Here is a 173,593-nt window from a genome sequence, read left to right on the forward strand (position 1 = left end):
AGATGAACCGCGACGGCTCGGCCGCGAACTGGTCGCTGAGCGGGTCGCACAAGCTGAACGCGACTTTGCGCGTGGTTTCGGTGACGTCGAACGTCTGCGTGGGCCAGGTCCACCTCGGCACGGGCGGCTCGTCGACGAAGCCGTTGCTGGAGCTGTACTACCGCTCCAGCGGCGACATCGTCCTGGGCACCGAGAACTCCCCCGACGGCGGCCAGACGTCGCACACCGTCGGGCACGTGGCGGTCGGCAAGACCTGGACCTACACGATCGGCATCTCGGGCGGCACCACCATCGACCTGACGGTCAACGGCAGTGTCACCCACTACTCGATCCCGTCGTCCTTCAAGGCGTACAAGCAGTACTTCAAGGCGGGCTCGTACAACCAGTCGTCGTCGGACAGCACGACGAAGGGCGCGCGGGTCGCGTTCTACGGCCTGACCGTTTCGCACGGCTGACCGCTCCCGGCCCGGTGGCCGCCACCACCAGGCCGGATGGGCGTCAGCGCCAGCCGAGCTCCGGGGCCACGTGCGTGAGGATGCTCTCCAGCACGTGCGCGTTGTAGTCGACGCCCAGCTGGTTCGGGATCGTCAGCAGCAGCGTGTCCGCGGCCTGGACCGCCTCGTCCTCCTTGAGCTCGCGCACCAGCTCGTCCGGCTCCGCGGCGTACGAGCGCCCGAAGATCGCGCGGGTGTTCTCGTCGATCATGCCGACCTGGTCGCGCGAGTTGCGGTCGCCGCCGAAGTACGCGCGGTCCTGGTCGTTGGTCAGCGCGAAGATGCTGCGGCTGACCGACACGCGCGGCTCGCGCTCGTGGCCGGCCTCCGTCCACGCCTCCCGGTAGGCCTCGATCTGCTTGCGCTGCTGGACGTGCAGCGGCTCGCCCGTCTCGTCGTCCTTGAGCGTGGAGCTCTGCAGGTTCATCCCCAGCTTCGCGGCCCAGACGCTCGTCGCGTTCGAGCCCGAGCCCCACCAGATGCGGTGCCGCAGACCCTCGGAGTGCGGTTCGAGCCGCAGCAGTCCCGGCGGGTTCGAGAACATCGGCCGCGGGTTCGGCTGCGCGAAGCCCTCGCCGTCGAGCAGCTTGAGGAAGACCTCGGTGTGCTGCCGGGCCATGTCCGCGTCGGTCTCGCCGTCGGCCGGGCCGTACCCGAAGTAGCGCCAGCCCTCGATCACCTGTTCGGGGGATCCCCGGCTGATGCCGAGCTGGAGCCGGCCGTTCGAGATGAGGTCCGCGGCCCCCGCGTCCTCGACCATGTACAGCGGGTTCTCGTAGCGCATGTCGATCACGCCGGTGCCGAGCTCGATCTTCGAGGTGCGCGCCCCGATCGCCGAGAGCAGCGGGAACGGGCTCGCCGCCTGCCGCGCGAAGTGGTGCACGCGGAAGTACGCGCCGTCGACGCCCAGCTCCTCGGCCGCGACCGCGAGGTCGATCGACTGGTGCAGGAAGTCCGCGGCGGAGCGGGTCTCGGAGTGCGGGCTCGCCGACCAGTGGCCGAACGAGAGGAAGCCAATCTTCTTCACACCCCTTCCAGCGTCCGGCGGGCGGGAATGATTCCCGGGTGTGACCGACCGCCGCCGGACCCCTCGCCCGGCGGCGGCCGGCGGCTCAGCCGCAGTGCTCGGACTTCTCCTGGTCGGTCATCGGCGCGGTGTGCTGCGTGATGTCCCCGGTCGAGCCGGGCACCGGGCCGTCGGCGTCGAAGTCCTGGTACCAGATGTAGTGGTCGTAGAACTTGTCCGGGAAATGCATTTCGTACGTGCCGTGCACCTTCTGCATCTTCGGCGCGCGTTCCACCCATCCCTTTTCGCCGGGCCGGACGTCGACGTTGGTCGCCTGTCCTTCGGTGTGCGACGACTCCCACGTGTGCTGGTAAGACGTCTCGATGGATACCTTGAACACTTCCGAGAAACCGTATTCGGCCGAAAGCGACACGCCGAAACTGTTCGATTCGCCCGTCGTATCGGACCAGTTCACCGTGCTGCGCTGCAGATCGCCGGTGCAGTTGAAAGCCGCTTCGCCGACCTGGTGGCCGGCACCGGTGTGCTCTTCCGGCGGCCCGGCCGGGTGGAACACGCACGAATCCGTGCCGTTGTTGCACTTGTCGAGCAGTTCCCGCGCGGTGGGCTGGCCATCGGCCGACGCCCCGGGTGCGGTGAGGACGAGGCCGGCGGCGGTCAGCAGGCCGAGGCCCGCCGCCGTCCAGGTGTTCCGCTTGCTGGTCATGGTGGTCGCTCCTTCGCTCAGCTGAAACCGATGGACTGGGTGCGGTCGTTCATGAACGACCCGACGTTGCCGGTGTTCTCCTTGAACGGGCCGTCGCGGTCGCCGCCGAGGTTCGGCTCCGGGTAGAGCCAGACCCAGCAGTTCCCCCACGGCTGCACGGACGAGATCTTGTTCTTCCAGTCGTCGCCGAGGTCGAACTGCCAGTTGACCCAACCGTCCTTCTTGCACAGTTCGGGTCCGGTGATCGTCAGCGAGTTCCCGGTGTAGTCGGGACCGTCGAAGAACGTGCCCTGGACGACGTCGCCGTCCGCCTCCGCGAGGGCGAGCGAGCGCTGCGTGCCCGTGGAACAGTGCTGCACACCGGTTTCCGCGTTCAGCACGCAGTGGCGGGTGACGTCCGCGGCGGCCGCGGGAACGGCGCCGAGCAGCGAAACGGCCGAAGCGGCGGCGGCGACCGAGATGGCTGTTCTGGTCCAGTTGTTCGCCATTGTGGTTCCTTTCTCCGGAATCGAAACGATCTTCGCCATCGAAAGTACGTCGATACGGACGAATCGGGGCGGCTCGTGCCCATCGGGACTTCGGGGTCTGCCTGAATCCTCTGAGGACACCGGCGCCGGACTGCACGCGAATGGGAGGCGGGGTACAGTACGCCGTCCGCGTCAGGATCGGGCCGCTAGAATCGGGCGATGACGCTCACCGACGACGAGACGCAGATGGTGGCCCTGACCGCGCGGTTCGTCGACGAACGCGTCCGCCCCCGCGTCCGCGAATTCGAGGCCGACGACGTCTACCCGGGCGAGCTCATCGACGAGATGAAAGCGCTCGGGTTCTTCGGCCTGCTGGTCCCGGCCGAATTCGGCGGCGTCGACGTCAGCACGGCGTGCTTCGCCCGGGTCACCGAAGAGCTCGCGCGCGGCTGGATGAGCCTCGCCGGCGCCATCGGCGGGCACTCGGTGATCACCTACCTGCTCAAGACGTTCGGCACGCCCGGGCAGCGCGAGAAGTACCTGCCCGCGATGGCCGGCGGCACGGTCCGCGCCACGATGGCGCTGACCGAGCCCGGCGGCGGCAGCGACCTGCAGGCCATGCGCACCCACGCCGTCCCCGACGGCGACGGCTGGTCGATCACCGGGTCGAAGACCTGGATCTCCAACGCCGCCCACTCCGGGCTGATCGGCCTGCTGTGCGTCACCGACCGGGCCGCCTCCCCGGCCCACCGCGGCATGAGCGTGCTGCTGGTCGAGCCCGGTGCCGGCCTGACCGTCTCCCCCAAGCTGCCCAAGCTGGGTTACCGGGGCGTCGAAGCGTGCGAACTGGCCTTCGACGGCCGGCGCGTGGGCGCCGACGCGGTGCTGGGCGGGACGCCGAACGAGGGCTGGGCGCAGATGATGCGCGGCCTGGAGGTCGGCCGGGTCCAGGTCGCCGCCCGCGCGGTGGGCGTCGGGCAGGCCGCGCTGAACGACGCCGTCCGGTACGCCCAGGAGCGCGAGTCGTTCGGCAAGCCGATCTGGCAGCACCAGTCGGTCGGCAACCTGCTCGCCGACATGGCCACCAAGATGCGCGCGGCGCGCCTGCTCACCTTGGACGCCGCCGAGAAGCTCGACGCCGGGGTGCGCGCCGATCTGGAGGCCGGGATGGCGAAGCTGTTCGCCTCCGAAGCCGCGATGCAGGTGGCGCTGGACGCGATCCGCGTCCACGGCGGTTACGGCTATTCCCGGGAGTACGACGTCGAACGCTACTTCCGCGACGCGCCGCTGATGATCGTCGGCGAGGGCACCAACGAGATCCAGCGCACCGTCATCGCCGCCCAGCTCATCGCCCGCGACAAGATCGGGTGACACGCCGATCATAACTTGACTCATTCCAGAGAAGGCCCCTAGGGTGGCCGTCGTGATGACCGACTTCGAGGCGCAGCTGCGGGCGGTCTCGTTGCGGGTGACGCGGCCGAGGCTGGCCGTGCTCACCGCGCTGCGCGACCACCCGCACGTCGACACCGAGACGGTGATCGCACTGGTACGGGCCGAGCACCCGACGGTGTCGCACCAGACGATCTACGACGTCCTGCGGGCGCTCACCGACACCGGCCTGGTGCGGCGCATCCAGCCCGCGGGCGCGACCGCCCGGTACGAGTCCCGGGTCGGGGACAACCACCACCACGTCGTGTGCCGCACCTGCGGTGCGATCGCGGACGTCGACTGCGCCGTCGGCCACACCCCGTGCCTGACCGCCTCGGACGACCACGGCTTCGTGATCGACCAGGCGGAGGTCGTCTACTGGGGCACCTGCCCCGACTGCGCGGCCACCCGAATCCCGAAATGATCCGCCCGCCCGGAAGGAAGTAGATGAGCAACACCCAGGAGAACGCCGGCTGCCCGGTCGCGCACGACTCCGTGACCGCGCACGGCAGCGAGAGCGAGAACCCGGCGATCGACGCCCCGTCCGCGAAGACGGGCGGCCGTCCGCGCACGAACCAGGACTGGTGGCCCAACCAGCTCGACCTGACGGTGCTGCACGCCCACTCGTCGAAGAGCAACCCGCTGGGCGAGAAGTTCGCCTACGCCAAGGAGTTCGCGAAGCTCGACGTCGAGGCGCTCAAGCGGGACATCACCGAGGTGCTCACCACCTCGCAGGACTGGTGGCCGGCGGACTTCGGCCACTACGGCGGCCTGATGATCCGGCTGAGCTGGCACGCCGCGGGCACCTACCGCATCCACGACGGCCGCGGCGGCGCCGGTGACGGCGGGCAGCGCTTCGCCCCGCTGAACAGCTGGCCGGACAACGCCAACCTCGACAAGGCGCGCCGCCTGCTGTGGCCGGTCAAGCAGAAGTACGGCCAGAAGATCTCGTGGGCCGACCTGCTGGTGCTGGCCGGCAACGTCGCACTGGAGTCGATGGGCTTCGAGACCTTCGGCTTCGGCTTCGGCCGCGTCGACACCTGGGAGCCCGAGGAGATCTTCTGGGGCCCCGAAGAGAACTGGCTGGGCGAAGACCGCTACGCGAGCGACTCCGAGATGGTGCCCGACCTCGGCGCGACCGAGATGGGCCTCATCTACGTCAACCCCGAGGGTCCCCGCGGCAGCGCGGACTTCGAGGCAGCGGCCCACTTCATCCGGGAGACCTTCGCCCGGATGGCGATGAACGACGAGGAGACCGTCGCCCTCATCGCCGGTGGCCACACCTTCGGCAAGACCCACGGCGCCGCGGTCGCCGACGACCACGTGGGCCCGGAGCCCGAGGGCGAGCGGCTGGAGTCGCAGGGCCTCGGCTGGCTGAGCACGCACGGCAGCGGCAAGGGCGCGGACGCGATCACCAGTGGCCTCGAGGTGACGTGGACGGACAAGCCGACCGAGTGGAGCAACCGCTTCTTCGAGATCCTGTTCGGCTTCGAGTGGGAGCTCACCACGAGCCCGGGCGGCGGCAAGCAGTACGTCGCCAAGGACGCGCCGGAGATCATCCCGGACGCGTACGACCCGAACAAGAAGCACAAGCCGACCATGCTCACGACGGACCTGTCGCTGCGCTTCGACCCGGTGTACGGCCCGATCTCGCGCCGTTTCCTGGAGCACCCGGACGAGTTCGCGCTGGCGTTCGCCAAGGCGTGGTACAAGCTGCTGCACCGCGACATGGGCCCGGTCAGCCGTTTCCTGGGCCCGTGGGTGGCCGAGCCGCAGCTGTGGCAGGACCCGGTGCCGGCCGTCGAGGGTGACCTCGTGGGCGACGCCGACATCGCCGCTCTCAAGGCGAAGGTGCTCGAGTCCGGCCTCACGGTCGCCCAGCTGGTCGACACGGCGTGGGCGTCGGCGTCGAGCTTCCGTTCCACCGACAAGCGCGGTGGCGCGAACGGCGCCCGCATCCGCCTCGAGCCGCAGCGGAGCTGGGAGGTCAACAAGCCCGAGCAGCTCGCGACGGTCCTGTCGGCCCTGGAGGGCATCCAGCAGGAGTTCAACGCGGCGGGCGGCGCGCAGATCTCGCTGGCCGACCTGATCGTGCTGGCGGGCTCGGCGGCGGTCGAGAAGGCAGCGCGCGACGCGGGTGTCGAGACGACCGTGCCGTTCCACCCGGGCCGCACGGACGCGACCCAGGAGCAGACGGACACGGACTCGTTCAAGGTGCTCGAGCCGCGCGCCGACGGGTTCCGCAACTACCTGCGGGCGGGCGAGAAGAGCCAGCCGGAGAAGCTCCTGGTCGACCGCGCGTACATGCTCGGGCTGTCGGCCCCGGAGATGACGGTCCTGGTCGGCGGCCTGCGCGCCCTGGCGGGCACCCAGCACGGCGTCCTGACGGACAAGCCGGGCGTGCTCACGAACGACTTCTTCGCGAACCTGCTGTCCCCGGGAACGCGCTGGAAGGCATCGGAGTCCGAGGAGAACGTGTACGAGATCCTGGACGCGAGCACGGACAAGCTGAAGTGGACCGCCACGGCGGTCGACCTGGTGTTCGGAGCGAACTCCCAGCTGCGCGCGCTGTCCGAGGTGTACGCGAGCGACGACGCGAGCGAGAAGTTCGTGGCGGACTTCGTGGCGGCTTGGACGAAGGTCATGGAACTGGACCGGTTCGACCTGGTGTGATTCGGTTTTGATCCGGTGACGGGCCCGGCTGATCTTCGGATCGGCCGGGCCCGTTCTTCGTGTGGTCATCCGGTCCGGGTCACGGGCGCAGGGCGTCGACGATCAAGTCGAGCATCCGGCCGGTCCGTTCCGCGTCCGGACCGGCCGATGTGGACAGGAACGCGCCCAGCAGCAGCAAAGTGACGTCTTCCGGGTCGACGCCCGCGCGTAGCGTGCCCGCGAGTGCTCCCGCGTCGAGGATCGTGCCGATCGCCGCGGTGATGCGCCCGCGGGTCGCCGGGGTCGCGATGCGGCCGGATGCCAGGCTCGCGCGCAGGATGTCGCCCATTCCGCGCTTGGTTTCCACGAAAGCCGCGTAACGGTCCATCCACGCGCGCAGGGCGGCTTCGGGCGGGAGATCCGCGAGCAGCGCCGGGGCACTCGCCGTGACGTCGTCGAGCTCGGCCGCGTAGACGGCTTCGACGAGGGCCTCGCGGGTCGGGAAGTGGCGGTACAGCGTGCCGATGCCGACCCCGGCTTCGCGGGCGATCGCCTCCAGCGCGACCGTGCCGTCGGCGGTGGCGAAGGCGGCCCGCGCGATCGCGACGAGCTTCTCCCGGTTGCGCCGCGCGTCGGAGCGCACCGGGCGGTCGGGTTCGGGCGAAGACAAAACGGAGGCACCTCCGGTTGTGCTACTGTCGGCTTAGCGGAGGTTCCTCCGCTTCACCATCATCGCACGAAGACGGGACTACGCATGCCTTCCACCGAAAGTGCCCCGCGGCCGGGTGGCGCCGGCGCGCTCGCCGGCCGGACCGTCGCCCGCGTCGGGTACGGGGCGATGCAGCTCGAACGCCTCCGCGACGACCGCGGCGCGGCCGTCGCGCTGCTGCGCCGGGCCTTCGACCTCGGCGTCGACCACGTCGACACCGCCCAGTTCTACGGCAACGGCTTCGTCAACGAGGTCATCCGCGAGGCCATCCGGCCCGGCGACGACGTCCTGGTCGCCAGCAAGGTCGGCGCCGACCCCGACCCCGGCGGTCCGATCCCGCTCCGCCTGGCGCAACGGCCGGAGGAGCTGCGGGCGAGCGTCGAAGCCAACCTGCGCGCGCTCGGCCTCGATCGGATCCCGCTCGTCAACCTGCGCCGCGCGGACCGGCGGCCCGGCGTGCTGGCCGAGGGCGACCAGGTGGTCGGCCTCGACGACCAGCTCGCGGTGATGACGGCCCTGCGCGACGAGGGCAAGATCGGCGCCATCGGCCTCAGCAGCGTGACCCTCGACGTCCTGCGCCGGGCGCTCCCGGCCGGCATCGCGTGCGTGCAGAACGCGTACAGCCTCGTCGGGCGCGACGACGAGGACATGCTCGCGCTCTGCGTCGCGGAGGACATCGCCTGGGTCCCGTTCTTCCCGCTCGGCGGCGCCTTCCCCGGCCTGCCGAAGGTGACCGACGAGCCGGCGGTGCGAGCGGCCGCGCGGGAGCTGGGCCGCACGCCGGCGCAGATCGGGCTGGCCTGGCTGCTGCACCACGCCCCGAACGTCCACCTCATCCCCGGCACCGCGAGCGCGGATCACCTGGACGGCAACGTCTCCGCCGGCGACATCGTGCTCGACGGCGACACGCTGGCCGCACTGGGCGAGGTCCCGACCCGCTCGCTGGACGCCGCCCTCGGCTGATCCCGGGTCCACGGCACGACGACGCCGTGGCGGACCAGCTCGCCGTACTGCGCCGGCTCGACGGGCCGGAACACGAGGTCCAGCACCGCCTCCGCCGCCTGCGCGGGACTCGGCGCGTCGCGCACGTCCCACCACAGGGCGGACGTCGGCGTGTTCATCATCCCGGGGCAGACGGCGGCGAGCAGGATCCCGCGCGCCAGGTCGTCGTCACGGCGCTCGGCGGCGAGCGCCCGCACCGCCGCGACCTGGCCGATCTTCGACGGGATGTTGACGAAGCCCGGCCAGTCGCCGGCGCGGGCGCTGCCGTCCTCGACCGCGTCGCGCCAGGCGGCCACCTGCTCGTCCACTGCGTCCAATGAGGACGGCCGGGCGAACCGCTTGTGCAGCACGGGCGCGAGGTGGTCCAGCGTGCCGAGCGAGCTGGCCACGACGAGGAAGCGGCCGTCGTCGCGCAGCAGCGGCGCGAAGGCGCGGAGCAGCCGGGTGGTGCCGAAGTTGTTGACCTCGGCGTAGGCGCGGACGATCGCGCGCGGGTCGTCTTCGGGGCCGACGCGCATGACGGCGTTGCCGACCACGATGTCGACGCCCCCGTGCCGCTCCGCCAGCCGCGCGGCGAGGCGGCCGGGCGCGGTGGGTTCGGCGACGTCGAGGACCTCACCGCGGACCTCGGCGCCGCCGGCGGGCATGGCTTCGACGGCCTGGGCGACGCGCCCGGCGTCGCGGCCGGTCAGGTAGACGGTGTCCGCGGCGGACAGCCGGGCCGCGAGCCCTTCGACCAGGGCGAGGCCCAGGCCTTGGGTGGCGCCGGTGACGAGAGCGACTTTCGGGGTCATGCCTCCAAGCTAGGACCGCCCCGGCCATGCGAACAGCGAAAGAAACGCAGACCTGGTATGCGTAGAAGTCATGACCTTCGCCGACGCCTCGCTGACCGCCCTGCGGGTGTTCCGGGAGGTGGCCGAGCGCGGCACGCTCACGGCCGCGGCCACCGCGCTCGGCTACACCCAGTCCGCGGTCTCCCGCCAGATCGCGTCGCTGGAGCGCGCGGCGGGGACGCCGTTGCTGGAACGGCGTCACGACGGCGTGCGGCTCACGGCGGCCGGGCTGATCGTGGTCCGGCGCGCCGCCGGCGTCATCGACCAGCTCGACGCGACCGCGCGCGAGCTCGCCGGGCTGCCGGGTGAGCAGGGCACGGTCCGGCTGGGCTGGTTCCCGACCGCGGGCGCCGTCCTGCTGCCCCGCGCGCTGGCCGCCCTGCGGCGCACGCACCCGGCGATCACCGTGCTCAGCCGGGAAGGCGGCACGCCCGCGCTGGTCCGCGCCCTGCGCGCGGGCACCCTCGACCTCGCGCTGGTGGCGTCGGCGCCGCCGTTCCGCCCGCTCGACACCGAGACCCCGGCGCTGGCCGTGCGGACCCTCTCCGAGCGCAGCCTGCGCGTGGCCGTGCCGGCGAGTGATCCGCTCGCACGCCGGGAGTACGTCGACGTGGCCGACCTGCGCGGGCAGCGCTGGATCGCGGGCACGGGCGACGACCGCGTGATGGGCGTGTGGCCCGGCCTGGACGAGCGGCCCGAGATCGCGCACACCGCACGCGACTGGCTGGCGAAGCTCCAGCTCGTCGCGGCCGGCTGCGGCATCACGACGGTGCCGGGCTCACTCGGCGCGGTGGTGCCGCCGGGGGTGCGCGTGCTGGCCGTTCGCGGTGGCCCCGGCGAGCAGCGCCGCCTCCTGCTCGCCCACCTCCCGCGGCCGCTGTCCGACGCGGCGGGCCGGGTCGCCGCGGCCCTGCGCGAAGCCGCCCTCGAATCCCCTCCGCCGCCGTCGTGAGTGAGAAACAGTGTTCTAACCCTGTTTCTCACTCACGACCGGGTGGGAAGGGCGACCACGGTCCGTGGCGTCAACCGCCCCTTCTCGGGGTCCCGCGTGACCTCGCCGGCGGTGACCGCGGAGCCCAGCGCGCCGATCGCGTCCTCCGGGCGGTAGATCGTCTCCAGCAGCGTGAAGTGCTGCAGCTCCGCGACCGTGCGGCTCCCCCGCCGCGCCAGTTCGGCCACCAGGGCCCGGCGCAACGGCAGCAGCTGCGGCGTCAGCGAGATGTCGACCAGGGTGCCCTCGGCGTCCCGCGGGTCGCGGTAGCGGATGCCCGCGAACTCGTCGACCGCCCACAGCTCGCTCTTGAACGTCGCGAGGTGCTTGGCGTCCGCGGTGAGGAACACCAGCAAGCGCGCCTCGCCGTCCTCGGCGACCAGCTCGACCGCGCACCCGTGCTCCACGGGGTGGTCCCCCGCGGGTGCGGTGACAAGCACCTCGTGCCCCTTGCCCCGGGCCATCGACGCGACCAGCGGCCAAGCTTCCGGACCGTCCAAATGGGTCAGCACCGGCCCGGTGACCCCGAGCTCGCGCGGATCGTCGGCGACCCGCACCGACAGGCCCGCGGGTACTTCCCCGGGCGCGGCCGAGCCGACGATCACCAGCTCCAGGTGGTGGCCGTCGAGACGGTCGGAGAACTCGCCGAAGACCCGCAGCGCATCGGCCGCGAAGCCGCCGCACTCGACGTACGTGCCGCCGCGCTGGGACCGCAGGGCCTTCGCCGTCCACGCGTCGAGGTACCGCACCAGCACATCCCGCTCCACGGCGGCATGCTGGTCGGGGCGCCGTACGCGCTCGGCCACGCCTCCGGTTGTACCGCAGCGAACCGTCCGGCACCAGGGCGGACGTCGTCAGCCCTCCGGGTAGAACAGGAACAGCGTGCAGCCGGTGGTGCTCGCGGGCACGTGCCACGTGCCCGCCGGCGCGTGGAGGAACGTGCCCGCCGGGTGGTCGCGCGCGCCGTCGTTGAACGTGCCCGCGACGACGTAGACCTCCTCCGGGCCGGGCTCGTGGACGTCCCGGCGCGGCCACGACGTCCCGGCGTCCATTTCCAGGATTCCCGCGTGCGCGCCGGCCGGTCCGGTCCACAGTGGACGGAACCGGATGCCGGGGAAGAGCTCGCGGACGGGCGCTTCCCTTACGGTGGCCCAGGTGTAGCCGTCTTGGTCGAGGATCTCGGGGTGCATGACCGCCACGGTGCCCGCGCCGGGCGGGCCGGGCCAGTGTCCGGGAAGACACCCTGGGGTACTTTCTTGCCATGCATCGCGTGGTGGCCCTGGTGCGGCCGGTGCAGTCGACGTTCGAGCTGGGCTGCGCCGCCGAGGTCTTCGGCACGCCGCGGGCCGGGGTGCCGCGGCACTACGAGTTCGAGGTGTGCGCGGAGACGCCCGGCCCGGTGCCGACGACGGCCGGGTACGCGATGTCCGTCTCGCGTGGCCTGGCCGCGCTGGACTCCGCCGACACCGTGATCATCCCCGGCTGGGCACCGGTGGAGGCGCCGCTGCCCCCACGCGTCCGCTGCGCGCTGCTGCGGGCCCACGCGCGGGGCGCGCGGCTCGTCACCATCTGCTCCGGGGTGTTCGCGCTGGCCCGGACCGGCCTGCTGGACGGCCGGTCCGCGACGACCCACTGGGCCCGCGCCGAGCAGCTGCGGCGCGAGTTCCCGCGGGTGCGGGTGGAGCCGGACGTGCTGTACGTCGACCACGGCGACGTCGCCACGAGCGCCGGGGCGGGTGCGGGGATCGACCTGTGCCTGCACCTCGTCCGGCAGGACCACGGGGCCGCGCACGCAGCACTGGTCGCGCGGCACATGGTGATGCCGCCCCACCGCGAGGGCGGCCAGGCGCAGTTCGCCCCGCCGCCCCCGCCGCCGGACGCGCTGGACGGCCTCCTCGGCTGGGCGGGCGACCGCCTCGGGACGCCGTTGCCGCTGAGCGAACTGGCCGCGCGGGCCGGCGTCTCGCCGCGCACGCTGGCCCGGCGCTTCGCCGACCAGCTCGGCACGAGCCCCGGCGCGTGGCTGCTGGCCCGCCGCGTCACGGAGGCCCGCACGCTCCTGGAGGAGACGGACCTGCCGGTGGAGGCGATCGCGACCCGGGTCGGCCTGACCTCGGCGGTCAACCTGCGACGCCGCTTCCGCGCCCAGGTCGGCACGACTCCCGGCGCTTACCGGCGGGCGTTCCGGACGCCGTAGAACCGGGCGGTGTCCCAGTTCCTGGGCATCGTTGCGCCCGGACGCGGCGAGCGGTCCACTCGGCCCATCGCTTTTCCCGCCGGAAGGATCACCATGTCGGTCACCGACGAGCTCCTGTCCCACAACGCCGAGTACGCCGCGACCTTCACCGGGCCGCTCCCGCTGCCGCCCGCCAAGCACGTCGCCGTGCTCGCCTGCATGGACGCGCGCATCAACGTCTACGGCGTGCTGGGCCTGCGGGAAGGCGAAGCGCACGTCATCCGCAACGCCGGCGGCGTCGTCACCGAAGACGAGATCCGTTCGCTCGCCATCAGCCAGCGGCTGCTCGGCACCGAGGAGATCATCCTCATCCACCACACCGACTGCGGCATGCTCACCTTCACCGACGACGACTTCAAGAAGTCGATCCAGGAGGACGTCGGCGTCAAGCCCGCCTGGGCCGCGGAAGCGTTCAGCGACCTCGACGAAGACGTCCGCCAGTCGATCGCGCGGATCAAGAACAGCCCGTTCATCCCGAAGAAGGACTCCGTCCGCGGCTTCGTGTTCGACGTCGCCACCGGGAAGCTGGACGAAGTCGCGTGACCGCCGGCCGAGGTGACGAGTCTCGGCAACCTGTCGCGGTGGGTCACCTTCGGCTGGCCGCGGCGGCCGCGGCCAGCGCGACCGCGAACACCCCGTAGGCGACGGCCAGCCCGCCGGCCGGGCTCAGCGCGCCGCCGATCGCACGGCCCAGGAGCTGGCCGACGCACTCGGCCGTGATCACCGCGGTGGCCAGTTCCGTCGCGGTGAGCCTCGGCCCCGGGGCCGAGGCCCGGACGTACAGGCCGGGATAGGCGAGCCCGACGCCGATCCCGGCCACCGTCCAGGCGGCGAGCACCACGGGGAACGGGCCGCCCACGGCCAAGACGGCCGTGCCGAGCGCGGTCAGGCTCAAGCCGGCCGCGGGAAAGCGCCATCCGGACAGGCTCGTCACGGCCCAGCCGAGCGGCGCCGCGCTGAGGACGATCGCGGCCTGGGCGAGGCTCATGCCGAACCCCGTCGTCAGCAGGACGGTGATCAGGCTGTCGGCGCCGAAGTAGCCGACCGCGAACAGCACCATCGCCGCGAGCGCGGCCGGCGTCCCGCGTCGCAGGCGCGCGGTGCCGGCCGGCAGGATCGCGACCATCCCGGCCGCGGCGACCACGGCACCGGCGACCGCGAGCGGCCACCACCCGGCGCTCAGCACGACTCCCGCCGCGCCCAGGGGTACCAGCAACGTCCGGCCGAGCGGCCGCGGGACGTCGTCCGCGGGCGGGTCGTCGCGCACGACCAGCAACCGTCCGATGAGGACGAACGGCACCGGCACCAACAGGGTCCAGCGCCACCCGACGAGGTGTTCGAGGCCCAGCGTCGCGGCCGGCCCGACCAGGGCGGGCAGGATCCACATCGCCGACGACGCGGCGACCACGCGCAGGCGCAGGCGTTCGTCGAGGTGCCGGATCGCGGAGCTGACGCCGAACACCGCGAGCAGGCCGCCGGCGAGCCCGGTGGAAAGCTGGCCCAGCGCGAACATCCACGCGCCCTGCGCGCTGGCGGCCACGACGAGCCCGCCGACGTAGGCGAGCATCCCGGCGGCGAGCGTGCCCCGCGTGCCGAGCCGGCCCAACACCCGGCTCGCCAGCGGAAGCGCGACGAAGAGCCCCAGGGTGGAGCCGGCGATCAGCAGCCCGAGCCGGTCCCCCGCGCCGAGGTCACGGGCGACGACCGGCAGCAGGGTGGAGGCGACGAAGCTGCTGACGGCCGCGGCGAACTCGAGCGCGACGATCCCGGCGGCGAGGAGACGCGATTCCCTCGCCGCCAGGCTCACGTGTACAGCTCGCGGTCGTAGGCGTTGATCTGCACCGGAACGCCGTCGGGGTCGGGAACGCGCACCGAGCGTCCGAAGCCTTCGTCGATGACGGGCCCGGGCTCGTACCCGGCTTTGCGCAGGCGCTGCGCGACGTCTTCCAGGCGTTCGTCGGTCTCGAAGGCGAGTTCGCACCGGCCTTGTTCGCCCCGGCCTTGCTCGCCCCGATGGACCGCCAGCGTGCCGGCGTCGGCGGGCAGTTCGACCCACCCGCCGGGCCGCGAGACCGGGCCGAGGTGGAGGCCGAGCGTCTCGTAGAAGCGGGTCATGGCTTCGACGTCCGAGGTGTAGCGGATCGGCAGCACTCGCATCACGGGCGTTCCTCGCTCTGTCGCAGGTGGTCCTCGAGCACGCGCTCGACATAGGCCGACAGGGACTCGTCGGCATCGACGGAGGCGTGCTTCACCCGCCGGATGAGCTCGGCCGGCAGGTAGACGCTGAACTGCCGCTTGACGGGGTCGGGCATGCCCGCATGCTAGCAAATGGGCATGCCCGCTTGCACGCATGAAGTCCTGCACTTCGCCAGCGGCAGGACACCCGGCCACGGAACCTCATCTTCGACCGGGTGGTCGCAACCGCCCTGCGCGACCGCCGCGGACCACCCTCTTCGCCGGATGACCGAAGTCCCTCAGGAGTCGGTGACCCTGGTGCACGACACGGGCTTCCCCGGGCCCGGCGCCGTCGCCTTGGCCAGCTCCTTCACCCCGTCGAGCAGGACGCGACAGCTCAGCGTCAGAGCCCCGGTCGGCGTGGCGGTGACTTCGGCCTGCTGACCGGCCGTCACCACCACCTCCTGCTTCCACGGCACGCCCACCGGGCCCTGGACGGTCTGCTGCTTGATCTCGTCGTTGTAGCGGTTCGGCGAATCCGCGTAGTCCACCTTCGCCAGCGTCCCGCTTTCCTGGCCGGTCACCTCGTACGTGATGGCCCACGACTTGCCGCTCGGGTTCGAGCACGCCGTCAGACCCGCGCACAGCACCGTCACCGCGAGCACTCCCCTGATGTTCATGCTCCGAACGGTAGAGCCGACCACCGCCGCCGGCATCGCACCGACGACCGATCAACCGATAGTGCGATGGTCTTGGCCGCCGTTGCGCTTCATCGCTCCCGCGATCAGCAGCGCCAGGCCGTTCTCCAGGGCCGGGGCCAGGTCCAGGTGCAGTGCCGCCAGTGCCGGGTCCACTTCGTACGCCGCGAGCGCGCTCGGTGACGGGCGGCAGTGCGTCCACAGCCCGCCGGTCAGGATCATCGCCAGCAGGCACACCGATGCCGCCTCCTCGCCGACCTCCGGCACGTACCGCCGGATCAGCTCGGCCATCGAGCCCAGCCCCGCCAGCGCGGACCGCTTGAAGCGCACGACGGCGTCGGTCGACACGTTGTGTTCCAGGACACCCGCCTGCGCGCCGATGAGGTCGCAGAGCACCGTGCGTCGCGCCAGTGAGTAGGCGACGACCGTCGCGAACCGCTCGCCCCGCTCCCCCGCCGACGCGCCCGGGTCGACGCCGGCGGACAGCTCGACGGCCACTTCGTCCAGCCAGTCGCGCAGGGCGCGGTCGAGGAGCTCGAGCAGCACCGCCTCGCGGGATTCGAAGTAGCGCAACACATTCGACTTCGCGAGGCCGACCCGCCGGCTGAGCTCGTTGAGGCTCACGTCGGCCACCGGCATCTCGTCGAGCATCGCCAGCGCCGTGTCGAGAATCGTGCGGCGCCGCTCCTCCCGCTGCTCCGCGCTGCGGGCCCGCTGGAACGTCATGCCACCCAGCGTAACGCCCGTCGCGCGAAATTGAAGACCGGCAGTCTCTTGACAACAGACCGATGGTTCCTTAGCGTCGTCCTCATAACAGACCGCCGGTCCGAAAGGGCCGCCGACGGAGGGAACGCCATGGGCGAGAACTGGACCGAACGCGACGTGCCGAGCCAGCAGGGCCGCGTCGCCGTCATCACCGGGGCCAACACCGGGCTCGGGTTCGACACCGCGAAGGTGCTGGCCGAGCGCGGCGCGACGGTGGTGCTGGCCGTTCGCGACGTCGAAAAGGGCAAGCAGGCCGCCGCCCGGCTCGGCGCGAACGCCGACGTCACAGTGCAGCAGCTGGACCTGGGGTCCCTGGACTCGGTCCGGGCCGCCGCGGCCGAGCTGCACGGGACGCTGCCGAAGATCGACCTGCTGGTCAACAACGCCGGCGTCATGTACCCGCCGAAGCAGACCACCGCCGACGGCTTCGAGCTGCAGTTCGGCACGAACCACCTCGGGCACTTCGCGTTCACCGGCCTGCTGCTCGACATGCTGCTCCCGGTCGAGGGCTCCCGGGTCGTGACGGTCGCGAGCATCGCCCACCGCATCCGCGCCTCGATCCACTTCGACGACCTGCAGTGGGAGAACTCCTACGACCGCGTCGCGGCCTACGGGCAGGCCAAGCTCGCGAACCTGATGTTCGCCTACGAACTGCAGCGCCGCCTCGCCCCGCACGGCACGACGGCGTCCATCGCCGCCCACCCCGGCGTGGCCCGCACGGAGCTGATGCGCAACTCCCCCGCGATCGCCCGCGCGCTCTTCCCGCTGGTCGCGCCGCTGTTCACGCAGAGCTCGGAGCGCGGCGCCCTCCCGACCCTCCGCGCGGCGACGGACCCCGCGGCCCTCGGCGGCCAGTACTACGGTCCGTCCGGCGTGGGCGGCTACCGCGGACGCCCGGAGGTGGTGACGTCGACGCCGCAGTCCTACGACGTGGCGGTCCAGCGTCGCCTGTGGACGGTGTCGGAGGAGCTCACCGGGATCAAGTTCCCGGTCGGCTGACGGCGCCGGAGCTAGAGCCAGTCGTGCTCGCGGGCATAGCGGGCCGCTTCGTGGCGGGTGCGGGTCTGGGTCTTCTGCATCGCGTTGGACAGGTAGTTGCGCACCGTTCCCTCCGCCAGGTGCAGCTGCCCCGCGATGTCGGCCACCGAAAACCCTTCCCGCGTCGCGCGCAGGACGTCGAGCTCGCGGTCGGTCAGCGGGCAGTCGTCGACGACCGCGAGCGCCGAGACGTCCGGGTCGATCCAGCGCTTGCCCGCGTGCAGCGTCCGGATCACCTCCGTGATGTGCGCCGGTTCCGCCGACTTGCTGACGAAGCCCTGCACGCCCAGCTTCAGCGCCTTCCGGAGCACCCCGGGCCGGGCGTGGCGGGTCAGCATCAGGATCACCTGCCCGGGCCGCGCCTGCCGGATCCGCGCGACCGCCCCGAGTCCGTCCACCCCCGGCATCTCGAGGTCGATGACGAGCACGTCCGGGCGATGCCGCAGCGTGGCGGCCACCGCCTCCTCGCCGTCTTCGGCCTCGGCGAGCACGGTGATCTCGCCTTCCAAGGGCAACAACGCCGCCAGGGCCTTGCGCAACAGGGCTTCGTCGTCGGCGAGCACCACGGTGGTCATCGGCCGTCCTCCGGGGTCTTCACAAGATAGGCCGCGGTCAGGAAGCGGCCGTCCGTCCGCGACACTTCCAGCTCGCCACCGGTCTCCGTCAGGCGGTGCCGCAACGTCGAGAGCCCGCTCAGCTCGAGCGGGCCGTCCTCGGCCGCGCCGTCGTTGACGATGGCGATCCCGCGCCGGGAAAGGGTGATCCGCACCTGCCGCGCGTCGGCGTGCCGCAGGATGTTGGTCGTCGTCTCGCGCAGGACCTGGCCGAGCAGCTCGCCCGCGCGAGCGTCCACTTCGGACTCCCGCTCGACGCGCACGTGGATGCCCGCCGCCTCGAAGAGGTTCTTCGCGTTCTCCAGTTCGGCGGAGAGGTTGAGCCGCCGCTGCGCGTAAGCGAGCTCCTTGGTCTGCACGATCGTGTCGCCGACCAGGCTGCGCACCTCCCCCAGCTCCGCGCGTGCCCGGTCGACGTCGCTGTCCAGCAGCTTCTCGGCGAGCGCGACCTTCAGCTTCACCACGTGCAGCGTGTGGCCCTGGATGTCGTGCAGGTCGCCGGCGAAGCGCACGCGCTCCCGGGTCACGGCCAGCTCCGCCTCCCGCTCGCGCGACTGCTCCAGCTCCGCGATCAGGTCGAAGAACCGCTGGCTGACGAACATGAACGCGGTCGAGACCAGCACCGCCACCGCGGGAACGGCGACGAACTGCACCAGCCGGGAGCCGACGCGGTCGTCGTGCGTCAGCAGGTTCGCCGCGCCCAGGACGGCGACCAGCGCGCCGAGCCCGAAGAGGGCCGCGAGCCGGTGACGCCGCAGCGGCGGGATGAGGAACGACCCCACGAGCGACAGGCCGTAGAACGCGGCGGTGTCGTCGGTCAGCGCCCCGGCCAGCCAGACCACGGCGGTCACGACCAGGCTGGGCCGCGCGACGCGGAGGTAGTCGCCCGCGGTCCAGCGCTCGGCGGTCGCCAGCGCCGCGATCAGCCCCACGACCTGGATGACGACGTGCCACCAGGTCCGCGCGGTGAACACCAGCAGCAGCACGCCGACGAGCGCGAGCGGCGGGATCGTCGTCATCAGGTTGAGCCGGCGCAGCCGGTCCTGGACCGCCCCGCCGGTCCACAACGTCCTGCGCGCGATCGTGGGCACCTCCATGATCCGAGCCTAACGGGCGCGGCGGGCACCACCAGTGACACTGCGTCATGTGTGCGGGTGACGTCAGCACACTGCCGGCCGGCGGCGCGGACCGCTGGAATCGGAGCATGTCCACGACACCCGTCATCGACGTCGACCGCCTGAACCTCACCTACGGCGCTTTCGCCGCCGTCAAAGACCTTTCGTTCCAGGTGGAACGCGGGGAGCTGTACGCACTGCTCGGCACCAACGGCGCCGGGAAGACCTCGACGCTGGAAACGGTCGAAGGTCACCGCACGCCGTCGTCGGGCGCCGTCCGGGTCTTCGGGAAGGACCCCCGCGACCGCGCCGCGGTCCGGCCGCGGATGGGAATCATGTTGCAGGAGAGCGGGTTCTCCCCGGACCTGACCGTGCGGGAGACCGTCCGGCTGATCGGGGGGCTCACCGAGCGGGCCGACGACGTCGGGCGCGTGCTCGGCATGGTCGACCTCACCCGCAAGGCCACCACGACGGTCGGCCAGCTCTCCGGCGGCGAGAAGCGGCGGCTGGACTTCGCCACCGCCGTCTACGGGACCCCCGAGCTGGTCTTCCTGGACGAGCCCACCACCGGTCTGGACATCCAGTCCCGCGACGCGCTCTGGGACGCGGTGGACCGGCTGCGCGAGGACGGCTCGACCGTCGTCCTCACCACGCACTACCTCGAAGAAGCCCAGCAGCGCGCCGACCGCATCGGGCTCATGCACCAGGGCACCTTCCACCGGGAGGGCACCGTCGCCGAGCTGACGCGGACCCTGCCGGCGACCATCCGCTTCGGGCTCCCGCCGCACACGCCGTCGCCACCGCTGCTCGCCACGCGCGGGGCGGACGGCAAGTTCCTCGTCGAGACCTTCAGCCTGCAGAAGGACCTGCACACGCTGCTGGGCTGGGCACAGGACAACGCCGTGGAGCTGCAGGACCTCCAGGCCGGGCCGACGCGGCTCGACGACGTCTTCCGCGCCATCGAAAACTCCTGAGAAAGGAATCCCATGCTCACGATCGCTCGTGGCGAGCTGATCCAGATCTTCCGCAACCGCCTCGTCCTGGTCACCGCCCTGGTGCTGCCGGCCGCGCTCAGCGCGTTCTTCATCGCCAAGCACGACCTCTTCACCGAAATCGGCAGCCTCGGCTACATCGCCACGCTGGCGCTGTTCTTCGTGGCCGGCATCGGGCTCTACACCACGACGGTGACCACCCTGGCGTCCCGCCGTCAGAACCTGTTCCTCAAGCGCCTGCGCTCCACCGCAGCGGGCGACGCCGGCATCCTCGGCGGGCTGCTGCTGCCGATCACCGTGCTCTCGGTGCTCCAGATCGCCGTCATCCTGGGGGCGCTGGCCGTGGTCGCCGGCACGCCGGCCGACCCGCTGCTGCTGGTCGCGGCCGTGGTGTCGGTCGTGGCCATGATGCTCGCGCTCGGCCTGGCCACGGCGGGCCTGACGAACTCGCCCGAACACGCGCAGGTCACCACGCTGCCGGTCAGCCTCGGCGTGATCGCCGTGTCCGGCTGGGTCGGCGTCACCGGCACCGGCGACCTCACGCTGCTCAAGCGGCTGCTGCCCGGCGGCTCGGCGACCGAGCTGGTGCTGAACGCCTGGAACGGCGGCAAGCCGCTCAGCGACTCGCTGGTCCTCTTCGGCCCCACCCTGGCCTGGGTCGTCATCGCCGTCGCGCTGGCCACGCGGCTCTTCCGCTGGGAACCGCGCCGCTGACCGGCGGCCGGAACGACAAGAGGGGAAATCCGATGCGCAAGACTTTGCTGGCCGCGGCCGTGGCCGTGCTGGGTTCGACCGTGGTGGTCCCGGCGGCCTCCGCCGCGCCGGGCGGGCTCGACTGGGGCGCGTGCCCGGCCGGGGCGTTCCCGACGCCGGACCTGCAGTGCACGACGATGAAGGTCCCGCTGGACTACCGGAACCCGGACGGCCGGAAGATCGACGTCGCGGTGTCGCGCCTGCCGAGCAAGAACCCGGAGAAGCGGCGGGGCGTGCTGCTGACCAACCCGGGCGGGCCCGGCGGCGAAGGCCTGGACTACCCGCAGCTGCTGAAGCTGGTGAAACTGCCGCAGAGCGTGCTCGACGAGTACGACATCATCGGCTTCGACCCGCGCGGCGTCGCGCACAGCACCCCGGTGACCTGCGACCTGACACCCGAGCAGATGGCCGTCGGCAACCTGCCGTACGCGAAGGGCCCGGGCGACGTCGTGAAGCAGGCGGAGCTCGCGAAGACAGAAGCCCGGCAGTGCGCCGGCGCCGAGACCGGGCCGCTGTTGCCGTACATCACGACGGCGAACACCGCGCGGGACATGGACCGCATCCGCGCCGCGCTCGGCGAGTCCACTGTGTCCTATCTGGGCGCGTCCTACGGCACGTACCTGGGCGCGGTGTACACGACGATGTTCCCCGAGCGCAGCGACCGGTTCGTGCTGGACAGCAACCTGGGGCCGGGCGGCTACGACATCGACGCGATGCGCGGCTTCGGCCGCGGGATGGAGGACCGCTTCCCGGACTTCGCGAAGTTCGCCGCGGCGCACCCGGAGTACGGGCTCGGCGGCACGCCCGCGCGGGTGACCGCCAAGTTCCACGAGCTGGCCGCGCGGCTGGACCGGACCCCGGTCGCAGGCATCACCGGGTCGGTCTTCCGCGGCTTGACGTTCGAGGGGCTCTACAGCACGGACCTGACACCGCTGGCGAAGAACTGGCAGGCCCTGGACCGGGGTCAGGCCCCGAAGCTGCCGGAAACCGCGGCGGAGGTGGCCGAAAACCTCTTCTCGGCGCGGTTCGCCGTGCTCTGCGGGGACACGGCCTGGCCGCGGTCGGTGGCGAGCTACCAGCGGGACGTGGCGGTCGACCGGGTCCGGTACCCGCTGCTCGGCGCGGCCTCGGCGAACATCGCGGCGTGCGCGTTCTGGCCGTCGGCGCCGGTCGAGCCGAAGGTGCGGATCACCGGGCGGGGCCCGGCGAACGTGCTGATGATCCAGAACGAGCGTGACCCGGGAACGCCGCTGGCCGGCGCCCGCGAACTGCGCGCGGCGTTCGGCGACCGCGCCCGGATGGTGACCGTCGACCAGGGCGGGCACGGCGCCTACCTGTTCGCGCCGAACCAGTGCGGCACCAGCACGGTGACGGAGTTCCTGGTCACCGGTTCGCGGCCGGCGCACGACAAGTTCTGCGCCGCCGAGAACCGCTGACTCTCCCCGGAGCCGCGTCGCGAGCACTCGGCTCGCGGCGCGGCTCTTCAGTCCGTCGCCACCCGGATGATCGTCTTGCCGGGACGGCGCCGCGGGCCGGCGAACGCGTCGGCCGTCTCGGCGAGCGGGCGCACGTCGCCGACGAGGGGCTTGAGACGGCCGTCGCGCACCCGCTGGGCCAGGTCCGCGAGCCGGGCACGGTCGGCTTCGACCACGAAGAAGACGGCGCGCCCGTCCTCCGGCCGCACCGTGGGCGGCTCGGCGATGGTCACCAGGGTGCCGCCCGGGCGCACGAGCGCGGCCGACTTCGCGAGGACGTCGCCGCCGAAGACGTCGAAGACCACGTCGGCCCGCTCCCCCGGATCGGCGTCCGGGGCCTGGAAGGCATGGGCGCCGAGGCCGAGCACGAGGTCACGGTCGTGCGCCCGGCCGGTGCCGATCACCCGGGCGCCCGCCTCCCGGGCGAGCTGGACGGCGAGTGACCCCACGCCACCGGCGGCGCCGTGGATCAGCACGGTCTGCCCGGCGGTGAGCCCGGCGTGGTCGAAGAGTCCTTGCCACGCGGTCAGTCCGGAGATCGGCAGCGAGGCGGCCACGGTGTGGTCGATGTCGGCGGGCAGCGGCGCGAGGTTGCGCGCCTCGACGGCGGTGAACTCGGCCAGCGAGCCGTTGCGCGTCCAGTCGGCGAGGCCGAACACGCGCTGGCCGACGGTGAGCCCGGTGGTGCCGTAGCCCAGGTCGACGACGACGCCGGACAGCTCGTGCCCGGGCACGCTCGGCGTGCGGTCACGGCCGGCGCGGTCGGTCCAGGAGGCGGGCCAGGTGAGTTCACCGGGGGTGAAGCCCGCGGCGTGCACCCGCACGACGACGTCGTTCTCGGCGGCGTGCGGGTAGGGCAGATCGGTCAGGCTGAGCCCGCCGACGCCCGCGTCCCGATCAGTGGCGACGATCGCTTTCATGGCTTTCACGGTTTGCTCCGATTCAGGTCGGCCAGGCGGAACCGAGCACGCGGTCGACGGTCGTCGTACGCCGGAAGCCGGGGAGGAAGTGTTCGATGACGTCGGCGTTCACGGTGCCGTTGGTGGTGTCCGGGCGGTCCTTCTGGCCTTCGAAGTAGGCGGTCAGGAACTCGTTCTTGAAGTCGCCCCGCGGGTGCACGGCGAGGATCTCCCCCACCCGGTCGGTGTCCAGCTCACCGAGCCCGAACCCGACGACATCGGTGAGCACCCCGAAGTGCGTCCCGGCGACCTCCGGCCCCATGCGGCCGGGAATGCCGGGCGTGGTGTGCAGCGCGATCGCCGTCCACACGGTTTCGGCGGCCGCGGCGGAGAAGCCACGCTCGAGCAGGAACTTGCGCCCGTGGTCGGCGCCATCGACCTCGAAGCGTTGCTCCACCTCGGAAAACGGCGTCGCGAGGCCGGTGTCGTGGAACATGGCGGCCAGGTACAGCAACTCGGGATCCGGGGCGACGCCGAGCCGTTCGGCATGGATCCGGCCGAAAAAGTAGACCCGGCGCGAGTGGTGGTAGACGAGCGGACCGGTCGTCTCCTGGAGATGCCGCGTCGCCTCGGCGACCGCCGCGGTGTCGGGGACTTCGATGCCCGCGATGACTTCGGTCATGACCTTCGCCCTTTCTCTCAGGCGCCTGCAGGACCGACGGTAGACCGATGTTGAGTTACGGTCAACCTATGTAACGTATGTCGCTGCGGGTCCCTCAGGGCCGACGCCGGGGCAACCACGTCTTGCGGGTCATGTGATCGCGGAGCCCCAGCTGACGGAGGATGCCGTCCGCGTTCGACCCCATCCACGCGTAGGTCTCCCGGACCCAGTCGGCGGCAGCGGCCAGCGATTCGGGCTGGTCGTGCTCCCGCAACGTCGCGACGATGCTCTTCAGCTCGGTACTCGAACGCCCGGCCAGCGCCTTGCGCAGCAAAGACCGGCCGACCTCCGCTTCGCCGGAGCCGAACAGGAAGACGATGTCGTGCACGATCGCACGCTCGCCCCGCCCGGCCGCCGTGGTCGCGGCCAGCACCGCGTCGGCGTACGACGGAAACTCGATTTGCAGTCCGCGGAGCAGCGGGCCCAGCCGCTCCGCCGGCTGGCTTGTGAGGTGACCGACGACCGAGCCGTCGGCCGACAGGGCGTCGAAGACGTCGCCGAGCGACGGCCTTCCCGCGCGGACCGCGAGGAACAGCAGCGTCCCGGCTTCGCCGGCGGGCAGGGTGCGGACCAGGTTCACCAACGCCTGGACGTCGTCGCCGTCGACGAGGCTCGCGAACATCCGCTCCTTCATCGACGGCTCCAGGCGATCGATGATGATCACGGCCAGCTCGGGGTGCGCCGCGACGGATTCGGTGACCAGATCGGTGAACCGGCGCGCGAGGACCGCGTCGACGGGAACGAGTGCGGCCAGCAGCGCGGCACAGAACTCCGGCCCGCGTTCGACCGTCCCCCGGAGGATTCGCTGCCGGTCGCCGTCACCGCATCCGCGCAGCAGCTCGACCACGGTTCCCACCGCCGCCTGCCCCGCGACCTGTTCGAGCAGCTTCCTCGCGTCGACCGGGCGCCCCTCCTCGCGCAGTGCGGCGACGATCTCCAATGCCGATCGCGCCGGCCGGGACACCAACGCACGCCGGCAGAGCCGGAAGGCCGCCTCATCGTGATCGCGGAGACGCAACGCGGCGGCGAGGGCCGTGACATCGGCGTTCGACAGCAGTTCGGCGGCCCGGGTCAGCGTCCGGTCGGCGTGCGGTTCCTGGTCCGTCTCCCAGAAGATGGTCATGAGGTCGAGCAGCGAATCGACGTCGTGAGCGCGCTCGATGACGGCGTGCGCGACTCCGGCGCTGTCGGCCGTGCGGCCTGCGTCGGTCATCGCCTTGCAGAGCTGAGCGACGGCTCGGGGCGGCCGTGTGGCCACAGTGTCGGCTGAGGCGGCGTACAGGCCGAACGCCACCTCTTCCCGGCCGACCGCCCGCAGTTCGTCGGCCAGCAGGGCGATGTCCGCGCTGGGGAGGTTTCCCGCCGCGCGGACGATCAACCGGTCCACTTCTTCACGCAGTCCGCCCAGCCACAGGGAGTTGATCAGCTCGATCAGCGAGCCTCCGGCCTGCGCGGCGTCGAACGCGGAGTTCAGCAGCTCGATCAGCTCGGCGGCCCGGTCGTCGGCCTGGAAGAGGCAGGCGACGTTCGCGACATCGGCGAACTTGCACAGCCCGATCGCCCGCACCAGCCCGGCCGCCAGCTCCGGCAGATCGGTGTCGTGCAGCGCATCGACGATCCGCAGCACCTCGACCGGCGGCCGCTGAGCCGCGGCCGCGAGCGCGGTGCCCACGTCCTCGGCGGCTCCCTGCCGGTCGAGCAGCGCGATGATCGCCGCGACCTCCTGGTCCGCCCGCAACGCGGCCGACGCGGCCAGGAGCTGGTCGCCCGCCTGCTCCCGCCCGTGCGCGCGCAACGCCTGCACCTCGGCGTACATGTCGGCCGGGCGGCGCCGGAGCAGCGCCTCCAGGCCGGCCGGCGGCTGCGGCAGCGCGCGTGTCGCGTCGTCAGCCGCTCCGTGCGTGGTGCGCAGGGCGACGCGGTGCCGGTTGCGGACCAGCGCGATCGCCTTGCCGTCGTTGCGGGTCCGCTGCTGGGGCACCGGGAAGTGCCGGGCCTGCAGGTCCACCCGCACGTGGTAGAAGAGCGTCTCCATGTCGAGCAGGTCGGGTCCGTCCGGCAGGCCGTGGACCAGCTTGTCGACCAGTGCGCCGGTGAACGCGGTGTAGCGCTCGTCCGCGGGCGCGAGCGCCACGCTCGTCTCCGCGGACGCGGTCATGAGGTAGGTGCCGTCGACCCGGGCGTGGTCCGCGAGTTCGACCGAGCCGCCCATGCCGCCCTGCAGCGCACGACCGCTGTAGCAGCAGTCCAGGATCGCGACCTTGCCGTAGCAGGCGCGCGCGGTGCCCACGATCTCGCGGCGGATGTCGTCGTAGCGCACCGCCCGGTACAACCGGTCGCCGGCCGCGTTCGGCAAGCCGAGGTAGAGCTCGGACCGGTCGTCGAGCAGTCCGTGCCCGGCGAAGTAGAACACCAAGGCGTCGGAGGCTTCGGACGCGGCGGCGTGCACGGCCTCCAGCACGTCGTCGACCGAGGTCGGGTTGAGCAGGGCGACGCAGTTCTCCTCCGGCAGCCCCCACAGGTCGGCGTCGGTCAGAACTTGGTGCAGCGTCTCGATGTTGTTCCCGACCGCGGGAAGTCCTTCGAGCGACGTGTAGTCGGAAACACCGACGAGCACCGCCCGGGAAGCGCGCGGATCGGGCAGTCCGGCCCGGGGACCGGTCGCGTCACTCATCGTCGCCCGTGCCCACGGGGAGGTTCGCGCTCTTCAGCATGGCGAGCTGTTCGTCGGACAGCGGCCCGACGACGGTGAACTTCACCGGCGGCGTGGCGTTCCTGGACCGGAGGAAGCTGGCCCACGCGACACCGAGGTTGGCCAGACCGGTCAGGGAGCCGATGGACATGCAGATGACCTCGACCGCGCCCATGTGGCCAGTACTCGGCGATCCCGCGGTGCTGATCGTCGCCGAACGCACCACGTCCACATCCTGACGGAGCCAGTGATAGAACTGCTCGAGAGCCTGTTCGTCGCCGTCCGCGCTGATCGTGAGCTCCACTCGACCTCCGCTCGAAAAGGGACACCTACCACCAGTCGCTCGCGGGACCGGCCTTGTAACAGGTTTCTCCTCGAACGTCGGACATGCCGCTGCCCGCGCCCGACCTTCGTCGAGCGCGGGCGGCGGCCTTCTTACTTCGTGGAGGTGATGAAGTACACGACGATGCCGATCAACGCGAGAACTTCGGTCAGCACGAAGGTCGAGTACCCGATCGTCTGCAGTTTCCCTTTCGCTTCCGGCTGGCGGGCGGTACCATTGATGACGGCCGCGAAAATGAGGCCGACACCGATTCCCGGGCCGATCGCGCCCAGTCCGTAGCCGATGGCGGCGAGGCCGGGGTTGATGTTGGCGGTCTGGGCCAGAACAGCGTCGTTCATGGACATTCCCCTTCAGATCGTGGCACACCGAATCAAGAGAAACAGGCAGCTGCGTCGAAGAGAGGGATTCACCGGAACCGATGGTTCGAACACGGCAAGGATATCACAAAACGGACGCCCGGAAACTGCACGGAATGCGTTACGGCTTTTCGCTCACAGCGAAGAGCGAAGAAGAGGTCAGTCCTCTTCGCCGGCCGCCGAGAGGAATGCCGCCAGGTCGTCCGTGAAGCGCAGCAGCAAGCCGTAGAACGCCTGGCGGTCCTTTGACGACCAGCCCGACAGCGCCTGGCCGAACCAGCCGAGGAGCGTCGAGACGTACCGGTCGGCCAGGTCGGCCCCCTCCGGGGTCAGCTCGACCAAGCGGGCGCGGCGGTCGTCCGGGTCGGCCAGGCCGTTGACGAGCTTGCGCCGTTCGAGCACGTGCAGGTGCCGCGTGACGTGGGGGCCGGCCACCTGCATCCGGTCCGCGATCTCGCCGACGCGCATCGCCTTGCCGGTCATGTGCAGGGCCAGCAGGATCGACAGCCCGGGCCGGTCGAGGTCGGCGCCGATCTGCTTCAGCGCGCGCTCCCCCAGGCCGCTGCGGTTCATCAGGTTGCCCAGCTGCACGAGCCGGGGCAGTACGGACCGCAGCTCGTCGCCGGCGTCAGTGGCGGCCATCACACCCCTTAGATAGCTAACTTAGGTATACAGTTGCGTCATGCTGCAGGTCTTCCCCGGCATTGTCGCACCCGCGACATAGATACCTAACTTAGCTATCGGGGGTCATCATGAACACCACACCACGGTCCGTGCTCATCTCGGGCGCGAGCATCGCCGGTCCCGCGCTGGCCTTCTGGCTGCGGAAGGCCGGGTTCGCGGTCACCGTCGTCGAGAAGTCCGCCACGATCCGGGAGGGCGGCTACCCGATCGACGTCCGCGGCACCGCCCTGGACGCCGCCCGGCGGATGGGGATCCTCCCCCGCCTGCGGGACCTGCACATCTCGTCGCGCCGGCTGACCTTCCTCGACACCGACGGCAGCGAGGTGGCTTCGCTGGAGCCCAACGCGATCGTCGGCGGTGTCGAAGGCGAAGACGTCGAGATCCGGCGGGGCGACCTGACGCGCACGCTGTACGACCTCGTGCGCGACGACGCCGACTTCCGGTTCGAGGACAGCATCGAGACCCTGACGCAGCACGACGGCGGCGTCGACGTCACCTTCCGCAGCGGCCGCCAGGACACCTACGACCTGGTGTTCGGCGCCGACGGCCTGCACTCGGCCACCCGCGGGCTGGTCTTCGGGGACGAGAAGCAGTTCCACCACTACCTCGGCTACAGCTTCGCCGGGTTCACCCTGCCCAACGACTTCGGCCTCTACCGCGAGGGGCTCACGTGGAGCACCCCGGGCAAGGGCGCGGCGCTCTACGCCGTCCTCGAAAGCAAGGAGGTCCACGGCTTCCTGGTCTTCGCCAGGACGGACCCGCCGATCGAGGCGTTCCGGGACCCCGAGGCGCAACGCGATCTCGTCGCGGCGACCTTCGCGGGCGAGGGCTGGGAAATCCCGCGCATGGTGGCGGCGATGCGCGAGGCCGACGACCTGTTCTTCGACGTCGTCAGCCAGATCCACCTGCCGCGGTGGACGGACGGACGCGTCGCGCTCGTCGGCGACGCCGCCCACGCGCCGTCGTTCCTGACCGGCCAGGGCACGAGCCTCGCCCTCGTCGGCGCCTACATGCTCGGCCAGGCCCTGGCCACGATCCCGGACCACACGGCGGCGTTCGCGGCCTACGAGAGCCGGGTGCGGGACTTCGTCGAACGCAACCAGGCCCTGGTGAGCGAAGGCAAGGCCACGCTGTTCCCGACGACGGCGGAGGCGCTCGAACAGCGCAACGCCGCACTGCGCCGGCTCACGGAAGCGCCGGCGCCCGCGCCGCGGCCCGAGCACTCGGCGCTCACGCTGCCGGACTTCCCCGGCCGCTAGAGGTTCTTCAGCACGCTCGCCAGGATGATCGTCGCGCACACGACGCCGTTGACGATCCGGTGGTCCACGACGATGGCCGCGAACTCGCGCAAGGTCGCGCTCGGCCAGAAGTACCACGCCGTCGGGGCGCCGATCACCTGGCCGTTCACCTCGACCTCGCGGGCGATCAGCGCCGCGCGCAGGACGTGGAAGTTGTTCGTCACGACGACGCAGCGGTAGCCCGGCTTCCGCGAGCACATCAGGCCGGCGCTGAACGCCAGGTTCTCGCGCGTGGTCCGTGACCGGTCTTCGAGCACGATCCGCTCGCGGGCGACACCGCGGTCGGCGAGGTAGTCCGCCATCGCGTGCGACTCCGGCCGGTCCTCCCCCGGCCCCTGCCCGCCCGAGGTGACCAGCAGCGGCGCGCGGCCCTTGCGGTACTCCGCTTCGAGGACCCGCCGCCCGCGGTCCAGCCGGCCGGCCAGCAGCGGCGGGACGTTCTTGCCACCCAGCAGGCCGGAGCCGAGGACCACGACGAAGTCGAGCGGGCGGCGGCTGCGGACGTGCCCGTAGACCAGCGAGTACAGCAGGAAGCAGACGAACAGGAACGACAGGTACGCGACGATCCCGTCGACGCTGTCGCGGACCGTTTCGAGGGGCGCCCAGCCGAGCTGCCCGACCACGAAGCCGAAGACGATCAGCGCCACGATGCCGGCCCCGGCGGCCAGCGACAGCAGGTTCGCCGGGCGCCGGCCTTCGCGGCGCAGCATCGTCACGCCGTTGCCGATCAGGAACACCGCGAGCACGACGATGGTGAGGGGAACCAACGCGAACAGCCCGAACGCGACGATCGCCGCGGCCTCCGGTGAGACCGACGCCAGGTGCGCGAGCGCCGCGAGACCGAAGAACGCGAGCGCGAAGAAGAGGTAGAAACCGTTGCGCAGCTTGCGGCGGTCGAGCAGGAAGCTGACCAGGAAGACGGCGAAGCAGAAGACGGCCGCGGCGAGCAGGAACAGGGCCGGGTTCACCCGATCTCCAGCCGGCGCCAGGTCGCGAGGAACGTCAGCGCCGCCGCGATGGACCCGAACGAGGCGAACGAGCTCGCCGCCAGGTAGACGACCCAGGCGTTGTCCCGCACGGTTTCCTCGTAGCCGTTGGCCAGCGACGCTCCGATGAGGACGGTGCCGAGGGCCAGGAACACCACGCCGCCGAGCGCGGCGACGGTCACGACGAGCACCCGCGGGATCCGGCGCGGCCCGTCGTGGTGGCGCACGGCCCCACGCCGCGCCAGCCACCACGACGCCAGGCAGGCGAGCCCGAGCGCGACCGCGTCGGCGGCGAGGGTGTCGGAGAGCCGGTGCCACTTCGCCGTCACGGTGTACGCGCCGATGCCGACCGACCAGGAGAGCAGCAGGAACAGCGTCACGCCGCGCCAGCGGTAGGGCATGACGAGCAGGGCGGCGAATAGCACGGTCATCGCGATCGTGGTGTGCCCGCTCGGCAGGCTGTTGTTCGCGTAGTGCCCGGTGAGCGGCACGAGCGACGGCCGGGGCAGTACGTACCGCTTGAGCACCTGCGTCACGAGCTGGCCGGCCACGATCACGCCCACGGCCGCGAAAGCGAGATCCCACCGCCGTCGCAGCAGGCCGACGACACCGACCAGCACGACCGCGACGGCCAGCGAGTAGACGGTGATCCGGCTCAGGCTCGCGTCGGCGACGTCCTGGTCACGCGCGGCGGCCTCGTCGGCTCCGCGCAGCGCGGCGTTCTCCAGCGCTTGCCCCGGAACGGTCCAGACGGCGAGAAGGTAGACGACCACCAGGACGACGGCGCAGACGGCCGCGACGACCAGCCAGTGACGGGCGGGAACCAACCGGGACCTCCAACAGGTGTCGCACTACTCCGAACAGAGTAGTTACCTGTTGTGGCCGGACGCACACCGAGGGTTCGCGGTCAGCGCTCCGGCCAGCGGACCTCGTCCGGGGCGGAGTGGAACTGACGCAGGTGCTGATCCTCCGTACGGCTCTTCAGCGGGAACTTGAACCGCGAGCCGTCCGGCCAAGTGAGCGTCCGCTTGCGGAAGCTCACCTCCGGAGCAGCCGTTCCCCGTGCCTCCCAGAGAACCTGCGGCTCGGGCGCGTCGGCCGGGTCCAGGTACGTCGAGCCCGTGTCGACCAGCGCGACCGACGTCGGCGAGCACGCCAGCCACGGGCCCTTCGCCCGCCGGAGCCGGTCGAGTGGCTCGAGGACCTGGGCGTCCGCCGGGCCGGTCACGTGGACCGCGCGCTCGCCCTTGCCGCCGCCGCTGCCGGCCGCGCTCGCCAGGTACGCGACGAAGCCCACCGCCGCGCCGATCCCGCGCGCGACGTTGCCGAGGGCCCGCAGCACCGGCTGCGAACCCTCGACCGTGCCGTCCTCGCGGCGGCCGGGGACGGCGTACCGCAGGTCGGCATCACTCAGGCGCAGCACGATCACCGGCTCCCGCCAGCGGTCGCGCAGCACCGCCTCCACGCGCTCCCGGAACCCCGGGCGCACCTGCGCCGCGTCGGCGACGGACTCCATCCGGTCGCCGAACTCGACGGCCTTCCGCTCTAGATGTCCAAGTTCCGCCGGGTCTCTTCCGGACTCTGGTCCCCGCCGATCCCGCTCTTGTTCAACCACGGTTCGTCCTCCTCGGGGGTGACGGCTTCCTTGCCTTCGGTGAACGCCGTCTTGCCCGCGGCGATCCCGGCCTTCACGCTCGCGCCGGCGACCAGCGGGCTCGCGCCGACCGACGTGCCGAACATCGTGGTCAGCGCGCGGTTGCCGGGCGTGAACGGCACGCGGGCGGCGTTCTCCAGCGTGTCGAGGCCGAAGCGGGACTCGCCGGCGTACCGGCCGAGCCGGAACTTCCGGGTCATCTCCACGACCTTCGTCGAGTACTTCGCGAGGAACTCGATGAACGTGTCGAGCAGCTTGCCGAACTTGCCGAGGTAGCGGGTGACCTTCTGCAGCACGCTCGCGGCCTTGGCGATGGACGCCGTCATCGCCGCGGCGACCGAGCTGCCGAAGCTGATCACCGACGCGGCCAGCGCCGGCAGCCAGATGGTGATCAACCAGGACACCAGCTCGGTGATGATCGCCTTGATCACCTCTTCGATGACCTGCATGACCATCGACCACATCTGCAGCACCTCGGCGACCGACCCGGCCGCCGAGCCGACGCCGCGGATGCCGGAGGAGAAGTCTCCGAGCGCCTCCTTGGCGGCCTTGCCCGCCTCGTCGACCCACTCGGCCAGCGCCGTGTCGCCGGTCTGCTCGAAGTCCTCGGCGAGCGCGACGAAGCCGTGCGCGATGGTGCTGAAGTTCTCCGACGCGTGCCCGATGGCCGGCCCGTCGCCGGTGACCGCGTGCAGCGCGTCCTGCAGCGGCTGGACCAGCTCGAGCAGCATGTTGAGCCCGTGGCTGACCAGCCAGCCGATCGGGTCCATGGCGAAGGTGACCATGTCGGTGGCGGCACTGGCGACGAACCCCGCGCCGTCGCCGACCAGCGCCTTGCCCGCCGAGGCCAGCTCCCCCACGCCGTCCGCCGACGCCGCCTGCTGGGCGTGCTCGGCGATCGACTTGCCGGACTTGTACAGCGTGCCGACCACCGGCGTGGCCTCGGCGGCGCGGTCGAGGTTGGCGCTCATGCTCTCGTCGTAGGGCTGGACGTCCAGCGCGTCGGCGATGCTCTTCTTCGGCTCGGTCACTTGCCCTGCTCCCCGATCGCGTCGATCTCCGCCTCGTACCGGCCGAAGGCGATCACGCCCGCTTCTTCGGTGCCGCGGTACATCTCGGCGGCCTTGGTCATCTTGGTGGTGAGGCCGTCGACGCCGTCCTTGAGCTCGCCCAGCAGCGACCGCAGCTCGCCGAGGCGGTCGGTGTAGCCCTGCTTGGCCCAGATCCCGACGACGCCCCAGGCCGTGTCGGTGACGTCGGCGGCGTCGATCTTGGCGCCGAACTTGTCCGCTTCCCCCTCGTAGAAGGGCAGCTGGCGCGCGTATCCGGAGATCGCGTCGATGTTGGTCTGGATTCCGTCTGACATCGCGGAAGTTCCCTCGGGTCTTTAGGAGCGGCGGAGGATCGGGCCCTGGTCGAAGTCGTCGTCGTCCCCCGGTGCGGGACGGCGTCGCGGCCGCGGCGCCTGCTGCTCCGACGCGGGTTCCGGCGCCGCGGTTCCGAACGCTTCGGCCTGGGCCTGCCGGACCTGCCCGCTGACGTCCACGCCGAGCTGGTCGCCGAACGCTTCGTCGACGATGCCGGCCTGCTGCTGGGCGGCCCCGGCCACGGCCTGGCGCAGGGTGGCCATGATCCGCTGGGCGAGCTGGCCCGCTTCCAGGTGCATCGCGCCGGCGGTCAGCCGCAGGTCGGTGACGGTGCCGCCGGCCCCGGCGACGACCGTCACCGTGCCGTCCGGCGAGGTCACGGTGGTCTCGACCTGGGCGATCCGCTCCTGCATGTCGCCGACGCCCGCGAACCGCGCTTCGGCCTGGCGCACCTTCGACTGGAAGGTCTCGAACTGGGCGATCAGCTGGTCCATCTCGGCCGACATCGTCACTTCCTTCGCGGTGGGGAGCTTTGCCGGAGCATGACAGATCCGCAGCCGCGCCGCGGCATTTCGCCGGAATGCGAAGAACGGCTCAGCCGATGAAGCCCGCCGCCTTGAGCCAGTCGTGGGCCACCGTCGCCGGCTTCTGGCCGTCCACGCTCACCTTCTTGTTCAGGTCCGTCAGCGTCGCCGTGTCGAGCTTCGCCGCGATCGGGGTGAAGAGCTGCTCCAGCTGCGGGTACTTGCCCGCGACGCCGGACGCGATCGCGATGGCCGGGTTGTAGGTCGGGAAGAAGTGCTTGTCGTCGTCCAGCACGGTCAGCTTCTGCCCGGCCACGCGCCCGTCGGTGGAGGCGACCGAGCCGAAGCCGCACGGGTCGCCCTTGCCGATGCTCGTGTAGACGACGGCGTCGTTGAGCAGGTGCACCTGCGGGTCCGGCAGGCTGAACCCGTAGGTCTTGGCCAGGCCGGGGAACCCGTCGTCGCGGCTCTTGAACTCCGGGCCCATGCAGGTGGACGCCCCGGCCGGGTCCTTGTTCACCAGGGCCGCGTAGTCCGAGATCGTCTTCACGCCGGTCTTGCCCACCGTCGCCGGGTTGCCCGCGATGGCGTAGGTGTCGTTGGCCGGCGAGCGGGCCCACCACGTGACGCCGTTGGCGGCGTCGGCCTGCTTGACCGCGTCGTACTGCGCCTGCGGGTCGGCGATCGGCTTGGTCTGCTTGAGGTAGCTGATCCAGGCGGTGCCGGTGTACTCCCAGTACAGGTCGACCGCGCCGCTGGTCAGCGCCTGCCGGACGTTGCTCGAGCCGGTGATGTTGGTCTTGTCCTGCGGGCTCGCCCCGGCCGCCTGCAAGGCGACGAGCGCGATCTGGCCGAGCAGCAGCTGCTCGTCGAACTCCTTGGAGCTGACGCGGATCTGCGCGCCACTGAGCGCGTCGATCTTCTTGATGGACCCCTCGCGCACCTGGGCGCCGGGCTGGTCCTTGCCGATCGTGCAGCCCGCGGCCAGCACCGCGACGAGCGCGAGAACAGCGGCAGTCGTGCGTCGCATGGGTCGTCCTCCTGGGATCGTGGTCGGCTTACGTTCCGCGCGGGTGCAGGACCTCCTCCGCGACCAGGCCCAGCCAGTCGGCGAACAGCGCCAGCGCGGCGACGACGATGCCGAAGGTCAGGCTCAGGATCGGGCGGTACAGCCCGATCCCGGCGACGAGCCCGCCGCCGAGACCGCCGCCGTCGATGAAGGTGGCGAGCGTCGCGCTCGCGACGGTGAGCACCAGCGCCGTGCGGATCCCGGCGAGGATCACCGGGACGGCCAGCGGCAGCTCGATCCGCCACAGGATCGCCGTCTTCGTCATGCCCATGCCGCGCGCGGCGTCGACGAGCGTCGGGTCGACGCCGTCGAGCCCGACCATCGTGTTGCGCAGCACCGGCAAGGTCGCGTAGACGACCAGCGCCGTCACCGCCGTCCCGGTACCCGTGCCGATCCACAGCGCGAGCAGCACGACGAGCCCGATCGACGGGATCGCCTGGCCGAGGTTGCCCAGGCCCAGGCCGATCGGCCGGACCCACCGCGCGCCGGGGCGGGTCAGCAGGACACCCAGCGGGAGGGCGATGGCGAGGGTGCACGCCGTCGAGATCAGCGTGAGCCACAGGTGCGCGCCCAGTTCGGCGAAGATCTCCCCGGCGTTGAGGTACCGCTGTTCGATCGAGTCGATCGGCTGTGCGCGCACGAGCAGGAAGAGCGCCAGCAGGGCGAGGGCGATGAGGACCGGGCGGACCAGCAGCCCGAGCCGGCGCCGTCGAGGCCGCGACGGCGCCGACGCCGTGGCCGGCTCGGTTTCCGCCGCGGCCGGCGGCGGTTCCCCGGCGGGCTGGAGGGCCGCCACCAGGCGGGGGACGTCGAGCGTCCGCCCGTTCACCGCGACCGCGGTGCTTCCGGTGCGCACCATCGTGTCCAGTGCGTCCCGCAAGGTGCCCTCGCGCGGGATCGGCGGCAGCCCGCCGGCCGGTGGCCCGAGGTCGAGATCGGCCACCGGGATCAGCGCGAGCCGCTTCAGGTTCCGCCTCGAGCCCACGAAGGACGCGACGTAGTCATCGGCGGGCGCGGCGAGGATCGCCTGGGGCGTGTCGTACTGCGCGATCTCCGAACGCGGGCGCAGCACGGCGATCCGGTCGCCGAGCTTGAGCGCCTCGTCGAAGTCGTGGGTGACGAACACGATCGTCTTGCGCACGTCCCGTTGCAGGCGCAGGAACTCGTCCTGCAGCCGGGCCCGCGTGATCGGGTCGGTGGAGCCGAACGGCTCGTCCATCAGCATGACCGGCGGGTCCGCGGCCATCGCCCGCGCCACGCCGACGCGCTGCTGCTGGCCGCCGGACAGCTCACGCGGGTACCGCAGGCCGTGCTCGCGGGTCAGGCCGACGACGTCGAGCAGCTCCCGCACGCGGCCGGCGACGCGGCGCCGGGTCCAGCCGAGCACCCGCGGCACGACGCCGATGTTGGCGTCCACGCGCAGGTGCGGGAACAGCCCGATCTGCTGGATGACGTACCCGGTGTGGCGCCGGTGTTCGTCGACGTCGAGCGCCGTGACGTCGGTGCCGCCGATCGTGATCGCGCCCGAGGTGGGTTCGACGAGCCGGTTGATCATCCGCATGGTCGTCGTCTTGCCGCACCCCGACGGCCCGGTCAGCACGACGATCTCGCCGGCCGGGATCCGCAGCGTGAGGCCGTCGACCGCGGGCCGCGCCTGCCCGGGGTACTGCTTGCTGACCGCGCGCAGCTCGATCGTCTCGCCCGCGGTGCCGACGGTCTCCCCCGGCACCGCTTCGGGCAGGGACCGGGGCCGCCGTCGCGTGGTCAGCTTGCCGAGCACCACGAAGGCCAGGTCGAACAGCAGCGCCAGCACGACGATCCCGAGCGTGCCGGTCAGCACCTGGTTCAGCGAGTTGACCGCGCCGAACCGGCCGAGGCCGTCGAAGATCTCGTTGCCGAGCCCGGGACCCTTGACGTACGCGCCGATCGCGGCGATCCCGATCGTGATCTGCGTCGAGACGCGGATGCCGGACAGGATCACCGGCCAGGCCAGCGGCAGCCGCACGCGCCACAGCACCCGCGCGCGCCCGAGTCCCATGCCGCGCGCCGCGTCCACCACGGCCGGGTCGACCCCGCGCAGGCCGACGATCGTGTTGCGCGTGATCGGCAGGAGCGCGTAGAGCACCAGCGCGAACAGGACGTTCGTCAGCCCCAGCCCGAACGGGCCGATCAGGATGCCCAGCAGCGCGATCGACGGGATGGTCAGGAACGCCGCGGTCGTGGTGGTCGCCAGCGAGCCGAGCCAGCGCCGCCGGTAGGTGAGCAGGCCGATCGTCATCCCGATCAGCACGGCCAGCGCCACCGCCGCGAGGGTGAGGTCCGCGTGGAGGATCGCGTCGTTGACGACGTCGATCCAGTTCTCGCGGAGGTACTCCGACAGGCTCAGACCGTGCTCCTCGGACGTCGCGGGGGCGGAAAGTCACCCCCAGCCCAACACGTCCGCGTGGTCCTGTCCACCGCCGGGTTGATCCTCTTGGCCGTATGCAACTCGTGGGTAGGTTGGTTAACCTCCGCCCGTGAGAATCCTGGGTGTCGTGCTCACCGTGCTCTCCGCGGTCGGTTTCGTGGTCGTTCCCGCCCCCGCCGCGTCGGCCGCGGGCGACCCGCCGGCCTTCGCCGGACCGCTCAGCACCCGCGGGCGGTACATCGTCGACGCGAACGGCGACCGCTTCAAGCTGAAGTCCGCCAACTGGCACGGCGCGAGCGGCACCTGGACCGGCTCGGGCGACGTCAACGACCCCGCCAACCACCACGCCGGCGAGATCGCCTACCAGACCCCGCTCGGGCTGGACCGCGCCTCGATCGACACCGTGATCGACGGGCTCGCGCAGCTGGGCCTCAACAGCGTCCGGCTGCAGTTCTCCAACACGATGATCCACGACACGCGGGCAGTGCCGGACCTGCCGGCGAACCCCGGCCTGCACGGCCTGACGCCGCTGCAGGTGTACGACCGCGTCGTCGAGCGGCTCACCGCGCGCGGGTTCGCCGTGATCCTCAACAACCACACGACGACGTCGCGCTGGTGCTGCGGGCTCGACGGCAACGAGCGCTGGAACACCGCGCAGAGCGAGCAGCAGTGGCAGGACGACTGGCTGTTCATGGCCCGCCGCTACGCCGCGAACAAGCGCGTCGTCGGCGCCGACCTGTACAACGAGGTGCGCCGCAACACCTTCGACGACCCGAACTGGGGCTGGGGCAACGGCACGGACTGGCAGCGGGCGAGTCAGCAGGTCGCCGACCGCATCCTGACCGAGGCCAACCGCGACCTGCTGATCATCGTCGAGGGCATCAACTGGACCGGCATTCCCATCGACGGCTTCGCGCACGGACGGCCGACGCTGGAGCCCGCCCGCACGCTGTCGCACACGCTGATCGACTCCGGGAAGCTCGTCTATTCGGCGCACTTCTACGGCTACACGGGCCCGAACCACTCCGGCGCGACCGGTATCGGCGAGACGCACGACCCGCGCTACCGCGACCTCTCGCCCCAGGACCTGCGCGACACCCTGTACCGGCAGGCGTTCTTCGTCTCCGCGGAGACCGGGAAGCACTACACGGCGCCGCTGTGGATCAGCGAGTTCGGCGAGGGCCGGAACACGACCGACCCGGCGTCGCGCACCTTCTTCGAGAACTTCGTGAACTACCTCGCCGAGACCGACACCGACTTCGCCTACTGGCCCGCCGTGGGCTTCCAGACGAACGGGAGCGGCGACGGGTGGTCGCTGCTCGCGTGGGACGCCGCCGGCCACCGCATCGACGTCCTCGACGGCACCGACTGGCGCGGGCCGGCCTGGCAGCGGCTGGTGACCGCGCCGTCGCGCGCCGGGCAGGTGGCGCCGGCCGAGCACTGGTCGATGCTCAACCTGGACTACGCCGACTTCCAGGAGTCGCGCGCGGTCCGCGCGCTCGGCGACTGGGATCCGGGCGCGCGCAAGGGCGCCTGCCCCGACGGCCAGCGCCTCACCGGCCTGGCGCACACCGGCGGCCGCGGGCTCTGCACCGGCACACTGCCCACGCCGACGTCGTACACCACGGTCCGCGACGAGTCCTATGTGGACACCGACTGGGCGTCCGGGTACACCAAGGCGCAGTGCCCGCCGGACCACGCCGTGGTCGGCTACAGCGTCCGGGGCGCGGCGGTTTCGGCGGTGCTGTGCGGCCGCTCCCCCACGACGCTGGGCCGCACCGGCCACACGGTCTGGTTCGACCGCGGCGACAACCGCCCGGCCGGCGACCCGGGCGGAGACTTCGCTTCGGGCAACTACAAGGGACAGTGCGCACCGGGCGAGTACGTCGCCGGGGTGGCGTACACGGGCCGCATCGGCTCGAACCGCACACCCGACGCACTGCTCTGCCGCGGCTAGGGTCGCGCGTCGGGAGCGCGCGGGCTGGGCCCTTCAGCCCACGCGGTTACGGAGGCAAACGATCGGCTCTCGGCCCGGCCGTCACGCCGGGGACGTGAGGCGCTCCACGATGTTGCGGCGCCGGTAGGCGACACGGTCGAAGGCCGGTGGGCGGCCACCGGCTCGACCACGGCGCAGCCGGTTGGCTCGTCGGTCCCGGCGTTCGGGGATGGTCGCCGGGATGCGGCGTCGGCGCAGGTATTGAGTCCACCGCGGGACCGGCCGATGGCATGATCACCTGGCTCGCTCTGCCCGCCGCAGGATCCGCTCGCCCCCTGTGCGAGGCGCGGGGACACGGCGAGCGCCGGCGGCGTGCTGATGCGCCCGCACGATGCCGGAATCGACCGACACTGCACGGTCGAGTTCGTCGATCGCCCCGGGCGAGCACCTGCACCTTCGCCACCAACGCGGACAGAGTGCCGGTGCGCGACCAGCCGCCAGAACCGGTTGTAGACGGTCATCCACCCGCGGACGCCCCTTCAGACCACCCGCACCCGCTTTGAGGACAGGCCCTAGGGCTGTTTCAGGAGCTTCGGATCCGCGGGTACCTTTGACGGCGGCTGCGATCCCGGTGCCGCAAAGACGGGCGATCGGGTGCCGGACACCGGGAGTTTCCGTCACTCGCGCCCGTACCAAGCATGGTCGGCTCCCGGCCCGAACGTCACGCCGGGGACGTGAGGCGCTCCACGAGCATCCGGCGGACCTCGTCCGCCGTCTCGGCGCCGGCCGCCCGGGTGACCGCCTCGGTGACCGCCGGCACCAGCTCGGCGATCAGCTTGCCTTCGAGCGCGGCCGCGAGCTGGTCGGGGTCGACGGGGTGCGCCGAGCTGTCCGTGATCAGCTTCGTGACGGCGTCGAGCGAGGAGGCCAGCGCCGCGACCTTGGCGTCCAGGTCCTTGACGAACTGGCCGTAGCTGCGGCCGTCGGCGGTGTCGAAGACGTTGGCCCACATCAGCTGGTCGAAGTCGTAGTTGGTGAACGGCATGGCACGCTCCGGGTCTAGGTGGTTGGCGGTGTAGGACTCGTCGAAGTCGACGGCGCCCGCCGAGCCGGGCAGGCTGCCGCTGCTCGTGTACTGGTGGACGTCGTAGCGGCCCGGGTACCGGGCGGCGCCGGGGGCCTCCGGGCGAGCACCGTACCGGGCGATCACGATGACCAGGTCCGGCACGTCCCACTGGTCCGGGCGCAGCGCGCCGGCGAACGACGCGTTCATGTAGACGGCCGGCCGGAGGCCCGCCGCCGCGACGCGCCGGCAGAACGCGGTCCCGAAGTCCCGCGCCCCCGCGTCCGGGCGGAACGGGGCCTCGAGGTCCAGCATCGGCGAGACACCCAGCGCGCCGAGCCGCCGGACCTCGCCGAGCAGCAGGTCGGCCTGTGCCTCCGGGCCCAGGGTGAGCTGGGCGTAGTGGTAGCCGCCGACGGGGATCCCGCGCGCCTTCGCGCCGGCCACGTGGGTGTCCGGCCGGTAGACCACGCCGCCCTCCGTGCGGGTGTAGGGCGCTCCCCCGTCGGAGACCTTGACCCACGCGAACGCGAGGTCGGTCACCTGGTCCCAGCGCAGGCCGCGCTGGTAGAACGGATGGACGTCGGTTCCCCTGGCCATGGTCGGTTCTCCCTTCGGATCACGTGCCGGTCATCGGCCCGGGTCGAGCGTGGCGACCGGGCACGTCGGCGCGACGGGCCACCGGTTGCCGGTCGAAACGATCGACGGCGGGAACCCGCCCGGTGCGCGTTGCGAGCACTGCAGCGATCGGGCGGCGCCGCGGGCGGAGTTCAGCGCGACGGTGACGCCGTGGAACGGTTCGGGCCGCGAATCCAGGCGGACGGCGGCGAAGTAGGGACTCGCGCCCGCCACGGTGTTGCCCGTGATCATCACGTCTTCGATCGGCCCGCTGATCCCCTGCAGCGTGATTCCCGAGCCGTCGGGAGCGGCGCCGGTGAACGTGATGTCGTTGTCGCGCACGCCGATCTCGCGCACCGAGTCGCCGTAGATCCCGTCCGCGTTGCCGTCCAGGGCGATCGTGTTGCCGGTGACCGTCACCTGGGCCGGGATCCCGCCGCTGTGCGGGGTGATCCGGATGCCGGGGCCGGACACGCCGTGACGCCGGATGATGTTGCCCGCGATCTTGTCGCCGGTGGCGACGTTCTGCGCGTCGACGACCCCGGCCCCGCTCACCGCGGTCACGTCGAACGTGTTGTCCGCGACGACGACGTCCTCGGTGCGGTACAGCGAAAGTCCCTTGCCACTGAAGGTGTTCCCGGTGATCGTCGCGTGCCGGTAGGACGTCAGCGAAGCGCTGAAGTTCACCGTCGAATCGGCGAAGGAGTTCCCCTCGAGCCGCAGGCCGTCGTCCCAGTCGCCGCCGGTGGCTTCCCCGTCGAAGGCGGTGTCGCCGATCTGCTCGCCGAAGTGGTTCCCGAGCACCGCCAGCGAGACCACGTTGCGCTGCACGCCGATTCCCGAGCGGGCGCAGCTGACGAACGACCCGCCCGCGATCGTCACGCGCTTGACCGCGGTGGCCGGGGTGTTGCCGAGCACCCGGATGCAGTCGCCCTTGCGCGCCCCCGGTGCCGACGGGTGGGCGAAGACGACGTCCCGCACGGTGACGTCGGTGACCGGCATCGAGCAGGTCCCGTTCGCCGTCGTGCAGACCCCGGAGCCGATCGCGATCGCGTGCGTCTGCTCGTCGGTGTTGGTCGCGCCGGAGGTGTCGATCATCAGCCGCTGGACGGTGACGTCGCTGGCCCCCGGGTCGAGCGACACCACCGCGACCGCGCTGGCCTGCTGGTCTCCCACCAGTTCGAGCACCGAGCCCGGCCCGGTGCCGGTGAGCGTCACGTGGGCACCGTGGGTGGACAGCGCGGCGAAGCGGTCGTAGGAGCCGACCGGCGCGCGGGACACCCGCCACCGCCCGCTGCCCAGGCACACCGTGCCGCCGCCCGCGGTGCTCGCCGCGTCGAGGGCGGCCTGGACGGGCGCCCGGTCGTCCACGCCGTCGTCCGGCACCGCCCCGAACGCCGCGGGGTCGAAGCACCCGCCCGCCCCGGAGCCGGCCTGGGGCACCGCGGCCGCCGCGGTGCCGATCGACAGTGCGGCGATCGCCGTGGTCACCAGCAGAGCCCGCCGTCGTATTCGTCTCATGCGTGCACCTCTTTCCTTCACCAGAACAAGATCCAGCGGTCGTCGAGCCGCACGCCGTGCCCCTGGTGGGTCACGCGGCGCTGGCCCGGCGCAAAACAACGGGAGCTGGAAATCCGGTGCCACAGCTCGGATTCCGTGAACAGCATCGTGCCGGTGCGGTAGGGCACCGTGATCGGCTGACCACCGCCCCGGCGGCCCGGCGGGGCGCCCGGCGCGTCGGCCTCCAGGTCCATGCCGCTGCCCCCGTCCGGCAACGCGAACGGCACGGTGAAGTTGACCACCGCGGTGATGTCGGCCAGGCGCGCGAACAGGGCCGGCACCTGCTTCTCCAGCGCGTCGATGTGCCAGCCGCCGCCCTCGAAGTCGCCGGGGCCCGCGAAGTCGAACAGGTGGAAGCCGGGGACCGCGAGCTCGTCGGCGTACACGACCGGCAGCCCGTACCGGTGTTCGAAGAACGTCGCGACCCGTTCGTGCACGAGGCGGAAGTGCTGATACAGCAGGCGGTTCTCGGCCCGCGCGCGAGCCGCGTAGTGGTCGAGGCGCGCGCGGTTGCGGTAGAGCGGCTCGCCGATCGTGGCCAGGCCCTTGCCTCCCTCCGTGCTCCAGCAGTCGTGGCGCAGCTCGGCCGGCACGCCGTCCACGGCGGCGACGACCTCGGCGACCTCCGCCGGGGTGAACAACTCGGCGCTGTGGACGCACGCGCCGCCGAACCTGATCTCTTCGACGTACTGGGTCGCCGTCATCGGGCATGCTCCTTGCACAACGCCGCCGCGGCCAGCAACCCGGCGATGGCCGCCGCGATCGGCTGGCCGGTGTGGGATTCGTAGTAGGTGAAGCCCGGCGACGGGTTCACTTCGAAGCAGTACCATTCGCCGTCCGGGGTGCGGCGCAGGTCGATGCCGGCGACCGGCAGCCGCAGCCGTCTCGACAGGTCGAGACAGCGCGCGGCGACCTCCGGCGGCAGGTCGGCCTCGGTGAGGACCGCGGCGGGATGACCCTGCAGGCGCGCGTAGCGGTAGTCGTCGGCGTCGCTGTTCACCTCGGCGGCGAAGAGTTCGGTACCCACGACGTGCACCCGCACATCGGTGCCCGGGACCTGGTTCTGGAACAGCGTCGGGCAGTTCGCCACGTCCGCCAGCCGGGCGGCATCGGCCGGCCCGACGCACCGCACCCGGCTGCGCACCCCGCTGGCCGACTTGACGATGACCTTGCCGTGCTGACGGACGAACCCCGCGACCCGGTCCGGATCGTTCGTGACGAGCGTCGCGGGCACGAGGAAGCCGGCCGCGGCGATGGCGCGCAGCTGGTAGGCCTTGGACCCGTTGCTCGCGGCGGCTTCCGGCCGGTTCAGCACGAAGGCGGGAGTGCGATCGGCCCACCCGTTCAGCGCGAGGTCCACGCCGGCGGCGTGCCCCCATTGCGGCGACGACCGCGGCCGCGAGCGCAGGACGGACAGGCGGGTGCTGTCATAGGGGCGCACGTAGGCGGCCCGCACGCGGTCGAGGTCGAACTCCTCGTCGCCGGCGGTGACGGTGGTGCGGCCCCGCCGGCCGGCATCGACGCGCACGGTGGTGTCGAGGACGCGCCGCTGGTCCAGGAAGCGGACGGGGGCGCCGAGCTGGCGTAGCTGGTCCAGGACGGCGGCGATCGGGTGGTCGCGGATCAGGCCCCACAGGAGGATGGTCATCCGGCCACCTCCACGGGATCGTCAACCGGAAGCAGGGCCGCGAGGGCATCGGCCACGCGCGGCTCGCCCTCGTCCGGCCGAGCCGGGATCTCCCGCAGCTCAGCGGGATCGCCAGCCGGAAGCAGGGCCGCAAGGGTATCGGCCACGCCCGGCCTGCCCACCTCCACGAGATCGCCGGCCGGAAGCAAAGCCGCGAGGGCATCGGCCACCGCGGGGTTGCCGACGTCCGGCCAGGCCGAGATGTCCCGCACCGCAGCATGCGGTCCCGGGCCGGACACCGCCGCCGTGAGCAGGGTCGTGCCCGCCAGCCTGGCGAGTGCGCACAACCTCGCCCCGAGCGCCGGGTGCACGTCACCAACGCACACCTCCCCGACCACGTGCGCCTGAACGCCGTCAACCCACTCCGGCACCTCGACCGGCGTGTCGGCAAGGCCGAGCCGACGATGGACTTCGGCCCGCAGACCGACCGACACCGCCGCGTCCGCCCACTGTTCCGGCGACCACGCCGGGCCGTTGAGACTCCTCGGGCCGGGTGGGTTCAACACCGGCGCCGGACACGCGTCGAGCCACGCCAGCAGGAACGCCGTCAGCTCGGCCGCCGCGTAGTCGCGGTCCACCGGGTGCACCCTGGACAGGTCGGTGCGGGTCAGCCAGCCCAGCCGGTTCACCACCCCCGTCACCGGGATCGGTGTGCCCTCGGCGGTCGCCAGCTCCGTCTCGACCCCGCCGTCGACCGAGACGTCGAGGCGCCAGCACCAGTGGTGCAGCTCGGCGACCGTGACCAGCAGCGCCCGGCTCCCCCACCGCTCGGCCAGTGCGCGGGCGGAGACGTCGTGACCATGGGCGAGGATCAGCAGCATCAGTTGTCCTCGTCCGGGTCGGCCAGTGCCCGGCCGCCCACCTCGGGGCGGTCCTCCAGCGAGATGAACGTGCGCTCGTCACCGTCGTCGGGGTCCGGGTCGGGTGCCGGAGAGCCCGGCGGGGTGAGTCCCGTGAGCTCGGTGTTCTCCTTGTCCCCGTCCTTCGGGCTCTTCTCGTGCTCCTTGCCGTCCTTGTGCTCCTTGGGCTGCTCCTTGCTCTCCTTGTCGTCCTTGCCCTCCTTCTCCTTGCTCTCCTTGTCCTCCTTGGTCTCCTTGCCCTCCTGCTTCTCCTTGCCCTCCTTGCCTTCCTTGTCCTTGATGCCGTCGAGCCGCGCGTCGATCTGGGTGATCTTCACCTGCAGCTCCTGGACCACCCCGAACAGCTCCAGCCGCAGCTCCTTCATGCAGTTGCTGACGGTGCGCAGCGCCTCGGCGACGCCGGCGAGGTCGTCCTCGATCGCGTGGAACCGGTGGTTGAAGCCGAGCTCGGTGGGGGTCTCCCCGGCCTGCACGACCGTCACCCCGTCGATGAAGTCCGGGTGGACGAACCCGGGCTCGAAGTGGACCTCGCACTGGGGTGCCAGCTGCGGAACCTGGGTCTGGAACACGAACGGCGGGGTCACCTCCGCCGCGGCCAGGCCGGACGACCGGGCGATGGCCCGCCCCAGCACCGCGATGACGTCGTCCTCCGCCACGCCCGCGCCGCGCAGGGCGTCGACGATCGTGCGGGCCGGCACGCCGTAGACGTTCTGGTCTCCGCTCATGAGCTCTCTCCTTGTCCTGCCTGCGCGGAGCGCGCCAGGCGGTAGTGCCGGTAGGCCCGGGCGGCGGCGATGGTCAGGACCGTGGCCTTGCCGGAGCCGTCCACGTCGACGTGCCGCCGCCGGATCGCGAACGTGTCGGCCCGCACGCCGACTGGAGTCACCAGCTCCACGATGTTGAGCAGGTGCTCGTACTGGCGCAGGGTCAGCAGCGCGCCGTCGGGCAGCGCCGGGCGCCATTCGTACGTGTCGTTCGCGCCGGTGTGCGGACCCACCACGCACGAGACGACGCTGATCCCGTCGTTGGCGACCGGGATGGTGACCGCGGCACCCCGCCGGCCCGACAGCGTGGCCGACTGCGTCCCGAGACCGCGCACCTGCCAGCGGTGGACCAGGGTGTGCTCGCCGGCCAGGTTGCTGCCGGCGAGCGGGAGCCCCGCGACCCCGAACATCAGCGCGAGCGTCCCGGCGCCGGTGGCCAGCGCGACGACGCTGCTCGCGCCGGCCGCCGCGGCCGTGGTGAACAACGGGCTCAGCAGGGCGGGGTTCGCGATCACGGCGGCCGTGCGCGGCGCCCCGAGGTCGAAGAGCACGTAGTCGCGGGCGGACACGCTGCCCAGCTGCCGGACGAACGCGCCGACGTCGACCACCTTCGGCACGCCCCGGGCGCCCAGCGCGGCGTCCAGCCCGGTGACGGTGCTGGTCGGCCGGGCGCCGGCCAGCACCGCGGCGGGGTTCGCGACCGGGGTCAGCTGGGCGCCGGCGAGTGCGGTGATCACGGCGACCACCGGCACGTCGTGACCGGGGTCGGTGGCCGAGACGAGCCGGGCGGTCAGCGCCAGCGGGGCATCGCCTTCGTTGTCGGGTACGACGTCCACCACGAGCGGACCCATCGGCGCGGTGCTGACGAACACCGTGCCGTCGGCGTCCCGCTCGACCGTGCGCAGGCCGCACGCCTTGAGCAGCCACGCCCCGGCCGGGTCCGCCGACCTCGGCTGGGGCACCAGGTTCGGGTCCTTCAGCTGGGTCGCCGCGCTGACGGCCGCGTCGAGCTGGGCGGCGACCGGCGCGGCGAGCTGGACGCCGAACCCGAGCTCGAACCGCGACCCGCCGTCGTTGTCCTGTCCTTTGAGGACACGGGGCCACGGCCGGGCGCCCAGCTGCCGGCACCGGTCGTCGAGCGTGGTCAGCGCTTCGGCGACGGCGGGCGCCACGGGCTGGAAAGGCTGCACCTGCCAGGTGGCGAGCGCCGCGCGCCGGACGTCGACGCGGGCCACCTCGGCCGGGGGCAGGAGACGGTCGCCATGGGCGTCGTCGCCTTCGGTGCTGCCCGCCGGCCAGACCAGGTGCACGCGCCGGATCGCGTTGAGCAGCAGCGCGATCGTGCCCGGCGAGCCGGGCGCGACCAGGCGCAGCGCGATCAGCTGCTGGTCGACCGACTCGTCGACGGTCACCGGGCCCGGCACGCCGACGTCGGCGAGGAAGCCGCCCGCGCCCAGCGCGGAGCCGATCCACGGCGCGCTGGGCAGCCGCACGCCCCGCAGGACCCGCAGCCGGGCCCGGTAGGACGCGTCGTCTTCGCGGGCGCCGGGTGGCTGGAGCGGACGGGTCGCCGGAGTCTGCTGGTCGGCGTCCCAGAACAGCTCGTCGGAGAACCGCGGGCAGGACAGGTCGGCGCCGACGCGGTCGAGCGCGGCGCCGCTCGCCACCTCGAGGGTCCGCATCGCGCGCAGCTGCCGCGCGGTGCGCCGGATCCGGCCCTTCTCGTCGAGCAGGACGGTGAGCAGCCGGCCGAGCACGCCCTGGACGAGGTCGAACCGGACCGTGGCGACCAGCTCCGCCGCGCTGAGCCCGGTGCCGAGCTCACCGCCGCGAATTCCGCGCACCAGCAGGGAAAACGGCGCGACGACGTCACCCTTGCCGACGGGCGGGACCGCGGCCACCAGCGCGGTGCCCGCGGCGGTGTGCGGCGCGAACGTCACCACCGGAAGCGTTTGCGGGGTGCCGTTCCCGGACTTGAAGGCGAGCAGGATCGTCAGGCCTTGGACGTCCACATCGGACAGTACGGTGCACAGCACCAGAGCCTTGCTGGTCTCGATGTCCACGACGGCCTCGGCCTGCCCCGGCGGGCCGCCGGCCTTCAGCGTCAGCGGGTGTGGCGTGGCCGCCGGGGACAGCGGGCCGATCAGCTCGGCCGCCGCGGCGGCCAGCACGCCGGCGCCGAAGCCGGCCGGGTCGAGGAGTGGGCTGGTCGTGGTCATCGCTCACCGCACCGTCAGTCGTTCGGGTGACTCGACGAAGACCGCGATCTCGTCGGCGCCGAGCGTCAGGTTCTCGTCGAGCGCGAGCACGTCCGGCTCGGTGTCGGACTCGCCGCCGGACCCGACGGTGTCGACCGGGAACGGGAAGCGGACGAGGAACAGGCTGGTGACGTCGACGACGCCGGGTTCCGCCATCATCGCCGCGGACAGCGCGGCGGCCCGCACCGGTTCCGAGAGCCCGAGCCCGTCGGCGACGCCGCGCAGCCGGGCCGCCAGCCGCTGCTTGAGCGCGAGCGCGCCGGGGCTGAGGTTGCGGCCGGCGACGGACCCGGACGGCAGGGCCAGGCCCGAGGTCACCACGTCGGCCTGGATCGTGAAGAACACCTGCTCGGCCCGCACGACGTCCGGGAAGATCCCGACCGGGCGGACGTCCCGGATCGCCTGCTGCACCGCCGCGCGCAGGCCGGACGCGCCGTCCCAGACCGCGGCCTCGGTCGGCGCGACCAGGACCGTGATGAAGAACGGCGACGACATGTCCCGGTCCGCGGCGAACAGCCGCTCGAAGAAGGTGAACTGGCCGAAGATCGACTGGGACAGGTCGAGCCCGCCCCACCCGTCCCGCACCGCGACCTGCCGCACGCCGGGCACCAGCGCCACGGTGGCCGCGATGGAGTCCGCCGTCCACACCGACCTCGGCGCGTTGAGCAGCAGCGCGCGGTAGCGGTCGTCGCCGAACTGCGCGTTGCCCCCGGTGAGCGCCTGCGTGTGCTGGACCCGGACCAGGCCCTGGCCGGTCAGCGACGCCCGGTCGGGGAAGCCGGCCGCCACGTCGGCCGCGAACATCGCGGCGAGCTTGGTGTCGGCGATCTCCCACCGGTCGATGCGCTGCGGGTGGACGCCGCCGGCGTCGGTGACGGCGGGGTCGAGGTTGCCGACCGGTCCCGGGTCGAAGCTCGTCACCGGCACGGACGCCGACGTCACGCCGGGGGTGAACTCGACCGCGGCGGCGAGCGCGACGCGGTGCCCGCCCGGCGTGGACAGCCGCGAACCGCGCGGCAGCACCAGTTTCGGCACCCCCGAGGGCAGTGCCTGCGCCAATGTCAGCGTGACGGATCCGGTCGAGGTGAGGAACGGCCGGGGGATGCCGAGCTCCCCGCCGAGCTCGGAAAGGGCGCGACCGCGTGCGGTACCGACGAAGCTGTCGTCGTACTCCGCGGCCAGCGCCGCCCAGGTCCGCGCGTCCTCGAGGGCGGTGACCTCCAGCAGCTTGCGCAGGACGCTGCCGCTCGAGAGGTCGATGGCCGGGTCGATCAGCTGCTGCGCGAGCGCGATCTTCTCGGCCAGCAGCCGGGTGAACGGCTTGGGCAGGAACCCCGCGTCGGTCACGCCGAAGGTGCCGCTGCCGGTGGACCTCGTGACGGAGTCGTCGACGGCGAGGACGTCGGTCAGGTCGATGCTGCTGTCGGAGCTCATGGCGTTCTCCCTGTGGTGCCGGACGCCACGACGCCCGGGGTGTCGATGGCGCCCCACTCGGCACCGGTGGCGAGGCCGCCGGTGGCCAGCGTCGCCGGGTCGCCGGTGATCGCTTCGAACGAGACGGTGATGTCGAAGGACCGCGAAGCCCGGCCTTCGGTCGGCGCCGGCGTGGTCAGGTCGACCACGCGGCGCACCCGGGGGTCGGCGGCCACCATCTCGATCACCGCGGCGCGCAGGCCTTCCCTGGCGAGCATCGGCGAGGTCTGGCGCACCAGCGGGGTCAGCCCGAGGAAGCCGAACCGCACGTTGAACGGGTCGCTGCCGCGCAACGTGGTCAGCCCGATCGCGAGGTCCTGGCAGAGCGCGTCCACGCCCTCGACCAGGTCGAGGTCGACGCCGGTCGCGGTGGCGCGCAGCACCAGGTCGCGGGCGGTGTCCGCCGGGCCGGCCAGGTCGGCGCGCGGGCCGAACCCGAGCAGCTGGCGGCGCCGGACGGCGGAGTCGTCGCCCGGCGGGGGCGACGGGAGGGCAGCGGTCATGGTCGTTCCTTCACGAAGCGGTGAGCTTGGTCTGGCCCGCGGCGACCGTGACGGTCTTCGCCGGGTCCGGCGGCGGGGCGGCCGGTGGGTTCTCGGTGGTCGCTTGCAGTGCGTCGAGCAGCACGTGCGCGCCGCCGACGGTCAGCGACTTCGAGAACCCCTTGTTGGGTTCGGGAGCCGACGTCGTCTTGCACGGCGCGGGCGGGCCGCCCGGGGGAAAGAGGCACCCGGCGTAGGGAACGGGTGCGGCGGGTGCGGCTTCGGCGAAGAACAGCACGGCCTCGCCCTCGACCGTGAACTTCGCGTCGGTGCTGGTCAGCGGGCGGACGCCCTGGTGCGCGCAGGTGAACGCGCCGGCGATCGTGACGGGGAAGGCCATCAGCTCACGTCCATCGTTCCGCCGCTGAGCGCGACCTTGACGTCCTTGGCCTTGAGGTTGATCTGCCCGTCGCCCGCGTCGAACGTGATCGACGAGCCGGTGACCGACACGCTTCCGTCGGCCTGCAGCAGGATCCGCGCCGACGGGCCCGAACCGGGCTTGGTCTCGATCAGGACGCTGCCGGCCGGGCCGCCCGAGTCCGGGTCCGGCCGCCCCGGGACGTTCGTCAGGTTCGCGGGCTCGTCGACGACCCGAAGGACGAACCGCGCCGTCTCGATGACCCGGGTGCCCTTGCCGTCGATCAGGTCGTGGGTCGCGGGGCCGTCCGGCGGCTTTTGGTCCACTTCGGACGGTGCCGTGCCGTCGCGCGGCAGGTGTTCGGCCGCCACGACGTTCGCCGGCAAGGCCAGCCAGTAGTCGCCCGCCTCGGCCGCCGGACCCGCGTTCACCGCCCAGACAGCGCCGACGTCCACGTACTCCCCCGGCCCGCCCGCGCCGTCGACCAGCAGTACCCGGGTGGCCGGGTAGCGCGGCAGCACCAGGCCGAAGTTGCCCCACGCGAACGGGGTCGCGTACGGCACCCGGTGCGCCTCGGCCGGCACGTCCCGCGAGGTCGCGGCCCGCTGCGCGGTACTCCCCGAGCCGTCACCCGGATCGCGGGAGACCCAGAAGTCGCTGGTGTGCCGGGTGTCCGTGGCGCCGGCGGCCACGTGGTCGTGGACGAGACCGACGTGGGAGCGGGCCCGCTGGGCGACGCCGGCGGTGAGGTTGGCCGTCGCGCTGCGGAGGCTGACGGCGAAGGTGTGCGCCGGGTCCGCGGCCGGCTCGCCGATCGGCGGCGCCGCGCGGACTTCCGGCGCCGGGGTGCGGCCGCCGAGGTCCCACCCGTCGTCCCCGCCGGCCAGCACGAACGCCTTCGCGACCGTGACGAAGCCTTCCTCGCGGGAGATCCGGTGGGTGACCTCGGTGATCCGGCACCGCACCGGCGTCGGGTCGGGGGCGAGATCGCCGAAGGGCCGCGTGTTCAGCGAGCCGAGCAGGGTCGCGCCGACGCTCGGCGGCTCGACCTGCGGGAAGTCTTCCGGCGGCAGCTCGACGACGAGCGTGTCGCCCGGCTTCAGGTCCGGCCGCCCGAGCGTGGTCACCGACACCGTCAGCCGGGACTGCGGCGCGTCCGGCCGGTCGCCCGCCGCCTGCTCCCGCGCCCGTGGGGAACCCCGCTCGATCGAGAGCAGGCCGCTGTCGTCGTCGAGGTGCCGGACCACCGGCAGCTGCGGTCCGGCGGCGCTCGCCCACACCCCGACGTGCAGGACGCCGTTGCGGATCAGGGCGAGCGGCTGGCCGTAGAGCCGCAACAGCTTGCGGGCCTGGTCGTCCAGCACGCCGGTCAGCGCCTGCAGGCAGGTGCCGTGCCGGACGGGGATCTCCACCGGGGCGAGCACCGTCGGCGGCGGCTGGAAGTCCGCGAGGCCGTAGTACCGGACCAGCCGCACCCCGGCCGTCTCGGCGATCGCGCCCACCGCCTCCTGCAGGCCCGGCTGCGGGACGGGGTCGACGCCGGTGCCGGACAGCCGGGCCGTCACCAGCTCCCGCCCGCTGGCCACCACTTCGAAGCGACGGGGGCCCGGGCGGCGCCACAGCCGGTCGACGCGGATGACGGCGACCAGGCTCAGCGGCGGCGGGTCGGGGGTGATCGCCCCGAGCGGGTGGTCGAGCCCCGTGAAGCGGGCCAGGTCGCCGGCCACCCCGGTCGGCGAATCCTTCCACCACAAGTAAAGCGACGCCGCCAGGTGCTGCTTCTCGCCGACGTGGATCTGCTGGTAGTCCGCGTCCGTCATGCCCTCGAACACGACCTCGTACGAGCCGCCGGTGAGGTCGGCGGGCAGCGCGGCCGAGACCGAGCCGGCGTAGGTTTCGCTGCCGATCGTGGCCAGCGGCTTCCCGGACTCCTCTTCGAAGAACACGACCGCCCAGGCGGGCACCGTGCCCGGCGTGACGTCGGGGCCTTCCGCGGTCGCGATCGGGGTGCTGAGGGTCATCGGTGACCTCCTTCGGGGTCTCGGGTGTTCAGGCGTTCAGGATGGGAATGCCGGGGTCGCCCACCGGGCGGGGCGGGCCGGTGTCGGGCGCCGGGCCGAGATCCCGCCAGCGCAGCGCGATCCGGCTGTCGAACTGCCCGGGGCTGCGCAGCGTGCCGATCGTGACGACCAGCAGGTCGACGGTGATCTCGACGACCGCGACGGCGCCGAGCCGCAGCGCGAGCGGCACCCCGGCCACCACCGGGACCGTCTCGCCGATCACCCCGCCGGACAGCAGGGTCAGCCGCGGCCACGCGGTGCCGGGATCGCGGGCGGCCGCCGGGTCGCCCGCCGTCCGCGTGTCGAAGACGACGGCCTGGGGGTCGGCCGCCAGGACGCTCCTGGCGACACCGAGCGGGACGGCGAGCACGAGACCGCGCGCGCCGTCGAGGTCCACCCGGACCGGCAGGCCGGAGGTGAGCTCCTGCTTGAGCACCCGGGGCGCCGCGGGTCCGCTCGACGGCACGTCGGGGCCCGGCAGGGACGGGACGTCGAAGGGCGGCCGGCTGATCAGCCCGGGCAGTACGGGAAAGGTCATCGTCGCCCTCCTCAGATCGGCAGCGCGTCGGTCAGGGCGCCGACCCCGACCGAGGCGACCTCGAGCAGCTTGGCGAGGCTGCCCGGCCGGGGCAGGTGGAGCAGCTGCATGGACACGTCGATCGCCTCGCGCCGCCCGGCGGCCTGGGTGAAGGTGAGCGACTGGACGGCGAGATCGGTGCGGATCGTGGCCGCGGTGATCAGCACCAGCCCGCCGACCGCGTTCTTGGTCAGCCGGGACAGCGCGGTGCCCTGCCGGCTGGACTCGGCCAGGTTCTCCAGCGCCACCTTCCAGGCGAACCGGGACGGGCCGAGCAGCACGGCGCTGAAGGACAGCGTGTCGTCGTGGGTGACGACGGCGATCCGGCGCCGGCTGCCGCCGATCTGCGGCACGAAGTAGGTCGAGGCGATCGACAGCTGGGTGACCGCCCAGAGCGGAACCGGCACGATCCCGTCGGACAGGATGGCGCTCGGCGTGTGCAGGCCGGGTTCGTAGCCGCTCACGGGGCACTCCCTTCGGGTGCGGGCAGCTCGATGCGCCGCTCGGGCGGGTAGGGGCCGGGCTCGTCGAGGTTGTCGAAGGCGAGGAACTTGCGCGCCGCGCCGGTCAGCCAGGACAGCGCGCCGCCGGCGTTGGTGACGCTGCGCCCGACGCCTTTGCGGGCGAGGATCTTGCCGATCCGGCGCTGCACGGGGTCGCTCTCGATCTGTTCCCGCGTCATCCGTGCGACGTACGCGCTCACCTCGGCCGACGCCTCCGCCGCGCGCTGGAGCGCTTCGGCCAGCTTCGGCGGCGGTGGAGTGTCCTCGCGGTTGAGCCACGTGCCGAACTCGGCGACGTCGGCCTCCATGTTGGCGGCGATGTTGCGGATGAGGCTGCTGACCTCACCGAGCCCGTGGGCCGACAGTGCTTTGTTGTCGCCGAACCACACTTCCCCGGTGCGCATGTCGACCACGACGAAGTCGGTCCCGCCCACCGTCACGCCCAGGTCGGGCACCTTGACCACCCAGGCGTCGTCGGCGAGCTGGAAGGCGGCGGTGAGCTCGCCGAGCAGGCCGCGCACGTGCGACCGGGACAGCGCGCGCACGTACCGTTCCAGGGTGGCGACGGGCTTGCCCTCCTGCCGCTTCTCCACGGCGTACCGCAGCCACTTCTCGGCGAACTCGGCCAGGTGTCCCGGACTGCGCGCGGCCAGCTCGACGATGGCCGAGCTGCGGCCCAGCCGCCGGGTGATCTCGTCCTGGGTCGGCAGCCCGATCTCGGTCGCCGCGCGGTCGAGGACCTGCGCGCGCGTCCGGGCCTGGGCGCTGCCGGTCTCGCCGGGCCGGACTTCGTGCAGGGCTTCCCGGTGCACGTCGTTCAGCTCGCGCAGCGCGGCTTCGAGGTCGGTCCGCCGCTGGCCGGTGACGCCGTGCTCCGCGCAGAACCGGTCCACGAGCCGGGTGAACTCCGCGTCGCTCTCGCGGAGCACCGCGAGCCGCAGGAAGTCCGGGTCGAGGACGTTGGCCTGGTTCACCGCGTCCCGGTGCGGGGCAGGCAGTTCGCGGTACGCGGCGTGCACCCGCGCCGTCCCGATCGGGTCCCGGCCGGCGCCGAACGCGTAGTCCAGTCCCGGATTCCGGATCTCGTCGAGGGCGTCGGCGAGGTGGCCGAGCGACGCGTCGTCCATCCCCTTCTCCGTCAGCGCACGCCGCAGCGCCGCCTCGGCCCGGGGTTCGTCGCGCAGCGCGGCTTCCAGCCGGTCGGGAGCCAGCTGCCGGGCCCGTTCGACCGCGACGCGGCGTTCCGCGGGCAACGCGCGCACCCGGGCGTCCCGCTGACGGGCGGCATCCACGGGCGACGCCGGCGTGGCGTCCGGTGCGAGCCGCTTGTCCGGCAGGTTCGGCCGGTCGCGGGCCCAGCGCTGCGGGTCCGCGAGCGCCTGGAGGTCGTCGGCCAGCGCCGTTTCGAGGTCACGCAGCTCCCCCAGGTCCGCCTCGGTCAGCTCCCGCCGGAAGACCCGTTCGTAGATTTCGTGCACCCGCTCGCGCAGCTGCCGCACGCTCGCCATCGCCGCCTCGAAGTCCTGGACGTACCCGAGGCCGAGGACGTCCAGCGACGTGCCCACCGACTCGTCCCAGAGCTCGCGCACCCGGCTTTCCGGCAGCGTGGTCCGGCGCCGGACCTCCGCGAGTCCCGCCCGCAGGCTCGGGTGCTCGCTCAGCGCGGTGTGGACCGGGCTCCGCCCCGTCACGGCGTGCCTCGCCCGGCCCCGGCGGCGCGGGCCGCCTCGGTCATCACCGCGCGCAGGTGCTCGCGGGACACCTCGCCGTGCGGGTCCTCGCGCACGACCGCGGTGATGAACCGGTCGATGGCGGCGGACAGCACGAGGTTCAGGACGTATCCCTTGACCGCCTCCCGCAGGAAGGCGGCCAGCAGGTCTTCGGCGGTCGCGAGGGCGAAGATGTGCGCCACCTCGCTCCTGGCGAGCCGGATCGCGGCGATGGCCGCGGCCCGCCGCTCGGTGCCCGGCAGCGCCAACCGCGCGACGCCGGAGACGCCGCGGGCGATCGGTTTCACCAGCGGGAGGAACGCGAACGCGGCACCGATCCAGGCCGCCCACAGCTCGGCCTCCGCCTGGGCCCTGGTGATGAACTCGTCGCCGCCGAGCAGCGCCCGCTGGATCCCGCGGTGCTCGTAGGCGGTCGCCAGCGCACCGATCGCCTGGCCGGCGGGGATCAGGAACGCCGCCGGCGGGAAGAACACCGCGAGGAGCGTGATGCCGAAGACGTTGAAGAACTCCAGCAGCTCGGCCTTGCCCAGCTCGGCGGCCGCGAGCTCGTGGAGCGCGTCGACGTACACCGCCTGGTGCGCGAACATCGGCCGGAGGCGCTCGTCGGCCCGCCGGTGGATACCGGTCAGCCGGGCGCCGATCTCGTCCGTGCGGTCCTCGGCGAAGCTCGCCAGGCCGAGGGCGATCGAGCGGTCCCGGCGCACCCGCGCCGTCCGCTCGAGGTTCTCGCGCCGGACGTCCTTGAGGACGGCCGAGAACTCGGCGTCCACCGCTTCGGTGACGGCGTCGCCGGACTGCTCGCTGCGCTCGTCGTCGCGGCGTTGCGCGTCCTTGAGCCTGCTCACGACGTCCGAGAGGTCCTTGATCTTCTCGAGGAACGGGTCGACGAGGAACGCCTCGTCGCGGGCGCTGCCGATCGCGAACGCCAGCTGTTCTTCGTTCCACCAGTGGCTTTGGGCGTCTTTGGCCCAGTACTTGCCGTCGGAGAACACCACCGTGCTCGTCTCCCGCCACCCGGCCTGGACCAGGTTCGGTGCGCGCCAGGACAGGGCGGGGTTCCGGGCCCGCGCCTTCGCGGCACCGATCCGGCGGCGCAGGTCCTCGAGCTCGACACTGCGGGACAGGACGATCACCAGCAGCGCGCGGGTGAAGCGCATGTACTCGGGGAAGTTCGTGCGGTCCAGCCGCCGGTCCAGCTCGGCCAGGCTCTTCTCGAGCTGCTCCAGCAGGACGTCCTGGCAGGCCGACACGAACAGCTGCCCCACGACGTCCCGCCGCACGCGGAAGAACAGCTGGTGGAAGTGCGCCGCCCACTGTCCACTGTGGCCGGCCAAGGGGCACGGCAGGGACCGCGAGCGGTCGCCGGAGTACACCGCGTCGACGTAGGCCGCGGCGAGGTTGGTGGTGAGCACCGCGATCTCGGCCAGCCGGCGCAGTTCCGCCTGGCGGCCCCGGGTGCCGCCGCCGACGACTCCGAGGGACTGGCTTTGCCTGCCGATCTCCTGCGTGGCGACGAGGACGAACGAGCCGACGTAGCCGGCGCCCTCCGGCATCGCCAGCCGGGCGGCGATCTCGCCGATCAGCTTGGCGAAGTACGCGCGGTCGGCCGGCCACCCGGCCAGGTCGGGCTCGCCGAGGTACGGCTCGCCGAGGGTCGCCTCGTCGGCCGAGGTGACGTCCAGCGGCGGGCAGTCCTTGCCGTACTCCGCGCGCCCGGCCTCTTCGGTGAGCACCGCCACCGCCAGCGTGCCGGTGGTGATCCCGGACGGCCCCTGGTACCAGCCGACGCGCGTCGCCCCGGCGAGGAACTCGTACCACGCGCCGCTTCCGGGGAACGGGTACTTCTTCGCCGCGGCCTTCGCCCGGTCGGTCAGCTCGCGTTCGGGCACGGACTGCCGCAGTCCCGCGAGGTCCTCCAGGATCAGGTCGGCCAGTGCCGCGTGCCATTGCGCCGCGGTGGTGAACCGGCGCCAGAACCGCAGCCCGTCGGCGACGAGGGCGCCGGCCGGGCGCTCCCCGCTTCCGTCCTTCGTGAACGCGTTGAAGGGTCCGCTGGCCCGCACCACGGGCGGCCCGGTGAAGGTCACGACCCACTGCCGCGGTTTCCCGTCCAAGCGCGCGATGACGAGCACCTCGCTCGGCGGCGCGCCGTTGTACGAGGCCGTGACCGCGTTCCAGACGTCGGCCTCCTCGGCGAAGTCCCGGAGCTGCAGCTTCGTGCGCGCCGCCGGCACCGGCGGGGCCGAGCTACCGGCCGGCGGAGCCTTCAGCCGCGCGGTCGCGGTCTGGAGGCCGGCCTGCGTGGCGGCGGCCAGGTCGGCGGCCAGCCCCTGCGGCAGCGGGTCGCCGGTGAAGCCGACCGTCGTCTTGGGCGGGCCGGGGTCCCAAGCCGCGTCGCGCAGGACCGGCACGCGCCGGGCCCGGTCGGCCGCGCGGCAGGCGGCTCGGTCCGTCGCGTCGCGCACGAGGTCGGCCAGGTGCTCGAGCGGCCGCGCCGGATCGACGTCGAGCCGGACCCGGACCGGGATGCGCACGGTCGTCATGCCAGTCCTTCCAAAGCCGCGGTCAGCCGGTGGATGGTGGTGTCGGCGAGCCGGTCCGGCCGCTCCGGCGAGACCAGCCGGACCTCGACCTCGACCGGGAACTCGAGGACCAGCCCGTCGGGCCGCGCCGAAGCGCGGGCGCCCAGCGCGTCCCACCAGCCGTCGCCGGCCGGGAACAGACCGCCGGCGCCGAGATCGAGGTCGTCGGACACGGGAGATCCCCTCAGAGCGAGGCCTGCAACGGGCCGGAGGTCTTGACGCCGCCGGAGTCGGTGGCGTCGACGTGCATGGAGAAGCCGGAGAACGTCGCCTGCGGGGCGCCCATCACGGTGGCCGCGGTCGGCGACGCGCTCGTGACGACGCACCGGCTGAGCACGATCGTGGAGAACGACCAGTCGTCCCCGCTGCGCTCCTGCACCGAGATGCTGAACTCGGTCCCGTTCAGCGCCAGCGCGGTCAGCTGCGCGGTGGCCGGGCCGATCGCGTTGACCGTCAGGGAAAACGTCAGCGAGTAGGGCTGGGTCACGACGCCGACGTGCGTGCGTTCGATGCTGTGCAGCGGCTCGGCCGTGGTGGCGAACGTCGGGGTGAACGACTGGATCGGCGAGATCTCGTGGTCCACGCCCTTGTCGTCCGTGTAGTGCACGGCGAGGCGGGTGTTCCAGTTGGCTTCGGGACTCGACATTCTGGGCTCCTGGTCAGAACTGGGGGGCGAGAGTCACGTTGAGCCGGTGCACCGCGGGCCCGTACGTGATGCTGATGAGGACGGACACCTGCCGGGTCTGCCGAGCGGTGACCACCTGCGCCTGTTCGGCGGCGGTGCGGGCGCTTTCCGGCAGCGCGAGGATCGCCAGCAGCGGGATCGTGACCGAGAAGTCGTCGATCACCGCGCCCAGCTGCAGCGGGCCGAGGATCCCCTCCACCCGCACCCGCACCGACGTGAGGCCGGCCTTGGTGATGCGCGCGTCGCCGACCGTGCCGATCAGCCCGGCCCGCAGCCGGAACTCGATGTCGTCGAGCACCCGGCAGATGTCGACGTAGTTGCGCGCGGGGTCGGCGGAGAACGTGCCGCCGTCGCCCATGAACAGCCCGGTGCCGGGCACCAGCGCCGGGTCGATCAGCGGGATCACGCCCTGGCCGGCCAGCCCGGTGATCTCCGCCGGGACGTACTGCTGGGTGATCGGCACGGTGAAGCCGCGGACCTGCTTGAGCACGACGCTCGCGGCCGGGGCCAGGCCGGCGATCGCCCCCATGACGGCCGCGGCCGCGTCGGCGACCGGGTTCGGGTTCGCCGCCTCGTCGGTGGTCGCGCCCCGCGCGGCGACGAGGACCATCCGGCCGGTCGCGCTCTTCAGCGCGCCGTAGGAGTTCGCCGCCAGCACGGTGTCCACATAGGTCGCGGTCCGCCCGATGGCGGGGTCGATCATCGCGACCGCCAGCCGCCGGTTGCCCGCCGCCGACATGGTTTCCACGTGTTCCGCCAGGGCACGCAGCCCGGTCGCCGGGGTCGTGCCGTTGGTCGGCGCGCCGACCGTCGTCTCGCCGGCCAGGCAGACGAACGTGACGTCGTCCGCGGCCTCCAGGCCGGTCAGCGCGGCCGCGTAGCTCCCGGCCGCCGGCGTGCGGACGCCGTAGACCTTGCTCGGCCGCGGGTCCTGCGCGAGGACCAGGTCGAGGCTGCGGCTCAGCGGCGTCGCCGCGCCGGCCTTGCCGAACAGGCCGATCACGTCGGCGTGGCCGGTGACGACCAGCGGCGTCGACACGGGCGCGGTGACGCCGTCGGCGTTGCCGACGACCGCGACGACGCCGGGCGAGCGCTGGGCCGCCGGCACCAGCGCGCTGGTGTCGATGATGACGTCGACAAAGGGAAAAGCCGGTTGTACGAGGGTGGCCATACCGATCTCCGTACGTGGTTCTGACGTGGTCGATGCGCGTTTGGCGCGGGACTTGGTCGTCATGTGGGCTCCGCGGTCGTGATGACGGCGACGCCCTGGCTGGCGAGCCAGCCCCGCGCGGCCCGCACCCGGTCCGCGCGACGCTGCTCCGGCGTCGAGTCGCTCTGTGCGCCCGGCCAGCCCGGGTCGTCGAAGGTCGTGCCGGGCACCACCCAGCAGACGAGGCGGTCGAACCGGCGGGCGGGCGCCCCGGCCGGAACGGCGCCGGCGGCGTACCGGGCCGCGCCGAGCCGGGCCGCCGTCGTCGCCCGCAAGAGGTCACGGGGGCTCGTGGCCGCGTCCGCGACGACGAACGCCACGAGCACGGGCAACGCGACCGGCGCCGGGTCCGGGTCCGCCCCCGGCGGGCTCATCGCCAGGGTGGCGTCGAGCGCGACCGGATCGTCCACACCGGACTGCCGGGCGGTGACGTCCACGATGGTGTCGTTGAGGATCGCGGTGCGCACCACGACGGCGCCGGTCCACACCGCGTCGGCCGCGGCGGGCGGTACCAGCCCGGTCTCCCAGGACGCGGTGACCTCCCACGGCACCGGCTCCCCGGTGCGCCGGAACTGGGCCAGCGCCGACACCCGGGAGCCGAGCGGCACCGCGAGGTCGAACCGGTCGAAGGTCGCCGTCACCGGTTCGGTCACCAGGTCCGGGTCGAGCTCGTAGGCCACCGCCCCGATCGCGAGCAGCGCGTCGGCGGTCAGGACCGCCGCCCGCGCCGCCGGATCGGCGAGCCGGAGCAGGGTTTCACTGGCGACGTCCATGTCCTCACCCCCGGTTTTCCTCGGTGTCACCCGGACTCTGCCGGGCGGGGACCCGCGGCGGCATCGGGTGACTCCCTCGACTGCGGCGCGCGCTCGCCCGGGAGCCCACCGTGGTCACCCCCGCGCGTTCAGGGCGTTCACGAGCTGCGTGCGGGAGTGGACCACGAGCTTGCGGTAGATCTGCGTGAGGTGCGCTTCCACCGTTTTCCGGGACAGGAACAGCATTTCGGCCGTTTCGGCGTTGTTGTGGCCCGCCGCCACGAGACTGGCGATGCGCAGCTGCTGCGGGGTCAGCACGTCCGTCGCGAGCGGACCGGGTTTCGCGCCCGGGTGGTCGCCGGCGGCGGACAGCTCGGCGGCCGCGCGGGCGGCCCAGGCACCCGCGCCCAAGCCCTCGAACACGTCCACCGCGAGCCGCAGCGCCGGGCGGGCGGCCGCGGGTCGGCGCAGTCTGCGGAGCACTTCTCCCTCGCACAGCAGGGTTCTGGCGTACTCGAAGGGGGCCGTCCGGACGTCGCCCGCGTCGCGGGCCTTCGCGAACGCGGCCGTGGCCGTGGCGACGTCGCCGGCCAGCAGGCCCCGGCACCGCCACGCGGCCGACAGCTGCCCCCGCAGTCCCGCGCCCGCCGCCCGTTCTTCCAGCCAGGCCACGACTTCCCCGGCCCGTCCGGGATTCCCGCACCGGAGGTGCGCCTCGGCGAGATCGGCCGCGAACGGCACGACGGCCGGGTTGCCCACCCCGCCGGCTTCGGAGTGCGCCCACGCGGACTCCAGCGGCTCGACGGCGGCTCCCGGTTCGCCCGCGGTCAACGCGGCGAGCCCCCGCACCGCCGGCTCCAGCAGCAGCCGCAGGTCGACGCCGAAGGGGCCGGCCTCCTTGCGGCTGCGGGCCAGGAGTTCCACGCACCGCTCCTGGTTCCCTCGCGCGGCCTCCACGCGGGCCAGTGCCAGCAGTCCGAACGCGACCACCCCGTTCGGCGGGGTCCGCTCCGCCACGGCGATGGCCTCGACGGCGTCCGCCTGGGCGGAGGCCCAGCCGCCGGTGCGGAAGCCGATGTCGCTGCGCACGGCCAGTGCGACGGCCAGCAGCGCCGGTGCCCGGCCGCGGCGCAGCCGGCAGAGCGCGGCGTTGATCGCCGTCCTGGCGGGGTCCGGCCGATCCGTCCACAGCTCCGCGAGCGCCAGCCACACCTGCGCCGCCGGGTCGGCGGTCCGTTCGGGCGGCGGGACCTCGCCGCCCGGCAGGCCGTGCATCACGCGGGCGGCCGCGGCGGCCGGTCGCGCGGACGGCGGCAACGGGACACCGGCCAGCGACTCCGCCTCGGTGACCGCCACGCAGGCCAGGCGCGGCTCCCCCAGCACCATGGCGGGCACGGTCGCCTGGCACAGCAGTTCCGCCGCCCGCACCGGATCCCGCCGGGCGAGCCAGGACGCCGCCCCGGCCAGCTCGTCGAAGGCCTGCCGGTGCTGCCCGGCGAGCGCCAGCCCCCGCGCGCCGCGGCCGGCGGCCGCCGCGAGGAACACCGGGTCGTCGCGCAGGGCCGTGGCCTCGCGGCACCACGACACCGCCCGCTCGCCCTGCCCGGCCCGCAGCGCCCCGGCCGCCGCCGTGAGCAGGCGCATCGCGCGCCGGCGGGGGTCGGCGGTCAGGTCGGCCGCGCGGCGCAGGAACCGGGCCGCGGCGGCCGGGTCGGCGGTCCCCCTGGCCAGTCCGGCCAGCCGGGCGGCCAGCTCGTCCGCCGGTCCGGTCACCGCGAACGACTGGTACCACGCCTGCTGGTCCCGCCGCGAGTGCGTGGTCAGTGCGTCGTAGACGGCTTTCCGGGCCGACGCCGTCAGGTCCACCAGCAGCACCGGGCCGAGCAGGGGGTGCCGCAGCCGCGGCGACCCGCCGCCGGTCACGAGCCCGAGCCGCTCGCCGGGCAGCACGTCGTGCGGCGACAGCCCGAGCTCGGCCAGCGCCGCTTCGACGGTCGCCGGTTCCGCCGGCCCGGCGACGGCCAGCACGGCGAGCGCCCGGCGGGTCGCGTCCGGCAGGCGGGTGAGGACACCACGCCACGCGGGCAGCACCGAAGCCCCCACTTCGAGCGTGAGGTCGGTGGGCCGATCGGTCTTCGTGGCCAGCCGGGCCAGGGTTTCCACGACGGCCAGCGGGTTGCCGCCGGTCGCGTCGACGAGCGCGTCGACCTCGTGGTCCGGGACGAGGAACCCGCGGGTCCGGGCCAGGCGGCGGCCGTCGGCGCGGTCGAACCCGGTCAGCCGCACGGTGGGCAGGTCCGGCGGTTCGGCGGCCGCGCCGGGTTCGTCGCGCAGTGCCATGACGAGCGCCACCCGCTCGCGGCCGAGCCGGCGGCCGAGGTAGGCCAGCAGCCGCCGGGACTCCCGGTCGACCCACTGCAGGTCGTCCACCAGGACCAGCACCGGTTCGCGGTCCGCCGCGGCGGCGAGGACACCGAGCGCGCCGGCGCACACGGCGAGCGCGCCGGGCGCCGGACCGTCGTCGAGCGCGAGCGCGATCTCCAGCGCCCGCCGCCGCGCGGGCGGCACCTTCGCGAAGTACGGGGTGAGACCGTCGAGCAGCTGCGCCGTGGCGGCGTAGGCGAGGGTGGTCTCGGCCCGGCTCCCGCGCACCCACACCACCCGGTGCGGCGCCCGGTCGGCCAGGTGCCGCAGCAGCGCGGTCTTCCCGATCCCCGGCTCGCCGACGACGACCCGCGCCGACCCGTGCTCCACCGGCCGCCCGAGCAGCCCGCTCTCCCACCGCCGGCCGACGAACGGCGCGCGCGGCTCCGCCCCGGCCGGTCTTCGATCCAGCGAAACGGCGGTATCCGTTGTCCCCACGGCACTCCCCCAGGTCGACCGGCGCGTGGCGGTCGGCCACGCGGTCCGTCCCGGGAGCAGGTCCCACCCTGGTCGTCCCCCGGACGCTGCGGCGACGCTTGCACGGCCCGTCGACAGTTCGTCGACAGTCCGCCGATACGTCGTTCCCGCACGTCAGAGCGCGACTCGGAGGGCACCGAGGGTGAGGCGGGCCGGTGGGTCGCGCGGACCCACCGGCCGCCGGCGTCACACGAGGGAGGCGGTCAGCCCCCCGTCGAGGACGTAGTGGCTGCCGGTGATCCACGTCGCCCGGTCGGAGGCCAGGAACGCCGCCACCTCGGCGATGTCCTGCGGCGTGCCGAGCCGGCCCTGCTTCGCCGCGACGAGGTCCTTGAACGGGACCTGGGTCGCCGCCTCGAAGTCGGGGACCAGGCGCTCGACCATGGCGGTGTCGGCGAAGCCTGGGCAGACGGCGTTGACCCGGATGCCGGCCGGGCGCATCTCGACGGCTGCGACGCGGGTCAGCTGGATGACCGCCGCCTTCGTCGCGCAGTAGGAGCCGAGCAGCGGGCTGCCGCCGACGCCGGCGATCGAGGCGATGTTGACGATGTTCCCCTTGGACTCCATCAGGTGCGGCGTCGCCGCCTTCATCGTCACGAACGTGCCGCGCACGTTGACCGCGAAGATCTTGTCGAAGCTCTCCGTGGACTGCTGCAGCAGCGGCGACGAGACCTCGATGCCGGCGTTGTTGACCAGGACGTCGAGCCCGCCGAGCAGGTCGACCGCCTGCTGGATGGCGGCCTGGACCTGAGCCTCGTCGGTGACGTCGCAGTTGGCGACGCCGGCGGCGCCGATCTCCTCGGCCGCCTGCTTCGCGGCGTCGGCGTTCATGTCGCTGACCACGACCTTCGCGCCGCGTTCGGTGAACAGCGCGGCGATCGCCTTGCCGATACCGGCGCCGGACCCGGTGACGAAGACGCGCTTTCCCTCGAGTTCGGACATGCTGGTTCCTCTCACATCGCTTCGATCTTGGGCAGGATTTCTTCTTTCACGCGCTTCATGTCGTCGAGCGTCTTCGCCACCGGGACGTCCTGGAACGGCGGCCACAGGAACGGCATGGTGAGCCCGGCTTCCCGGTACCGCTTGAGCTGGTCGGTGATCTGCCGCTCCGACCCGACGAGCAGGTTGGTGCCCTTGCCCCTGGGGGTCTGGTCCATGTCCTGGTCGGTGATGACGAACCAGATCATGCTGGAGATCTCGAGGTCGTCGACCGACCGCTTGGTGTCGAGCTCGTCCAGCTCGCGCTGGATCTCGGTGCGCCACCGCCCGATGTCCTCGGGCGAGTCCTGGATGCCGATCCAGCCCGACAGCCCGTACTTCGCGATGCGCGCGGCGGAGCGCTTCGGGTCCTTCAGGCCGCTGAAGAAGATCGGCGGGTGCGGCTTCTGCACCGGTTTCGCCCCGAACCCGGCCGGCTCGAAGTCGGCGAACTCGCCGTGGTACTCGAAGACCTCGTTGGTCCAGATGCCCTGCATGATCTCCAGGGTCTCGCGCACGTGCTTGTGCCGCTTGGGAAAGATGTGCGCGGCGCTGGCGGCGGCGAACTCCTCCGGCATCCAGCCGGAGCCGACGGCGACGTTGAGCCTGCCGCCCGAGAGGTGGTCGATGGTGGCCAGCTCCGCGGCGAGGACGCCGGGGGAACGGTACGGCGTGTCGATGATGCTCATGCCGATCCGGACCTTCGAGGTCTTCGCGGCGAGCCAGGGAAGCAGCGGCATGCCCTGGAGGAACTCGCCCCGTGAGCTCACCGGGAGCTGCTTGCCCATTTCGTCCAGCATCCCGAAGGGGTACTGCATCTCCCCTCGGTCCGAGGCCTCCGGCACGATGATCCGGTCGAGCGTCCAGACGGAGTCGAAGTCGAGGTCTTCGGCGAGCGCGGTGAGGTCTTCGAGCTCCCGGACGGTCACCTTGTCCCGGAAGTTCGGCAGGTAGAGCGCGAGTTTCATGGTCGGACAGCCTCCTTGCTGTTCTGAGTGAAGGTGGAGCGGATGTCGGCTTTCAGTACTTTGCCGACGGTGGAGCGCGGCAGCTCCGGCCAGATCTCGATCTGCTTCGGCGCCTTGACGCTGCCGATGCGGTCCTTGACGAACGCGATCAGCTCGCCGGTGTCGAGCTCCCGGCCGGGCTGGAGCTGGACGACGGCGGTGACGCGTTCGCCCCACTTGTCGTCGGGCAGCCCGATGACGGCGCAGTCGCGGACGGCGTCGTGCGCCATCACCGCCTGTTCGACCTCGGCGGAGTAGACGTTGAAGCCGCCGGTGATGACCATGTCTTTGGCGCGGTCGACGATGTGGAGGAAGCCCTCGCCGTCGAGGAACCCGATGTCGCCGGTGTGGTGCCAGCCGTGGGCGGACGCCTCGGCCGTCGCCTCGGGGTTGCGGTAGTAGCCGGCCATCACGAGCGAGCCGCGCACGCAGATCTCCCCGCGCTCCCCTTGCGGGACGGGCCGGCCGTCCTCGTCGAGGATCGCGACGGTGACCAGCGGCGAGGGTCTCCCGGCCGAGGCCAGCCGTCCCGTGTGGACGGTGCCGTCGGGTCTGCGGTGGTCCGCGGGCGACATCGTCGAGATCATCATCGGGGCTTCGGACTGGCCGAACAGCTGCGCCATCGGGCCGATACGGTCGAGGGCTTCGGTCAGCCGGGTGGTCGACATCGGGGCCGCGCCGTACCAGAAGCACTGCAGGGACGAGAGGTCCGTGCGGTCGAGGGCTTCGTGGCCGAGCACCATGTAGATCAGCGTCGGCGGCAGGAACGTGTGGGTGACGCGGTGGCGTTCGATCAGCTCCAGGAACCGGCCGACGTCGGGCTTGGCCATGATGACGACCTCCCCGCCGCGGGCGAGGATCGGGAAGCAGAGGACGCCGGCCGCGTGGGTCAGCGGGGCCAGGGCCAGGTACACCGGGCGCCCGTCGAAGGGGTAGCTCATCAGCGTGATCGCCGACATCGCCTCGAGGTTGCGGCCGGTGAGCATGACGCCCTTGGGCCGTCCGGTGGTGCCCCCGGTGCCGACCAGGGCGACCACGTCTTCGGGTTGCCCGGCTTCGACGGCGGGATCGTCGCGGGCCGCATCGAGCCATTCCGGGAAGCCGGGCGCGAAGTCATCGCCGTCCCCGAGGCGGACGAGAGTGGTCAGTTTGGGCAGCTTCGGCGCGATCTGACGGACGAGGTCCTCGAAGCCGGGCTGGAAGATCAGCGTGGCGCAGTCGAAGAGGTCGAGCAGTTCGGCGTTCTCACCGGCGGCGTTGCGGGGGTTGATCGGGCACCACACGGCACCCGCGCGGGCGATGCCGAAGACACAGGTGAACGCCGTAGGGTCGTTGGCCGAGAGGATGCCGACCTTGTCCCCCGGCCGCACGCCGGAGTGCCGCAGAGCGCGGGCGACGGCCCCGGCGAGATCGACCACTTGGCCGTACGACACCGAAATCCCGTCGAGGGTCAGGCAGGGCGCGTCCGGGTCGAGAGACGCGCCTTTTTCCAGGTAGAAGTACAGAGACATCGTCGTCCCTCCCGAGCTCCGTCGGTCGCTGGACACGACCTTGGCCGCCGTTTGGACGAATGTCAAGATTTTCTTGGACGATTGGCCAGAGAACCGCTCGATGGTATCTTCGGCCGGTGACCAGCCCAGCCGCGGTGCGGCGCCGGACCCGCGTCGACAAGTTCGAGGACCGCCGTCGCGAACTCGCCGACGCGGCTTTGCTGGCGTTGGCCGACCTCGGCTACGCCCGCACGAGCCTGCGCACGATCGCCGAGCACACCAAGTTCTCGCACGGGCTGCTGCACTACTACTTCGCCGACAAGGTCGAGCTGATCACCTACTGCGTGCGCCGCTACAAGGAAGCGTGCGTGAAGCGCTACGAAGGCGGAGTGGGCGGGGCGGCCACCCCGTCCGCGCTGGCCGAAGCGTGCGCGGACGGGCTGGCGGCGGCGCTGGAAGAGGCCCCGCTGATGCACCGGCTCTGGTACGACCTGCGGTCGCAGTCCCTGTTCGAGGCGGCGTTCCGCGACGACGTCGCCGAGATCGACGACAGCCTGCAGGAGATGATCTGGCGGAACGTCCGGGCCTACGCGGACCTGACGAGGATCGAGCCGACGTGCACACCGCCGGAGGCGTACGCCTTGTTCGACGGCCTGTTCCAGCAGGCGTTGCAGCGGCACATCGTCGGGGCCGAAGACGCGCTCGACGACCTGCGGCGCGGCGTGCGGAACCTGTTCCCCCGCCTCATCGGCTGACGGCCGGGACCACCAGCCCCGCCAGCGGCACGTGGTGCTGCCCCGCGTGCATGTCGCGGTCCCGCAGCGATCCCTGGCTCACCGGGCGCGGGAACGAAATCTTCACGACGTTCAGCGACGGGATCCGGAAGATCCGGATCGTCGCCTCCTCGACCCGGTACAGCGACGCGATCACGCGCTCGTTCAGGAACGCCTCGTCCGCCGCCACCCGGTAGCCGTCGGCGTCGCGCAGGAACAGCTCCATCGTCACCCAGAACGGGCCCGCGTTCTTCGACCGGACCTCGTGAGCCAGGTCCGCCAGTGTCTGTTCAGGCAGTGTCTTGTCAGGCATGGGTCGTCCCCTCGAACTCGATCCGGAACAGCTCCGACGGCGCGCAGTCGACGACGTGGTTCAGCACGAACTCGTACGCCGCGCCGCGCTCGACCTCCGCCGGCGACGACGGGAACGCGAAGCTCGGCAGGTAGTCCATCGAGGGCGTCGGCAGGTGCAGCATCAGCGGGTTGGCCACCTTCGCCACCGCCGTCGCCGTCGCCTGGTCGGGCGCGTTGACCAGCAGCATCACGCCCACCTCGCGCGGCGGCCCGCTCTCCGGCTCGAGCTCGCCCAGCACCGCGTTGTGGCCGTACAGCCGCAGGTCGAACGCGTACTCATCGGCGGTCAGGCCCAGCGTCTGGCCGACTCGCTGGGTGATCAGCGCGCGCATCAGCGCGGCCCACTCGTCGAGGTCGGCCAGCACCAGCGGGTCGCGGATCGCCGAGAACGACATGGTTTCGTATCCCGTGATCCGCGCGCCCTCCAGCTTGATCGTGTGCTGGTCCGCGACGTGGAACTGCGAGCCGGTGACGCGGACGACCCGGTCGTCGACGGCGGTGTACTCCGCCTCGCGGACGTCGAGCGTGCCGTCGGGTTCGCGCATCTCGAACGGGTCCGCCGTCTCGTACAACATGTGCGCCGCCACCAGGATCGGCGTGCACGCCGCACTCGGGTCGAGCGGCTCGATGGTGAAGCCGTCGGCGTCGATGGTCGCCAGGACGCCGCCCGCGCGCGGGTTGTCGGTGCACTGGCCGCCGCACTCGACGATCTTGGCGGCGTGCCACGTCGGCCCGGCCGGCATGCCCTTCATGAGCGGGAACGCGGCCGCCACCGCCGTGTCGGTCGCGCGGCCGGCCAGCACGACCTGCGCCCCCGCGCGCAGTGCTTCGACGATCGGCTCGTGCCCCATCGCGCCGACGATGTGCGTGCAGCTCTCGAGGGTCTCCGCGGCCAGCTCTCCCAAGGGCGGCAACGGATGCACCCGGCCGGCGCCGAGGTGTTCCTTGAGCTCGGCGGCGTCCTGCTCGCTGTAGATCTTCGCGACCTTCAGGTCCAGGCCCTCCTCCGCCAGCACCTCGGCGGCGATGCCGGCCACCCAGTCGACGCCGGCGTCGGTGCCGCTCGTGCCGCACGAGCCCACGATCACCGGGATCCCGGCGCCCGCGGCGGCCGTGAACAGGCTGCGCAGGTCGCGCGCCACGGCCTTGGCGGTCGTCTTGGCCGTCGCGGCGCCGAGGTAGTACGGGCCGGAGTCGGTCGACCCGCCGTCGATACTGATGACGTCGGCCCCCAAGGCGATACCTCGTTCGACCGTGGCGTGGTCCCAGCCGGCGCCGAGCATCCCGCTCGGGGCCAGCACGCGCACTGTGTCCATGTCCCTCATTTCCCTCCGTTGACAACGAATCGGGCCCGGCCGGCCAGGGCCGCCACGAGCTCCTCGGCGCCGCGCAGGCCCGCGGCCCGGCGCGCTTCGGCGGTCTGCCCCGCCAAGTGCGAATACACGACGATCCCGTCGACCCCGCGCAGCGGGCTGCCCGCGGGCAGCGGCTCCTCACCCACGACGTCGAGCGCGGCGCCCGAAATCTCGCCGGAGCGCACGGCTTCGACGAGCGCGTCTTCGTCGACGATCGCGCCGCGGGCGGTGTTGACGAGCAGCGCGGTGGGCTTCATGAGCTTGAACGCCGAGGCGTCCAGCAGTCCCCACGTCCGGTCGGTCAGCGCGGTGTGCACCGAGACGTAGTCCGAAGTGGACAGCAGCTCGGGCAGCTCGACGAACCGGACGTCCGGCCCGCGCAGGCCGGAGGTGCAGACGACGTCCATCCCGAACGCGCGGGCCAGCGGCACCACCGCCCGCGCCGAAGCGCCGTACCCGATGAGCCCGAGCGTCGACCCGCGCAGTTCGCGGCCGTCCTCGCGCGGCCACTCCCCCCGCGCCACCCCGGACGCCGACCGCACGAGCCGCCGCGCGCCGGCGAGCAGCAGCCCGAAGGTGTACTCGGCGACGGCGTTCGCGTTGATCCCGGGCAGATTGCTGACGCTGATCCCTTGCCGGGCCGCGGCTTCGACGTCGATGGAGTCGTACCCGACGCCGGTCCGGACGATGACCCGCAGCTTCGGCGCGCGAGCCAGCACGTCGGCGGTCAAGGGCTCGTTGGCGACCAGCGCCGCGTCGATCCCGTCCAGAGCGGCGACGAGGTGCTCGGGGTCGCGCTTGCCGATCATCGGCGAGTGCACGGTTTCCAGCCCGGCGCCGCGCAGGTACGCGTCGACCTCGTCGCCGGGACGCAGGTAGTCGGTGGTGACCAGGACGCGGCTCACAGCACCCGCCCGTCGGTGCGGCGGCGCTGCAGCACGGCCACGCGCGCCACCAGGAGCACCGCGACCGCCGTGACGAGCCCGACGTCGAGGAGCATGAACGGCCACCCGGTCACGTCGACCATGCCGCCGACCAGTGCCGGGCCGACGAACCCGCCGGCCGACCAGCCGACGGTGTAGAGGCCGGTGTAGGTCCCGAGCACCCGCGCCGAGGGCGCGAGGTTCCACAGGACGACTGCCATGTTGACCATGAACGCCGACGCGCCCGCGGCCGCCACGCACATGGCCACGACCGTGCCGGCGGGCGTCCGCACCAGAGTGCCGAGCACCATCGCCGCGGCGAACACCGTCATCCCGATCAGGATCACGCGCAGCCGCCCGAAGCGTTCGGCGCACAGGGCGACCGGGTAGGCGGCCGCGATGAACGCGATCCCGCTGGGCAGGGTGAGCCCGCCCGCGTCGCCGCGGGACATGCCCAGCGCCTCCATGCCGTAGTTGGTGACGAGCGACCGCGACGCGAACCACGCGCCGCCGAAGGCGAAGACGGCCCCGATGACCAGCAGCCGGCTGCGGTCGGCGTCGCGCCCGATGTCGAGCAGCACGTCCCGCATCCGCACGCGGGGCCGGGCGTCCTGTTCGGAGCGATCCTCTGCGAGCGCGGCCTGGTAGGCCGGGGACTCGCTGTCGCGCACCCGCCAGCCGAGCACGCCGACGGACACCAGCATCAGGACCGCCGGGATCGCGAAGGACAGCTTCGGGAAGTCGTCGATCAGGAAGATGCTGATCAGGGCGGCGACGATCACCGTGATGCTGGAGGCGATCTTGACCGCCGCGTTCGCCCGGCTGCGCCGCTCGGGACCGATGAAGTCCGGCAGCAGCGACTCGGCGATCGGCTTGAAGGAGTTCGCGACGAGCGCGTAGCTGAACATCACGAGGATCAGCAGCGGCAGCGACACCGCGGCGTGCGGGATCAGGACGAACAGCAGAGCCGCCACCGGCATCCCGGCGACGAGGTACGGGATGCGCCGGCCCCACGACGTCCGGGTGCCGTCCGAGCGGTTGCCCATCCACGGCTGGATGAAGATGCCGAGCAGGTTGTCCATGCCCATCAGCGCGCCGATCAGCGCGGCGCTGCCGAGGTGCTCGCGCAGCAGCGGCGGGACCTGCGAGTCGTAGAGGTTCCACGTCGACTCCTGCGCGAAGACCGCCAGGGCCACGAAGAACGTGATGCGTCCCGTCCGGACGCGCGGGGTGGTCGACGTCATGGCGGCCACCGTACTTTTGCTATAGCAAGATGGTCAATAGTTGCAAACGAGTTTTGCCGTAGGCTGGCTGCATGATGGGTGAGGCACTGCAGACCGACACGCTGGCCGACCGCGTGTACCGCGCGATGCGCGACGCGATCACCACCGGCGAGCTGCGCCCGGGCCAGAAGGTCACCGAACGCGGGTTCGCCGAGCGCTTGGCGGTCAGCCCGACGCCGGTGCGCGAGGCCATCCGGCGCCTCGAGCAGGACGGCCTCATCGAGCGGTCCGGCCCGCGCACGGTCAAGGTGGCGATGTTCGGCGGCGTCGCCGTCCAGGACCTCGCCGAGGTCGAGGTCGGCCTGCGCGGCATGGTGGCCCGCTTCGCCGCCCGCCACGCGACGCCCGAGCAGCTGGCCGGGCTCGACACGATCCTCGACGAAGCTGACGACCTGCTCATCCTCATCAAGCAGCGCCACGCGTCCGGCCAGGACGTCGAGAAGCACGTGGGCCGCCTCTTCGACGCCATGCAGCGCTTCAACGCCCTGGTCGAGTCGTGCGCGGGCAACCCGGTGCTGGTCCGCCTGCTCGACCAGACCCGGGTGTTCTCCCAGCCGGAGCGGCGCTCGCGGGTGCTCGAACGCGTCAGCGTGGACGAGACGTTCGGCCTGGACCGCTACGCGACCCACCGCGCGCTCGTCCGCGCGCTCCGGGCCGGCGACTCGGTCCAGGCGGAGGCGCTGGTGCTCGAAGACGCCCGGGGCGGCCTCGCGGATCTGCTCGCGAGCCCCTGATTCAGGCGGCGATCCGCTCGGCGATCGCCGTGCCGAGTCCCGCGGTCGTTCCCGGGCCGCCGAGGTCCGGGGTGAGCACGTCCGGCCGCTCGGCGAGCACGTCCTCGATCGCCGCGACGACCCGCGCGGCGGCTTCGGGTTCGCCGAGGTGGTCGAGCATCATCGCGCCGCTCCAGATCTGGCCGACGGGGTTGGCGATCCCGCGCCCGGCGATGTCGGGAGCCGAACCGTGGACCGGCTCGAAGAGGCTCGGCCAGGTGCGGTCGGGGTTGATGTTGGCGCTCGGGGCGATGCCGATCGTGCCGGTGCACGCGGGCCCGAGGTCGGAGAGGATGTCGCCGAAGAGGTTGCTGGCCACGACGACGTCGTACTTTTCCGGGCTCAGCACGAACTTCGCCGCCAGGATGTCGATGTGGTCCTTGGCCGCGGTCACGTCCGGGTACCGGGCGGCCATCGCGGCGGCGCGCTCGTCCCAGTAGGGCATCGAGATGGCGATGCCGTTGCTCTTGGTCGCCCACGTCAGGTGCTTGCGCGGCCGCGTGGCGGCGAGGTCGAAGGCGTAGCGCAGCACGCGGTCGACGCCGGTGCGGGTCATCACCGTCTCCTGCAGCACGGTCTCCCGGTCGGTGCCCTCGAAGATCCGGCCGCCGACGCTGGAGTACTCGCCCTCGGTGTTCTCCCGGACGACGAGGAAGTCGATGTCGCCCGGCCCGTGGTCGCGCAGCGGGGCGCGCACCCCGCGCAGCAGCCGGACCGGCCGCAGGTTGACGTACTGGTCGAACCCGCGGCGAACCTTCAGCAGGCTGCCCCACAGCGACACGTGGTCGGGCACCACCGCCGGCCAGCCGACCGCGCCGAAGTAGATCGCGTCGAAGCCGGCGAGCCGGTCCTGCCAGTCCGGGGGCAGCATTTCGCCGTGCTCCAGCCAGTATTCGGCGGAGGCGAAGCCGAATTCGGTGGTTTCGAGCGCGAAGCCGTGGACATCGGCGGCGGCGCGCAGGCAGCGCAGGCCTTCCGGGACGACCTCGCGCCCGATGCCGTCGCCGGGGATGACCGCGATGCGGTGGTTCACGAGCTGCTCCTCTGTCGGGTCCCGCCACTGTGGGCGGCGGCCCGGCACCGCGGCAAGATCGCGCGGGGCAACCTATCCTTTCCCCCATGGAAAGACTCGACGACCTCGGCTTCTTCCACGTGGTCGCCGCCAGCGAGACGCTCACGGCCGCCGCCCGCGAGCTGGACGTCTCGCTGCCGGTGGTCAGCAAGCGCCTGAAGGCCCTGGAACAGCGGCTCGACGTCCGGCTGGTGCACCGCGGCGCGCGCCGGCTCACGCTGACCGCCGAGGGCAGGTTGTACGCCTCGCGCGTCGAGACGATCCTCGACCAGGTGCGGGAGCTCGACGACCTGGTCGGGCACCGGGCCGGCGACCTGCGGGGCTCGGTCGTCGTCCAGGCGACGCCCGGGCTCGGCCGCGCGCACGTCGCGCCGCTCATCGGCGAGTTCACCGCGCTGCACCCGCGGGTGCGCGTCCGGCTCCACACGTCGGCGCTGCCGCTGCGGCCGCACCGGCGGGAGTTCGACGTGGCCGTGCACGTCGGCACGCCGCCGGACTCGACGTTGCGGATGCGCCGGCTGGCCCGCAACCGCCGGGTGCCGTGCGCGGCACCGTCCTATCTGGACCGGCGGGGGACGCCCGAGCGGATCGAGGACCTGGCCGGCCACGACTGCATCGTGCTGCGCGAGAACGAGGGCGACTTCGCGCTGTGGCGCTTCGGCGGCGCCGCCCAGCCCCGCCAGGTGCGGGTGCGCGGCAGCCTGTCGAGCGACGACGGCGACATCGTGACGGACTGGGCGTTGCGGGGCCACGGGATCGTCATGCGCTCGGAGTGGCAGGTCCGGTCCCATTTGGACAGTGGTGCGCTGGTGCGGGTGCTCCCCGGCGTCCCGACCCCGCCCGCCGACATCTACGCCCTGCGCGCCGACGACGCCCACGTGCCGCGGCGCACCAGCGAGCTGATCACCCACCTGGCGGCGCGGCTACCGGAGCGGCTGGCTCGCCAGTAGCTCGTCGACCTCCGCGCGCGACGGGCTCGTCGCCGGGCCGTACCGCCCGACCGCGACCGCCGCGGCCGCGTTCGCGCGTTCCGCCGCGGCGAGGAGCGGTTCCCCGCGCAGCAGCTCCGCCGCCAGCACGCCGCAGTGGGCGTCCCCCGCGCCGTTGGTGTCCACCGGCTCGACCGGGAAGCCCGGGACGCGCACCGTCGCCCCGTCCTCCGTCACATCGCACCCCTGCGCGCCGACGCGCGTGATCCGCACCGGAACCGCGCCGACGCCGTCCACAGTGGACATCGCCGCGGCCTCGGCGGTGTTGCACGACAGGATGCCGACGTGCGGCAGCAACGCCCGCCAGACCTCCGGAGCGACGTCGGCCGCGAGCGGGCCGGGGTCGAGCAGCACCCGGTGACCGCCCGAAGCCGGCAGCCACGCGAGGAGCGCGTCACGGTTCGCCGCCCGCAGGAGGCTGTAGCCGGTGACGTAGACCAGGTCCCCGTCGCCCAGGCGCACCCGGCGCAGGTGCTCGGCTGTGAGCGTGCCCTCGGCGCCGGTCTCGGTGATGAACGTCCGCTCGCCGGCCGCGTCGACCAGGACGACGCACACCCCCGTGTCCGGCGTGACCGGCGGCTGGACGAGCGCCACGCCCTCGGCGGCCAGTGCTTCGCGGACCAGGTCGCCGAACCGCCCGGTGCCGTGCTCCCCCGCGTACACGACCTCCGCGCCGGCGCGGGCCGCCGCGGCCATCACGTTGAACCCGCCGCCGGCGGTGAAGCGGACGTCCGAGGCGAGCACGTCACCGCCCGCGGGCGGCAGCGCCTCGACCCGCATCACCAGGTCGACGATGGCCTGTCCGGTGTGGACGAGCCGGCCGGTCATCGACGGATCCTCGCACCGCCGAGCGCGGCGTACAACCCGGCGCCGACGACGAACGTGACGACCCAGCCCAGTCCGTTGGCGCCGAGCCACGTGCCGGACAGGGGCCCGGTGAACCAGGCGTCGTCGCCGGTGCCCGCCGTCGTGAACAGGTAGCCCGCGACGATGGCCGCGGCCCACGCCAGCAGGGCGCGCGGCTCGCAGCCGGCGCGGTACCAGTACGCGCTGGTGCGGTGGACGTCCATCAGCGCCGCCGGGTCGTAGTCGCGCCGGCGCACCATGTCGACGACGAACACCCCGACCCACGCCGTGATCGGCACCGCCAGCAGGCTGATGAACGCGATGAACGGGCCGTAGAAGCCGTCGGCCACGAGCATGAAGTACAGCGAACCGAGGAACGTCACCACGATGTCGACGACCACGGCGTACACCCGCTTGAGCCGGATGCCCAGGGTCAGCGTGGTGAGGCCGGCGGAGTACACGGACAGGTGGTTCGAGAGCAGCAGCCCGCCGAACGCGGCGATCAGGTACGGCACGGCCATCCAGCTCGGCAGCAGCTCGCGGATGGCCGCGACCGGGTCGCCCGCCGAAGCCAGCGACGGGTCGTCGGCCGAGACCAGGCTGCCCAGCGAGATGAGCAGCACCAGCGGGATCCCCGCGCCCGCCGCGGCCGAGGCGACGAGCGAGCCCGCCCGCACCGTCGGCGACTGGTAGCGCGACATGTCGGCGGACGCGTTCGCCCAGCCGATCCCGGTCCCGGCGGCGATGGTCCCGACGCCGGCGATCATCGCCCCGACCGGGGCCGGCGACGCGGCGAACACCTGGCCCCAGTGGATCCGGGTGACCAGGCTGACCGCGACGACGACGTTGAGCGCGCCGAAGATCCACGTCGACCAGCGCTGCACCGCCACCAGCACCGCGTGACCGAGGCCGGAGACCGTCACCGTGAGCAGGACGAACACCAGCACGCCGGCGATCGTCAGCACCGGGGACGCCTTGGCGTCCGCGTTCGCGCCGAACAGGATCGCGCAGAGGGAGAGGAACGCGAACGCGGCGGTCGTCGTGTTCACCGTCTCCCAGCCGAGCCGGGACACCAGCGACACGATGGTCGGCCCGATGTTGCCCCGGACGCCGAAGACCGCGCGCGACAGCGTGAGCCCGGGCGCGCCGCCCCGCCGGCCGGCGATCGAGACGACGCCGACGACGGCGAACGACCCGGCCGCACCGAGCACCGCGACGATCGCCGCCTGCCAGAACGCCAGGTGCTGCACCGCGACCAGCGTCGCGCCGAGCGGCAGCCCGAGGATGCTGATGTTGGCGGCGAACCACACCCAGAACAGCTGCATCGGGTGCCCGTGGCGCTCGGCGGCGGGCACCGGTTCGATGCCGCGGGTCTCGAGCGCTCCTGTCCGCTCCGGGCTAGCCGCCGTGTCCGCACGGTTCGCGCCGGGGACCTGGGCTGAATCGACCATCGTTACCTCGCACCTGGAGAAGGCCGTCCACGATGACGGCCAGATCGAGCCGGTTGACCGCGCGCACCTTATCGACCAGGTGGGCGGGCAGTCCGGAAATCCCGTGGTGTGCGCCGAGGATCGCCCCGCACACGGCTGCCACGGTGTCGGTGTCGCCGCCGATCTCGGCGGCGAGGGTCAGTGCCGCGGCCGGGTCGTCGCCGAGGTTTTCGGCGAGCGCGAACGCGGCGACCACGGATTCCTGAGCGGCGACCGACGTGCCGATGACGTGGGTGAGCGCGTCGGCGAGACCGGCGCGGCCCAGGCCCCGCACCCAGCCGCGGGCCCAGGCGATGCGGGCGGCGATGTCCCCGCCGGCGATCCAGTGCCCGCGCAGCGCGCCCTCGGCCGCGGCCCGTTCGGCTTCGCCCAGAGAAGTCGTGAGGTCGGCACCGTCCACACCGGACGACACGGCGGCCGCCACCGCGGCTGCCGCGGCGATCCCCAGCCCGGTGTTGTGGGTGACGCGGCTGGCCGCGACGACGGCGTCGAGGAACCCCTCGCCCAGCGGGGTCGCGATGCCGACCGGCGTGATCCGCATGGCGGCGCCGTTGGTGGCCCCGTCCCGGCCGGCGTCCTCGGCGTCGGCGCCCGCGTCGAGCCGGTCGAGGGCGCGCCGGGTCGAGGGGCCGAGCAGGTCGAGCGAGCCGCGGCGGACCATGTCCGCCTCCCACTCCCGCAGGGCTTTGGCGAAGTCGTGGGCATCGATCCGGCCACCGCCGTCGATGGCGAGCCGGGCCACGAGCACGGCCTGTTCGGTGTCGTCGGTGATCGACCCGGCAGGCATCGAGGGGGCGATCGGCTGCTCGGCGACGGCGTCGACGAAACCGCTGATGGGGCCGTACGCGGCGGCGATGGCGGCGCGCGACATCGACTGCGTCGGCATGCCGAGCGCGTCACCGATCGCGAGACCGTAGAAGGCGCCGAGCGCTCGCTCCCGCATGAGGGACAGCCGGGTGAACATGTACAACCATGTACAGTTACCACGGAGGACGTGTCAAGCCCCTGGTCAGCGGTCAGGCGCTCGGGGCGACAGCTCGGCCAGGTCAGTGCTGGCGGGCAGCGGGTAGCTCTGGTTCTCCCTTGTCGGCGAGCGGCAGGGACTCGTCAACCGTCTCGTCCACCCGGAGCCGCCACGGCTGGAACCAGTACAGGCCCGCCGGGAGCGGCTCATCGCGTTCTCCCCTTTTCGCTGACAACAGACACCCAGGACATACCGGCCGCGACGGCGAGCATCGTGAGCACTCCCCGCGGCCAGAAGATGTGACTGTCCAGAAAGGACACACTCGCGAGCAGGAGCACGACCCCGCCCGGCACCGCCCACCACCCCGCGCGCAGGACCGCCGCCACCACGATCAGCGCGCTGGCCACCAGGAAGCAGGCCGCGCCGAGGTGCCCGACCAGGTCGCCCGCCGTGAACACCGCGCCGACGACCGGGGTGGCGCCGTGCTGGGCGTGGACCACCGTGCCGCCGGCGATCCCCGCGACCGCGTCGAGCCCGCCGTAGAACGCCGCGTACCCGAACGCCGCCACCCACCCGGGCCACCGCAGCCACGGCGGCGCCTCCCTCAGCAGGTCCCACTGCGCGACCGCGAGCAGCGGGAAGACCGGCAGCAGGATGATGTGCAGCGTCGTCCACCAGGGCGCGGTGGCCGCGTCGAGCTGCGCGGGGTGCACCGCGCCGAACCCGGCCAGCAGCAGCCCCGGAACGGCGACGAGGAACCCACGCGGCGACATCCGGCGACCGTAGCCCGGACCCGCCGCCGAAAAGCGGTTCCGGGGATTAGGAAACCCTTACGGGCCGGGGCGCGCCCGCCCCGGCCCGGCGCGTCACCGCACGAGAGCGTCGTGGCCGAGGAGGTCGCCGAACACCGACACCGCGCGGTCCACGGCGTCGTCGTCGACACCCGCGTGGGTCACCGCGCGGATCCGGTCGGTGCCCAGCTCCTCCACCCGGATCCCGCGGCGGCGGGCCGCCTCGATCAGCGTGCGGGTCGTGTAGCGGTCGTCGCGGACCTTGAAGAACACCATGTTCGTCAGCGGCGGGCCCGGGTCCAGCCGGACGCCCGGGATCCGCGACAGGCCGCGGGCCAGGCGCGCCGCGCGGGCGTGGTCCTCGGCCAGGCGCTCGGTCATGTCCGTCAGCGCCACGATCCCGCACGCCGCGATCATCCCGGCCTGGCGCATGCCGCCGCCGAGCATCTTGCGCATCCGGCGGGCCGCCGCGATCGTCACGCGGTCGCCGACCAGCACCGAGCCGATCGGCGCGCACAGGCCCTTCGACAGGCAGATCTGCACCGTGTCCGCGTGCTTGGCCACCTCCGCCGCGCTGACGCCGAGCGCGACGGCCGCGTTGAACAGGCGGGCGCCGTCGAGGTGCAGGGCGACGCCGTGCGAACGGATCAGCCGGGACACCTCGCTGAGGTAGTCCAGCTGCAGGGGCAGCCCGCCGCACCGGTTCTGCGGCGTCTCCAGGCTCAGCACCGCCGGCGGCGCGATCTGCGGGTCGCTGCGGTCGACCGCGCACGCCTCGGCGATCGCCGCCGGGTCGATCGTGCCGTCGGGCAGGTTCGGCAGCGGGTCGTAGACGATGCCGCCGCACAGCGACGCGCCGCCCGCTTCGTAGACGTAGACGTCGGACTCGTGCCCGACGATCGCCTTGCCGCCGCGCGGGCAGTGCGCCAGCAGCGCGGTCAGGTTCGCCATGGTGCCGCTCGGCATCAGGCAGCCGGCCTGCTTGCCGAGCAGCTCGGCGGCGAGCTGCTCCAGCCGGTCCACGGTCGGGTCCTCGCCGTAGACGTCGTCGCCGAGCGGGGCGCGCGCGGCGGCCTCCAGCATCGTGGGCGTGGGCAGGGTGAAGGTGTCGCTGCGGAGTTCGACGTGCGTGCCCCGCACGGGCGCGGCTTCGGGGCGGAGGGTGGCGAGGTCATCGGCGAAGGTGGTCACAACAGGCTCCCTGGCAGGTCAGCGGGTGAGGGTTCGGACGGCGTCGTCGAGGCCGATTTCGGCCTGGCTCCAGCGCCAGCGGCGTTCTTCGGCGGCGGCGCGGATGCGGTCGAACGCGGTTTCGGCTTCGGTCACGGCGGCGAGCACGGACTCCCGCGCCGGGCCGCCGCCGTACGCCGCGTGCTGCGCGACTTCGGCGGGGTCGAGCGCGGCCAGGACGTGCGGTGGCTGCCCGGCCAGCCGGACGCGGGCGACCTCGTGCAGCGGGACACCGGCGTCCAGGGCTTCCTTCGCGATGGCGCCGACATCGTGGTGCGCCTGCCGGAACGGGACACCGGCGTCGACGAGCCGTTCGGCCAGGTGGGTGGCCGCGGTCTGGCCGTCGACGGCACGCGCGTACATCCGCTCCGGCACCGGTTCGGCGCCTTCGACGACGAGCCGCAGCAGGACGACGGCGTCGGTCGCGGCCTCCAGCGCCGACCACGCCGGGGCGACGGCTTCGGTGCCGACGGCGATGGCGTTGGTGAAGCGGGCCGTGGCCATGGCGCTCGCCGACGCGGTGAACGCGCCGAGCGGGGCCAGCGCCCGGCCCTGGACGTGCTCGAGCAGGAACGGGTTGCGCTTCTGCGGCATCATCGAGCTGGACCCGACGACGTCGTCGGCCAGCCGCAGCAGCCCGGCCTCGGCGCTGGTCCACGCCTGGAAGTCGTGCGAGACGCGGCAGAGCAGCACACCGAGGACGGTGGCCCCGGAAAGCTGGCGCAGCACCAGGTCCCGCGACGCGACGGCGTGCAGCGAGTTCGGGATCGAGGTCGCGAAGCCGAGCAGCGCGGTGGTGCGTTCCTGGTCGACCGGCAGCGACGTGCCGCCGACCGCGCCCGCGCCGAGCGGGTTCTGGTCGATCTCCGCACCGGCCTGCCAGAGGCTTTCGACGTCGCGGACGAGCGCGCTCGCCACGCCCGCGAGGTAGTGGCCGTAGGTGATCGGGACGGCCGGCTGGTGGTGGGTGTAGGCGGGCATGGTGACGTCGGCCCAGCGCCGGGCCCGGTCGAGCAGGGCGCGGCCGAGCGCGTCGGACTCGGCGAGCAGGCGTTCGTGCGGTTCGCGCAGCCGCAGCCGCACGACGGTGGCGTTGAGGTCGTTGCGCGAGCGTCCACTGTGGAGGATCCCGCCGACCTCGGCGCCGAGGGTGCCGATGAGGTGGGACTCGTAGGCGAGGTAGCGGCCGCGGGGCGCGGGGACGTCGTGCAGGGGCGTGAAGCGTTGCCGCCGCAGGCTTTCGATGCCGCGGAGGAGCTCGCCGGCCCGGGCCCGGTCGACGATGCCGCGTTCGGCGAGCATGACGACGTGGGCCCGGTCGACCTGGCTGATGAGCCCGAGCTCGGCGGCGACCGGGTCGGGCGCGGGGGCGGTGTCGCGGTCGAAGAGGATCTCCCTGGCCGCGGCGGAGACGGTGCTGGTGAGCCGTCCGGTTCCGCCTGGGGCGATGGTCATCGAGGTGCTCCTTCCGGGGTGTCCGGGTGGGGTTCGGGACGTTCTTCGTCCCGTTCGTCGCGCGCACGATCGGTCTGCGCGACGGTGGCGATGAGAAAGCGCAAGGTCATCGGTGGGGTCCTTCCGGGACGAGGGCCGCGCGGAGCCGGTCCAGTCCGGCGGCCGCGGCCGCGCGGGCACCGCGGGGGCGATCGGCCACGGCGAGGACGTGCCCCGCCCGGTCGCGGTAGTCGCGGGCCGGGCGGACCACCGTGCCGTCGGGCCGGTACAGCCGCGCTTCGGCCACCCCCGGCACGCACGACGCCTTCGCCTCGGCGTCCCCGGCCGCGACCACCGAGGACGAAGACGCCGTCAGGAACCGCAACGACGCACACGCGCGCCGGGTGGGCCGCAGGTCGGGCGGCAACCCGAGCACGGCCGAAACCTGCGCCGCCACCAGGTCGACGCCCGACGCCGCGCGGACCAGCTCCGGGATCATCCCGCCCGCCGGGCGCGGGTTGACCTCCATCAGCCGCGGCCCGGTCGGCGTCAGGCGGATCTCGACGTGCGCCGCGCCGAAGCCGAGGCCCAGCGCGGTCACCGCCGCCCGGGCCGTGTCGATCAGGGCCGTCTCGTCCGACGGGGGCAGCGAAGCCGGGACGTCGTGGCCGACCTCGACGAAGAACGGCGCCGGCCCGAGGTGCTTGCGCACCACCGCCACCACGACGTCGCCGAACAGCTCCACCGAGTACTCCGGCCCGCTCGCGTACGGCTCCACCAGCACCTGTGCCGGCACCGGCAGCCCGCGCTCGTTGTGCGTCACCGAAAGCAGCGCCGCCGCCTGGGAAGCGACCGCCTCGGGCGTCTCGCAGCGCAGCACCCCGACGCTCCCCGACCCCTCGGCCGGCTTGAGCACCACCGGGAACTCGACCGCAGCCTCGACGGCCGCCTCCACGGAGGTCGCCACCGTGCACGGTGCCCCGAGGACGGCCCGCTGGTGGGCCTTGTTGCGGCACTCCGTCACGGCGTCCGGGTCCGGGCCGGGTAGATCCAGCTTCGCCGCGATCCGCGCCGCGACCGGGATGAAGTACTCCGAGCTGCTCGTCACCCCGGCCGGTTCGCCGATGTCGGAAGCCAGCACCGCGCACGCGTCCGCCGTGTCGCACACGACGACGCGCACGCCGTCTTCCGCCGCGTACGGGTAGCGCGCAGGGTCGGCCGCGGCCAGCACCGGTTCGAACCCGAGCGAACGGGCCTGCCGCGCGAACAGCCGCCCGGTGCCGGTCGTGTTGCTCTCGACGAGCAGCAGCGTCCGCGTCAAGACGCGTCCGCCAGCGAGCGCCGGCCCCAGTTCAGCCAGGTCCACGAGCCACCCGGCTCGGTGGGCGCGACGACCTCGTACGGCTCGGCCGCACCGGAGTGCGCGAGCCCCTGCGCACGCAGCCACTCGTCGGAGTAGACCGTGTCCTGGTAGCGGTAGCCCTCGTCCGGCAGCAGCGCGACGACCGTGGCGTCCGGGTTGCGCCGCGAGAACCAGTCGGCGACCTTGAACGACGCGCCGCTGGTCGGGCCCATGAACAGGCAGTGCCGCGCGTACAGCTCGCGCGTCGCGGCGAAGGCTTCCGCCGCGCCGATCCAGTGCACCTGGTCGTAGCCGGAGTGGTCGACGTTGGGCGGCACCAGGCTGTTGCCGAGCCCGCGCAGCACGCGCGGCCCGTCGGGCTGGCCGAAGATGGCGCTGCGCTGGGTGTCGACGCCGATGAGCGTCAGGTCCGGGACGAGCATCCGCAGGAACGAGCTCGTGCCGGACGTCGAGCCGCCGGAGCCGACCGCGCCGACCAGGCAGTCGGGCACGCCGATGGTCTCGGCGAGCTGCTCGGCCACCAGCGCGTACGACCGGGGGTTGTCGGGGTTGCTGTACTGGCCGGGGACCCAGTGGTTCGGGTACTCCGCGCGCAGCTCCTCGAGCCGGTCGAGCCGCGCGCGCTGGAACCCGCCGACGGGGCTGGGCTCCGGGCAGATCTCGACGCGGGCGCCGAGGTGTTCGAGGCGGCGCTTCAGCGGGGCGTCGATGGCCGGGTCGCCGACGATCGTGAGCGGGTAGCCGCGCAGGCGGCAGACCATCGCGAGGCCGAGACCGAAGGTGCCCGACGACGTCTCGAGCACGGTCGTGCCCGGGCCGACGTCGCCGCGCTCCTCGGCGCGGTCGAGCATGAACCGGGCGGGCAGCAGCTTCATCAGGCCGAAGGCGGCGACGTGGAAGTTGGGCCGGATCCGGATGATCCGGGGCAGCTCGGTCGCCTCCACGACGGACCGGCTGACGGGTGCGGCAAGGGTCATCGGACTCACCTCTCGGTTTCGAACTGCCAGGTTTCGGTCACGTCGAGCCGGGTCGCGGCGAACTCCAGCCGGGCCGGGGTCTCGGCGTCGGTAGCGTCGAAGAGCAGGCCGGCGACGTCGCCGCTGTGGGCGACCTGGACGCCGGCGGCCCCGGCGGCGCGGGCGACGGCGAGGATGTCGTCGAGGCCGGGGATGGGCAGGTGCCGCTGGTTGAGCAGGGTGCTGGCGGTGGCGACGCGGCCGAGCAGGCCCGCGTCGCCGTCGCGGACGGCCCGCCGCAGCAGGCCGTGCAACGGGCGGAACGCCTCGATCTCCCACGACGTGTAGCGCGCGGGCGTGAGTTCCAGGGTGTCGACGCCGCGCCCGCCCGGGCTGGTGCCGAAGCCGAGCACGGACAGGGGCATCAGCTCCCCCAGGTCCTCGATCGGCTCGCCTTCGCGATGGGCGAAGACCACCGCGCGGCCGCCGTACATGAGCGAGTCGGACGCGGTTTCGGCTTCGACGGCCAGCGCGCCGACCTCGGCGGGCGAAAGCCGGCGGCCGGTCGCGGCGAGGACCGCGCCGATCGCCGACGTCACGTCCGCGGTGGACGAGCCGAAGCCGCGGCACAGCGGGATGTCGCTGGTGATGTCGAGCAGCCCGCCGGGGACCGGGGTGCCGAGCCGGGCCAGGGTGAGGTCGGCGGCGCGGCGGGCCTTGGTGCGCCACGCGGGACGCACCGTCGTGCCGGTGTCTTCGGTGGGCAGGAAGGTGGCGCGGGTGCTGTAGAGCGGGCACGGCAGGGTGACGAGCCCGCGGCGCAGGCGGCCATCGGCGACGAAGACCCCTTGCAGGATCTCGCCGTGGTGGGCGTCGACGCGGAAGCTGCCCGCGCGCGGGTCGGTGACGGTGGCGGGGGCCGGTGCGGCGACCGCGAGGTCTTCGGTCATGGCGTTCTCCTTCACTCGTCGGCGGTCACGGCGAGCCCGGCCAGCACGGCCCGGGCCAGCTCCGCCACGTGCGGCGGTTCGACCATGTCCCAGTGGTGGCCCGAAACCGGCGTCACCGTGAGCTCGCCGCGCGTGCGGGCGCGCCAGCTCTCCGGCCGCACCTCCGGGCGGCCCTTCACCGGGTGGGTGCCGGTGGAGGTGATGAGGTGGATGCCGGCGTCGACGACCGCGCGGCAGCGGTAGGCCTCGACGGCGTCCTTGCCGGCGAGGTAGACCCGCGCCATCTGCTCGACGACGGCGTTGCCCGCCACCTCCGAGACCATGCCGCGGTCGCGAGCCTCGGCGAGCATCTCGTCGAGGGTGTCGGCCGCTCCCGGGGCCAGCTTCAGCACGGCCTCGCCGAACCACGCCAGAGGGTCGCTGGTGTCGACTTCGGGCAGCGGGTTGCCGTAGTCGTCGACGCCGAGGACGGTCGCGTCGATGACGCACAGGTGCTCGACCGCGCGGCCGGCTTTTTCCAGCTGGGCGGCCATTTCGAAGGCCACCGAGCCGCCCTGCGACCAGCCGGCGAGCCGGATCGGGCGGTCGCCGACGACCGGCAGGAGGTCGGCGACGAACGCCGCGGCCAGCTCTTCGATGGTGTGCACCGGGTCCTCGCCGGGCGCGAACCCGGGGGCCTGCAGGCCGAACACCGGCAGCGCCGGGTCCAGCTCGGCCACCAGCTGCAGGTACGGGAACGGGCTCCCGGCGGTCGGCGGCAGCAGGAACAGCGGGGCGACGCCCGCGCGGCCCGGCGAGAGCGGGACGACCAGTCCCCCGCCGCTTTCCCCGGCGCGGAGGAGGTCGGCCAGCGCCCGGATCGTCGGCGCGCGGAAGACCTCGGCCAGGCCGACGGTCGCGCCCAGCTCGGCCTTGATCCGGTCGACCAGCACGACCGCCAGCAGCGAGTGGCCGCCGACGTCGAAGAAGCCGTCGGTGACGCCGACCTTCCGCCCGAGGAGGTCCTCCCAGAGCTTGGCGATGGCCATCTCCAGCTCGTCGCGCGGGAGCACCCCGGACGTCGACACCGGGGCGGCGTCCGGGACCGGCAGGGCGACCCGGTCGATCTTGCCGTTCGACGTCAGCGGCAGCGTGTCCAAAGTGGTCAACGTCGACGGGACCATGTACTCCGGCAGCCGCTCGGACAGGTGCGCCCGCAGCCTGTCGACGTCCACAGTGGACGGTGAGACGTACCCGGCGAGCGCGCCGTCGCGGACCACCGCGACCGCTTCGACGACGCCGGGGCCGCCGACGAGTGCGGCCTCGATCTCGCCCAGCTCGATGCGGTAGCCGCGGACCTTGACCTGGTGGTCGGTGCGGCCGACGAACTCCAGCCGCCCGTCCGGCAGGTAGCGGGCGAGGTCGCCGCTGCGGTAGATCCGGCCGGGGCCGAACGGGTTCGCCACGTACTTCGCGGCGGTGAGGCCCGGGTTGCCCGCGAAGCCCCGCGCGACCCCCGCGCCGCCCGCGTACAGCTCGCCCGTGACGCCGACGGGGACCGGCCGCAGGTGCTCGTCGAGGAGGTAGACCTCGGTGTTCCAGATCGGCCGGCCGACGGAGATCGGCGTGGTCACGCACTCGGCGGCGGGCAGCAGGTTGATCACGTTGGCCACCGACGTCTCGGTGTGGCCGTACTCGTTGGCCACGACGACGTCCGGGGCATTCTCGCGCCAGAACTCCAGGGCCTCGGCGGTGAGCTGCTCACCGCCGACGACCAGGTGCGCGGCCGCGTCGGCGGCTTCGGGCGTCAGGCACCGGCGCAGCGGTTCGAGGTGGGCCGGCGTGAGCTTGACGAAGCTGAACTTCCGGCCGCTCGACAGCACGTCGGCGAGGCCGGCCACCGGGTGCTCGTCCTCCGGCACCAGTGTCACGGTCGTGCCGCAGAGCAGCGGCAGGAACAGCCCGGTGACCGTGAGGTCGAAGGCGAGCGACGAGTGCACCGGGGCGCCGTCGCCCTCGTCGGCGCGGTAGGCCTGGCGGCACCAGTCGAGGTAGTGCAGCACCCCGCGGTGGCTGATCATCACGCCCTTGGGACGCCCGGTCGAGCCGGAGGTGTAGATGACGTAGGCGAGGTTCTCCGGGTCGGCGACCGGGTCCTGCCACGGCACCGGGTCGCCTGCGACCGGCTCGTCGGCGTACACCACGACGTCGCCGAGGTTCTCGCCGGCGTAACGGCGGGTGGTGACGAGCACGCGCGCGCCGGCCTGGCGGAGCATGTACTCCTTGCGGTCCTGCGGATACGCCGGGTCCAGGGGGATGTAGTGGCCGCCGGTCTTGAGGATGGCCAGCAGCACCGGCAGCAGCAGCGGGCCGCGTTCGCAGAGCACGCCGACCGGGGTCTCGACGCCGACGCCGTGGGCTCGCAGCCGCTGCGCCAGCCGGGTCGCGCGGGTTTCCAGGTCGGCGTAGGTCAGCTCGGCGCCGCCGCAGCGGACGGCGATCGCGTCCGGGGTGGACACCGCCTGGGCGGCGATCCGGCCGTGCAGCGTGCCGCGCAGGTAGGGCTCGGCGGTGGCGTTCCAGGTTTCGAGGAGCAGCTTCCGCTCGTCCGCGCCGAGGACGTCCACTTCGGACAGCCGGACGCCGGGCTTCGCAGCCAGTTCGGTGAAGAGCCGGACGAAGTGCTCGCCCATGCGGTCCATCCGGGCCTGGTCGAACAACGCGGTCGCGTATTCGAGGACGCCTTCCACGGACCCGTCGGCCTGACGGACGAAGGAGATCATCAGGTCGAACTTCGCCGTGCTCGAAGGCAGGTCCACCGACGACACCGCGAGGTCACCCAGCGTGCCCTCGCCATCGGAGGAGTCGTAGACCGCGAACATGACCTGGACGACCGGGGTGTGCGCGAGGTCGCGTTCCGGGGCCAGCTCCTGCACGAGGCGTTCGAACGGCAGGTCTTCGTGCGCCTGGTCGGCCAGGCGGGCCACCTTGACGCGGTCGGCGAGCGTCGCGAAGTCCGGGTCGCCGGAGAGATCGCCGCGGGCGACGACGGTGTTCACGAAGAACCCCACCATGTGCTCCAGCTCGGCCCGCGAACGCCCGGCGACCGGGGTGCCGACGGCGATGTCCTCGCGGCCGGTGTGCCGCCCGAGCACGACGTACGCGGCGGCGAGCAGCGTCACGAACGGCGTCGCACCCGCCCGCTTCCCCTGCTCCAGCACGGCTTCCGCGGCCGCCGCCGGGATGGTGAAGCGAGCCGACGCGCCGTGCGGGTCACGCTGGGCCGGCCGCGGGCGGTCGGCCGGCAGCTCCAGGGTCTCCAGCCCGGCGAGCCGGTCTTTCCAGTAGGCGAGGTCGGCCTCGTGGACGTCCACCCGGGACTGTTCCCAGGCCGCGAAGTCCGCATAGGACAGTTCGATCGGGGGCAGCTCGGCGCCGGTGTAGAGCTTGCGCAGGTCGTCGAGGAGGATCGGCAGCGACCAGCCGTCGCAGGCGATGTGGTGGACGTTCAGCGCGAGCACGTGCCGCTCCGGCGCCTCGCGGACCAGCAGCGCCCGGAACACCGGCCCGGCCGCGAGGTCGAACGGACGGCTGACGTACTCGGCGAGCACGGCGTCCAGGTCGCCGTCGACCACCGGCAGCTCGACCGGGGCCGGCGCCCCGATCACCTGACGCGGCTTGTTGTCCTCCGCGACGTACGTCGTGCGCAGGATCTCGTGCCGCGCGACCAGGGCGTCGAGCGAACGCCGGAGTGCGTCGACGTCGAGGGCGCCGTCGAGACGCAGCAGGAGCGGGACCGCGTACTCGGCGCTGTCCGGGTCGAGGCGGTCGAGGAACCACAACCGCTGCTGCCCGGCCGAAAGCGGGAGCGGCGCGCCGCGGTCGGCCCGGCCGAACGCGCGGGCCGGTGCGGCGGCCCGGCCGCGCAGCCGTTTCGCGAGCACCGCGGCCCGCAGCCGGGCGGCGCGCTCGGCGTCGGGCGCGCCGGCCTCCGGGCGGATGTCGAACGTGGTCATGCGCTGGCCTCCTCGGTGAGGGAGTCGAGGAGCTCCTGCTCGGACATGCCGGCGAGCTCGGCCTCGATCTCGGTGTGGACCACCGCGGCGAGCGCGGTGACCGTGGTGGTCTGGAACAGCACGGGCAGGGGCAGGTCCACGCCGAAGGCGGCCTGCAGCCGCATGCGGACCTTGGCGGCGAGCACGGAATGCCCGCCCAGTGCGAAGAAGTCGTCGCCGAGCCCGACGCGGGGCACGCCGAGGACCTCGGCCCAGATGTCGGCGATCAGCTGCTCCTCGGCACTGCCCGGGGCGACGTAGTCCGCCGTCTCCTCGGCCGGCTCGGGCAGCGCGGCCCGGTCGAGCTTGCCGCTGGCGTTGACCGGCAGCGCGTCGAGCACGACGAACGCGCTCGGCACGAGGTGCTCCGGCAGCCGCTGCCCGAGGAAGGTCCGCAGGTCCGCGGGCGTGACGTCGCCGACGGTGTAGGCGACCAGCCGTTTCTGGCCGGCCGGGTCGGGCTTGGCCAGCACGACCGCGGCCGTGAGCGCCGGGTGGGCCCGCAGCGCGGACTCGACTTCGCCGAGCTCGATGCGGAAGCCGCGGATCTTGACCTGGTCGTCGGTCCGGCCCAGGAACTCCAGCTCGCCGGCACGGGTGCGCCGGACGAGGTCGCCGGTGCGGTACATCCGCCCGCCCGCCGGGTTCGCCACGAACCGGCTCGCGGTGAGCCCGGGACGGCCGAGGTACCCGCGGGCCAGGCCCGGGCTCGCGACGTACAGCTCGCCCGCCACGCCCGGCGGCACCGGCTGGAGCCGGTCGTCCAGCACGTACGCCCGGGTGTGCTCGAGTGCCCGGCCGATGGTCACCTGCTCGCCCGGCACCAGGGGTTCCGACACCGTGGAGACGACCGTGGCTTCGGTCGGGCCGTACATGTTGAGCATCCGGCGCCCCGGCGCCCACTTCGCGACCAGGTCCGGCGGGCAGACGTCGCCGCCGACGACGACCGTGCGGAAGTCCGGCAGGTCCGGGTCTTCGACGGTGGCCAGTGCCGCGGGCGGGATCAGCGCGTGCGTCACGCGGCCCCCGGCGAGGACGTCCCGCAGCTGGTCGCCCAGGAGCGGGCCGGGCGGGGTGACGACCAGCGCGGCGCCGGTCGTCAGCGACGCGCACAGCTCCAGGATCGACGCGTCGAAGCTCGGTGACACGTACTGCAGCACCCGGTCGCCGGGGCCGACCCGGTAGGCGGCGACGGTGTTGGCCACCAGCGTGCCGAGGCCGGCGTGGCTGACGACGACCCCCTTCGGCCGTCCGGTCGAGCCCGACGTGTAGATCACGTACGCCGCGTTCTCCGGCTCGACTTCGACGTCGAGCGGACTTTCGTCCATTATGGACACCGGCAGCTCCCGCAGCGTGAGCACGGGGTTCGCGTCGTCGAGCATGTAGCGGATGCGCTCCTCCGGGTAGCTCGGGTCGACGGGGAGGAACGCGGCCCCGGTCTTGACGACCGCGAGCTGCGCCACGACCAGGTCGGCCGACCGCGGCAGCAGCAGCGCGACCACCGTCTCCGGACCGGCGCCCTGGCTTTGCAGGACCCGGGCCACACGGTTGGCCGCCGCGTCCAGTTCGCCGTAGGTCAGCGAGTCCGGTCCGGCCAGCACGGCCGGGGCGTCCGGGTCCCGCCGCACCTGGGCCTCGATGAGACTCGGGAAGGTCCCGCCGGGAGCGTGCCCGTCGAGCGGGGTGACCTCGGCCGCGTCCAGCATCGGGACGCGGTCCACCGGCCGCCGCGGGTCGGCGGCGAAACCGGCCAGCAGCCGGACGTACCGCTCGGCGAACCCGGCGACGGTGTCCTCGTCGAACAGCGCCACCGGGTACTCGAGGACGCCGTCGACCGCGCCGGACGGCTGCTCGCGCAGCACCATGGCGAGGTCGAACTTGGCCGCGCCGGTCTCGACGCCCAGGGGCTCGCAGTCCAGGTCACCGAGTTCCCAGCCGCCTTCGGACACCGTCTGCAGCGCGAACATGAGCTGCACCAAGGGGTTCCGGCTCGGGTCGCGGTCGGGCCGCAGCTCGGCGACGACCCGGTCGAACGGGACCTCCTGGTGGCTGAAGGAGTCCAGCGCGGTCTCCCGGACGCGCTCCAGCAGCTCGGTGAAGCCCGGCGAGCCCGTCAGGTCCGCGCGCAAGGCGAGGGTGTTGACGAACTGGCCGATCAGCCGTTCGGTATCGGGGTGGTCGCGGCCGGCGACCGGGCTGCCGACCGCGAACTCGCGCAGTCCGGTGTGCCGGGCGACGAGCACCTGGAACCCGGCCAGCAGCGTCATGAACAGGCTCGCCCGGGCCTGCGCGCCCAGCTCGCCGAGCCGGTTCGCCAGCTCGGCGGGGACGCTGAACTCGTACCGAGCACCACGCGGGTCGCGCACGGCGGGCCGGGGCCGGTCCGCGGGGAGCTGCACCACCTGCGGCACGCCGGCGAGCTGCGCCCGCCAGAACTCGACGTCGGCTTCGGTGGGCCGCGACCAGGTCGCGACGTCGGCGTACTGCACCGGCAGCGGCGGCAGGTCTACGCCGGCGTAGAGGTCGCGCAGCTCCTCGGCGAGGATGCCTTCGGACCAGCCGTCGAGGACGATGTGGTGCGCCGACAGGACCAGGACGTGGTCGTCCCCGGCCAGCCGGCCGAGGGCCGCGGCGAACACCGGCCCCGTGGCGAGGTCGATGGGCCGCGCCTCCAGGAACGGCTCGACCGCGTCGATGTCGGTGACCGGCAGCGGGACCGGGCCGGCCGGGTCGACGACCTGCTTCGGCTCGCCGTCCAGCTCGACGAACCGGGTCCGCAGGATCTCGTGCCGCTCGACCAGCTTCGTGAGTGCGGCGGCCAGAGCGTCGACGTCGAGCGAGCCGCGGAGGCGGACCGCGGTGGGCACCAAGTATTCCGCGCTCGACGGCGCCATCCGGTCGGCCAGCCACATGCCGACCTGGACGCCCGCGAGGGGCGCGGGGCCGTCGGGCCGCTTCAGGATCGCCTCGAACTCGCGCCGGGTGGCGCGGGTGACGGCGCCGGCGAGCTCCGCGACCGTGGGCGAGTCGAAGATGAGCCGGATCGGGATGTCCGCCGAGAGCCGTTTGCGCAGCTCGGCGACCACCCGGACGCCCAGCAGGGAGTGCCCGCCCAGGTCGAAGAAGTTGTCGTCGGCACCCACTCGCCCGACCCCGAGGACGTTCTGCAGCACTTCGGCGACCAGCTCGGCGACCGGACCCTCCGGGGCCCGGTACTCGGCGCCGGCGGCGGCCGGCGCGGGCAGTGCCTTGCGGTCGATCTTGCCGCTGGTCGTGCTCGGGAACTCGGGCAGCACGCTCAGCGCCGTCGGCACGAGGTAGACGGGCAGCCGCTCGCGCAGCTGTTCGCGGATCCCGGCCTCGGTGAGCGTGACGCCGGCCTGCGCGGTGACGTACCCGGCGAGGCGCTTGTCGCCCGGCGACGGCTGCCACACCGTGACGGCGGCTTCGCGGACACCGGGCAGCTCCAGGAGGACCTGCTCGACTTCGCCGGGCTCGACGCGGATGCCGCGGATCTTGACCTGCGAGTCCTGGCGGCCGAGGAAGGTCAGCGCGCCGTCGGGGGTGCGCAGGCCGCGGTCGCCGGTGCGGTAGAGCCGCTCGCCGGGGTGGAACGGGCTGGCCAGGAACGCCGCCGCCGTCTTGCCCGGGTGGCCGAAGTACCCGCGGGCCAGGCCGACACCGCCGATGAACAGGTCACCGGGGACGCCGACCGGGACCGGCCGGAAGTACTCGTCGAGGACGTGGATCTCGTTGTTCGCGATCGGCGAGCCGACGCTGACCGAGCCCGCGCCGTCGAGGTCGGCACGCACGCATTCGCGCATGGTCGAGTCGATCGAGACCTCGGTGGCGCCCCACTGGTTGTGGAGGGTCGCGGTGGTGCCGAGCCGGTCGAAGAACAGCTTCAGCAGTTCGGGCTGGAGGGCCTCGCCGCTGGTGATGACGTTGCGGACGGTCTTCAGCGCGACCTGGTCGGCCGGGGTCAGCTGCTCCAGGAACAACGTCAGCATGCTGGGCACGAACTGCAGGTTGACGACCCGGTGCCGCACGGCGCCGGCCAGGATCGCGGCCGGGTCGCGGTGCAGACCCGGCGGGATCAACGCGACGCGCCCGCCGACGACGAGCGGCCACAGGCACTCGATGGCGGCGTCGTCGAACACGAGCGTCGTCTTCTGGAGGACGGCTTCGCCCGGCTGGAGCCGGTAGGTGTCCTGGTGCCAGCGCAGCCGGTTGACCCAGCCGCGGTGGGTGCTCGCGACGCCCTTCGGCTTCCCGGTGGAGCCGGAGGTGTAGTAGATGGACACGAGGTTGTCGGGGTGGGTGGTGTCGTTCAGCGTCGGTGCTTCACCGTCCAAACCGGACACTTCGAGGAAGACGACGTCGCTGCTTTTCGGCGTCTTCGCGCCTTCGTTGACGAGGCAGACCGGCGAGTTCGCGTCACCGAGGATGCCGAGGACCCGCGGGTCGGGGGCGTCGGTCTCGATCGGGACGAACGCGCCGCCGGCCTTGAGGATGGCGACCAGGCCGACGATCAGGTCGATCGAGCGGTCCATTCGCAGCCCGACGGGGACGTCCGGGCCGACCCCGTGCTCGGTCAGCCGCGCGGCGAGGACTCCGGCCCGGCGTTCCAGCTCGGCGTAGTCGAGGTGGTCGTCGAGGTATTCGACGGCGACGGCGTCCGGGGTCTTGGTCGCCTGCTCGGTGATGAGGTGGTGCAGGCAGACGCTCTCGTCGTAGGCGACTTCGGTGTCGTTGACGCCCTGGACGAGGTGGTCGCGCTCGGCTCGGCTCAGGAGGTCCAGTTCGCCGACGGGGGTTCCGGGCGCTTCGGCGATCCTTTCCAGGAGCGTCGTGAAGTGGCCGGCCAGCCGCTCGATCGTGGCGCTGTCGAACAGGGCGGTCGGGTACTCGAAGATGCCGGTCATGGCACCGTCGGCGTCTTGGGCGAGAGCGAGTTCGAGGTCGAACTTGCTGACCCGGGTGTCGACGGCGAGCTGCTCGACGTCCACGCCGGGCAGCGTCCACCCGGCCTTCTCGGTGTTCTGGAGGGCGAACACGATCTGCACCAGCGGGGTGCGGGTGAGGTCGCGCTGCGGGCGCAGGAGCTCGACGATCCGGTCGAAGGGGACGTCGTCGTGGTCGAACGCGGCGAGGGTGCCGGCGCGGACCCGGCGCAACAGTTCCGTGAAGGCCGGGTCGCCGGTGAGGTCCGCGCGCAGCGGCACCATGTTCACGAAGTGGCCGACCAGCGGCTCGGTCTGCGGGTGGTTGCGGCCGGACACGGGGGTGCCGATCGCGAAGTCCCGCAGGGCGGTGTAGCGGCTGATCAGGACCTCGAAGGCGGCGAGCACGGTCATGAACAGGCTCGCGCCATGCTGCGCGCCCACCGCGCCCAGCCGGCTGACGACCTCGGCCGGGACGCGCACGGGGGTCTTGGCACCGGCGATGTCCCGGGTGAGGGGCCGCGGCCGATCGGCGGGCAGCTCGGCGACGTGCGGCATGCCGTCGAGGGCGTGGCGCCAGAAGTCGAGCCCGGCTCGGTCGGTTTTCTCGGACTGCCACGCGGCGACGTCACCGAACTGCACGGGGAGGGCGGCCGGCCGGATCCCGGCGTAGTGGTCGCGGAGTTCGGCGGCGAGGACGCCCATGGACCACCCGTCGGCGACGATGTGGTGCAGGAGCAGGACGAGGACGTGGTCGGTGGGCGAGACCCGGCCCAGCGCGGCGCGGAAGACGGGGCCCTGTTCGAGGTCGAGCGGAGTGTCCACTTGGGACCGGACGAAGGCGTCGACGTCGGTCACGTCGGTCACCGGGAGCGGGACCGGGCGGACCGGATCCACCACCTGGGCCGGCTCGCCGTCGACCTCCACGAAGCGGCTGCGCAGCACCTCGTGGCGGGCCACCACCGCCGACAGCGCGCCGCCCAGCGCCGCCACGTCCAGGTCTCCGCCGATGCGCAACGCCAACGGCACCAGGTACTCCGCCGAGCCCGGCGCGAGCCGCTCGGCGAACCAGAGTCCGCGCTGCACGGGCGAAAGCGGCGTCCTCTCATCGCGGTCGCGGACCGGGATCGGCTCGAAGTCCGCTGTGGACGCGTCCGGCACGAGCCGGGCCAGTGCCGCGATCGTCGGGGCTTCGAACAGCGCCCGGACGCCCAGCCGCACGCCGAACTCCGTGCGCATGCGGCCGGTCACCTTCGCCGCCAGCAGCGAGTGCCCACCCAAGGCGAAGAAGTTGTCCTCGACTCCGGGTTCCGGGACACCGAGAACGTCGGCCCAGATCGCGGCGAGGGCGACCTCCACCGGCGTCCGCGGCGCGACGTGCCCCGCGACGACCCGCTGAGGCGCCGGCAGCGCGGCACGGTCGAGCTTGCCGTTCGCGGTCCGCGGCAGCTCGGACAGGGGCACGATCACCGACGGCACCAGGTACTCCGGCAGCCGTGCGGCCGCGAAGTCACCGAGGACCGCCGGATCCGCGGTGCCGACGACGTAGGCCACCAGTACCCCGTCCCGGACCACGACCGCGGCCTGCGTGACTCCGTCGTGAGCGGCCAGCACGGCCTGCACCTCGCCCGGCTCGACGCGGAAGCCGCGGATCTTGACCTGGTCGTCCGCACGACCGGCGTACTCGAGGACGCCGGCCGTCCACCGCGCGAGGTCGCCCGTGCGGTACATCCGCTCCCCCGGGACGAACGGCGACGCCACGAACCGCTCCGCGGAAAGCCCGGGCTGCCCGAGGTAGCCGTGCGCGGTACCGACCCCCGACAGGTACAGCTCGCCGACGACCCCGGCGGGCACCGGCCGCAGCCGCGCGTCGAGGACGTACGCGTGCTTGCCGGTGACCGGCCGCCCGATCGGGACCGGCCCGTCCACCGCCGTGACCGCGTGGAACGTGCTGAAGCCCATCGTCTCGGCCGGCCCGTACCCGTTGATCACCGCGACGTGCGGGTACGCACTCAGCACCTTCGCCAGGTGCGCGGGCGAGGCCGCCTCACCGCCGGTCATCGCGCGGCGGACCGTCGCGAACACCGCCGGGTGCTCGTCGACCAGGAAGTTGAACAGGCTCGCCGAGACGTCCAGGACCGTGACGTCGTGCGCCACGACCAGGTCCTCGATCAGCGCCGGCTCGGGCCGCTGGCCGGGCTGGAGCACGACCGTGCCCCCGGCCAGCAGCGGGCCGAGCAGCTGCGTGCCGAACGCGTCCCACGACACCGGCGCGCACTGCAGCCAGACGTCGTCCGGGCCGAACCCGGCGTAGTCCTGGCCGGTCAGCGTGCCGACGACCGCGCGGTGCGGAGCCGCTACCGCCTTCGGAACGCCGGTGGAGCCGGAGGTGAACATGACGACGGCGAGGTCGTCCGGGCTGCCGGGCAGGCCGAGGACGCCGCCGTCGCGGACGGCGATCGCGGCCGCCTCTTCGACGACGTCGATCCGGCGCCACGGCAACGAGCGCCCGTCAGTGACGACGACCGCGGCCGACGTCCGCCGCAGCGCCCCGACGAGGCGTTCGGCCGGGAAGTCCGTGTCCAGCACGGTGTAGGCGGCCCCGGCCTTGAGCACGGCGAGCAGCGCGACGGCCAGTCGCGGCGACCGTCCGATGTGGACCCCGACCAGGTCGCCCCGGCGGACGCCCTCGGCGACGAGGTGCCGGGCGAGCCGGTTGGCCTCGGTGTCGAGCTGGCCGTAGGTGAGCGACGAGCCCTCGAAGACCAGTGCGGTCGCGTCCGGCGCCCAGGCCGCCTGCCGTTCGACCAGCTCGTGCAGCCGCATCGCCGGGGCGGTGACCTCGGTGGTCCCGAAAGCGAGCAGCTCGGCCCGTTCCGCCGTGGTCAGCAGGTCCAGGTCGGCCAGCGGAACGTCCGGAGTGGACACAGCCGCGGTGAGGAACCGCGCGAACCGCTCGGCGATCGAGGCGGCCGTGACCGCGTCGAACAGGTCGGCCGCGTACTCCAGCTGCCCGGTCAGCCCGGCCGGAGTGCCGTCGGCGAAGACGTTCTCCTCGATGCCCGCGGTCAAGTCGAACTTGGCGACGTCGCGGCGGACCGTGACGCCTTCGGTGGCCAGACCCGGCAGGCTCAGCTGCGCGGTGGCGTTGTTCTGCAGCACCAGCATCACCTGGAACAGCGGGTGCCGCGCGGCCGACCGAGCCGGGTTCAGCTCCTCGACGACCCGCTCGAACGGGACGTCGGCGTGCGCCAGCGCGGCCAGCCCGGCGTCGCGGACGCGGGCCAGGAGCTGCCGGAACGTCGGCTGCCCGGAGACGTCGGTGCGCAGGACGAGGGTGTTGACGAAGAACCCGGCGAGGTCGTCGAGCGCGGTGTCGCCGCGGCCGGCGACGGCGGTCCCGAGCGGGACGTCGTCGCCCGCGCCGAGCCGTGACAGCAGGGCCGCGAACCCGGCCTGCAGTGCCATGAACAGCGTCGCGCCACTCCCTCGCGCCAGGTCGGCCAACGCGAGGTGGACCTCCGCACTGAGCGCGAAGTCCACCGAACCGCCGCGGTGGCTCGCGACAGCCGGGCGGACCCGGTCGGCGGGCAACGCCAGTTCTTCGGGCGCGCCGGCGAGGGCGTCCCGCCAGAACGCGAGCTGGCCGGTGATCTCCGGTTCGTCGAGGACTTCTCGCTGCCACAACGTGTAGTCCGCGTACTGGATCGGCAGCGGCGCCCAGTCCGGCGCGGCGCCATCGAGGCGCGCCGCGTAGGCGGTGGCCAGATCCCGCCACAGCGGCGCGGCCGACCAGCCGTCGGAGGCGATGTGGTGCAGCACCAGCAGCAGCACGTGGTCGTCCTCGGCCACCGCGACGAGGTGCGCGCGGATCGGCAGCTCGGTGCGCAGGTCGAAGACGTGCGCGGCGGCCTCGGCGAGCACGTCGTCCAGCGCGTCCTCAGTGGACTCGACGACCGTCCAGGGGATCGGCGGAGAGGTCAGGATCTCCTGCCATGGCTCGCCTTCGTGCGAGGGGAACACCGTCCGCAGCGACTCGTGCCGCTCCACGACGTCGGCCAGCGCCGCTCGCAGAGCGGACACGTCGAGCGTGCCGCGAAGACGCAGCGCGCGGGGCACGTCGTAGCCCGCGTTGGCCTCCTCGGCTTGGTCGACGAACCACAGCCGCTGCTGCGCGAACGAGAGCGGCAGCCGCTCCGGACGCTCGCGGCGCGTCACCGGCGGCCGCGCCGGGGCGGCGTCACCGAGCACCTCGGCGAGCCCGGCGACGGCCGGGGTGCGGAACAGGTCGCGGATGCCCAGCTCGACGCCGAGCACCGAGCGGACGCGGCCGATCAGCCGGGCGGCCAGCAGTGAATGCCCGCCCAGGTCGAAGAAGCTGTCGTCGAGACCGACCTCGGGCACCCCGAGCACCTCGGCGAAGAGTCCACAGAGGACGTTCTCGGTGACGGTCCGCGGCCGGCGGCGCAGGCCCGCGGCGAAGTCCGGCGCGGGCAGCGCACGGCGATCCAGCTTGCCGTTGGCCGTCCGGGGCAGCTCGGGCAGCGGCACGATCGCCGACGGCACCAGGTAGTCCGGCAGCCGGTCGGCCAGGTACGCCCGCAGCGCGGCCGGCTCGGCCGAGCCGACGACGTACCCGAGCAGCCGCCCGTCGCGGACGACGACCGCGGCCTGCTCGACCCCGTCGTGGCGGGCCAGCACCGCCCGGACCTCGCCGGGTTCGACGCGGAAGCCGCGGACCTTGACCTGGTCGTCGGCGCGGCCGACGTACTCGAGGACGCCGTCGGCGTTCCACCGCACCAGGTCGCCGGTGCGGTACATCCGCTCCCCCGCCACGAACGGCGAGGCGACGAACCGCTCGGCAGTGGCGCCGGGCAGGCCGCGGTACCCGTCGGCGAGGCCGTGCCCCGCGAGGTACAGCTCACCCGTCACGCCGGGCGCGGCCAGGGCGAGGTGCGCGTCGAGGACGTACGCGCGCTTGCTCGCCACCGGCCGGCCGATCGGGATGGCGATCCCACCGAGGTCGGCCGATGTGATCGGGTGGAACGTCGTGTAGCCCATGCTCTCGGCCGGGCCGTAGCCGTTGATCAGCGCGACGTCCGGGTACTCGCGCAGCGCCTTCGTCACGTGCTCGACGGACGCCGGCTCGCCGCCGGTCATGGCGCGGCGCAGCACGCTGAAGACCTGCGGCTCCTGGTCGAGCAGGTAGTTGAACAGGCTCGCCGAGGCGTGCAGGACGGTGACGCCGTGCTCGACGACAAGGGCGGCGATGCGGTCCGGCTCGGGGTTCTGGCCGGGCTGCAGGACCGTCCGGCCGCCGTAGAGCAGCGCGCCGAACAGCTGGAGCGCGAAACCGTCCCACGACACCGGCGCGCACTGGAGCCACACCTGGTCCGCGTCGAAGGGGGCGTAGGCCTGGCCCATGGTCGCGACCACACCGCGGTGCGAGGTGGCGACCCCCTTGGGCACGCCGGTGGAGCCCGAGGTGAACATGACGCAGGCCAGGTCGGCCGGGGTCAGCTCGACGCCGGGGTTCGTGGTGTCCGGGTGGTCCGGGATCGCCGTCAGGACCCGTCGCACGCCGGCCTGCTCGGTGACCGCGGCCAGGCGCTCGGCCGGGTAGCTCGGGTCCAGGAGGGTGTACGCGGCACCGGACTTGAGGACCCCGAGCACCGCCACGGCGAAGTCGAGGCCGCGGTCGAACAGGACCCCGACCACCTCGCCGCGCCGGACGCCGTCGTCCAGCAGGTGGTGGGCGACCCGGTTGGCGCGGGCGTTCAGCTCGCCGTAGGTCAGCGACTCGCCCTCGAACAGGATCGCGACGGCACCGGGGTCCTGCCGTTCGACGATGGTGTGCAGGCAGTCCTCAGGCGTGGCGCTCACCTCCACCGCGTTGCCCGAAGTCAGCACGAGGTCGCGTTCGGTGCTCGTGAGGACGTCGAACGCCGCGACCGACGTCGTGGGCGCGTCGGCGATCTGCTCGAGGAGCCGGACGAACGCGCTCGCCAGCCGCTCGGCCGTGGCGGCGTCGAACAACGCCGTCGCGTACTCGAAGGCACCGGTGATCCCTCCGGCATGTTCCTCCAGGGCGACGGTGAGGTCGAACTTGGCGACCGCGCGGGCCACCTCGTACGGCTCGGTGTCCACTCCGGACAGCGCGACGGCCGGAGTGTCCTGCTGCAGCACCAGCATCACCTGGAACAGCGGGTGCCGGGACGCCGAGCGGGCCGGGTTCAGCTCCTCGACCAAGCGCTCGAACGGGACGTCGTCGTGCTCGAACGCGCTCAGATCGGCCTCGCGGACGCGGTCCAGCAGCTCGGTGAACGCCGGGGCGCCGCTGACGTCGGTCCGCAGGACGAGGGTGTTGACGAAGAACCCGACGAGGTCGTCCAGCGCCGGGTCGGGACGGCCGGCGACCGGGGTGCCGATCGGGATGTCGTCCCCGGCACCGAACCGCGCGAGCAGCGTCGCGAGGGCGGCCTGCAGGACCATGAACAGGGTGGCGCGGTGCCCGGCCGCCAGCTCCAGGAGCCGGGTGTGCAGCTCGGCCGGGATCGCGACCGCCGCCGACCCGCCGGTGTGGTCCGCGGTGGCGGGCCGGACGCGGTCGTACGGCAGTGCCAGCTCCTCGGGCAGTCCGGCGAGCGCGTCCGCCCAGTACGCGACGTCGCTGTCGAGTTCCCGTTGCCACAGCGTGTAGTCCGCGTACTGGACCGGCAGCGGCGCCCACTTCGGACGCCCACCTTCGAGACGCGCGGCGTAGGCGGTGGCGAGGTCGCGCAGCAGGACCGGGATCGACCAGCCGTCGCCGGCGATGTGATGGGTCAGCACCAGCAGGACGTGCTCGTCGCCTCCGCTGAACAGCCACGACCGCACAGGCGGCGCGGCGGCCAGGTCGAACGGCGTCCGCGCGGCCTCGGCGACCGAGCCGGTCGTGACCTCGAACGGGACCTCGAAGGAGTCCAGGATCACCTGGTACGGGCCGGACTCGTCCTCGGCGTAGTACGTGCGCAGGGCTTCGTGCCGTCCGGCCACATCGGACAGTGCGGCCGCCAGCGCGGTCGCGTCGACGTCGCCGCGCAGCCGCAAAGCGATCGGCATGTGGTACGAGACGTCGGCACTGTCCATCCGGGACAGGAACCACAACCGCTCCTGGCCGGGAGACAGCGGCAGGCGGCCGGGACGCTGGCGGCGCGTGACCGCCGGACGCGCGGCGACGGCGTCCCCGAGGCTCTCGCTGAGCCCGGCGACGGTCGGGTTCGCGAACAGCGCCCGCACGGTGACGTCGAGGCCCAGCACCGCGCGGATCCGCCCGGCGAGCCGGGTGGCCAGCAGGGAGTGGCCGCCCAGGTCGAAGAAGCCGTCGTCGACGCCGACCTCGGGCACCCCGAGGACCTCGGCGAACAGCTCGCACAGCGCATGCTCGCGGGCGGTGCGCGGGAGCCGGCCGGTGCCGCTGTCCAGGGCCGGCGCGGGCAGGGCCTTGCGGTCGAGCTTGCCGTTCGGGGTCCGGGGCAGCTCGTCGAGCAGCACGAACGCCGAGGGCACCATGTACCCGGGCAGGGCGGCGGCGAGGTGCCGGCGCAGGTCGTCGAGCTCGACACTTCCGTGCGCCACGACGTAGGCGACCAGGCGCTTGTCGCCGGGCCGGTCCTCGCGGACGACGACCGCGCGCAGCGCGACGGCCGGGTGCGTGGCCAGCACGGCCTCGATCTCGCCCAGCTCGATGCGGAAGCCGCGGATCTTGACCTGGTGGTCGACGCGGCCGAGGAACCGGATCTCGCCGTCGCGGCGGCGGGCGACCAGGTCGCCGGTGCGGTACATCCGCTCCCCCGCCGCGAACGGCGAGGCGACGAACCGGTCGGCGGTGAGGTCGGGGCGGCCGAGGTAGCCGCGCACGACGCCGTCCCCGGCGAGGTAGAGCTCGCCCGGCACGCCCGCCGGCACCGGCCGCAGCGCGCCGTCCAGCACGTGGACCTGGGTGTTCGCGATCGGCGTGCCGATGGTCGGCGCGCCCTCGCCGACGCGGGCCGTCGTCGACCAGATCGTCGTCTCGGTCGGGCCGTACATGTTGGTCACCGACGCGGCCCGCGCCCGCAGCGCGACGGCCAGGTCGTCCGGCAGGGCTTCGCCGCCGACCAGGACGTGCACGCCGGAGAGGTCGACGGGCTCGGCCAGCAGCGCGTGGAACAGGCTCGGCGTGGCCTGCAGGAGCGTGACGTCGTTCTCGGCGAGCGCGGCCAGCGCGCGGGTGTCGCGCACGTCGTCGCGGCCGGCGAGGACGACGGTCGCCCCGGCCAGCAGCGGCGCGAAGATCTCCAGGCCGGCGATGTCGAACCCGACGGTCGTGACGGCCAGGAGCCGGTCGTCCGGGGCGATGCCGAACCGCTCGACCATGTCCAGCAGGAAGTTGAGCAGCGGCCGGCGCGGCACGACGACCCCCTTGGGGCGCCCGGTCGAGCCGGACGTGAAGATCACGTACGCGGGGCTGTCCGGCGACGCCGTATGCGGCAGATTCTCCGTCCGCTCCGTGAAGACGAGGTCGTCGCGGGTCAGGACCAGGGCCGGGGCGGCGTCCTCCAGCATCATCGCCAGCCGGTCCTCCGGGTACTCCAGGTCGAGCGCGAGGTAGCCCGCGCCGGTTTTGAGCACGGCCAGCATCGCGATGACCAGCTGTTCGTCGCGGGGCAGGGCGAGGGCGACGTACCGCTCGGGCCCGGCGCCACGCGCGGCGAGGTGGTGGGCGAGCCGGTTGGCCCGGGTGTTCAGTTCGGCGTAGGTCAGGGTCGTGGCGCCGAACTCCAGCGCGGGCGCCTCCGGGGTGGCCGCGGCCTGCGTCTCGAACAGCTCGATCACCGAAGTGTCCGGCAGCGGCCGGGCCGTTGCGCTGTTCGCCGTCTCGATGGCCACGCGCTCGCCGCCCGACAGCAAGTCCATAGTGGACAGTGCGGCGTCCGGGGCGTCGACCGCGGCGGTGAGCAGGCGGACGAACCGGTCGGCCAGGTCGGCCGCGGTACCCGGGTCCAGGAGGTCGGTCGCGTACTCGAGGTAGCCCCCGATGCCGGCGGCGTTCTCCTCCAGGTTGAGGGTGAGGTCGAACTTCGCCGTCGCGGTGGTCACCGGCACGTCCGCCGCGGCCAGGCCGGGCAGGGTCAGGTTCGCCGCGACGTTGTTCTGCAGCGCCAGCATCACCTGGAACAGCGGGTGCCGCGCGGTCGAACGGGCCGGGTTCAGCCGCTCGACGACCCGCTCGAACGGGACGTCCGCGTGGTCGAACGCCTTGAGCGAGCTTGCGCGGACCCGGCGTACCAGGTCGGTGAAGCTCGGGTCACCGCTGAGGTCGGTCCGCAGCACCAGAGTCGTGACGAAGAAGCCGACGAGGTCGTCGAGCGCGGCGTCCGGCCGGCCCGCCGACGGGGTGCCGACGGCGACGTCGTCCCCGGCGCCGAGCCGGGACAGCAAGGCCGCGAACCCGGCCTGCAGCACCATGAACAGCGTCGCGTGCTCGCCCCGGGCGAGGTGCAGGAGCCGGGCGTGCAGGTCCGCGTCGAGGGTCACCGGGACGGTCGCGCCGCGGTGGCTCGCGACCGGCGGGCGCGGGTGGTCGAAGGGCAGGGCGATCTCGTCGGGCAGCCCGGCGAGCGCGTCCGCCCAGTAGTCCAGCGAGTCTTCGGGCAAATCCTGTTGCCACAGAGCGTAGTCCGCGTACTGCACCGGCAGCGGTGTCCACTTCGGAGCATCGCCGGCCGCGCGGGCGGTGTAGGCGGCCGACAGGTCGCGCAGGAGCGGACCGAGGGACCAGCCGTCGCCGGCGATGTGGTGGGTGACGATCACCAGGACGTGGTCGTCGCCGTCGGGGATCAGCGCGGCGCGGATCGGGAGGTCGGCGGCCAGGTCGAACGCGCGGGCGGCGAACTCGGCGACGTCGGTCGCGGCTTCGGTCCACGGCAGCCCGGTGAGCGGGCGGATCTCCTGGCGGGGCACGCCGTCGGTGTCGGGGAACACCGTCCGCAGCGCCTCGTGCCGCTCGACGACGTCGGCGAACGCCTGCCGCAGCGCGGGGACGTCGAGGGCGCCGGTCAGCCGCAGCGCACGCGGGACGTTGTAGGTGGCGCCGGCCTGGTCGAGCTGTTCGACGAACCACAGGCTGCGCTGCGCCGAGGAGAGCGGCAGGACGTCCGGGCGCGGCCGGGCCACGACGGCCGGGCGGGCGGCGCGGGCGGTGTCGAGCACGGCGGCCAGCCCGGCGACGGTCGGGGCGCGGAAGACGTCCGCGACGCCGATCCGGACCCCGAGCACCGCGCCGACGCGGGCGACGAGCCGGGCGGCGAGCAGCGAATGCCCGCCGAGGGCGAAGAACCCGTCGTCGACGCCAACCGTCTCGACGCCGAGCACGTCGGCGAAGAGTCCACAGAGGACTTCTTCACGCGGGGTGCGCGGCGCGCGGGTCGTGCTCGTGCGCTCGGGGGCGGGCAGCGCGCGGCGGTCGAGCTTGCCGTTGGGCGTCAGCGGCAGCGCGTCGAGCAGGACGAACGCGCTCGGCACCAGGTGTTCCGGCAGCCGCTCGGCCAGGTAGGCACGGAAATCCGCCGGCGAACCCACGACGTAGGCGACCAGGAGCTTCTGGCCGGGTCGGTCCTCGCGGACGACCACGGCGGACTCGGTGACGGCCGGGTGCGTGCCCAGCGCCGTCCGGATCTCGCCCGGCTCGACGCGGAACCCGCGGATCTTGACCTGGTCGTCGGCGCGACCGGCGTACTCGAGGACGCCGTCGGCGCGGCGGCGGACCAGGTCACCGGTGCGGTACATCCGCTGCCCCGGTTCGAACGGGCTGGCCACGAACCGCACGGCGGTGAGGTCGGGGCGCCCGACGTAGCCGTCCGCGATGCCGCCACCTGCGGCGTACAGCTCGCCGACGACGCCGGGCGCGACCGGCCGCAGCCGCTCGTCCAGGACGTAGGCGCGCTTGCCGTTGAGCGGCACGCCGATCGGGATGGGCGCGCCGGTGAGGTCGGCCGCCGTGACGCGGTGGCAGCTGACGAAGATCATGTTCTCGACCGGCCCGTAGGCGTTGCTGAACGCCACCTCCGGGTGGCTTTCGAGGGCCTTGGTCAGGTGAGCTACCGACGCGACTTCGCCGCCGGTGTAGACGTGGCCGACCTGCGAGAAGACGGCCGGGTACTCGTCGAGGAGGAAGTTCAGGAGGCTGGCGGAGGCGAACATCGTCGTGACGCCGTGGCGCTCGACCAGGTCGGCGATCAGCGCGGGCTCGGGCTTGGGGCCGGGCTGCAGGACGCAGGTCGCGCCGGTGAGCAGCGCCCCGAACAGCTCGAACGCGAAGGCGTCCCAGGAGACGGGCGCGGTCTGCAGCCAGACGGCACCGGTGTAGCCCTGGCCGAGGATCGTCGTCGCGACGGCTTCGTGCGAGGCGATGACACCCTTCGGCGTGCCGGTGGAGCCCGAGGTGAACATGACGCAGGCGGGCCCGGCCGGGTCGACGTGCCGGCCCGGTGCCCGGGTGGCCGGCACCACGGTCGACAGGTCGTCGAGCACGATCGGAGTGTCGACCTGCTCGGCCAGCAGCTGCCGCCGCTCGGCCGGGAACGACGGGTCCAGCAGCGTGTAGCCGCAGCCGGCCTTGAGCACGCCGAGGATGGCGGCGACCAGGCCGGGGCCGCGGTCGAGGCAGATCGCGACGATCCGCCCGGCCGGGACGCCGGCCAGGAGCGCGGCGACGCCGTTCGCGCGGGCGTCCAGCTCGGCGTAGGTGACCGTCTCGGCCTCGAACAGCAGCGCGGCGCGGTCCGGCGTGCGGCGGGCGTGGCTCTCGACCAGCTCGTGCAGGGTGACGGCCGGCGCGGCGGGGGCGGACATCCCGCCGGTCTCGGCCTGGATCCGCTCGGCGCCGTCGAGGAGGCCGAGGTCGCCGATGCGGGTGTCCGGGTGCTCGGCGACGGCGGCGAGGACGCGCAGCAGGCGGCCGGCCAGCGTGGCGGCGGTGTCGCGGTCGAACAGGTCGCTCGCGTACTCCAGCAGGCCGGTCAGCTCGCCGTCGCGTTCCTCGAAGATCGCGGCCAGGTCGAACTTCGCGTAACCGATGTCGACGCGCTCGCCGGCGGCGCGGACACCCGGGAGGTCCAGCTCGGCGGCGAGGTTGTTCTGCAGGACGAGGAGCACCTGGAACAGCGGGTGGCGGCCCAGCGAGCGGGCCGGGTTCAGCTCCTCGACGACGCGCTCGAACGGCACCTCGGAGTGCTCGAACGCGGCCAGGCACGTCTCACGGGCGCGGTCGAGCAGCTCGCGGAACGTCGGGTCGCCGCCGGTGGCGGTGCGCAGGACGACGGTGTTGACGAAGAACCCGACGAGGTCGTCGAGGGCGGCGTCGGTGCGGCCCGCGACCGGCGAGCCGACCGGGACGTCGTCGCCGGCGCCGAGGCGGGACAGGAGCGCGGCGAACGCGGCCTGCAGGACCATGAACAGCGTCGCGCCCTCCGCCGCGGCCAGTGCGGCCAGGCGGCGGTGGACGTCGGCGGGCACGTCCATCGGGACGACCCCGCCGCGGTGGCTCGCGACCGGCGGACGCGGGCGGTCGGCGGGCAGCGGCAGCTCCTCGGGAAGGCCGGCCAGTGCGTCCCGCCAGTAGGCCAGATCGCGCTCGACGGGGAGTTCCTGTTGCCACAGCGTGTAGTCCGCGTACTGGACCGGCAATGTCGTCCATTGTGGAGAGTCTCCGGCGACGCGGGCCGCGTAGGCGGTCGACAGGTCACGCAGGAGCGGGGCGAACGACCAGCCGTCACTCGCGATGTGGTGCACGACCAGCAGCAGCACGGCGGCGTCGCCGGGCAGGGTGAAGAGCGTCGCGCGGATCGGGAGTTCGCGGGCGAGGTCGAAGGCGGCCTCGGTGGCCGCGGTCAGATCGACGGCGAGGGTGTCCTCAGTGGACGTTTCGAGGGCCCACGGGACTTTCCCGGACGGCAGGACGTGCTGAACCGGCTCGTCGCCGTCGCTCGCGAAGATCGTGCGGAGGGTTTCGTGGCGGGCGACCACGTCTTCGACGGCGCTCCGCAGCGCGCCCGCGTCGATCGGGCCGTCGAGACGGACGGCCTGCGGGACGTGGTAGCTCGCGTTCCGGGTGTCGGCCTGGTCGAGGAACCACAGCCGGCGCTGCGCGAACGACAGCGGCATCGGCTCGGGGCGCGGCCGCGGGGTCAGGGCCGGGCGGGCTTCGGGCGCGCCTTCGAGGAGCTCGGCCAGGCCGGCCGGGGTCGGCGCGCGGAAGACGTCGCCGATGGCCGCTTCGACGCCGAGCGTCGCGCGGATGCGGGAGACGAGCCGGGCCGCCAGCAGCGAGTGGCCGCCGAGGGCGAGGAAGCCGTCGTCGATGCCGACGCCGTCGACGCCGAGGATCTCGGAGAACAGCGCGCAGAGCGCCGCTTCGCGGGGGGTGCGCGGGGCGCGGCCGGTGCGGGCCGCGGACCAGTCCGGTGCGGGGAGGGCCTTGCGGTCCAGCTTGCCGCTCGGGGTCAGCGGCAGGTCGTCGAGGACGACGAAGGCGGCCGGGACCATGTACTCCGGCAGGTTCTCCGCGAGGGCCGCGCGCAGGGCGTCGACGTCGGGTGCGAGGCCGTCCGGGACGACGTAGCCGACCAGGCGCTGGTCACCGGCGCGGTCTTCACGGGCCAGCACACACGAGCCGCCGACGCCAGGCTGCCGGTCCAGGACGGCTTCGATCTCGCCCAGCTCGACGCGCAGGCCGCGGATCTTCACCTGGTGGTCGGTGCGGCCGAGGTACTCCAGCGCGCCGTCTTCCGACCAGCGCGCGAGATCGCCGGTTCGGTACATCCGCTCCCCCGGCTCAAAGGGGCTGGCCACGAACCGCTCGGACGTCAGGCCCGGCCGGTCGTGGTAGCCGCGGGCCAGCTGGATCCCGGCGAGGTACAGCTCACCGGCTACACCGGGCGCGACCGGGTTCAGCTCGGCGTCGAGGACGTAGGTGCGGGTGTTCCACACCGGACGTCCGATGGGGACTGTCCTTTGTGCCGGGTCGCACGCCCAGTAGGTGACGTCGACCGAGGCTTCGGTCGGGCCGTAGAGGTTGTGCAGCTCGACGCCGGGCAGCGTCTCGAAGAACCGGGCCTGCAGCTCGGCGGGCAGGGCTTCGCCGCTGCACAGGACGCGGCGCAGGCCGGTGCAGGTCGCGGCGGCGGGGTCGAGCAGGAACGCCTGCAGCATCGACGGGACGAAGTGGACGGTCGTGATCCGCTCGGCGCGGATCAGCCCGGCCAGGTAGGCGGGGTCGCGGTGGCCGCCGGGGCGCGCGAGGACGAGCGTGGCGCCGGTCAGCAGCGGCCAGAAGAACTCCCAGACGGAGACGTCGAAGCTGGACGGCGTCTTCTGCAGCACGCGGTCTTCGGCGGTCAGGCCGTACTCGGCCTGGGTCCAGGCGAGCCGGTTGACGATGCCTTCGTGCGGCACCAGCACGCCTTTGGGGCGGCCGGTGGAGCCGGAGGTGTAGATGGCGTACGCGAGGTCCTTGGTGGACGTCGTCGTTTCCGGCTCGGCGGCCGTGCGGAGGTCGAGCGTGTCGAGGCAGATCGTCTCGGCGTCGAAGAGGCTTCTGTGGTGGGTTTGGGTGAGGACGACCGGCGCGGCGCTGTCGGCGACCATGTAGGCCAGCCGGTCGGCCGGGTAGTCTGGGTCGAGCGGGACGTAGGCGCCGCCGGCCTTGAGCACCCCCAGCAGGGCGATCACCAGCTCAAGGGATCGGTCGGCGCAGACGCCGGTGAGGACGCCGGGGCCCACGCCCCGCTCGACCAGGAGGTGCGCGAGCCCGTTGGCCCGTCCGTGGAGTTCGCGGTAGGTCAGGGACTCGCCTTCGAACACCAGCGCCGTCGCGTCCGGGGTGCGGGCCGCCTGCTCGGCGAGCAGCCGGGCGAGCGTGCGGCCCGCGCCCGGGACGTCGGTGGTGGTGTCGTTCCAGGCCGCCAGCAGCTGCCGGGTGTCGTCGTTCACGTAGATCAGCTCCAGTTCGGTTCTGCCGGCGGATGGGTGGTCAGCGCATCACGGCGACGAGGCTCGCCGGGCGCAGGTCGGTCCAGTTCTGCTCGACGTACTCCAGGCACGCGGCGCGGGTGTCCTCGCCGTGCACGGTGCGCCAGCCGGCCGGGACGTCCACAGTGGACGGCCAGAGCGAGTGCTGGTTCTCGTCGTTGACCAGGACCAGGAAGGGGGCGTTCTCGTCTTCGAAGGGGTTGGTCATGATTTCTTCTCCTCTGTGAGGGCGGCCCGGCCGAGTGCCGGGGTGGCGACGAGCAGGGCGAGCGCGACGAGCGCGACCGCGGCGTGGGCGAACATGGTGAGCGGAACGCCGAGCGTCTCGGTCATGACGCCGATCAGCAGGTTCCCGACCGGGGTGGCGGCGAGGGTGAACAGCGCGAGGATCGACATGACCCGGCCGCGCATCTCCTTCGTCGACCACCGCTGGGCGAGGCTCACGAGCACGAGGGCGGTGAGACCGGCGACCAGGCCGAGGGTGAAGAAGGCGGCGATGCCGACGGCGAGGTTCCCGGTGGCCAGCAGGGCGAGACAGCCAACCTGCGCGGCGAGTCCCACGGTGGCGAGCCGCCCGGCCTTCTGCCGCGGCGGCCACTTGACCGAGACGACGAAGGCGAGGGACGCGCCGAGCGTCATGGCGGTGAGCAGCCAGCCGGCGCCCCGGTTGCCGCCGAGCAGGACCAGGCCGAGGTTGATCGGGCCGGCTCCGCTGAGCTCGAGGAGGCCGGTGACGATCATGGCGGTCCGGAGGGCGGGCCTGCTGGCGACGTAGCGTGCGCCTTCCGCGATTTCCTTGCCGAGTTGCTTGATCTTGACGCGTTCGCGGGGTTCTTTGCTGGTCAGGGTCTTGGTCTTGCCGGCGGCGAAGGCGGAGATCCCGAAGCTGACCCCGTTGACGACGGCGACGGTGACGAGCCCCCCGAGCCCGGCCAGCCACGACCCGAGAGCACCACCGGCGGCCTGCCCTCCCCGCACGGCGGCGAGGTAGACGGCGTTGCCGCGGACGAGGTGTTCGGGAGGGAGCAGGTTCGGGCGCAGGGCATCGGAGGCCGGGATGAAGAAGGCACTCGCGACGGCCATGACGACGATGAGCCCGGCGAGAAGGGGCACTTCGGGTCCGACCACGAGGACGGCGGCGGCACCGACGAGCATGGCCCCGGCACGGATGAGGTCGGTGGTGACGAGGACGCGTCGCGGCCCGGTCCGGTCGGCGACGGCGCCGCCGACGAGGAGGGTGAGGACCTTGGGGAGCGAGCCGAGGGCGAGGACGAGACCCGCGAGAGCGGGTCCGGCGGTGCCGACGAGCGTGATGGAGAGGGCGATCAGCCAGACCGCGTCGCCGAAGGAGGACAGGCCCATGGCGAGGACCAGGCCGAGGAAGGGGGCGGGAAGGGCCTTACCGGCGGCCTCGGCCGCGGCAACGCCCGACTCGGCCGCGACGACACCCGGCCCGGCCACGGCGACACCCGGCCCGGCCACGGCGACACCCGGCCCGACCGCGGCAACGCCCGGCCCGGCCACGGTGACGCCCGACTCGGCCGCGGCGACACCCGGCTCGGCCGCGACGGTGGCAGCCTGGCCCGCAGCACCCGGCGCAACCCCGCCACCCTCCGCCGCGCCACCCGGCCCGGCCGCCGCGCGAGACTCGTCGACCGCCGCCATGACCGCACCCGCTCCAGCGGGCTCAGCCGCGACGACCCCCGGCTCGACCGCGACGATGGCAGCCTGGCCCGCAGCACCCGGCCCAACCCCGCCACCACCCGCCACGCCACCCGGCCCGGCCGCTGCGCGAGGCTCGTCGACCGCGGTCATGACACACCGCCGGCCGTGCTCACCTGAGGTCGTGAGTGGGAAACCGGGTTAGAACACTGTTTCTCACTCACGACCGGCCGCGGCAGACCACCTGACCGGGGGCTCATGACAGCACCTGCTCGCGGACCTGCTCCGGCGTTCCCGGGAACCAGACGTCGGCCGGGGTCAGGGCGTCCGGGCGGTACTGGCCCAGTGCGCTCAACAACAACCTCAACTCCAGCGCCAGCGCCTCCGCGAAGCGGACCAACCCGCAAACCGGGTCCGTGTCCACCGCCAGCAGTGCCGCCCGGCCCAGGCCCGCCGCTCGAGCGCCCAGTGCCAGGGCCTTCGCCACCCGCGTCCCCTCCCACATGCGGCCCGAGGCCAGCAAGCACCCCTCGGGTGCGCCGATCCGGGAAAGGCACTCCGCCAAGGGCAGGCCCACGGAAGCGAAAGAAGTAGGCGCCCAGCCCGAGCCGCCCTCGGCGCCATCGACCGTCACAGCCGAAGCTCCCGCCGCCCACGCCACCGATGCCGCGGCAGCCACGTCACGGCCGGGTGGGAGCTTCACCCACACCCCGGCGCGCGGGAAGTTGTTGCGCATCAAGCGGATCTGCTGGCGGAGGATCTCGTCGGTGAACGTCCCCGGCGAACTGCTGCGCAGCACCCGCGAGCCCAGCGACAGATCGACCGCGTACTGAGAAGCCAGCGAAGCCGCGTCAGACGGCGACACCAGCGTCATCCCGCCGAGACCCGGCTTCGCGCCCTGCCCGACCTTCAGCTCGAACGCCAGCCGCCCGGACTCCAGCAGCGAAGCCGCCGACGGGTCCGAGTACACGAGGTTCCACACCTCCGCGTCCGCGTCCTCGGTGCTCTGCTGGACGACGACCCCGCCGAGCCCGTCCGGCGCCGCGTCCGCGTACGCCCGCATCCGCTCCAGCAGCGTCCCGTCCGACGCCCCACCGCCGCGGCCGTGGCCGTGCACCGGGACGACGTTCTCGCCGATCACCATCGGGATCCCGAGCCGCGCGGCCTGCGCCGACGCCGCCGCGCCCAGCCCGGCCCCGGCGACCTGCGTCGAGCCGAACGCCGACAGGTACAGCGGCAGCGACGACTCGAACCCGCCGATCGACGTCGACAGCGAGACGTCGCCGTACAGCGGCTCGCGGCCCAGCTCGATCAGCTTCTCCAGCCGCCGCGGCACGAACACCGGCGGCACCAGCCGGGCCGACTCCAGAGCGTCACCCGGCAAAGAAGCAGCAGCACCGAACAACGCGGTCCCATAGGAAGAAGCGGAAGGGAACACCGCCGCGGCACCCTGCAGCGCCCGCGCCCGGACCTCATCGGCGGGGAAACCCCCGGCGTGCAACGCGGTCACGGCGAGACCACCCCCGGCAGCTTCGGGAAAGCCGTCGCCTGCCACACCGCGTCCAGGCCGGCCACGTACCGCGTGAACCGCTGCACGCCCAGCCCGAACCCGGAGCTGGCGGGAATGCCGGAGCGGACCAGGTCGAGGTACCACGCGTACTTCGCCGGGTTCTCGCCCGTCTCGCGCATCCGCGTCACGATCCGGCCGTAGTCGTGCTCGCGTTCGCTGCCGGAGCACAGCTCGCCGTACCCCTCGGGCGCGATCAGGTCGAAGTTGCGCAGCACGCCCGGCGTGGAAACGCTTTCCCGGTCGTAGAACCCGCGCGAGCCCTTCGGGTAGTCGACCAGGAAGAACGGCCGCGCGTGCTTCTCCGACAGGATCGCCTCGCCCGCCCAGTCGATCTCGGCGTCCGCACTCTGCGGGTGGCCGAGCTCGCGCAGCGTCTCGACGGCGGTCGCGTGCGACAGCCGGCCGAACGCGCCGCCGAGCAGGTCGGTGAACGCGCCCGAGTCGCGCCCGAGCGCCTCCAGCACGTCGCCCGCGTCCTCGACCACGCGGCGCACCACGTGCGCCACCAGGTCCTGCAGCAGGTCGAGCACGTCGTCGCGGGACGCGCCGGCGACCTCGACGTCGAGCTGGTGGAACTCGGCCAGGTGCCGGCTCGTGTTCGCCGTCTCCAGGGGCTCGAGCCGCACGTTCGGCGCGACGTAGAAGATCTTCGGGAAGCCCAGCAGCGACGCCTGCTTGTACAGGATCGCGCTGGTCATCAGCTTGTAGCGGTGGCCGTAGAAGTCGACGTCCACCTGCTTCGCGCCGCGGCCGCCCGGATCGGTGACCGGGCCGATCACCGGCGGCAGCAGCTCGGTGAAGCCGCGGGCGCCGAGGAACGCGCGCGCCTCGGCGAGCAGCTTGTGCTGGAGGCCCAGCACGAGCCGTGTGGTCTCCGAGGTCAGGTGCGTGCGCGGGTCCGGCGGATCGGTGTACTCCATGGCGTTCTCACTCCCAGCTGGTCGGGACGGATCAGGACAGGACCGGGTCGAGCCTTCGGCGGTGGTAGGACAGGTCCGCGAGCAGCCGGGTCGCGCTGACCCGGTCGTGGCCGCGGCGGCCGCCCAGCGCGGGCGGCAGCGGCATCCGGCCGGTGTGCCACCACTGGAGGCGGCCTTCGTCGTCGAGCACGCACCGGGTTTCGTTGCCGTTGTCGGGGTGCAGGCAGTACGGGACGTCGAGCAGGCCGCGCTCGAACGCCGCCGGCAGCGCCTCGGCCAGCGTCGGGGCGAGCGAACGCACCTCGTCGACCAGCAGCCGCGCCTGCGCGTACACCTCGGTCTCCCCCGCCGGCGGCGGTCCCGGCGCAGGAGCGTCCAGCGCCGTGGCGTGCGCCAGCCGCAGGGCCTCGACGTTCTCTTCGACGGTCGGGATCCGGTGCGCTTCCGCGGTGGTCTTGACGATCAGCCGCTCGGTGCCGGTGCGCACGGCCAGCCGGACGCTCTCGGCGACCAGCTCCCGCGCCCCGGCCGCGGACTCCGGGAACAGGCCCATGTAGGTGTAGAGCACGATGTGCTGGTCCACAGTGGACAGTTCCTCGGCGCACAGCCTTCGCATGGCCCACAGCGCTTCGGCGTCCTGCTCCGGGCTGGTCTGCTGCGCGTAGCTGGCCGACACGCTGCGCACGCCGTGTTCGACGAAGAACAGGCACTCCAGCACCGACAGCGCGACGAGCAACCCGGGCGGGCACAGCTGCCCGAGCATGCACCCGCCGAAACTCTCCAGGTGGCACTCGACGGCCTGCTCCGCCAGCAGCGACGCCGAGCGCGACCACGACTTCGCCGCCGTCCGCAGCGGCACGCTGCTGTAGGGCAGGCAGTACGACACCGGCCCGCCCTCGGAGGCGTCGAGCCCGGCTTCGAGCATCGCGGCGAAGATGTCCTCCGGCTGCGCCGACCCGTGCCGCACCTGGACCGGGAAGCGCGGGCCGTACAGGCCGTCCACCAGCTCGGCGGTGACGGCCGCGCCGAGCGCCACCAGCGGGTAGCCGTTGAGCGGGACGCCGGAGGCGATCGACATGGCGGCGAGGTCGTGCTGCCCGGTGCGGGTGTAGCTGTCCAGGGTCACGGTGCCGATGGCCGGCACCCCGGCTTCGGCGACCGCGCGCAGCCCGCGGCGCATGGTGACGGGGTCCGAGAACCCCATGCGCGGCTGGACGAGCAGGGTCCGGCGGCGCCGGTGCTCGGCCACGAAACCGCTGAACACCGACCGGGCAGCGGTCACCGCAAGGTCCGGACGTTCGCGGCGACGAACTCGCGGAACGACTCGATCGCCTGGCCGGAGTCGCCGGCGCCGACGTGGAACACCGCGTCGTAGCCCAGCGCCAGCAGCTCGGTCTCCAGCTCGGCGTTGGCGTCACCCTGGACGCCGAGCTTGCCCCCGATGACGGCGGGCAGGCCGGCCAGGCGGGCGTCGGCGCGCAGGGCGGAGATCACCCGGGCGCCGTCGACGTGGCCGTGGCCGTTGATGGTGCTGATCACCAGGCAGTCGGGGCGCTCGGCGCGGCAGGCGGCCAGCAGCCGCTCCACCGGGACGCAGGCCCCGAGGTTGACCACCTCGTGCCCCATCTCCTCCATGATCAGCTGGAGGGCGACGAGGTTCCACATGTGCGAGTCGGACTGGACGCTGGACAGGACGAACTTGAGCGGGGATCCCGCGGCCACACCGGGCCCGTCGGGGGTCTGCTCGATCTGGAACGTGGTCATCGTGCGTCGCTCCCTGTGCGTTCGGGGAACGTCCGCGGGGCGAGCCGCGAACTTCTCACGACGAATCGTCATCGCCGGAGAGCCGGCGCACATGGGTGCGACGGACCCGCATTCCGGCGCCGCTCCCGGCCCCGGGTCCGCCTCGCGCGCGGGCGACGCGGCCGCGCGCGCGACCGCGGAGTCCGGTGCGCCGGGGGTGCCCCGCATGGGGGATCGAGGGGGTGCGCGCCCTCGTCAACCCCGGTCGAGCCCGCCCGCCGAATGGACCAACCGCCACGTCCGTCCGGGCTAAGTACGTGGCCGGCGACCAGGCGTTTCGCCGGCGGTGCCCCCATGAACCCCTACGACGCCCCCATGCCGCGCGGGAATGCGGGCGTAGCACCCCCATGTAACCCCCGTCACCCGCTGGCATGCTCGATCCCGTGATTCCCCCGCAGCCGAACCCGGCGACCACGACGCTCCCGCCCACCTGGTGGGCCGCGGCGCTGACCGCGCGGGAACGCCGTACCGGCGGCCCCCTCCCCGTGTGGGCGGCCTTCGCCGAGACGGCGCTCGCGTCGGCCCGGCCCGCCGCCCCGGCACCGGGCCCGCACTGGCGCACCGCCTTCGCCGCGGTGTTCCACCCCCTCACCGACGCGGCCCGCGCCGCGATCGCCGGTGCCGCAGCGGGTTCGCCCGCCGTCGACGCCGCCGCGGTCGCCGGGCGCTGCGCCGCGCAGCTCGGTCACCAGCTCGCCGGGCTCGCCGCCCGCACGCTGGTGCTGGAGCTGGGCCGGGCGCGCCGCGCCGAGGTCCTCGCGGGGGAAACGCCGGAAGAGCGCTTCGCCGACTTCGTCCGGCAGACCGGCACCCCGGCCGGCCTCACCGACCTGCTGCACCGCTACCCGGTGCTCGCCCGGCTCGCCGCGCAGGCGGCGCTGCACGCGATCGAGTCGGTCACCGAGCTGCTCGGCCGCTTCGCCGCCGACGAGGCCGCGCTCACCGCGTTCACCGGCACCGACCCCGGCCTCCTGGTCGAGATCAGCGGCGGCACCGGGGACGCCCACCAGCGCGGCCGCTCGGTCCGCGAGCTGCGGTTCGCCGGCGGCGCTCGCGTCATCTACAAGCCCCGCCCGCTCGACCTGCACGCGGCGTTCACCGGCCTGGCGGACTGGCTCAACCCGCGGGTGCCCGGCCTGGAGCTGCGCACGGTCGACGTGATCGTGCGCCCCGGCTACGGCTGGCTCCGCTTCGTCGAGCACCGGCCGTGCGCCGACCTCACCGAGGTCGACCGCTTCTACCGCCGCCAGGGCGTGCTGCTCGCCCTGCTGCACGCCCTCGACGGGACCGACGTGCACTTCGAGAACATCATCGCCGCCGGTGACCAGCCGGTGCTGATCGACATCGAGACGCTGTTCCAGCCGGTGCTGCCGGCCGATGACGACACCGCAGCCGAGCGGGATCCGGCTTCGGAGCTGCTGGCCCGGTCGGTGCACCGGACGCTGCTGCTGCCGCAGATGATCGTCGGCGAGCACGGCGCGGTCGACATCTCCGGCCTCGGCGGCGGCCGCGCGGCGGCCCCGGCGCTGACGCGCGTCGACTGGCTCGACGCCGGCACCGACCGGATGCGGCTGACCCGGGTGCCCGGCGGCGTCGGCACCGGCGTCAACCGGCCCACCCTCGGCGGCATCGACGTCGAGCCGGCCGAGCACGGGGCCGCGCTGCTCGCCGGATTCCGCGCCGGGTACGACGCCATCGCCGCCGGCGCGGCCGAGTTCGGGCAGCTGCTCGACCGCTGCGCCGGCGCGGAGATCCGCGTCCTGGTCCGCCCGACCAGCTTCTACACGCGGCTGCTCGACGAGACCACGCACCCGTCGCTGCTCGCCGAAGCCGACGCCCGCGACGACGCGTTCGGGCTGCTGCACGACGACAGCACCGACGACGTCCGCCGCGGGCTCGTCGCCGCCGAGCTCACCGACCTGTGGGCGGGCGACGTCCCGATGTTCACCGGCCGGCCCGGGTCCGCGGACCTCGGGGACGCCGAGGGGAACCGCCTCTCCGGGCTCCTCGGCGAACCGCCGCTCGAGACGGTGCGCGCGAAGGTCGCCGGGATGACCACGATCGACCGCCGCGACCAGGAATGGCTGATCTCCGCGGCGCTGGCGACCCGGCCGGTGGCCGAGACCCACGCAGGCACCGGGGTCACCGACACCGTCCTGCCGAGCAAGAGCCCCGAACCCGCGCACCTGCTCTCGGCCGCGTGCGGCGTCGCCGACGCCATCATCGCCCGCGCGTCCTCGGCCGGCGGCCGGGTCAACTGGGTGGGGCTGGAGCTCGTCGACGAGAAGTACTGGACCGTGCTGCCGATGGGCGCCGGGCTCGGCGAGGGCTACACCGGCGTGGCGCTGTTCCTGGCGCAGCTGGCCGAGCTGACCGGCATCGACCGCTACCGCGACCTGGCCGGGAAGGCGCTTTCCGGCCTGCCGTGGCTGGTGTCGGCGCTGGAAGCCGACCCGGAGCTCGCCGCCGCGGCCGGCCCCGGCGGGCTGCTGGGGCTCGGCGGCGTCGCCTACGCCGCGGCCCGGCTCGCCCGGCTGCTCGACCGGCCGGACCTGCTCGACCTGACCGCCCGCACGGTCGCCGTCATGCCGGCCCCGACGCCCGAGACGTCGCCGCGCTACACCACCGGACTGGCCGGCGGCCTGGTCGCGCTGCGCTCGGTGGCCACCCAGACCGGGTCCGGCGAAGCCGCGCTGCTGGCCGACGCCTACGCGGCCGAGCTCGCCATCCGCTCCCTCGATCCCGACCTCGCCGACCCGGGGTTCGCGCACGGCGCGGCCGGCGTCGACTGGGCCCTCGCCGGCTATCCGCGCGCGACCGCGACCCTGCCGCCGGCCGAGGCCGCCACCGGGCACGGGTGGTGCTCCGGCCTGGCCGGCCAGGTGCTGGCCTACGCCGGCCAGCCCGCGGTGCTCGGCGGGCTCGACGAGCAGGTCGCGCGGCTCGCCGCCCAGGACCCGCTGCGCGACCTGAGCCTCTGCCACGGCGAAACCGGCATCACCGACGTGCTCGGCTTCCTCGCCGAAACCGGGCACCTCGGCGCCACCGCCGCGGTCGCCACCCGCACCGGGCAGCTGCTCACCGCCGTCGAACAGGACGGCGCGCGCTGCGGCACCCCCGACGGCGTCCCGTCACCGGGCCTGCTCACCGGCCTGGCCGGCATCGGCTACGGCCTGCTGCGCCTCGGCTTCGGCCCCCGCGTCCCGTCCGCCCTGCTCCTGCAACCCGCCACTCGCTGATCCGTACCCGTCCCCACCCGAGGAGAGAACAAACCATGCCCGAAACCACCGCCGAGACCGTCGAAGCCACCGTCGGCGCCCTGGTGCTCCCGCGCGCGAACCGCCGCGGCGCCCGCAACCAGGCGCTGGCCGGCACCCGGCCCCGGCTTTCCGGGATGACCCTCGAGACGCTCGGTGGCCCCACCGTCGTCACCAACGGCACCTTCGCCCTCTGACGTCCGTCCCTGCCTCGACCTGCGACCGAAAGCGGAGAACACGCCATGAGCGAGCACGACTTCACCGGCACGGACAACCCCGTCGGCGACCCCACCCTCCCGGTGCCGACCCGGACCGGCGCCCGCAACCGGGCCCTCGCCGGCCGGACCGCGCGGCTGAGCCACAACGGCGCCGACACCCTGGACATCACCCCGGTCTTCACCGTCAGCATCGCGTTCCCCCAGTAGCCGTTCCCGTCCCCAGCACTACCGAGAGTGGAGCCACCCGCATGACCGAGCACGACTTCGCCGGCACGGACAACCCGATCGGCGACTTGACCCTCCCCCGGACCGCCCGCACCGGCGCCCGCAACCACGCACTGTCCGGCAAGGCGGCGAGGGTCAGCCAGAACTCCCTGACCACGATGGACATCACGGTCGTCACGGGCGGTTTCACCGAATGGTGAGACGTTTCCGGCGTCGGTAATTCGACCTACGTCCGGATGTGGCCACTCCGGATATAGTGACCGCGATGGGCATCCGGTCGACGCGTCTCATCGGACGCGACAGGGAGCTCGGCGCACTGTCCCAGGCTCTGGAGAAGGCCCGCACCGACCACGGTGGGGCCTTCTTCCTTGTCGGCGAAGGCGGGATCGGGAAGTCCCGGCTCGCCGCCGACATCGCCTCGCGGGCACTGGCGACCGGGCTCCCCGTGCTACGCGGACGAGCCAGCTCGATCGGCCCGATGGTGCCGTTCCGGCCGCTGGCCGAAGCCCTGCTCTCACACTTCCGCGGCGGCCTGCCGCCCGCCGCGCCCGAACTCGACCCGCTCGTGCCGGTGCTCGCCCGGCTCGTGCCCGACTGGTACCGCGGCGACCGGCCGCACGACAACGGGAACCTGCTCGTGCTGGCCGAAGCCGTGTTCCGGCTGCTGTCGGTGGCCGGCCGCGAAGGCGGCTGCCTGATCGTGCTGGAGGACCTGCACAACGCCGACGCCGAAACGCTGTTCATCGTCGAGTACCTGGTCGACAACCTGGCGTCGAGCCGGGTCATGCTGATCGGCACCCTGCGCGGCGAGCCGGGTGAGGCGCTGCGGCTGGCGACCGCGGCGGCGCAGCGCTCGTCCAGCCACACCTTCGAACTGGCCCGCCTCGACGCCGAGCGCACCCGCGAGTTCGCGGCCGCCTGCCTGGAGACCGAGCCGGCCGCGGTGCCTTCCGCCGTCGCGAACCTGTTGTGGCAGAACAGCGAAGGCGTGCCGTTCGTCGTCGAGGAGCTGCTGCACGGCATGCTCGGCGACGGCCTGCTCGTCGGCGGCGCGGGTGGCTGGCAGGTCGTCGGCGAGCTGCAGGCGCGCGTGCCGGAGGCGCTGATCAGCAGCATCGCCGCCCGCGTCGACGCGCTCGGGTCGGACGGCGAGACGCTGCTTTCGGTGGCCGCCGTGCTGGGCCGGCGGTTCCCGCTTTCGGTCGTGCAGGCGGTCACCGACATGGACGACCGCATGCTGCACAACCACATCAGCGCGAGCGTCGCCGCGCACCTGGTCACCACCGACGAGACCACGCCCGGCTGGTACGCCTTCCGCCACCCGCTCACCGCCGAGGCCCTGCTGGCCCGGCTCGTGCCGTCGACGAAGGCGAACCTGGCGCGCCGGGCCGCCGACGCCGTCGAGCTCCTGCACCCCGGCCTGCCCGGCGAACTGTGCGCGCTGGCCGCGGCGCTGCGGCTGACGGCGATGGACCACCCCGGCGCCGGGCGGCTGTTCGCCGAGGCCGGCCGCCGGGCGCTGGACGGCGGCGCGGCCGACTCGGCGGTGACCATGCTGACCCGCGCCGTCGAGCTGCTGGCCACGGCGAGCCCCGACGACCGGGCCGACGCGCTGGAGGCCCTGCTGCACGCGCTCGGGCAGACCGGGCAGTTCGACCGGGCCGCCGGGTTCTCCGCCCGGTTCGCCGAGATCGGCCGCCTGGAACGGGCGGTCGACCTGCACATCCAGCTGGCGTGGGCGGCCTACATCGGCGGGCGGCACGACGAGTGCCTCAACCAGATCGAGCAGGCCCGCGCCCCGCTCGGCGGCGAGATCACCGAAGAGCAGAAGGCCGGCCTGGACGCCGTCGAAGCGACGCTGTGGCTCGACATCCCGGGCCCGGCGCACACCGAGCGGGCCCGGAAGCTGGCCGAGCAGGCGTGGGAGGTCGCCGAGCGCGCGGGCGTGCCGTTCGTGTCGTGCCAGGCGCTACAGGTCCTCGGGATGGTCGCGCTGGAGACGGACCTGGCCGAGGCCGAGCGCTACCTGCAGCTGGCGCGGCGGCTGGCCGAGCACCACCAGCTGACGCACCTGCGCACCCAGGTGCTGGTCCGGCTCGGCGGGCACCGGATGCTGGCCGAGGGCGACGTCCGCACGTTCGACCTGGCCCGCGCGGAGGCCCAGCGCACCGGCGCGATCACGCTCACCTGCGCGGTCGACGCGAGCCGCGCGGTGCACGCGGCGATGCGCGGCGAGTTCGCGCAGGCGGACACGATCCTCGACGAGAACCTGGCGGTGCTCGGCCGGCTCGGCCTGGTCGCGCTGCTGCAGTACACGCACATGACACGCGCGATGGTGGCCGCCCACCAGGCGGACCGGCCGCGGATGGAGCGCGCGCTGGAGGACTTCCGCGCGGAGGGTGGCGCGGGGGCGCAGGAGCTCGTGCTGAGCGTCGGGCTGGCGCAGGTGTTCTGTTCCCTGCTGGAGGAGGACGCCGAGCGCGCCCGCCGCGAGCTGGCCCAGGTGCTGTCGCTGGAGGAGCGCCAGCCGAGCCGCTTCCACCTGGCCGGCCAGCACGGCCTGCGGCTGCTGGTCGAGGCGCTCGACGGGACGGAGCCGGAGGTGGCCCGCCCTCCGACGGCGGTGAGCGGGATGCGCTGGAACCGCCAGTTCGTGCTCCTGGGCGACGCGGTCCGCCACGGCCGCGCGGGTTCCCCGGAGCAGGCCGACGCGGCGGTGGCGGCGGCGATCGAGGCGGCGGCCCCGTTCCCGGTGAGCAGGCACCTGGGTCTGCGCATGGTGGCGGAGTCCGCGTCGGCCGACGGCTGGGGCGACCCGGTGACGTGGCTCAAGGAGGCCGAGGAGTACTTCCACCAGGCCGAGGTGACGGCGGTGGCGAGCGCGTGCCGCGGTCTGCTGCGCAAGATCGGCGCCCCGGTGGGCCAGCGCCGCACGGGCTCGGACCGCCTCCCGGCGACCCTCCGCTCGGCGGGGGTGACGGTGCGGGAGTACGAGGTGCTGCAGCTGCTGGCGGACAACATGGGCAACAAGGACATCGCCCGCCGGCTGCACATTTCGCCGCGCACGGTGGAGAAGCACGTGGCGAGTTTGATGGCGAAGTCGAACCTGCAGAACCGGGGCGAGCTGACGGAGTACGCGCGGAACACGCCGCACTAGCCGGCGAAAAGCTCGGTGGCGACGGGTTCCCAGGGACCGCCCCGGTACCACCACATCCGCACCCCGGCCGCCTTCGCCACCACCGGACCCGGGTCGGCGCGCGCCGCCGTCAGAGTCTCCGCCGCCACCTCGGCGCTCACCTTGTTCTGCAGCGTCACGTGCGGCTTGAACGGCTGCGCGTCCTGCCGGGTCAGGCAGGACTCCCACCGCGCCCGCAGGTCCGCGTGCAGCCGCGCCAGCTCCGGCGACCTGACGTCGAGAGCGACTCCGCGGCCGAGCGACCTCGGACCGGTCACCGTCAGCTCGAAGGGTGCCGTGGCCCGGGCGATCTCGGCGCAGTCGGCCAGCACCGTCGCCGCCCGCTCCCCCCGCAGCGCGTGGAACAGGGTCAGGTGCGCGTCGACGAGCAGGCGCTCCGGCGGGAACCACCGGCGCCGCCGGGAGTTCCACGCCGTCTGGGCGCGCTCGTCGACCACCAGGGTCACCACCAGAGGGTCCACCGTCGCACCGTACCCGTGTGCACCCCCGATCAGTCCTTGACGAACGTGAGCCGGGTCACGTAAATTATCTCCTCGTTGAATCGTTTCAACACACTGAGGGGACCTCATGACCGAGCACGACGAAGTGCGGATCGTGGCCGGCGTCCGCCTCTCGCGGCGGCAGCTGCTCGCGCTCGCCGCGACGACGACCGTCGCGACCGGACTGGCCATCCGGGTCCCCGAAGCCGACGCTGCCGACGCAGCCGAAGCCATCGAAGGAGCCGGCTTCCAGGCCGGCCGCTTCGCAGATCCGAGGCCCGACTCGCGGCCCACCGTGCTGTGGTTCTGGAACGGCACGGTCACGCCGGACCTCGTCGCCGCCGGGCTGGCCGACCTGCGGGGCCAAGGCGTGTACGAAGTCCTTCTCTTCCCCTTCGAAACCTCGGCCTTGAAGCCCGCCTTCTTCAGCGAAGACTGGTTCGCCGTCATCGAATTCGCCCTCCGCGAAGCCCAGCGCCACGGCATGCACCTCTGGCTGTTCAACGACGACTACTTCCCGAGCGGCCGCGCCGGCGGGTTCGTCGTCGATGGCGGGACCGTCGGGGGCCGCGTCTACCCGCCGCGGCCGGATCTGCGGCTCAAGGGCGTCGGGCACCAGGTCCTGACCGTCACCGGCGGCGCTCCGGTGCCGCTGGTGAGCCGCGGACTGTCCGTTTCGGACGGCCGGCTGCTCGTCGACGCCGCCGCCCGCGACGGTGTCACGCTGCTGAAACAGGGCGCTCAATGGCAGGACTACGACGTCGAAGCGAAGGTCCGGGTCGAGAGCGCGACCGCCGGCCTGATGGTGCGCAGCGCGAGCGAAGGCGACGGCGTCCTCGCCGACCTGCGGGCCGACGGCGCCGTCGACGTCTGGCAGCAGACCGGTGGCTCCTTCGCCCTCGTCCGGAGCGGCACCCCCGTCCCCGGCTTCGACCCGGGCGCCGACCACGTACTGCTCGTCAAGGCACGGGGCACGAACCTGACCGTGACGCTCGACGGCACGGCTCAAGCCCCGGCGGACATCGCCTTCGCCGCCGGCCGCGTCGGCGTGCGCGCGGTGGCGAGCCAGCGGTCCTCCTGGGACCGGCTGACCGTCCGCGACCCCGCCGGAACCGTGCTGTACGACGAAACCTTCGACACTGCCGCCGCGATCGACGCCTTCGACCTGCCCGCCGGCGGCCTGCCGCTGGTCGCCGCGACCGCCCGGCCGGCAGGGTCGGCCGATCCGCGTTCCCTCGTGGACCTCACGCCGCAGGCCCGCGCGGGCGGGACGTGGACGCCGCCGGCCGGGCGGTGGCAGCTGGACCTGTTCACCGTCCGCCCGCTGAGCACGCCCACCGGCTCCGGCCGCGCCTACCTCGACCTCCTCGACGACGAAGCGGTGCGGCTGTTCCTCGACGCCGTGCCGGGCGAGTACCTGCGCCGGTTCCCGTGGGCGGCGAAGACGGTCCTGCGCGGCTTCGCCGACGACGAGCCCTACCTCGCCTCGGCGCACGGCCCCTTCGACACCGTCCCCTGGTCCCCCACCCTGGACGCCGAGCTGAGCCGGCTCGGGACGTCCGCCGGGATCGCGTTGACCGCGGTGCACGACGACCTCGGCACGGACGGGCTTCGCCTGCGCGGGCTGTTCTGGCGCGCGGTGAGCAACCGGTTCGCCGCCGCCTACTACCGCACCCAGGGCAAGTGGATGGCCGACCACGGCGTCAAGCTGATCTCCAACCCGCTGTGGGACGAATACGGACCGGGCGAACAACTCCAGAGCTCGGGCAACCTCAACGCGAACAACCAGTGGGCGCAGGTGCCCGGCACCGACCTGATCTTCGACCACTACCAGCGCGGCTACCACCGCACGCTGTCGCGCTTCCCGGCCAGCACCGCGCACCAGCTGGGCCTCGAACGGGTCTACCTCGAGGCCATGGGCGGTACCGGGTGGCCGGTGACGCCGTCGTTCGTCCGCGAGGTCGTCGGCGCGTTCGCCGTGCGCGGGGTCAACCACACGCTGCTGCACGCGCGGTTCAGCGACGAGAACCAGATCGTCTACCCGCCGCCGTTCCAGCCCGCCAACCCGTGGTGGCCGGTGTCCGCGCCGCTCAACGACTGGATCGGCAGGCTCATGGAAGCCTGCCGCGCACCGGCCGTCGCCCGGACCGCGCTGCTGCAGCCGCAACGGGCCGCGGAGTCCACTCAGGACACCCCGGCGATGGCCGAGCTCGACACGGCGTTCCTGACCGCCGCGCACGCGCTCGAAGACGTCCAGGTGGACTTCGACTTCCTCGACGAGGGTGCGCTCGACGCCGACCCCGCGCTGCTGGCCCACGCCCGGCCGGACGGGCCGAAGCTGCTCGTCGGGCAGCAGGCGTACCGGATCGTCGTGGTGCCGGCGACGCCGGTCCTGTCGCTCGGCGCGGTGCGGACGCTGACCCGGTTCGCCCGCGGTGGCGGCGCCGTGGTCGTCACCGGCGCGCCACCGTCCCGCGAAGCCAGCGGTGACGACGCGGGCCTGCGCACCGCCTTGGCCGCGCTGTTCGCGACGCGCTCGGTGGTGCGTGCGGCCGACCCGGGTACGGCGGCGGCCGCGGCGGTCACGGCCGGCGGTGCGGCGGCCGCGCTCGACCCGCCGCACACCGACATCCGTTTGCTGCGCCTGGAAAACCGGGGCGAACAGGCGTTCGTCGTGGTGAGCGAACGCGCCGACGCCGTCGACCTGACCGCGACGTTCCCGGCGACCGGCGTCCCCGAGGTGTGGGACCCCGACACCGGCACGGCGACCCCGGCGGGCGTCTGGCGGAAGACCGGGGCCACCACCGCGGTGTCGCTGCGGCTGGAGCCTAAAGCCGCGCTGCTGGTGGTCTTCCGGAACGCGCGGGAGCCCTTGCACGCCGTCTCCGCCTCGGCGCCGGTGGAGCGCATCGACGGGCGTAGCGCGATCGTGCGGGCCACCGGACCAGGGCGGATCACCGTCACCGCGACAGCAGGCCTCCGCGGCTCGACGACCGTCTCCGACTCCCTGGCGCCGGTTCCCCTCGACGGTGACTGGACGTTCCACTTCGACCGCGCGGGCGCACCGACGTCCACCCGCCCGCTCGGTTCGTGGACCGAGGTGGAGGCCGCCTACTCCGGATCCGCCTGGTACGAAACGGAGTTCGACGTGCCCGCCGCCCCGGGCCGGCGGTGGACGCTCGATCTCGGCGAGGTCCACGAGGTGGCCGAGGTGGAGGTCAACGGCACAGCCACCGGGTCGCGGCTGTGGGCGCCCTACCGGCTCGACGTGACCGCCGCCCTGCGTCCCGGCCGCAACCGCGTCCGGGTGCGCGTCACGAACACCGGCGCCAACGCACGCGGCCAGGTGCTCGCTTCCGGCCTGCTCGGGCCGGTGACCCTGCGGCCGTACCGGCTCGTGAACGTCCCGCTGACTTAAACGTTTCATAGCCCGAAGAGCGACTCGGGCTGCGAGTTGAGTGCACGTCTGTACACTCAACTGGCATGGCTGAAGTGGGAATGCGTCCCCCGGCGTCGCCGCTGCGGCGCCGGGCACTGCGCGCGGTGCGCTGGCTCTTCACTCCCCTGCGCCCGGACGACTACCTCGAGCTGATCAACCCCCTGTGGTCGACCCGGGAGCTGCGCGGGCGCGTCGAACGCGTCGAGCCCGAACGGGGTGGCGCGGCCACCGTGCTGATCCGGCCGGGCTTCGACTGGGTCGGGCACCGGCCCGGGCAGTACGTGCGGCTGGGCGTGGTCATCGACGGCGTCCACCACTGGCGCGCGTACTCGCTGACGTCGAGCCCGGACCGCGATGACGGGCTGATCTCGGTCACCCCCAAGCGGGTCGACGGCGGGGTCGTCTCGCCGTTCCTGGTCGAGCAGGTCCGCCCGGGGGAGGTCGTGCGGCTCGGCGAGGTCGAAGGATCGTTCACCCTGCCGGACCGGCTCGACCGCGGCCTGCTGTTCGTCACCGCCGGCAGCGGCATCACGCCGGTGATGAGCATGCTGCGGCACCTGGCTCCGGGCCCCGGCCTGCGCGACGTCGTCCACGTGCACTCGGCGCGGGAGGCGGACGGGGTGACGTTCGGCGACGAGCTGGCCGCGCTCGAAAAGCAGCACGAGGGTTTCCGCCTCGAACTGCGCATCACGGGCGAGGACGGCCGGTTCACCCCCGCCGACCTGGACACCCTGTGCCCGGACTGGCGTGAGCGGGAGACCTACGCCTGCGGACCCGGCGAGCTCCTGGACGCGCTGCGGGCGCACTGGAAGCGCGACGGCGACACCGGCCGGCTGCACCACGAACGGTTCCAGCCGATCGTCGGCGGCGAAGACGCCGAAGGAGCGGGCGGCACCGTGCGGTTCGCGCACCGCAACCTCGACGCGGACTGCCCGCCCGGCACCCCGATCCTCGTCGCGGGCGAGAACGCGGGCGTCGACATGCCCTTCGGCTGCCGGGTCGGGGTGTGCCACACGTGCGTGCTGCCGATCCGGGAAGGCCGGCTCCGCGACCTGCGCACGAACGCCGTCAGCGAGAAGCGCAACGAGATCGTGCGCACCTGCGTGCACGGCGCCGAAGGCCGGGTCACGGTCGAGCTCTAGGCATCGAACTCCAGGCATCGAACTCCGAACGCGAAAGGAACCCATGACCGCCCCCACGCACCCGTTCGCCCACCTGAGCGCGGACCAGCTCGACGACCTCGCCCGCGAGTTCGACGCCATCCACGACGAGGTGCGCGCCGACCTGGGCGAACGCGACCGCCGCTACATCAAGGGCGTCATCCGGCTGCACCGGCAGATCGCGGTGGCCGGCCGGGCGCTGCTGCTCGGCTCGCGGTCCAAGGTGGCCTGGACGGCGGGCACCGGCTGCCTGGCGGTCGCGAAGATCCTGGAGAACATGGAGATCGGGCACAACGTCCTGCACGGCCAGTGGGACTGGATGAACGACCCGTACATCCATTCGTCCACATGGGACTGGGACACGGCGTCGACCGCGGCGGCGTGGAAGCACTCGCACAACTACATCCACCACACGTACACGAACATCCGCGGCAAGGACAAGGATCTCGGCTACGAGATCATGCGCATCGACCCGCACCAGAAGTGGCACCCGGCGTACCTGGCGCAGCCGCTGTACAACCTGCTGCTGATGGCGTTCTTCGAATGGGGCGTCGCGGTCCACGACCTCGACGTCGAAGCCATCCGCGCCGGCGAGAAGCCGATGAAGGACGTCTGGCACGACCTCAAGGGCATCTCGGGCAAGGCCCGCGACCAGATCCTCAAGGACTACGTCGGCTGGCCGCTGGTGAGCGCGCTCGCCGCGACCGCCGTGGGCCGGCTCGTGCGTCCCGCGCCCCGCTCGCGGACCCGGCGCGGGAAGGGTGCGGTGCGGGACCGGCTCGCCGCGGCCCGCCGGGAAGGCGGTGCCACGTTCGCCGCGACGTTCTGGGCCGACTTCACCGCGAACATCATCCGCAACCTGTGGGCGCACTCGATCATCTTCTGCGGCCACTTCCCCGACCAGACCTACACGTTCGGCCAGGACGAGGTCCGCGACGAAACCCGCGGCGGCTGGTACGTCCGCCAGCTCGTCGGCGCGGCGAACATCACCGGCTCCCCGCTGTTCCACCTGCTGAGCGGCAACCTCGGTTACCAGGTCGAGCACCACCTGTTCCCGGACATGCCCAGCAGCCGCTACTCGGAGATCGCCCCGCGGGTCCGCGACATCTGCCGCCGCTACGGCCTGCCGTACAACACGGGCCCGCTGTCGAAGCAGCTCGGCACGGTGCACCGCACGATCCTGCGGCTGGCCTTCCCCGGCGGCAAGGTCCGTCCGAAGCCGGGCCCGTACCCGGGCGACGAGCTGCGGCGCGCCGCCTGAGGTCCGGACCGCCGCGGAGGTTCGACCATTCGGGCAATCGCTTCATTCTGCTCGTATCAACTCGCGGGACCTCCTACTCTCAGTGGTGTGGACGGCATCGAGAGTCTCCGGCACGCCATCGAGACGATCCCCATTCCCGGCGCCCCGCCGCGGCTGTCGCGGCAGGGTGCGGCCGTCGGGCTGGCGCTGCTGGACACCTCGCTGCGGCTCAACCACGTGCGCCGGCTGACCGAGCGGCTGACCGTCGTCGAACACGGGACCGCGCGGCGCAGCACCGAGGTCGACGTCAGCCTCAAGCTCCTCGACGAAGGCCAGCGCCAGGCGACCGCGCAGCTGCAGGACCTCATCGGGCAGGAACACGGCGAGCGCGCGGCCTCGCGCCCGGCGCGGCAACGGTCCCTGTGGGTGCCGCTGGCCCGGCTGCCGCGCCGCGACGTCTCCCCCATCGACGTCTTCGACAGCGCGGGCCAGAAACTGCCGCGGCTCACCCAGCACGAGGCGTCGCGGCTGGTCGCCGCCGGGCTCTACCGGTTGCTGCGCGGGATCCTCGCCGGCGACGAGAACGCCCAGACCGCCAAGCACGAGCTGAACACCTTCCTGTTCCAGGTGCACGAACCGCGCTGGCTCATCCAGCAGGCGCTGCTGACGCTGCTCACCGAGCGGAACCACCCGGAGGAGGAGTTCGCGCTCGCCCCGACCGGCGGCACGGTTCCCGGCTACGGGCGGCAGTGCCGGGAACTGGCGCTGGACATCCTCGAAGGCTGTGCGGACCTGCTGGTCGAGTACGCCTACCTGCTGAACGTCGCCGTCCGCGACTACATGCTGGTGGTGGCGCTGGACGACTCGGTCGAGGAACACCGGCTCAGCTACGAAACCCCGCTGCACGTCGATGCCCGGCAGCCCGTCGCGAAGGAGCAGTGGCGGCGGCTGGCCTCCAGCCGCCGCGGCTACGTCGTCAGCTACGAGACCATGATCCCGGCGACGCTGAAGTCCTACCACCTGGTGGCCGGGACCGCGCCGGAGGCCGAGATCTCCCGGATGTACCTCTCCACCGACGCCGACCAGCACCAGGTGGACGGCCTGGCCGAGGACCTGCTCTCGCTGGCCGAACGCCAGGACGCCGCCCCGCTGCAGGAAGCCGACGGCGCCCGGCACAAGATCCTGGAGCTGCAGGCCCAGACCGTGCTGCGTCGGCTGGCCGACCTGGTGCGCCGCCGCAAGTGGGAGGCCGGGCAGTCCGGGGTGGAGCTGTCCCCGCGCAGCCTGCCGGCCTGCCACCGGCTCGCCGCCGCGGCCACGACCGGCGAAGCGGTCCGGACCGACACGAACGAGCTGGACAACTCGCTGCGACGGCACCCGGAGTTCACCTCGGCCAACCTCCGCGAGGCCGCGCGCGAGCTGACCGAGCGGGAGTTCGGGCAGGACCTCGTGCTGGTCAACGGCATCACCGACAACGAGGCGCGGGCGTACTGGCGCCGCTCCGGCGGCCGCGACCCGCGCGGCGACCACGTCCGGGTGCGCGCGACCCTCGTGCTCAAGGACTCCACCAAGTCCGGCCCGCTCAACGTGACGTTCTACGCGCTGGCCGTCGCGACGGTCTCGTTCGTGCTCGGCTGGCTGCTGGTGGGCAGTCCGTGGCCGTACGGCCGGGCCGCGACCGAGGCGCTCGGCCACATCGGCGACGGCCAGTCCGTGATCACCATGTTGCTGCTGCTACCCGGTTTCCTCTACAGCCGGCTGTCGCTGCCGCCGCGCCGCACCGTGCTCGGGTACCTCGGCACGCTGCCGCAGGCGCTGGTCCAGCTCAGCATCGCGGCCGTCGCCGCGTTCGCCGCGGCCGTCGCGACCCAGAGCGGCGGGATCGTCGTGCAGGCCACCCTCACCGTCGCGGTGGGGTTACCGGTGCTGGCCGCGCTCGTGCTGTTCGGCCAGGCGTCGTGGCGCGAGTCGGCGATCCCGCTCTCGCGCATCGGGGCGCCGCGGTGGGCGGGCTCCGGCGCCTGGGACCGCCGCAAACCACTGGAAGCCGACGTCCGGTTCGACTCGTCCGGGGGGTGGTGACGGATGCGAGGCCAGCGGATCTCCGTGCGGAACGTGGCCGACCTGGCCCGGGCCGGCTTCGAGATCGCCCGGCAGCCGGTGACCAAAGTGGACTTCGAGGTGCACCACGCGATGGCCCGCCACGGCTATCTGCGCGAGCTCGTCTCCGCGGACTCCGAGAGCACGGTCTTCCTGGAGACGCTGTGCTCGGCCACGAACGGCGCCGGCGTCGTGATCGGCACCCGCACCCGCAAGCCGCTGGACGGCACCGAGGTGGTCGAGCGCGTCGACGGCCAGCAGCCGGCCGAACGCCCGCAGCAGAACGCGGGCGGCTGGGTGTTCCGCCAGACGACGTCCCCCAACCCGACGTTCATCTACGAGTCCGCCCAGCGGTTCGAGGGCCTGATCGCGATCGACCCGGCGGCGCGCGAGGTGTGCGAGTGGCACGGCCTGGCCATCCGCGACCTGGTGCGGGAGATCTCCGACGCCGCGTCCTCGCTCATCGACGCGCCGCTGCTGTCGCTGCAGTGCCCGGCCCAGCTGCCGACGGTCGTCAAGACCCGCAACCACGACCTCCGCACCCGCAAGGAGGTCGCGTCGCCGTGCGCGTCGCTGGCGATCCGGTTCGCGATCGCGCTGCGGGACGCGTCCGCGGCCGCGCGGTTCGAGCTGGCCGACCGGTTCCGGGAGCTGTGCGAGAAGCACGGCTACAGCTTCTGGCTCGCCGACACGCGGCCGGGGCACCGGCAGGGCAACTGGTTCGAGGTCTACCACGCCGACGGCGAGTTCTCCCCGCTGTACCGGGGTGACCTGCGGTCCCGCCAGCGGATCGGCGCGGTCCTGCCGGTCACGTTCGTCGGGCCGGCGCGGGTCGGCTCGACGAACGCGATCGCCTCCTTCCTGCAGCGCTACCCCCAGGTGGGGGTGGTCGGCTGCGCGGCGACGACGCTGTCGGACGTCGCGTTCGTCCACCTGCAGCTGGCGATCCACGGCGTGGCCGCGGACCGGCTGAACCGCATCCTCGGCAAGCTGCTCGGCGAGTCCACGACGCCGGCTCGGCCGCAGAAGCTGCTGCGCGAGCTGTTCAAGCGCCTCGGCCTGCCGCCGGACCCCGACGGCCCGGGGCCGGCCGCCAAGGACCCGACCGGCGACTACCAGACGTTCACCGGTCCCGCCTTCGTCAACCGCCCGTACCAGATGCCCGACTGCATGGCGGTGTGGGTGTCGTGGGAGATCGCCCGCCAGCACCGGGGGCTGGCCGCCCCGCTGGACTGCCTCTACCGCGCGCTGGCCCAGGTGGCGCCCTCGGTGTCCCCGGGCACCACGGGCTCGGCGGGCGACCTCGCCACCGTCGAGTACCTCATCTGCCGCGCGACCGAGCAGTCCGTGGTGCGGGGCAAGGCGAAGCTGGCGGTGCCGAAGTCGGTCCTGCGCCAGTTCTCCTCGGGCGGCGCCGAGCTGCCCGCGTCCAAGCTGTGCGCGGCGCTGGAGGAGGCGTGGAAGGCCCACGTGGACCAGTCCGGTGTGGACGGGGTGAGCGAGCTGACCGTGGCCTGGCGCGAATCCTGGCTGGGCCACTGGACCTATTCCTAGCCGAAGAACGCGCTTAGCTCCCGCGCCACGACGAGCGGCGCGCCGTCGTTCTCCGGCCCCGAATGGCCGAGTCCCGGCAACGTACGGCTTTGCGCGTGCGGGAGTACCTCGGCGAGTTTCCGCAGGGCGCGGCCCAGGTAGTCCGCGCTCTTGGTGCCGCCGAGGAGCAACACCCGTGTCTCGAGCTTCGCGTAGTCCATGACCGTGTCGGCCACCTCGTCGATCAGCTCGATGTCGTAGTGCAGCGTCGGGATGAGCGCGGCGATCGGTGACCCGCTGCCCTGCAGCCGCGCGCCGACGGACAGGGCGGGCACCAGGGCGAAGCGGGGAACCCGGCTGAACAGCGACGGTTCGGTGGCCAGCCCCTTCATGCCCGTGACCAGTGCGGCCGACGTCTTCCCGGCGGCGATCTCGCGGTCGAAGCGCGCCAGCCAGTCCGTCGGCACCGACCCGTCGATCGACAGCGGCGGCTCGTACAGCGCGATCCGGTCCAGGCCCGGCGTGACCAAGGCCGTGCGCAGGGCGACCAGTGCACCCGAACTCAGGCCGAAGACTCGCGACGCGCCGGTCGCGGTGATGAGCGCTCGCAGGTCTTCGACCTCCCGCTCGACGCGGGAGCCGGCGCCGTGCGGACCGCTCAGCCCGCGGCCGCGCCGGTCGGGTATGTGGACGGTGAACTCCCCCGCCAGCGCGTCGGCCAGCTTCGAGAAGTCCTGCGACGCCAGCATTCCGCCGTGGAGGAGGATCACCGCGGGGCCGTCGCCGAGGGTGCGGTAGCCGATCGTGGTGCCGTCGGCCGAAACGACTTCGTCGCTCATCGCGCCTCCCCCGCGACCGGGACGAACCTGCGCAGGGCCTGCTTGCCGGCCTCCACCGCCGCGTTCCCGCGGGCCAGCAGGTCGTGCTGGTAGTCCCGAAGAGCTTTGTGAAGGTCCCCTCCCTCGGCCAGCAACGCGCTCAGCTGCACGGCGTCCTGCATCGCGGTCATGGCGCCGTTGCCGCCGCTGGCCAGCGTCTGGTGCGCGGCGTCGCCCAGCAGCGTCACGCGGCTCACCGGCCAGGGCGGCATCGGCCGGTCGAAGACCTTCGAGCGGCCGACGCTGCTCAGGTCGGCGCTCTTGATCAGGTCGAGGAGGTCGGGGTGCCAGCCGTCGATCAGCTCCAGCACCAGTTCGCGGGCGTCCTCCCCGGACGGCGGGGTGGCCGGCGGGACGAGCAGGACCCACCGCACGTAGCTTTCCCGGTGCGGCATGGGCAGCCCGGGAGCGAGTTCGGCGGCCGCCGCGGAGGGCTCGCGGTCGAACTCCATCCGGCCCAGCATCAACGTGATCTCGGGTCCCTTGACCATCGTGCCGCGGCCCGGGACGAGCCGGCGGAAGCGCTCGGTGATGGGCGTGCGTCCCATCGCCCCGCAGAGGTCGGCGTCGACGAGCCCGACCTCGGGCACCAGCCGGCGCCGCACCGCGGAGCTGCCGCCGTCGGCGCCGACCAGGACGTCACCCGTGGCGCTGGTCCCGTCGGCGAAGAAGGCGGTGACGGTGTCGGCGTCGGTAAAGCTCTTCAGCCGTTTTTTGAAGGTGACGCGGTCGCCCAACTCGCCGAGCAGGACCTGCCGCAGTACTTGCCGGTCGAACGCTCTCGACGTCTCCGGGCCGGGCAGGTCGCTGCTGAGCAAGGTGAGCTGCTCGTCGAAGAGCAGTCCCGGCCCGGTCAGGCTGCCGCTGGCGGCCTCGGCGAGCGCGTAGAGCCGCGGCGGCAAGCTCGCGCGCAGGGCGTCCATCGCCGGCGGCGCCAGGGCGATCCGGTAGCCCTGGGTGCGTTCGCCGGTCCCGTCGTCGGCCTCGAACACGCGGACGTCGAGGCCCGCGCGGACCAGGGCGTGCGCGAGGGTCAGCCCGCCCAGCCCGGCGCCGATCACCAGAATTCTTGTCATCATGATCCCCCATCTCCAGGTGAACAACGTTCACGTGTACATTGTTCACGTAGCCGGGGCGGTACTGTCAAGCCCGGATTTTTGGAGGACTTTCGTGGGGCAGCGACGCACCGAGGTACTGCAGGCGGCCATCGAGCTGCTCGACGAGGCCGGCCTGGACGCCCTCACGATGCGGCTCCTGGCGAGCCGGCTCGGGGTGCGCGCGAGTGCCCTGTACCGGCACTACCCGAGCAAGCAGGCCCTGCTCGACGCGATGGTCGCGCACCTGGTGAGCTCCGGCGCCACGCCGCCCGCAGGGTCCTGGGAGGAGGCGTTGCGCGGCGCGGCATCGGGCCTGCGCGAGGTGATGCTGGCCCACCGCGACGGCGCCCGGCTGATCTCGGGCTTCCACCACCCGGGCGACGAGGCGATCGCGGCGTTCTCGTACCTGATCGGCGCGTTGGCCGGCGCGGGTGTGCCGGTCGGGACGGCGACGGTCGCGGTGGACACCGTTCTGGCCTACGCCAACGGTTTCACGATCGAGGAGCAGGCACGGAAGACCGGGTGGCCGCGGGAGGAGCGGGACCGGGCGTTCGAGTGCGGGCTCGATCTGATCATGGCCGGTATCCGGGGTTCCCTGCCGTCGTGACCCCGGTCGACGACGAAGGGCGCCTTCCTCTCGACATCCGAGAGGAAGGCGCCCGGCCGAGCAGCTCCTGGTGCTAGAGCGCCTTCTTCACATCTCGGCCGCGGTCGGCGGCAGCGGAGCCGCCGATGTCGGACTCGATCGCCGCCGTCACGATGCGGTTGCGGTCCCCGCTCGACAGCACTCCGTTGCCGACCAGTTCCTGCGTCACCGCCTTAACGTGCTTGACGAACCGGTCGTGCGACGCGTACTCCGCGTCCGCGTCGATGACGTCGTTGAGCGTGCAGCCGTTGCCGATGTCGATGTTCTCCACCTGGCTGTCGACCTCGCCGATCACCACCGTCTCGCGGAGGTCCGATTCCGGGCAGGCGTCCGGTGGCGGCGGGGTCGCGACCACCGTGAAGGTGCCGGACACCTCCGGCGCGACGTTCCCGGCGACGTCCGTGGCCCGGGAACGCACCGTGTGCGCACCGAGTGCGGTCACCACCACCGGGGCGGTGTACCGGGTCCACGCTCCACTGTCCAGTTTGTACTCGACGGAGTCCACACCGGACTCGGCGTCGGTGGCGGTCACCGTCACCGTCGCCCGGCCGATGTAGGACCAGTCGCCGCCCTGGTTGCCACCCACCATCACCGTCAGCACCGGTGCCGTCGTGTCGCCGCCGGCGACCACCGTGAACGACACGCTCCCCGCGGCGGACGAGTTCCCCGCCACGTCACGAGCGCGGTAGCCCACCGTGTGCGCGCCGGGGGCGGTAACCGCCACCGAGGCCGTGTAAGCGGTCCACGCGCCGCCGTCCACCTGGTACTCGACCGCGGCGACCCCGGACCCGGTGTCCGAAGCCACGACCGTGACGGTCGCCTTGCCGACGTAGCTGCCGGCGTCGTCCTTCGTGCCGGCCACCGAAGCCGTGACGATCGGCGGGGTCGTGTCGCTCTTCACCACGGTGAAGTGGGACATGCCCTCCGGTGACGTGTTCCCGGCGGCATCGGTCGCCCGGAAGTGGAACATATGCTCGCCCGCGCCGGTCACCGCGACCGGTGCGGTGTAGGCGGTCCACGCCCCGCCGTCCAGCTGGTACTCGACCGAAGCGACCGTCGAGTCGGCGTCGGTCGCGGTCAGCTTGACCGTGGCGACGTCGACGTAGCTGCCCGAGGAGTCCTGCGTACCGCTGATCGCGGCGGTCACCGTGGGCGGGGTCGTGTCCCCCTGCCCTTCGACGATCGTGAAGTGCTCCATGCCCTCTGCGGACGCATTCCCGGCGACGTCGGTGGCACGGTAGTGGAACATGTGCATGCCCACGGCGGACACCACGACCGGCGCCGCGTAGGGGGTCCAGGTCCCGCCGTCGAGCTGGTATTCGACCGAGGCCACGCCGGAGCCCGCGTCCGTCGCGGACAGGGAAACCGTGGCCGACTCGATGTAGTTGCCGGACGGATCCTTGTCCCCCGCGACCACGGCCGTCACGGTCGGCGGGGTCGTGTCGCCGGTGCCGTCGGACACGACGAACTCGCCGACCATCGTGGTGTGGCCGGGGATCGTGCAGAAGTAGCGGTACTTGCCGGGGGTGAGCGTCACGACCGCCTCGTGCCGGCCGTTCTGCGGGTCGAACGGGTTGGCCAGGACGTTCAGCGAGACGTCGTGGTTGTAGCCCGGCGTCGACGTGTCGAACGTCAGGGTGTGCGACATCCCCGTCGTGTTGCCGGTGGCTTCGCTGTTCTCGAAGACGATCGTGGTTTCGCCGGGCAGCGCCCCGGTGGGCGCGGACGCGTATTCGGTGGTGCTGTTGTTCGCGGTCCAGGTCAGCGTCTGGACCGGCGCCGCCACCGCGGGCGTGGCCGCCAGCCCGGACAAGGCCAGCAACCCGGCCAGCAGCACTGTGATCAAGCGTGGAGGGGACATCGCCGGAGGAACCTTCCTGTGAGGGATGGGGGCCGGGCGCGTGCCCGGCCCCCATCGCGCTACAGCTGCCGCACCCGGATGTTGCGGAACTCGATCAGGTCGTTGTCACTGTGGTTCTGCAGCCCGATGAACCCGCTGACGAACTGCCGCAGGTCGGTCGGCGGGTCCCCGGCGCGCGAGGACTGCTGACCCGGCGTGTTGTCGAACTCGTTGATCACCACGCCGTTGCGGATCATCGTGTAGTGCTGCCCGACGACCTTGATCTCGTACTCGTTCCACGTGCCCTTCGGCCGGGCACCCGCCTGGTCGAGCGGGCGCGGGTCGAAGTTGTAGACCGACCCGGTCTTCTGCGGTTCGCCGGAGTCGCCGTCGTAGATCTGGATCTCGTGACCGCAGTAGATCGCGACCCACGCCTGCGAGTCCCGCGCCGACCCGACCGTGCCGCAGCTGCCCGGCGGCCGCTGGGCCAGGGGTGTCCGCGGATCCGGGAACCGGACGAAGACGCCGCTGTTGGCCCGGTTCGGATCCGGGGCGATGTCCTTGAACTGCACCTTCACCGAGAAGTCGGTGAACTGCCGCTGGGCGTACCAGAGCATGCCCAGCCCGCCGGCCGACCGGATCGACCCGTCGGGTTGGAGGGTGAACTGCCCGGAAGGCGCCTGTTCCCAGCCGCGCAGCGACGCCGCCGTGCCGTCGAAGATCGCGTCGTAGCCGGTGGTGCCCGGCTTCCCGATCGGCGACGCCTCGGCCGCGGCGTTCAGCTCGGCCGACTCGTCGTCGTTGATGACGCCGATGTCCGTGAGCGTCTCGGTGGCCTGCTCGACGTGGTTGACGAAGGCCGCGTGCGTGCTCCACGTGCTTTCGTCGTCGATGAAGTCGTCCACCGAGCACCCGCCGCCCGCGTTGCGGTTCGGCACCTTCGTGATCTGGTCGCCGAGTGTCACCACCGGGCTCGGATCGGCCACGACGCACCCGACGTTCACCGCGGTCCGCGTGGTCACCGCCTCGCCGTCCGCGTAGGTCACGGTCAGCTTGGCGGTGAAGATCCCGGTCCGCGGGTAGGTGTGCCGCGGGTCGGCCTGGGTGGACACCGAGCCGTCGCCGAACTCCCAGCGGTAGGAGACGCCGCCGGACTTCGACCCGGTGAACGCCGCCGTCAGCGCCTTGTTCTGCACCAGCACCGACGACGCCGCCGGCGCCGGGGTCGGCGCGCCGCCGGTGTAGCTGATCTTCAGCAGCTTCTGGTTCTGGTCCAGGGAGAAGAACCCGTTGCCGTAGTCGAGCACGTACAGCGCGCCGTCCGGCCCGAACTTGGCGTCCATCCAGCTCTGCACCTTGGTGTCCCCCGCGCCGCCGGGGATGATCTGCCGGAACGTCTCGGCGAACACCGGCGGCTGGTGCGTCGGCACGCCCGCCGGGTCGACGGTCACCGCGACGCGGTTCTGCGAGTTGGACTCGTCGCCGATGAACCACTTGTTGTCCCAGTACGCCGGCCACGCGACGCCGCTGTTCGTGTTGACCAGCGAACGGTGGTACGTCGGCCCGGACATGATCGCCTGGCCGCCGCCCCGCAGGTACGGCTGGGTGTAGGTGGCGTCCGCCGCGTTGTACGTCGGAATGGACGAGCCCGGCCGCTTCGGGAAGACCGGGCCGCCGCCGTCGGGCGAATACCAGATCATGTTGTCCTTGATCGGCGGCAGGTTGACCAGGCCCGTGTTGCGCGGCGAGGTGTTGACCGGGTTGTCGCAGTCGTACCAGCCGGTCAGCTCCGCGGCGTTCGTGCTGCTGCGGTCGCGGTAGGGCTGTCGGTTGCCCATGCAGTACGGCCAGCCGTGGTTGCCCGCCTCGGTGATGATCGTCGCCGTCTCGTACTTCGCCGGGCCGAGCTCCGGGCTCGGCGACGACGCGTCCGGACCGACCCAGCCCGCCGTCATCCAGTTGTGCACGGGGTCGATCTGCAGCCGCGAGATGTTGCGGACGCCCATCACGTAGATCTCCGGGCGCGTCTTGTCCGCGGGCCCGTTCGGGAACAGGTTGCCCGCCGGGATCGTGTAGGTCCCGTTCGCCTCCGGGTGGATGCGCAGGATCTTGCCGCCGAGGTCGTTCGTGTTGCCCGCCGTGCGGCGCGCGTCCTGGAACGAGAGGCCCTTGTAGTCGAGCGTCCAGTTGTTGCCCGAGTAGCCGTTCGAACCGCCCGAGGAGTTGTTGTCCCCGGAGCCGACGTAGAGGTTGCCGTCCTTGTCGAACGCCATGCCGCCACCGGCGTGGCAGCAGCTGTGGATCTGCACGTCCCAGGACAGCAGGTCCTTGCGCGTGGCCTGGTCGAGCGTCTGCGCGGTGGCGTTGTAGGTGAACCGCGAGATCGTGCGCTTGCCGATCCGCTTGTCGCGGTCGATGGACGCGTGCGGCATCCAGTAGGCGTACATGAAGCCGTTCTCGGTGAACTTCGGGTCGAGCGTCAGGCCGAGCAGGCCCTCTTCGTTCTTGACGAGCTCGTCACCGCTGCCGCGGTTGCCCATCACCGGCAACGTCGTGAGCAGCTTGACCTTCTTGGTGGCCGGGTCCCACTGGTGGACCGTGCCGCAGCCGAGGCCGACGTTCGGGTCGTCCCAGCTGACGATCGGCCCGGTCGGGCAGGCCGCCTTGCCGATGTAGAACACCTTGCCGTCCGGGGCGATGGTGAGCCCGTGCGGCTCGCCGATCTGGTCGAGCTGCCCGGCCGCGTTCTTGCCGGTCAGCCGCTCGATCTTGTAGTTCGCGGCGATCCCGGCCTGGCAGTCGCCGCGGACCATGCCGGTCGTCCAGCGCAACGCGCCGAGCAGGTGCTTGCGGAACTGGTCTTCGCCGTAGGAGGCGTCGGTGCGGCCCATGCCGGTGTAGAAGGAGCGGCCGCCGTCGTAGTCGCGGCACCACGAGATCGGGTGGAACGCGCCGTTGGCGCCGACGCCCGGGTTGTAGCCCTTCTCCTCGACCTGCGCGACGGTGTGGACGGTGCCCACCGGGTTCGACTCCCAGTTGAGCCACCGGTCGGTCCGCGTCCAGTTCTGCGGCAGTCCGGCGGTGGCCGGGTGCTGGGCGTCGAGGACGTCGACGACGGCCTGCTGTGGTGCCGGTTCGGGCGGCGGCGGAGTCGTCGAGGTGTCCTTGAACAGCTTGAGGTCGGCGAGCTGGATCAGCGGCTCACCCGAGTTCGCGGTGATGTTCAGCCGGTAGTTCGGGTACACCGTGGTGTTGGCGAAGGTGAACGTCCGGGTCTGGAACCGGTCGGTGAACACCTCGTTCGTCCGCGTGTCCAGGTCGGTCCAGGTGGCGCCGTCCGCCGAACCCTGGAGGGTCCAGTTCTTCGGGTCGCGGCCGGGGAAGTCGTTCGCCGACACCAGCGAGTAGCTGCTGACCGCGACCGGGGTGGCCATCTTGTAGGCCGCCCAGCCGGTCGTCGCGAACGTCAGCCACTTGGTGTTCTCGTTGTTGTCGGCCAGTTTCTCCTTGGTCTCGTTCGGCGGGTTCTCCGCGCTCGCGGTCACCGACGCCACCGCTTCGGGCGTCGGGCGCGCGCCGACCGGGCGTGCGCCGATCAGCCCGGTGAACCACTGGGACGAGTCCTGCGCGCGGGCCGCGTCGGAGATGCCGAGGAACCCGCCGCCGGCCTTCATGTAGGCCTGCAGCGCGGCTTCCTGCTCACGCGCGAGCGTCACGCCCTGCGCGGACAGGAACACCACACCGCGGTACCGGGCGAGGTTCGCCGTGCTGAAGACGGCGGGGTCGGACGACGCCGTCACCGTGATGCCGTTGTCCGACCCGAGCCGCGCGATCGCGTCCGCCGCGCGCAGCACCGGGTCCTTCTGGTCGCCGGCCGCGCCGTGGAAGACCAGCACGTTCACCGGGACGTTCACCGCCGGGGCCGCCTGGGCCACCGGCATCGTGATCAGCGGGGCCCCGGCCGCGAGGACCGCCCCGATGGCGAGCACGAGCGCCCCGCGCCTGCCGAACCATCGTCGTTTCATGGCTCCCCTCCTAAGAATGCGTGTGGGCGTCGGGATTCGTCTCGTGCCCGGAATGGCCGTGCATCTTGAAGCGGTCGATCGCGTCCTGCGCCCCGGCCGGCAGCCCGCCGTCGGGGTTGCGGACCAGGAAGAGGCCCACCATGCCGCCGTCGGAGTGGGTCTGGACGTGGCAGTGGTACATCCACACCCCCGGCCCGACCCCCTCGCCGGCGATCACCTGGAAGCCGAACGAGCTGCCCGGGTCGAGGTTCTTGTTGTCGACGATCTGGGCGTTGTCGGTGGCACTGCTCAACATCCCGGTGCGGGTGTCGGCCCAGCGGTGCCCGTGCAGGTGGAACGTGTGCGGCAGGCTGCCGTACCCGACGCAGATCCATTCGACGCGCTCGCCGAGCCGCGCCTCGAACATCGGGGTGTCGGGCGCCATCTCGTGGTTGATCATCATCTCGTTGAACACGACGGTGTACTGCTTGCTGGGCAAGAGATCGCCGCGCTTGCGCACGATCAGCCCGCCGTAGAGCCCGCGGGCGAGGCCGCCGGTGCCGTGGTCGGTGCCCATCGCGTGGTCGTGGTAGTGCCAGTAGCCGGCGCTGCCCGGCATCCAGAACCCGCCGCTCGCCTCGTACCGGGTCCGCGTCTTCCAGGTGTAGGTCCGCGTCTCGTGCGGGTTGTTGAACGACGCGTTGAGCGGGGCGCCGTCGGACTCGGTGTCGTAGATGACTCCGTGCGGGTGGATCGACAGCCGCTGGTCGGTCGTGTTGACCAGTTCGATCTCGAGGGTGTCGGCCTCGTAGATCTCCAGCAGCGGTCCGGGGATCGTCGCTTTGCCCGGCTCCAGGCCGTAGCCGTAGAGGCCGCCGGGAAGCGCTTCCGCGTAGATCGTGATCTTGCGGGTCAGACCCGCCGCCGATGCCGAATCGGCGCCGACGCCGATGGCGGGCACGAGCACCCCCGCGGCGGTTCCGGCCAGCATCGACCGACGTGACACTCGCATGTGCTTCCCCCGGGGGTCAGAACCGAACGGTGCGGAGGTACTCGAAGCCGACCTTGGCGGTGCCCAACGGGTCGGCCGGCTGGTCGTGCTCGACGATGTATTCGCCGATGTTGTGGCAGGACGCGGCGAAGATGCGCGGGAAGTTGATGACCCCCGCGCCCGGGTCGACCATCTGGCCGTCCGCGGTCCGGTCCTTCACGTGGTACTGCGTGACGCGCGGGTAGTTGCGCCGGAACAGCTCGACCGGGTCCGCGCCGCCGTTGACCGCCCAGAAGAGGTCGATCTCCAGGTGGACGTCCCGCTTGTTCGTCTTCGCGGTGAGCACGTCGTACGGGAGGACGCCGTCGATCGGGTGGAACTCGTGGTCGTGGTTGTGGTAGCCGAGCGCGAGCCCGGCCTTCTTGAAGGTGACCGCGGCGGTGTTCATCCGGCCCGCGAAGGCCTCCCACTCGGCGATGGTGCCGAAGTTCGCGTACGGCACCACGACGGAGCGGTTGCCGAGGACCTTCGCGTCGGCGATGACCTGGTTCAGGTCGCCGTCGATGCCGACGTGCGTCGAGGTGGCCTTGAGGTGGTTGCGGTCGAGGATGGCGCGGAACTCGGTGGCGCTGCGGCCGTACGTCCCGGCCAGCTCGACCTTCCGGTAGCCGATGTCGGCCAGCGCGGAGAGCGTGCCTTCGGGGTCGTTCTGCAGCAGGGAACGCAGGGAGTAGAGCTGGATGCTGATCTTGTCGACCGGGACCCGCTGCCGGGCCGATGACGCGCTCGCGGAGCCGGGGAGGGCCACCGCCGCCGCCCCCACGGTGAGGGCCGCTGTCGCCACGTTCAGGAACGTCCTTCGGGAGTGCTGTTCTGGCAAGTCACCGCACATGGAACTCCCTCATCTCTGGTTGCTGAAAGCCGCGTCGAAAGCCGCCGACGGCTGGTCGAACAGGTGCTCGCGCAGGTACTTCACCGCCTCCGCCGCGCCGCGGAGGCGGTCCATCCCGGCGTCTTCCCACTCCACCGAGACGGGACCGGCGTAGCCGATCGAGTTCAGCGCCCGGAAGCAGTCCTCCCACGGGACGTCGCCGTGGCCGACGGACACGAAGTCCCAGCCCCGGCGCGGATCGGCCCAGGCCAGGTGCGAGCCGAGCCGTCCGTTGCGGCCGTCGAGGCGCTTGCGGGTGTCCTTGCAGTCGACGTGGTAGATCCGGTCGGCGAAGTCGAGGATGAACCCGACCGGGTCGAGGTCCTGCCAGACGAAGTGCGACGGGTCCCAGTTCAGCCCGAACGCGGGCCGGTTGCCGACGGCGTCCAGCGCGCGCCGGGTCGTCCAGTAGTCGTACGCGATCTCCGACGGGTGCACCTCGTGCGCGAACCGGACGCCCACCTCGTCGAAGACGTCGAGGATCGGGTTCCAGCGGCGGGCGAAGTCCGCGTAACCGTCATCGATGACATCGCGCCCGACCGGCGGGAACATCGCCACGTACTTCCAGATCTTCGAGCCCGTGAACCCGATGACCGTGTCCACGCCGAGCTTCGCCGCCGCCCGCGCGGTGTCGGCCATCTCGGCCGCGGCCCGCTGCCGGACGCCCTCGGGTTCACCGTCGCCCCACACCCGCTGCGGGACAATGGCTTTGTGGCGGTCGTCGATCGGGTCGTCGCAGACGGCCTGGCCGACGAGGTGGTTCGAGATCGCCCACACCTTGAGGCCGTGCTCGGCGAGCAGCGCCAGCCGCCCCGGCACGTAGTCCTCTTCGGACAGTGCGCGGTCGACTTCGAAGTGGTCGCCGGAGCAGGCGATCTCGAGGCCGTCGTACCCCCAGTCCGCCGCGAGCTTGCAAACTTCGGTGAACGGCAGGTCCGCCCACTGGCCGGTGAACAGCGTGACCGGACGGCTCATTTCGTTTCCTCCACCGCGGTCCACTTCGCTTCTCCGGCCGCGCTTTCCTCGACCGCGGCCAGCACGCGCTGGACGCGCAGGCCGTCGTCGAAGCCCGGCGCCGGATCGGTGCCCGCGCCGATGGCTTCCAGGAGGTCGGCGACCTCGTTGGTGAACGTGTGCTCGTAGCCGAGCAGGTGGCCCGGCGGCCACCACACCCCGACGTACGGGTGGTCCGGTTCGGTGACGAGGATCCGCCGGAACCCGGCTTCGGTGCCGGTCCCCTCGTACCACTGGAGCTCGTTCATCGACTCGAAGTCGAACGCCAGGCTCGCCTTCGACCCGTTGACCTCGAGCCGCATCGCGTTCTTGCGGCCCAGCGCGAACCGGGTCGCCTCGAAGCTCGCCACGGCTCCCCCGGAAAGCCGTGCCAAGAACAACGCGGTGTCGTCGACCGTCACGTCGTCCGTCCCGCCGTTTTCGCCCGGCCGCTGCTTCACGAAGGTGTTCGTCAGCGCCGAGACGCCGGTGACCACTTCGCCGGTGACGAACTGCGCGGCGTCGACGATGTGCGCGCCGAGGTCGCCCAGCGCGCCCGAGCCGGCGGTCTCCTTCCGCAGCCGCCAGGTCATCGGCGACCGCGGATCGGAGAGCCAGTCCTGCAGGTACACCGACCGCACGTGCCGGATCTCGCCGAGCGCCCCGCTTTCGACCAGCTTCCTGGCGTGCGCGAGGGCGGGCACCCGGCGGTAGTTGAACGCCACCATGGCCCGTACCCCGCGGTCACGGGCCCGCCGCGCGGCCTCGGCCATCGCTTCGGCCTCCGCGACCGAGTTGGCCAGGGGCTTTTCGCACAGCACGTGCTTCCCGGCCTCCAGCGCGGCGATCGCGATCTCGGCGTGGCTGTCGCCCGGCGTGCAGATGTCGACCAGGTCGACGTCGTCGCGGGCGATCAGCTTCCGCCAGTCGGTCTCGACGGCTTCCCAGCCGAACCGCTGCGCCGCCGCCGTGGCCCGGGTCTCGTCGCGGCCGGCGAGCACGGCGAGCCTCGGGACCAGCGGTGGGTCGAAGAACCGGTGGACGCTGCGCCACGCGTGGGAGTGCACCGCACCCATGAACGCGTGGCCCACCATGCCGATCCCGATCGTTGCCCGTGCCGCGGACATACCCCTCCTCTGGTTTGGGTGGAATGGACCGATCAGGAGTCGAAGCCGACGTCCAGGTACTGGTCGACGTTCTCCTTGGTGACGACCGCGGAGTACGTCGTGATCTCGGCCGGGATGTCGTGCTCGGCGAGGTCGCCGATGCCCTTCTTCTGCCCGAGCAGGCGCGCGAGCGCGATCGCCGTCGAAGCCATCGACGGGCTGTAGAGCACGGTCGCCTTGATCGGCGAGCTGTCGGCCTTGATCAGGTTCATCATGTTCTTCGAGCCGGCGCCGCCGACCATGAGGAACTCCTTGCGGCCCGCGGTGTCGATGGCCGCGTTGACGCCGATGCCCTGGTCGTCGTCGTGGTTCCACAGGGCGTCCAGCTTGGGCGCGCCCTGGAGCAGGTTCGCGGTCTGCTGCTCACCGGACTCCGAGGTGAACTGCGCCGAGACCCGCGGGCCGACCTTGAACCCGGCGCGCCCGAGCGCGTCCGAGAAGCCCTTGCTGCGTTCCTGGGTCAGCGGCAGCGAGTCGATCCCGGCGACCTCGCCGATGATCGGGTTCGCGACGTTCTTCGCCTTCAGCTGCTGCGCGATGTAGTTGCCGGCGTTGACGCCCATCCGGTAGTTGTCGCCGCCGATCCAGGTTCTATACGCGAGCGGCGTGTCGAAGACGCGGTCCAGGTTGATCACCGGGATGCCCGCGTCCATCGCCTGCTGCCCGACCGAGGTGAGTGCCTTGCCGTCGAAGGGCAGGATCACCAGCACGTCGACCTTGGCGTTGATCAGCGTCTCCACCTGGGAGATCTGCTGGTTGACGTCGTTGGTCCCCTCGGTGGCGTTGAACTTCACCTCGGTGAACTTCTGCGCCTGGGCCTTGGCGTTCTTGGTGATCGCCGCGATCCAGCCGTGGTCGGCGGCCGGCGCGGAGAAGCCGATCGTGACCGGCTTCCCGGGCTGGGCGTTGTCCCCCGCGTTGGCGACCGGAGCGTTGGACTCCGACGCCGCCGGTGTGTTCGACGTGCAGCCGGCCAGCAGCGCGCCGGCGCCGACGGCGGCCCCGCCCAGCAGGAATCCCCGGCGGCCGAGGAAGGGTTGTTCGGCCATGATGACCTCCATCGGTGGTGACTACTACGACCCGGTCCTGGCTTTCCTGGCCCGGAACTGCAAGAGCACGGCGAGCACGATGATCACGCCCTTGGCGATGTTCTGGATGTCGGTGTCCAGGTTGTTGAGCGTGAAGAGGTTGGACAGCACCGTGAAGATCAGCACGCCGATCAGGGTGCCGATCAACGAGCCGCGGCCGCCGGTGAGCAGGGTGCCGCCGATGACGACGGCCGCGATCGCGTCGAGCTCGTAGAACATGCCGTTGGTGGACGCGCCGGCCGTCGTCCGCGCGACGACCATCAGCGCGGCGATCCCGCAGCACAGCCCGGCCACGCCGTAGACGAGCGCGAGGTGGCGCTTGACGTTGATTCCGGCCAGGCGGGACGCCTCGATGTTGCCGCCGACCGCGAAGGTCCGGCGGCCGAAGGTGGTGCGGTTGAGCACGACCCAGCCGACCGCGAACACCAGCGCGAAGATCCAGATCAACGCCGGGATGCCGAGGAAGGCGCCGCGGAAGAACGCGAGGAAATCCAGGTCGCCGACCACCTGCGTGCGGCGGCCGCTGAGCCGTTCGGCGAGCCCGCGGGCCGAGACGTACATCGCGAGCGTCGCGATGAACGGCACGACCTTGCCGTAGGAGACGAGCACGCCGTTGACCAGCCCGCAGCCGAGGCCGACCGCGAGTCCACAGAGGACCATGACCCACGGCCCGTAGGACTGCGTGGCCAGCGTCGTCAGCCAGACACTCGACAATGCGACGATCGAGCCGACGGACAGGTCGATGCCACCGCTGATGATCACGAACGTCATGCCGACGCTGACCACGCCGATGGCCGCGGCCAGCCGCAGGATCGTCGAGATGTTGCTCTCGGTGAAGAACAGCTCCGGCCGGGTGAACTGCCCGACCAGGCACAGCACGACGAGCACCCCGGCCAGGCCGAGCAGCCGCGGGTCGGCCCGGAAGGCGAACCGCCTCCGTTCGACGGGAAGCGCTTCCTGTGGCGGTGCTTGGGTTTCGGTCATGCCGCGCTCCCCTCCAGAATCACGTCGAGCACTTCGGCCTCGGTCAGGCCGGCGGACGGCCGGTCGGCGAGGACGCGGCCCTCGCGCAGCACCAGCACCCGGTCGGACAGGCCGAGCACCTCGGGGATCTCGCTGGACACCAGCACGATCGCCACGCCGGTCGCGGCCAGCTCGTCGATGAGCCGGTACAGCTCGGCCCGGGCGCCGACGTCGACGCCGCGTGTGGGCTCGTCGAGCAGCAGCACCTTGCAGCCGCGGACCAGCCAGCGCGCGAGCACCGCCTTCTGCTGGTTGCCGCCCGAGAGCGTCCGGACGATCCGCCGCGGGTCGGCGGGCCGCAGGTCGAGGCGCCGCAGGCTCGCCCCGGAGTCGTCCAGCTCCTTCGCGCGCTCGGTGAACCCGAGCTTCGAGTAGCGGCCGAGGCTGGCGAGGGTCACGTTGTGCGCCACCGAAAGGTCGAGCAGGAGGCCCTGGCTCTTGCGCTCCTCCGGGGCCAGTCCGATACCGGCCCGGACGGCGGCGCGGACGTTGCCAGAGCTCAGCGGTTTCCCCTGCACCGCAACGGTTCCGCGGTCGGCCTTGCGGGCACCGAAGATCGTCTCCAGCAGTTCGCTGCGGCCGGACCCGACCAGCCCGGCGATGCCGACGACCTCGCCGGCGTGGACGGTGAAGCTCACGTCCTCGAACTCGCCGGCCCGGGAGAGCCCGTCGACCGTGAGTGCTTCCTTCGTGCGGTCGGCGTGGCCGTCGTGGCGCGGCCCGAAGACGGTCTCGACCTTGCGCCCGGCCATCAGCGCGACCAGGTCCGCGGTCGGCGTCGCGGCGGCGTCGAGGCCGGTGCCGACGGTCCGGCCGTCCTTGAGCACGGTCACCCGGTGCCCGATCCGGCGCAGCTCCTCGAGCCGGTGCGAGATGTAGACGACCGCGACGCCGTCCGCGGTCAGCTCGCCGACGATGCGGAAGAGGTTGTCGACCTCCTCGCCGGCCAGCGCGGCGGTGGGCTCGTCCATCACGAGCAGCCGCGCGTCGTGGGCCAGCGCGCGGGCCATCGACACGAGCTGCTGGCCGGCGGCGGAAAGCTTGCCGACCTCGTGCCACGGCCGGATGTCCGGGTGGCCCAGGCGGGCCATCAGCCGGGCGGCTTCGTCACGGGCCTGCGAGATCCGCGTGAACCCGAAGCGGGCGCGTTCGTGGCCGAGGAAGATGTTGTCCGCCACCGAAAGCCCGGGCACCAGGTCGAGCTCCTGGTACATGGTGGCGATGCCGAGGCGCAGCGCGTCGACCGGCGTGCCGAGACTGGCGGGCTCGCCCTGCCAGGTGATCTCCCCCGCGTCGGGCTGGTGCGCCCCGGCGAGCACCTTGATCAGCGTCGACTTCCCCGCGCCGTTCTGCCCGAGCAGGCAGTGCACCTCGCCGGGTTCGACGTCGAGGTCGACGCCGTCGAGCGCGCGGACGCCGGGGAACGTCTTCACGATCCCGCGAACGGAAAGCAAGCTCATACCGAGGCCTCCTCGATCAGCGTCGGATTCGCGAAGAGCCGCTCGGCGGCCAGGTGCGCGGCGCCCCGCAGCGGGGCCTTGAGGCCCAGGTTGGAAGGCACCACCCGGGCGTGGCCGAGCGGCCGGACGGCGAGCTCGACGCGGATCGGTTCGACCAGCCAGTCCGCGAGCTCGGCGAAGTAGCCGCCGAGGACGACGACGTCCGGGTCGAGCACGTCGACCACAGTGGACAGTGCGATGCCGAGGGCGACACCGAGGTCGTGGACGGCGGTGGCCGCGCGCCGGTCACCCTGCCGGACGCGCTGCCGCAGCTGGGCGACCCGGCCGTCGACGCCGAGGGCGGGATCGTGCAGCGGATCGCCGGGAGGTGCGGCCGCGCGCAGGACGGCGGCCAGGTTCGCCTTCGTCTCGAGGCAGCCGGTCCGGCCGCACGAGCAGCGTTCCCCGGACGGGTCGACGGCGATGTGCCCGACCTCGCCCGCGAACCCGCGCGCGCCGCGGAGGATGGCACCGCCGGAGACGAGCCCGCCCCCGACGGTGGTGCCGCCGCTGAGGTAGAAGAGCTCACCGGCACCGGCGGCCGACTCGGCGAGCGCACCGAGGTTGGCGTCGTTGTCGACGGCGATGGCGTCGGCCGGGAGGTTCAGCCGGGCCGCCATCAGGCCGGCGATCTCGGCGTCACGCCACCGCAGGGCGGGAGCCAGCCGCAGCACGGCCGCGGCCGAGTCGACCAGCCCGGGCACGGCGATCGCGACCCCGACGGGCGGGCCGGGCAGCACCCGGTGGGCGAGGTGGGCGAGCTCGTCCATGCCTCTCTGAAGCCCGAGCGCGGCGACGTCGACGGTCTCCGCCCGCTCGGCCAGCACCCGTCCGGAGAGGTCGGTGACCAGCGCCGAAAGCCGATCGGCCTCGATGCCGAGGGCGAGGGCGTAGGTGTCTTCGCCGTGCAGTTCGACCAGCCGGCTCGGCCGCCCGTTGCCGGGGAGGACGCCGGCGGGCCGGACCAGCCCGCGCCCGGCGAGCTCGGTGAGCAGCCCGGGAACGGCGGACTTCGCGATCCCGCACCGGGCCGCGAGCTGAGTGCGAGAGAGGGGTCCGCTGCGCAGCGCCCGCAGGACGGCGGCCAGGTTCGCCGTACGCGGGCTCGCCGGCTCGGCGTCCCTCGTCCCGGTGACGGCCACGGTGCCCCCAACTTGTGCTGCCTACTGAACGGACTTTGTCTCTCCGGCAGCGAAAGTAGGGTGGTATGCATCACTCGTCAAGGTGATGTCGTCGCGATACGTCCGCTTTTCACCCGGATAGACGTGCGAAACCGGACAGACTTTCGGTTTGTCGATGCAAAAGTCTGTCTGGTTTTGGCGTTACGAGGAGGGGTTGTTCAGCAACCGAGGGTGAGAGGGGGTGGGTCGGCGGTGGTGGACTGCCCGCTGCCTGCGCGGCCGGGCGGGAGGTACTGCGGCGGCGGCAGGGCAGCGCTAGCGGGGGCGCCTGGGCGGAGCGATCGGCGGGTGGCAAGGCCGGGCGGGCGCACGACCGAGGCGGGCGGCACAGCAGCGCGGCGGGCCGGGGCGGTCGGCGAGGCCGAGCGGTCGGCGGCGGATGGCGCAGCCGGCGCGCCGGGGCAGGGCCCGGCGCGGCGTGGGCGAGCAGGCGGCGGTCGGCAAGACCGCGGCACGCGGCAGCAGCCCGGGCGAGTGTGCGGCAGGGCAACGCGACCGTGCGGCAGGGCGGGCGGCGGCTGGCGCAGCCAGCGCGCCGGAGCAGGGCCCGGCGCGGCGTGGGCGAGTACGCGGCGGCCGGCAAGACCGCGGCGGGCGGCAGCAGCCCGGGCGAGTGGGCGGCAGGGCAACGCGACCGTGCGGCAGGGCGGGCGGCGGTCGCCAAGCCCGGGCGGGCAACGCGGGCGGCAAGGCGGGGCAGCGGCGGGGGTGGGAGCGGGGGCGGGGGCGGTCGGCAGGCGGCGCAGCCGAAGCAGGCAGCGCGGGCTGCAAGTGGGCGGCAGGGCAGCGCGAGCGGGCGGCGGGGCAGCGCGAGCGGGCGGCGAGGCCAAGCAGCGGGGCGATCAGCTGCTCAACGTGAACGCCCGATCCGTCGCCGACCACGCAGCCCCGATCACCCCGGCCGTCTCGCCCAGCTCGGACAGCACGATCGGCAGGTTCCCCGTCGCCAACGGCAGGGACCGGCGGTAGACCGCTCCCCGGACCTCCGCCAGCAGCTGGTGCCCCAGCTGGGCCACTCCCCCGCCGATCACCACCATCCCCGGGTTCAAGAAGCTGACCAACGACGCCACCACCTGACCCAACCGGCGGCCGCCGTCGCGGATGAGGTTGACCGCGCCGAAGTCTCCCGCCGCTGCCGCGCGGCCTACGTCGCGGGCCGTTACCGCTCCTCGCTCCGTTGCCACCTCCGCCAGGTGGGCCGAACGGCCGCTGCGGGCCAGGGCCAAGCCGTCGCGGGCCAGTGCCGCTCCGCCGAAATACGCCTCCAGGCAGCCGACCTCGCCGCACGCGCACGTCGGGCCGAAGTCGTCCAGGCGGATGTGCCCGATGTCGCCCGCCGTGCCCGCGACCCCTCGATACACCTTGCCGCCGAGGACTATTCCGCAGCCGATGCCCGTGCCGATCTTGACGAACATCAGGTCGTCCGTCGAGCGGGCGACCCCGGCGTGGCGCTCCCCCAGCGCCATCGCGTTGACGTCGTTGTCCACCGCGACCGGGCAGCCCCACAGCCCGCCCAGGTGGTCGCGCACGTTGAACCGGTCCCAGCCCGGCATGATCGGCGGGGCGACCGCCATCCCCTCGGCGAAGCTCACCGGCCCCGGCAGCCCGATGCCCGCCGCGACCAGCCGGCCGGGTGCCTCGTCGCGGATCTTCGCCGCCAGTTCGGCGACGCGCCGCAGCACCGGGTGCGGCCCCTGCCGGACGTCGCAGTCCTCGACGGCGTGCGCGAGCACCTCGCACGAAGCGTCGGTGACCGCCACGCCGACCGACGTCGCGCCGACGTCCACCGAAAGCACCCGCAGGTCTCCCGCGAGCCGGACCAGCGTCGAGCGGCGCCCACCGCGGCTGGCCGACGGCCCCGCCGTCTCGACGAGCCCGACCTCGCCGAGCCGGGTCACCTCGGCCCCGACCCGCGCCCGCGGCAGCTCCAGCCGCTCCCCCAGCTCGACCCGCGACATCGGGCCCTCGTCCCGCAACAGGGTGAGCAGCCGGGTCTGGTGCCGGGTTTCGACCATCGAGTGCTCCGTGCCGGATGCCGCGCTCATTCGCCTCAGCCTACTGCGTGGGTGCCCGGCCTCCGGGGAACGCCGGTCGGTCCCGAGTGGACGTGCCTGGTCGGGCCGGTGTTGTCGAGGGGCCGTCGACGACTGTCGACGGATTGTCGACGGCCCGTGCCAGCGTGGCACCCAGGGATCGACGGGAGGGGGTGATCGGCATGTCCGCGTGGGACACGGCGGGGGCGTCAGGCGGCCGGAGCGGGCTCCGTCCACACCTTGCCCATCTTCTCGAACTCGCGGCGGGTAGCGCTCAGGACGTGCCTGCGGCCGATCTCGCTCTGGTCGACCGCGGCCAGGAAGGCCGCGTTCAGGGCGATGTTCTTGATGTTGCCGCCGGCGATCGTGAAGTGCCCGGCCAGCTCGGCGAAGTCCACGTCGGCGGCCAACGGCGCCTCGGGCGGGAAGACGGCCCGCCAGATGCGGCGCCTGCTGTCGGCCTCCGGGAACGGGAACTCGACGATGAAGCGCAGCCGGCGGGTGAACGCCTCGTCCAGGTTCTGCCGGAGGTTGCTGGCCAGGATCACCACGCCGTCGTACTCGTCCACCTTCTGCAGCAGGTAGCTGGTCTCGATGTTGGCGTACCGGTCGTGCGCGTCGGACACCTCGGTGCGCTTGCCGAACAGCGCGTCCGCCTCGTCGAAGAACAGGATCGCGTTCCCGCTGCGCGCCTCGTCGAAGATCTTCGCGAGGTTCTTCTCCGTCTCGCCGATGTACTTGCTGACGACCTGGGACAGGTCCACCTGGTACACGTCCAGGCCGAGGTCGGCGGCCAGCACCTCGGCGGCCATCGTCTTGCCGGTGCCCGGGGGACCGCTGAACAACGCGGTCAGGCCCTTGCCCCGAGCCAGCTTCGCGCCGAAGCCCCAGCTCTCCAGCACCTGGTGCCGGTGGTCGAACTGGTCGCGGATCTCGTGCAGGACGGCCACCTGGTCGGCGGGCAGCACCAGGTCGTCCCAGCCGGCGGCGACCGTCATCTTCACCGCGACGCCGCCGAGCGTGCGCGCGGACTGCTGACGGCAGGCGGCGGACACATCGGCCAGGCGCAGCGGCCCCGGGTCCGGCGCCATCAGCCGGTTGTCCCGGGCCAGCCGGACCACGGCCGGGATGCGGCCGGCGGGCAGCCGGTAGCGCCCGGCCAGCTCTTCGGCCCACGCCGCGGCGTCCGGTGTGCACGCGGCCAGGCTTTCGCGCCAGATGGCCGTGCTGCGCGCGAGATCCGGCAGGGTCACCGCGAGGGGGACGACGTCGTCCCCGGCCGGCCACTCGGACTCCCCGGAGAGGATCACGAGACCGCCGTGCCCGGCCAGCGCCGGCATCAGCGTCGCGTGGTTCAGCCCGTCGGCTCCGGCGACGTGCACGGCGGCGCCGTGCAGCAGGCCTTCGCGCAACGCCAAGGGAAGCAGGGTGCCGTCCTCGCCGAGGCTCGCGGCGTCGACGCTGACCAACGGGATGCCCAGCCGCCCGGCGCACTGCATGGCCAGCGCCCGCTTGCCCGCCCCCGCCGGGCCGTGCAGGTAGAAGACGACCGGCCGGTGCCCGCACAACCGCACCATCCGGTCGGCCAGGCCGGCCTCGGGGCCGGGACCAGCCTCGAGGTCGGCCGCCGGGTACAGCCGGGCGTGCCCGGACAGGCGGGCGTCCAGCCGCGCGGTGCCGAGCAGGAACGCGGTGATCTGTGGGTCCAGCGCGAGGAACCGGCTCAGGCCGGACGAGCCGGACGGACTGTGCGGGTCCTCGACCGGGCGCAGGATCCCGGACCGCGCGAGCGGCGCGCCGTCGGCGAACACCGCGCGGGCCGCCCAGCGCTCGCGCTCGGTGGGGCACAAGAGGTCCAGCACGAGGTCGACGCTCGGCCGCTGCCGGGTGATGTCGTCCTGCAGGTACGCGTAGAGCCGGTCGTACTTGCGGCGCACCTCGGGAGCCAGGCAGACCAGCACCGCGTCGAGCTCGAGGGCGGACAGGCCGAAGATCCGGCCGAGCTCCGGCAACGGCAGCGCTCCGGCGCTCGCCTCGACCCGCGCGGCCACCTGGGCGGTGAACTCGTCGAGACCGGCGAGATCCGGCGCCGGGTCGGCGGCCTCGCCGGCCAGCAGCGACTCGACCTCCTGCCGGGTGACGTACATCGCCCGGCTCACCTGGTCGGCCGCGGCGTCCGCCGCCGTCAGCCGCGTCCGGATCAGCAGGTCCAGCCGGCGCAATTCGTCGGCCAGGTGTTCCCGGCAGTCCGCATATCCCCGTGCCGTCACCGGAATTCCCCCTTCGGACGCACTCACGAATGCGTAGTGTGCCATGAGCTTCCCCGACGGGAAAGGTCGGTGAGACGTCTTGTTCGACGACCTTGACGCCACCCTCCAGGCGGTATTGAAAGACCCGGCGGCGCCCGCGGATCTGCGTGCCGCCGACGTCAGTTTCGAAACCCCGGACAAAGATTTCGCACCCGCGCACGCGGCGGTCAACCTCTTCTTCTACGAGGCGCAGGAAAACCATTCACTGCGGGAGAACGCGCCGATCCTGAGCCTGGTCGACGGCCACTTCGAACGCGCCGCCCCACCGATCCGGGTCGACTGCACCTACCTGGTCACGACGTGGTCGACCAAGACGGGTGCGTTGCGGGCACAGGAAGAGCACAAGCTGCTCGGGCTGGCCCTGGTGTGGCTCAACCGGTTCCCGGTCATCGGGGCCGGGTTCCTCCGGGGCGGCCTGGCCAGCCCGCCGCAGCCGTTCCCGCCGCCGACCATGGTCGCCCAGCTCAAGGAGGACCAGAGCAGCGGCCAGTTCTGGACCGCGCTGGGCATCGCGCCGCGACCGGCGTTCTCGCTCACCACCACGATCACCCTGGCGCTGGCGGAGCCGCCAGAGCAGTTCCCGGCCGTGCAGGACGTGCGGTTGAACCTGAAACAGCAAGGTTGAGCAAAGGATTCACAGATGGTGGATTATTCGACCAAAGCGCCCGGTGTGTACATCGAGGAGATCACGCCGGCCGGCCCGATCGCCGGCAGCGGCACGAGCACCCCGGCCCTGATCGGCACGGTGGCCGCGACCGTGCCGAACGACAAGCTGGGCATTCCCGTCCCGATCACCAGCTGGACCGGGTACGCCAGCCAGTTCGGCGACTTCGCCACCACCCTGAACCTGCCCTACGCCGTGCGGGGTTTCTTCGAGAACGGCGGCGGTTTCGCCTACGTCGTCCCGATCAAGGACCTGGCGGGGCTGCCGGCGGCGCTCGACCAGCTGACCCGCCGGCCGGACGTGAGCCTGGTCGCGCTGCCCGGCGTGGTCGACCCGGCCGTGCAGTCCACGGTGATCGCCCACTGCGAGGCCATGGGCGACCGGTTCGCCATCCTCGACGGCGCACCGGACACGACGCCGTTGAAGAGCGACGGCGCGCTGCAGAAACAGCGCGGCGGCCTGCTCTCCAAGAACGGCTTCGCGGGCCTGTACTGGCCGTGGGTCGTGATCCCCGACCCGCAGGCGGCGCCCGGGACGACGGCCACGCTGACCAAGCCGCCGTCCGGGCACGTCGCGGGCATCATGGCGCGCAGCGACAACACGCGCGGGGTGCACAAGGCGCCGGCCAACGAGCCGGTCCGCGGCGCGATCGACCTGGCCTACCCGCTCAACAACCTCGAGCAGGACCAGCTCAACACCAAGAACATCAACGCGCTGCGGGCCTTCCCCGGGCAGCCGCCGCTGGTCTGGGGCGCGCGGACGCTGACCGACGGCACGCCGTGGCGGTACGTGAACGTCCGCCGGCTCTTCTCCTTCGTCGAGGACTCCCTCCTCGCGGGCCTGCGCTGGGCGGTGTTCGAGCCGAACAACACGGGCCTGTGGAAGGGCCTCGAGCGCTCGATCACCGAGTTCCTGACGCGGGTGTGGCAGTCCGGCGCGCTGTTCGGGCGCACGGCCGCGGAGGCGTTCTACGTGAAGATCGACGAAGAGCTCAACCCGCCCGCGACGCGCGCCCTCGGCGAGGTCGTCGTCGAGATCGGAATGGCGCCGACCCGGCCCGCCGAATACGTCGTCGTGCGCATCGGCATCTGGGACGGCGGCGCCTCGGTGAACGAAAGCTAGGAGACAACAGCCATGCCACAGACCGGACAGCGCGTCGATCCGTACCGCAACTTCAACTTCCTCGTCGAGCTGGAGGGCATCGCGCAGGCCAGTTTCCACGACTGCAGCGGGCTCGGCTCGACGACGGAGATCATCGAGACGCGCGAAGGCGGCGACAACACCACCGTGCGCAAGCTGCCGGGCAAGACGAGTTACGCCGACATCACGCTGAAATGGGGCCTGACCGACTCCACCGAGCTGTGGGAGTGGCGCCAGCAGATCGCCGACGGGATCGTCACCCGCAAGAACGGGTCCATCGTGGTGTTCGACACGACCAACCACACCGAGGTCGTCCGCTGGAACTTCGTCAGCGCCTGGCCGACCAAGTGGGAGGGCCCGACCTTCACCGGCAAGGGCAACGACATCGCCATCGACACCCTGGTGCTGGCCAACGAAGGCGTGACGAGGGCCTGATGCTGGTCACGGAGTTCGCCTTCGAGCTGCCCAAGGGGTACGTCGACGCCGCCGGCGACCTGCACCGGACGGGCACCATGCGGCTGGCGACGGCGGCCGACGAGATCTACCCGCTCAAGGACCCGCGGGTGCGGAACTGGCCGGCGTACCTGATCATCGTGCTGCTTTCGCGGGTGGTCACGAAACTGGGCAGTGTCGCCGAGGTCAATCCCGGGGTCGTCGAAGGGCTTTTCTCCGAGGACCTGGCTTATCTGCAGGATCTGTACAACCGGGTCAACGGATTGACGCCGAAAACGATCGCGGCGGTGTGCCCGCATTGCGAAAAGGAGCACGAAGTGGCGGTGGATCCCCTGGGGGGATCGTCGGCTATCCCCTGAACCGGGTCTACCGGGAGATAGCCTTTTTGGGCCGCAATGTGCACTGGACCCTCGATGAATTGTTGACTCTCGACCACGCCGAGCGGCGACGCTGGGTGCGGGAAACGGGAATGGCGGTGACGACGTGAGCGAAGAGTTCCCCACCCTCGGACGGCGGCTGGACCGGCAGGCCCGGCAGTTCACCGCGCGCTCCCTGCCCGCCCGGCCGTGGGCCGCGCCGTTCGAGGTGCTCGCCGGCCGGCTGGCCGCGCTGCCCACCCCGGACGGCGGCCGCTTCGGCCGCCGCGAAGCCGAAGTGGCCGACGCCGAGGCAGCCGGACCGGAGTGGCCGGAGGACGACTCCTTCGGGGTGGAGCCCCCGTCGGCGCCGTCAGGTCGGGAGCTCCCGGGCGATGTGGTCTCGCGGCTGCGCTCGGTCGTCGGGCCCGGCGTCGAGGCCATGCGGGTGCACGACGACGAAGCGGCGCACGAGACGGCCGTGGCGCACCGGGCGGACGCGGTGACGGTCGGCCGGGACGTGTACTTCCGGGAGGGACGGCTGGACCCCCGCGAGCCGCGCGGGTTCGGACTGCTGGTCCACGAGGCCACGCACGTCGTGGAGCGGACGCGGCCGGGCGCGTCGTGGCGACAGGCCACCGGGTCCGCGACCGCGGCCGAAGAAGACCTCGCCCTGGCCCGGGAGACGGCCGTCGTGGCGGACCGGCCCCCGGCCGTCGAGGCGTGGCCCGCCGCACCCCACCCCATGACCACGGCTCCGCGGGCGCAACCGCCTCGCTTCGCCCGCCACTCCCCCGCGGCGCCGGCGGCGTTCCCGGCGCCCGGCGGCACGCCACCGGCGGCAGCGGCGGCACTCCCGGCATCCCCGTCGACCCCGGCGGCGCGGCCGATGACGGCTGCGGTCGACCGACCCATCGAGCCGCCGGGGTCGCCCGCGGCGCCGCCGTTCGACGTCGACGCGCTGCGCGAGGGGATCGTGCGGGACCTGAAGCGCCAGCTGCGTGACGAGTTCGAGCGGGGAGCCTGACATGACCCAACCGGCTTTCGGGGCCCGGCGACCGGCGCCGCCGACGAGCAACGAGCTGGCCAAGGCCCTGCTCGTGAACACCACAACCGGCGACCGCTTCCCCGTGATGTACAACCCGGAGCAGTTCAAGCTGGAGCAGGGCAACAACTTCGCCGAGGTCGGCATCCCCGGCCTGAACGCGCCGCCGGTGCAGTACCTGCGCGGCAAGGCGCGCGCGGTGACGATGGACCTGTTCTTCGACACCTACGAGACCGGTGCCGACGTGCGCGTGCACACGGCCCCGATCGTCGGGCTGCTGGACAAGTCCCCGCGGACGCAGGCCCCGCCGATCCTGCTGTTCTCGATGGGCCGGTTCCAGTTCCAGTGCGTGCTGGTCGACGCCGGGCAGACGTTCACGATGTTCCAGCGCGACGGCACGCCGGTGCGCTCGACGCTGTCGGTGCGGCTGCAGGAGTACGTCCGCGTCGACATGCGCATCGAACGCGGCGTCTTCTTCGGCTCACCGACGGTCTCGGCCGCGGTGAACACGGCGGTGAGCACCGCCGGTTCGCTGCTGTCCGGAACGCCGAGCGTGCACGTCACGCTGCGCGGCGAGACCCTCAGCGGGCTCGCGGCGCTCTTCCTCGGCGACGCCGGCCGGTGGCGGGACATCGCGCGGGCCAACGCCATGGACGACCCGTTCGACCTGCCGCCCGGCACGCAGCTGGTCATCCCGGGCGGGGGCCGGCCGTGAGCGAACCGTTCTTCGCCCCCCGCTTCGCCGTCCGGGTCTCCGGGGTGACGATGGCCGCCGACGTCAGCGGCCAGGTGCAGCAGGTGTCGGTCGAGACGAACCTCGACGTCGCCGGCAAGTTCTCGCTCACCTTGCGCAACCCGGACAACGCCCTGCTCGACTCGGCGCTGTTCGACCTCGGCAAGACCGTCGAGATCCACCTGGGCTACGGGAACGACCTGCACCCCGCGTTCCTGGGCGAGATCACCGCCATCGAGCCGGAGTTCCCGGCCGACGGCGGGCCGGTCGTGGTGATCTCGGGCGCCGACAAGTCGTACCGCCTGCGCCGGTCCCAGCCCGAGCCGACCACCTACTCCGCGACATCGGACAGCATCGTCGCGGCGCGGATCGCGGCGGAGAACGGCCTGGTGCCGGTGGTCGACCCGACTCCCCCGTTCCTGGAGCCGATCACGCAGACGACGTCGGACATGGCGTTCCTGAAGAGCCGTGCGGAGCAGTACTTCTTCGACGTCTACGTGGAGTGGGACCGGCTGCACTTCCAGTTCCCGCGCCCGGCGACCGCCGCGCACGTCCTGGAGTGGGGCCGCAACCTGTCCAGCTTCTCGCCGCGGATCTCCGCGTCGGGGCTCGCCGGGCTGCAGATCATCCGCGACTACAACCAGGAGCTCGCGCAGAGCATCTTCGGCATCGCGCTCGCGATGGACTTCGACCTCGACGACCTCGAGGAGAAGGCGGGCTCGGCGGCGATGGACCTGCTGACGTCGCTGGCGCGCACCGGGATCCGCCAGGGCAAGGCGGACAACCCGTTCGACGCGATGCGGCTGGCGAAGTCCCTGCTGGCCCAGCTGCTGGACGGGCTGTACGAGGGAACCGGCACGTGCGTGGGGATTCCCGAGCTCGCCGCCGGCGACCACATCGCGATCGAGGGCGTCGGCAAGCGGTTCAGCGGGACCTACCGGGTGCGCAAGGTGCACCACGTGCTCGGCGAAGCCGGCTTCCGGACGACGTTCGAGATCGCGCAGAACGCGCACGCGAGCCTGCTCGGCATGCTGCGCAAGCACCTCGCCGAGCCGCCGCCGGACAAGGAGCCGCCGCAGACCGGGGTGCTCGTCGCCGAAGTCGTGGACAACCACGAAATCGCGTCGGCGAAGGTGCCGTTCGGGCGGGTGAAGGTGCGGTACCCGAGCCTCGGGGACCAGGTCGTCAGCGCGTGGGCGCCGTGCGCCGCGCCGATGGCGGGCAGCGGCACCGGGTTCTACGCGCTGCCGGAGAAGGGCGAGCAGGTCCTCGTCGCCTTCGCCGGCGGCGACCTCGCCGGGCCGTACGTGATCGGCAGGCTGTGGAACGCCACGTCACGGCCACCGGCGTCCAATATGGACGGCAAGAACAGCAAGAAGGTGATCAAGAGCCGGGCCGGGCACACGATCACCTTCGACGACACCGCCGAGCTCGGGAAGCTCGTCGTCGAGGACGGCCGGGGCAGCGCCGTGACGCTCAACGCCGTCGACGGCTCGATCACCATCAGCGCCGTCCAGAACCTCACCCTCAAGGCCGGCGGCTCGATCAGCCTGGAAGCCGCCCAGGGGGCCACCAAGATCACCATGGACGCCACCCGTGTCGACGTCACCTGAGGAGGGGCCGTGCCGAACGTCTTGACCACGAACAGCACCGTCGGGTGCGGTCACCTGCCACCGCCGCCCGGCAGCGGGATCGTGCAGGTGCAGAGCACCGCCAAGCTGCGGGTGAAAGGCGCGCCGGTGCTGCTGCCCGACAGCATCCTGGACAAGCCGCTCGTCCCGCTCACGTGCGGGATCGTCGTGTCCCAGAGCAACATCAAGTGCACGAAGGTCGCCACCGTCACCGCCGGGACCGCCACGAAGCTGACCGTCGGCGGCAAACCGGTCGTGCTCGACACGACCTTGAAGGGCAGCACCGACGGCACGCTCGCCGGGACGACGCCGCAGCTGCTGCTGGCCGCCGTCGCCGGCCAGACGAAGCTCACCAGCGTCTAGGGGGAACCATGAGCACCGACTTCCAGGGACGGGGCATGACGTTCCCGCTCCGGCTGGGCGTCGCCGGGATCAGCGAGTCGGCGGGCGCGGCGAAGGTCGAGGAGTCGATCCACGTCGTGCTGGGCACGCAGTACGGCGAACGCCTCATGCGGCCCCGCTTCGGCTGCAACCTGCGGAGCCTGGCTTTCGCGCCGAACAACGTCGCCACGGCGAACCTGGCCCGCTACTACGTCGCGGAGGGGCTCGCGCAGTCCGAGCCGCGCATCGACGTGCTCGACGTCGCCGTGGCCAACGACAACGCCGGCGGCACCCTCGTGATCACCATCAGCTACCGGCTGCGCGGCACGCAGGACGTCCGCAACCTCATCTACCCCTTCTACCTGGAGCGTCCGCAGTGACCCAGCCCGTTGACCGCGGCCGCGTCGTCCCGCCCGACCTCGACGACCGGACCTGGCAGGACCTCGTCGACGAGATGCGCGCCCTCATCCCGAAGTACGCTCCCCAGTGGACGGACCACAACCCGAGCGACCTCGGCGTCACGCTGATCGAGCTGTTCGCCTGGCTCGGCGAGGGGATCATCTACCGGCTCAACCGGACGCCCGAGAAGAACTTCCTCGCCTTCCTCGGCCTGCTCGGCACCACCCGGGACCCGGCCACGCCGGCGTCGACGTTCCTCACGTTCACCTCCGGCGCGGGCCCGGTCACGGTCCCGGCGGGGACCAAGGCGCAGACGGCGGCGTCGCAGGACCAGCAGCCGGTCGTGTTCGAAACCGACGAGGACGTCGCGGTCCTGCCGATCTCGCTCGCCGACGCGCTCGTCGTCGGCCCCTACACGACGGGAGCCGCGACGGCGCAGTACGACGTCGCCGGGGCCGCGCTCGTCGGGCCGCCCGCGGCCAAGCTCCCGCTCACCCTGCAGGGCACCCAGTCCGCGCAGGTGTGCTTCGGCTTCGACCAGGCCACCACGCAGGACCTGGTGCTGCGCCTGCGGTTGTACCGGCCCTCGGCCGACGCGACCCAGCTCACCGCGTCCTGGGTGTACGCCAAGGGCACCGCGGAACCCCTGGCCTGGACGGCGATCCCGGGTGCGGCCGACGCGACCGAGTCGCTGCGGCACGACGGCACGGTGCGCCTGAAGGTCCCCACCGACTGGGCCGCCCAGCGCCCGAGCACCGCCGCGGGCGGGCCGGGCTGGACGACGGTCACCGCCCGCGACGCGGCCCAGACGCTCACCACCCCGCGGTTCTGGGTCGGCCTGCGCCTGGCCAACACGAAGACGACGCCGCTGACCATCGGGATCGACCGCGTGCTCTTCAACGCCGCCGGCGCCCACAACGCGTTGACGATCGCCACGCCCGAACCGCTCGGGCAGAGCACCGGCCAGCCGTTCCAGATCTTCGGATTGGCCCACCGGCCGCTGTTCCGGCGCCCGGACACCATCACGCCGTACGACCACCTGGCGGTCCAGGTCGGCGTCGGCAAGCCACCGGTGTGGCAGACGTGGACGGCCGTCCCGGACCTGCCGCCCGGGCCCGGCCAGGTCTACCGGGTCGACCCGGTCACCGCCGAGGTCAGCTTCGGCAGCTACGACGAGCAGGCCAAGACCGGCCACGGCACGGTTCCCCCGGCGGGCAGCCAGGTCCGCGCGCTGTCCTACAAGTACGTGGCGGGCGGGGTGTCCGGCAACGTGGCGCCCGGCCAGGTGACCATCCTCGGGCCCACGCCCGGCGGCGGGCTCCCGGCCGGGATCACCGCCGTGACCAACCTCGGCCCCGGCCTCGACGGCTCGGACGAGGAGGCCCTGGACGACACCCTCCGCCGCGCCCCGGACGCCCTCAAGGTGCGCGACCGCGCGGTCACCGCCGAGGACTACGAGTTCCTGGCCGCCGAAGCCACTACGGACGTCGTGATCGTGCGGGCCCTGCCGCCGCGGCTGCAGGACGCCGACGGGGCGGGCAACGCCTGGAAGAAGGGCGATCCCTGGGCGTTCGCCGGGATCAGCCGGGCGCCCGGCACGGTGAACCTGGTCGTGGTGCCCGACCAGGGGTCCGCCGTGTCCCAGCCGGCGCCGACGCCGGACCTCGTCCGGGAGATCCAGACCTACCTCGACGCGCGCCGGGACCTGTCCGCGCGCCTGACCGTCGTCGGCCCCCGCTACCTGCCGATCATCGTGAAGGCGGACGTCACGTTCTTCCCGCAGGCCCCGACCTCGACCGCCGACCAGAACAAGGTCAAGGCCGACATGCTGGACAAGATCAAGGCGTTCCTGCACCCGGCGCGCGGCGGCAAGGACGGCCGGGGCTGGCAGGTGGGGCAGCCGGTGGTCGTCTCCGACCTGTTCCGCGCGATCACGCCGCCGGAGGACACCGCGTTCCTCTCCAGCCTGCTGGTCAAGCCGGACATCCCGGTGTACCACCTGCCGCCGCTCAACCCGGCGGGCACGCCGGGCAACTGGAGCAACCTCGAACGGCCCTTCGCGCTGTCGGACTACGGCGCGGCCGTCCGCGTCGCGGACTACGAGCTCGTCTGCCCGGCCGCCGACAACCTCCACACCATCACCGTCATCCTCGCGTCGAGCTGAAGGAAGCCTTCCGATGGCCGAGCTGAGCAGCTACCTCCGGCACCTGCCCCCGGTGCTGTGGTCCGGTGACCCGGCACCGCCCGGGTTCTCCCTCGGCGCCTTCCTGCGGATCTTCGAGAAGGTCCTCACCGGGATCGACGACGACGTCGAGGTCCGCCACGGCGACCACGCCCACCCGGCGATCACCGAGCTGGTCGCCCGCCAGCACGAGCTGTTCGACCCGTGGCGCACCCCGGCGGAGTTCCTGCCCTACCTGGCGTCCTGGGTCGGCCTGGAGTTCCCGACGCTGCAACGGCAGCCGCTGTGGGACGAGTACCAGCAGCGCAAGGCGACCGCCGAGATCGCGAGCATCGAGCGGCAACGCGGGCTGCGCAGCGGCCTGAACCGCTACCTCGACCTCTACACGGTGGGCCAGACCCACCCGCGGGTCGTCCTGGACGACGGGCGGCGGCTGCTGGTGACCAAGCCCGCGCGCGGGCGCCTGGCGCCGGTCGCCGGCCTGGTCACCCAGGGCCCGGTGCTCGCCGGCGGCCTGCCGACCGGAGCGGTCGTCAGCGACGGCCTGATCCGGCCGCAGTGTGTCACCTCGGCGCCCGACGGCGGCCTGTTCGTCGGCGACATCGGTGCGCCGAGTGCCAGCGGGGTCCCGTTGAAGAGCCGGGTGTTCCGGATCAGCGCCACCGGGGGCTACGACCTGACCGGCACGCCGCCGAAGCCGCAGCCGCTCGTCGGCTCCGACGTCATCCAGGTGCCGGTCGTGGCGCTGGCCGTCCGGCCGGCCGGGGACGGGCTGCCGGAGAACCTGTACATCGTGGACCGGTCCGGGAAGGTGTTCGCCCTGCCCGCGCCCTACCTCGGCAAGACGGCGGCGCAGGTCACGACGGTCGCGCCCGGCGGCAACACGACGATCGCGCCGGTGGCCATGGCCGTGGACACCAACGGGGACCTGCTGATCCTGGACCGCGGCGACGGGTCCGGGACGACCAACCCGCCGAAGATCATCACCGTCAAGCCCAGCCCGCTGACGGTGACGCGCAAGAACCTCACCACGGTCGTCGAGCCGCTGTCGCTGCTCGTGCAGAGCGACGGGAAGCTGATCGTCGGCGACGGCGGGAACCAGGCGCCGTCCACGCCCGAGCAGCTGCCCGGCAACCTGGTCCGGATCACGCGCAGCGGGACGACGTGGACCGAGACCGCGCTGCTGCCGGCGGCCAACCCGCTGGTCGCCCCCACCGGGCTCGTCCAGCCGGGCGGCCGGCTCCACGTGCTCGACGCGGGCCTGAAGCCGTTCTCACCGCCGAACGTCGACCCGTTCCTGCTGAACGTCGCCGACCCGGCCGTGGTGTACGCCGTCGACCTGCAGGCGTCGCCGGTCACCGTCACGCCCGTGACGGAACCCGGCAACATCGTCTACCCGACCGGGCTGGCCACCTCCGGCGACCGGCTCGTCATCTGCGATCCCGGGCAGCCCGAGGTGGCCGGCGGGGTGGTGCCCGTCTGGTCCCGGCTGCTGCCGTGCCGGATCGACGTGGTCATCCACTTCCTCGTGGCGCGGGTGCCGGCCGACCCGGACGCGCGCTCGGCCGTGCTGCGCCAGGTGGTCGGCACCATCCGCACCGTCGTCGAGCAGCGGAAACCCGCGCACGGCATGTGGAACCTGGTCACCGAGTTCTGAAGGAGAGGGAGAGAGATGCGTGAACGACTCCAGGCCCGGCTCACCGAGCTGACGCGGGACCACCAGCTCGGCCAGGGCCGGCTGGCGGAGCTCGACCGGGAACAGGCGGCGCTGCGGGAAACCCTGCTGCGCATCAGCGGCGCGATGCAGGTGCTCGAAGAGCTCCTCGGCACCGCGAACACCAACGGGCAGCCGGCCGAGCCCGAGACCGCCGCAGCCCACTGACCGACCATGCCGACGACGGGGAGACCGAGATGACCAGTTTACCTTTGGTGCGCACCGAATACATGAACGTCAGCACCAACACCGTGCGCACCGGCGCGACGTCGCACGGCGAAAGCCTGACCGACATGGAGTCCTACGTCATGCGCCACGGCCAGGTGGGCGCTTCGGCTCTGCACGTCTGGGGCGTGGCGCAGGGGCTGGCCGTCCTGGCCGCGCCGGACCCGACGAGCCTGACCGTGCAGCCGGGGGTCGCGCTGGACTCGGCGGGCCACCTGATCGCACTGGCGGCGAACGGCTTCGCCATCACCGATCCCGACGTGGACCCGGGCCAGGTCGCCAACGTCCCGACCGTGCCGGTCGCCGCCGACGGCGTCGTCGTGTCGGCCACCGGGCTGACGGGGGACCGCTACCTCACGCTCACCTGGCGGGAGGTCATCGACCCGAACTCCCCCGGCAGCGCCCCGACGCTCCTGCACGCGCCGTGGCTACGCCTGCAGCCCGTCGCCGAGGTCCCCGACACCGGCGACCAGGTCGTCCTCGCGCACGTCGTGCTGAGCAACCAGAACCAGATCACGGCGCTGACCGCGGACCACCGGCGGGTCGCCGGGATCCCGGCCGGCCGGCTGGAACTGCGTCGCGCGCGCAGCAACGGCGGCCCGCCGGCGACGGTCGACCAGCTGCCCGCCGGTGAGCTGCAGGCCACCGACGGCGGCGGCGTCGCGATGAACCTGCTGCTGGCCAACGGAACCAGCCAGCCGGTGCTGAGCGCCGACCCGGCGGGGACGTTCGCTCTGCTGCCCAGCGGCGGCAACGCCGGGGTGGGCCTGCACGGCACGCCCCCGCGGCGCACCCTGCACGTCGAGGGCAGCGAAGTCCACAGTGGAGGTTCCGGCGGCGGCTTCTCCTTCGCCAGCCGGACCACCGGCAGCTTCGTCGAGAACCCGACGGCGGGCGAACGCTGGTCGTGGTACGCGGCGGGCGGCACGGCGAGGCTGTGGTCCGGCTCCGACCAGTTCGTCTTCGGCACCAACGCGGGTGGCACGCGCGTGCAGGCGGGCGGGGTGGGCGCACCGCTGGAGGTGGCCGCGAACGGCGGTGCCCTCGGCAAGCTCGCGCTGACCACGAGCACGATCGCGGCCCGGCGGTCGGACGGCGTCGAGACGGTCGTCGTCGACACCGTGAACGGCCGGATCGGGCAGGGCACCGCCACTCCGACGCACCCGCTGCACGTCACCGCGAACCGCGGGATCCGGCAGAACTCGATGTACGTCGGCGGCACCGCGGGCTGGAGCAGCCTGTCCTACAACGCTTTCCACAACGACGCGAACACCGACTGGTCGTTCCCCGACCCGACCCGGTCCGCCGTCACCGTGGAAATGGACGACAACGGCGGGAACTCCCGGTTCCAGGTCTACACCACCACGCCCACCGCCAAGACCGCGTGGCAGCTCCGGCTGGGGATCAACGGCACCACCGGCACCGTCACCATTCCCGGCCAGCTCAGCCTGAGCACCGGCGGGTCCTCGGGCGGCCCGTTCAGCGTGACCTCGAACGTCGCGAACACCAACGCGTTCTCCGCCACGAACAACAGCGGCGTGGCGATCTGCGCGCTGAACAACAGCAATGCCGGCTCGACCGTGCAGATCCTGGGCGGCGAAACCGGGCTGTCGGTGCTGGGCGCCTCCTTCCAGGCCGCTTCGTTCAACGGCGACGTCCGGGTCACCGGGACGCTGTCGGCCAACGCCAAGCAGTTCGTGATCGACCACCCGCTCGACCCGGAGAACCGCTACCTCAACCACGTCGGCGTCGAGTCGAGCGAGCGGGCCGTGGTGTACAGCGGCAACGTCGAGTGCGACGAGGACGGCAAGGCCACCGTGCGGCTGCCGGAGTGGCTGGAAGCGCTGGCCGGCGACTTCCGCTACCAGCTCACCTGCGTCGGCGGGCGATCGGACGTGTACGTCTCCGAAGAGGTGCGGGACAACGCCTTCGGGATCGCCGGGGGCGGCTCCGGGCAGCGGGTCTCCTGGCAGGTCACCGGAGTCCGGCACGACGCGTGGGCGGCGTCCCACGAGTTCTTCGCGGAGGAGGACAAGCCCGAGCGGGAGCGCGGCTTCTACCGGAACCCGGAAGCGTTCGGCAAGGACGTCACGGCGGGCGTGCAGTGGGCCGAGACCGAGCGGGTGCGCCAGGCGCATCCCCTGGCCACGCGGCACTTCGTCCGCCGCCACGCCGAGCAGGAGACCGCCCGGCTGCGGGCACAGGCCGAGCGCAAGCAGGCCATGGCCGGGTAAGCGGCCGAAGGACGCGAAAGGGGAAGACCGGTGGAACGGGCCGAGAAAGCCTCCGAAGCCAAGAGTTCCGTCCCGGGCGCCGCGCGGCCGGCCGGTGCCGGCCGCGCGGCGGCTCCGCTGTCACCGCTGGGGCTGGTCCAGCGGTTCGCCGGCAACCGCGCGGCCCAGCGGGTCCTGCACCGGTGCGGGCCGGAACCGTGCGAGTGCTCGGCCGGGAAGCAGCGGGAAGCCGCCGCCTACGCGGGACTCCCGGTCAGCCACCCGACCGATCCGGCGGAACGGGACGCCGACCGGGCGGCCGACGAGGTCCTCCGGATGCGGGACGACGAGGTCGGCCCGCCGCGGACGCACCGGCCGGGCGACCCCGAGACGGTCTACCGGTCGGCCGTCCCCGGCACGGACGTCGCACCGGCGGCGGCGCCCCTGCGGGCGGCGTTCGAGGCCGGGCAGCCGCTGGACGCGGTCACCCGCGCCTGGTTCGAACCCCGCTTCGGGATGTCGCTGGGCGGGGTCCGCGTGCACACCGGGCCGGCGGCCGCGGGCTCGGCGCGTGAGCTGGACGCGCGGGCCTACACCGTCGGCTCGGACATCGCCTTCGGTGCCGGGGAGTACGCGCCGGGCACCACGGCCGGGCGCCGGCTGATCGCCCACGAACTGGCCCACGTCGTCAGCCGGGCCGAACCCGGGGTGTACCGGCAGCCCGCCCCGGCCGACACGTTCCACGACCGGGACCAGGGCCCGGTGAAACCGAGCTCGAAGTCCTACTTCTTCCAGGGCGTCGAGATGACGACCGACCCCGCCTACGCCCGCCGGGAGCTGAAGCTCCTGGTGCGGCGGTTCGGGATCAAGGGCCTCGAGCTGTGGTACAGCGTGCTGCACGGCACGCGCACCCAGATCGCCCTGCCGTTCTCCGCGCACGCCCGCGCGTTCGGCGGCCTGCGACCGCGCACCCCGATGGACGCGCAGCGGGACATGGCCGATGACGCCGTCCGCGGCGAAATCGGTGCCCGGGCCGTCGCCGTGGTGGACCAGGTCTACCCGGGGGTGCTGGCCGAGGCGAGGGCGTTCCGCGTCTCGTTCCAGGCCTCGCTGCGCCGGTCCCTAGAGCACCTGCTGCGGGAGAGCGAGCTCCGGATCCGGACGCAACGCGTGCGCTACGGGCTCCGGACGGACCCGGCGCGTCCCGCCGAAGTGACGGCCGAAGACACCGTCTCGTTCCGCGCGGTGGTGGGTGCGGCGCAGGACCTGCTCGTCATCCGCCGCCGGGTCGACCGGCTCCGCGGGGAACAGCACGCGCTGCTGGAGATCACCAACGCGAAAGCGGGCACGACCCGGCTGCCCGAGCAGCACCGGGCCCGGTACGACCAGCTGGGCAAGCAGGCGGCCGAGATCGAGAAGACCTACGACGAAGCACGGATCTCCGCCGCTTCCCGGCACCCCGCGCTGGGCGCGGTCCTGGACGACGCCGGCGCCGCCGCGACGTACGAGCTGGAGAACCTCGCGACCGGGGACCGGCGCGGCACGGTGCGCAGCATCGGCCGGTCGCGCGGCACGGCCGCGGGCCTCGAAGACGTCATGGAGAAACGGGAGCGCAGCATCGCCCAGGTCCGGGTCAAGGTCGACGGCGACCCCGAACTGCTGTGGGCGCTGCCGGAGATCATCGGGCTCACCAAGGCCGTGCTCGGCACCGACGGCAACATCATGGCCGACGGGATCATCAAGGAGAAGCTCGACGAGCTCCAGTTCGAAGAGGCACTGAAGAGCTCGTTCCTGCTCGTCGCCCAGCTGGCGCTGCTGATCCCGACCGGCGGCACGAGCCTGGTCGGGACGGCGGCCCTGTCCGGCTATCAGGCCGCCCGAAGCGTGGAGAACTACCGGTACCAGTCCGCGCTGGCCTCGACGGACCTGAACAAGCGGGCCTACGCGATCGCCGCCGAAGATCCTTCCCTGGCTTGGGTCGCGCTGGACGTCGCGTTCGCCATCCTCGACGCCAAGGCGGCCGTGAGCGCGTTCCGGGAGCTGGGTCCACTGGCCAAGACGGCACTGCTCGGCAAGGAGGCCGACGCGGCCGCGCTCGCCACCCGGGCCGACAAGCTCGGCCCGGGTCTCGGCAAGCGGCTGCTCGACCGGCTCGCCGTCCTGCGCAAGCGCCCGGAAGCGCTCCGGCTGCTCGGCGCGGCGGGCGAGGCGGAGGTCAAGGCGGTCGCCGAGGTGACCGAGGCGATCGGCCGCGAGGCGAGCGCGGCGGAGCGGATCGCGGGCGTCGCGGGCCACGACGTCAAGGTGACCAAGTCCGGCGCGCTGGTGGTGTGCAGCGAATGCATGTGGCTGCGGGAACGCTTCGCCACCGAGCTGGCCGGGAACTCCGCGCTGAGGAGCCGGATGGCCGCGGCGGAGGCCAAGGCCCGGGCCGGCGCGCTCGACGCGGCGGGCAAGGCCGAGGTCGGCGCCCTGACCGCGGAGCTGCAGACGATCCGGGAAGCCCGGCTCATCGCCGAGTACGGGCCGGCGGCGGCCAAGGCCGCGGCCGCCGGCGACGCCCGGGCCGCCTACCAGACGGTCCTGCGGCGGCGGCCGGCGCTCGATCGGGAGCTGGCCGACGTGGAGCGGCGCCTGGCGGCCGCGCCGAGGCTGAACCCGGCCGACGCCGCCCGCGTGGACGCGCTCACCGCGCGGCTGGAGCGGCTGCGGTCGATCGACACGGTCAGCGTGGCGCCGCGCAACGGGCGGATCGTCGAGGTGAGCCTGGACCGGACCGCCGCGAACTACTTCGAGAACGTCGCGTCGGTGGTCCCCGGTCCCCCGGTCGTGCTGGAGTTCCCCGACGGCAGCCGCGTCTGGCGGGACGCCGTCGGCGGCCCCATCCGGCACGAGTCCACCCTCGGCGGGTCGCTGGGGCGGGCCGGGACGGAGAACGCGAAGTACGCCACGGGCGCGCACGGCAACCTGCCGGCCGGGCCGAAGTACGAGCGCGCCCACACGTCCGGCCAGGGAACCGGGTTCGAGAGCCCGTACGCCATCTACTACGCGCCGGAGTACGTCAACCAGACGTTGCAGAACCAAGGCATCGAGACCTACCTGCGGGACATCACCGCCGGGGCCCAGCCGGGCGAGTCGTTCCGGGTGGTGACCCGGACGCAGCCGCACCCGGACACCCTGCGGCTGGCCACGATCGACTACAGCGTCCTGCGCCAGACCGGCGACCGGGTCGAGGAGGTGGCGACGTATTCGATCGTGGTCAGCAGTTCGGCCGAGCACCCGGTGGTGACGGCGGGCGCACTCCGCTTCGCCCCGACGTCCACCGGACGGGCGATGGCCACCCGCTTCCCGATCCCGCCCCCGCTGACCGGGCCCGCCCGCTTCGCCTACTGACACCGCGGGTACGCCCGTTCGCGCCCACCCCACGACCCGAAGGGGAGGTATCCGGCGAACCCCCTTCCCGCTCTTGTCCGCGTGAGCGAAAGTCGGGGAGTGGTCACGCGAAGACCGGCGCCGCCGTTCCGGGTCCTCGGTCCGTTCGAAGTGTGGGTGGACGAGCGGCGGCTCGAGCTCGGCGGGCCGCGGATCCGCACCCTGCTGGCGTTGCTGACCGCGAACGCCGGCCGGGTGATGCCGGTGGGCGCGCTGGTCGACGCGCTGTGGGGCACGGATGCCCCGCCGGATGCCGCGCAGACCGTGCGGACCTACGTCTCGCGGCTGCGGCGTTCGCTGGCCACGGCCGGGCAGCTCATCGTCACCCGCCAGGTCGGCTACACCTTCCGGCCGGCGCCGGACGCGCTCGACGCCGCGAATTTCGAACGTCTCGTCGTGACCGGACGGGACGCGCTCACCGCGTCCCGGCACGCGGACGCCGTCACCCGGCTGACTTCGGCGCTCGAGCTCTGGCGCGGCGACGCCTACGCCGAGTTCGGTGACGTCCCGCCGCTGCGCTCGGAAGCGGGCCGGCTGGCCGCGATGCGCCTCGCCGCCACCGAAGACCGGATCGACGCGGAGCTCGCCACCGGTGCGAGCTCCGCGTTGCTCGACGAGCTGACCGCGCTCACCGAACGGCACCCCGGCCACGACCGGTTGTGGGGCCAGCTGATGATCGCCCTGTACCGGGCGGGCCGGCAGGTCGACGCCGTGGAGGTGTTCGGGCACGCCCGGGCGGTGCTCGTCGGGCGGTTCGGCCTGGACCCCTCGGCGCAGCTGACGGAAATCCACCGCCGGCTCCTGAACAACGACGCGCGGCTGCTCGGCGTCCCGCCCGCCGTCACCGCCGCACCGGTCCCGGCGCGCAACGATCTTCCCGGTGACGTCGCCGGTTTCACCGGCCGCGAGGCCGAGCTCGCCCGGCTCCTGGCCGCCCCCGCCGGTCCGCCGGCCGCCGTCGTCGTCCCGGCGATCGACGGGATGGCCGGCGTGGGGAAGACGGCGCTGGCCGTGCACGCCGCGCACCTGCTCGCCGGCGACTACCGCGACGCCCAGCTGTTCCTCGACCTGCATGGCCACACCCCCGGGCGGGCGCCGACGACGCCGTTGGCCGCGTTGGACACGCTGCTGCGGGCGCTGGGCGTCCCCGCCGCCCGGATTCCGGCCGACCTCGACGCCCGCGCCGCGCTCTGGCGGGCGGAGCTGGCCACCCGGTCCGTGCTGGTGGTCCTGGACGACGCCGCCGACCTCGCGCAGGTCCGCCCGCTCCTGCCCGGGACCGCGCGGACCCTGGTGCTGGTCACCAGCAGGCGCCGGCTGGTCGGCCTGGACTCCGCGCTCGGCGTCTCGCTGGACGTGGTGCCGGAAGCGGCCGCCGCCGCGTTGTTCGCCGGTGTCCTCGGCGACGACCGCGCCGCCGACACCGCCGCCGTGCGCGACGTCGTCGACCGGTGCGGGTACCTGCCCCTGGCGATCCGGCTGGCGGCGGCCCGCCTGCGCGCCCGGCCGTCGTGGCCGGTGCGGTACCTGGCCGAGCGGCTGCGCGGGCTCGGCTGGCCCCTGGCCGAGCTCGAGGCGGACGGCTGCGGCGTGGCCGCGTCCCTCGCGCCGTCCTACGACCGGCTGGCTCCCCCGGCGCGGCGCCTGTTCCGGCTCCTGGGGCTGCACCCGGGCCCGGACTTCGACGCGCCGGCCGCCGCGGCGCTCGCCGCCGTCCCGGTCCCGGAGGCCGAACGGCTGCTGGAACACCTCGTCGACGACCACCTGCTGCGCCAGTCCGCCGCGGGCCGCTACCGGTTCCACGCCCTGGTCCGGCGCCACGCCCACACCGCCGCGCTGGCCGACGAACCCGAGTCCGAGCGCCGGGCGGCGCTGCGCCGGGCACTCGACTCCTCCCGGCCCGCCACCCACCCCGGCGACGAGCGCCCGCCGATCAGCCTCGGCCCGGCGGCGGCCGTCACGTTCCCGCCGAACACGCCGACAACGCCTGCGGTGCCGATAGCCGGATTTGCCCGGGAATTCCGGTCTTGAGTGAGAGTGCCTGCCACGAAACGGATCCCCGCCGGATAGGCCGTCCGGGTGCACGCCGCCGGAAACCCAGTGGACTGGACCACCGGCACGTCGTGAACTGTTGACACGATCGAGAAACCGGACCTACCCTCCCCCCATCCCACCGAACTCACCGAGCTTCCCTTCTCTCCCGGAAATACAACGTTGTAAAAATCCGCGCAGGTCGCTGATCTGCGACTTCGAGAGTGAGGTTCCCGTGCCCCGCGGTCGAAAACCCCTCGCCACCCTCACCACGGCACTGCTCGTCCTCGCGGCGATGCTCGGCCTGAGCAGCCCCTCGCAGGCCGCCGGTTCCCTGCCCTGCGACATCTACGGCGCCGCCGGTACCCAGTGCGTCGCCGCGCACAGCACCACGCGCGCCCTCTATGCGGCCTACGCCGGCAACCTCTACCGCGTGCAGCGCGCTTCCGACCGCGCCGAAACGAACATCGGCCTGCTCGCCACCGGCGGGTACGCCAACGCCGCCGCGCAGGACTCCTTCTGCGCCGGCACGACGTGCACCATCACGGTGATCTACGACCAGTCCCCGCGCCACAACGACCTCACCGTCGAAGGCCCGGGCACCGCGGGCGGGCAGGACGTCGCCGCGATCGCGTCCGCGCTGCCGGTCACCGCGGGCGGGCACAAGGTCTACGGCGTCTACGTCTCCCCCGGCACCGGGTACCGGCACTACGTCGGCGCCGGCGTCGCGGTCAACGGCCAGCCCGAGGGCATGTACATGGTCGCCAGCGGCACGCACGTCAACGGCGGCTGCTGCTTCGACTACGGCAACGTCGAAGCGCAGATCGCCGACACCGGCAACGGCCACATGGACGCCGTCAACCTCGGCACCACGTGCTACTTCCCGCCGTGCACCGGGATCGGCCCGTGGGTGGCGGGCGACCTCGAAAACGGGCTGTTCCAAGGGAACCGCTCCAACACCGCCAACCGCGGCAACGCGACCCCGTTCGTCACCGCGCTGCTGAAGAACAACGGCCAGACCACCTTCGCGCTCAAGGGCGGCAACTCGCAGAGCGGCGGCCTGACGACCTGGTACAACGGCGCGCTGCCCTCGGGCGGCTACACGCCGATGCACCAGGAGGGCTCGATCGTGCTCGGCACCGGCGGCGACAACAGCAACGCGTCCATCGGCTCGTTCTTCGAAGGCGTGATGACCGCGGGTTACCCGACCGACGCCGCGGACGACGCCGTCCAGGCCAACGTGGTCTCCGTCGGGTACACCGGCTCCACCGGAACTCCGCCTTACGCGGCAACGGTTTCCGGCCCGGGCGGCAAGTGCCTCGACGTCGCCGGCGACGACACCGGCGGCAACGGCACCGCCGTGCAGCTGTGGGACTGCCAGGCGAACGCTTCCGACCAGCACTGGGCGCACAACGCGGACTCGTCACTGTCCACTTTGGGCCGCTGCCTCGACGTCGTCGGCAACGGCACGGCGGGCGGCGCGCTGCTGGAGCTGTGGGACTGCAACGGGGTCGGCGGCCAGAAGTGGGTGCAGCAGGCCGACGGCTCGCTGCGCAACCCGCAGTCCGGCCGCTGCGTCGACGCCCCGAACGGCGCCACCGCCAACGGCACGCGCCTGCAGATCTGGGACTGCAACGCCTCGGCGGCGCAGAAGTTCTCCGTCACCGGCGGCGGCCCGATCACCGGTCCCGGCGGCAAGTGCGTCGACGTGGCCGGCGACGACCACGGCGTGAACGGGACCGCCGTGCAGCTGTGGGACTGCCAGTCGTTCGCGGTGGACCAGCACTGGTTCCACCTGTCCGGCGGCGCGCTGCGGACGTTGGGCCGGTGCCTCGACGTCGTCGGCAACGGCACGGCGAACGGCGCCCAGGTCGAGCTGTGGGACTGCAACGGCGTCGGTGGCCAGGGGTGGACGCAGCAGGCCGACGGCTCGCTGCGCAACCCGCAGTCCGGCCGCTGCCTGGACTCCCCGAACGGGGCGACGGGCAACGGGACGCGGCTGCAGATCTGGGACTGCAACTCCTCGGCGGCCCAGAAGTTCACGCTGCTCTGACCCGAGCGGTCGTGGGGGGGGAAAAAGGGTGGGAAACCGTTCCCCACCCCCCGAAACCCCAAGTGTCCCGCGCGCGGGTTCATCCAGTCGTGGTGGGTGGCGAGTGGGGCCGGTTCCGTTACCAA

Annotated in this window: 133 protein-coding genes and 2 pseudogenes (1 of these 135 cut by a window edge); 45 read left to right on the forward strand and 90 right to left on the reverse strand. The window is 72.7% G+C overall.

The genetic code is table 11. The annotated features are described in order from the left end of the window. Positions 1-455: the 3' portion of a polysaccharide lyase family 7 protein gene (locus ACZ7OU_RS36040; RefSeq protein ID WP_470242802.1), read on the forward strand. Its footprint begins 310 nt before the window's first position; the window shows 455 of its 765 coding nt (coding positions 311-765); its start codon lies beyond the left edge, outside the window; it ends in the stop codon at positions 453-455. 43 nt (positions 456-498) lie between these two features. On the opposite strand, the gene ACZ7OU_RS36045 is transcribed toward ACZ7OU_RS36040, so the two are convergent. From ACZ7OU_RS36045 to ACZ7OU_RS36055, 3 genes are all read right to left on the reverse strand, one after another. Further along, positions 499-1,521: an LLM class flavin-dependent oxidoreductase gene (locus ACZ7OU_RS36045; protein ID WP_470258665.1), complete on the reverse strand. Its 1,023-nt coding sequence runs from the start codon at positions 1,519-1,521 to the stop codon at positions 499-501. 85 nt (positions 1,522-1,606) lie between these two features. Further along, positions 1,607-2,224 (reverse strand): hypothetical protein, encoded by a 618-nt coding sequence (locus ACZ7OU_RS36050; protein ID WP_470258666.1) that lies wholly within the window; start codon positions 2,222-2,224, stop codon positions 1,607-1,609. 17 nt (positions 2,225-2,241) lie between these two features. After that, complete coding sequence (locus tag ACZ7OU_RS36055) at positions 2,242-2,712, reverse strand: peptidase inhibitor family I36 protein (RefSeq protein ID WP_470258667.1); 471 nt, start codon at positions 2,710-2,712, stop codon at positions 2,242-2,244. A gap of 198 nt (positions 2,713-2,910) precedes the next feature. Here ACZ7OU_RS36055 and ACZ7OU_RS36060 point away from each other — a divergent pair, with 198 nt between their 5' ends. Genes ACZ7OU_RS36060 through katG form a run of 3 tightly spaced genes read left to right on the forward strand, consistent with a single transcriptional unit; the run spans position 2,911 to position 6,792 of the window. Next, positions 2,911-4,062, forward strand: coding sequence for an acyl-CoA dehydrogenase family protein (locus ACZ7OU_RS36060; protein WP_470258668.1), 1,152 nt, complete (start codon positions 2,911-2,913; stop codon positions 4,060-4,062). A gap of 55 nt (positions 4,063-4,117) precedes the next feature. After that, complete coding sequence (locus ACZ7OU_RS36065) at positions 4,118-4,543, forward strand: Fur family transcriptional regulator (RefSeq protein ID WP_470242807.1); 426 nt, start codon at positions 4,118-4,120, stop codon at positions 4,541-4,543. Positions 4,544-4,566: 23 nt separating this feature from the next. After that, entirely contained in the window at positions 4,567-6,792 is a 2,226-nt protein-coding gene (katG, locus tag ACZ7OU_RS36070; protein WP_470258669.1) for a catalase/peroxidase HPI, read from the forward strand. A gap of 79 nt (positions 6,793-6,871) precedes the next feature. Here katG and ACZ7OU_RS36075 read toward each other — a convergent pair whose 3' ends face one another. Next, on the reverse strand, positions 6,872-7,441 hold the full coding sequence (locus tag ACZ7OU_RS36075) for a TetR/AcrR family transcriptional regulator (RefSeq protein WP_470242809.1): 570 nt from the start codon (positions 7,439-7,441) through the stop codon (positions 6,872-6,874). An 84-nt stretch (positions 7,442-7,525) separates the two neighbouring features. Between ACZ7OU_RS36075 and ACZ7OU_RS36080 the strand changes: the two genes are divergently transcribed. After that, entirely contained in the window at positions 7,526-8,443 is a 918-nt protein-coding gene (locus ACZ7OU_RS36080; RefSeq protein ID WP_470258670.1) for an aldo/keto reductase, read from the forward strand. Here ACZ7OU_RS36080 and ACZ7OU_RS36085 read toward each other — a convergent pair. Next, entirely contained in the window at positions 8,338-9,276 is a 939-nt protein-coding gene (locus tag ACZ7OU_RS36085) for an SDR family NAD(P)-dependent oxidoreductase (protein WP_470258671.1), read from the reverse strand. The two genes, ACZ7OU_RS36080 and ACZ7OU_RS36085, sit on opposite strands and share 106 nt — an antisense overlap. 70 nt (positions 9,277-9,346) lie before the next feature. Between ACZ7OU_RS36085 and ACZ7OU_RS36090 the strand changes: the two genes are divergently transcribed. Beyond that, complete coding sequence (locus tag ACZ7OU_RS36090; protein WP_470258672.1) at positions 9,347-10,267, forward strand: LysR family transcriptional regulator; 921 nt, start codon at positions 9,347-9,349, stop codon at positions 10,265-10,267. 32 nt (positions 10,268-10,299) lie between these two features. Here ACZ7OU_RS36090 and ACZ7OU_RS36095 read toward each other — a convergent pair whose 3' ends face one another. Both ACZ7OU_RS36095 and ACZ7OU_RS36100 read right to left on the reverse strand, forming a co-directional pair. Then, positions 10,300-11,073, reverse strand: coding sequence for a hypothetical protein (locus tag ACZ7OU_RS36095; protein ID WP_470258673.1), 774 nt, complete (start codon positions 11,071-11,073; stop codon positions 10,300-10,302). 87 nt (positions 11,074-11,160) lie between these two features. After that, positions 11,161-11,496, reverse strand: coding sequence for a cupin domain-containing protein (locus ACZ7OU_RS36100; protein ID WP_470258674.1), 336 nt, complete (start codon positions 11,494-11,496; stop codon positions 11,161-11,163). A 71-nt stretch (positions 11,497-11,567) separates the two neighbouring features. Between ACZ7OU_RS36100 and ACZ7OU_RS36105 the strand changes: the two genes are divergently transcribed. Next, positions 11,568-12,503, forward strand: a complete 936-nt coding sequence (locus ACZ7OU_RS36105; RefSeq protein WP_470258675.1) for a GlxA family transcriptional regulator — start codon at positions 11,568-11,570, stop codon at positions 12,501-12,503. Between the two features lie 93 nt (positions 12,504-12,596). Then, positions 12,597-13,085, forward strand: coding sequence for a beta-class carbonic anhydrase (locus ACZ7OU_RS36110; RefSeq protein WP_470242816.1), 489 nt, complete (start codon positions 12,597-12,599; stop codon positions 13,083-13,085). A 43-nt stretch (positions 13,086-13,128) separates the two neighbouring features. Here ACZ7OU_RS36110 and ACZ7OU_RS36115 read toward each other — a convergent pair whose 3' ends face one another. The 5 genes from ACZ7OU_RS36115 to ACZ7OU_RS36135 all read right to left on the reverse strand — a co-directional run bounded on the left by ACZ7OU_RS36115 (position 13,129) and on the right by ACZ7OU_RS36135 (position 16,141). Continuing rightward, positions 13,129-14,349, reverse strand: a complete 1,221-nt coding sequence (locus ACZ7OU_RS36115) for an MFS transporter (RefSeq protein ID WP_470258676.1) — start codon at positions 14,347-14,349, stop codon at positions 13,129-13,131. Next, positions 14,346-14,699: a VOC family protein gene (locus ACZ7OU_RS36120; protein WP_470258677.1), complete on the reverse strand. Its 354-nt coding sequence runs from the start codon at positions 14,697-14,699 to the stop codon at positions 14,346-14,348. Before ACZ7OU_RS36120 ends, ACZ7OU_RS36115 begins: the two co-directional genes overlap by 4 nt. Then, on the reverse strand, positions 14,699-14,854 hold the full coding sequence (locus ACZ7OU_RS36125; protein WP_470258678.1) for a CopG family transcriptional regulator: 156 nt from the start codon (positions 14,852-14,854) through the stop codon (positions 14,699-14,701). Before ACZ7OU_RS36125 ends, ACZ7OU_RS36120 begins: the two co-directional genes overlap by 1 nt. Before the next feature lie 162 nt (positions 14,855-15,016). Next, positions 15,017-15,397 carry an MmpS family transport accessory protein gene (locus ACZ7OU_RS36130; RefSeq protein ID WP_470258679.1) on the reverse strand — a complete coding sequence of 127 codons (381 nt, stop codon included), beginning with the start codon at positions 15,395-15,397 and terminating at the stop codon, positions 15,017-15,019. A 51-nt stretch (positions 15,398-15,448) separates the two neighbouring features. Continuing rightward, positions 15,449-16,141: a TetR/AcrR family transcriptional regulator gene (locus ACZ7OU_RS36135; RefSeq protein ID WP_470258680.1), complete on the reverse strand. Its 693-nt coding sequence runs from the start codon at positions 16,139-16,141 to the stop codon at positions 15,449-15,451. A gap of 129 nt (positions 16,142-16,270) precedes the next feature. Here ACZ7OU_RS36135 and ACZ7OU_RS36140 point away from each other — a divergent pair, with 129 nt between their 5' ends. Then, on the forward strand, positions 16,271-17,179 hold the full coding sequence (locus tag ACZ7OU_RS36140; RefSeq protein WP_470258681.1) for an SDR family NAD(P)-dependent oxidoreductase: 909 nt from the start codon (positions 16,271-16,273) through the stop codon (positions 17,177-17,179). A gap of 11 nt (positions 17,180-17,190) precedes the next feature. Here ACZ7OU_RS36140 and ACZ7OU_RS36145 read toward each other — a convergent pair whose 3' ends face one another. Beyond that, positions 17,191-17,793, reverse strand: a complete 603-nt coding sequence (locus ACZ7OU_RS36145) for a response regulator (protein WP_470242823.1) — start codon at positions 17,791-17,793, stop codon at positions 17,191-17,193. Then, positions 17,790-18,929, reverse strand: coding sequence for a sensor histidine kinase (locus tag ACZ7OU_RS36150; protein ID WP_470258682.1), 1,140 nt, complete (start codon positions 18,927-18,929; stop codon positions 17,790-17,792). The genes ACZ7OU_RS36145 and ACZ7OU_RS36150 overlap by 4 nt, the downstream gene beginning before the upstream one ends. A 107-nt stretch (positions 18,930-19,036) precedes the next feature. On the opposite strand from ACZ7OU_RS36150, the gene ACZ7OU_RS36155 reads away from it, so the two are divergent. From ACZ7OU_RS36155 to ACZ7OU_RS36165, 3 genes are read left to right on the forward strand one after another with little or no spacing between them, the layout of a single operon-like run. Beyond that, positions 19,037-19,921, forward strand: coding sequence for an ABC transporter ATP-binding protein (locus ACZ7OU_RS36155; protein WP_470258683.1), 885 nt, complete (start codon positions 19,037-19,039; stop codon positions 19,919-19,921). A 12-nt stretch (positions 19,922-19,933) separates the two neighbouring features. Next, on the forward strand, positions 19,934-20,653 hold the full coding sequence (locus ACZ7OU_RS36160) for an ABC transporter permease (RefSeq protein WP_470258684.1): 720 nt from the start codon (positions 19,934-19,936) through the stop codon (positions 20,651-20,653). A gap of 32 nt (positions 20,654-20,685) precedes the next feature. Then, on the forward strand, positions 20,686-22,128 hold the full coding sequence (locus tag ACZ7OU_RS36165; RefSeq protein WP_470258685.1) for an alpha/beta hydrolase: 1,443 nt from the start codon (positions 20,686-20,688) through the stop codon (positions 22,126-22,128). 47 nt (positions 22,129-22,175) lie between these two features. On the opposite strand, the gene ACZ7OU_RS36170 is transcribed toward ACZ7OU_RS36165, so the two are convergent. From ACZ7OU_RS36170 to ACZ7OU_RS36195, 6 genes are all read right to left on the reverse strand, one after another. Continuing rightward, positions 22,176-23,087: an NADP-dependent oxidoreductase gene (locus ACZ7OU_RS36170; RefSeq protein ID WP_470258686.1), complete on the reverse strand. Its 912-nt coding sequence runs from the start codon at positions 23,085-23,087 to the stop codon at positions 22,176-22,178. A 22-nt stretch (positions 23,088-23,109) separates the two neighbouring features. Then, a complete protein-coding gene (locus tag ACZ7OU_RS36175; RefSeq protein ID WP_470258687.1) occupies positions 23,110-23,748 on the reverse strand; it encodes an HD domain-containing protein in 639 nt (212 codons plus the stop codon). A gap of 94 nt (positions 23,749-23,842) precedes the next feature. Next, positions 23,843-26,461 carry a caspase, EACC1-associated type gene (locus tag ACZ7OU_RS36180; protein WP_470258688.1) on the reverse strand — a complete coding sequence of 873 codons (2,619 nt, stop codon included), beginning with the start codon at positions 26,459-26,461 and terminating at the stop codon, positions 23,843-23,845. After that, positions 26,454-26,783, reverse strand: a complete 330-nt coding sequence (locus tag ACZ7OU_RS36185; protein WP_470258689.1) for an effector-associated constant component EACC1 — start codon at positions 26,781-26,783, stop codon at positions 26,454-26,456. Before ACZ7OU_RS36185 ends, ACZ7OU_RS36180 begins: the two co-directional genes overlap by 8 nt. A 131-nt stretch (positions 26,784-26,914) precedes the next feature. Further along, positions 26,915-27,160, reverse strand: a complete 246-nt coding sequence (locus ACZ7OU_RS36190) for an ATP synthase subunit c family protein (protein WP_470259033.1) — start codon at positions 27,158-27,160, stop codon at positions 26,915-26,917. Between the two features lie 177 nt (positions 27,161-27,337). Next, on the reverse strand, positions 27,338-27,820 hold the full coding sequence (locus tag ACZ7OU_RS36195) for a MarR family winged helix-turn-helix transcriptional regulator (RefSeq protein ID WP_470258690.1): 483 nt from the start codon (positions 27,818-27,820) through the stop codon (positions 27,338-27,340). 110 nt (positions 27,821-27,930) lie between these two features. Here ACZ7OU_RS36195 and ACZ7OU_RS36200 point away from each other — a divergent pair, with 110 nt between their 5' ends. Beyond that, positions 27,931-29,121, forward strand: a complete 1,191-nt coding sequence (locus tag ACZ7OU_RS36200) for an FAD-dependent monooxygenase (protein ID WP_470242832.1) — start codon at positions 27,931-27,933, stop codon at positions 29,119-29,121. Here the strand turns inward: ACZ7OU_RS36200 and ACZ7OU_RS36205 are convergent. The 8 genes from ACZ7OU_RS36205 to ACZ7OU_RS36240 all read right to left on the reverse strand — a co-directional run bounded on the left by ACZ7OU_RS36205 (position 29,118) and on the right by ACZ7OU_RS36240 (position 37,062). Beyond that, positions 29,118-30,128, reverse strand: a complete 1,011-nt coding sequence (locus tag ACZ7OU_RS36205; protein WP_470258691.1) for a YdcF family protein — start codon at positions 30,126-30,128, stop codon at positions 29,118-29,120. The genes ACZ7OU_RS36200 and ACZ7OU_RS36205 overlap by 4 nt on opposite strands. Continuing rightward, the gene (locus ACZ7OU_RS36210; RefSeq protein ID WP_470258692.1) at positions 30,125-30,973 is read right to left on the reverse strand and encodes a phosphatase PAP2 family protein; all 849 of its coding nucleotides are present in this window, start codon (positions 30,971-30,973) and stop codon (positions 30,125-30,127) included. The genes ACZ7OU_RS36205 and ACZ7OU_RS36210 overlap by 4 nt, the downstream gene beginning before the upstream one ends. Before the next feature lie 80 nt (positions 30,974-31,053). Then, positions 31,054-31,662 (reverse strand): hypothetical protein, encoded by a 609-nt coding sequence (locus ACZ7OU_RS36215; protein ID WP_470258693.1) that lies wholly within the window; start codon positions 31,660-31,662, stop codon positions 31,054-31,056. A gap of 29 nt (positions 31,663-31,691) precedes the next feature. Beyond that, positions 31,692-32,831 (reverse strand): hypothetical protein, encoded by a 1,140-nt coding sequence (locus ACZ7OU_RS36220; protein WP_470258694.1) that lies wholly within the window; start codon positions 32,829-32,831, stop codon positions 31,692-31,694. Beyond that, positions 32,828-33,166: a hypothetical protein gene (locus ACZ7OU_RS36225; protein WP_470242837.1), complete on the reverse strand. Its 339-nt coding sequence runs from the start codon at positions 33,164-33,166 to the stop codon at positions 32,828-32,830. The genes ACZ7OU_RS36220 and ACZ7OU_RS36225 overlap by 4 nt, the downstream gene beginning before the upstream one ends. Positions 33,167-33,187: 21 nt before the next feature. Then, positions 33,188-33,673 carry a YbaB/EbfC family nucleoid-associated protein gene (locus ACZ7OU_RS36230; RefSeq protein WP_470258695.1) on the reverse strand — a complete coding sequence of 162 codons (486 nt, stop codon included), beginning with the start codon at positions 33,671-33,673 and terminating at the stop codon, positions 33,188-33,190. Between the two features lie 88 nt (positions 33,674-33,761). After that, positions 33,762-34,721 carry a glycine betaine ABC transporter substrate-binding protein gene (locus tag ACZ7OU_RS36235; protein WP_470258696.1) on the reverse strand — a complete coding sequence of 320 codons (960 nt, stop codon included), beginning with the start codon at positions 34,719-34,721 and terminating at the stop codon, positions 33,762-33,764. A 28-nt stretch (positions 34,722-34,749) separates the two neighbouring features. Next, positions 34,750-37,062 carry an ABC transporter permease subunit gene (locus tag ACZ7OU_RS36240; protein ID WP_470258697.1) on the reverse strand — a complete coding sequence of 771 codons (2,313 nt, stop codon included), beginning with the start codon at positions 37,060-37,062 and terminating at the stop codon, positions 34,750-34,752. A 223-nt stretch (positions 37,063-37,285) separates the two neighbouring features. Between ACZ7OU_RS36240 and ACZ7OU_RS36245 the strand changes: the two genes are divergently transcribed. Beyond that, positions 37,286-39,124: a glycoside hydrolase family 5 protein gene (locus ACZ7OU_RS36245; protein WP_470259034.1), complete on the forward strand. Its 1,839-nt coding sequence runs from the start codon at positions 37,286-37,288 to the stop codon at positions 39,122-39,124. A 99-nt stretch (positions 39,125-39,223) separates the two neighbouring features. Here the strand turns inward: ACZ7OU_RS36245 and ACZ7OU_RS36250 are convergent. From ACZ7OU_RS36250 to ACZ7OU_RS36370, 25 genes and pseudogenes are all read right to left on the reverse strand, one after another. Next, positions 39,224-39,367, reverse strand: a pseudogene (locus ACZ7OU_RS36250) (IS5/IS1182 family transposase); the annotation flags it as partial. After that, positions 39,361-39,508: pseudogene (locus ACZ7OU_RS36255) on the reverse strand (IS5-like element ISMt1 family transposase); the annotation flags it as partial. The pseudogenes ACZ7OU_RS36250 and ACZ7OU_RS36255, both read right to left, overlap by 7 nt. Positions 39,509-39,824: 316 nt before the next feature. Beyond that, positions 39,825-40,766, reverse strand: a complete 942-nt coding sequence (locus ACZ7OU_RS36260) for a glycoside hydrolase family 25 protein (RefSeq protein WP_470258698.1) — start codon at positions 40,764-40,766, stop codon at positions 39,825-39,827. 30 nt (positions 40,767-40,796) lie between these two features. Beyond that, entirely contained in the window at positions 40,797-42,305 is a 1,509-nt protein-coding gene (locus ACZ7OU_RS36265; protein ID WP_470258699.1) for a right-handed parallel beta-helix repeat-containing protein, read from the reverse strand. A gap of 17 nt (positions 42,306-42,322) precedes the next feature. Further along, positions 42,323-43,048: a hypothetical protein gene (locus ACZ7OU_RS36270; RefSeq protein WP_470258700.1), complete on the reverse strand. Its 726-nt coding sequence runs from the start codon at positions 43,046-43,048 to the stop codon at positions 42,323-42,325. Continuing rightward, a complete protein-coding gene (locus ACZ7OU_RS36275) occupies positions 43,045-43,992 on the reverse strand; it encodes an ATP-grasp domain-containing protein (RefSeq protein ID WP_470258701.1) in 948 nt (315 codons plus the stop codon). The genes ACZ7OU_RS36270 and ACZ7OU_RS36275 overlap by 4 nt, the downstream gene beginning before the upstream one ends. Further along, entirely contained in the window at positions 43,989-44,852 is an 864-nt protein-coding gene (locus ACZ7OU_RS36280; RefSeq protein ID WP_470258702.1) for a hypothetical protein, read from the reverse strand. Before ACZ7OU_RS36280 ends, ACZ7OU_RS36275 begins: the two co-directional genes overlap by 4 nt. Beyond that, complete coding sequence (locus ACZ7OU_RS36285; RefSeq protein WP_470242846.1) at positions 44,852-45,616, reverse strand: hypothetical protein; 765 nt, start codon at positions 45,614-45,616, stop codon at positions 44,852-44,854. Before ACZ7OU_RS36285 ends, ACZ7OU_RS36280 begins: the two co-directional genes overlap by 1 nt. Further along, positions 45,613-47,874, reverse strand: a complete 2,262-nt coding sequence (locus ACZ7OU_RS36290; protein ID WP_470258703.1) for a hypothetical protein — start codon at positions 47,872-47,874, stop codon at positions 45,613-45,615. The genes ACZ7OU_RS36285 and ACZ7OU_RS36290 overlap by 4 nt, the downstream gene beginning before the upstream one ends. A 3-nt stretch (positions 47,875-47,877) precedes the next feature. After that, positions 47,878-49,347 carry a hypothetical protein gene (locus tag ACZ7OU_RS36295; protein ID WP_470258704.1) on the reverse strand — a complete coding sequence of 490 codons (1,470 nt, stop codon included), beginning with the start codon at positions 49,345-49,347 and terminating at the stop codon, positions 47,878-47,880. Beyond that, positions 49,344-49,889 (reverse strand): hypothetical protein, encoded by a 546-nt coding sequence (locus ACZ7OU_RS36300; RefSeq protein WP_470258705.1) that lies wholly within the window; start codon positions 49,887-49,889, stop codon positions 49,344-49,346. Before ACZ7OU_RS36300 ends, ACZ7OU_RS36295 begins: the two co-directional genes overlap by 4 nt. A 10-nt stretch (positions 49,890-49,899) precedes the next feature. Then, positions 49,900-50,268 (reverse strand): hypothetical protein, encoded by a 369-nt coding sequence (locus ACZ7OU_RS36305; protein ID WP_470258706.1) that lies wholly within the window; start codon positions 50,266-50,268, stop codon positions 49,900-49,902. Next, positions 50,268-52,307 (reverse strand): hypothetical protein, encoded by a 2,040-nt coding sequence (locus ACZ7OU_RS36310; RefSeq protein WP_470258707.1) that lies wholly within the window; start codon positions 52,305-52,307, stop codon positions 50,268-50,270. Before ACZ7OU_RS36310 ends, ACZ7OU_RS36305 begins: the two co-directional genes overlap by 1 nt. 28 nt (positions 52,308-52,335) lie before the next feature. Next, complete coding sequence (locus tag ACZ7OU_RS36315; RefSeq protein ID WP_470242852.1) at positions 52,336-52,884, reverse strand: hypothetical protein; 549 nt, start codon at positions 52,882-52,884, stop codon at positions 52,336-52,338. An 11-nt stretch (positions 52,885-52,895) separates the two neighbouring features. Further along, a complete protein-coding gene (locus ACZ7OU_RS36320) occupies positions 52,896-53,387 on the reverse strand; it encodes a hypothetical protein (protein WP_470242853.1) in 492 nt (163 codons plus the stop codon). After that, complete coding sequence (locus ACZ7OU_RS36325) at positions 53,384-55,117, reverse strand: hypothetical protein (protein WP_470242854.1); 1,734 nt, start codon at positions 55,115-55,117, stop codon at positions 53,384-53,386. Before ACZ7OU_RS36325 ends, ACZ7OU_RS36320 begins: the two co-directional genes overlap by 4 nt. Next, complete coding sequence (locus tag ACZ7OU_RS36330) at positions 55,114-57,699, reverse strand: hypothetical protein (RefSeq protein WP_470242855.1); 2,586 nt, start codon at positions 57,697-57,699, stop codon at positions 55,114-55,116. Before ACZ7OU_RS36330 ends, ACZ7OU_RS36325 begins: the two co-directional genes overlap by 4 nt. Then, the gene (locus ACZ7OU_RS36335) at positions 57,696-57,911 is read right to left on the reverse strand and encodes a hypothetical protein (RefSeq protein ID WP_470242856.1); all 216 of its coding nucleotides are present in this window, start codon (positions 57,909-57,911) and stop codon (positions 57,696-57,698) included. Before ACZ7OU_RS36335 ends, ACZ7OU_RS36330 begins: the two co-directional genes overlap by 4 nt. An 11-nt stretch (positions 57,912-57,922) precedes the next feature. Next, positions 57,923-58,384, reverse strand: a complete 462-nt coding sequence (locus tag ACZ7OU_RS36340; protein ID WP_470242857.1) for a hypothetical protein — start codon at positions 58,382-58,384, stop codon at positions 57,923-57,925. Positions 58,385-58,397: 13 nt separating this feature from the next. After that, positions 58,398-59,594, reverse strand: a complete 1,197-nt coding sequence (locus tag ACZ7OU_RS36345) for a hypothetical protein (RefSeq protein ID WP_470242858.1) — start codon at positions 59,592-59,594, stop codon at positions 58,398-58,400. 59 nt (positions 59,595-59,653) lie between these two features. Further along, entirely contained in the window at positions 59,654-60,406 is a 753-nt protein-coding gene (locus tag ACZ7OU_RS36350) for a hypothetical protein (protein ID WP_470242859.1), read from the reverse strand. Positions 60,407-60,520: 114 nt separating this feature from the next. Beyond that, complete coding sequence (locus ACZ7OU_RS36355; protein WP_470258708.1) at positions 60,521-63,247, reverse strand: helix-turn-helix transcriptional regulator; 2,727 nt, start codon at positions 63,245-63,247, stop codon at positions 60,521-60,523. A 225-nt stretch (positions 63,248-63,472) separates the two neighbouring features. Then, positions 63,473-64,228, reverse strand: coding sequence for an SDR family NAD(P)-dependent oxidoreductase (locus ACZ7OU_RS36360; RefSeq protein WP_470258709.1), 756 nt, complete (start codon positions 64,226-64,228; stop codon positions 63,473-63,475). A gap of 11 nt (positions 64,229-64,239) precedes the next feature. Continuing rightward, positions 64,240-65,232, reverse strand: coding sequence for an LLM class flavin-dependent oxidoreductase (locus tag ACZ7OU_RS36365; RefSeq protein ID WP_470258710.1), 993 nt, complete (start codon positions 65,230-65,232; stop codon positions 64,240-64,242). Beyond that, positions 65,229-66,782 carry an acyl-CoA synthetase gene (locus tag ACZ7OU_RS36370; protein WP_470258711.1) on the reverse strand — a complete coding sequence of 518 codons (1,554 nt, stop codon included), beginning with the start codon at positions 66,780-66,782 and terminating at the stop codon, positions 65,229-65,231. The genes ACZ7OU_RS36365 and ACZ7OU_RS36370 overlap by 4 nt, the downstream gene beginning before the upstream one ends. 116 nt (positions 66,783-66,898) lie before the next feature. Between ACZ7OU_RS36370 and ACZ7OU_RS36375 the strand changes: the two genes are divergently transcribed. Further along, positions 66,899-67,516: a TetR family transcriptional regulator gene (locus tag ACZ7OU_RS36375; protein WP_470258712.1), complete on the forward strand. Its 618-nt coding sequence runs from the start codon at positions 66,899-66,901 to the stop codon at positions 67,514-67,516. On the opposite strand, the gene ACZ7OU_RS36380 is transcribed toward ACZ7OU_RS36375, so the two are convergent. The 4 genes from ACZ7OU_RS36380 to ACZ7OU_RS36395 are packed head-to-tail and all read right to left on the reverse strand — an operon-like array spanning position 67,506 to position 71,410. Beyond that, a complete protein-coding gene (locus ACZ7OU_RS36380) occupies positions 67,506-67,847 on the reverse strand; it encodes a DUF4387 domain-containing protein (RefSeq protein WP_470258713.1) in 342 nt (113 codons plus the stop codon). The genes ACZ7OU_RS36375 and ACZ7OU_RS36380 overlap by 11 nt on opposite strands. After that, positions 67,840-69,204, reverse strand: a complete 1,365-nt coding sequence (locus tag ACZ7OU_RS36385) for an acyclic terpene utilization AtuA family protein (RefSeq protein WP_470258714.1) — start codon at positions 69,202-69,204, stop codon at positions 67,840-67,842. The genes ACZ7OU_RS36380 and ACZ7OU_RS36385 overlap by 8 nt, the downstream gene beginning before the upstream one ends. Before the next feature lie 5 nt (positions 69,205-69,209). Then, entirely contained in the window at positions 69,210-70,148 is a 939-nt protein-coding gene (locus ACZ7OU_RS36390; protein WP_470258715.1) for a phosphoglycerate dehydrogenase, read from the reverse strand. Continuing rightward, a complete protein-coding gene (locus ACZ7OU_RS36395) occupies positions 70,145-71,410 on the reverse strand; it encodes an MFS transporter (RefSeq protein WP_470258716.1) in 1,266 nt (421 codons plus the stop codon). Before ACZ7OU_RS36395 ends, ACZ7OU_RS36390 begins: the two co-directional genes overlap by 4 nt. Before the next feature lie 71 nt (positions 71,411-71,481). Here ACZ7OU_RS36395 and ACZ7OU_RS36400 point away from each other — a divergent pair, with 71 nt between their 5' ends. Continuing rightward, positions 71,482-72,183: a GntR family transcriptional regulator gene (locus ACZ7OU_RS36400; protein WP_470258717.1), complete on the forward strand. Its 702-nt coding sequence runs from the start codon at positions 71,482-71,484 to the stop codon at positions 72,181-72,183. A 1-nt stretch (position 72,184) separates the two neighbouring features. Here the strand turns inward: ACZ7OU_RS36400 and ACZ7OU_RS36405 are convergent, their stop codons facing one another. Then, a complete protein-coding gene (locus ACZ7OU_RS36405; RefSeq protein ID WP_470258718.1) occupies positions 72,185-73,255 on the reverse strand; it encodes a tartrate dehydrogenase in 1,071 nt (356 codons plus the stop codon). An 86-nt stretch (positions 73,256-73,341) separates the two neighbouring features. Here ACZ7OU_RS36405 and ACZ7OU_RS36410 point away from each other — a divergent pair, with 86 nt between their 5' ends. Then, positions 73,342-74,244: a LysR family transcriptional regulator gene (locus ACZ7OU_RS36410; RefSeq protein WP_470258719.1), complete on the forward strand. Its 903-nt coding sequence runs from the start codon at positions 73,342-73,344 to the stop codon at positions 74,242-74,244. Here ACZ7OU_RS36410 and ACZ7OU_RS36415 read toward each other — a convergent pair. The 17 genes from ACZ7OU_RS36415 to ACZ7OU_RS36495 form a co-directional block, all read right to left on the reverse strand. Beyond that, the gene (locus ACZ7OU_RS36415; RefSeq protein WP_470258720.1) at positions 74,218-75,111 is read right to left on the reverse strand and encodes a PfkB family carbohydrate kinase; all 894 of its coding nucleotides are present in this window, start codon (positions 75,109-75,111) and stop codon (positions 74,218-74,220) included. The two genes, ACZ7OU_RS36410 and ACZ7OU_RS36415, sit on opposite strands and share 27 nt — an antisense overlap. Next, the gene (locus ACZ7OU_RS36420; RefSeq protein WP_470258721.1) at positions 75,108-76,580 is read right to left on the reverse strand and encodes a purine-cytosine permease family protein; all 1,473 of its coding nucleotides are present in this window, start codon (positions 76,578-76,580) and stop codon (positions 75,108-75,110) included. The genes ACZ7OU_RS36415 and ACZ7OU_RS36420 overlap by 4 nt, the downstream gene beginning before the upstream one ends. Continuing rightward, positions 76,528-77,583, reverse strand: a complete 1,056-nt coding sequence (locus ACZ7OU_RS36425) for an ADP-ribosylglycohydrolase family protein (RefSeq protein WP_470258722.1) — start codon at positions 77,581-77,583, stop codon at positions 76,528-76,530. The genes ACZ7OU_RS36420 and ACZ7OU_RS36425 overlap by 53 nt, the downstream gene beginning before the upstream one ends. A gap of 206 nt (positions 77,584-77,789) precedes the next feature. Then, on the reverse strand, positions 77,790-78,356 hold the full coding sequence (locus tag ACZ7OU_RS36430; protein ID WP_470258723.1) for a hypothetical protein: 567 nt from the start codon (positions 78,354-78,356) through the stop codon (positions 77,790-77,792). Between the two features lie 93 nt (positions 78,357-78,449). Further along, on the reverse strand, positions 78,450-79,565 hold the full coding sequence (locus tag ACZ7OU_RS36435; protein WP_470258724.1) for a GntG family PLP-dependent aldolase: 1,116 nt from the start codon (positions 79,563-79,565) through the stop codon (positions 78,450-78,452). 18 nt (positions 79,566-79,583) lie between these two features. Then, complete coding sequence (locus tag ACZ7OU_RS36440) at positions 79,584-81,059, reverse strand: argininosuccinate lyase (RefSeq protein WP_470258725.1); 1,476 nt, start codon at positions 81,057-81,059, stop codon at positions 79,584-79,586. 106 nt (positions 81,060-81,165) lie between these two features. After that, the gene (locus ACZ7OU_RS36445; RefSeq protein WP_470258726.1) at positions 81,166-82,359 is read right to left on the reverse strand and encodes an ATP-grasp domain-containing protein; all 1,194 of its coding nucleotides are present in this window, start codon (positions 82,357-82,359) and stop codon (positions 81,166-81,168) included. Then, positions 82,356-83,378 carry a pyridoxal-phosphate dependent enzyme gene (locus ACZ7OU_RS36450; RefSeq protein WP_470258727.1) on the reverse strand — a complete coding sequence of 341 codons (1,023 nt, stop codon included), beginning with the start codon at positions 83,376-83,378 and terminating at the stop codon, positions 82,356-82,358. Before ACZ7OU_RS36450 ends, ACZ7OU_RS36445 begins: the two co-directional genes overlap by 4 nt. Before the next feature lie 5 nt (positions 83,379-83,383). Continuing rightward, complete coding sequence (locus ACZ7OU_RS36455) at positions 83,384-84,307, reverse strand: GHMP family kinase ATP-binding protein (protein ID WP_470258728.1); 924 nt, start codon at positions 84,305-84,307, stop codon at positions 83,384-83,386. Between the two features lie 11 nt (positions 84,308-84,318). Further along, on the reverse strand, positions 84,319-88,302 hold the full coding sequence (locus tag ACZ7OU_RS36460; protein ID WP_470258729.1) for a non-ribosomal peptide synthetase: 3,984 nt from the start codon (positions 88,300-88,302) through the stop codon (positions 84,319-84,321). Then, positions 88,299-108,311, reverse strand: a complete 20,013-nt coding sequence (locus ACZ7OU_RS36465; RefSeq protein WP_470259035.1) for a non-ribosomal peptide synthase/polyketide synthase — start codon at positions 108,309-108,311, stop codon at positions 88,299-88,301. The genes ACZ7OU_RS36460 and ACZ7OU_RS36465 overlap by 4 nt, the downstream gene beginning before the upstream one ends. A 25-nt stretch (positions 108,312-108,336) precedes the next feature. Further along, positions 108,337-108,543: an MbtH family protein gene (locus ACZ7OU_RS36470; RefSeq protein WP_470258730.1), complete on the reverse strand. Its 207-nt coding sequence runs from the start codon at positions 108,541-108,543 to the stop codon at positions 108,337-108,339. Then, the gene (locus tag ACZ7OU_RS36475) at positions 108,540-110,000 is read right to left on the reverse strand and encodes an MFS transporter (RefSeq protein ID WP_470258731.1); all 1,461 of its coding nucleotides are present in this window, start codon (positions 109,998-110,000) and stop codon (positions 108,540-108,542) included. The genes ACZ7OU_RS36470 and ACZ7OU_RS36475 overlap by 4 nt, the downstream gene beginning before the upstream one ends. Positions 110,001-110,253: 253 nt before the next feature. Further along, positions 110,254-111,507 (reverse strand): glutamate synthase-related protein, encoded by a 1,254-nt coding sequence (locus tag ACZ7OU_RS36480; RefSeq protein ID WP_470258732.1) that lies wholly within the window; start codon positions 111,505-111,507, stop codon positions 110,254-110,256. Continuing rightward, positions 111,504-112,487 (reverse strand): asparagine synthetase A, encoded by a 984-nt coding sequence (locus tag ACZ7OU_RS36485; protein WP_470258733.1) that lies wholly within the window; start codon positions 112,485-112,487, stop codon positions 111,504-111,506. Before ACZ7OU_RS36485 ends, ACZ7OU_RS36480 begins: the two co-directional genes overlap by 4 nt. Before the next feature lie 31 nt (positions 112,488-112,518). Beyond that, positions 112,519-113,769: a methylaspartate mutase gene (locus tag ACZ7OU_RS36490; RefSeq protein ID WP_470258734.1), complete on the reverse strand. Its 1,251-nt coding sequence runs from the start codon at positions 113,767-113,769 to the stop codon at positions 112,519-112,521. Beyond that, positions 113,766-114,251 (reverse strand): cobalamin B12-binding domain-containing protein, encoded by a 486-nt coding sequence (locus ACZ7OU_RS36495; RefSeq protein WP_470258735.1) that lies wholly within the window; start codon positions 114,249-114,251, stop codon positions 113,766-113,768. The genes ACZ7OU_RS36490 and ACZ7OU_RS36495 overlap by 4 nt, the downstream gene beginning before the upstream one ends. A gap of 422 nt (positions 114,252-114,673) precedes the next feature. Here ACZ7OU_RS36495 and ACZ7OU_RS36500 point away from each other — a divergent pair, with 422 nt between their 5' ends. The 5 genes from ACZ7OU_RS36500 (at position 114,674) to ACZ7OU_RS36520 (ending at position 121,147) form a co-directional block, all read left to right on the forward strand. Continuing rightward, on the forward strand, positions 114,674-117,529 hold the full coding sequence (locus ACZ7OU_RS36500; RefSeq protein ID WP_470258736.1) for a type 2 lanthipeptide synthetase LanM family protein: 2,856 nt from the start codon (positions 114,674-114,676) through the stop codon (positions 117,527-117,529). A 35-nt stretch (positions 117,530-117,564) separates the two neighbouring features. Beyond that, on the forward strand, positions 117,565-117,744 hold the full coding sequence (locus tag ACZ7OU_RS36505; RefSeq protein ID WP_285479057.1) for a hypothetical protein: 180 nt from the start codon (positions 117,565-117,567) through the stop codon (positions 117,742-117,744). 45 nt (positions 117,745-117,789) lie between these two features. Then, the gene (locus ACZ7OU_RS36510) at positions 117,790-117,972 is read left to right on the forward strand and encodes a hypothetical protein (RefSeq protein WP_470242889.1); all 183 of its coding nucleotides are present in this window, start codon (positions 117,790-117,792) and stop codon (positions 117,970-117,972) included. Positions 117,973-118,013: 41 nt separating this feature from the next. Beyond that, complete coding sequence (locus ACZ7OU_RS36515; protein ID WP_470242890.1) at positions 118,014-118,190, forward strand: hypothetical protein; 177 nt, start codon at positions 118,014-118,016, stop codon at positions 118,188-118,190. Between the two features lie 65 nt (positions 118,191-118,255). After that, a complete protein-coding gene (locus ACZ7OU_RS36520; RefSeq protein WP_470258737.1) occupies positions 118,256-121,147 on the forward strand; it encodes a helix-turn-helix transcriptional regulator in 2,892 nt (963 codons plus the stop codon). Here ACZ7OU_RS36520 and ACZ7OU_RS36525 read toward each other — a convergent pair. Beyond that, entirely contained in the window at positions 121,144-121,647 is a 504-nt protein-coding gene (locus tag ACZ7OU_RS36525; protein WP_470258738.1) for a 2'-5' RNA ligase family protein, read from the reverse strand. The two genes, ACZ7OU_RS36520 and ACZ7OU_RS36525, sit on opposite strands and share 4 nt — an antisense overlap. A gap of 106 nt (positions 121,648-121,753) precedes the next feature. Between ACZ7OU_RS36525 and ACZ7OU_RS36530 the strand changes: the two genes are divergently transcribed. The 5 genes from ACZ7OU_RS36530 to ACZ7OU_RS36550 all read left to right on the forward strand — a co-directional run bounded on the left by ACZ7OU_RS36530 (position 121,754) and on the right by ACZ7OU_RS36550 (position 131,158). After that, complete coding sequence (locus tag ACZ7OU_RS36530) at positions 121,754-125,083, forward strand: glycosylhydrolase-like jelly roll fold domain-containing protein (RefSeq protein ID WP_470258739.1); 3,330 nt, start codon at positions 121,754-121,756, stop codon at positions 125,081-125,083. 65 nt (positions 125,084-125,148) lie between these two features. Then, positions 125,149-126,246: a ferredoxin reductase gene (locus ACZ7OU_RS36535; RefSeq protein ID WP_470258740.1), complete on the forward strand. Its 1,098-nt coding sequence runs from the start codon at positions 125,149-125,151 to the stop codon at positions 126,244-126,246. A 43-nt stretch (positions 126,247-126,289) separates the two neighbouring features. Further along, entirely contained in the window at positions 126,290-127,525 is a 1,236-nt protein-coding gene (locus ACZ7OU_RS36540; protein WP_470242895.1) for a fatty acid desaturase family protein, read from the forward strand. An 87-nt stretch (positions 127,526-127,612) separates the two neighbouring features. Beyond that, complete coding sequence (locus ACZ7OU_RS36545) at positions 127,613-129,586, forward strand: hypothetical protein (protein WP_470258741.1); 1,974 nt, start codon at positions 127,613-127,615, stop codon at positions 129,584-129,586. A gap of 3 nt (positions 129,587-129,589) precedes the next feature. Further along, the gene (locus ACZ7OU_RS36550) at positions 129,590-131,158 is read left to right on the forward strand and encodes a hypothetical protein (protein ID WP_470242897.1); all 1,569 of its coding nucleotides are present in this window, start codon (positions 129,590-129,592) and stop codon (positions 131,156-131,158) included. Here ACZ7OU_RS36550 and ACZ7OU_RS36555 read toward each other — a convergent pair. After that, entirely contained in the window at positions 131,155-131,976 is an 822-nt protein-coding gene (locus ACZ7OU_RS36555; RefSeq protein ID WP_470258742.1) for an alpha/beta fold hydrolase, read from the reverse strand. The genes ACZ7OU_RS36550 and ACZ7OU_RS36555 overlap by 4 nt on opposite strands. Beyond that, positions 131,973-133,094, reverse strand: coding sequence for an FAD-dependent oxidoreductase (locus tag ACZ7OU_RS36560; protein WP_470258743.1), 1,122 nt, complete (start codon positions 133,092-133,094; stop codon positions 131,973-131,975). Before ACZ7OU_RS36560 ends, ACZ7OU_RS36555 begins: the two co-directional genes overlap by 4 nt. A gap of 91 nt (positions 133,095-133,185) precedes the next feature. Here ACZ7OU_RS36560 and ACZ7OU_RS36565 point away from each other — a divergent pair, with 91 nt between their 5' ends. Continuing rightward, positions 133,186-133,719 (forward strand): TetR/AcrR family transcriptional regulator C-terminal domain-containing protein, encoded by a 534-nt coding sequence (locus ACZ7OU_RS36565; protein WP_470258744.1) that lies wholly within the window; start codon positions 133,186-133,188, stop codon positions 133,717-133,719. 73 nt (positions 133,720-133,792) lie between these two features. On the opposite strand, the gene ACZ7OU_RS36570 is transcribed toward ACZ7OU_RS36565, so the two are convergent. From ACZ7OU_RS36570 to ACZ7OU_RS36625, 12 genes are all read right to left on the reverse strand, one after another. Further along, a complete protein-coding gene (locus ACZ7OU_RS36570; RefSeq protein ID WP_470259036.1) occupies positions 133,793-135,595 on the reverse strand; it encodes a cupredoxin domain-containing protein in 1,803 nt (600 codons plus the stop codon). 83 nt (positions 135,596-135,678) lie between these two features. Next, positions 135,679-139,623: a ThuA domain-containing protein gene (locus tag ACZ7OU_RS36575; RefSeq protein WP_470258745.1), complete on the reverse strand. Its 3,945-nt coding sequence runs from the start codon at positions 139,621-139,623 to the stop codon at positions 135,679-135,681. A gap of 10 nt (positions 139,624-139,633) precedes the next feature. Next, on the reverse strand, positions 139,634-140,593 hold the full coding sequence (locus ACZ7OU_RS36580) for a multicopper oxidase domain-containing protein (RefSeq protein WP_470258746.1): 960 nt from the start codon (positions 140,591-140,593) through the stop codon (positions 139,634-139,636). A gap of 37 nt (positions 140,594-140,630) precedes the next feature. Continuing rightward, positions 140,631-141,485: a TIM barrel protein gene (locus ACZ7OU_RS36585; protein WP_470258747.1), complete on the reverse strand. Its 855-nt coding sequence runs from the start codon at positions 141,483-141,485 to the stop codon at positions 140,631-140,633. A gap of 9 nt (positions 141,486-141,494) precedes the next feature. Then, positions 141,495-142,499: a sugar phosphate isomerase/epimerase family protein gene (locus tag ACZ7OU_RS36590; RefSeq protein ID WP_470258748.1), complete on the reverse strand. Its 1,005-nt coding sequence runs from the start codon at positions 142,497-142,499 to the stop codon at positions 141,495-141,497. After that, a complete protein-coding gene (locus ACZ7OU_RS36595; RefSeq protein ID WP_470258749.1) occupies positions 142,496-143,644 on the reverse strand; it encodes a Gfo/Idh/MocA family protein in 1,149 nt (382 codons plus the stop codon). The genes ACZ7OU_RS36590 and ACZ7OU_RS36595 overlap by 4 nt, the downstream gene beginning before the upstream one ends. Before the next feature lie 32 nt (positions 143,645-143,676). Next, complete coding sequence (locus ACZ7OU_RS36600; protein ID WP_470242906.1) at positions 143,677-144,732, reverse strand: substrate-binding domain-containing protein; 1,056 nt, start codon at positions 144,730-144,732, stop codon at positions 143,677-143,679. A 24-nt stretch (positions 144,733-144,756) separates the two neighbouring features. Beyond that, positions 144,757-145,755 (reverse strand): ABC transporter permease, encoded by a 999-nt coding sequence (locus ACZ7OU_RS36605; RefSeq protein ID WP_470242907.1) that lies wholly within the window; start codon positions 145,753-145,755, stop codon positions 144,757-144,759. Further along, the gene (locus ACZ7OU_RS36610) at positions 145,752-147,254 is read right to left on the reverse strand and encodes a sugar ABC transporter ATP-binding protein (protein WP_470242908.1); all 1,503 of its coding nucleotides are present in this window, start codon (positions 147,252-147,254) and stop codon (positions 145,752-145,754) included. The genes ACZ7OU_RS36605 and ACZ7OU_RS36610 overlap by 4 nt, the downstream gene beginning before the upstream one ends. Then, entirely contained in the window at positions 147,251-148,435 is a 1,185-nt protein-coding gene (locus ACZ7OU_RS36615; RefSeq protein WP_470258750.1) for an ROK family protein, read from the reverse strand. The genes ACZ7OU_RS36610 and ACZ7OU_RS36615 overlap by 4 nt, the downstream gene beginning before the upstream one ends. Positions 148,436-149,316: 881 nt before the next feature. Continuing rightward, a complete protein-coding gene (locus tag ACZ7OU_RS36620; RefSeq protein WP_470242910.1) occupies positions 149,317-150,519 on the reverse strand; it encodes an ROK family transcriptional regulator in 1,203 nt (400 codons plus the stop codon). A 197-nt stretch (positions 150,520-150,716) separates the two neighbouring features. Further along, positions 150,717-152,777: an AAA family ATPase gene (locus ACZ7OU_RS36625; RefSeq protein ID WP_470258751.1), complete on the reverse strand. Its 2,061-nt coding sequence runs from the start codon at positions 152,775-152,777 to the stop codon at positions 150,717-150,719. A gap of 79 nt (positions 152,778-152,856) precedes the next feature. On the opposite strand from ACZ7OU_RS36625, the gene ACZ7OU_RS36630 reads away from it, so the two are divergent. The 17 genes from ACZ7OU_RS36630 to ACZ7OU_RS36710 all read left to right on the forward strand — a co-directional run bounded on the left by ACZ7OU_RS36630 (position 152,857) and on the right by ACZ7OU_RS36710 (position 173,468). Continuing rightward, entirely contained in the window at positions 152,857-153,441 is a 585-nt protein-coding gene (locus tag ACZ7OU_RS36630) for a Pvc16 family protein (protein ID WP_470258752.1), read from the forward strand. Positions 153,442-153,456: 15 nt separating this feature from the next. Then, on the forward strand, positions 153,457-154,602 hold the full coding sequence (locus ACZ7OU_RS36635; protein ID WP_470258753.1) for a phage tail sheath family protein: 1,146 nt from the start codon (positions 153,457-153,459) through the stop codon (positions 154,600-154,602). A gap of 12 nt (positions 154,603-154,614) precedes the next feature. Then, positions 154,615-155,055, forward strand: coding sequence for a phage tail protein (locus ACZ7OU_RS36640; protein ID WP_470242914.1), 441 nt, complete (start codon positions 154,615-154,617; stop codon positions 155,053-155,055). After that, positions 155,055-155,432 carry a hypothetical protein gene (locus ACZ7OU_RS36645; protein WP_470258754.1) on the forward strand — a complete coding sequence of 126 codons (378 nt, stop codon included), beginning with the start codon at positions 155,055-155,057 and terminating at the stop codon, positions 155,430-155,432. Before ACZ7OU_RS36640 ends, ACZ7OU_RS36645 begins: the two co-directional genes overlap by 1 nt. Beyond that, positions 155,363-155,560 carry a DUF6760 family protein gene (locus ACZ7OU_RS36650; RefSeq protein ID WP_470258755.1) on the forward strand — a complete coding sequence of 66 codons (198 nt, stop codon included), beginning with the start codon at positions 155,363-155,365 and terminating at the stop codon, positions 155,558-155,560. The genes ACZ7OU_RS36645 and ACZ7OU_RS36650 overlap by 70 nt, the downstream gene beginning before the upstream one ends. Then, positions 155,557-156,456 (forward strand): eCIS core domain-containing protein, encoded by a 900-nt coding sequence (locus tag ACZ7OU_RS36655; RefSeq protein WP_470258756.1) that lies wholly within the window; start codon positions 155,557-155,559, stop codon positions 156,454-156,456. The genes ACZ7OU_RS36650 and ACZ7OU_RS36655 overlap by 4 nt, the downstream gene beginning before the upstream one ends. Position 156,457: 1 nt before the next feature. Further along, positions 156,458-157,189: a CIS tube protein gene (locus ACZ7OU_RS36660; protein ID WP_470258757.1), complete on the forward strand. Its 732-nt coding sequence runs from the start codon at positions 156,458-156,460 to the stop codon at positions 157,187-157,189. Beyond that, positions 157,186-158,820 carry a phage baseplate assembly protein V gene (locus ACZ7OU_RS36665; RefSeq protein ID WP_470242918.1) on the forward strand — a complete coding sequence of 545 codons (1,635 nt, stop codon included), beginning with the start codon at positions 157,186-157,188 and terminating at the stop codon, positions 158,818-158,820. The genes ACZ7OU_RS36660 and ACZ7OU_RS36665 overlap by 4 nt, the downstream gene beginning before the upstream one ends. A gap of 9 nt (positions 158,821-158,829) precedes the next feature. Beyond that, positions 158,830-159,201 carry a hypothetical protein gene (locus tag ACZ7OU_RS36670; protein ID WP_470242919.1) on the forward strand — a complete coding sequence of 124 codons (372 nt, stop codon included), beginning with the start codon at positions 158,830-158,832 and terminating at the stop codon, positions 159,199-159,201. A gap of 8 nt (positions 159,202-159,209) precedes the next feature. After that, entirely contained in the window at positions 159,210-159,599 is a 390-nt protein-coding gene (locus tag ACZ7OU_RS36675; protein ID WP_470242920.1) for a GPW/gp25 family protein, read from the forward strand. Then, a complete protein-coding gene (locus tag ACZ7OU_RS36680; RefSeq protein ID WP_470258758.1) occupies positions 159,596-161,782 on the forward strand; it encodes a baseplate J/gp47 family protein in 2,187 nt (728 codons plus the stop codon). The genes ACZ7OU_RS36675 and ACZ7OU_RS36680 overlap by 4 nt, the downstream gene beginning before the upstream one ends. Positions 161,783-161,795: 13 nt before the next feature. Next, complete coding sequence (locus ACZ7OU_RS36685) at positions 161,796-163,457, forward strand: phage tail protein (RefSeq protein WP_470258759.1); 1,662 nt, start codon at positions 161,796-161,798, stop codon at positions 163,455-163,457. 15 nt (positions 163,458-163,472) lie between these two features. Further along, the gene (locus ACZ7OU_RS36690; protein ID WP_470242923.1) at positions 163,473-163,682 is read left to right on the forward strand and encodes a hypothetical protein; all 210 of its coding nucleotides are present in this window, start codon (positions 163,473-163,475) and stop codon (positions 163,680-163,682) included. Between the two features lie 29 nt (positions 163,683-163,711). Next, entirely contained in the window at positions 163,712-165,973 is a 2,262-nt protein-coding gene (locus ACZ7OU_RS36695) for a hypothetical protein (protein ID WP_470258760.1), read from the forward strand. Between the two features lie 30 nt (positions 165,974-166,003). Continuing rightward, positions 166,004-169,345, forward strand: coding sequence for an eCIS core domain-containing protein (locus ACZ7OU_RS36700; protein ID WP_470258761.1), 3,342 nt, complete (start codon positions 166,004-166,006; stop codon positions 169,343-169,345). Between the two features lie 99 nt (positions 169,346-169,444). Then, positions 169,445-171,415, forward strand: a complete 1,971-nt coding sequence (locus ACZ7OU_RS36705) for an AfsR/SARP family transcriptional regulator (protein WP_470258762.1) — start codon at positions 169,445-169,447, stop codon at positions 171,413-171,415. Positions 171,416-171,650: 235 nt separating this feature from the next. Further along, entirely contained in the window at positions 171,651-173,468 is a 1,818-nt protein-coding gene (locus ACZ7OU_RS36710) for an arabinofuranosidase catalytic domain-containing protein (RefSeq protein WP_470258763.1), read from the forward strand. Positions 173,469-173,593: the final 125 nt, after the last annotated feature.

This window comes from Amycolatopsis sp. NPDC114505 (assembly GCF_055633615.1).

Coding starts and splice junctions, on each gene's coding strand:
- ACZ7OU_RS36125 (WP_470258678.1), bottom strand. CDS start 14,854: ATGCCCGACCCCGTCAAGCGGCAGTTCAGCGTCTACCTGCCGGCCGAG.
- ACZ7OU_RS36495 (WP_470258735.1), bottom strand. CDS start 114,251: ATGACCACGTTCCAGATCGAGCAGACCCCCGACGGGCCCGGTGTGGCC.
- ACZ7OU_RS36595 (WP_470258749.1), bottom strand. CDS start 143,644: ATGTCCGCGGCACGGGCAACGATCGGGATCGGCATGGTGGGCCACGCG.
- ACZ7OU_RS36050 (WP_470258666.1), bottom strand. CDS start 2,224: ATGACCAGCAAGCGGAACACCTGGACGGCGGCGGGCCTCGGCCTGCTG.
- ACZ7OU_RS36285 (WP_470242846.1), bottom strand. CDS start 45,616: ATGAGCGGAGACCAGAACGTCTACGGCGTGCCGGCCCGCACGATCGTC.
- ACZ7OU_RS36460 (WP_470258729.1), bottom strand. CDS start 88,302: ATGACCACGTTCGACATCCGCCCGGAGGCCGGCGCGCCCGACGCCGAG.
- ACZ7OU_RS36305 (WP_470258706.1), bottom strand. CDS start 50,268: ATGGCCTTCCCCGTCACGATCGCCGGCGCGTTCACCTGCGCGCACCAG.
- ACZ7OU_RS36640 (WP_470242914.1), top strand. CDS start 154,615: ATGCCACAGACCGGACAGCGCGTCGATCCGTACCGCAACTTCAACTTC.
- ACZ7OU_RS36440 (WP_470258725.1), bottom strand. CDS start 81,059: ATGACCATCGCCCCAGGCGGAACCGGACGGCTCACCAGCACCGTCTCC.
- ACZ7OU_RS36635 (WP_470258753.1), top strand. CDS start 153,457: ATGGTGGATTATTCGACCAAAGCGCCCGGTGTGTACATCGAGGAGATC.
- ACZ7OU_RS36380 (WP_470258713.1), bottom strand. CDS start 67,847: ATGCCTGACAAGACACTGCCTGAACAGACACTGGCGGACCTGGCTCAC.
- ACZ7OU_RS36475 (WP_470258731.1), bottom strand. CDS start 110,000: ATGGCGGCGGTCGACGAGTCTCGCGCGGCGGCCGGGCCGGGTGGCGCG.
- ACZ7OU_RS36145 (WP_470242823.1), bottom strand. CDS start 17,793: ATGACCACCGTGGTGCTCGCCGACGACGAAGCCCTGTTGCGCAAGGCC.
- ACZ7OU_RS36410 (WP_470258719.1), top strand. CDS start 73,342: ATGGAAAGACTCGACGACCTCGGCTTCTTCCACGTGGTCGCCGCCAGC.
- ACZ7OU_RS36515 (WP_470242890.1), top strand. CDS start 118,014: ATGACCGAGCACGACTTCGCCGGCACGGACAACCCGATCGGCGACTTG.
- ACZ7OU_RS36105 (WP_470258675.1), top strand. CDS start 11,568: ATGCATCGCGTGGTGGCCCTGGTGCGGCCGGTGCAGTCGACGTTCGAG.
- ACZ7OU_RS36345 (WP_470242858.1), bottom strand. CDS start 59,594: ATGGCCACCCTCGTACAACCGGCTTTTCCCTTTGTCGACGTCATCATC.
- ACZ7OU_RS36295 (WP_470258704.1), bottom strand. CDS start 49,347: ATGAGCTCCGACAGCAGCATCGACCTGACCGACGTCCTCGCCGTCGAC.
- ACZ7OU_RS36555 (WP_470258742.1), bottom strand. CDS start 131,976: ATGAGCGACGAAGTCGTTTCGGCCGACGGCACCACGATCGGCTACCGC.
- ACZ7OU_RS36130 (WP_470258679.1), bottom strand. CDS start 15,397: ATGAACATCAGGGGAGTGCTCGCGGTGACGGTGCTGTGCGCGGGTCTG.
- ACZ7OU_RS36600 (WP_470242906.1), bottom strand. CDS start 144,732: ATGGCCGAACAACCCTTCCTCGGCCGCCGGGGATTCCTGCTGGGCGGG.
- ACZ7OU_RS36225 (WP_470242837.1), bottom strand. CDS start 33,166: ATGTCAGACGGAATCCAGACCAACATCGACGCGATCTCCGGATACGCG.
- ACZ7OU_RS36685 (WP_470258759.1), top strand. CDS start 161,796: ATGGCCGAGCTGAGCAGCTACCTCCGGCACCTGCCCCCGGTGCTGTGG.
- ACZ7OU_RS36060 (WP_470258668.1), top strand. CDS start 2,911: ATGACGCTCACCGACGACGAGACGCAGATGGTGGCCCTGACCGCGCGG.
- ACZ7OU_RS36165 (WP_470258685.1), top strand. CDS start 20,686: ATGCGCAAGACTTTGCTGGCCGCGGCCGTGGCCGTGCTGGGTTCGACC.
- ACZ7OU_RS36135 (WP_470258680.1), bottom strand. CDS start 16,141: ATGACGTTCCAGCGGGCCCGCAGCGCGGAGCAGCGGGAGGAGCGGCGC.
- ACZ7OU_RS36590 (WP_470258748.1), bottom strand. CDS start 142,499: ATGAGCCGTCCGGTCACGCTGTTCACCGGCCAGTGGGCGGACCTGCCG.
- ACZ7OU_RS36230 (WP_470258695.1), bottom strand. CDS start 33,673: ATGTCGGCCGAGATGGACCAGCTGATCGCCCAGTTCGAGACCTTCCAG.
- ACZ7OU_RS36425 (WP_470258722.1), bottom strand. CDS start 77,583: ATGTTCACCCGGCTGTCCCTCATGCGGGAGCGAGCGCTCGGCGCCTTC.
- ACZ7OU_RS36585 (WP_470258747.1), bottom strand. CDS start 141,485: ATGTGCGGTGACTTGCCAGAACAGCACTCCCGAAGGACGTTCCTGAAC.
- ACZ7OU_RS36520 (WP_470258737.1), top strand. CDS start 118,256: ATGGGCATCCGGTCGACGCGTCTCATCGGACGCGACAGGGAGCTCGGC.
- ACZ7OU_RS36510 (WP_470242889.1), top strand. CDS start 117,790: ATGAGCGAGCACGACTTCACCGGCACGGACAACCCCGTCGGCGACCCC.
- ACZ7OU_RS36330 (WP_470242855.1), bottom strand. CDS start 57,699: ATGACGACCGTGCGCATCCCGGTCCGGGTCCGGCTCGACGTCGATCCG.
- ACZ7OU_RS36530 (WP_470258739.1), top strand. CDS start 121,754: ATGACCGAGCACGACGAAGTGCGGATCGTGGCCGGCGTCCGCCTCTCG.
- ACZ7OU_RS36085 (WP_470258671.1), bottom strand. CDS start 9,276: ATGACCCCGAAAGTCGCTCTCGTCACCGGCGCCACCCAAGGCCTGGGC.
- ACZ7OU_RS36190 (WP_470259033.1), bottom strand. CDS start 27,160: ATGAACGACGCTGTTCTGGCCCAGACCGCCAACATCAACCCCGGCCTC.
- ACZ7OU_RS36055 (WP_470258667.1), bottom strand. CDS start 2,712: ATGGCGAACAACTGGACCAGAACAGCCATCTCGGTCGCCGCCGCCGCT.
- ACZ7OU_RS36155 (WP_470258683.1), top strand. CDS start 19,037: ATGTCCACGACACCCGTCATCGACGTCGACCGCCTGAACCTCACCTAC.
- ACZ7OU_RS36505 (WP_285479057.1), top strand. CDS start 117,565: ATGCCCGAAACCACCGCCGAGACCGTCGAAGCCACCGTCGGCGCCCTG.
- ACZ7OU_RS36315 (WP_470242852.1), bottom strand. CDS start 52,884: ATGACCTTTCCCGTACTGCCCGGGCTGATCAGCCGGCCGCCCTTCGAC.
- ACZ7OU_RS36290 (WP_470258703.1), bottom strand. CDS start 47,874: ATGACCACGACCAGCCCACTCCTCGACCCGGCCGGCTTCGGCGCCGGC.
- ACZ7OU_RS36470 (WP_470258730.1), bottom strand. CDS start 108,543: ATGACCAACCCCTTCGAAGACGAGAACGCCCCCTTCCTGGTCCTGGTC.
- ACZ7OU_RS36080 (WP_470258670.1), top strand. CDS start 7,526: ATGCCTTCCACCGAAAGTGCCCCGCGGCCGGGTGGCGCCGGCGCGCTC.
- ACZ7OU_RS36365 (WP_470258710.1), bottom strand. CDS start 65,232: ATGAAACTCGCGCTCTACCTGCCGAACTTCCGGGACAAGGTGACCGTC.
- ACZ7OU_RS36160 (WP_470258684.1), top strand. CDS start 19,934: ATGCTCACGATCGCTCGTGGCGAGCTGATCCAGATCTTCCGCAACCGC.
- ACZ7OU_RS36580 (WP_470258746.1), bottom strand. CDS start 140,593: ATGCTGGCCGGAACCGCCGCGGGGGTGCTCGTGCCCGCCATCGGCGTC.
- ACZ7OU_RS36195 (WP_470258690.1), bottom strand. CDS start 27,820: ATGGCCGCCACTGACGCCGGCGACGAGCTGCGGTCCGTACTGCCCCGG.
- ACZ7OU_RS36110 (WP_470242816.1), top strand. CDS start 12,597: ATGTCGGTCACCGACGAGCTCCTGTCCCACAACGCCGAGTACGCCGCG.
- ACZ7OU_RS36150 (WP_470258682.1), bottom strand. CDS start 18,929: ATGGAGGTGCCCACGATCGCGCGCAGGACGTTGTGGACCGGCGGGGCG.
- ACZ7OU_RS36420 (WP_470258721.1), bottom strand. CDS start 76,580: ATGGTCGATTCAGCCCAGGTCCCCGGCGCGAACCGTGCGGACACGGCG.
- ACZ7OU_RS36140 (WP_470258681.1), top strand. CDS start 16,271: ATGGGCGAGAACTGGACCGAACGCGACGTGCCGAGCCAGCAGGGCCGC.
- ACZ7OU_RS36175 (WP_470258687.1), bottom strand. CDS start 23,748: ATGACCGAAGTCATCGCGGGCATCGAAGTCCCCGACACCGCGGCGGTC.
- ACZ7OU_RS36605 (WP_470242907.1), bottom strand. CDS start 145,755: ATGACCGAAACCCAAGCACCGCCACAGGAAGCGCTTCCCGTCGAACGG.
- ACZ7OU_RS36395 (WP_470258716.1), bottom strand. CDS start 71,410: ATGACGTCGACCACCCCGCGCGTCCGGACGGGACGCATCACGTTCTTC.
- ACZ7OU_RS36450 (WP_470258727.1), bottom strand. CDS start 83,378: ATGACCCTTGCCGCACCCGTCAGCCGGTCCGTCGTGGAGGCGACCGAG.
- ACZ7OU_RS36235 (WP_470258696.1), bottom strand. CDS start 34,721: ATGCGACGCACGACTGCCGCTGTTCTCGCGCTCGTCGCGGTGCTGGCC.
- ACZ7OU_RS36260 (WP_470258698.1), bottom strand. CDS start 40,766: ATGGCCAGGGGAACCGACGTCCATCCGTTCTACCAGCGCGGCCTGCGC.
- ACZ7OU_RS36385 (WP_470258714.1), bottom strand. CDS start 69,204: ATGGACACAGTGCGCGTGCTGGCCCCGAGCGGGATGCTCGGCGCCGGC.
- ACZ7OU_RS36430 (WP_470258723.1), bottom strand. CDS start 78,356: ATGTCGCCGCGTGGGTTCCTCGTCGCCGTTCCGGGGCTGCTGCTGGCC.
- ACZ7OU_RS36575 (WP_470258745.1), bottom strand. CDS start 139,623: ATGAAACGACGATGGTTCGGCAGGCGCGGGGCGCTCGTGCTCGCCATC.
- ACZ7OU_RS36200 (WP_470242832.1), top strand. CDS start 27,931: ATGAACACCACACCACGGTCCGTGCTCATCTCGGGCGCGAGCATCGCC.
- ACZ7OU_RS36310 (WP_470258707.1), bottom strand. CDS start 52,307: ATGACCCTCAGCACCCCGATCGCGACCGCGGAAGGCCCCGACGTCACG.
- ACZ7OU_RS36415 (WP_470258720.1), bottom strand. CDS start 75,111: ATGACCGGCCGGCTCGTCCACACCGGACAGGCCATCGTCGACCTGGTG.
- ACZ7OU_RS36620 (WP_470242910.1), bottom strand. CDS start 150,519: ATGAGCGCGGCATCCGGCACGGAGCACTCGATGGTCGAAACCCGGCAC.
- ACZ7OU_RS36540 (WP_470242895.1), top strand. CDS start 126,290: ATGACCGCCCCCACGCACCCGTTCGCCCACCTGAGCGCGGACCAGCTC.
- ACZ7OU_RS36360 (WP_470258709.1), bottom strand. CDS start 64,228: ATGTCCGAACTCGAGGGAAAGCGCGTCTTCGTCACCGGGTCCGGCGCC.
- ACZ7OU_RS36455 (WP_470258728.1), bottom strand. CDS start 84,307: ATGACCGAAGACCTCGCGGTCGCCGCACCGGCCCCCGCCACCGTCACC.
- ACZ7OU_RS36660 (WP_470258757.1), top strand. CDS start 156,458: ATGACCCAACCGGCTTTCGGGGCCCGGCGACCGGCGCCGCCGACGAGC.
- ACZ7OU_RS36695 (WP_470258760.1), top strand. CDS start 163,712: ATGACCAGTTTACCTTTGGTGCGCACCGAATACATGAACGTCAGCACC.
- ACZ7OU_RS36300 (WP_470258705.1), bottom strand. CDS start 49,889: ATGACCGCTGCCCTCCCGTCGCCCCCGCCGGGCGACGACTCCGCCGTC.
- ACZ7OU_RS36645 (WP_470258754.1), top strand. CDS start 155,055: ATGCTGGTCACGGAGTTCGCCTTCGAGCTGCCCAAGGGGTACGTCGAC.
- ACZ7OU_RS36560 (WP_470258743.1), bottom strand. CDS start 133,094: ATGATGACAAGAATTCTGGTGATCGGCGCCGGGCTGGGCGGGCTGACC.
- ACZ7OU_RS36275 (WP_470258701.1), bottom strand. CDS start 43,992: ATGACCATCCTCCTGTGGGGCCTGATCCGCGACCACCCGATCGCCGCC.
- ACZ7OU_RS36400 (WP_470258717.1), top strand. CDS start 71,482: ATGATGGGTGAGGCACTGCAGACCGACACGCTGGCCGACCGCGTGTAC.
- ACZ7OU_RS36120 (WP_470258677.1), bottom strand. CDS start 14,699: ATGCGAGTGCTGCCGATCCGCTACACCTCGGACGTCGAAGCCATGACC.
- ACZ7OU_RS36280 (WP_470258702.1), bottom strand. CDS start 44,852: ATGCTGCTGATCCTCGCCCATGGTCACGACGTCTCCGCCCGCGCACTG.
- ACZ7OU_RS36265 (WP_470258699.1), bottom strand. CDS start 42,305: ATGAGACGAATACGACGGCGGGCTCTGCTGGTGACCACGGCGATCGCC.
- ACZ7OU_RS36090 (WP_470258672.1), top strand. CDS start 9,347: ATGACCTTCGCCGACGCCTCGCTGACCGCCCTGCGGGTGTTCCGGGAG.
- ACZ7OU_RS36485 (WP_470258733.1), bottom strand. CDS start 112,487: ATGGAGTACACCGATCCGCCGGACCCGCGCACGCACCTGACCTCGGAG.
- ACZ7OU_RS36675 (WP_470242920.1), top strand. CDS start 159,210: ATGAGCACCGACTTCCAGGGACGGGGCATGACGTTCCCGCTCCGGCTG.
- katG (WP_470258669.1), top strand. CDS start 4,567: ATGAGCAACACCCAGGAGAACGCCGGCTGCCCGGTCGCGCACGACTCC.
- ACZ7OU_RS36065 (WP_470242807.1), top strand. CDS start 4,118: ATGACCGACTTCGAGGCGCAGCTGCGGGCGGTCTCGTTGCGGGTGACG.
- ACZ7OU_RS36350 (WP_470242859.1), bottom strand. CDS start 60,406: ATGGACGTCGCCAGTGAAACCCTGCTCCGGCTCGCCGATCCGGCGGCG.
- ACZ7OU_RS36370 (WP_470258711.1), bottom strand. CDS start 66,782: ATGTCTCTGTACTTCTACCTGGAAAAAGGCGCGTCTCTCGACCCGGAC.
- ACZ7OU_RS36215 (WP_470258693.1), bottom strand. CDS start 31,662: ATGGAGTCCGTCGCCGACGCGGCGCAGGTGCGCCCGGGGTTCCGGGAG.
- ACZ7OU_RS36690 (WP_470242923.1), top strand. CDS start 163,473: ATGCGTGAACGACTCCAGGCCCGGCTCACCGAGCTGACGCGGGACCAC.
- ACZ7OU_RS36610 (WP_470242908.1), bottom strand. CDS start 147,254: ATGAGCTTGCTTTCCGTTCGCGGGATCGTGAAGACGTTCCCCGGCGTC.
- ACZ7OU_RS36170 (WP_470258686.1), bottom strand. CDS start 23,087: ATGAAAGCGATCGTCGCCACTGATCGGGACGCGGGCGTCGGCGGGCTC.
- ACZ7OU_RS36550 (WP_470242897.1), top strand. CDS start 129,590: ATGCGAGGCCAGCGGATCTCCGTGCGGAACGTGGCCGACCTGGCCCGG.
- ACZ7OU_RS36180 (WP_470258688.1), bottom strand. CDS start 26,461: ATGAGTGACGCGACCGGTCCCCGGGCCGGACTGCCCGATCCGCGCGCT.
- ACZ7OU_RS36270 (WP_470258700.1), bottom strand. CDS start 43,048: ATGACGGCGACCCAGTACGTCGAAGAGATCAGGTTCGGCGGCGCGTGC.
- ACZ7OU_RS36535 (WP_470258740.1), top strand. CDS start 125,149: ATGGCTGAAGTGGGAATGCGTCCCCCGGCGTCGCCGCTGCGGCGCCGG.
- ACZ7OU_RS36100 (WP_470258674.1), bottom strand. CDS start 11,496: ATGCACCCCGAGATCCTCGACCAAGACGGCTACACCTGGGCCACCGTA.
- ACZ7OU_RS36340 (WP_470242857.1), bottom strand. CDS start 58,384: ATGTCGAGTCCCGAAGCCAACTGGAACACCCGCCTCGCCGTGCACTAC.